Source organism: Shinella sp. HZN7, from assembly GCF_001652565.1.
GTDB classification, from domain to species: domain Bacteria; phylum Pseudomonadota; class Alphaproteobacteria; order Rhizobiales; family Rhizobiaceae; genus Shinella; species Shinella granuli.
The window spans coordinates 113,804-339,153 of sequence record NZ_CP015736.1; the positions used below are offsets into that span (position 1 = coordinate 113,804).

Consider the following 225,350-nt stretch of genomic DNA (forward strand, 5'->3'; position numbering starts at 1 on the left):
GGCGATCGTCACCATCGCCAAGCGCCAGCCGATGGCCGCGGACCTGCGCGAGATCATGGGCGCGATCCGCATCGCGGCCGAGCTGGAGCGCGTCGGCGACCTCGGCAAGAACACTGCCAAGCGCGTCATCGCCGTGCAGAGCTCGGGCATGCCCCGCAAGCTTGCCCGCGGTCTCGAACACCTCGCCGAACTCGCGCTGATGCAGCTCAAGGAAGTGCTCGACGTCTATGCCACCCGATCGGTGGACAAGGCCAAGGCGATCCGCGAACGTGACGACGAGATCGACGCGATCTACACCTCGCTGTTCCGCGAACTTCTCACCTACATGATGGAAGACCCGCGCAACATCACGCCCTGCACGCACCTCCTGTTCTGCGCCAAGAACATCGAGCGCATCGGCGACCACGCGACCAACATCGCCGAGACCATCTACTACATGGCGACCGGATCGCAGCCGGAGGGCGAACGCCCGAAGGACGACACTTCGACCTCCGTCGTCGCGGCCGGCCTCGCCGACGCGTCCGAGTAAAGAGAGCAGGTTCAACTCCATGGTGCCCAGAATTGCCGTCGTGGAAGACGAGGAGGCCCTCAGCGTCCTCCTGCGCTACAATCTGGAAGCGGAAGGTTTCGAGGTCGATACGATCCTGAACGGTGACGAGGCCGAGATGCGTTTGCAGGAGCGCATGCCTGACCTCCTCATCCTCGACTGGATGCTTCCAGGCGTTTCCGGCATCGAACTGTGCCGGCGCCTGCGCCAGCGCCCGGAAACCGAACGCCTGCCGATCATCATGCTGACGGCGCGCGGCGAGGAGAGCGAGCGCGTGCGCGGCCTTGCCACCGGCGCGGACGATTATGTCGTGAAACCCTTTTCGACGCCGGAACTCGTCGCCCGCGTGCGGGCGATGCTGCGCCGGGCCAAGCCCGAGGTCGTCTCGACGGTGCTGCGCTGCGGCGATATCGAGCTCGACCGCGAGACGCACCGCGTCCACCGCCGCACCCGCGAGGTCCGCCTCGGCCCGACGGAATTCCGCCTCCTGGAGTTCCTGATGACCTCGCCCGGCCGCGTCTTCTCGCGCTCGCAGCTTCTCGATGGCGTCTGGGGCCATGATATCTATGTCGATGAGCGGACCGTCGACGTGCATGTCGGCCGCCTGCGCAAGGCGCTCAACTTCGCCAACATGCAGGATGTCATCCGCACGGTGCGCGGCGCCGGCTATTCGCTGGAGGCCTGAGCGAACGGGTTTCCTCCCAAGGACGGAAATGGGCCCTCAGGGGCCTGTTTGCGTTTTGGGATGCGAACGCCCCTCATCCCGCTGCCGCGACCTTCTCCCCGCAAGCGGGGAGAAGGGGATGGGGCGAGGCCTCGCTCCCTCGCTTCCCAGTAAGTTTCTGGAAACCGGATCGGCATACCCCTTCGCCCCGCTTGCGGGGAGAAGGTGCCGGCAGGCGGATGAGGGGCGCTCGCCTCACAAACGAAAACGGACCCTCTCGGGCCCGCATCGCATGTCCTGCCGTGGAAAAGATTACCGCATCCGCCGCCGCTCGGCCGAGGGCTGGTAGGCGAGGCGCTGGTGGTAGGTGCAGTAGGGGGAATTGTCGGGGGATTCGTTGCCGCAGAAGTGGAAGTCGTCGTTGAGCGGATCGCCGATCGGCCATTTGCAGGTGCGCTCGGTGAGCTGGGTCAGCTCCAGCCGGCGCGACATCGGCACGACCACGCTGTTGCCGTTGGCCGGAACCGGAAGGGTCTCGGCCTGCATTTCGAAATCGACGTCGATCTCTTCCTTGGGAAGCGTGTTGTCGGCCGGCCGGGCGACGGGCCGGGCAGCGACGGGACGGGCCGCGAAATTCGACGGGCGCGGCGTCGCCGGCGCCGGACGCTTCGGGCGTGCCGCGGTCTGGGTGCCGCCGGCCTTGGCGCGGCCGGGCAGGTTCAGCCGGTGCACCTTGCCGATGACGGCGTTGCGGCTGACGCCGCCGAGCTGCGCCGCGATCTGGCTCGCGCTCAAGCCCTCGCTCCAGAGCTTCTTGAGTTTCTCGACGCGCTCGTCTGTCCAGTTCATGTTTTCGTCTCCGCTCGGCGTCCAGGATGCAGGAATCCCTCGTCGTGCTCCGGACGGGTCCGGAACCTGAACGCCCTAACTCTTTTGGTGACTAGTTCCGCCGCATGCAGTCTAGTAATTGGTCCTTAACCTAGAGACCGGTGGACTCTGTGACAAGAGTCGCCGGAATCCGGGCGAATCGATTTCGGAGTTTTCCCCAACTTGCTGGTCAGGTGTGACTCGATAGCGACACCTTCCGCGTGCGCCGTGAATCCTCACCTTGCGGGATGTTCAGCGCCATTTCGGGTGCGATTTTGTTGACATCCCAAGATGAAATGCCGATAGTGCGGCATGCCGCCGAAAGGCGGCTTTTGGTTTTTCTGAAGCCCGGAAAAGTCAAGCCGCATTCCTGTTTTTCCGCATCTCTTTTCGGAGGATCCGCGCATGGCCGATGTCGCGCCGCTCTATGAAACCTACATGCGTGCGCCGCTCAGGTTCACGCGCGGGGAGGGCGTGTGGCTGATCGCCGAAGATGGCGAGCGATATCTCGATTTTGCCGCCGGCGTCGCCGTCAATTCGCTGGGCCATGCGCATCCCCATCTCGTCGCCGCGCTGAAGGACCAGGCCGACAAGGTCTGGCACCTGTCGAACCTCTACGAGGTCCCGGGCCAGGAAAGCCTCGGCCGCCGGCTGACGGAGGCCACCTTCGCCGACAAGGTGTTCTTCACCAATTCGGGCGCCGAGGCGCTGGAATGCGCGATCAAGACGGCCCGGCGCTACCATTTCGCCAAGGGCCATCCCGGCAAGTTCCACATCATCACCTTCGAAGGCGCCTTCCACGGCCGCACGATCGCGACGATCGCCGCCGGCGGGCAGGAGAAGTATATCGAGGGCTTCGGCCCCAAGGCGCCGGGCTTCCTCAAGGTTCCCTTCGGCGATATCACGGCCGTCAAGGATGCGATCACCGAGGAAACGGCCGGCATCCTGATCGAGCCGGTGCAGGGCGAGGGCGGGCTGCGTCCGGTGTCGAAGGAGTTCATGCAGGAGCTGCGCCAGCTCTGCGACGAATACGGCCTGCTGCTCATCCTCGACGAAGTGCAGACAGGCGTCGGCCGCACGGGACGCCTCTTCGCCCATGAATGGGCCGGGGTCACGCCTGACATCATGGCGATCGCCAAGGGGATCGGCGGCGGCTTCCCGCTCGGCGCCTGCCTTGCCACGAACGAGGCGGCGGCCGGCATGGTCGCCGGCACGCACGGCTCGACCTATGGCGGCAACCCGCTCGCCATGGCCGTCGGCAATGCCGTGCTCGACGTGGTGCTGGAGGACGGCTTCCTTGAGCATGTGCGCGATGTCGCGCTCGTTTTCCGCCAGGGCCTTGCCGCGCTGAAGGATCGTTTCCCCGACATCATCGAGGATATTCGCGGCGAGGGCCTGATGCTCGGCATCAAGGCGAAGATCCCGGTCGCCGACCTCCTGAAGGGCGTGCGGGCGGAAAACCTGCTGGCCGTGCCGGCGGGCGACAACGTGCTGCGGCTGCTGCCGCCGCTGACCGTGACCGCGGAAGAGGCACGCGAGGGGCTTGCCCGCATCGAGCGCGCCGCGGAAAAACTCACGGCCGCCAAGGCCGCGTAAGCAGCGAACGGACAGACAGGACACATCATGGCCAAGCATTTTCTCGACCTTTCCGCCGTTTCGGAAAGCGATCTCCGCGTCATCATGGACGATGCGCACACGCGCAAGGCCGCCAGCAAGGCCGGCACCGAAGCCAGGCCGCTCGCCGGCAAGATGCTCGCGATGATCTTCGAGAAGCCCTCCACGCGAACCCGCGTCTCCTTCGATGTCGGCATGCGCCAGCTCGGCGGCGAGACGCTGTTCCTGTCGGGCACGGAAATGCAGCTCGGCCGCGCCGAGACGATCGGCGACACGGCCAGGGTCCTCTCGCGCTATGTCGATGCCATCATGATCCGCACGACGGACCATGCCCGCCTGCTGGAGCTTGCCGAACACGCCACCGTGCCCGTCATCAACGCGCTGACGGACCTTACCCATCCCTGCCAGATCATGGCCGACATCATGACCTTCGAGGAGCATCGCGGTTCCACGAAGGGCAAGACCTTCGCCTGGACGGGCGACGGCAACAATGTGCTGCATTCCTTCGTCGAGGGCTCCGCCCGCTTCGGCTATACGATGAAGATGGCCGTGCCGATGGGCTCGGAGCCCGACGACAAGATCCTGAACTGGGCGCGCGACAATGGCGGCAACATCCTGCTCGGCCATGATCCGGACGCCATCGTCGACGGCGTCGATCTCGTCGTCACCGATACCTGGGTCTCGATGAACCAGGAGCACCGCGCCCGCGGCCACAACATCTTCCAGCCCTACCAGGTCAACAGGCAATTGATGGCGCGCGCCGACAAGGATGCGCTCTTCATGCACTGCCTGCCCGCCCATCGCGGCGAGGAAGTGACCGACGAGGTGATCGACGGCCCGCAGTCCGTGGTCTTCGACGAGGCGGAGAACCGCCTCCATGCGCAGAAGTCGATCCTGGCCTGGTGCTTCGGCGTCGTCTGACGCCGCCTTGAAAAACGCCGTCGCCGGCACGATCTAGGGGCCATCACGGAGCGCCATACGGCGCTTTTTCTGGCGCATGCCCGCCCGGTATGGAATGATCGGGAAAGAGCGAGCGCAATATCACGGTAGAACGCCTGTCGGAAGCAGGCCGGGCCCACGGCCTCGGCGGCGCCGAAGCGTGCAAGGAGCAGAATGATGATGATGGCGGAAAATGCCCTGAAACTCGGCGAACCCGGCTTTGCCGGCGATGATCATGTCCTGCCGTTCCAGGTGGAGGGTCTCGACGTGCGCGGTCGCGCCGTGCAGCTCGGCCCGATGCTCGACGGCATTCTCGGCCGGCACGATTATCCCGCGCCCGTCGCCCGGCTGCTGGCCGAGGCGATCACGCTCACCGTGCTGCTCGGCACCTCGCTGAAATTCGAGGGCAAGCTGATCGTCCAGACCAAGGGCGACGGCCCCGTCGACCTGCTGGTGGCCGATTTCGCGGCGCCGGAGAACGTGCGCGCCTATGCCCGCTTCGACCAGGCCGCGCTCGATGCCGCGATTGCGGCCGGCGCGACGGAGCCGCACGAGCTTCTGGGCAAGGGCATTCTCGCCTTCACCATCGACCAGGGCGCGCATACCCAGCGCTACCAGGGCATCGTGCCGCTCGACGGCCATACGCTGGAGGAGATCGCCGGCGTCTATTTCCGCCAGTCGGAGCAAATCCCGACCAAGGTGCGCCTCGGCGTCGCCGAACTCTACGACCGCGATGCCGCCGGCAAGGCGCGTCATCGCTGGCGCGCGGGCGGCATGGTCGCGCAGTTCCTGCCGCAGGCGCCGGAGCGCATGCGCCAGGCCGACCTTCCGGGCGGCGACGGCGAGGAGGCCGGCCACAAGATCGCCGATGACGACAACTGGGCCGAAGCCAAGGCCATGGTCGAGACGATCGACGCGGACGAGCTGACGGATCCCAATGTCGGCACCGAACGGCTGCTGTTCCGCCTCTTCCATGAGCGGGGCGTGCGCGTCTACCAGCCGCAGCAGGTCTTCGACCGCTGCTCCTGTTCGCGCGAGAAGCTGAAGGGCGTCCTGGCCGGCCTCAGCGCGGAGGAGATCGCGCATACGGCGGATGACAAGGGCGAAATCGCGGTCACCTGCGAATTCTGCTCGACGACCTACCGCTTCGAAGCGGCGGAAGTCCTGCCGCAGTAAGGGGCCTCGCCCCTCATCCGGCTGCCGCCACCTTCTCCCCGCAAGCGGGGAGAAGGGAAGGATGCAAGGCTCCGGTCTTCATCCACGACAACGATGTCAGGAAAACGATGCGGTCTGGTCCCTTCGCCCCGCTTGCGGGGAGAAGGTGGCCGGCAGGCCGGATGAGGGATAATTCTTGCCGCCCTCAGTTGAGCGTGCGCGCCTGCCCCGGCGTATCGAGCGAGAACGCCGGTATCGCCACATCGAACGCCTCGCCGTTCTCCGCTTCCATGCGGTAGCGGCCGAACATGATGCCCGAGGGTGTTTCGAGCGGGCAGCCGGAGGAATATTCGTAGGTGTCGCCGGGGCGTAGCACCGGCTGCTCGCCGATGACGCCGGGTCCGTTCACCTCGTCGACCTGGCCGTTCTGGTCGGTAATGTGCCAGTAGCGCGTCATCAGCCGCACGGCGACATCGGAATGGTTCGCGATGACCACCCGGTATCCCCACACATAGCGGCTGTCGTCGGGATCGGACTGGTCGGCCAGATAATACGGCTCTACGGTCACTTCGATGTCGCGGGTCAGCGCACGATACATGGGCAAGCCTTGAACTGATTAGCTTCTGCTATTCTACACGAATGTGGTTTCGTCAAGGATAAGCAAAGAAAGCACCGGCCTCCCCGGCCGGTGCTTCCGCATTTGTCCATCGGTACGGCGAAGGGCTCAGGACTTGATGCTGGAGAGCGCGCGGGCAAAATCCTCGATGAGGTCCTCGCTGTCCTCGATGCCGGCCGAAAGGCGCACGGTGCCGGCCGAAATGCCGAGCTCGGCGCGTGCCTCGTCCGTCAGGTTCTTGTGCGTCGTCGTCGCCGGATGGGTGATGAGGCTCTTGGCGTCGCCGAGATTGTTGGAGATCTTCACGACCTCAAGCGCATCCTGCAGCGCGAAGGCTGCGTCCTTGCCGCCCTTCAGCTCGAAGCAGACGAGCGTCGAGCCGCCCGTCATCTGCTTGGCGATGATGTCGGCCTGCGGATGGTCCTTGCGGCCCGGATAGATCACGCGGGCGACCTCATTCCGGTCGGCGAGGAAGTCCGCGATGCGGCTGGCATTCTCCGTCTGCTGCTTGACGCGCAGCGGCAGCGTCTCGATGCCCTTCAGCAGCGTCCAGGCATTGAACGGCGACATGGCCGGGCCCGTATGGCGGAAATAGTCGTGCAGGTTCTCGTCGATCCACGCCTTGTCGGAAAGCACCACGCCGCCGAGGCAGCGGCCCTGGCCGTCGATATGCTTGGTGGCCGAGTAGACGACGACATGGGCACCGAGCTCCAGCGGCTTCTGGAAGAGCGGCGTCGCGAAGACGTTGTCGACGACGACCTTGGCGCCGATCTGGTTCGCGAGCTTGGCGACACCGGCGATGTCGATCACTTCCAGCGTCGGGTTTGTCGGGCTTTCGAGGAAGAAGACCTTGGTGTTCTTCCGGATCGCCTTTTCCCAGTTGGCAAGGTCGCGGCCGTCGATCAGCGTGCATTCGATGCCGTATTTCGGCGCGAGCGTCTCGACCACCCAGCGGCAGGAGCCGAAGAGCGCGCGGGCGGCGACGATATGGTCACCGGCCTTGAGCTGGCAGAGGATCGCGGCGGAGACGGCGGCCATGCCGGACGCGGTGGCGCGCGCATCCTCGGCGCCTTCCAGCATGCACATGCGCTTTTCGAACATGTCGTTGGTCGGGCTGCCGTAGCGGGCGTAGATGAAGCCGTCCGTCTCGCCCTTGAAGCGGGCTTCGGCCGCCGCCGAGGTGTCGTAGACGAAGCCTTGCGTCAGGAAGATGGCTTCGGCGGTTTCGCCGTGCTGGGAGCGGGTGGTTCCGCCGTGAACGAGTTGGGTGGCGGGGCGCCAGGACTTGCTCATGTGATCGTCGCCTTCAAACAAAAAAACCGGCCGCAAAAGCAGGCCGGTTTCGAACCCGGCCTTTTTAGCTACTTGTTTTACGTGGCTGCAAGCCGGCCGGCCAAATCACCACGGGATAATCTGCTAATACTGCGCCCCCGCGCTTGCGTCAATTGGCGGCATTTGGTTTTGTGCGGGCCTTCCGGGTATTGTTCCGAAATGTGGGCATCGGTTTTCGGAAGAAACGATACGAAAGCAGACGGCCGGACCATCCGGCCCCTGCTCTGACGGGACGGTATGACGATGGGTGGTTCTGCGACGCGCAGCACGGGCATTCTGGCGGACAACGCCATTCGCGGCTTGTTCGATAGCGGCAGGTTGAAGAGCGAGACGGCGCTGGACGACGACCAGATCCAGCCGGCGAGCCTCGACCTGAGGCTCGGCGCAAAAGCCTTCCGCGTGCGGGCGAGTTTCCTTCCGGGGCCGTCCCATCTCGTCGCCGACAAGCTCGACCGCCTGCAACTGCACGTCATCGACCTTACCGACGGTGCGGTGCTGGAGACGGGCTGCGTCTACATCGTGCCGCTGATGGAAAGCCTGGACCTGCCGGCGGAGCTGGCGGCGTCGGCCAACCCGAAGAGCTCCACCGGCCGCCTCGACATCTTCACCCGCGTCATCACCGATCGCGCCCAGGAATTCGACAAGATCCCCGCCGGCTATTCCGGTCCGCTCTATCTCGAAATCTCGCCGCGTACCTTCCCGATCGTCGTGCGCCGCGGCTCGCGCCTGTCGCAGATCCGTTTCCGCAAGGGCAATGCCCTGCTCGGCGAAAGCGAACTGCTTGCCCTCCACGGCACGGATACGCTCGTCGCCAGCGAGACGCCGAACGTCTCCGGCGGCGGCATCGCGCTTTCCATCGACCTCAAGGGCACCGGTCCGGACGGGCTGATCGGCTATCGCGGCAAGCACCACACCTCCGTCGTCGATGTCGACCGCAAGAACCAGCACGACATCTTCGATTTCTGGGAGCCGCTGTTCAGCCGCGGCCGCAACGAGCTGATCCTCGATCCCGACGAGTTCTATATCCTCGTCTCCCGCGAGTCCGTGCACGTCCCGCCGCTCTATGCCGCCGAGATGACGCCCTTCGACCCGCTCGTCGGCGAATTCCGCGTGCACTATGCCGGCTTCTTCGATCCCGGCTTCGGCCATGCCCCGGCCGGCGGCTCCGGCAGCCGCGCCGTGCTGGAGGTGCGCAGCCACGAGGTGCCCTTCATCCTCGAGCACGGCCAGATCGTCGGCCGCCTCGTCTACGAGCACATGCTCGACGCACCCGAAGGCCTCTACGGTTCCGGCCTCGGCTCCAACTATCAGGCACAGGGCCTGAAGCTGTCGAAACATTTCCGCGCCGGATAATACCGCTTCCGCAAGGGCTTGCGCCGGCCGCATCGCGGCCGGTCCTCTGTCGTGCCGATGAGATTCGGCAGGGCGTCCTACCCATTTCATTTTCTACTTTACAAACGAAATTAAACGTTTTTATTATGATATAAACGTTTAACAATAGCTGGGGAGCCCGGACGTTTCGCCGGCAGGGAGGACGTCGTTGGCATCGATCCGCATCGAGAATCTCCGCAAGGGTTTTGGCGCTCTGGAGGTGCTGAAGGGCATCGACCTCGGTATCGCCGATGGTGAATTCGTCTGTTTCCTCGGCCCCTCCGGCTGCGGCAAGAGCACGCTGCTGCGCTCCATCGCCGGCCTGGAGGAACTGGACGGCGGCGCCATCCGCCCCGCCTAGCCGGCGATCCGGCGCGCGTGCTGCCCGACCGGAACCTCATCCAGTTCATGCCGCTCCTTCTGGGTGACCGCCCGCCGCGCGCCATGGTGCAAAAACTTCTTGTCCGGCTCACGGACGGCGGCTTCCTCACCCAATGGGGTCCCGGCGACGGAAAGCCCGCAAAGCCCGTTCTACGAGGATGATGGCTATTGGCGCGGGCCGATCTGGGCGCCGACGACGCTGCTCCTCTGGGATGGTCTTCGCCGGCAGGGGGAAATGGAGCTTGCAAGGACGATCGCGGAAAAGTTCTGTTCTCTTGCCTCCAAAAACGGTATGGCCGAGAACTTCGATGCCCGGTCGGGGAGGGGCTTGCGGGATCGGGCTTTCGCCTGGACATCCGCCGCCTACATGCTCCTCGCCGCCTCCCTCAGTCAGGACCAGCCGTAGCGAGCCGAGACGCGATGCAGAGACCGACGATCAAGACCATCGCGCAGGAAACGGGCCTTTCGATCGCCACCGTATCGAAGGCGCTGAACGACAGCCCGCAGGTGCGCCCGGAAACCCGCGCCATCGTCGTCGCCGCCGCCGAGCGCGTCGGCTACCAGCTCAACATGCATGGCGTGCAGCTTCGCACCGGAAAGACCTACCAGGTCGCCGCCATCATGACGGCGCCCGGCCCCAAGCAGAACGAATGGGAAGGCGTCGAATACGCCCAGCTCCTCAGCGGCATCTCCTGGGCGCTGGAGGAAAGCCCCTACCGCGTCTCGCTCTATGCCGTACGCAATTTCGAGGAAAGCCTTGCCACCATCCGGCAGATCGTCTCGCTGAAGAAGGCGGACGGCATCATCGTCTCGGGGACCCGCGCCGACGATCCGCGCGTGCGCATCATGCAGGAGGCGGATTTTCCCTTCGTCACCTACGGCACGACGATCCACAACGCCCCCCATGCCTATGTCGATGCCGACAACGAGCAGATGATCCGCCTTTCGGTGGCGCGCCTTGCCGAACGCGGCCACCGCCGCATCGCGCTCATCAACCCGATGGCCGAGCTCAGCTATGCCATCACGCGCCTTGATGCCTACCGCCGCGCCCTGGAGACGGCCGGCCTTGCCTTCGATCCGGCCCTCGTCGCGCATGGCCGTCTGACCCCTGCCTTCGGCCGTGAAAACGTGCTTCTCATGTCGGACCTGCCGGATCCGCCGACCGCCTATATCTGCGCCAACGAAGCCTCGGCGCTCGGCGCCTTCTCGGGCTTCCATGCCCGCGGCCTCGTGCACGGGCGCGATGCCGTCATCAACGCGACCGACGACCTCAATGTCAGCCAGTATTTCGCCCCGCCGATCACCACCTATTTCCTGCCGATCCACGAGCCGAGCGAGCTTCTGGGCAGCTACATCCTGCGCTGCATGGAGGGCGAGGCGCCCGAAGCGCTGCAGACCCTCATCATGCCGAAACTGGTCGAGCGTTCGGACGACCGGCTGAGCAAGGGCTAGAGAAGAAAACCGCCCTTCGGACGGCGAGGATGGCATCGAACCGGATGGAGGCGTCCGCCTTTCCGTCTCCGGCCACATCGCCGAAGACAAAGGTGTCGCTGCGGCCCCTGGCGCCGCCGGCCGGAGCGACGGCAGTCCGGCATCGCCGCGCGGTATGAAATCGGCCGACCGACCGGTGCTTCTCTGCGCCCTCGCTTGACACATCCGGCGAACTGTTGAATGACTGCGCCGTCGCGCTGCCGTGCGGGTATGATGTAATGGTAGCCTGTCAGCTTCCCAAGCTGAACGCGCGGGTTCGATTCCCGCTACCCGCTCCAGCCCGGTTTTTCAGGGTGTTGCGCGACATTCATCCGGTATTTGCTTGTGGTCTTTTCAGAGTCCGTTCTGGCTTAGGCTTGTCGGGTTCTGGATGATCGATCCGGCTCGAAACCGCCACGCCGGCGGCTTTCCCGGATTGGTACGGTCCCGCCTCCGGAGCTGGTTAAGCGGAATAAAAACGTTTATATTTTATCTTGAAAACGTTTATATTCCTTGTTACCAATTTTAAGGAGCAGGGGCGAGGTTCATCTGCGGCGGGAGGTGCTGCAGAAGGGCGCATGGCCGGTTCAGGGGATTTGTCGAGCACCTTCCGCAAGGGGCGGACGCCGACGGTTGAGGAGGAAGAGATGAAAAAATTCGTTGCAACACTTGCGCTTGCCGTCTTCGCGGCGGGGGCCGCGCATGCGGCCGATCTCGGCGGCAAGCTCCTGAGGGTCGGCTCCGACACCACGTCGCCGCCGATGGAAAGCGTGGACCCGGCGAGCGGCCAGATCGTCGGCTTCGATGTCGACGTGGTCAATGCCATCTGCGCCAGGATCAACTGCCAGGCCGAATTCGTGACGACCGGCTGGGACGGCATCTTCGCCGCGCTCGACCAGGGCAGCTTCGACCTCGTGGCCTCGGGCGTCTCGATCACCGACGAGCGCAAGAAGGCGATGGATTTCTCCGATCCCTATATCGTCAACAGCCAGGCGGTGCTGACGCGCGCCGAGGACCAGGGCATCACGCTGGAGACATTCAAGGCCGAAGGCCGGAAGCTCTCCGCCCAGGCCAACACGACGGACGCGCAGGTCGCCGAAGGCGTCGTCGGCAAGGAGAACGTCATCGCCTATGACAGCTTCAGCGCCGCCATCATCGCGCTGAAGAACAAGGACGTCGACGGCGTCGTGATCAACGGCGCCAATGCCGCCGCCTATGAACGGGAATTTGCCGGCGAGCTCGTCGCCTCCATCAAGGACCTCGAATCCGATCCGCTCGGCCTCGTCTTCCGCAAGGGCGACGAGAATGTCGCGGCCTTCAACGAGGGCCTCAAGGCGATCAAGGACGACGGCACGCTCGACCAGCTCATCGCCAAATATTGGGGCCTCAAGTAAGAGGTTCTGCCGGAAGCACCGTGCGGGCGCTTCCGGCATGTCGTGATGCCGGAGGCCGAAATGTCGTTCGTCAGAAGCGTGAGGCCCAGCAATCTGGTGATCCTCGCCGCGTTGCCCTTCATCGTCTACCTTTTCGCCGCGTCGGCGGACTACCAGCGCTCGTTGCGCGCTATCCTGGGCGTGGAGCTGGGCTCGGGCGCCTTCGTGCCGGGTTTCCTGCTGCTTACGGTCGCCTTTTCCGCCGGTTTTGCGGTGCTTGTCCTGTCGCGCCGCAAGGTGGTGCGACCGCGCCTCACGATGGCGGCGGGCCTTGCGGGGCTTCTGGCGACGGCCGCCGTTCTCGCGGGGGATCTCGTCCATCCCTTCATCGCCTCGGTCGTCGCGAACGGCGTCGATCCCTTCAAGTCCGCTCTCGTCGTCAAGGGGGCGACGCCCCGCCAGTTGACGGATGCGGCCGATCTCATGGTGCGCGGCGTGGAGGCCTGGCTCTGGCCGGCCTATGCCGTGCTGCTCGTCGCGGGTCTCGGCCTCACCGTCGCCGGCAGCCGCGCGCCGGTTCCGGCGGAAAGCCGCCTGCGCCGGGCAGGCGCCTGGCTGCTCGGCCTCGTCAATGGCGCCGGCCTCGTCTTCGTCTTGCTCTTCGCCCACCTCGCCTTCGCCTCGGGCCTCGCCACGACCATCCGCGCGGCCATCGCCGCCTATATCCTCGCGGCCATGCTCGGCCTCGTCTGGGTGGGGCTCCTGAAGCTGCGCTATACGCGCCGGAGCCTCTATTTCTTCGCGGCGATGACCCTCGCCTTTGCCGCGCTCTCCGCCTGGTTCCTGATGCAGCCGCGCGACAACTACGTGCTGGCCGGCACGCTGGAGGGCAAGGTGGGCATCATCACCGGCACCCCGTCGGGCCTCATCGGCGCCGTGCGCTTCGGCCAGTACGAGGGTGGCCCGACCACCGAGACGCCGGTACGCACCTTCGTCACGCCCGAGCAGGCGATCGAGGCGATCGGCAGACAAGAGGATGTCAGCGGCGCGTTGCTGCCCGCTGCCGCCGCGCCCGCCGAATGGCCGCGCCTCTGGCAGGTCGAGGCGCTGAACGACCGCGACCGCGCCGCCGGCATCACCTTCGCCGTCATCGCCATCGTGGCGGGCCTCTTGACCTTCGGCGGCTTCCTGCATCGCCGCCATCCGCTGTCCATCGGCTCGGAATTCATCGTCGATACGATCCGCGGCATTCCGATGCTCGTCATCGTGCTCTACGTCGGCCTGCCGCTTTCCGGCGCCTTGAAGGATGCGACGGCCGGCGTCTTCGATCCGCCGAACCTGATCCGCGGCATCGTCGCCATGGCCATCGCCTATTCCGCCTATCTTGCGGAGATCTTCCGCTCGGGCATCAACGCCATCCCGGCCGGGCAGATCGAGGCGGCGGGCAGTCTCGGCCTCAACCGATGGCAGACGGCGCGGCTCGTCATCCTGCCGCAGGCCTTCCGCATCGTCATCCCGCCGCTCGGCAACGAGCTGATCGCCATCCTGAAGGACACCTCGCTGCTGTCGATCCTGTCGATCCGCGACATCACTCAGCGCATGCGGGAATTCCAGTCGGCGAGCTTCCTGCCGTTCGCGCCCTATAACTCGGCGGCGATCCTCTACATCCTGCTGACGCTGGCGGCGGCAAGCCTCATCAGCCTCATCGAGAAGAAGTATGACACCAAGCACCGCTGAGACAGGAACGGTACTGATCACCGGTGCCGGGCGGGGCCTCGGCCGGGCACTGGCCGACCTCTATGCGGCCGTCGGTTTTCGCGTCATCGCCTGCACGCGGCAGGGGGCAGGTGATGCCCCACCGCTCGATGTGGCGGACGCGGCCTCGATCGCCGCGCTCGGGGACCATCTGGCGGGCGTGCCGATCGATATCGTCATCAACAATGCCGCGATCCGCGGCGATACCGGCGGCCTCGCCTCGTTGGAAACGCATGGTTTTCTGGAGGTCGTGCGCATCAATGCGCTCGCCCCGCTGCTGGTCGCCCGGGCGCTCAGGCCCAATCTCCTCGCCGGAAGGCGCCGGGTGATCGCCAATATCGGCAGCCGCGCCGGCTCGCTTGCGGAAGGTACGATCGATGACGAGGACGGCGACTATGCCTATCGCTGCTCCAAGGCGGCGCTGAACATGGCGACGGTCAAGCTGGCACAGGATTTCCGCTCCGACGGCATCGCCGTCCTCTCGCTGCATCCCGGCTGGGTGAAGACGGATATGGGCGGCGCGGAGGCGGCGGTCGAGGTGGCGGAAAGCGCCCTCGGGTTGAAGCGGCTGATCGACGGCGCGACGATGGCCGAGACCGGCAGCTTCAGGGCCTATGACGGCCGGACGGTGCTCTGGTAGCCGCAGCCAGCAGAATTTTGAACAGTGATATAAACGTTTATATTGCAATCGTGACGAAAGCGGACCGGCCCGGCCGGCGCCGCGGAGAATGAAGGACGACACTGGTGCACAAGCCGCTCACCAAACAGAACCGCTTCGACGCTGCCCGGCCGGAGGCCGGCATGCTGGAGCTTGGCGTCTGCTACTATCCGGAGCAGTGGCCGCGGGAGAAATGGGACGAGGACGCCCGCCGCATGGTGGAACTGGGCCTTGCCTGGGTGCGCATCGGCGAGTTCTCCTGGTCGCAGATCGAGCGGCAGGCCGGCGTCTTCCATTGGGAATGGCTGGACGAGGCGATCGAGGTGCTCGGCTGCGCCGGCCTGAAGGTCATCCTCGGTACGCCGACCGCCGCCCCGCCGAAATGGCTGGTCGACCGCTACCCGGATATCTTGCCGGTCGATGCGCGCGGCGTGGTGCGCAAGTTCGGCGCGCGCCGGCACTATTGTTTCTCCAGCCGCCGCTACCGGCTGGAGGCGGCCCGCATCACCGAAGCCATGGTGCGCCGCTATGGCGAAAACCCCTTCGTGCATGCCTGGCAGACGGACAACGAATACGGCGACCACGACACGATCCACAGCTATTCCGACGAGGCGAAGCTGGCCTTCCGGCAATGGCTCGCCGCGCGCTACGGCACGGTCGAGGCGATGAACCGTGCCTGGGGCACGACCTTCTGGAGCATGCACTACAACACGTTCGACGAGGTGGACCTGCCGAACAACCTCGTGGAAGAGCCGACGCCGACCCATCTCGTCGACTATTTCCGCTTTTCCTCCGACCAGGTGAAGACCTTCAACAAGGCGCAGGTGGACCTTATCCGGCAGCATTCGCCGGGCCGTCCGGTCACGCACAATTTCATGTCGCAGAACACCGACTTCGACCACTACAAGGTCGGCGAGGATATCGATATCGCCTCCTGGGATGTCTATCCGATGGGCGGGCTGATCAACGGTCGCCTCGGCGCGGAGGAGAAGGCGCGGTATCTGCGCGTCGGCGATCCGGACCAGCCGGCGTTCAACCACGACCTCTACCGCGCCATCGGCCGCGGCCGGGTCTGGGTGATGGAACAGCAGCCGGGGCCGGTCAACTGGGCGGCGCACAACCAGTCGCCGGCAGACGGCATGGTGCGGCTGTGGACCTGGCTCGCCTATGCGCATGGCGTCGACATGGTCTCCTATTTCCGTTGGCGCCAGGCGCCCTTCGCGCAGGAACAGTTCCATGCCGGGCTGCTGCTGCCGAACAGCGAGGTGGACCAGGGCTATCTCGAAGTGGCGCAGGTTGCCGAGGAGATGATGCGGCTGCCGAAAGGCGAGGTGCGGGAAAAGGCCGCCGTCGCGATCCTGCTCGATTACGAATCGCGTTTCGCCACCAGCGCCCTGCCGCAGGGGCGCGGCTACGCCGCCTCGTCCATCGCGCTCGACTGGTATTCCGCCGTCGCGCGCCTTGGCGTGGATGTCGATTTCATCGGCCAGCATTCCGATCTCTCCGGCTACAGCCTCGTGCTGGCGCCCGACCTCGTCATCCCGGATGCCGCCTTCCTTGCCCGGCTGAAGGCGTCGAAGGCCAAGGTGCTTTTCGGCCCGCGCAGCGGCAGCAAGACGCGCGACATGCACATCCCCGCCGACCTGCCGCCCGGCCCGCTCGCCGATCTCCTCGATTTCCGCGTGACGCGCGTCGAGTCGCTGCCGGACTACCACAGCGAGCCCGTGCTCTACGGCAATGTGAGCCACCCGGTGACCGGCTGGCGGGAGCTCATCCGCACGAACGAGACGGTGCTGGCCACCTTCGAGGGCGAGCATCGTCCCGGCTCCCCGGCGGTCATCGGCAATGATCGCGCGCGCTATGTCGGCACGCTGCCGCGCGGCGAATTCCTGGCGAAGCTGATGGGCGACACGCTCGGCTGGGCCGGCGTCAGGAGCCTGCCCGATCTCGGCGATCTCAGGCTCGCCCGCCGCGGCCGGCTGCACTTCGCCTTCAACTATGGCAATACCCCCGCCGCCGTGCCGGCAGGCCCGGAGGCGACCTTCCTCGTCGGTGACCGGCAGCTTGCGCCGGTCGATGTGGCGATCTGGACGGAAGGCGGCCGCTAGAGCAATTCCGGCAGGAGTGCGAAGCGGTCTTGCGTCCGCAATTGCGCCGAAACGCTCCAGGCCGCCGAGCCGGGGCGCCCCCTCGTCCGGTCTCTCCGTCCCTCCCTGGGGAGAAGGACCGTATGAGGGGTGGCTTTGTTGCAAGTTGCTGGCGGGAGCGGAAAAATTACCCGGCTTCCGTTCCCGTCTGCGGCTGCACCGGCCGGTGGGCCGTCTTGTTCCAGAAGAAGGGGTTGTGGCGCAGCTCCCCCACGGCGCGCCAGGCGGCGACCGACAGCAGCAGCCAGTAGACCGGCGTCATCATCCAGTGCCTGCCCACGGCCACCTGTTCGCCATCCGTCATGCCGCCCCGTCCGAGCGCGATGAAGACCGCATAGCTCCCGAAGATGTTGATGATGTCGATGGTAAAGAGGGTGAATTCGAGCGGCCCGACCATGAAGGCGGACTGGAAGAACAGCGACCAGGTGATGAGGCCGAGATAGGCGACGATCAGCGGATGGGCGAGCGAGGAGAGGATGAGCCCGCCGATCAGCACCTGGAAGACGAGGCTCGGCCAGAGGCCCATCTCCGAAACGAGGCGCGAGGGATGGCGCATCAGCACCAGCCAGGTCTGCAGCCAGCCCTTGAACCAGCGCGTGCGCTGGCCGAGCCAGGCATTCCGCCCCACGGGCGCTTCCTCGTAGGTCGGCCGGGTGAGTGTGCCGCAGCGATAGCCGAGCCTGTAGAGCCGGAGCCCGAGATCGGCATCTTCCGTGACATTGTACGGATCCCACCCGCCGGCCTGCTGGAGCACGTGCGTGCGAAAATGGTTGGACGTGCCGCCGAGCGGCATGGGCAGGCGTGCGGCGGCAAGGCGCGGCAGCAGCACGCGGAAGAGCCCGGCATATTCGAGCGCGAACAGCGCGCTCAGCCAGCTTTCCCGTGCATTGGTGATGACGAGCGGCGCCTGGAGGCAGGCGATATCCGGCGGCCCGGCTTCGAAGGTCCGCCAGGCCTCCTCCAGTTGCATGGGATCGACCCGGTCCTCGGCATCGTAGATGACGAGGTATTCGCCGCGCGCCGCGCCGAGCGCATAGGTGAGCGCCTTCGGCTTGGTGCGCGGCTGGCCGGGCGGCACCTCGACGATCTCGTATTGCCGGCCGAGGCGGGTGAGGGCGAGCGCATCGAGCGTTTCCTGGTCGTCCGCCTCGCAGATCAGCTTGATGTCGAGGCGGGCGGCCGGCCATTCGATGCGGTTCAGGGTGTCGATGAGTTGCGGCACGACGGCCGCTTCCCGGTAGAGCGCGACGAAGATGGAATAGGTCGGCCGCGGTCGCGCCGGTGGCGGTGGCACCAGTGCCCGGTACTCCTGCCGCCATTTGGCGATGAGGGCGACCAGGCGGATCAGGAAGGTGCCGAGGAAGAGCAGGCTCAGCACGATATGCAATGCCAGCGTGGCCAGCATGGGGGCGAGGGCGGCCAGCACAAGAAGAAGGGTCACGGCGACGCCGGTGTAAAAACCCTGCCGCCCGCGCAGCGTGATGCGGGCGCTCGCCTCCGGCATGGTGGCGTGGAGATCGTCGACGGTGTCGCGCAGCCGCCTTTGCTGGCCGGCCTGCCAGAGCGCGGCCCGGAGGGCCGAAGGCGTGGTCGCCGCCATCATGGTGCGCAGGACGGGCGAATGCGCCAGCCGTTCGCTAAGATAGGCGAGCCGCTCGGCACTCGGCACGATCGCCGTCGTCGGCGGGCGCGAGGAATGGCGCAGCCGTACCACGGTGGGCTCGACAAGCTGGGTATCGGCGCCGGGAATATCCTCGACCTCCGCCGGATCCAGCCGGTCGAGGAAGGGGATGTTCAGGATTTCGGCCAGCGCCTCGTAGTAGATGTGCTCCGAAACCGAACCGCTCGCCAGCAGCTCCGTTTCCAGTGACGTGCCGTGCTGGTTGGCGCGCACCAGCATGGTCGAGATGAGGGGCTTGGGCAGGCCGAGGCGCCGGAAGAGCCGGGCTTCCGTCATCAGGTGCGACGGCACGGTGTCGTCGCGGGCTGGCGCCGGCGGCGCCGGCAGGATGCCGATTGCGGTAGCGAAACCGATGTCGTCGGGATATTCTGCCAGTCGCATGCAGCCCCGCAGCCGCATAGGCGGCCACGCCCCCTTTAAACCCCAGGTTGATTGTAATGCGGCATATCAAAATTGCACCCCTCAAAATTTACGGGCTGCTCGCCTTTTGCCTGTTGCTGGCGGCGGTGCGGCCGCAGGAAGCGGCAGCGCAGGAGCCTGCGTCGGTCGACCTGCCGATCCTGTTCGACACGCGCGAGCGCATCGCGCGACCGGACCTGTCCGGCATCGTGCGGCTGCGCTTCCTGACCACGGTGGATTTCCCGCCGTTCAACTTCATCGACCAGACCGGCAAGCTCGCCGGCTTCCATGTCGATCTGGTGCGGGAAATCTGCCGGGAGCTGGCGCTCACGGAAAAATGCCAGATCCAGGCCGTGACCTTCCCGGAACTGGAAAAGGCGCTGGTCGACGGCAATGGCGAGGCGGTCGCCGCGGGTGTCGCCGTCACCGCGGAGCTGCGCAAGCGCTTCCTCTTCTCGCGCCCCTTCATGCGCCTGCCGGCCCGCTTCGCCGTGGCGAAGAAGACGCCGCCCGCCGGAGAGACCGCGGCGGCGCTCGATGGCAAGCGGGTCGGCGTCGTCGCGGCGAGCGCGCATGAGGCGATGCTGAAGGCCTTCTTCCCGCGCGTGCAGGTGCAGACCTTTCCCGATCGCGCCGCCCTGCTGGCGAGCCTCAAGGACGGCAAGGTGGATGCAGCCTTCGGGGATGGCATGCAGCTCGCCTTCTGGACGAGCGGCTTGGAATCGGCCGGCTGCTGCCGCCTGTTCGACGGCCCCTATCTGTCGGAGCGGTTCCTCGGCGAAGGGCTGACCATCATGTTCCGCAAGGAGGACGCGACGATAACCGGCGCGATCGACCATGCGCTGCTGGCGCTCTCGCGCAGCGGCCGCCTGCAGGAGATCTATCTGCGCTATTTCCCGGTCAATCTCTACGGCGGCTGACGCGCCCCTACTGGCTGGCCCAGATGATGCGGGCGATCCAGTCGACGTCGTCGATGTCGAAATTGCGGTTCGGATGCTCGGGATTAAGCGAGACGAGCTCGATCGTGCGCGGCGTCTGGCGATGCAGCACCTTGGCCATGACCTCGCCCTCCCGGGTCTTGACGACCACGCGGTCGCCGCGGCGCACCTGCGCGCCCGGCTCGACGATCAGGACGTCGCCGTCGCGGTAGAGCGGCAGCATGCTGTCGCCCTGCACCTCCAGCGCATAGACGCCGGGCTTGCGATCCGGCGAGGCGGGAAACTCAACCACGTCCCAGCCCTGGCCGGCCGGAAAGCCGCCATCGTCGAAGAAGCCGCCGGCGCCCGCCTGTGCGAAGCCGAGCAGGGGAATGGTGCCGGTCTGCGGGGAAAGGCGCCCTGCGGCAGGGCGGCATCGCGCGCCGGGTCGGCCAGCGTGAAGAATTCGTCGATCGAGGCGCCGGTCGCGTCGAGCACCTTGGCGATCGATTCCGTCGAGGGCCAGCGCTGGCGGCCATCGGCGCCCTGGCGCTTCGACTTGTTGAAGGATGTCGGGTCGAGCCCGGCGCGGCGGGCAAGGCCGGACGGCGAGAGCCGGTTGCGCTCGGCAAGGGCGTCGATCGCTGCCCAGATCCGGTCGTGGGAGAACATGCTGAAAAACCCTGCCAAGGCAACGGACCGGCAAGGGCCGGTCCGAGTGATCGGAAGCATATCCAAGGATGGCGGGCGAGTAAAGGAAAAAGGATTATTTTCCTGTATTCTTTCCGGACCGGTTTTCCGCCGCCCGGCGCCGGGCGACGACGCTCTCGCGCCAGACGGTGAAGATGCCGGCGCCGACGACGATGGCCGAGCCGAGCACCATGTTGAGGTTCAGCGTTTCGCCGAAGACGCTGACGCCGATGATCGCCGCCAGCACGACCTGGAGATAGGTGAGCGGCTGCACGGCGGCGGCATCGAGCAGGTCATAGGCGCGGATCAGGAAATAGTGGCTCGACATGCCGGTGATGCAGAGCAGGCCCATCCACAGCCAGTCCCCCGCGGTGAGGTTCGTCCAGAAGAACGGGCCGACGAGGGAAATCGCCGCTGCGCCGACGACGCCGATGTAGAAGAAGCTCGTCGAGGCCGTGTCGTCCCGGCTGACGAGGCGGGTTGCGATCACATAGACCGCGAACATGAGCGCGGAAACCAGCGGCAGCAGGACGCCCATGTCGAAGCCGCCGTCGCCCGGGTTGAGGATGATCAGCACGCCGCAGAGCCCGGCGCCGATCGCCGTCCAGCGCCGCCAGCCGACCCGTTCGCCGAGCAGCGGCATCGACAGGAGCGCGACGAAGATCGGTCCCGATGCCAGGATCGCCTGCGAATGGGCAAGGCCGACCGTGGTGAAGGCGGTGATGGTGACGACGATCTGGCAGGCGAGGAGCACGCCGCGCAGGATCTGCAGCGCCGGCCGTTTCGTCGCCGCCGCCACCTTCAGGCCGCCCGGGCTGCGGGCGCCCAGCGCGATCGCGAAGGCGCCGAAGGCCCAGAAGCGCAGCATGGCGATAAAGACCGGCGGATAGAGGCTGCCGAGATGTTTCGAGATCGCGTCCTGCAGGCTGAAGATCAGGATGGCAAGCAGGGTGAAGAGATAGCCGGTGCGTTTGGAATCCATGGCTCGCGCATATACCTGTGCGGCCCCGCTTGCACGCCGAAACTTGCAGGCGAAACGGACTTTTCGCGGCAAGGTTCACGGCGGTGGGAAAAATTTCCTCCCCCCGTGATTTTCAGCCTCTTTCGCCGTATCGATCGGCGCGCTATCAAGGCGGGGCGCGGCGCTTCCGCGCCTTCGAGGCTCACTCCGTGCAAAAGACCGTCTCTTCCGGCATTCTGCTGACGTCCTTCGCCTATTTCATGTTCTCCTTGCAGGATGCGACCGTCAAATGGCTCGTCGCGGCCCTGCCGGTCTGGCAGATCCTGTTCGTGCGCAGCCTGACGATCTTTCTGCTCTGTCTGGCCTTCGGCGGGCGCCCGCTCCTGCAAAGCGCGCGCCGCTCTCCGGTGATGAAGCCGCTTTTCCTGCGCAACCTGCTGCTGCTCGCCGCCTGGCTGTCCTACTACACCGCCGCGCGCGACCTCGGCCTTGCCGAGCTGACGACGCTCTACTACGCCTCGCCGGTCGTCATGACGATCCTCTCCGTGCCGATCCTCGGCGAGAAGGTGCCGGGATACCGGTGGTTCGCGGTGGTGATCGGTTTCGTCGGCGTGGTCGTCGCCTGCGGGGTGGCGGTCAAGGGCCTGCAGCTCTCGCTGCCGGTCTGTCTCGCCCTGCAGGCCGCCATCTTCTGGGCGATCGCGACGGTGCTCCTGCGCAAGACGGCGCTGCACGAGCGCACCGAGGTGCAGGTGACCATATCGAGCGGCTTCTTCCTGCTCTTCACCGCCATCGCGCTGCCCTTCGTCTGGCAGCCGGTCGCGCTGCTCGACCTGGCGCTGATGGCGGGAACGGGGGTGATTGCCGGCATCGGGCAGTTCGCGATGTTCGAGGGCATGCGCCGGGCACCGGTCTCCGTGCTCGCCCCCTTCGAATATTCCTCGCTCGTCTGGGCTTTCGTGCTCGGTTATCTCATCTGGAGCGACGTGCCCGGCTCGAATGTCTTCGTCGGCGCCACGCTGATTTTTTCCGCCGGCATGGTCATCATCGCGAGCGAACGCTTCGCCGGGCGCTTCCGTATCAGGATCTGACCCCTTAAGTGACGAAACAACCAAAAGAATTCCGTTTTCATCACGCTGGTTGGTTGCAAGCGTTCATGACAACGATATTGTCGCCGTCCTGTGGACGGCTTGAACCGGGGGGTTAGATGCCGATTTCGAACGCCGCCTTCGTGCGCTCGACGGTTATTCTGTTGATAGCAGGCATGCTTGCGTTGCTCGGCATCGTCGGCACGTCGCTCTGGCTCGTCAGCAAGGTGCAGGGCTATTTCGCCGGCTTCATCGAGGTGCGCGAAGCGCGCAGCGCCTCTGCCGACCTCCTGTCCATCCTGAAGGACGCGGAAACGGGCCAGCGCGGCTTCATCATAACAGGGGATATCGCGTTCCGGGCCCCCTATGACAGCGCGCTGCGCGGCGTCGCCGAGCAGGAGGAGGTCTTCCTCGAGAAGACGATGCGCCTGCCCGAATATGCCGGGCGGGCCAGGCGGGTCGGCGAGCTCGTCGAGCAGAAGCTGGCGGAGCTTGCCGCAACCGTCGATCTCATGGAACAGGGCCGCCAGGCGGAGGCGATCGAGGAGATCAAGACCGATCGCGGCCGCGTCCTCATGGACCAGCTCCGCGTCGAAATCGGCTCCATCATGAACGATGCGGACCGGCGTCTGGAGGAGAGCGTCGTCGATACGCTCCGGTCCGCCGGCGCGCTGCAATGGACGACGGTGATCGGCGCCATCGCCATCATCGGCGTGCTCGGCGGCGCGGCCGTCGTCGTCATGCAGTATACCCGCGATATCCTCGCTGCCCGCCGCGAGGTCGAGATGCTGAACGCCACGCTGGAAAAGCGGGTGGACGAGCGCACGGAGGAGCTGATCCGCGCCAACCAGGAGGTGCAGCGCTTCGCTTATATCGTGACGCACGACCTGCGCGCGCCGCTCGTCAACATCATGGGCTTCACCAGCGAACTGCAGGCCTCGCTCGCCTCCATCCAGAGCTACGTGCTGGCCGACGGCAAGGCGCCGAGCGAAGGCGACATCCTCGAGGCGCGCCGCGCGGCCTCAGAGGACCTGCCCGAGGCGATCGGCTTCATCCGCTCCTCCACCAAGAAGATGGACGGCCTCATCAACGCCATCCTGAAGATTTCGCGTGACGGGCGGCGGGAGCTCAGGATCGAGCGCGTGGACATCAAGGCGCTCGTCGAGACGGGCGCGGCGGCCGTGGGTCACCAGGTCGGCGAATCCGACGGCGAGGTCACCATCGACGACAAGCTGCCGACCGTCATTTCCGACCGGCTGTCGCTGGAGCAGGTTTTCGGCAACCTCTTCGACAATGCGATCAAATACCAGGTGCCCGGCCGGCCGCTGCGCATCTCCGTCACCGCGAAGAATGGCGGCCGCGCCGGTTTCGTCATCGAGTTCACCGACAATGGCCGCGGCATCGCGCCCGAAGACCACGAGCGGGTCTTCGAGCTGTTCCGTCGCTCGGGCACCCAGGACAAGCCCGGCGAGGGCATCGGCCTTGCGCATGTGCGTTCACTGATGCGCAATCTTGGCGGTGATATCGTCGTCCGATCCGAACTCGGGCAGGGGACGACCTTCGTGCTTCGTCTTCCGCCCGACCTCAGCAAAGTTGTCAGGAGTATGCAGGCATGAACGGACTGGGTAAGGAAGTCACCATCGTCATGATCGAGGATGATGAGGGCCATGCGCGCCTCATCGAGAAGAACATCCGCCGCGCCGGCGTGCACAATGAGGTCGTGCCCTTCACCAACGGCACCGATGCGCTCGATTTCGTGCTGGGCAAGGACCGCTCCGGCCTTGCGAGCGCCGGCAAGTTCCTGCTGATCCTGCTCGACCTCAACCTGCCGGACATGTCCGGCATCGATATCCTCCAGCGGATCAAGACCAATGCCCACACCAGGCGCCTGCCGGTCGTCATCCTGACGACGACGGACGACGAGCGGGAAATCCAGCGCTGCTACGATCTCGGCGCCAATGTCTACATCACCAAGCCGGTGGAATACGAGAGCTTCGCCCATGCGATCCGCCAGCTCGGCCTGTTCTTCTCCGTGATCCAGATCCCCGAGACGCAGTAAATGAAGGAAGGCGCCGTCCGCATCCTCTATATCGACGATGATCCGATCCTCGCGCGGCTCGCCGAGCGCGCGCTCGGCCGTCTCGGTTACGAGGTGCTGCATGCCGAGGACGTGGAGCATGGCCGTGCGCTTTTCCAGGACGGTGGTTTCGATGCCGTCGTGCTCGACCACTTCCTGAAATCCGGCACCGGCCTTGCCTTCCTGAAGGAGCTCGTCGATGCGCCGGGTGCCGTGCCGGTCGTCTATGTGACGGGCTCCAACGACGCCCAGGTCGCCGTCGAGGCGCTGAAGGCGGGCGCGGCGGATTATGTCATCAAGTCGGTCGGCGACGACTTCATGCCGCTTTTGGCCAATGCGCTCGGTCAGGCGCTGGAAAATGCCGAGCTGAAGCGTGCGAAGCTCCGCGCCGAGCAGGAGATCCGCGCCGCCAAGGAGCGGGCCGAGGTGCTTCTGGCCGAGGTGAACCATCGTGTCGGCAATTCGCTGGCGCTCGCCGCCGCCCTCATCCGCCTCCAGATGTCGAGCGCGTCCGACGAGGCGGTGAAGGAGGCCTTGTCGGAGACGCAGGCCCGCATCACCGCCATCGCGGGCATCCACCGCCGGCTCTACACATCGGAAGACGTGCGCCATGTCGATATGGGCGCCTATCTCTCGACGCTGCTTTCCGAACTCGACACGTCGATGAAGGGCCAGGGCTGCAACGTGCGGCTCAACCGCATGCTGGAACCGCTGCATGTGCCGACCGACCGGGCCGTCTCGCTCGGCGTCATCGTCACGGAACTCGTCACCAATGCCTTCAAATATGCCTATGGCGAGATCGGCGGCGAGGTGCGTGTCGGCTTCACCCGCCTGGACCCGGAGACCGCGCTGCTCTTCGTCGAGGACGACGGCATCGGCTGGCGCGGCGATGGCCCGGTGCGCGGCACCGGCCTCGGCTCCAAGATCATCGGCGCCATGGCCACGAGCCTCGGTGCCAGGCTCGCCTATGCCAGCCGCACCGTCGGCACGCGCGCGGAACTGCTGGTGCGCATGGCCGATGCCGCACGGCAGGCATAGGGCGGAGTATCGCACGACAAAGGACCCGGATGCAGGGACATCCGGGCCTTCGGGGAGGTCAGCGGGAAAGGCGCTTACTTGCAGACCTTGATCTTCTTGATGATCACGTTGCCGTAGTAGTCGTAGGACTTCACCTTCTTGATGAAGCAGTGCGGCTTGTAGCCGTAGCTGTAATAGCCGGCCTGCGAGGGGGCGGCGAAGGAGATGGCGGCAACGGCGGCGATGGCGGCGGAAACGATGATCTTGCGCATGGGGTCTCTCCTGATCGGTTGAGGATGAGCCTCTCTCATCCGGTGATCAGAAGGTCTCACATCGCCGCGCCCGCCGCTGTTCCGCAGGAAACAGGAAAAATGCCGCATCGCCCGGGACGATGCTGCGCGGCTGACTTCGAACGCAATTCCAGAAAAAGGGCGACGCGGTTTTGCGTCCCGCATCGCGGCGAAGCACGCCAAAGGTCGGCGGCCGGCTCAGAGGGTTGCGGAGGCTGCGCGCTTGCGGGATTTGCGGGCCGGCTTGGGCTCTGCCTGGACGGGCTCCTGCTGCAGGCGCAGGGCGCGCAGCCGGGCGGTCTTCTTTTCCCGCTCGGTCGCTTCGGCAGCGATGATGGTGCGGGCCGTCTGGTCGGTCGCAGCCGCCTTGTCCTGCGCAGAAAGTTTGACGGGGTTGAAGAATTTTTCCTTGGTCGCGGTCATGACGTCTCCTTTCTGGAGTGAGGTCCGACAGGACGGGCCGGGCGGCGGACTGCGTCACCCGGCGCGCTGATGGATGGTCAGCGGGCGGGACGCGCCGCACGCTTGGGCGCGGGCAGCAGGCCTTCGCGCTGCAATTTCTTGCGGGCGAGCTTGCGTTGGCGGCGAACCGCTTCGGCCTTCTCGCGGACCCGTTTTTCGGACGGCTTCTCATAGGCGCTGCGCGCCTTCATTTCGCGAAAGAGGCCTTCGCGCTGCATCTTCTTCTTCAGCACACGAAGCGCCTGGTCGACATTGTTGTCTCTGACGAGAACCTGCACGATATGTCCTTTCTCTCGCGGCTTGCGCCGCATTGGGGTCGATATGCCGCCGCTCGCCTCCGGAGCGGCCGCGTCACTTTCCGATGCGAATGCTCGACGGCTTCAGCCAGGGACCGCCCTTGCCGGCGGCGGCTGTCGTCGTCTTGCGCGACGCAGGGGCGGCGGTTTCATCGGCATCGATGTCGCTATGGACGATGCGCCGCTCGAAATTCTCGTTGTCGAGCTGCACCCGATACTGGGCTTCTCCATGGTCGGCCGGCAGAACGCTGACGATCCGGCATGTCCGCTCGCCCGTCGCCGTACGGGTCAGGCCGGCCTTCAGAACGACGCGATCGCCGACGGCATGAGTTTTCCGGCTCATGACCTTCTCCTTCGGGGCTATGGAAACAAAAAGGCCGGGTGTGACCCCGACCTCTTCCCGTCACTCAAACGCTCTGCCGCCAGTACATCCGTGGTCGGCGGGCGGAATGACAATCTTAAACGGCGCGAAGGTTGTCGGCCGAGCTCTTGCCGGACTTGCGGTCGCGGACGATCTCGTAGCTGACCTTCTGGCCTTCGGCGAGCGAGCCGAGGCCCGAGCGCTCAACGGCGGAGATGTGAACGAACACATCCGTCGCGCCATCGTCAGGCTGAATGAAACCGAAACCCTTGGTGCTGTTGAACCACTTTACGGTACCTGAATTCATAACGATATCCTTTCCATCGCTAGTGTAATCGGACGATATCTTGTCCGTTTTGATCGATCTTGAAAGGAAATCTGACAGAGCTTGAAGGCTCAAAGACAAAGGTCGCAAGCAGTTTTCGACATGTTCTATATAAAGTTTATTCGCGAAAACGCAATGGTTGGCCGGAATTTTTCTGACGGCCCCCGAGGGAAAAGCCGAAAAACGCAACGATTCGCTGATTTTATGTCGAGCTGGATTTATGGATTCGACAGTTTTATTTTCGCGTCCGTGGATGAAACGCAGGCACCGGACGAAAAAAGGATGGCGCCGCGCCATCCTTTTCCTGTCGATGCGCCTGCTTCAGGCCGCCTTCTTCGCCTCCGGTGCGAAGCGGCTGTAGAACGTCTCGCCCTTGGCGGCCATGTCCTTCAGCAGCGGCGTCGGCTGGAAGTGGCTGCCGTATCGGGCGGCGAGCTTCTCGCAGAGTTCCACGAAGGTCTTCACGCCCATGCCGTCGATATAGGAGAGCGTGCCGCCGGTATAGGGCGCGAAACCGAAGCCGAGGATGGAGCCGACATCGGCCTCGCGCGGGTCGGTGACGATGCCCTCTTCCATGGTGCGGGCCGCTTCCAGCGCGATGGTGGCGAGCAGGCGCTCCTTCAGCACCTTGACGTCCACGTCTTCCGGCTTCTGCTGCGGATAGAGGTCTTTCAGCCCCGGCCACAGCTTCTTCTTCGCCGGCTTCGGCGGGTAGTCGTAAAAACCCTTGCCGGCCTTGCGGCCGAGGCGGCCTTCGCCTTCCACCAGCTTCGTCACCAGTTCCATATGGCGCGGATCGACCGATTCCGGCCCGAGATCGGCGATGGAGGCCTTGAAGATCTTGTAGGAGAGATCGACGGCCACCTCGTCATTGAGCGACAGGGGGCCTACCGGCATGCCGGCCATCTTCGCCGCATTCTCGATCATCGCCGCCGGCACGCCCTCGATCAGCATGTCATAGGCCTCCGCCATGTAGCGGAAGACGCAACGGTTGACATAGAAGCCGCGCGTGTCGTTGACGACGATCGGCGTCTTCCTGATCGCGGCGACATAATCGAGCGCCGTGGCGAGCGCCCGCTCGCCCGTCTCCTTGCCGAGGATGACCTCCACCAGCATCATCTTGTCGACAGGCGAGAAGAAGTGGATGCCGATGAATTGTCCGGGGCGCTTCGAATTCTTCGCAAGGCCTGATATCGGCAGCGTCGAGGTGTTGGAGGCGAAGATGGCATCCTCGCGCAGCACCGCCTCGATCTTCTCCGTCACCTCCTTCTTGACGTTCCGGTCCTCGAAGACCGCCTCGATGACGAGGTCGGCATCGGCGAGGCTGGCATAGTCGGGCGTCGGCGTGATGAGGGAGAGCAGCGTTTCGCCCTCTTCCTTCGTCATGCGGCCCTTGCCGATGGCGCCGGTGACGAGCCCTTGCGAGACGCCCTTGCCCTTGTCGGCGGCCTCCTGGTCGCGGTCGATCAGCACGACCGGGATGCCGGCGGCGGCCGTCACATAGGCGATGGAGGCACCCATGAAGCCGGCGCCGACGACGGCGACCTTCCTGAACTCCGCCTTCGGCTGGCCCGCCGGGCGGCGCGCGCCCTTGCCGAGTTCCTGCATGGAGACGAACAGCGACCGGATCATCGAAAAGGCTTCGGTCGTCTGGAGGATATGGGTGAAGTAGCGCTGCTCGATCTTCAGCCCCGTCTCGAACGGCACTTGCAGGCCCTCATAGACGCATTTGAGGATGGCGAGCGCGCCCGGATAATTGCCTGCCGTCTCACGGCGCAGAATGGCGGGCGCTGCCGGCCAGAGCTGCGCGGCGGCCGGCGTCCAGATGCCGCCGCCGGGGGCCTTGAAACCCTTTTCGTCCCAGGGCTGGACGGGCTTCAGGCCGTCCTTGATCATCTGCTTGGCGGCGAGAATGAGTTGGTCCGGCTCGACGACCTGATGCACGAGGTTCATCGCCTTGGCGCGCGCGGCCGTCAGCGAGGAGCCGGTCGTCATCATCTGGAGGGCGTCCTGCGCATTGGCAAGGCGCGGCACGCGCTGGGTGCCGCCGGCACCCGGGAAGAGGCCGACCTTGACTTCCGGCAGGGCGATCTTGACCGATTTGGCGTTCGAGGCGACGCGGCCGTGGCAGGCGAGCGACATTTCGAAGGCGCCGCCCATGCAGGTGCCGTTGATGGCGGCGACCCACGGCTTGCCGCAGGTTTCGAGCTTGCGGAACAGCCAGGTCATGCGGCCGGTCGCCTCGAAGAGCTTTTCGACGGCGGTGGCCGGGTCCTTCGCCTTCGCCTCCTTCAGGAGATCGAAGCTCGCCTGGATCATCGAAAGATCGGCGCCGCCGGAGAAGGCGCTTTTGCCCGAGGTGATGACGACGCCCTTGACCGCGCTATCCGCCACGACCTGGTCGACGATCTTTTCCAGCTCGTCCATCACCGCGATGGTGAAGACGTTCATCGACTTTTCCGGCATGTCCCAGGTGACGAGCGCAATGCCGTCGGCGTCGGTCTCGATGGTGAAATTCTTGTAGCTCATGATGGGATTCCTCTTCCCTGAAATCTTTTGCGGAGCGGCCGGTTGCCCCTCATCCGCCTGCCGGCACCTTCTCCCCGTGAACGGGGAGAAGGGACATGCCGCGCCGTCGCCGTTCCCCCTCGCCCTCAGACCCGTTCGACGATCGTCGCCGTGCCCATGCCGGCGCCGATGCAGAGCGTGACGAGGGCGGTGTTGAGGTCGCGGCGCTCCAGTTCGTCGAGCACGGTGCCGAGGATCATCGCGCCGGTGGCGCCGAGCGGATGGCCCATGGCGATCGCCCCGCCGTTGACGTTGATCCGGTCGTGCGGGATGTCGAAGGCCTGCATATAGCGCAGCACCACGGCGGCGAAGGCCTCGTTCAGCTCGAAGAGGTCGATGTCGGAAAGCTGCATGCCGGTGCGGGCGAGCAGCTTTTCCGTGACATCGACGGGGCCGGTCAGCATCAGCGCCGGATCGGAGCCGATATTGGCGAAGGCCTTGATGCGGCCGCGCGCCTTCTTCCCGAGGATGTTGCCGCCTTCCTTCGAGCCGAGCAGCACGGCGCTAGCGCCGTCGACGATGCCGGAGGAATTGCCGGCATGGTGCACGTAAGTGATGCCCTCGATTTCCGGATGCGCCTGGATGGCGACGGCCTCGAAACCGCCCATCTCGCCGGGCATCTGGAAGGAGGGCTGGAGCTGGGCCAGCGCCTGCATGTCCGTGCCGGGGCGCATGTGTTCGTCATGGGCGAGGATGGTGAGGCCGTTGATATCCTTCACCGGCACGACGGATTTTTCGAAATAGCCGTTCTGCCAGGCATGGGCGGCGCGCTTCTGGCTCTCGACGGCGTAGGCATCGACGTCGTCGCGCGAAAACCCGTATTTCGTGGCGATGAGATCGGCCGAGACGCCCTGCGGCATGAAATAGGCCGGGAAGTTGACCGAAGGGTCCATGAACCAGGCGCCGCCCGACATGCCAAGCCCGATGCGCGACATGCTCTCGACGCCGCCGGCGATCACGAGGTCATCGGCCCCTTGCGCGATCTTCGCCGCGCCGAAATTCACGGCGTCGAGGCCGGAGGCGCAGAAGCGCGAGATCTGCATGCCCGGCGCCCGCGTCGAATAGCCGGCCTCGAAGGCGGCGGCCTTCGGGATGACAGCGCCGGCATCCATGACGGGATCGACGCAGCCCATGACGATGTCGTCGACCTTTGCCGTATCGAGCCCGTTGCGGTCGCGCACCGCCTCCAGCACTTTCGCGGCGAGGCGCACGGACGGCACTTCATGCAGCGAACCGTCCTTCTTGCCGCGCCCGCGCGGGGTGCGCACATGATCGTAGATGAAGACGTCGGTCATTGGTCTCTTCTCCCTGGGCGGCGCAGCGGCGCCGTCAAACTCGCAATGGATCGTCTGATTCTAGAGGCTAGAACGCCTCGGCCGAAAGCGCCATCATCGTCTCGGCGCCGGCCTCGATGCGGGTCTTGCGCAGCGCCGTTTCCGGCATCAGGCGTTCCATGAAGAATTTTGCCGTGACCAGCTTGTTCTTCAAAAAGTCTTCGCGCTCGCCCGCGCCGGCCGCAATTCCGTCCTCGGCAGCCTTGGCGATCTTCGCCCACATATAGCCGATGACGACGAGGCCGAAGAGGTGCATGTAGTCGGTCGAGCCGGCGCCGGCATTGTCGGGCTTGGCCATGGCGTTCTGCATGAACCACATGGTTCCGGCCTGGAGATCGTTCAAGCCCTTCTTGAGGTGCTTGGTGAAATAGGCCAGCTTCTCGTCATTGCGATTCTCCTCGCAGAAATCGCCGATTTCCTTGAAGAGCGCCATGACGGCGCGCCCGCCGTTCATGCCGAGCTTGCGGCCGACGAGGTCGAGCGCCTGGATGCCGTTGGCGCCCTCGTAGATCATGGCGATGCGCGCGTCGCGCACATACTGGCTCATGCCGTGCTCTTCGATATAGCCATGGCCGCCGAAAACCTGCTGGGCCATGACGGCGTGATCGAAACCCTTGTCGGTGAGCACACCCTTGAGGATCGGCGTCATCAGGCCGAGCAGGTCGTCGGCGGCCTGGCGCTCCTTCTCGTCGGCGGCGCGGTGGGCGATGTCGGATTTCAGCGCGGTCCAGAGCGTGAAGGCGCGGCCGCCCTCGGTCCAGGCCTTGATGGTCATCAGCGTGCGGCGGATGTCCGGGTGGACGATCAGCGGATCGGCCTTGCCCTCGGGGTTTTTGACGCCGGAGAGCGAGCGGCCTTGCAGGCGCTCGCGGGCATAGTGGGCGGCGTTCTGGTAGGCGATCTCGGCGATCGACAGGCCCTGCAGGCCGACGCCGAGGCGGGCCTCGTTCATCATCACGAACATGGCGTTGAGGCCCTTGTTCTCCGCGCCGATGAGGAAGCCTTTTGCCTCGTCATAGTTCATGACGCAGGTGGCGTTGCCGTGGATGCCCATCTTGTGCTCGATGGCGCCGCAGGAAACCGAGTTGCGGTCGCCCGGCGTGCCGTCGTCCTTGAGCAGGAATTTCGGCACGATGAAGAGCGAGATGCCCTTGGTGCCCTCGGGCGCGCCCTCGATGCGGGCGAGGACGAGGTGCACGATGTTGTCGGACATGTCGTGCTCACCGGCGGAGATGAAGATCTTCTGGCCGGAAATTTTATAGGAACCATCCGCTTGCGGCACGGCCTTGGTGCGCAGCAGGCCGAGGTCGGTGCCGCAATGGGGCTCCGTCAGGTTCATCGTGCCGGTCCAGGTGCCCTCGACCATCTTCGGCAGGTAGGCGGCCTTCTGCTCGTCGGAGCCGTGCACGAGGATCGCGGCGATCGCGCCCTGCGTCAGGCCGGGATACATGGTGAGCGCCATGTTGGCCGAGGACATGTATTCGCCGACGGCGGTGTGCAGCACGTAGGGCAGGCCCTGGCCGCCGAATTCCTCCGGCACCGCAAGGCCGATCCAGCCGCCCTGGCGATAGAGGTCGTAAGCGGCCTTGAATCCCTTGGGGGTCGTCACCGTGGCGTCGTCGTGGCGCTTGCAACCCTCCTGGTCGCCGGAAAGGTTGACCGGGAACAGCACCTCTTCCGCCAGTTTCGCGGCCTCGCCGGCAATCGCCTCCAGCATGTCGCCCGTCGCATCGGCAAAACCGGGCAGGTTGTTGTAGCGCTCCAGCGCCAGCACGTCGTTCAGGATGAAAAGCGTGTCATTCACGGGGGCCTTGTAGATCGGCATGCTGGGGTCCTCACCTGTCCGCGGACATGGGTCCGCTCCTTGAGATCGGATACTATAAAACTTTGACGTTTGCGTAAACGTCAAAACACAGTCGCAGCGAAATTTTCGTCGAACGGGGAGGGACGGCGGGTGGGCGAGGCGGCGGCGGATGGCTCGTTCCGCGCCCATGGCTGTGCCGCTAACGGTCGCCTTTCCTCCCGAAGGCCATTCTATGAGCAAATCGTTAAAAAATTTCCGGAGCGATTAACCCCTTGTTTACCATGTTTCATGAATTGTGACGCCTGAGGGCGTGGGATCGGGAATCATTTCGGCATCCCTTTGTAACGGCCGGACGGACGGTCCGGTACAGACAGGGGCGATACTGTTTCCCATCGCGCATGCAATGTTTGACGGCGGGGATCCGCCGGCGTGGAAGAAGGGGCGCAGCCGGGCGGCAGTGCCTTCGGAAGTATCTCCCGGCAGGCCGCTCGGCCGCCAAAGCGAGGCGAAAGATGAACGGATCGCGAAACCCGCAGCGTCACGGCGAAAGATCCTCGCTCGATGCGCTCAATCGCACCATCGAGGGGCTGGAAGCCCGCATCGAGGGCCTGATGGCGGGCGGACGCGAGGCGCGCGGACGCGGCGAGGAGCGTTTCGCGCCGCGCGGCGAGCAGCCCCGTTATGAACCGGCGCGCGCGATCCCGCTGCGCGACGATCCGGTTTCCGAAATCGTGCAGCGCCAGCGTGCCATCGAAGGCGGCCGCGAACGCGTCGCCCAGCGCCTGGAGCGCCGTCCGCTGTCGGCCGACCACCATGCCGCCGCCCAGCAGGCCCACGCCGCCTATGGCGGCGCTCAGACGGGTGCCGCCCATGGCGGCCAGCAGGTTCATCCGGCCTATGGTCATCAGCAGGCTGCGCCCGCCCGCGCGGACAATTCCGTCGAGGACATCGCCAAGGCGCTCGTCTCGCTGCGCCAAGACCTGAAGAAGGACATCGCCGACGGGCTGGAGCGCGAGATGCAGTCGCTGCGCTCGGAGATCCGGGGCATCCGCCAGATGGCCGAAGGCCGCGACAACAATGACGACCTGCGCGAGGAATTGCTGCGGCTGTCCACCGGCATCAACCAGCTCGGCCGCCAGTCCGGTCAGACGGAAAGCCTGCGCGTCGAATTCGACGAATTGCGCTCCGTGCTCGACGGGCTCGCCCGCGAGGATTCCGTGCGCCGCATGGAGGACCGCTGGAACGGTGTCGAGAAGAAGCTCTCGATCTTCGACCAGACGCGCGACGACGAGCTGGTGGCGCTTGCCTACCGGCTGGACGAGCTGAAGAGCCAGATCGGCGCGGTGAGCGCCACGCCAGCCATCCATGCGCTGGAAGGCAAGATCGAGACCATCGCCCGCGCCATCGACATGCTGGCCCGTCAGGCGCAGCCGGATGACGGCCGGTTCGTTTCCGCCGTCACCTCGCAGTTCGAGGGGCTGGACACCCGCCTCGACGAGATCAGCCGGGCGATCGCCGCGGCCGGCCGCATGCAGCAGTCGTCCATGGCCGACAACGGCATGATGCAGCGCCTCGAAGGCCGCATCGCCGATCTCGCCGGCCAGCTCGATCTCATCGCCCATCGCCCGGCCCCCGCCCCGGACCAGGGCCTTTCCCTGCGCATCGAGGCGCTGGCGAGCCGCATCGAGGACCTGTCGAACGAACGCGCGGCGCTACGCCTCGAAGAACGTATCGAGCACCTCTCGCAGATGCTGGAGCAAAGCCAGCAGGCCGCCCCTGCCCAGGGTGGCGAGGAGCTTGCCTACTACCTCTCCGACATTTCCCGCAAGATCGACGCGCTCGACCAGGGCAGCGTCAACGACCAGCTCGCCGAGCGGCTGGATGCGCTTGCCCGCCGCATCGACGGCCTCGACGCGCCGACCGGCAGCCCCTTCCAGGACGACCGCTTCGCCCATATCGAGGATCGCCTTTCGGCGATCGCCGACCGGCTCGATGCGACCAGTGTCGCCCCGGCGGGCGACCATGAGGCATTGCGCGGGCTGGAGGCGCAGATCGCACATCTCTCCACGCTGATCAGCACGCCGTCCGCCGCGGTCGCGCAGATCCCCTCCGAATTCGAGGGCCGTCTTGCGACGATCGAGGACTACATGGCGACCAATGACGAATATATCGTCGAGGCCGCCCGCCAGGCGGCGGAAGCCGTGATGGAAGCCTACCGCCATGCCGGTCCGGCCACGGCCGCCGGCAGCGACATGGAAGCGATCGCCGGCCTTGCCGACGACCTGCGCGCCCTGGAGGAACTGACCCGTTCGAGCGAGGAGCGCACCGCGCGCACCTTCGATGCGCTGCACGACACGCTGGTGCAGATCGCCGGCCGCCTCGAACAACTCGACGCCCCGCACGACACCTTCGGCCGCCGCGAGGCCGCCATGCCGCGCGCCGAAATGCCGGCGATGGACGTGGAGCGCCACGCTGCCCCCGTCTCCAGCATCTACGGCAACGACTACCCTTTTGACGATGACGGCTTCGGCGCCCGCGAGACCCGCAAGGCCGAAGCCGAGGCGCCGCAGGAGGAAAGCCGCTTTGCCGAGATCGAGGTCGAGACGATCCCCGTTCCCGAGCGTCCCGCCCCGGAAGAGGCGTTTGCGGACGAGCCCGTTGCCCTTGCCGCCGACCAGCCGGCCGAGGCCCAGCCCAAGTCCGGCCTGCTCGCCGGCCTGAAGCGCCGCTTCGCTCCCGGCCGCAAGGAAGCCGCGCCGCCGGCCGAACGCCAGCAGATCGACCCGACGCCCTCGATCGACCCCACCGACGAATTGGCGCCGGAAGAAGCGAACCAGTTGCTGGAGCCGGGCTCCGGCGTGCCGGACGTGCGCCGCATCCTTGAGCGCGTGCGGGCCGGCCAGGCTTCGGGAAGCCGCGCAGCAGGCGGCAGCGAGGGCGAGAAGGCCGATTTCATCGCCGCCGCCCGCCGTGCCGCCAGGCTTGCCGCCGAGGAGACCGACACGATCTCCCGCGTCGCTCCGGCCCGGAAGACGGAAAAGCTGGCGAAGGGCGAGAAGCCCGCTTCGGCGCTGTCGCGCCACCGCCGGCCGATCCTCTTGGCTGTCGGCGCCGTGCTCTTGGCGATCATGTCCTATCCGCTGGTCAGCACGCTGGTGGCCGGCGACGAGGCACCTGTCGTCGTCGAACAGACCGCCATCACCGCGAACGAGACGGTCCCGGTCGAGACCACGACCGGCGCCGGCGAGGCCGTGACCGCCAACACCGCCGCGGCGCCTGTCGTCGGCGAGGAGGCCGTGACGGATCCGGCCCCGGTCGAGAATGGCGATGTGGAGAGCGGCGATGCGCGCGGCCTTGGCGACACGCAGACGAATGCCGGCGCCGAGCGGACGTCGACCGATATTTCGGCTACCGGCAGCGACGCGCTGACGGCCCCGGTCGAAATGACCGACGGCGCCGCGACCGCCGGTTTCGAACCGGTGACGACACCGGAAACCGCCGTCGTCGAAGAGACCCAGCCGGTCGACCAGACGCAGACCGCGGCGATCGTCGTTCCGGAAGCGATCACCCCTGCCTCGCTGTCGAAGGCGGCGACCGACGGCGATCCGCTGGCGCTGTTCGAGATCGGCGCGCGCTATACGGAAGGCCGCGGCATTGCGATGGACCTTGCGGAAGCCGCCCGCTGGTACGAACTTTCCGCCGCCCGCGGCTTTGCGCCCGCCGAATACCGCCTTGCCAATCTCTACGAGAAGGGCCAGGGCGTCGAGCGTGACCTGCCGCGTGCCCGCGAGCTCTACGAAATCGCGGCGAACAAGGGCAATGCCAGCGCCATGCACAACCTCGCCGTTCTCCTGGCGACGGGCGTCGGCACCCAGCAGCCGGATTTCGACGGCGCGGCCAAGTGGTTCCAGAAGGCCTCCGAATTCGGCGTGCGCGACAGCCAGTTCAACCTTGCCATCCTCTATGCGCGGGGCAACGGCGTGACGCAGGACCTGGAGGAATCCTACAAGTGGTTCGCCATCGCCGCCCGCGACGGCGACGGCGACGCGGCGCAGAAGCGCGACGAGGTGGCCAATGCCATGCGTCCCGAGCAGCTTTCCAGCGCCAAGGCCAAGGCGGAGCTGTGGAAGCCGCAACCGCTCGACGAGAAGGCCAATTCGGCGGACCTGCCCGATGAATGGGTCGGCAAGCCGACGAAGACCGCCAGCGTCGACATGAAGAAGGCGATCCGCAACATCCAGGCGATCCTCAACAACAACGGCTTCAACGCCGGCACGCCCGATGGCGCGATGGGCAAGAAGACGGTCGCCGCCATCAAGGCCTTCCAGAAATCCGTCGGCCAGAAGGAAACCGGCGAGATCGACGACGCGCTGGTGACGGAACTCCTGAAGCGCAACAAGCAGCCGAGCTGATCGGCGGATTGCCGGAGAGGCCCTGAAAACGGCTTCTCCGGTTGACTTGTCCCCACCCTGCGGGCATGACGCTCACCACGGCGCGGCACACCGTTCACGATGTGCTACGGACGCTGTGGCATTTTGTATTTGCCGCTTGACCTCATCCTTAAATCGGCCCCGATTTCAGGAATGATGCGGTAGAAATTTTCATGTCGCCCCAAGATGATACGCGCTCGACAAACGTTATCATCAGGGAAGGTGGCAAGCGCAGTTCCAGCAAGGCTGCAAAATGCGGTCTTGTGTCCGGAATCGCACAGAAGAACAGGGCGCACCCAGACGCTGCGCCCCGTGACCGATCCTTGCATGATGCAAGGCGCAACCGGCTGCCGGAGGGGTCCCCTCCTTCACGCGGCGGGGCGCTTGCGCATATGCGCAACCTGCCGGGGAGAGCCGCGACGGCAGGCGAAACGGCCAGCGGCCGCCGGATGTTTTGAGCCCGCGCAAGCGGAAAATTTGCCGATCGGGGTATTGTTGTGACTGTCTATCTGCCCATTGCAGAGCTCTCGGTGAACATCTTCATCATTCTGGGCATGGGCGCGGCCGTCGGCTTCCTTTCCGGCATGTTCGGGGTCGGCGGCGGCTTCCTCATCACACCGCTCCTCATCTTCTACAACATACCGCCGATCGTCGCCGTCGCGACGGGCGCCAACCAGGTCGTCGCCTCCTCGATATCGGGCGCCCTCTCGCATTTCCGGCGCGGCACGCTGGATGTGAAGCTCGGCACGGTGCTGCTCTTCGGCGGCCTCGCGGGCGCCACGGTCGGCATCTGGATCTTCTCGCTCCTGCGCAGCGTCGGCCAGCTCGATCTCGTCATCTCGTTGCTCTATGTCGTGCTGCTCGGCACCGTCGGCATCCTGATGCTGCTCGAAAGCATCCGGGCGCTGCGCCGCGCGGCGAAAAACCAGCCCGTCTCGCTGCGCCGGCCCGGCCAGCATAGCTGGGTGCACCGCCTGCCGCTGAAGATGCGCTTCAAGAAGTCGAAGATCTATCTTTCCGTCATCCCGGTCGTCGGCCTCGGCTTCGGCATCGGCATCCTCACCTCCATCATGGGTGTCGGCGGCGGCTTCATCATGGTGCCGGCCATGATCTATCTCCTGCGCATCCCGACCAATGTCGTCGTCGGCACCTCGCTGTTCCAGATCATCTTCGTCACGGCCTATACGACGATGATGCAGGCGACGACCAACTATTCGGTCGATATCGTGCTCGCCTTCATCCTGATGGTGGCGGGCGTCATCGGTGCGCAATACGGCGTGCGCGTCGGCCAGAAGCTGCGCGGCGAACAGTTGCGTGCGCTGCTGGCGCTGCTCGTCCTTGCCGTCGGTGCCCGCCTTGCCGTCGATCTCGTCGTCACGCCGGCCGATGTCTATTCGGTCGTCAGCGAGGGGGTCTATCGATGAGAGCCGTCGCTGCGCTTCTTCTCGCCCTGGGCCTTGCCCTTCCCGCTGCCGCGCAGGTGCTGGAGGACAGGCCGGTCGAGTTCCCGGAAAAGCTCGAGATCGGCATCTCCACGGACGAGATCGCGATTTCCTCGGATTTCCGCGGTGCGGACCTGACGATCTTCGGCGCCATCGAAGGCTATGATCCGTCCCTGCTCGCCCAGCGCAAATACGATATCGTCGTGGCGCTGGAGGGGCCGAAGGACAACAATACGGTGCGCGTGAAGGAGCGCGTCTTCGGCATCTGGGTCAACCGCCGCTCGATGACCTTCGAGCTCGTGCCGGAATCCTATTCGCTGTCGAGCACGCGGGACGTGGAGACGATCGCCGAGCCGCCGGTGCTCAACGGCGTCGGCGTCGGCATCCAGCACATCCGCCTTTCGCCGATCGGCTATGTCGGCGACGGCAGCACCATCACGGAGTTCCGCGAGGCCTTCCGGCGCCTCAAGGAGAGCGGCGGCTTCTACCAGCGTGATCCGGGCGGCGTGCAGTTCATCAGCGCGAGCCTGTTCAAGGCGACGGTGAAACTGCCGGCAAGCGTGCCGAACGGCACGCATGTCGTGCGCGCGCATCTCTTCCGCGATGGTGTCTTCATTGCCGAGAAGGCGCTGCCGTTGCGCGTGATGAAGACCGGCATCGAGCAGATGATCTCCAATGCCGCCTACAACAATGCGCTCGCCTACGGCGCCTTCTCGGTGCTCCTCGCCCTCCTCACCGGATGGCTGGCCAGCATCGTCTTCCGCAAGGACTGAACGTCAGGAGCGGTAGACGAGGACCGGCACCTTGGCGTGGCTGAGCACCTTCGTCGTGACGCTGCCCATCAGGAAGGCGCTGACGCCGCGCCGGCCGTGCGAGGCCATGGCGATCAGGTCGCAGCCCTTTGCCTTGGCGGTGTCGACGATCGCCTGCCAGGCATCGCCCGCCGTCACCTGCAGCGTCTCGACCGGCACGCCGGCGGTGCTCGCCTTCGCCTCGACGGCACCGAGGATGCGGATGCCATCCTCCTTCACATGCGCTTCGTAGTCCGCCCTGAGATTGACGGTCGCGCCGGGGGTCACGGGCAGGAAATGCAGCGGCTCGGCCACCGTCAGCACCGTCACCTTCGCGCCGAGCGTCCTGGCGAGCTGGAGCGTCTGGTCGATGGCAGCGGTGGACAGGTCGGAACCGTCCGTGGGAACGAGGATATGCTTGTACATGGTGCAGCCTCCTTTTTGTCCAGACTAGAGCCGGCGTCCGGTGCTGCCTTGATGGAAATCAACCTTGAGGCTTTCGTCAAGCGCCGGCTGCGGCCATGCTCCGGGCGACGGTCGCCTCATAGGCGGCCTGCAGCTCGTTGAAGACCGAGCGGGCAGGGCGCAGCGCGCCGAGATGGATCGCCCGCAGCTCCTCCATAAAGGCTTCCCACAGCGGCGCGCCGCCCTCTTCCAGCAATTCCGCACGGATCGACAGGTCCTCCGTCACCGGCAGGAAGCGCCGGCCCCAGGCGCCCATCATGGCGAAGACCGGCACCAATGCGATGCCCATTTCGGTGAGGCTGTAGAGCGCCTTCTGCTTGTGGCTCGGATCGTCCGCCTTGCTGATAAGGCCCTCGTCGACGAGGCGGCGCAGCCGGTCCGCCAGGATGTTGGAGGCGATGCCTTCTTCCGATTTCGTCAGGAGCTCGCGAAAATGGCGGCGGTTGCCGAACATCATGTCGCGCAGCACGATCAGGCTCCAGCGGTCGCCGAGGATTTCGAGCGTCAGGTTGATCGGGCAGCCGGAGCGGCGGGTATCTTTCATCAGGTTCTCCAAAAACTGCTTGCATATTACAACTGGTTTCGCTATCCATCAACCAGTTGCAAATCGCAACTGGTTTAAAAGTGGGCGGCAGACGGCCCGCAACGGAGGACAGGACGATGGCAAAGGTAATCATCTGGAACCTCGTGACGCTCGACGGCTTCTTCGAGGGCGAGAAGAAATGGGATCTCGACTTTCACAACCGGGCCTGGGGGCCAGAGCTGGAAAAGCTCAGCACGGATTTCGGCACGTCGGCGAGCCTCCTCGTCTTCGGCCGCGTGACCTATGAGGGCATGAAGGCCTACTGGACGACGACCGAGGACGAAGGGGCCGTGAAGGCCTTCATGAACGACCTGCCGAAGCTCGTCGCCTCGCGCACCATCACCGCTTCCGACTGGAACAACACCGAGGTGACCGCCGACATCGTCGCGGCGCTTTCGGCGCGCAAGGAGGTACTCGACAAGACGATCTACGTCTTCGGCAGCGCCGACCTCACGGATTCGCTGCTGAAGGCCGGGCTCGTCGACGAGGTCATGCTGGCGGTCGTCCCGGTACAGCTCGGCAACGGCACGCCCTTCTTCAAGGAGGGCACGCGGCGTGACTTCACGCTACTGGAGGCACGGCCGCTCGAAAACGGCACGGTGGTGATGCGTTATGCGCCGGAGGCCGTCAGCCGATAAGGTTGGCGAAGCGCACCGAATAGATGCGGTCGCGGCCGAGCATGTGCGCGACGAGGCTTGGCCGCTCGAAAAGGCCAGCCATCGCCTTGTGGCGCAGATCCAGGCCGCCGGTCATCAGGCCGAAGGCGGGCATCAGGAGGCGCCGCCCGTCGGTCGCAAAACACGGTCGGCGCACGGCCTTCTCCCGGCGGATGACGGTGGCGGCCGGGTGCAGGTGGCCGGCGATCTCGCCGGCAGGCGACAGCAGCGACGGCTCGTGCCGGAAGGCGAGGCCCGCATAGTGCAGCTCGTCCGCCGACTGGCCGGGCAGGTCCACCGTCCCGTCCGGATCGTGGTTGCCGTTGATCCAGATCCAGTCGCGCCCGCGCGCCAGATCCGTGATCTTCGCGCGAAAAATGTCCGGCAGGTGGGCCGAGCCGACGCGGTCGTGGAAATTGTCGCCGAGGCTGACGACGATCGCCGGATCATGCCTGAGGATGACGGCTTCGAGCACCTTGAGCGTGGCGAGCGTGTCGTAGGGCGGCAGCATCATGCCGCGCCGCGCGAAGGCCGCGCCCTTTTCCAGATGCAGGTCCGAGACGACGAGAAGGCGGGTTTCCGGCAGGTAGAGCGCGCCGAGCGGATCGCACACCGCTTCCACGCCCGCCACCACGGTGCGGGCCGAAACGGCGCCGAAATCCTCGATCTTCGCCGATGCCAGCGCGAGCCTCTGCATGCCTGTCGTTCAATCCTCTCGATGGCCCTTCAGATGGCCGCCACGCCCATCGCCTCGGCGATCAGGTCCTCCGCCGCTTCCGCCAGCAGGGAATCCTGTGCCTCGCCCGCCACCGGCTCCCTGCCGATTTCCAGCATGATCGGCACGGCGAGCGGCGATATGCGGTCGAGCCGCCGGTGGGTGATGTGGCCCTTGATTCGTGCCAGCATATCGCCCAATCGCTGAATATCCAAAAGCCCCGCCGCCGCATCGTTGCGCGTGGCCTCCAGCAGGATGTGGTCCGGCTCGTGGCTTCTCAGCACGTCGTAGATGAGGTCGGCGGAAACGGTGACCTGCCGCCCGGTCTTTTCCTTGCCCGGATGGCGCTGCTCGATAAGCCCGGCAATCACGGCGCAATTGCGGAAGGTGCGCTTCAGCATGAAACTCTCGTCGAGCCAGGCCTCCAGGTCGTCGCCCAGCATGTCCTCGTCGAAGAGGCTTGCGAGCGATGGGCGCTCCACCGCAAAGCTGTAGCCGAGATCGTCGAGCGCCCAGACGGCAAGGGAATAGTCCGTGGCGACGAAGCCGAGCGGCCGGCGGCCGGCCCGCTCCAGCCGGCGCGTCAGCAGCATGCCGAGTGTCTGGTGCGCCAGCCGCCCCTCGAACGGATAGGCGACCATGTAGTGCCGGCTGCCGCGCGGAAAGGTCTCGATGAGCAGTTCGTCGCGCTTCGGCAGGGCGGAGACGTCCCGCTGCAGGGCGAGCCAGTCGCGCACCTGCTCGGGCAGCCCGCCCCAGCGGTGGGGATCGTCGAGCATGCTGCGCACCTGGTCGGCGAGATAGGTGGAGAGCGGGAACTTGCCGCCGGCATAGGCCGGCACCTTCGGATCGAGCGAGAAGGCCTGGGAGACGAGACATTCGTTCTCGCGGATGCCTTCGAAGCGCAGCACCTTGCCGGAGAAGAGGAAGGTATCGCCGGGCGCCAGCATTTCGAGGAAATATTCCTCCACCTTGCCGAGCGAGGCGCCGCCGCGGCCGATCGCGCCCTTGGCACCGCGCTTGACCATGCGCACGTTCAGCATCGGCATTTCGACGATCGTGCCGAGGTTGAGGCGGTATTGCTGCGCGACCTGCGGATTGGAGACGCGCCAGAGCCCGTCCTGTGTCCTGCGGATGCGGGCATAGCGCTCGTAGGTCTTCAGCGCATAGCCGCCGGTCGCGACGAACGCGACGATGCGGCCGAATTTTTCCCGCGGCAGGCCGGTATAGGGCGCGGCGGCGGTGATCTCGGCAAAGAGCGCGTCCTCGTCGAAGGGCGCGGCGCAGGCCATGCCGAGGACATGCTGGGCGAGCACGTCGAGCGCGCCGTCGCCCACCGGCGGCGTGTCCTGTGCGCCGAGATAGTTGGCGTCGAGCGCCGCCTGGCACTCCATCACCTCGAAGCGGTTGGCGGGCACCAGGATCGCCCGGCTCGGCTCGTCCATGCGGTGGTTGGCGCGGCCGATGCGCTGGGCAAGCCGCGAGGCGCCCTTCGGCGCGCCGACATGGATGACGAGGTCGACGTCGCCCCAGTCGATGCCGAGGTCGAGCGTCGAGGTGGCGACGACGGCGCGCAGGCGGTTCTCCGCCATGGCGGCCTCCACCTTGCGGCGCTGGCCGACATCGAGCGAGCCGTGGTGCAGCGCGATCGGCAGCGTGTCCTCGTTGATGTTCCAGAGCTCCTGGAAGAGGATTTCCGCCTGGCTGCGCGTGTTGACGAAGAGCAGGGAGGTCTTGTGGTCGCGGATCGCCTCGTAGACCTCGGGCATGGCATATTTCGCCGAATGCCCGGACCAGGGCACGCGCTCCTTGCTCTTGAGGATGGTGATGATCGGCCGCGCCCCGCCCGGCGCCGTGACGAGGCCGGCATGCCGCGCCGCGCCCGGTCGCTGCGCGACCAGCCAGCGCCGCAGGTCCATCGGCTCGGCGACGGTGGCCGACAGGCCAATGGTGCGAAGGCCGGGCGCAAGGCGGCGCAGCCGCGCGAGCCCCAGCGACAGGAGATGGCCGCGCTTGGAGGTGACGAGCGAATGCAGCTCGTCGAAGATCACATATTTCAGGTCCTTGAAGAAGCGCGGCGCCTCGCCGTTGGCGATGAGCAGGGCGACCTGCTCGGGTGTCGTCAGCAGGATGTCGGGCGGATTGAGGCGCTGGCGCTGGCGTTTTGCCTGCGGCGTGTCGCCGGTGCGCGTCTCGACGGTGATCGGCAGGCCCATCTCCTCGACGGGCTTCATCAGGTTGCGCTCGATATCGACGGCGAGCGCCTTCAGCGGCGAGATGTAGAGCGTGTGGATGCCGGTGAAGGCGCTGCCGGGCGGGATCCTGCCGCGGCGCGTCAGGTCGGTGAGGGCCGGCAGGAAGCCGGCGAGCGTCTTGCCGGCGCCGGTCGGTGCGATGAGCAGCAGGCTTTCGCCCGCGGTCGCCCGCGCAAGGAGCTCCATCTGGTGCGCACGCGGCTGCCATCCCTTGGCCGAAAACCAGGCGGCGAAGGCGGCGGGCAGGAGGCCGGGGCCGGCGGTGGAATCGATGATGCTCACCGGCCTAAGCTAGTGACCGCCGGGCGAATGTGAAGCGGTCCCCGGAAAAATAGCCTCACATGGCGATGTAGCGGTCGGCGCGGTGGTTGACCGTCAGGAAGAGGTTGAGCACCACCGCCCCGACGACCGAGCAAAGCACGATGAAGGGCGCGGCCACCGAGAAGGCCGCGATGAGCACGACGATGTCGAAGGCGAGCTGCACGAGGCCGGCGCGGATGCCGAAGCGCTCCTGCATGTAGACCGCGAGCACGCCGATGCCGCCGAGGCTGGCGCGGTGGCGGTAGAGGCCGAGCAGGCCGAAGCCGAGCAGGATGCCGGCCAGCACCGCCGTCCACATCGGATCGACGCTCTCGATCGTCACGAAATGCGGCTGCAGCTCGGTGATCAGCGAGGTCATCGTCACGGCAAGCACGGTCTTGATCGTGAAGGCCCAGCCGAGGCGCTTCAGCGCCAGGATGTAGAAGGGGATGTTCACGACGGTGTAGTAGAGGCCGAAGCTCACGCCGGTCAGGTAGTGCAGCACGAAGGCGACGCCGGCGGTGCCGCTCGCCACCAGCCCGGCGCTGCCCATCAGAGCCAGGCCGAGCGCGGCGATCATGCTGCTGGCGAACAGGCCCTGGGCGTCTTCCAGCGGCGTATGGCGGGTGGGGGTGGGATTCCAGAAGCCGAAACGCCGCTTGTCGCCGTCCATGCCAGATCTCCGAGGGTTTCTTCTGTTGTATAGGGCGCAATGACCGGCGCAAGCGCTGCCTTCGGCTAAGCCTCGCGTCGTGCAAGGAAAAGCAGCCCGTGCACCGGCTGGCCGGCATCCCGCCGGATCACGCTTTTCTCCATGGCGAGGACGACAAGGCCGTTCTCTTCCGCCCGCCTCCGGATGAAGCGTTCCGGATGGGCATAGCGCAGCGACGGGCGCAGCAGCGGCGCATCGCCCGTCCCGCCGTCCTCGACGGAAAAGGCGAAGAGGCCGCCGGCCTTCAAAAGGCGTGTGGCACTCGGGAAGACCTCGGCGAGGTCGCCGAGATACATCAGCACGTCGGCCGCGCCGACGAGGTCGGCCCGTGCCTCCGGCGCGTCGGCGAAAAGCCCGCTCTCTGTGGCCGGCAGCGACAGGTCGGCCTGCGCGAGATGGTCGTAGACCCCTTTCTCCGCCGCCTTGGCCAGCATGCCGGCGGAAAGGTCGAAGCCTTCGAGCCGGTCGGCATTGGCGCGCAGTTCCACGCCGAAGAGCCCGGTGCCGCAGCCGATATCCGAGACGAGGCCGAAAGGCGCATCCTCGCCCGCATGCCGGCGCACCAGCCGGGCGAGCGTCTGCGGCACGGTATAGTCGAGCCGTTGCACGAGGGCGGTGTCGAAGCGGTCGGCATAGTCGTCGAAGAGCCGTTCGACATAGGCGGTGGAGGGCGCGGCGGGCGTTTCGGCAGCGCCCAGCACGGCCAGTTTCAGGCCGGCGCCGAAGATATCGGCCGGGTCGAGGGCGACGACCTTTGCAAGGGCGGCCGTCGCCGCCTCCTTCCGGCCCGATTTCTCCGCATATTCGGCGAGCCGGAACCAGCCGGCGGCCCAGGAGGGTACCTGTTCGAGCGCCTGTTCCATGAGTTCCGCAGCCTCCGCGAATTCGCCCGATTCCGCGAACATGCGGGCATAATCGGCGCGGCGGTCGGCGATGAGATCGCCGGAGGAGAAGTGCGGGCTCGTCATGGGGGCTCGAAAACGGGAAAACGGACGGCGCTACATGGCAGGGTCGCGGCAAAAGGCAAGCGAATTCTCGCGAGAGCCCCTTGCTTGCCGTGGAACCGGTGACGGCTTATCTGGAATGGACACGAGTTTTTGGAGAATCAATCGATGTCGAATGGCGTGAACGGGTTCCTCGGCGATACACCGATCCGCGTGATCATCAAGCTCTTGATCCTGTCGGTGGCCGTGGGCTTCCTGATGTCGATCTTCGGGCTCTATCCGGACGACATCCTCTTTGCTGTACGCGATTTCATCGTCGATCTCTGGAACACCGGCTTCAAGACGCTCGGCCGGCTGGGCGACTACCTCCTGCTCGGTGCCGTCATCGTCGTGCCCGTCTTCATCCTCATCCGCGTCCTGAGCTACCGTCGCTGACCATGATGTCCCGTCGCGCCTTTCTTGCCGCCTCCGCGGCGTCCGTCGCCGTGCTGGCCGCGGGCTGTTCCACCACCAGCGTGCTGACCCCGTCGGCCGGCACCGGCAGCGACCAGACGCCGTCCTCGCTCGCCTTCGTCAACAAGATCAGGGCCGAACGCGGCCTTGCGCCGCTTTCCCCTGACAAGGCGGCGCAGCGCGCGGCCATGGACCAGGCGAGCCGCATGGCGAGCGCGGGCAGGATGGAGCACAATATCGGCTTCGGCGCAAATTTCCTGAAGCGCATGAAGGGCATGGAGGTGCCGCTGCCGGCAGCGGAGAACATCGCGGCCGGGCAGGACAGCGCGGCGGAAGCCTTCGAGGCCTGGTATCGTTCGCCGAAACACCTGGAAAACATGCTCGGGACGGGTTACCGCGGACTGGGCGTCGCGGTCGTCTCCAATCCGGCCTCTGGCAACCGGCCCTATTGGGCGATGGTCCTGTCGAGCTGAGCGGCAGGCCGGGACTGAGGAAGAGGGGGGTGGACCCGTGAGCGCGACGATCGCAGGCGAGAACGACGGGGCCGGACCCTTCGAGGTGACGCACCGGCTGGTGCTGGCGATCGCCATTCCCATGACGCTCGGCTTCCTGACGACGCCGCTGATCGGGCTGACCGATACGGCGGTCGCCGGCCGGCTCGGCTCGGCGGATGCGCTGGCGGGCCTTGCCATCGGCGCCGTGCTGTTCGACCTGCTGCTCGGCAGCTTCAATTTCCTGCGCGCCTCCACCACGGGCCTCGTCGCCCAGGCCTTCGGCCGCGGCGACCCAAGGGAAGAGCAGGCGGTCTATTGGCGCTCGCTTGCCATCGCGCTCTGTTGCGGCCTCGCCATCGCGCTGCTGTCGCCGCTCCTCTTGTCGGCCGGCCTCTTCCTCATGGCGCCGTCGCCCGGCGTCGCGGCGGTGACCTCGACCTATTTCATGATCCGCGTGCTGGCCGCCCCCATGGCGCTTGCCAACTATGCCCTGCTCGGCTTCGTGCTCGGCCGCGGGCAGGGCCTGATGGGGCTGATGCTGCAAGCCATCATCAACGGCACCAACATCGTGCTGTCGATCATGCTCGGCCTCTGGTACGGCTGGGGCATTGCCGGCATCGCCTGGGGCACCTTCGCCGGCGAGGCGATCGGCATGCTTGCCGGCTTCCTCATCATCGTCTCCCGCTTCAACCGGGCGCACCGGCCCTCACGCGCCGAAATCCTTGCCCGGGACAGGCTGCAGGCCCTGTTCTCGCTCAACCGCGACATCATGATCCGCACCTTCGTGCTGATCGGCGCCTTCGCCATCATGACGCGCATCGGCTCCTCGCTCGGCCCGCTGGCGCTGGCGGCCAATGCGGTGCTGATGAACATCTTCCTCGTCGCCGGCTATTATCTCGACGGCCTTGCCAATGCAGCCGAACAGCTCGTCGGCCGGGCCTTCGGCGCGAATTTCCGCCCCGCCTTCGACCGGGCGGTGAAGCTCACCATGCTCTGGTCCTTCGGTCTCGGCCTCGTCACCACGCTGCTCTTCCTCGCCTTCGGCACGGATGTGATCGGCCTTCTGACGACGACCGAAAGCGTCAGGGCGGAAGCGGCGAAATACCTGCCCTGGGCCGCCCTGACGGCGATCACCGGCGCACTCGCCTTCCAGATGGACGGGGTCTATATCGGCGCGACCTGGTCGACGGCCATGCGCAACATGATGCTGCTGGCCTTTGCCGGCTATCTTTCGGCGCTCGCCCTCTTCGTGCCGCTCCTCGGCAATCACGGGCTCTGGCTGTCGCTCAACCTGTTCCTCGCCTTTCGCGGCGTCTTCCTGGCGCTGCGCCTGCCGGGACTGGTCGGCCGGCAGTTTTCCGGACCCGGCCGGGGGTAATCCCCGACCCGAACGCTCGATTCTCAGAAAGGCCGGTCGAGCTGGGTGTCGAGGTCGCGCGCGTCAAGCGGTTTTGCGGGCCGCGCCGGTTTCAGGCGGGCGATGCGGTCGGGATTTTCCGCCGTCGGATTCTCTGGCACGGTGCCGGGCGGAAGCGCATTGCGCGCGATATCGGCCTTGCTGGCCCGTTCCATCTTCTCGCCCGGCTGCATGTCCGGGCGCAGGATGAGCCCGCTCCTTGCGAGGAAGGACACCTCGCCGTCCTCCTCGTGCACATCCGCCCTGGCGCGCAGCCAATGCGAATATTCGCGGCCTTCCGGGCGGCCTTCTTCTTCCCAGATTTCGTGGGCCCTTTGCCGGATACGTTCGTTGTGATCGTCCATGGTATTGTCCCTTCCTGGCCTTTTCGGCCGTTATGGACGGGATCGGTGCAGGCTACCGTCGATGCGAATCAGCTTTTGCCGAACACTCCACCCGCAGAAGCGAAACCCTCGACGACGAGTATGGTTCCCGTGTGGCGCTCAGAGGGCGCGGTCGGCCCAATGAGCGGTGCGGGTGCCGCGAAGCACGGAAATCGAGGCGATCTGCTCGCGATCACAAATGCGCGAGAGGCCGCTCACGATCTCGCCCGGCAGGGTCGGGCCGGCATAGACCATGCAGGAATAGAGCTGCACGAGATGCGCGCCGGCACGGATCTTCTCCGCCGCCGTCTCGGCGGAGGAGACGCCGCCGACGCCGATGATCGGCAGGTTTTCGCCGACGCGCCGGCGCATCTTGGCGAGCACCACGGTCGATTTCTCGAAGAGCGGCTTGCCGGAAAGCCCGCCGGCCTCGCCGGCCTGGCGCGTGTCACTGAGGCCGTCGCGCGACAGCGTCGTGTTGGAGACGATGAGGCCGTCGAGCGGATGGGCGAGCGCCACTTCGGCGATGTCGTCGAGGCCTTCCTCGGTGAGATCGGGCGCGATCTTCAGGAAGACGGGCACCTGGCGGCCGCTTTTCTCCGCCTCCTCGGCGCGTGCGGCGAGCACGGCGGACAGCAGGGCATGCAGGCTTTCCTTGGCCTGCAGGTCGCGCAGGCCCGGCGTGTTGGGCGAGGAGATGTTGGCGGTGAAATAGCGCGCCACGTCGTAGAAGGTGCGGATGCCCGCGACATAGTCCGCGATGCGGTCTGCGCTGTCCTTGTTGGCGCCGATATTGACGCCGATCAGCGCATCGCGCCGGCAGGCCTTCAGGCGGTCGAGCGCAGCCGCATGGCCGGCATTGTTGAAGCCGAGGCGGTTGATGACGGCATCGTCCTGCACAAGGCGGAAGATGCGCGGCTTCGGATTGCCCTCCTGCGGGCGCGGGGTGACGGTGCCGATCTCGGTGAAGCCGAAGCCGAGGCGCAGGAGGGCTTCCGGCACTTCGGCATTCTTGTCATAGCCCGCGGCCATGCCGAGCGGGTTGGGGAAGGCAAGGCCGGCGACGGTCTGCGCAAGGCGCGGATCGGCCTTGGCCGGGCAGGCGGGCACGACCCCGGCCTTCAGCGCGGCGATCGACAGGCCGTGTGCGGTTTCGGGATCGAAGAGGAACAGGCCCTTGCGGCCGAGGGTGGACAGGAACGACATCAGAGCGGCATCTCCGGAAACTGGTGGGCGCCGTCCGGACCGAGCGGCAGGGGTTTTTCCCACAGCACGGCGGACAGCGGAAGGGTGGCATAGAGATGGGGGAAGAGATCGCCGCCGCGCGACGGCTCGTAGACGAGTGTGTCGCCGAGCGCATCGCCATCGACGGCGACGAGGAGGAGATCGGCCTGTCCGGCGAAATGGCGGGCGGCCGTCTCCTTCGCCTGCGCGGCGGTGGAGAAATGGATGAAGCCGTCCGAAAGGTCGATGGCGGCGCCCTCGAAAATCCCCGCCGCCTTTGCCTTCTGCCACAGACTTGCCGGAACGATCTTGTAGATTGTTTTGGCCATCTCGTCCGTTCCTCCACTGGCTGCCGTTTTTCAACGGTAGCGCTTGCCGCAAAGAACGGCGAATGTCCACCGGCGACAGGCCCGCAAAAGGGCTCTTGGAGGATTTTGCATGCGAATTCACGCTCTGCCTTTCATCTTCGTCGCCGCCCTCGTGGCGGGTTCGGCCCAGGCCGAGGGCGAGGGACGCTACCGCATGGAGAAGACGGAGGGCGGTTTCGTCCGCCTCGACACCGCGACGGGCGAGGTTTCGCTGTGCCGCGAGCAGGAGGGCCAGATCGTCTGCCGCATGGCGGCGGACGAGCGCGCGGCCTTCGAAAAGGAGCTCGACGTTCTCACAAAGCGCGTCGAAGCGCTGGAAAAAGGCGGCGTGACGGGCGAGACGGCCGCAAAACCGTCGCTACCCACGGATGAAGAGATTGACCGGACCATGACCATCATGGAAAAGATGATGCAAAGGTTCATGGGTATCGTGAAAAACCTGGAGGAGGGTGAGGAGGAAACCACCCCCGGGAAGGACGCGATCCCGCAGAAGACCTGACGGGCACCTTTTGCCGGCCGAGGCCGTGCTGCGCCCGTCGCAGGGTCCATCTACTCTTGGGAGGGAGCGCATGGCATCGGCACTCACGATCATCATCGCGGACGACCATCCGCTGTTCCGCGGCGCGCTGAAACAGGCGCTGACCGGAATGGCGGGCAATCCTGACATCGTCGAAGCCGGCGATTTCGAGGCGGCGCGCAAGGCGGCCGCCGGCCATCCGAACGCCGACCTCATGCTGCTCGACCTCGCCATGCCCGGCGTCAGCGGCCTTTCCGGCCTGATCTCGCTGAGGGCCGAGTTCCAGAGCCTTCCTGTTGTCATCGTCTCGGCGAGCGACGATCCGGCCACCATCCGCCGGGCGCTCGACCTCGGCGCCTCGGGCTTCATCTCCAAATCCGCCTCCATCGAGGACATCCGCGAGGGGATAGGCTCGGTGCTGGAGGGCAATATCTATACGCCCGGCGGCTATGTGCGCGGGCCCGAGCAGGACAGCGAGGTGGCGGACCTCATCGCGCGGCTGCGCACGCTGACGCCCCAGCAGTCGCGCGTGCTCGCCATGCTCGCCGAAGGCCTGCTCAACAAGCAGATTGCCTATGAGCTCGGCGTCTCCGAGGCGACCATCAAGGCGCATGTCTCGGCCATCCTTCTGAAGCTCAATGTCGACAGCCGCACCCAGGCGGTCATCCAGCTCGGCAAGATCGGCAGCGCCCAGGCCGCCGCCTGACACCTATTCCGCCGCTTCCCGCTGCGTCGTCGAAAGCTGCGTCAGCCAGGCCCGCATGGAGGCGGGGCGGACGGGCTTGTTCTGCACGAGGATATTGTCGCGCTCGGCCTCGGCGCGCACGTCCGGCGTGCGATCGGCGGTGACGAGCAGAGCCGGGACTTGCCGGCCGAGCGCCGCCCGGAGCTTTCCGATCGCGGCGATGCCGGTGCCGTCGTCGAGATGATAGTCGGCGATGACCGCATCGAAGGTGGGGGTGCCGGCCGCGGCCAGCGCCTCGACCGCGGCCACCGATTCGGCGAGCGTCACCGTGCAGCCCCAGCCGGAGAGAAGCAGCCGCATGCCGTCGAGGATCTTCGGCTCGTTGTCGACGCAGAGGACACGCAGGCCCTTGAGCGGCTCCTCGCTTGCCGGCACCGCGGCCGGCTTGTCGGCGACGTGGCGGCTCGCGGCGGCATCGATGGGCACGCGCACCTTGAAGCTGGTGCCGCGCCCCGGCGTCGATTGCAGCTCGACCGGATGGGAGAGCACGCGCGAGATGCGGTCGACGATGGAAAGGCCGAGCCCGAGGCCCGGCGCCGTGCGCGCGCCCTCGTCGAGGCGAGCGAATTCCTTGAACACCGTGCGGAATTTCGAGGCGGGAATGCCGATGCCGGAATCCAGCACCTGTATATAAGCGTGCCCGCCCTTGCGCCGGACGCCGACGAGGACCTTTCCCGAATTGGTGTATTTGATGGCGTTCGAGACGAGGTTCTGCACGACGCGGCGCAGGAGGTTCGGGTCGGTGCGGATGGCGAGCGAGGAGGGGAGCACGGTGAACTTCAGGTTCTTCGCCCGCGCCATGGGCGCAAAATCGGTCTCGATGCGTTTCAGGAGGTCCTTCAGCGGCACCGTCTGCACGCGCGGCTTCATCGCGCCGGTGTCGAGGCGGGAAATGTCGAGCACGGCGCCGAGAATGGCCTCCACCGATTCCAGCGAGGAATCGATGTTGTGGATCATCTGGCGGTTCTCCGTCTCGCCGAGCCGTTCGACGAGGGAGGAGGAATAGAGGCGGGCGGCGTTCAGCGGCTGGAGGATGTCGTGGCCGGCGGCCGCGAAGAAGCGCGTCTTGCTGATATTCGCCTCCTCGGCGGCCGCGCGCGCTTCGGCCAGCTCCGTGTTGACGCGGGTGAGCTCGGCGGTGCGCTGGGCGACGCGCTGTTCCAGCGTCTCGTTGACCTGTTTCAGCGCCCGGTCGGCCGCCACGCGGTCGGTGATGTCGGTATAGGTGGAGACGAAGCCCTTTTCCGGCATGGCGTTGGTGCGCACCTCGATGATGCGCTCGCCGCCGGAAAGCACCAGCGCGAAGGGCTCGTCGTAGGTCATGGTGCGCGTCACCGCGGCCTCGCGGTCTTCTTCCGCGATGTCGCCGCGCTCGATGAGGATTTCCACGATGTCGGCAAGCGGGAAGCCGACCTGGCCGACATATTCCGGCAGGTCGAGCAACTGGCGGAAGCGGCGGTTCCAGACGGTGAGGTTGCCGGCGCTGTCGAAGACGGCGATGCCCTGGTCCATCTGGCCGAGCGCGGTCTGCAGCATGTCCTGGTTGTATTGCAGGGCCTCGCTGGCCTGGTCGAGCAGCCAGTCCGTATCCGTCGGCGTGTCGTCGATGCGCTGGAGCACGAGCGACAGGACGAGGCGGGCCGAGGAGGAGCCGATGGCGCTGCCGAGCAGCTGTTCGGAAAAGTGCACGATGGCGGCATCGGCCGGCGAATTGTCCTCCAGCCAGCGGCCGACCTGCCGCTCATAGGTATGGAAGGAGCGCTGCATGCGCTCTTCGCCGAGATATTTGGCGATGGTGGTCTTCAGATCCTTGACCGTCACCTTGGTGCGTCGGCCGCGGAAGGCTCGTTCGAGACGCGGCTTGGAGCGGATGAAGGTGCCGGCCTGGAGCCGTTCCAGCGAGGTCGGGTTGCGGGTGAGCGAGCCGATGACATAGGCGCCGATATTCACCATCATGGCGAGCAGCGTGGCGTTGACCAGTGGGTCAGCGTTCTCGCCGGTGAAGATGGTCGCGCCGGGAAACAGGAAGCCGAGCACCGTTTCGGCGATATAGGCATTGTCGGCGACGCCGATACTCGGCAGGAAGAGCAGGTAGGCCCACACGACGAGGCCGGAGATCATGCCGGCCATGGCGCCGCGGGCATTGGCATTGCGCCAGAAGAGGCCGCCGAGCAGCGTCGGAGCGACCTGCGCCGCCGCGGCGAAGGCGAGCAGGCCCATCGAGGCGAGGCCGGCATTGGCGGTCGCGGCGCGATAATAGGCATAGCCCAGCAGCAGTACGAAGAAGATCGCGAGCCGCCGGATGCGCAGCAGCATGCGCGACAGGTCGTCCTGCTGCTCGACGCCGCCGATGAGGTTGCGCCGCAGCACGACCGGGATGACGATGTCGTTCGACACCATGATGGAGAGCGCCACCGAGGCGACGATGACCATGGCGGTGGCGGCGGAGAACCCGCCGATGAAGGCGATGAGCGTCAGGACGGGCTGGTCGAGCGCGAAGGGCAGCGTCAGCACGTAGAGATCGGCATCGCCCTGGCCGTTGAAGGTGAGCACGCCGCCGATGGCGACGGGCAGCACGAAGAGGTTGATGGCGACGAGGTAGAGCGGGAAGAGGACGCCCGCCATGCGCAGCTCGCCCGCCGTGCGGTTCTCCACCACCGTGACGTGGAACTGGCGCGGCAGCATGACGATGGCGAAGGCGGACAGCACGATGAGCAGGATCCAGCGCGCGACCGGCGTTTCATAGGTCAGCGCCTGCATGACGCGCTCGTTCTCCGCCGCGCGCTGCCAGAGGTCGCCGAGCCCGTCGAACATGAAGAAGATGACGTAGATGCCGACGGAGGCGATGGCGACGAGCTTGACCAGCGATTCCATCGAGATGGCGAGGATGAGGCCGTCCTGGTGCTCGGTGGCGTCCGTGTGGCGCGTGCCGAAGACGATGGCAAAGCAGGCGAGGAACAGCGTGACGACCAGCGGCAGGTCGATGAGGCCGCCGGACGCGGCGATGCCGAAGCCGGTCGTATCGACCATGGCCGAGACGGAGCTCGAGACGGCCTTAAGCTGCAGCGCGATATAGGGAATGTAGCCGATGAGCGAGATGAGGGCGACGACGGCGGCAACGCCGGGATTCTTGCCGTAGCGCGCGGCGACGAAGTCGGCGATCGAGGTGAGGCGCTCGGATTTGGCCAGCGTCACGATGCGGCGCAGGAGCGGCATGCCGAGCGTGAACATCAGGATCGGGCCGATATAGATGCCGGCAAATTCGAGGCCATTGGTCGTGGCGAGGCCCACGCCGCCGAAATAGGTCCAGGAGGTGCAGTAGATCGCAAGGCTCAGCGCATAGACCAGCGGCCGGCCCTTCGATGTGCGGCCGGTGCGTTTTGCCTTCCGGTCGCCGTAACTTGCAACCGCGAAGAGCAGGAGCAGATAGGCGAGCGCCAAGGCGAATATCAGCGAGCCCGGCATGCTTCCTCCCGCAGTCCTTCGGCCTTTCGGTCGAGAATAGGCCAAAGCGGACGGGAAGGAAATTGCGTCGAAGGTCGAGGATGAAAAGGACCGGTGCGTAAACTCCCGGATATTGACGGACCGCAGTTCCATCCTGGGAAAAACTACACTAGGTTGCTCAGGCTTTGCAGCAACAGGAGACCCTCATGCTCAATGAGTTCAAGGCGTTTATCGCCCGCGGCAATGTCATGGACCTCGCCGTGGGTGTCATCATCGGTGCAGCCTTCAACAAGATCGTCGAATCCGTCGTCAATGACCTCGTCATGCCGATCGTCGGTGCCTTGACCGGGGGCGGTTTCGACTTTTCCAACTACTTCCTGCCACTGTCGAGCAACGTGACGGCCTCGTCGCTTGCCGCCGCCCGCGAGCAGGGCGCCGTGTTCGCCTATGGCAGCTTCATCACCGTGTTCATCAATTTCCTCATCCTCGCCTGGATCATCTTCCTGATGATCAAGGGCGTGAACCGCATGCGCGCGTCGCTGGAGAAGGAAAAGGCCGCCGGTGCCGCCGAGCCCGCACCGCCGCCGGAAGACGTGCTGCTGCTCACCGAGATCCGCGACCTCCTGAAGAGCCGCCCGGTCGCCTGAAGCATCCGGAGCTGATTTTATACGAAAGGCCCGGTTCGCCGGGCCTTTTAGGGTGCGGGCCAGCCCGTCGTGCGGGCCTCTTCGAGCGTGGCGAGAAGGGCAGCGGCCGGCGAAAGCCCGAGCCGTTCGGCCTGGCGCGAAAGCCAGCCGGCGTGCACCAGGCGGATTTCGACGGGAATGCGCTCGATGCCGAGCGCGACGGCTGCCGCCGTGCGGTGCTTGCCGTTGGTGTGGCGGACGAGACGGCCCTCGGCGTCGATCGCCACGCCGATATCGCGCTCGGCAAGATCCTGCCAGAGCGTGCGCGTCCAGCGGTGGCGCCGGCCGGTCTGGCCGCGCAGGCCGAGATCGGAATGCGGCACGATGCCGTTCTTCTCGATATCGGCGATCAGCGCCAGGTAATATTCGAAGAAATTGTCGAGCTTTTCGATGGTGTCGATGGCGATGCGGTTGCGCTTGACCGTCGCGCCGTCCTTGATGCGCCTGGCATAGGCCTGGTAGCGCGAGCCTGCGCGAAAATCCTGCCGCGTCTCGATGAGTTCGACGATCTCCGTATGGGAGGAGGACTTTTCGAGCGGCTCGACGATACGGCTCCAGTCGCTGCCGTCGAGGAAATGCGTGCCGATCCAGCGAAGCTGCCCGCGATCGGAAATATTGTCGCGCAGCCGCGTGGTCAGGTGCCCGGTCGCGATGGGGATGACCAGTTGTTCGCCGAAATGGAAATGGGCCTGGGCGGCGAGGATGGCCGGGCCGCCCTCGCGATCGAGCCGACGGACCGCGCGGTTGAATCGCCCGGTGAAACCGATATGCGCCGCCGCGAAGTCGCGCATCGGCACCAGGTCGAGCGCCCTCTGGAGGAGCGAGGGTGCAGGCGGCCGCGCGCGGGGCGGGCTCCGTTCATAGACCGGTCGTGGAAATGTCTGCTGGTCCGCCAACCTGAACTCGAGTCCGTTCCCGATAGCCGTCGGCGCAAGAGGTGGCCGGCGGCGGCGTCATCCATGGCAAATAAACGAGGGTTTGCAAAGTCGCGAGGATCGGGGGCGCCGTCGCCGGCGGGAAAACCCGGATATTTCCGAGTTTTCGCGCTGTCGAGCCGCCGAGGGCGGCGCGCGGCGACGGCACCGATCCCATGCCGGCCGCGAATCAGGCCGTCGCGCCGGCCGTCTTCGTCTGGTGGATCTCGATGAGGCTCGGGCCTTTGCGGTCACCTGCCTTCTCCAGCGCGGCCGGCAGGTCGCGCACGTCGGCGAGGCGTTCGGAGGGCACGCCATAGGCGGTGCCGATGGCGATGAAGTCGGGCGCGGAAGGTTTGACGCCTTCCGGCGTGATGCCGGCCTCGACCATGTAGTTCTCGATCTCCTGGTAGCCGTCATTGTTCCAGACGAGGAAGACGACGCGGGCGCCGGCATCCGCCGCCGAGCCGATCTCCGACAGCGAGAACTGCAGGCCGCCGTCGCCGACGAGGCAGACGATCGGCGCATCGGGCTCGGCAAGGGCCGCACCGACGGCGGCGGGCGGGGCGAAGCCGAGCGCGCCGTAGCCGGTGGCGGCATTGAACCAGCTACGCGGGCGCGGCGCGTCGCAATAGTAGTTGCCGGCATAGACGGCCTGGGTGGAATCCCCGACGATGATCGCCTTCGGCAGCGTGCGCCAGATGGCATCGATGACACCGATTTCCGCCTGCATCTTCGCCGTCAGCTCGTTCCAGGCGCCCTTGCGGGCCGTTTCGGCGCGCGCCGCCCCGTTGCTTGTCGCCTTGTGGCCTTCGAGGAAGCCGAGCATGCCGGCCGCCGCCGTCTTGGCGCTGGAGAAGATCGAAAGGCCCGATTGCGGCGTGCGGGCGAGCTGGGCGGCGTCGATATCGATGCGGATCAGCGATTTCAGCCGCGGGAAGCCGTTGTCGACATTGATGTCGTAGTCCGTCGGGCCGAATTCCGTGCCGAAGGCGACGACGAGGTCGGCATCGGCAAGCAGCCGGCGCACCGCCTTGAGGCTGGGGCTGGCCGGCACGCGCAGCGGATGGCCGGCGAGCATGCCGCGGGCGTTGACCGTGGTGACGACCGGTGCGCCGATCCACTCGGCAAGCGCGCGGATCTCGTCTTCCGCCGTCACCGCGCCGCCGCCGGCGAGGATGACGGGGCGCGAGGCATTGGTGCACAGGATGGCGGCGTGCTGCAGGGTTTCCGCATCGGCGCGCGGGCGCGTGGCGACCGCGGCGGGGAAGTTTCCGGTTTCGATGGGCTTCGCCATCACGTCGGTCGGGATTTCGATATGCACCGGACCCGGGCGGCCGGAAAGCAGCACGGCGAAGGCGCGTTCCACGACGAGCGGCAGGTCGGCGGGATTGAGCAGCGTGTGCGAGTAGAGGGCAAGCGTCTTCATCATGCCCTGCTGGTCGGGCAGCTCGTGCAGCAGGCCACGGCCGTGGCCGAGCGAATCGCGCCGGTTGACGCCGGATATGACCAGCATGGGCACGGAATCCTGCCGCGCCTGCGCCATCGCCGTGATGGTGTTCGTAAGGCCCGGGCCGGTGATGACCAGCGCGACGCCCGGCTTGCCGGAAACGCGTGCATACCCGTCCGCCATGAAGCCGGCGCCCTGTTCGTGGCGCGGCGTGATATGGCGGATCTTCGAGGCGGCAAGGCCCCGATAGAGCTCGACCGTGTGCACGCCCGGAATGCCGAACACCACCTCGACGCCGTTCGCCTCCAGGAGGTCGACCAGGACTTCCCCGACGGTTTTCGTACTCATGCGCGGCGCTCCTTCGGCATGGTGGAACGGGTGGCGAGCGCGATGATGCGCCGGCAGGCCTCGTCGATATGGGCATCGGGCACGGTGAGGCTGAGGCGGATGAAGCCTTCCGCCTCCTCGCCGAAGGAGGAACCCGGCATGACCGCGACACGTTCCTCGCGCAGGAGCGCCCAGGCGAAATCCTCGCCGCTCATGCCCGTTTCGGAAACGTCGACGACGATGAACATGCCGGCCTCCGGCGGCAGCGGCACGAGGCCGGGCGCCCGCGACAGGGCGTCGGCGAAGCGGGCGGCGCGCGCCTTGTAGCTCTGGCGCATCGTCGCGGCGGTCGAGATCGGGTTGTCGAGCGCATAGGCCGTCATGTCGGCGATGAAGGGCTGGCCGCCGAACAGCATCGTCTCGGAAACCGAGAGCAGCCGCGTGCAGAATTCCGCCGGGCCGATCGCCCAGCCGCTGCGGAAACCCGGCGCGGCATGCGATTTCGAGATGGAGGAGACGACGATGGTGCGCTCGGCAAGGTCGGGATTGTCGAAGGGCGAGGCGAAGGTCGCGCCGAAGACGAGCTCTTCATAGACCTCGTCGCAGACGATCCACAGGTCGTGCCTGCGGCAGACGGCGCCGATCTCGGCAACCTCCGCGGCGCTCAGCACCGCGCCGGTCGGGTTGTGCGGCGTGTTGAGCAACAGCACCCGGCAGGCCGGCGTGATGGCGGCTTCGAGGTCGGCCGCCTTCATGTGGAAGCCGTTTTCCGGGCGCAGCGGCACGGCGATGCGCTCGGCGCCGGTCGCGCGGATGACGCCCTCGTAGGTCGCATAGAGCGGGTCGCCGACGAGCACCGCATCGCCCGCCTCCACGAGGCCGAGCATGACGGCGAAGAGGGCGGTCTGGGTGCCGGGGAAACAGAGCACGTTGGCGACGGTGACGTCGCTGCGGCGCTTCCGGTACTTGCGCACCAGCGCGTCGACCACGGAAGGTTCGCCGCGGCCGTTGGAATAGCGGTAGCGGCCGGCATGCATGCTGCGCACGGCCTCCGCCAGCAGCGCCGGGTCCGGCGGCACGTCCGGCTCGCCGATGGTCAGCTCGATGACGTCCTCGCCTTCGGCCTTCATGCGCCGCGCTTCGGCATGGATGGCCCATTTTTCAGAGCCGAGATTGGCAAGCCGATCTGTGATGGATGCATAGCGCATGGCCGTCCTCCGCATTATAGGATGTCGTTTAGTGATCAGCGCCCGTGGCGTCGACTGGTCTCAGGCGCAGCCCGAGCAGGGTTTCGATCGAGGTCAGCGCGATCTCGACGAGCTCGCTTTCCCCGAAAAGCTCGCCGGCCAGGCAGCCTTCCAGCCAGAGGCCGTCGAGCAGGCCGTTGATCGCGATGGCGAGCCTGCGGCAGCGTTCCGGCGAGGCATCCTCGCCGCGCGCGGCAAGGAAGTCGCCGAGCAGGCCCTCCAGCGCGTTGCGGAAGCTCAGATAGCCCTCGCGGTGGATGGCGGCGAGTTCCGGATCGACGCTGACGCGGCTGATGAAGGAGGCCCAGAGCGAGAGGCTGCGGCTGTTGGCGACGGGTTCCGTCAGGTTGATGACGATGAAGTCGCGCAGCCGCGTTTCCGGATCGCCCGTCACCCGCTCGGCCTTTTCGGTGAGCCGGACGATGACGATCCGGTAGGCCTCCTGCAGGATGTGCTCCTTGGACTGGAAGTAATGCCGGATGAGGCCGGCCGTCACGCCCGCCTTGATGGCGATCTGCCGGACCGTCGCGCCCTGCAGGCCGTATTCCGCGATGCAGTCGAGCGTCGCCTCGATCAGGTCGTGGCGGCGTTCGGCCTCGGGAGCGCGATGGAAGGTTCGGCGGGCCATGGTTCCCTCGTTATGCGGCGCGGCGCAGCACCGGCCGCGTCAGGCAGGTCGGCCCGCCCTCGCAGGCGATGCACAGCGCGTCGGCCTCGAAGGTCTCCACCGTGCAGCCGGCCGCTTCCATCGCCGCCCTGGTGGCCGGGAAGCCTTCGACCATGATGACCTCGTAGGGCCGGGTCGGCAGCACGTTGAGCGAAAGGCCGTTGCTGGCATGGAATTCGTCGGCCGGCGCCTCGATCAGGCGGATGCCTCGCTTCTTGAGCAACTGGTAGAAGGCGGCCGGCAGCAGGGGGGCGAAGACGAGGGCGAGGTCGTCCGCCAGCGGGCTCATCACGCTCATCAGGTGGAGGCAGGCTTCCTCGCCCTGCCAGAGCGGCAGGTCATAGGCGAGAACCGTGGCGCCGTAGGGGGAAAGGATCTTCGTGATCTGGTCGATGCCGTCCTGGTTGGTGCGCACGCCCCGGCCGATGACGAGCGTCTTCGCATCGAGCCAGATGCAGTCGCCGCCCTCCACGGTGCCCTCGCCCTCGATGCGGCCGAGGATCGGGATCTGGCGCTCGGCATAGGCCTTTTCGTGCAGCGCGGTTTCGGCAACGCGCAGCGGCTTGCCCATGCGCAGGAGGATCGCGCCGTGATCGGACATCAGCGAGGGATCGTGGGTGAACATGGCGTCGGCAAGCCCGTCGCCCTCGTCCTCCAGCCAGATGATCTCGGTGCCGGATTTTTCCACGAGTTCGGCGAAGGCCTTGTACTGGTGGACCGCGCGGGCGCCGTCGAAGGTCGGGCCATAGTGCCACTTGGCGGCATCGGCGTCCTTCAGGCTGGCGCCGGGGCGGCGCATCAGAACACGCATCAGGGGGGCCGACATTTCCTGCGAACCGTAGGCGGACATTCAATACTCCCGGGAAAAATCATCTTGGACGGGCGCTGCCAGAAAAGTCAGCGATGAGCCTATTATACGCTTGAATAATTTCTTAACAAGTGCCACGATGCTTTTCACAAGACGGAACGACGGGCCGAAGATGCCCGCGGGAACGCTGAAAAACAGGGGAATTTGGCATGGGTCATGCATCGATTTTCCGTGCGCCGGAGACTGCTCCGCGATGACGGAACGCGCCGAGGCAATCGCGGTCAGGGACCTGCACAAGCGCTTCGGGCCGCTTGACGTTCTCAAGGGTGTTTCACTGACCGCGCATGAGGGCGACGTCATCGCCATCATCGGCGGCTCGGGATCGGGCAAGTCCACCTTCCTGCGCTGCATCAACATGCTGGAATTGCCGACCGCCGGTTCGGTGACCATCCACGGCGAGACGATCGCCATGAAGAAGGACGGCCATGGCGGCATGATGCCGGCCGATCGCAGGCAGGTGCAGCGCCTGCGCTCGCGCCTCGGCATGGTGTTCCAGAGCTTCAATCTCTGGCAGCACATGACCATCCTGGAAAACGTCATCGAGGCGCCCGTCCATGTGCTCGGTGTCAAGAAGGACGAGGCGATCGACCGCGCCGAGACGCTGCTGCGCCGCGTCGGGCTCTACGAGAAGCGCGACGCCTATCCCGCCTTCCTCTCCGGCGGCCAGCAGCAGCGCGCGGCCATCGCCCGCGCGCTCGCCATCCAGCCCCATGTCATGCTCTTCGACGAGCCCACCTCCGCGCTCGATCCGGAACTGGTCGGCGAGGTGCTGTCCGTCATCGGCGATCTCGCCAAGGAAAAGCGCACGATGATCCTCGTCACGCACGAGATGAAGTTCGCGCGCAATGTCGCAAGCCACGTCGTCTTCCTGGCGAACGGGCTCATCGAGGAACAGGGCCCGCCGGACGAACTGTTCGGATCGCCGAAATCGGAGCGGCTGAAGAAATTCATCAGCTCCATCCACTGAGAAGCAAAAAACCAACAGAGGGAAGATCATGAAGAGTGCCGTAAAGACAATCGCCCTTGCCGCCGCGATCGGCCTTGCCGCCATCTCGGGCGCCGCGGCCCAGCAGGTCCGTGTCGGTTTTGCCGCCGAGCCCTATCCGCCCTTCACCTCGCCGGATGCCTCGGGCAACTGGGAAGGCTGGGAAGTGGAGTTCATGAAGGCGATCTGCGCCGAGGCCAAGCTTGACTGCGTCGTCACGCCGGTCGCCTGGGACGGCATCATCCCGGCGCTGACCTCCAACAAGATCGACATGATCATCGGCTCCATGTCGATCACCGCGGAGCGCCAGCAGACGATCGACTTCTCCGACAAGTACTACAACTCGCTTCCGGGCGTGATCGGTCCGAAGGACGTCACCTTCGACCCGACGCCGGAAGGGCTGGCCGGCAAGACGCTCGGCGTGCAGGTGGCCACCATCCACCAGGTCTACGCCAACAAGTATTTCGCGCCTGCCGGCACGACGGTGAAGGAGTATCAGACGCAGGACGAGGCCAACAACGACCTCGCCGCCGGCCGCATCGATGCGGTGCAGGCCGACTCCGTCGCAATGCTGGAATTCCTCAAGTCCGAGCAGGGCGCTGCCTGCTGCGACATGAAGGGCATGGTGAAGGATGATCCCGAGGTCCTCGGCCTCGGCGTCGGCGTCGGGCTGCGCAAGGGCGAGACGGAGCTGAAGGACAAGATCAACGCGGCCATCAAGGCGATCCGCGAGAACGGCACCTACGAGACCTTCTCGAAGCAGTATTTCGATTTCGACATCTACGGCGGTTGAGTCTCCTACCGTGCCCCTCCTCACGAAGGGGAAGGGCGTAACGCGCTGCACCCTCGGCCGGAAAGGCCGGGGGAGGAGCAGGCAACCGGCTTTCTCCCCTTGTGGGGAGGGACCGGCAGGCAGAAGGGGTTTTCATCTGCGATTGCCCCGAAGGACTGAAGGAACCCCATGGCCGACGCCGGATCGCTGATCAACTGGAGCCTGCTTGCCCTCGAACCGCCCGGCTGGGGCGGGGTGATGCTGGCGGGGCTCTGGCAATCCCTGCAGATTGCCGTCGGCGGCTACGGGCTCGGCCTCATCCTCGGCACCGGCGGCGCCATGGGCAAGCTCTATGGCGGCCCGGTCGCAAAGGACCTGCTCGAGGTCTATACGACGCTCGTGCGTGCCGTGCCGGAACTCGTTCTGATCCTCATCCTCTATTATGCCGGCACGGACGTTTTGAACCAGCTTTCGGCGCTGGTCGGCTTCGGCCCGGTCGATATCAGCGGCCTTGCGGCCGGCATTTTCGTCATCGGCGTGGTGCAGGGCGCCTATTCCACCGAGGTGTTGCGCGGTGCCATCAAGGCGGTGCCGGCGGGGCAGATCGAGGCGGCGCGGGCCTACGGCATGTCGCCGGTGCAGATCATGCGGCGCATCACGCTGCCGGCCATGCTGCCGCACGCCATTCCCGGTCTTTCCAATCTCTGGCTGATCGCCACCAAGGACACCGCGCTGCTCGCCGTCGTCGGCTTCAGCGAGCTGACGCTGGTGACGCGCCAGGCGGCGGGCAGCACCAAGGCCTATCTCTTGTTCTTCTGCGCGGCCGGCGTGCTCTACCTCATGATCACGCTGGTCTCGAACGTGCTGATCGGCTTCATCGAGCGCCACTATCGGCGCGGCATGGTGGAGCCGGTGCGATGAGCGATGAGACCGTCGCCGCCATGGCGCTCACCGAACTGCCGACGAGAAAGAGCTTCTTCAAGCCGCACCGCATCGTGCTGATGGCCATCGCCGCCATCCTGGTCTTCTGCATCATCTGGTTCATGCGCTGGGATTGGGTACCGAAATATTCCGGCCGCCTTGCCTATGGCGTCGGCGTCACGCTGCTCATGCTGTTCGTCACCTCGGTCCTCGGCTTCCTGCTGGCCGTCCCGATCGGCCTCGTGCAGGTGACCGGGCCGTGGCCGCTGAAACTCCTGGCGCGCAGCTTCTGCACCGTCATCCGCGGCACGCCGCTGCTGCTCCAGTTGTGGCTGCTCTATTACGGGCTGGGCTCGCTCTTCCCGCAGTTCCCGGAAATCCGCAATTCCTTCCTCTGGCCCTATCTGCGCGAGGCCTGGCCTTATGGGGTGGCGGCGCTGACCCTATCCTTTGCGGCCTATGAGGGCGAGGTGATGCGCGGCGCCTTTGCCGGCGTGCCGGCGGGGGAACTGGAAGCGGCGCGCGCCTATGGCATGAGCCATTTCACGGCGTTCCGCCGCATCTGGCTGCCGCGCGCCGTGCACCGGGCGCTGCCGACGCTGAATGGCGAGACCGTGCTGCAACTGAAGGCGACGCCGCTCGTCGCCACGATCACCGTGATCGACGTCTATGCGGTCATCTCCAAGGTGCGGCAGGAAACCTACATCACCTATGAGCCGCTGCTGCTGCTCGCCCTCATCTATCTCTGCCTGACCGCCATCCTGGTGGTCGCGTTCCGCTATTTCGAACGCAGGATCCCGACGCGTGGTGCCTGAAAAGGACGATGACATGACGATCCATACGACCCTCCAGAATTCCATGCCGGAAATGGTGGCGATCCGCCGCGACCTGCACGAGCATCCGGAACTGGGCCTCGAAGAGGTGCGCACATCCGATGTCATCGCGCGCCATCTCGAAAACTACGGCTACAAGGTCACGCGCGGCCTTGCGAAAACCGGCCTCGTCGCGACGCTCGTGAACGGCACCGGCCGCAAGTCGATCGGCATCCGTGCCGATATCGATGCACTGCCGATCCACGAGGAGACCGGCCTTGCCTATGCCAGCAAGACGCCCGGCAAGATGCATGCCTGCGGCCATGACGGGCACACGGCCATGCTGCTCGGCGCGGCGAAGGCGATTGCCGAGCGGCGCAATTTCGACGGCACCGTGCACCTGATCTTCCAGCCGGCAGAGGAGAATTTCGGCGGTGCGAAGATCATGGTGGAGGAGGGGTTGTTCGACAAGTTCCCCTGCGATGCCGTCTTTGCCCTGCACAACGAGCCGGGCCTGCCCTTCGGCCAGTTCGCGTTGCGCGACGGCCCGATCATGGCCGCGGTCGACGAGGCGCGCATCACGGTGAACGGCGTCGGCGGCCATGGCGCGGAGCCGCAGGAGACGCTGGACCCGATCGTCTGCGGCGCCTCGATCGTCATGGCGCTGCAGACCATCGTCTCGCGCAACATCCACCCGCTCGATCCGACGGTGGTGACGGTCGGCTCGTTCCATGCGGGTTCGGCAAGCAACATCATCCCGAGCCGGGCGGAGATCGTCGTCGGCATCCGCTCCTTCGATCCCGCCGTGCGTGACGAGCTGGAGCGCCGCATCCGTCTCATCGCCGAGCGCCAGGCCGAAAGCTACGGCATGAACGCCACGGTGGATTACCAGCGCTTCTACGATGCGACGGTCAACCATAAGGCCGAGACAGACCTCGTGCGGGACCTCGCCATCCGCTTCGCCGGCGCCGACAAGGTGGTCGATCTTGCCAGGCCCTTCATGGGCAGCGAGGACTTCGCCTATATGCTGAAGGCGCGGCCGGGCACCTATTTCTTCCTCGGCGGCAAGGGCGGCGAAAACGACAAGTCGCTCCACCATCCCGGCTACAATTTCAACGACGACCTCCTGCCTGTCGGCGCCGCCTTCTGGACGGAGCTGGTCGAACACTACCTGCGCGCCGGCTAGGGCGGAGCGACGGCCTTCGACGCAATCCGGACACAATTCAAGCCGCGCCGAAAGCGATTTCGGCGCGTTTTTTTGCTCCTCACACATTCGTGAAACTCTTGAAATCGGCGGCGCGGCTTTCCACGCCACAATTGTGAATGCCGCCGGCTCGCACTGCATCCTTCGCGTGCGCCTTCAGCCTTCCGCGGCGGGAGGGACAATTATTGCCAATATGAATCAGTTGGTTGGCCCGTAGAGCTTTTTCTGAGAAAAACCGTCCAGATGGATGGTTTTGTCGATTTTTGCCTGTCCGGTTGTGTATCGAAAGAGCCGTTTTCATCGTTCAAAAAACGTTGACGGTTGTTTCCAATTCGAGACCCTTCCATCCCGCAAATTGAGGGACCATCTTTGTTTCAGGGAAGCGGCGAACCCGCTCCCGGAAGACGGAAGGGAATGACGATGCCGGACCATGTTGAAGGAAAGAGACCTGCGGGCGCCGCCCTGTGGCGCCTCCCGGCAAGCCGCCGGATCGTCCCCGTCGCCACCGATGGCAGGGGATGCCCGCAGCCACGGTGAACCCGATCCGCCAGTTTCACGATGCATATATGGAAAGGAACAAGACGATGACCAAGACCTTGAGCACGACCTTTGTGACCGCCCTCCTCGCCGCCTCCGTTTACGGCAGCACCGCGGCCCTTGCCGGTGGTGATGGCGACTACTATCGCGGCATTGACCGCGATCAGGCCCAGAGCGAGACCGTCGATCGCATCACCACGCAGAGCATCGGCAGCGACGATAAAGCGTCCACCTCGGTCGTGGTGGCCGTCGGCCCTGCCAGGGGCGACTACTACAGCGGCCTCGACAGGGACAACCGCTGACTGCCAGCGGCAACAAGACCGACTCCCAAGACTGACCACAGGAACGAAACGATGAGCAAGTCTCTCAACACGACCTTCACCGCCACATTGCTCGTGGCCTCGCTGTTCGGCGCTTCGGCCGCCCTTGCCGCCGGCAGCTACTATGAAGGCACCTGGCCCAGCGCGAAGCAGGACCGGATGATCGAAAGCAAGCGCCAGGCGCGCATTGCAAACGGCTACGTCCATCCCCGGACGGAAACCACGACCCGCCGGGTCGGTCCGGCCAATGGCGACTACTATCCGGGTCTCGATCGCTCGGCGATCGCCGACTGACGGGTAGGCCATCTCTATTCCGCCGTCAAAGCTCCCGGTTTTCCGCCGGGAGCTTTATGCGTCCAGGAGAGCGGCGGCCGAAATGCCGCACGCGGGCGATTGTCGCGGTGCGGCAACGTGGGCGGGCCGGCAGAATTGACCTTTGCCTGTTCCGGACCACATTCTTTCGTGCGACCGCGGCCTGCTGAGGCCCGCGCCAGCCTTACGAAAGGACGTGGCCAATGTTCGAATCGTTGGACGCAACGCTGCTCGCCCGATTCCAGTTCGCCTTCACGGTCTCGTTCCACATCGTCTTCCCCGCCTTCTCGATCGGCCTTGCGAGCTATCTCGCCGTGCTGGAAGGGCTGTGGCTCTGGACGAAGGACGAGGTCTATTTTTCGCTGTTCAACTTCTGGAAGACGATCTTCGCGCTCGCCTTCGGCATGGGCGTCGTCTCCGGCATCGTCATGTCCTACCAGTTCGGCACGAACTGGAGCGTCTTCTCCGACAAGGCGGGGCCGGTCATCGGCCCGCTGATGGGCTACGAGGTGCTGACGGCCTTCTTCCTGGAGGCCGGCTTCCTCGGCGTCATGCTGTTCGGCCTCAACCGTGTCGGCCCGAAACTGCATTTCTTCGCCACGCTCATGGTCGCCGTCGGCACGCTGATCTCGGCCACCTGGATCCTTGCCGCCAATTCCTGGATGCAGACGCCGGCCGGCTTTACCGTCAACGATGTCGGCCAGTTCGTGCCGGTCGACTGGTGGGCGGTGATCTTCAACCCGTCCTTCCCCTACCGCCTCGTGCACATGGTGCTGGCCGCCTACCTGACGACCGCCTTCGTCGTCGGCGCCGTCGGCGCCTATCATCTCCTGCGCGGCGATGCGCCCAAGCGCGCGAAGACGATGTTCTCCATGGCCATGTGGATGGCGGCCGTCGTCGCGCCGATCCAGATTCTTGCCGGCGACATGCACGGCCTCAACACGCTGGAGCACCAGCCGGCCAAGGTCATGGCGATGGAGGGGCACTACCAGAGCCATCCCGACGGCGCGCCGCTCATCCTCTTCGGCATTCCGAATTCGTCCGAACAGCGCGTCGACTACGCCATCGAGATCCCGAAACTGTCGAGCCTCATCCTCAAGCATGACCTCGATGCCCCGCTCGCCGGGCTCGATACGGTGCCGAAGGAACTGCATCCGCCGGTCGGCATCGTCTTCTGGTCCTTCCGCATCATGGTCGCCATCGGCTTTGCCATGCTGGGCATCGGGCTCTGGTCGCTGTGGTGTCGGTGGCGCGGGACGCTCGGCGAGAACCGCTGGCTGCACCGTGCCGCCGTGCTGATGGGGCCTGCCGGCTTCCTCGCCGTTCTGGCCGGCTGGGTGACGACGGAGGTCGGCCGCCAGCCCTATACGGTCTACGGCCATCTGCTCACCGCCAATTCCGTGGCGCCCATCGATGCGCCCGCCGTCGCCACCTCGCTGATCGCCTTCATCGTGGTCTATTTCCTCGTCTTCGGCGCCGGCACCTTCTACATCCTGCGCCTGATGGGCCGCCTGCCGCGCGATCCCATGCCGGATCTGGCGGAAGGTCCCCTCCGTTCGGCCGGCATCACGCCTGCCGCCGCCATCGCCACCACGCCCGGGAGCCACCACCATGGCCATTGATCTTCCCTTCATCTGGGCAGCCATCATCGCCTTCGCGGTGCTTGCCTATGTCATCCTCGACGGCTTCGACCTCGGCGTCGGCATCCTCTTCCCCTTCTTCAAGGAGAAACACGATCGCGACGTGATGATGAATTCCGTCGCGCCCGTCTGGGACGGCAACGAGACCTGGCTGGTGCTGGGCGGCGGCGGGCTGATGGCCGTCTTCCCGCTCGCCTATGCCACCATCCTGCCGGCACTCTACATGCCACTGCTCCTCATGGTGCTCGGCCTCATCTTCCGCGGCGTCGCCTTCGAATATCGCTGGCGCACCCGGCGCGGCGAGTTCCTCTGGGACATCGCCTTTTCCGGCGGCTCCATGGTCGCGGCCTTCACGCAAGGGGTGGCGCTCGGTGCCCTGGTGCAGGGCATTCCGGTGGAAGAGCGCGCCTATGCCGGCGGCTGGTGGGACTGGCTGACGCCCTTCTCCATTGCCACGGGGTTTGCGCTCCTCATCGGCTATGCCCTGCTCGGGGCCACCTGGCTGGTGATGAAGACGAGCGGCGATCTTGCCGAACGCGCCCGCGGCCATGCACTGAAGGCCGGCATCGGCACGCTGGTCGCCATGGGCGTCTTCAGCCTGTGGACGCCCTTCCTGGAGCCGCTCTATTTCGACCGCTGGTTCGGCTGGCCGACGCTGCTCTTCAGCCTGCTCGTGCCGCTGCTGGTGCTCGGCTGCTTCTCGCTGCTGGTCCAGGGCCTGCGCACCCGGCATGATTCGCGGCCCTTCATCGCCGCGCTCGGCCTCTTCGTGCTCGGCTTCGCCGGCATCGGCATCAGCTTCTACCCCTATATCGTGCCGGCCTCGCTGACGATCTGGCAGGCGGCCGCGCCGGAGGAGAGCCTTGCTTTCCTGCTGGTCGGCGCGCTGGTGCTCATTCCCATGATCCTCGGCTACACGGCCTATGCCTATTGGGTCTTCCGCGGCAAGGTCGATCCGCAGGAGGGCTATCACTGATGACGGAGGGTTCGACCGGCCGCAGGCTGCTCTGGTTCGTCGGTCTCTGGGCGGGCGGCGTGCTGGCGGTGACGATCGTCGGCTTCGCCATCAAGCTCGCCATCGGCACCTAGAGCAATTCCGGCAAAAGTGCGAAGCGGTTTTGCGTCCGGAATAGCGTTAAAACAAAAAGCTGGAGCACTTTCGCGATTCGAAGAAAAGCAAAACTGCTCCAGCCGGATGCCGGAAACAAGGGGCTCACGTAACGTAAAAGCATCCAGCCTCGCGCCAGCTTGCTTGCCTAGGTTCCGCCTCGGCCAGCATGCAGGCCCGCAAGCAGAAGACAGGACCGCACCCTCCTTCCGCTTAACCCCCGGGCCTGCATGTGGCCTTGCGTCTCAGGAGACGTTCGCGGCTTTCCCCCAAAACATTCCTCTGCTATCGGGGTCCCGACAAGGGAGACCGCAATGGCGAAGACGGCCGCAGACTGCACGACGATGGCGGAAATCCGGGAAAACATCGACCGGGTCGACCGGGCGCTGATGGCGCTCTTCGCCGAGCGCTGGAGCTTCATCGGCCGGGCGGCCGAGATCAAGGCGGGCCTCGGCATTCCCGCCGACGTGCCGGAGCGCGTCCGGGAAGTGCGAGACAATGCGCATCGCAACGCCGAGGCCCTCGGCCTCGACGGCGCCTTCTACGAAGAGATCTGGGCGCAGCTCATCAACCGCGCCATCGCCCATGAAAAGGCGCTGCTCGGCGAGGAATAGGCGTCAGATCTGATTGCGCTTTCCGAGGTGCTCTTCCCAGTCGAGCGCCGTGCGCACGATGAAGCCGAGGTCGTCATGCTGCGGCGTCCAGTCGAGTTCCCGCATCGCGACGGAGGGGTTGGCGACGATCAGCACCGCATCGCCCGGCCGGCGCCCGGCAAAGCGCACGGGGAAGTCCTTGCCGGACACGGCCTTCACCTGCTCCAGCACCTCCAGCACGGAGAAGCCGCGGCCATAGCCGCAATTGGCGACGATCGAGCCGCCGCCCGCCCGCATGCGCTGCAGCGCCTTCAGATGCGCATTGGCAAGGTCGGTGACGTGGATATAGTCGCGCACGCAGGTGCCGTCCGGCGTCGGATAGTCGGTGCCGAAGACATCCATGCCGGCGCGCTTGCCGAGCGCCGCCTCGCTCGCCACCTTGATGAGATGCGTGGCGCCCGCCGTCGACTGGCCGGTGCGCCCGCGCGGATCCGCGCCGGCGACATTGAAGTAGCGCAGCGCCGTATAGGTGAAATCGTGCGCCGCGGCGGTGTCGCGCAGCATGATCTCGGTCATCAGCTTGGAGGAACCGTAGGGCGATTCCGGCCGCAGTGCCGCGCTTTCCAGCACCGGTTCCGTGCCGTCGGGCGTGCCGTAGACGGCGGCGGTGGAGGAGAAGACGAAATGCGGGATCTTCGCCGCGACGGCCGCGGCGATCAGCGCCCGTGACTTGACCGTGTTGTTGTCGTAATAGGAGAGGGGATCGGCGACCGATTCCGGCACGATGATCGACCCGGCGAAATGGATGATCGCGTCGATGCTGTTTTCGGCGAAGACCTGCGCCAGCAGCGCCGCATCGGCAAGGTCGCCCTCGTAGAAGCGCGCCTCGGGCGCCACCGCCCAGCGGAAGCCGGTCGAGAGCCGGTCGAGCACCACGACCTCCTCGCCCGCATCGATGAGCGCCCAGACCATGTGGCTGCCGATGTAACCTGCGCCGCCCGTAACCAGAACCGCCATGTCATTCCCCGAATCGACTGAATTGCCGGCATATCACCCTGCCGGCCGGCAACACGCAACCGCAATTGCGGCGCATTTGCGGGCCTCTCCCGCCGAACAGAAGGAAGACCATCATGTCCGACCGTTTCATCGTGCTTTCCGGCTGCTCCGGCGGCGGAAAATCCACCCTCCTGGAAGAGCTCCGCCGGCGCGGCCACGCCGTTGTCGAGGAGCCCGGCCGGCGTATCGTGCAGGCGGAGTTGGCGAGCGGTGGCACCGCCTTGCCCTGGCTGGACCTTGCCGCCTTCGCCCGGCGCGCCATCGCGCTGGCGCTCGCCGACCGGGCGGCGATGCAGCGGCATCCCGGCCTCGTCTTCTTCGATCGCGGCCTGATCGACGCGGCCGCCGCCCTCGATGCAGAAGGCGGGGAGCCGGTCCTGCCGGCGCTGGCCGCGGCGCATCGCTACAACAGGCAGGTCTTCCTCACACCGCCCTGGCCGGAGATCTATGCCGCCGATCCGGAACGCCGGCACGATCTTGCGGCCGCGCTCGCCGAATATGAGCGGCTGGAAAGGGTCTATCCCATGCTCGGTTACGAGGTGGTCATTGTGCCGAAGATGCCGGTAGCGGCGCGCGCCGATTTCGTGCTCGGCCGCCTTTGATCGCCGTCAGCGCGCCGCGATGTAGCGGGCGAGGCGCTCCGCCGCCTCCTCGACCTGCCGGGGATCGCGCAGGAAACAGGCGCGCATGAAGAGCTCGCCGCCCGGCCCGAAGGCCGTGCCCGGCGCAAGGCCGACATTGGTGCGGTCGACGATGTCGAGCGCGGCGAGGCGCGAATCCGTCACGCCGTCGATCTTCAGGAAGGCGTAGAGCGCCCCGTCCGGCTTCAGCGTCTCGACGCGGTTGGTGGCGATCAGCGCGTCGCAGAAGACGTCGCGGTTCGTCGTGGCCTTTTCGATATTCGCCCGCACGAAGGCATCGCCCTCGTCGAGCGCCACGATGGCGCCCTGCTGCAGGAACTGCGGCACGCCCGAGGTGGAATACTGGATCAGGTTCTCCAGCACCTGGCCGATTTCCGGCGGCGCGACGATCCAGCCGACGCGCCAGCCGGTCATCGACCAGTTCTTCGAGAAGGAATTGACGAAGACGACCTTGTCGCCCTCTTCCATCACGTCGAGGAACGAGGGCGCCCGCCCGCCCGCATAATGATAGAGCGCATAGATCTCGTCGGCCATGATCCAGAGGCCATGGCGCCGCGCGATCGCGAGCAGGCTGGCAAGGTCTTCGCGCGTCGCCGTCCAGCCGGTCGGGTTGGAGGGCGTGTTGACGAAGAGCACGCGGGTCTTCGGTGTGATCGCCGCTTCCACCCGCTCAAGGTCGACCTGCCAGCGTCCGCCGGCAAAGGCGAGCGGCACGGCGATGGGGTTGGCGCCCGAAAGCTCCGCTGCCGCCGCGAAGTTCGGCCAGGCCGGCGTCAGATAGACCATGTCGTCGCCTGGCGAGACGAGCGCCTCGATCGCCAGCTTGATCGCCTGCATGCCGGAGCCGACGACATAGAAATGTTCGTCGGGAAGCGCCGCGCCGAAACGGCGGGCATAGTAGCGCGAAAGGGCGGCGCGCAGCTCGGGAATGCCGCGCTGCCAGGTGTAGAAGGTCTCACCGCGCAGCAGCGCCTCGGCCGCGGGCCGGGCAATGAAATCCGGCGTCGGCAGGTCTCCCTCGCCGACCCAGAGCGGGATCAGCCCTTCGCGCCCGCGCGCATAGTTGACCACTTCGACGATCCCGCTTTCCGGGGCGCGGAGCGAGCGCGGGCTGAGGCTTTCGATGAAGGACATGGAACATCACTCCGGCAGGATTGGACCCAAGCATCGACGATGACGCGGCCCAAGACCTAACCGGTTTCGTCCCATCATTCACGCCAGTTTCGCTGACAGATCCATCGAAATCGGTGATGGAAGCGCGACGTTATCCTTGCCGCTGACGTTCAGGCTCCTGTCAGGCGCACGCCCGATCCTGCCGCCACGATCGGCAGGGAAGGCAGGCATGAAGCGGTTCTTGAAATGGGGTGCGCTCACCTGTGGCGCATTGGGCGTGGCGCTCGGCATCTATCTGGTGGCGATCCAGTTGACCGGCAATTTCGCCACCGTGGTGCCCGGGGAGGTCTATCGCTCGAACCAGCCCACGCCGGGCGAGATCGCAGCCTATGCCGCGCGCTACCGGATCCGCACCATCGTCAACCTGAGGGGACGGAACGAGCGGGCGGCCTGGTACAGGAACGAGGTCGCGGCGGCGAGACGCCTCGGCCTCACTCTCATCGATTTCCCCATGCAGGCCGATCAGCGCCTCGACCCCAAGGCGGCGGACGAACTCGCCACCCTCCTCAGGGACGCGCCGCGCCCGATCCTCATCCATTGTCGCTCGGGCGCCGACCGGACAGGCCTCGCCTCCGTCATCTACCTCGCCCGCATCGCCCGTGTCGACGAGGAAACCGCCGAACGCCAGCTCTCCATCCGCTACGGCCATATCGGCATCCCCTTCCTCTCGCCGACCTACGCCATGGATGAAAGCTGGGAGGCCCTGGAGGCGGCGGCGCGCTCAGCCGGTTAGAAGCGGCATCCGGACGCGGGAAGGCGGCGTGCATGAAGGCGGGCCAGCCCGTGCCGTCGCTATTGCCGGGACCTGCGCCGAAACCGATCGATGGAATTGAGAAAGCCGCAATATTCAAGCGCCTTTTCAAGCGGCAGGTCCACAAGCGGCCAGCTTGAGGGCTTGGCGGTCGCTCCGGTGAAAACATCATAGATCGCCCATTCGAGATTGGGCTGCATACGAATGGCATAACGCTTGGTTTCCATCGACCGTTTCTGCCGCGCGCCTTTGGCCACACATGCCTCCGATCGCTATTTTCGCTTCAGCTTCGGCAGGGGCGCGGGATTGGCCGCCTCTTTCGCCAGTCGCAGCATGCGCAGCTTCGCGGTCTTCTTTTCACGCGCTGCCGCCTCCTGGTCGATGATCCGCCTTGCCATGGAGTTCGTCTCCGCCGCCTTTTTCTCCGCGCTCGCCTTCGTCGGCTTTCTGGTTGCCGTCATCCATCAACTCCTCTGTCCCGCAGCGGCTGCTCGTCCGCCCAGACAGCGCTTCCCTGTCACGGCTGCGATGCGACCACGAAGTCGATGGCGTCCTGAACCGTCAGGAATTCCTCGGCCGGCGCATCGGGAATGGTAATGCCAAACTCGTCCTCGATGAGCATCACGATCTGGACCACCTCCAGGGAATCGGCACCCAGGTCGTCGACGATCGAGGCATCGTCGACGACCTTCGATTTCTCGACGACCAACTGCCCGACGATAATATTCTTCACACGTTCAGCTATCTCGGTTCTTACGTCTTCCATGTGTGATCTGCCTTGATGAAGGATCGTTACTGCGACGATGCCGGCTGACGCGATTGAGAGGGATGAAGACGATCATAGCGGCTTTGATCCGGGCGGTAGGCCCAAACAAAAACGGCGGCCAAAGCCACGACGACAAACAGTGCTGTCAGACGATTGGACATCGTGGCCACGCGGCGGTGGAACCGCCCTCGTTTTCCCAGACCTCGACGCTGAGGCGCTGCTCCTGCGCGCGCGCCTTGCGGGAGAGAGGATAGGTTCCAGCATCGATCGTCGCCGACTTGATCAAGCGGATCAGATTTGCCGCATCTTCGCTACCGGTCTCCTGTCCCGGCGTAAGGCTGCGGGTCTCATAGCCGGCGTTTTTGAGAATCTGCCGGAGGACGGTTCGGCGTTGCGTTCCAGGAACATCGGGGCCTTTGAAGATGAGGATCACCACAGCCGCCCCCCGACGATAACAACGAGGATCGTCACCAGGCTGGCTGCAAGAAACAGATAGCCGCTCGCGGCGGGCCATACGTATCGTTGCTGCCTGTGGAGAAAAGCGGAAGACATCGAGTCCTCCTTCATTTTCAGGGCCAGGGTAACCAACCCTCAAACAGCAGCGCCCTTGTCAATGGCTGCTGGAATATGAACCTTGCGCTTGATGTTCCGCATTGGCAAGTCCTCAATTGCGGTCGTTTCGTGCCGGCAGGGCATGGCCCGCATCAGGCGCGCGGAAACGGCTCGACCTGTCGCGCTTTCCCGGACAATGCACGCAGATCAAAGTGCCGTTGATCAAAGAAGGAACGTTGCGTGGTTCCAGGGGTTTGTGACCATTGACAGGAGAACCTCGTGCGCACAGTTCTGGTAGTGGAAGACGAAGTGCTGATCCGTTTGACATTGGTTGACGCGCTGCAGGAGGCGGGTTTCGATGTCGTTGACACCGGCTCGGCCGACGACGCTGTCGAGATCATGAACGAGCAGACGATCCATCTGCTTTTCACGGATATCCAGCTGCCGGGCAAGCTGACGGGCATTGATCTGGCCCAAAGAGTTGCCGAACGTTTTCCCGATGTCGGAATCATCGTGGCGTCCGGCCGGATACAGCCAACGGGCACGGACTTGCCTCCCGGGACAAAGTTCTTTTCGAAACCATTCCGCTTCGATCAAATCACCGCGTGCTTTAAAGCAATGAATAGCCGCTAGATTTCGGCCGCACTCCGCATGCACATATATGACGGCGTAAGCGCTATGATCCGTGGCCTGACATGCAGGGCCGAATTCGAGAGACCTTCATGAAGATAGCAGGCAATGCCGAAACGATTTCATCACGAGAGCGCTTCCTTGAAGCGATCGTGCAGAGCGCGATCGACTACGCCATCATATCCATGGACCTCGATGGTCTCGTGACGAGCTGGAATGAAGGCGCCGTCAACATACTGGGCTGGACAGCCGAGGACATGATCGGAAAGCCGGCCACGGTTTTCTTCACGCAGGAAGACAGGGAAAAGGGCATTCCGCAGAAGGAGATGACGGCAGCCCTCAACCGCGGCCGCGGCAGTGACGAGCGATGGCATCTGCGTGCAGACGGCACGATGTTCTGGGCCTCGGGCGAGATGATGGCTTTGCGCGCGCCCGACGACAAGACCATCGGCTTCATCAAAATCCTCCGTGACAGAACCGGGGAACGCGAACGGGCGGAGCGTGAGCGTCTCCTCATGCACGAGCTCGCCCACCGCATGAAGAACACGCTGTCTGTCGTCCAGGCGATCGTGACACAGTCCTTGCGCAATGCGGTTTCGCTGGACGATGCGACCGACAAGCTCCAGTTGCGCATTGCAGCCTATGCCAAGGCCCATGAAATCCTGCTGCAGAAGGATTGGGTAAGTGCGACGCTCGCGGACGTCGTGGCGGCCGCCGGAATGAATATCGGGCTGGACGGGAGCTCTCGTATCAGGGCAGGTGGGCCTGACGTTCGTCTCGGGCCCCAGGCGGCGCTGTCGTTTGCAATGGTTTTTCACGAACTGCTCACGAACGCTTCGAAATATGGCGCCTTGTCAAACGAAGAAGGGCATGTCGAAATCACGTGGGACATCGAGCGCCGCGATGGAATAGAGACGCTCATCGCATGCTGGCGGGAAATCGATGGTCCGCGCATTGAAAGTTCCGAACCGCACCGCAAGGGTTTTGGCTCGCGCCTCATCGTTTCCAGCCTGCAAGCCTTCGGCGAGGCGTCTGTCTCCTATCGGCAGGAGGGGTTCGTCCTCCTTGCCGAGTTGCCGCTTGCGAAAATTCAGCTCCAAAGCGACTTGTCCGCGATTGAACAACTGACGCGCTGACGACCGGCCTTGTTGAGCCCCGTCCGATTACCGTCCCTGCAGGGGCAGCCAACAAAAAAGGCCGGGGCGAAACCGCACCGACCTTCCTCATAATCGCTTGTCTACCAGTGCCAGTACATCCGTGGTCAAAAGCATGAAGCGATTGTGGCGATTGCGAGCGGCAGAAATCTTCCAGCGCTCATCAGCAATGCCGATTGACAGGATATAGGCAGCCACTGTGTCGAAAACAAGGGCATGCCGCATGTTCAATTGCAAGCGACGGCCGATCTTCGAGGCGTGCCTCTGAACCACCGAAACGATTTGTTGCCAAAGGAGGGAAATGGGTTCACTGTATTCATTCCAGCAGCCATCTTACGGGCGCTGCTGTTTGAGGGTTGATTACCCTGGCCCCAAGCGAGGAGGACGCCATGTCTTCCCTATTCCACCAGCCCAGAAAACACGATGTCGCGACCCTGGCCGGTTACGTCTTGTCCGCAGCGAGCCTTGCGATGATCGTCTACATCCTGATCGAGGGATGGTTGTGATGATCCTCAACGGCAAAGACGGTGGTAAGGCGGTGTTCAAATGATCGAAAGAACCACTGAGACCGAAATCACGTTCACCAATCCGTTTCGTCTGGAAACCCTTTCGGAACCCCTGGAGGCGGGCACCTATCGCCTGGTCGTTGACGAGGAGTTGATAGAGGGGCTGAGCTTCACGGCGTATCGGAGGGTGGCAACCCACCTTGAGATTCCTGCGCTCTCGGTCGCGATGGCCAGGCGCCAGTTCCTTCAGGTGTCGCCGGCAGAGATTGACGAGGCATTGGCGCGGGATGGAACTGTCGTGGCAGTTGGCCCGGGCAACATCTCCTGATCACAGATTGATCGCGTATCCTGGAGAAAGGGAGTGCCGCCCTCCTTTCGCATTGGGTGCTTTGCGTGCCTTGGCGCTGTCCGATCAGTGCACGGACCTATGGTACGGAGCACCGCCTTCATTTTCCCATTCCTGCAGATCGCTCTCACCGGACCTCAGGGGCCTGCTGATCGGGCGAAATGCCGTCCTGCGAACGAGCGGCAGCCCCTGGATGGCGTATCGGGGCAGAAGGGGGGCAAAGAGTATCTTGTACTTTACCGGACGACCAAAGGACCGTTCCAGTTGCTCCGCCAGCGCATGCGGTGAGGCTTCGCCGGAGAGGACCAACTGCATCAGCAGCCGGGTGGCCGTGTTGAATTTTTGCCCATCATCAACAAGGACATCCGAACTGTAACCTGCCGTGTGCAGCACGGACCGGATCATTTCCATTTCGCGTGATGAAACTTCAGCGTCGGAAGACATGTCGTCCTCCTTTGATTGGGGCCAGGGTAACCAACCCTCAAACAGCAGTGCCCGTGACATGGCTGCTGAAGAAACCAGTGTGAGCCTCCTGCGCGCCGTTAGCAAGGATTCAATTAAGGTCAATTCGCGCTTCCGCCAGCACGTGGCCCATACTTGGCGGGTGGGCGTGCAGGATGCAATGCCAATGCAACCCTTTGACGAGATGCAATACTGGAAAAACTAATGGTTGACGCAACGCTATAAACGCGGTACAACACCTCATCGAATTTGCTTGCTGAGCTTTGCTTGTCACGTGGCTGACACCGCGTTCTGAACGAACCTTTCCTTTCAAAATCGCTATCATCATCCGCAGCGCTCTGGCGTGGCGGTTTCTCAATATTGCTATGAAAGGGTTCGTCATGACCACTGGCACAGTTAAATGGTTCAATTCCACCAAGGGCTTCGGCTTCATCCAGCCTGACAATGGCGGCGCCGACGCGTTCGTCCACATCTCCGCCGTCGAGCGGGCAGGCATGCGTGACCTCGTCGAAGGCCAGAAGATCGGCTTCGATCTGGAGCGCGACAACAAGTCGGGCAAGATGTCGGCCTGCAATCTCCAGGCCGCCTGATCGGGTCTCGTGCTTTCCTTTGACCACGGATGTACTGGCACTGCCGGAAGCACGCCCACCCCACGCAAGGCCAGGCATATCGCCTGGCCTTTTGTTTTCCGCTCGCTTGCCGGGCCTCACCACCGGAATTCCCATGACAGAAAAATACAGCCTCTCGCGCCAGAAGGCGGAGATTGCGTTCAGCGCCATCCAGGCGCCGTTCTTTTCAAAGGACGAGGCGGTGCAGGAGCTTGCATCCATCACCCAGTCCCGCGAGGCCAAGACCTTGCGGCTTCGGGAAGCACGCCTTGCCAAGGAACTGGAGGACCGTGCGTCCGCCACGTCCGCTCTCCTCGCCAAGCGCGCCGGCGCACGATGATCACCTCCACACCAGAATAGACAGGACGACGACTTGAAGAACACGAGAGACAACCAGCTTTCCGACCGCCGCGCGGCATCAGCCGATGCGAAGTCGGCGCTGCTGAAAGCTTACCATGCGGCCCAGGTTACCGCGGCCCCCGCCAGAGCGGCGCGCCAGGCGGAGCGGACCCTCATCGCTGCGGCACGGGAGGAGCGGCGCCTCGAGCGCGAGCGGGTAAGGTTGGAAGAGCGGCTGCGGTTCGAAGCCGAGGCAGCCGAACAGCAGGCGGCCGCACAAGCGGCTGCGCTTGCCGAAACGCTAGCCCGCGAGAGCGCCGAAAAGGCGCGTGTCGCACGCGTGATCGAGGACGAAGCGGCACGAAAGGCCGCCCGCGATCTGCGCTACGCCAACCGAAAGGCCAGGCAAGCATAGACTTGCCCAAGGCGACATACCCCGGCGGGAACGTCTCGCGCGCGAAAGCGTTGCGGCCTGACAACGGCTCTTCCAGGGTATGGCACCATGAAAATACGCGCCGGGTTTGATATCGGTTACGAATGCGAGAACGAGACGGCGATGCTGCTTGTTCTCAGCATCCACCCCAGCCGGCGCGCGGATCTGCTCACCGAACAGGCCCTGACCTTCGACCGGCCGATCGAGGCCTGGGAATATCTGGACGTCTTCGGCGACGCCTGCAGCCGGATTGTGGCGCCGGCTGTCCTGAAGCGGTTCGAGGTCGTGACGGAAGAGCTGGCGTGATAGCGGCGGCTCCCGCAGGACGGTTTCGCATTGGCCATGATGGCATGACGCAGCTATTGTCCACGTGAGAAATCCTGCACTGGTCTTGCAGGAAGGGAAAGACCGGCCCCAGCCGACAAGGCAGACATGTCTATTCAGCGTACGAGCTTCTATGTCCTTCTGGCGCTTGTGACGATCGCCTTCATCTGGCTTCTCCTGCCCTATTACACCGCCGTCTTCTGGGCCGTCATCCTTGCGATCATCTTCTTTCCGGTCCACAGCCGGCTGGAACGCATGCTGCGCGGCCGCAGCGGCATCGCCGCCCTGCTGACGGTCCTGTTGTGCATCTGCCTCGTCATCCTGCCGGCGATGCTCATCCTCGGGTCCCTCATCCAGGAAGGAACCAGCCTCTACCAGCGGATCAGCAGCAACGAGATCGACCTCAACGCATACTTCACCCGTATCCAGGATGCGCTGCCGGCATTTGTCGACAACTGGCTGAATTCGCTGCGGCTCGGCGGCTTCGCCGAACTGCGCGAGAGAATATCCTCGGGCTTCATGGAGGCGGGCCAGTCGATTGCGGGCAGCGTGCTGAGTTTCGGTCAGAACACGCTGCAATTCTTCATCAGCTTCGGCATCATGCTCTATCTCCTCTTCTTCCTGTTCAGGGACGGCGCCGCCCTCGGCCGGACGATCCGCCACGCGATACCGCTGAGCGACGACTATACGCGGCAGTTCATCGACAAGTTCGCCGCCGTCGTGCGCGCCACCGTCAAGGGCAATATCATCATCGCGATGATCCAGGGCACGATCGGCGGCATCGCCTTCTGGGCCCTGGGAATAGAAGCCGCCTTGTTGTGGGGCGTCGTGATGACCTTCCTGTCGATGCTGCCGGCAATCGGCGCCGCGCTCGTCTGGGTTCCGGCCGCGATCTGGCTGTTCCTCATGGGCGCCTGGCTGAAGGGCGTGATCCTGGTCCTCATCGGCGTGCTGGTCATCGGACTGATCGACAACCTGCTGCGTCCGCCGCTGGTCGGCAAAGGCACGCGGCTGCCGGACTATGTGGTGCTGATCTCCACGGTCGGCGGCATCTCGCTGTTCGGCATCAACGGCTTCGTGATCGGCCCCCTGATCGCCGCCCTCTTCATCGCCGCATGGTCGCTCTTTGCCCAGCAACAGAACGCGGAGAAATCAGAGCCGACGGACACGAAAGGCATGTAAAATTTCGTCAAGCTACGGAGAAGTTTGAGGTTTCTAATGAATATTTTCAGAAAACCCTGACGAGATTGAGCGTCCTTTTGATCGATTACACAGCGCAGCCGGAATATTTCTATTTCGTTTGGAATAATTCACGCAGATTTTCCAAGAAAATGCAGGAATTTCATTTGCTTTCTACGACTTGAGGCGTAGACTGAAATAGTCCGGATTGCCATTGGCTCCAGGTCCGAGCGCGGGCCGTATCGATCCCGATAATCATCGATTAGAGGGAATAAAGTCATGTCATTCAGTCAAACCTTCGAAAAAGCAAAACCCTATATGGTGGGTTTCGTTCTTGGCCTCGTGGCTGCGCCGATCATCGCCTTCAACGCGGGATGGGTTTCCACCACCAGTGCACGGGCCGAAGCCGTGAAGACCGCGCGCGTAGAGACGCTTGCGGGCATATGCTCCGCCAATGCGGGGCGGATAGCCACTGCGAGCAGCACCGACCTTGCGACAATCAAGGGATATGAAAACCGTGCCAAGCGGGACGAACTCGTCGCCGCTGCCATGGTCGATATCGAGGTGCCGGCGGATCTTCTGAGCAAGGTCACCTTCGATTGCGGACGCACATTGTCCTGATGTTGCGACACTGCGCAACATGAAAACCGTTCAGATTGAATACGGCTTCGCGGCAATCATTGATTTCTTTGAAGAAATTAATGGTGCCCGGAGGCGGATTTGAACCACCGACACGCGGATTTTCAACATTACCGAGAGGTGCGTCAGACGGTCTCATTTCATCTCAACTGGAACGGTCAAGATGTTGATGACATTAATACCAGGATTTCCAATCCATTCAACATGCTTTCGGACAGCCACAAATAAGTTCAACGAATTTGGCTCCCATAAGATACCCAGGCCGGGACAATCAAACCATCAGCCGTTGCGGATAAGGCGTTCAGTCAGCACCAAGTCCGGAATGACCGCAAGGGGGCTGTGGACGGACTTGCGGCTTCTGGGAGCGAGGTTAGGAAAGCAGACATGCGTTTGCGTTCTAAACAGACAGTTCGAATCTCGTCTGGCGCACCGTTCAGGGTAAAACCTGGCATTGCTATGTTATTGTCGGTGCTTGATGATTTTGACGGAGACTATCGCCAACGCTGCCGCGGCGGGCCGAAAGTGGTTCGTGTGCTTGCTCAGAACGCAGGGCGAGGATTGTACGGGTTTGCGTTCGTGCATAGCTCGCTCTGATAGGGTAATCTGTTGGTTTCCACGCAGAACTGAGCCGGTTTTTCCACCGAGAAGTGAGCCACCTCTGAGTATGGTTTTCTGATCAGGGTTTGGTCAAGGGATTGGCCTTTTCTCCTCTCTTCTGTGCTGCTGCGGCCGAGCTGGCCTTGAAGCGGAAGCTGTCGTTACCGGTTTCCAGGATGTGGCAACGGTGGGTCAGGCGATCGAGCAAAGCTGTCGTCATCTTGGCGTCGCCGAAGACGGTTGCCCATTCGCTGAAGCTGAGGTTGGTGGTGATGACGACGCTGGTGCGCTCATAGAGCTTGCTCAACAGGTGGAAGAGCAGCGCTCCGCCGGAAGCACTGAACGGAAGGTATCCTAGTTCATCGAGGATCAGCAGATCGAGACGGACCAGCGTCTCGGCGATCTGACCTGCCTTGCCCTTTGCCTTCTCCTGCTCGAGCGCATTGACCAATTCGATGGTCGAGAAGAAGCGGACCTTCCGGCGGTGATGCTCGATCGCCTGGACCCCAAGGGCAGTCGCGACATGTGTTTTTCCTGTGCCCGGCCCACCGACGAGCACGATATTCTGCGCCCCGTCCATGAACTCGCATCGGTGCAGTTGGCGCACCGTCGCTTCGTTGATTTCGCTGGCGGCGAAGTCGAACCCGGAGATGTCCTTATAGGCTGGGAAGCGAGCAGCCTTCATGTGATAGGCAATCGAGCGAACCTCACGTTCGGCCATCTCGGCTTTCAGCAACTGGGACAGGATCGGCACGGCCGCATCAAAAGCTGGAGCCCCTTGCTCAATCAGGTCTGTGACGGCTTGGGCCATGCCATACATCTTCAGGCTCCGCAGCATGATGACGACGGCGGCACTTGCGGGATCATGACGCATGGCGACCTCCCACGATCCGGACACGCAAGCCATCGTAGCGTTCGACGTTGGCCTTGGGTTCACGCAACAAGGTCAGCGCCTGTGGCGTGTCGATGTCGGGGCCGTCAGTCGTCTTCCCATCGATCAGACGATGCAGCAGGTTCAGCACATGCGTCTTGGTCGCGACGCCTTGATCCAGAGCCAGCTCCACAGCCCTGACGACGACCTGTTCGTCGTGATGAAGCACCAGAGCAAGGATATCGGCCATCTCACGATCGCCGCCCAGGCGACGCAGCATCTGGTCCTGCAACTGTCGAAAGGCCAGCGGCAATTCCAGGAAAGGCGCACCATTGCGCAAGGCACCGGGCTTGCGCTGAATGACGGCAAGGTAGTGTCGCCAGTCGTAAATCGTCCGCGGCGGTTTGTCGTGGCTGCGCTCAATCACCCTCGGATGTTCGCATAGGACATTACCCTCGGCCGCAACGACCAGTCGCTCGGGATAGATTCGCAAGCTGACAGGCCGGTTCGCAAACGATGCAGGCACGCTATAGCGGTTCCGCTCGAAGGTGATCAGGCAGATAGCGTCCGTCAAGATGGTGTAATTTCGGGTGTGGCCCCGGGCTGTCATGATCAGGCGGCTCTGGGTGTAATCTGAAGTGTGGTTTCCTCCTCGATTGTTGGTGGATTTATCTCGGCCATCGCCTCGACCTGCATGTATCGGCTGAGGAGTTGCCATTCGTCGTTGGCTTCGAGCAGGACCGCGCCGATGAGGCGGACGATGCTGTCCTCGTTGGGGAAGATGCCGACGACATCGGCGCGACGCTTCACTTCCTTGTTCAGCCGCTCCAGCGGGTTGGTGGAATGCAATTTGGTACGGTGCTGCGCCGGGAAGGCCATGTAGGCCAACACATCGGCCTCGGCATTGTCCATGAAGGTGCCGAGCTTGGGCCATCTGGCGCGGAGTTGGTCGGCGACATGCCGCCATGTCTGCACGGCGCTGTCGTGGTCGGGCTGGATGAAAGCCTGCCGGATCGCGGCGGCGACCATGGTGTGCTGGCCCTTGGGAACGTAGGCAAGCGCGTTGCGCATCGCATGAACGCGGCACCTCTGCCATGTCGCGCTGAGGATGCGGGTGATGGCGGCCTTCAGCCCCTCATGAGCGTCGGAGATGACCAGCTTGACGCCGGTGAGACCCCGGCGCACCAGATCGCGCAGGAAGCTCGTCCAGAACGGCTCGGCTTCGGAAGGGCCGATGTGCAGGCCGACGATCTCCCTCTTTCCGTCCGTATTGACGGCCACCGCGATTATCGCCGCCACCGAGACGATGCGCCCGCCCTCGCGCACCTTCAGATAGGTCGCGTCGAGCCAGAGATAAGGCCAGTCGCCCGAAAGCGGGCGCTTGAGGAAGGCGTTCACCCGCTCATCGATGTCCTTGCAGAGCTTGGAAACGGAGGATTTGGAAATCCCCGTCATGCCCATCGCCTGCACCAGCTCATCGACCTTGCGCGTCGAAACGCCGTTGATCCATGCCTCCTGGATCACGGCCACCAGTGCCTTCTCCACCATCTTCCTCGGCTCCAGAAAGCCGGGGAAATAGGCCCCTTGCCGCATCTTCGGTATCTTCAGGTTCAGCGTGCCGAGCCGGGTGTCGAGCGAGCGGTCGCGGTAGCCGTTGCGCCAGGTCTGGCGGCCATCGCCCCGCTCATAGCGGCCAGCGCCGATCAGGCCGTCCACGTCGGCCTCCATGATCAGTTGCAGCACGCTTTCGGCAATGGCCCGCAGAAAATCGCTGTCGCCACTCTTCGCGGCAAGCTCGGCAAGGGGTAATCTATCGTCGGTCATCGGAGTTCCTTTCGGCAGGTTGAAGTCGAACAACTCCACCTTATCCGACAGGCCCGGTGACCACCCGGCGCTCGGCAAAAGCGGCAGCGCATTCTCCACCGCAATTTCCACTCAATGCGCCCCCGAAATTACACCACGAACGTGGACGCTACCGATCAGGCATGTCGGAGAGACACGTTTGCCCTGCTCGACGAAGCCGTCAAACGCAGCGGGGAGCGCCATCAATGCTGGCTGTTCCGCGGACCAGACGTCCGCGATCGTGCCGGGCAAGGTGCCGTGTGCTGTGTCGCGCCACAGGTCCTGGCAATGCTGTTCCAGCCAGGCATTCAATGCCGCCAGATCAGGAAAGTCCGGCATCTGTTGCCACAGTCGCGGCCGGGCATCCTGGACATTCTTCTCGACCTGGCCCTTCTCCCAGCCCGCGGCAGGATTGCAAAACTCAGGCGCAAAGACGTAGTGGTTCGTCATCGCGAGGAAACGGATATTGACCTGTCGCTCCTTGCCACGACCGACGCGATCGACCGCGGTTTTCATGTTATCGTAAATGCCGCGAGCAGGGACGCCGCCGAACACACGGAAGCCGTGCCAATGGGCGTCAAACAGCATCTCGTGCGTCTGCAGCAGATACGCCCTGACCAAAAACGCGCGACTGTGCGATAGCTTGATATGCGCGACCTGCAGCTTTGTGCGCTCGCCGCCAATGACGGCATAGTCCTCACTCCAATCGAATTGGAATGCTTCGCCTGGGCGGAAAGACAGCGGAACAAATATGCCGCGGCCCGTCGTCTGCTGCTCACGTTGTCGTTCCGCTCGCCAATCACGGGCGAAGGCGGCAACCCGACCATAGGAGCCGGTAAAGCCGAGAGCCACCAGGTCGGCATGAACCTGCTTCAGTGTTCGTCGCTGTTTGCGCGACTTCCCGGCCTCGGTCTTCAGCCAGGCCGCCAGCTTGTCGGCAAACGGATCAAGCTTGCTCGGTCGTTCCGGTACGGTGAATGTTGGTTCGATTGTACCAGCGTTCAGATACTTCGCGATCGTGTTCCGCGACAGCCCTGTTCGCCGGCTGATCTCGCGGATCGACTGCTTCTCACGCAGCGCCATCCGACGAATGATATTTAAAAGTCCCATGTGGATCACTCCGTTGCCCCGTCGCTCTCCGCGTTGGGGGAAGGTTCACATGGCTCAATTCTCAATGGAAATTATGCGCCTAACCGGCTCAGTTCTGCGTGGAAACCAACATGTTTGGACTGCTTCGCGCGCTGCAACATGACACTCTCCAAGTGGTTACGCTACTAGCACGCCTGCGCTAAAACTGTGCTAACGCGTGACCGTGGCAGGCACGGCAAGCCTTGAAGAAAAAGAGCAATTTTGCGGGGTGTGCTAGACGTGTGCTAGCGTATTTCCAGCGCATGCGGGCTCAAAGAGTTTTTCAAAAAATCAATGATTTTAAGGGCTTAATGGTGCCCGGAGGCGGATTTGAACCACCGACACGCGGATTTTCAATCCGCTGCTCTACCAACTGAGCTATCCGGGCATCCGGTTGGATTTCGGGTTTGAAATCCGTGGGGCGCTTGGTTTCGCCCCGGAAGCGAGCGGGGTTATAGCATCTTGCGAAAATGTGTCCAGCCCTCCCGGGCGTTTTTTGCGGGAAAAATGGCTGGCTTTGCAAGTGGCGGAAAAGATTGTGTTTTCGACGTGTGACGGGGACGTCACATATCGTCCTCGTCGGCCTTCGTCTCGTCGTCGGCGACGGGGATGGCGTAGGAGCCGGAGAGCCAGCGGTTGAGGTCGACGTCGCGGCAGCGGTTCGAGCAGAAGGGATAGTGCTCGCGCGCCGAGGGGCGCTTGCAGATCGGGCAGGGCACGGCCTTGCGCAGCGGGGCGACGATAGCCGCCGGTTTTTCGCTTTCGTTCGTCATGTCAGGCGTCCGTCCAGCCGGCATGCACGTCGAAGCCTTCGCCGGAGAGCAGGGCGAGGGTTTCGTAGAGCGGCAGGCCGACCACATTGGTGTAGGAGCCGACCAGCTTGACGACGAAGCTGCCGGCAATGCCCTGGATGGCATAGCCGCCCGCCTTGCCACGCCATTGGCCGGAGGAAAGATAGGCCTCGATGTCGGTGGTCGAGAGGCGCTTGAAGCGCACCTTCGTGTCGATGACCTTCTGGCGCACCGTGCGGTCCGGCGTGATGAGGCAGACGCCGGTGAAGACGCGATGGCTGCGGCCGGAGAGCAGGTGCAGGGCGCTGGAGGCCTCGTCGATCATCTCCGTCTTGGGCAGGATGCGCCGGCCGACCGAGACGACCGTGTCGGCGGCCAGGATATAGCTGCCGGCAAAGGCGGGGTCCCCCTTGATGGCGGCGAGCGCCGCCTGTGCCTTGCCCGTGGAGAGCCGGCGTGCCAGCGAGCGGGGATGCTCGGAACGCTTCGGCGTCTCGTCGATATCCATGGGCATCAGGCGCGCGGGCTCAATGCCCGCCTGCGCGAGCAGTTCGACGCGGCGCGGCGAGCCGGATGCCAGGATGAGCGTGTCGGTCTGCGCCATGGGGTCTCCGGGGTGCGCCGGTTTCAGCTCTCGGGCCGCGGGCCGGGCAGGGGCGCGGCCGCAGGTCCCGCTGGGAGGAGCTTACTTGAAACGGTAGGTGATGCGACCCTTGGTGAGGTCGTAGGGCGTCATCTCGACCAGCACCTTGTCGCCGGCGAGAACGCGGATGCGGTTCTTGCGCATGCGGCCTGCGGTGTGCGCGATGATCTCGTGCTCGTTTTCGAGCTTGACGCGGAAGGTGGCGTTCGGGAGCAGTTCCGTCACGACGCCGGGAAATTCGAGGACTTCTTCTTTTGCCATCTTTGAGCGATATTCCTGTAGGGTGGATTCGGGGAGGCCGGATGCCCGCCTCGAAAAAGTTGCCGGAAACTACACAATCCCCAGTGCTTTGTGAACACCGAAGCGCCGGCTTTCTGCATTTGCCGGAAACAGGGCTGTCCTGCGCCTAGCCGGGGGCCTTCAAACGCTTCTCTATCAGCATTTTCAGGAATTCGCGAACCTCGCGGTAGGCGCTGAGAATCTGCTCGCGCGTGCCGGTCGCCACCGTCGGGTCGGGCGTCGGCCAGTACATGACGTCGACGGCCATGGACCGGGTGAGCTCGAGCGCGGCATGGTGCGCTTCCGGGGCGAGCGTCACGATGAGGTCGAAATAATCGTCCTCCAGCTCGTCGAGCGAATGGGGCGCATGGCGGCCGAGCGAGAGGCCCACCTCGCCGAGCACGGCATCGACGAAGGGGTCGCGCTCGCCGGGGCGCACGCCGGCGGAGGCGACATAGGTGCCGGGCAGAACGCTGCGGGCGATCGTCTCGGCCATCGGCGAGCGCACCGCATTCATGCGGCACATGAAGAGAATCGAACGGGGCGTTCGCGACCGGGCTTCCTGTGGTGCCGGGAAGACGCCCTCCATCCACTCACCCGCGCCAGTAGAGAACGCAGACGAGCGTGAAAAGCCGGCGGGCCGTGTCGAAATCGAAGCGGATCTTCCCCGAGAGCCGGTCCATCAGCGTCTGCGAGCCCTCGTTGTGGATGCCGCGCCGGCCCATGTCGATCGCCTCGATCTGGCTGGGCGTCGCCGAGCGGATCGCCTGGTAATAGCTCTCGCAGATCATGAAATAGTCCTTCACGATGCGCCGGAAGGGCGTCAGCGAGAGGATATGGGTGGCCACGTCCTCGCCCGCCTCGGTGCGGATGGCGAAGACGAGCTTGGAATCGAGCAGCGAGAGGTTGAGGCGGTAGGGGCCGCCGGCATGGCCGATCGGCTCGAACGAGTTCTCCTCGATGAGGTCGAAGATGGCAACGGCACGCTCGTGCTCCACATCCGGCGTGGCGCGGCCGATCGTGTCGTCCAGCACCACGTCGCAGAGGCGGAAGCTGCCCTTCTTGCCCATGCCCTATGTCTCCAGGTTGAGCCGGATGGCGACGGAGCGGGCATGCGCGCCGAGCCCCTCGGCCTCGGCAAGCGTGATGGCGGCAGGGCCGAGGGCGCGGAGCTGGTCGGCGCCGAGCCGGAGGATCGAGGTGCGCTTCATGTAGTCGAGCACCGAAAGGCCCGAGGAGAAGCGGGCGGATCGTGCGGTCGGCAGCACATGGTTGGAGCCGCCGACATAGTCGCCGATGACCTCGGGCGTGTGGCGGCCGACGAAGATGGCGCCGGCATTGCGGATCTTCGGCATCAGCGCGTCGGGGTCGGCGGTGGCGATCTCCAGATGCTCGGCGGCGATGCGGTTGGCAAGCGGCACGGCCTTGGCAAGGTCGGGCACGAGGATGATGGCGCCGAAATCGCGCCAGCTGGCGGCGGCGGTCTCGGCGCGCTCCAGCGTCTTCAGCTGCCGCTCGACGGCGGCCTCGACGGCATCGGCGAGCACTTGGCTGTCGGTGACGAGGATCGACTGGGCGCCGACATCGTGCTCGGCCTGGGCGAGAAGGTCCGCGGCGAGCCAGTCCGGGTCGTTGTCGGCGTCGGCGATGACGAGCACTTCGGAGGGACCGGCGATCATGTCGATGCCGACGGTGCCGAAGACCTGGCGCTTGGCGGCGGCGACGAAGGCATTGCCGGGGCCGGTGATCTTGGCCACGGGCGCGATCGTCTGCGTGCCGTAGGCAAGCGCCGCGACGGCCTGCGCGCCGCCGATGCGATAGATCTCGTCGACGCCGGCGATGCGTGCGGCGGCAAGCACCGCCGGATTGATCTCGCCGTCCTTTGCCGGCACGACCATGACGAGGCGCGGCACGCCGGCGACCTTGGCCGGCACGGCGTTCATCAGCACGGAGCTTGGATAGCTCGCGGTGCCGCCCGGCACGTAGAGGCCGACGGCGTCGATCGCCGTCCAGCGCGAGCCGAGGCCGACGCCGATGTCGTCCTCGTAGATGTCGTCCTTCGGCCGCTGGCGGGCATGGTGCTTTTCGATGCGCTGGGCGGCCAGTTCGAGCGCGGCGATGATCTTCGGATCGACCGCGTCATAGGCCGTCTCGATCTCCTCCAGCGAGACACGCATGGAGGTGACGGCAAAGTCGAGGCCGTCGAACTTCTTCGAATAGTCGGCCAGCGCCGCGTCGCCACGGGCGCGCACATCGTCGATGATCGCACGCACGACGGCATTGACGTCTTCGGAGACCTCGCGCTTGGTGGTCAGGAAGGCAGCGAACCGGCTTTCGAAATCACTGCTCTGGTAGTCAAGTCTGATCGCCAAGTCGTCCGTCCTGTCGTCTTCCGGCCAAAGTGCCGGCAAAATCCTTCAAACCGCCGGATGGCGGGGCTTCAAGCTGGTTTCCCATGCCCCGCCGGTATCTGCAAGCTGAACTTCGACGCATTCCACATCGAGCGCGATGGAGGCGCTGCCGGAGAGCACGAGTTCCAGCGTGCCGTCCGGGCCGTCTCCCTTCCGGGTGAAATTCACGGCGAGCAGGGAGAAGACGGCGTCCTCGTCCTTGCGGTCGATGCCGAGCGAGCGCACGGCGTTGACGCGCTTGAAGGCAACGACGGCGCGGCGGCGCTCGAAGGCCTTGCCGCGGCCGACCGCCTTTTCCCAGACGAAGCGGTTGACGACGACGGAAAAGACACCGTGGCGGGCGTCATAGGAAAGGCCGTCGGTCTTAAAGACCGCGTCCTGCAGGTGGGCGGAAACGACGGAGAGGTCTTCCGTATCGAGGGCGAGCAGTTTCAGGCTGTCCATGGTGCGTCCTTCGGGGGCAAGCTGGCAAGGGAGCGGAAGGCGCCTTCGCAAGCGGCATTGCGGAAAAATGCTTGGGGACGCCGCGGTTTGCGGCATCCCGGTCTTTTCCACGAGATAGGACGGCGCGCGGCAGACTGCAACGCCCGCCGCGCAAGGAAGATCAGTCGCTGACGCGTTCGACGACGGCGCCGCAGCGGGTGAGCTTCTCCTCGAGCCGCTCGAAGCCGCGGTCGAGATGGTAGACGCGCGAGACCATGGTCTCGCCTTCGGCAGCAAGGCCGGCGATGACGAGCGAGACCGAGGCGCGCAGGTCCGTCGCCATGACCGGGGCGCCGCGCAGCCGCTCGACGCCCTCGATCTTGGCCGTCTGGCCGGAGAGCGAGATCTTCGCGCCGAGGCGGGCCAGCTCCTGCACATGCATGAAGCGGTTCTCGAAGATCGTCTCGGTGATGTGCGAAATGCCGCTCGACTTGGTCATGAGGCCCATGAACTGCGCCTGCAGGTCGGTCGGGAACCCGGGGAAGGGGTCTGTGACGATGTCGACCGGCTTGATGCCGCCGCCATTGCGCACGATGCGGATGCCGCTTTCCGTCGAGGTGATTTCGGCGCCGGACCGGCGGATCGCTTCGAGCGCGGTTTCGAGCAATGCGGCATCGGTGCCTTCGAGCGTCACGTCGCCGCCCGTCATGGCGACGGCCATGGCATAGGTGCCGGTCTCGATGCGGTCGGGCAGCACGCGGTGGCGCGCGCCGGAAAGCTGGGTGACGCCCTCGACGGTGATCGTCGCGGTGCCGGCGCCCGATATCTTGGCACCCATGGCGTTGAGGCACTTGGCGAGGTCCTGCACCTCCGGCTCGCGGGCGGCATTGCCGATGACCGTCGTGCCCCTGGCGAGCGTCGCCGCCATCATCAGGACATGCGTCGCGCCGACGGAGACCTTCGGGAAGGTATAGCGCGCACCGATGAGGCCGCCTTCGGGCGCCGTCGCCTCGATATAGCCGCCGTCGATCTCGATCTTCGCGCCGAGCGCGGCGAGCGACTCGATGAAGAGGTCCACCGGGCGCGTGCCGATGGCGCAGCCGCCCGGCAGCGAGACACGGGCCTTGCCTTCGCGGGCGAGCAACGGGCCGATAACCCAGAAGGAGGCGCGCATCTTCGAGACGAGCTCGTAGGGCGCCGTCGTGTCGACGATGTTGCGCGAGGTGAAATGAATCGTGCGGGAATAACCCTCGCCCTGGCGCTCGCGGCGGCCGTTGACGGAAATGTCGGCGCCGTGGTTGCCGAGGATGCGGATGAGCTGCTCGACGTCGGCAAGATGCGGCACGTTTTCCAGCGTCAGCGTGTCGTCCGTGAGGAGCGAGGCAATCATCAGGGGCAGCGCGGCATTCTTGGCGCCGGAAATCGGGATGGTGCCCGTCAATTCGTTGCCGCCTACAATTCGGATGCGATCCATGTGCGATTACGGGCCGGGCCCGCCTTTCCTAGAATGTCGGCTTTCGGAGATGGCGGCCTCTTTAGAGCATCGCGATCGAAAAATGAAGACCATGCCGGCCGGCCGCCCTTTGCGCGCGCCCGGTCGGAAAATCACCCCCGTCGCCTTCGTGCTGAAGACATGCCGGTCTAATCGCCCGATTCGTCTTTTTTTGCGGCAGGAAGCCCGCCGGGAAGCCCCGACGTTTCGTCTGCCGCACCGGCCCGCCGGGCGCGCGCCTGCTGCTTCCGGCGCTGGAGATTGTCGCGCAGCGTCTTGGCCAGCCGCTCCGCGCGAATCTCCGCCTCGGTCCTGATCTTTCCGCTTTTCATCTCGTCCTTGCCGCTCATGCCCGTTCTTTTAGCGAAATCCATTCCGGCAAAAAAGCGCCGTCATCACCAGATTTGTTGCAACAATCGTAAAATCGCCGCTTGCACTGCCGGGTGACCTATGGCAATAGGCCCTCGCTCACGCGGAACACACCTTCGTTTCGCCGGACGCTGCTATAGCTCAGGGGTAGAGCACTCCCTTGGTAAGGGAGAGGCCGAGAGTTCAAATCTCTCTAGCAGCACCATCATTTCCCCGGAAAGCACTTACTTTTTTGAGCTTTATGTCAGCTGTCGAGCGCATTGGCGATTTGCTCCTGCGCGAAACCGGACGCCACCTGCGTAGGCCCGGCAAGGTGGAGATCGATCGGATTGTCTGGCGATACTGCCCATGGTGATCCGATCGGCAAGGGCGGCCCGCTTGCAGCGTTGGTGTGCGGTTTCCCTCGCGTCGGCCATTGTGATCTCGTAGAATATCCGTGGCCCTGATCCAGGGCCGCTTCTCAAGAAACATGCAAGCCCTGTTCCGTCCCTGCATTGGCAGGGGCCTGTTGCTCTGACGGCGACCGTATTTCCACCCCCTCCTCCACTGAGCGCTCTCCCATTTTGCTGAAAGCTTGATACTATTCTTCGAACTGACGGGAGGGGGCTCGATGGGTATCATAACATCCAACTACAGCGGAGAACTCGATGGCAAGACTTCTGTTGTTGTCGGAGAGGACACGTATCGATGGGGCGCGGATCGGCTATTGTATGACATGGTCGACTTCAACGTCCCGACCGAGGGTCCCAGTTTTACCGTCAATTTGAAGTTGAGCGGCTCGTCATGGGCCGTGAGTGTTATTCGCGCGAACATCAATGCGAACTTCAACATCACTGACGCGACGACCGGTACCAGCGATGCAGGTCGTGCCTACATTAACGTCCTGCTCGCCGGCGGTACCGGAACAAGTACCATTACCTTGAAGAATGCCCAGGTGGAGTCTCTCCTAGCCGGCAATGGCGTCCAGAAGGTAACCGTTGGGTACTGGGTCAATCACATGGACCTCGGTGGTGGAAACGATCATGTCGTCATGACCGGCGGAGGCGAAGCGGAGAATGTCATTCTGGGGACAGGGAATGACACGCTCACGACTGATACGGGGCTCATGGGAACCATCAACGGAGGCGGGGGAGCCGATGTCGTCAACCTCGGCAAGGGCGGCGCTGAATATGTCAACCTCGGCCGTGATGCCGATGAAATCATCCTCAGCGCACTGGCGGACAAGGAGCTTGTGGTGTCGCTGAATGGTGGCGAGAGAGTTCTGGGATCTGGAAAAGATTCTGACACCGTCAACTTCACTGCGTTTTCAGCCAGGCTGACCATCGACCTCAACGGCGCATCGAGCGTGAAAACCGGAAGCGGCGAATTCCACATTCGGAACTTCGAGAACGCGATTGGCGGTCGCGGTAAAGATACGCTGGTCTCGAATGGCGAGGCCAATATCCTCAAGGGCAACGGAGGTGCCGATCTCTTCGTCTTCAAGACGGTGAAGGCCGCGACCGGCGACACGATCCTCGATTTTTCCCAGTCGCAGAAGGACAAGATCGACCTCGGCGGCATCGACGCCAGCACGAAGAGCGGCGGCAACCAGGATTTCAAGTTCATCGGCACCGCCGGCTTCCACAACAAGGCGGGTGAACTGCGCTACGACAAGAAGGGCGGCGACACATTCATCCACGGTGATGTGAACGGAGACGGCAAAGCGGATTTTTCTATCGCCATCGACGCCAACATCAATCTCAAGGCGAGCGATTTCATTCTTTGACGGTCGTTAAGGCCGGAAGGCGCGTCGAAGCGGTGGCCTATCCAGTCTTAAGACGCCGCCCGGCCCATCATATCCATGCGGGTACATCCGCGGTCACAATGCGCCCGGCGAGGATTTACCCATGGTCGACGAAGTGGGTGGGCTTCCGCTCGTCTTCGCGCCCGAAGGGGGGTAGCAAAGCATTTCGGTTGCTCACCACGCACCTTGACGCTCAGGTGCCGGATGGTGTCGCCGCCTTCCTGCGTGTCTGGCCGGGCGGTTCACCGACGACGCGTTTGAAGGCGCGGGCGAAGGCGGCCTGGGAACCGAAGCCGAGGCGGCGGGCGGCGGTGTCGATCGAGAGCTTGTCGCGACGGAACCATTGTTCGGCAAGGCGCATGCGCAGGGCAAGCACGTAGCGCTGCGGCGTCACGCCCGTCACCTCGACGAAGCGTTTTGCGAAGACCGATCGGGAGCTGCCCATTTCCTCTGCCATGTCGGCGAGCGTCCAGTTGCGGCCGGGCTCGCGGTGGAGGGCGGCGATGACGCGGCCGAGGCGCGGGTCGCGCAGCGCCTCGATCCAGCCCGTTGCATCGCCGCAGCCGCATTCCACCCAGCCGCGCACGATGGAGGCGGCGACCACGTCCGCAAGGCGCGCCAGGATGCCGGCCGAGCCGACGCGCTCCTCCCCCATCTCCCGCTCCATCGCGTCGAGCAGCGGCATCAGCTCCGGCTGGCGGCCGATCAGCGCGCCGACCGACATGATCTGCGGCATGAGGCCGACCAGCGGATGCAGCGTGTCGAGCTCGAATTCCATGCGCCCGGTGAAGATCAGCGTGTCGTTTTCCCGGTCGGCGGTCTTGATGCAGGCTTCCACCGCCGCCACATCGGCGCAGAGCGGCTTTCGCGTATAGCTGTCGTAGTCGCGGATCTGGACATGCGGCCCGGTGACGATCTCGTGCATCTCGCCGCGCGGCAGAAGCACGGCATCGCCGCAGGCAAGTTCGCGCCCGGCCTCGCCCTGTGCGCGCAGCAGCACCTTGCCGCGGGAGACGAAATGAAAGCGGGCTTCCGGTCCCGCCGGGAAGCGGATGCCGAAGGGTGGGCTGAGCTGGAGCCGGCCGTAGCTCGCGCCGCGAAGGCGCATGCCCATCAGGAGCTCGCTGACGGGATCATGCAGGTTTTTTACAGGGTCGGACGATTGATCAAACATTGCGGATAAAATGACATTGTGCGTCTTGCATTTCAACCCACCTCTTGGAGCACGCACTGCAACAGGAAAGGGATGGCAGATGACGGATGCAATAATCGCGGCGCCGCAGAGCGAAGCGGATGCGCGGCCGGCCTGGGGAGCCGTGATATCGATGACGTTCGGCGTGTTCGGGCTGGTGGGCGCGGAATTCCTCCCCGCAAGCCTGCTGACGCCGATGGCGGCGGACCTTCGGATCTCCGAGGGCATGGCCGGCCAGGCGGTGACGGCGACGGCGGCGGTCGCGCTGGCGACGAGCCTGCTGGTCACGGTGGTGACGCGCAGGATCGACCGGCGGCTCGTGCTGCTCGGCCTTTCGGTCCTCCTGATCTTCTCGAACCTCCTGGTGGCGATGGCGTCGAACCTTGCCATGCTTCTGGCCGGGCGCGTGCTGCTCGGCATGGCGCTCGGCGGCTTCTGGACGCTTTCGGCGGCGACCATGATGCGGCTGGTGCCGGAGGCCTATGTGCCGAAGGCCTTGTCGGTCATGTTCCTCGGCGTATCGGCGGCCACGGTCTTCGCCGCGCCCGTCGGCAGCTATGTCGGCGATATCGTCGGCTGGCGGAACGTCTTTCTAGGCGCCGCCGTGCTCGGCGCGCTGGCGCTCGTCGTGCAGTTTGCGACGCTGCCCTCGCTTCCGCCGCGCGGCCATTCGCGCTTCGGCACGCTCTTCGAGGTGCTGATGCGGCCCGGCGTCGGTTTCGCGATGTTCGCGATCCTGCTCGTTTTCACCGGCCATTTCGCCTTCTTCACCTATATACGGCCGTTCCTCGAAACGGTGACGGGTCTCGGCGTCGAGGGCTTCTCGGCCGTCTTGCTCGGCTTCGGCATCGCCACCTTCTTCGGCAACTATCTTGGCGCCGTGCTGCTGGAACGCTCCATGCGCTTCACGCTGACGATCATGCCGGTGGTGATGGGCGCGCTTGCCTTCTCGCTCTCCGTCTTCGGCGGCAGCCTTGCCGGCGATGCGGCCATGGTCGCGCTCTGGGGCCTCGCCTTCGGCGCGGTGCCGGTCGCCTGGTCGACCTGGATCACCCGCGCCGTGCCGGACGAGGCCGAAAGCGCCGGCGGCCTCTTCGTCGCCGCCATCAATTTCGCCATCGCGACCGGTGCCGCCGCAGGCGGGGCCCTGTTCGATACAACCGGCGTGACGAGCGTCTTCGTCGCCAGCGGCGCCGTGCTGCTGCTGGCCGCACTCACCATCGTCTCGGCGGTGCGCACCCGGCCGGCCTGATCGCACGGGATGGCGGCGCTCCCGTCCGCCATCCCCCTATTTTCGTTTGCGTGCGCCTGTCTTCTCCCTGTTCCCCGTCATGCTTTTCGGTCTAGAACTCCAGTCGAGGATTCTTGGAGGAGCGGCGTGTGACGATGACGGCAGGCGATTTTTCGCGGGGAACTTTTGTCGGGCGCGTCTGGCGGCCGGATGTGCAGGGGCCGGCAGTGGTGGTGCTGCGCGACGGCAAGCTGTGTGACATCACGTCCAAGGCCATCCCGACGATGCGGGACCTTCTGGAAACGGACGATCCGGCGGCTGTCGCGCGTGCGGCGCCCTGCGATCCGTTCGGCACGCTCGATGCCGTGCTGGAGGCATCCGTCGAGGGCGCCGGCAATTTTTCCCGGCTGCACCTGCTCGCGCCCTGCGATCTCCAGGCCGTCAAGGCCTGCGGCGTCACCTTCGCCCGCTCGATGATCGAGCGCGTGATCGAGGAGAAGGCGGCGGGCAATCCGGCGTTGGCGGAGAAGGTGCGCGGCCGCGTCACCGCCATCATCGGCGACAGCCTGCGCGACCTGAAGGCAGGCTCGGACGCGGCGGCCAAGGTCAAGGCGGCGCTGATCGAAGAAGGCGTCTGGTCGCAATATCTGGAAGTCGGCATCGGGCCGGATGCCGAGGTCTTTACCAAGGCGCCGGTGCTGGCCGCCGTCGGCTGGGGCGCCTCGGTGGGGCTGCACCCGATCTCCAGGTGGAACAATCCGGAGCCGGAAATCGTGCTGGCGGTCGACAGCCAGGGCCGCGTCAAGGGCGCGACGCTCGGCAACGACGTGAACCTGCGCGATGTCGAGGGCCGCTCGGCGCTGCTGCTCGGCAAGGCCAAGGACAACAATGCCTCGGCCGCGATCGGCCCGTTCATCCGCCTCTTCGACGAGACCTATGCGATCGGCGACGTGCGCAAGGCCGATCTCGATCTCCTGATCGAGGGCGAGGACGGTTTCGTCCTGAAGGGGCGCAGCACGATGCGCGAGATCAGCCGCGATCCGCTCGACCTCGTCGCCCAGACGATCGGCAAGCACCACCAATATCCTGACGGCTTCCTGCTGTTCATGGGCACGCTCTTCGCGCCCGTCGAGGATCGCGATACCCCCGGCCAGGGCTTTACCCACAAGACCGGCGACCGGGTGACGATCTCCAATGCCGAGCTGGGTGCCCTCACCAACACCGTGCGCCTTTCCACCGAATGCCCACCCTGGACCTTCGGCATCGCCGCGCTGATGCGCAACCTCTCCTCCCGCGGGCTCCTCTAGATGGGCGAAAGCGGCATGGACGAGACGAGCCGCAAGATCCTGCGGCTGCTGCAGAGCGAACCGGAGCTGACGGTCGCCGAGATCGGCGAGCGCGTCGGGCTCAGCCACACGCCCTGCTGGCGGCGCATCAAGGAGATGGAGCGGCAGGGCATCATCCGCGGCCGCATCGTCGCCGTCGATCCGAAGCGCGTCGGCTTCGAGGTGTCGGTCTTCTGCTTCGTGCGGCTGAAGCAGCACGACGAGGCGACGCTGCTGGAATTCGAGAAGGCGGTGCGGCACATGCCGGAGGTCGTGCAGTGCTATTCCATGACCGGCGACCATGACTATGTGCTGCGGGTGCTGACGAGCAGCGTGCGCCAGTACGAGGAGATCCTGAAGAAGGCGCTGCTGCGCCTGCCGGGCGTCGGCTTCGTCAATTCCAGCTTCGCGCTCGACGAGCTGAAGAACACGCACCGCGTTCCGATCTGACGGGAAATGAGGATGGCTTTGCGCCCAGCGGCCGCTTTTGCGGATGCCATCCCGAAACTGTGATGCTCCGCCGCGAAAATAGGGACCCGCTCCTCCCATTCCATGGGTAAGCTCCTACATATGGAGGATGGCTTTCACGGAGGAGGGCCATCGAGGAGGAAGTCATGCTCAAGCAGAGCTTTTCTCTCGAGGACAAGTATATGGCGGAGGAGGGGAGGATCTTCCTTTCCGGCACCCAGGCACTCGTGCGCCTGCCCATCGTCCAGATGCGGCGCGACCGGGCCGCGGGGCTGAACACCGCCGCATTCATCTCGGGTTATCGCGGATCGCCGCTCGGCGGCTACGACCAGCAGCTTGCAAAGGCGAAGAAGCATCTGGCGGCGCACGACATCGTGTTCCGGCCGGGCGTCAACGAGGACCTGGCGGCCACCGCCGTCTGGGGCACGCAGCAGCTCCACCTCTCGCCGGGCGCGCGCTATGACGGCGTTGCCGGCTACTGGTACGGCAAGGGGCCGGGCGTCGACCGCTGCGGCGACGTGCTGAAGCACGCCAATGCCGCCGGCACCGCGAAACATGGTGGCGTGCTCTGTTTCGCCGGCGACGACCATTCGGCAAAGTCGTCCTCCATTCCGCACCAGTCCGACCATGCCTTCATGTCGGCGCTGATCCCGGTGCTCTATCCCTCCTCGATCCACGAATTCGTCGAATACGGCCTGCTCGGCACCGCCATGTCGCGCTATTCCGGCTGCTGGGTCGGCATGAAGTTCATCGCCGACACGGTGGAAACGACCGCTTCCGTCGATCTCGCGGGCGAACGCCGGCAGTTCGTCATCCCGCAGGATTTCGAGCTGCCCCGGGATGGCCTCGGCCTGCGCTGGCCCGACCCGCCGCTGCCGCAGGACGAACGCCTCCAGACCTACAAGGGCTACGCCGCCATCGCCTTTGCCCGTGCCAACCGGGTGGACGAGGTGACGCACGACGTGCCGCGCGCCCGGTTCGGCATCATCGCCTCGGGCAAGGCCTATGAGGATGTGCTGCAGGCGCTGAAGGAGCTTTCCCTCGGCCCGGCCGAGATGGCCGAGATCGGCATACGCATCTACAAGGTCCGCATGCCCTGGCCGCTGGAGCCGGAAGGGGTTCGCGACTTCTCGCAGGGGCTGGAGGAGGTGCTGGTCGTCGAGGAGCGCCGCGAGATCATCGAGAACCAGATCAAGCAGCAGCTCTTCAACTGGCATCACGGCGAGCGGCCGCGCATCGTCGGCAAGTTCGACCATCAGGACAAGCCGTTCCTGCCGCTGTCGGAGGCGCTGTCCGTCGGCATGGTGGCAAGGGCGATCGCCGCCCGTCTCTTGCAGTTCGATTTCGACGCCGGCCTGAAGACGGTCATTTCCGACGAGCTCGCCTATCTCCTGGAACGCGAGAAAATCCGCAAGGCGCACACGGCGCCGGTCGAGCGCGTGCCCTATTTCTGCTCCGGCTGCCCGCACAACACCTCCACGAAGGTGCCGGAGGGAAGCCGTGCGACCGCCGGCATCGGCTGCCACTACATGGTGCAGTGGATGGACCGTGACACCACGACCTTCACCCATATGGGTGCCGAAGGCGTGCCGTGGTCGGGCATCGCACCCTTCAGCGACGAGAAGCACATCTTCGTCAATCTCGGCGACGGCACCTATTATCATTCCGGCATCCTGGCGATCCGCCAGTCCGTTGCCGCCGGCGTCAACATCACCTACAAGCTGCTCTACAACGACGCGGTCGCCATGACCGGCGGCCAGCCTGTCGATGGTCCGCTCAGCCCCGAGGTGATGACGCGGCAGCTGCATGACGAGGGCGTGGCGCCGATCTACCTCGTCTCCGACCACCTGGACGCCTATTCGCCCGCGGTGCTCGCGCCCGGCGTCATCGTGCGCCACCGCGACGAGATGGACCGGGTGATGCGCGATATCCGCGAGGCGCCCGGCTGTTCGGCCATCGTCTATGTGCAGACCTGCGCGGCGGAAAAGCGTCGCCGCCGCTCGCGCGGCCTGCTGGAGGACCCGCCGGTCCGCCTGATGATCAACCCCGCCGTCTGCGAAGGCTGCGGCGACTGTTCCACCCAGTCGAACTGCGTCTCCGTCGAACCGCTCGACACGGAATTCGGCCGCAAGCGCAAGATCAACCAGTCGACCTGCAACAAGGACTATTCCTGCCTCAAGGGCTTCTGCCCGTCCTTCGTGACGGTCGAGGGTGGCCGGCTGCGCAAGGCCGCGCGCTCCAACCCGGACATATCAGGCATTGCCGAGCCCGACATCGTTGATATCGGCGAGCGCGCCTACAACATCGCCATTGCCGGCATCGGCGGCACCGGCATCCTGACGATCAGCGCCATCCTCGGCATGGCCGCCCATCTCGACGGCAAGGCGCCGATGATCCTCGACATGGCGGGTCTTGCCCAGAAGGGCGGCGCCGTCATGAGCCACCTGCGCATCGGCCTTTGCGATGAGGATGTCTCCTCGCCGCGCATCGTCACGGGCGGTGCGGATCTCCTCCTGGCCGCCGACGACGTGGTGGCTGCCTCGAAGGATGCCGTCACGCTCTGCGACCACCACCGCACGACGGGCGTCGTCAACACGAAGCTGACGCCGGTCGCCGATTTCGTGCGCAAGCGCGACTTCGATTTCCGCCGCCGCGATGTCGAGGGCACGGTGCGCGCGGCGCTGCGCGACCCCTCCCATCTTCTCGATTTCACGACGATCGCCGAGAAGGTGGCCGGCAATGCCATGGCGACGAACATCCTGATGACGGGTTTTGCCTGGCAGAAGGGCTTGATCCCGCTGACGCGTCAGTCGATCGAACAGGCGATCGTGCTGAACGGCGTTGCCGTCGACGCCACGCTCTCCGCCTTCGGCTGGGGCCGCCTGATCGCCGCCGACCCGGCCCGCGCCGAACGCCTGCTCACCCCCGGCAAGCCGGTCCCGACGCTGGAGACCATGGCGCCGGATGCGCTGGTCGCCCATCGCATGAAACACCTGACGGCTTACCAGAACGCCGCCCTGGCCGAACGCTACAAGGCACTGGTCGAGCGCGTGCGCCAGGCGGAACGGGCGCTTGGGCCGGACGACCGGCTGATCCGCGCCGTCGCGCATGTCTACGCCCAGCTCCTCGCCTACAAGGACGAATACGAGGTGGCGCGGCTCTTCACCGATCCGGCCTTCAAGCAGGGGCTGGCCGAGCAGTTCGAGGGCAAGTACAGCATTGCCTTCAACCTCGCGCCGCCCTTCCTCAAGGGCGAGGATGCGAACGGCCGCCCACGGAAACGCCGCTTCGGCCGCTGGATGCTGCCGGCCTTCGGCCTGCTCGCCGGCCTGAAGGGCCTGCGCGGCACCGCCTTCGACCCGTTCGGCCGCACGGCGGAGCGCCGCATGGAGCGCCAGCTCATCGCCGACTACGTGGCGCTGGTCGAGCATGTGCTTGAAAGCCTCTGTCGCGAGAACCTCGACGCCGCCGTTGCGCTGCTGTCGCTTTACGGCGAAATTCGTGGCTACGGCCCGGTGAAGGAGGCGGCGGTGAAGCGGGTGCGGGCGCGCGAGGCGGAAATGCGCCTGGCCTTCGACACGGCAGGACAACACAGGGCGGCCGCTTGAGGCCGCGGTGGAGCCGGGTCTTCCGGCTCCGGAATTGAAGAAGCAGGCGGATGCCGGGGCATCCGACCGGGGAGGACGGACATGTACGATGCTGCGATGAGCTTCGGGCTTGGTGAGGAAATCGACGCGCTCAGGGAGAGCGTCCGGCGTTTTGCGAGCGATCGCGTCGCCCCGCAGGCGGCGGAGATCGACCGGAGCAACACCTTTCCCATGCCGCTCTGGCGCGAGCTGGGCGATCTCGGCCTGCTCGGCATCACCGCGCCGGAAGATCTCGGCGGGTCCGGCATGGGCTATCTCGCCCATTGCGTGGCGATGGAGGAGATCAGCCGCGCCTCCGCCTCGGTGGGCCTCAGCTATGGCGCCCACTCCAACCTCTGCGTCAACCAGATCGTGCGCAATGCCAGCGCCGCGCAGCGGGAAAAGTACCTGCCGAAGCTGATCTCCGGCGAACATGTCGGCGCGCTCGCCATGTCGGAGCCGGGCGCGGGCTCCGATGTCGTCTCGATGAAGCTGCGCGCCGAAAAGCGCGGCGACCGCTATGTGCTGAACGGCAACAAGATGTGGATCACCAACGGGCCGGATGCGGATGTGCTTGTCGTCTATGCCAAGACGGATCCGGAAGCCGGCCCGCGCGGCATCACCGCCTTCCTCATCGAAAAGGGATTCAAGGGGTTCTCGACGGCGCAGAAGCTGGACAAGCTCGGCATGCGCGGCTCCAATACCTGCGAACTCGTCTTCGCCGATTGCGAGGTGCCGGAGGAGAACGTGATGGGCACCGTCGGGCGCGGCGTCAACGTTCTGATGTCCGGCCTCGATTATGAGCGCGTCGTGCTCTCGGGCGGCCCGCTCGGCATCATGGCCGCCTGCCTCGACGTGGTCATCCCCTATCTGCACGAGCGCAAGCAGTTCGACCGGCCGATCGGCGAGTTCCAGCTGATGCAGGGCAAGGTGGCCGACATGTATGTCGCCTTCAACGCCGCGCGCGCCTATGTCTATGCCGTGGCCGCCGCCTGCGACAGGGGCGAGACCACGCGCAAGGACGCCGCCGGCTGCATCCTGCTCTCCGCCGAAAGCGCAACGAAGCTCGCCCTCGAAGCCATCCAGGCCCTCGGCGGCAACGGATATATCAACGACTATCCGACGGGCCGCCTGCTGCGCGATGCGAAACTCTACGAGATTGGCGCCGGCACCTCGGAGATCCGCCGCATGCTCATCGGCCGCGAAATCTTCCAGGAGACGCTGTGATGCCGGTCCTCTCCTCGACCGTGAACACCCGCAGCGAGACCTTTGCGGCAAACCGCAAGGCCATGCTGGAGGCACTCGCCCTGGTGGAGGCGGCGGCCGGCCTTGCCATGGAGGGCGGCGGGGCGAAGGCGCGCGAGCGCCACGTTTCCCGGGGCAAGCTCCTGCCGCGCGACCGCGTCGCGCAATTGCTCGATCCCGGCTCTGCCTTCCTCGAAATCGGCCTCACCGCCGGCCACGGCCTCTATGACGGCGCTTCGCCATCCGGCGGTATGATATCCGGCATTGGCCGCGTCTCCGGCCGCGAATGCATGATCGTCTGCAACGATGCGACGGTGAAGGGCGGCACCTACTATCCCATCACCGTGAAGAAGCATCTTCGCGCGCAGGAGATCGCCGCGGAGAACCGGCTGCCCTGCATCTATCTCGTCGATTCCGGGGGCGCCAACCTGCCGAACCAGGACGAGGTCTTCCCCGACCGCGATCATTTCGGCCGCATCTTCTACAACCAGGCGCAGATGTCCGCCGCCGGCATTCCGCAGGTCGCCGTCGTCATGGGCAGTTGCACGGCCGGCGGTGCCTATGTGCCGGCCATGAGCGACGAGACCGTCATCGTCGAGAACCAGGGCACGATCTTCCTTGCCGGTCCTCCGCTGGTGAAGGCGGCGACGGGCGAGGTGGTGACGGCCGAGGATCTCGGCGGCGGCGACGTACATACCCGTCTTTCCGGCGTCGCGGACCATCTCGCGCGCGACGACCGCCATGCGCTCGTGATTGCCCGCCAGATCGCCGCCAATCTCAATACGCGTAAGCCGGAGTTTACCAAGGCCGGGGAAGGCGATGCGCCGCTCTACGACCCGGAAGAGCTGCTCGGCATCGTGCCGGCCGATACCCGCACGCCCTACGACGTGCGCGAGGTGATCGCCCGCGTGGTGGACGGCTCGCGCTTCGACGAGTTCAAGGCGCGCTTCGGCACCACGCTCGTCTGCGGCTTTGCCGCGCTGCATGGCCTTCCGGTCGGCATCATCGCCAACAATGGCGTGCTCTTCTCCGAGGCCGCCCTCAAGGGCGCGCATTTCATCGAGCTCTGCGCCCAGCGCGGCATCCCGCTCCTCTTCCTGCAGAACATCACCGGTTTCATGGTCGGCCGCAAATACGAGGCCGAGGGCATCGCCAAACATGGCGCGAAGCTCGTCACCGCCGTCGCGACGGCGAAGGTGCCGAAGATCACCGTCCTGATCGGCGGCTCCTACGGCGCCGGCAATTACGGCATGTGCGGCCGGGCCTATTCGCCGCGTTTCCTGTGGACCTGGCCGAACAGCCGCATCGCCGTCATGGGCGGCGAGCAGGCGGCGGGGGTGCTCGCGACCGTCAGGCGCGAGGGCATCGAGCGCGCCGGCGGTAGCTGGAGCGCCGAGGAGGAGGCTGCCTTCAAGCAGCCGACCATCGACATGTTCGCCCGGCAGAGCCACCCGCTCTATGCCTCGGCACGGCTCTGGGACGACGGCATCGTCGATCCGCGCAAGACGCGCGACGTGCTGGCGCTTTCGCTCTCGGCAGCGCTCAATGCGCCGGTCGAGTCCACCCGTTTCGGCGTCTTCAGGATGTAGAGGAGGGAATGCCATGAACCGCGAAACCATCAATGCCAAGAACGCCCCCACCCCGCGCGGCGGTTATTCGCAGGCCGTCAAGATCGAGGATTTCAAGAAGCTGCTGTTCATCAGCGGCCAGATTCCCGTGTCGGACGACGACAAGGTGCCGGAAACGTTCGAGGAACAGGCGCGGCTCGTCTGGCGCAACATCGATGCGCAGCTTAAGGCGGCGGGCATGTCCAAGGCCGACCTCGTCAAGGTGACGACGTTTCTCTCCGACCGGCACCACGCGACCGCCAACCGCGAGATCCGCAGCGAATATCTCGGCGCCATCGCCCCGGCGATGAGCGTCGTCATCTGCGCGATCTTCGATGAGAAATGGCTGCTCGAAGTCGAGGCCATCGCGGCACAATAACGCGCGGGACCCAGGTCCCGCGTCTCCCTATCCATTTTGCCGGAGGCAGGATGCTCAGAAAGATCCTCATCGCCAACCGCGGCGAAATCGCCTGCCGCGTCATCCGCACCGCCCGCCGCATGGGCGTTGCGACGGTCGCCGTCTATTCCGACGCCGACCGGCAGGCCCTGCATGTCGCGATGGCCGACGAGGCGGTCCGCATCGGCCCGGCGGAAGCGGCGAAAAGCTACCTGGACATCCCCGCCATCATCGCGGCTGCCAAGGCGAGCGGCGCCGAGGCGGTGCATCCCGGCTACGGCTTCCTCTCGGAGAACCCCGATTTCGTCGAGGCGGTGGAGGCGGCCGGCCTCGTCTTCATCGGCCCCTCGGCAAACGCCATCCGCGCCATGGGGCTGAAGGACGCCGCCAAGGCGCTGATGGAAAAGGCCGGCGTGCCGGTCGTGCCGGGCTATCACGGCGAACGGCAGGAGGCTGACTTCCTCGCCGGCGAGGCGGAGGCGATCGGCTATCCGGTGCTGATCAAGGCCCGCGCCGGCGGCGGCGGCAAGGGCATGCGGCGGGTGGAGCGGCCCGCCGATTTTACCGCCGCGCTCGAAAGCGCCCGGCGCGAGGCGGAAAGCGCCTTCGGCGACGGCCGCGTGCTGGTCGAGAAATACATGGCAAAACCCCGCCATATCGAGGTCCAGGTGTTCGGCGACGGGCACGGCAATGTCGTGCATCTCTTCGAACGTGACTGCTCGCTCCAGCGCCGGCACCAGAAGGTCATCGAGGAAGCGCCGGCGCCCGGCATGACGGCGGAGATGCGCGCCGTGATGGGTGGGGCCGCGGTGCGCGCGGCGGCGGCCATCGGCTACAGCGGCGCCGGCACCGTCGAATTCATCGCCGACGTCTCCGAAGGGCTGCGGCAGGACCGCTTCTACTTCATGGAGATGAACACGCGCCTGCAGGTCGAGCATCCGGTGACGGAGGCCATCACCGGCCTCGACCTCGTGGAATGGCAACTGCGCGTCGCCGCCGGCGAACCCCTGCCGAAGCGGCAGGAGGACCTTGTCATCGACGGCTGGGCCTTCGAGGCCCGGCTCTATGCGGAAAATCCGGCCCGCGACTTCCTGCCGGCGACCGGCCGCCTCACCGTCTTCGACCTGCCGGGCGAAGCCCGCATCGATTCGGGTGTGCGCGCGGGCGACATCATCACCCCCTATTACGACCCGATGATCGCCAAGGTGATCACCCATGGCCGCGACCGCAAGGAGGCGCTGGCGCGGCTCGAAGCGGCGCTCGCCGCCTGCCGCGTCGGCGGACTGACGACCAATGCCGGTTTTCTCGCCCGCCTCTGCCGCCTGCCGGCCTTCGCCGCGGGCGATGTCGATACGGGCCTCATCGGCCGGGCCGGGGAGAGGCTGCTGGCCGATCCCGATGCCTCCGAGGAGGTCTTTGCGCTCGCCGCCCTCTCGGCGCTCGGCTTTCTCGACGCGCCGGCCGATCCGGACCCATGGGGTCATGTCCGTGGTTTCCGCCTGTGGGGGAATGCGGCCCAGACCGTCTTTCTCGATCATGGCGGCGTGGAACATGCCTTGCGTGTCACCGCGCTTGGCAAGGATCGCTTCCGCATCGACCATGACGGCATGGCAACGGATATCCGCGTGCAATCGGCGGATGGCCGTGCCGTCCAGGCGGATTTCGACGGACATCTCCTGCCCGCGACGATCCACCGGGAAGGCGCCGATATCGCCGTCTTCTTCGCCGGCCACGGCCATGCCTTCGCGATCACACAGCAGGCCGGTCATCAGGGCGAGGCGGCGGCGGGTGGCGATCGGCTCTCGGCCCCCATGCCGGGGCTCGTGCGCATCGTCTCTGTCGCGCCGGGCGCGCGCGTCGCGCGCGGCGATGCGCTGGTGACCATGGAAGCGATGAAGATGGAGCTGGTGCTGGCTGCCCCGCGCGATGGCGTGGTGGCCGCGGTGCCCGTCGCCGCGGGCGACCAGGTGGCGGAAGGCGCCCTGCTTTTGGCGCTGGAGCCGGAGGAGGCCGTATGAGCCGGCGCGTCGAAATCGTCGAGATGGCCGCCCGCGACGGCCTGCAGAACGAGAAGGCGATCATCCCCGCCGCCGACAAGATCGCGCTGATCGATCGCCTGTCGGACTGCGGCTTCCGGCGCATCGAGGCGACGAGCTTCGTCAGCCCGAAATGGGTGCCGCAGCTTGCCGACGGGGCCGAGGTGATGGCCGGCATCGCGCGTCGGCCCGGTGTTTCCTATGCGGCGCTGGTGCCCAACATGAAGGGTTACGAAGCGGCGAAGGCCGCCGGTGTCGATGAGGTCGCCGTCTTCCTCTCCGCTTCCGAAGGCTTTTCGCGGGCCAATCTCAACTGCTCGATCGCCGAGAGCATCGAGCGTGCCCGGCCGGTCGCGGAAGCGGCGAAGGCGGACGGCATTCCGCTGCGCGGCTATGTGAGCTGCGTCGTGCAGTGCCCCTATAACGGGCCGGTGGAGCCCTCCGCCGTGGCGCGGGTGACCCGGCAATTGCTGGACCTCGGCTGCCACGAGGTGAGCCTCGGCGACACGATCGGCCGCGCCCGCCCGGAAGAGGTGGCGGCCATGCTGGCCGTCGTAACTGCCGTCGCCGCGCCGCGGAGGCTCGCCGGCCATTTCCACGATACGGGCGGGATGGCGCTCGACAATATCCGCGTCGCGCTCGATCATGGGCTCGCCGTCTTCGATGCCTCGGTCGGCGGGCTCGGCGGCTGCCCCTATGCGCCGGGCGCGCGCGGCAATGTGGATACGCTTGCGGTCGCCGACATGCTGGCGGCGGAGGGTTTTAAGACGGGGCTCGACCGGGAGAAGCTGGCGTCAGCCGCCGCTTTCGCGCGTCGGATCACCGGCAAGATCGCCTGACATTTTGCGCTCTCAAGGAGCGAGGAGGTGAAGCCATGAATTTCGAGACGATTTCCGTATCCGTCGACCGGCGCGGCGTGGCCGCGCTGACGCTGCGCCGCCATGCGCAGCACAATGCGCTGTCCGGCCTGATGATCCGCGAGCTGACGGCCGTCGCGGGACTTCTCAGCGAGGATCGTGCGGTGCGCCTCGTCGTGCTGACGGGAGAGGGCGAAAGCTTCTGCGCCGGCGGCGATCTCAACTGGATGAAGGAGCAGATCGCCGCCACGCGCGAAGAGCGGATCGTCGAGGCGCGCCGGCTTGCCCTGATGCTGAAGGCGCTGCGCGACCTGCCGAAGCCGCTCGTCGCCCGGGTCAACGGCCAGGCCTATGGCGGCGGCGTCGGCCTCGTCAGCGTCTGCGATGCGGCGATCGCCGCGGAGGGCGCGCGCTTCGGCCTGACGGAAACCCGCCTCGGCCTCATCCCGGCGACGATCAGCCCCTATGTCGCCGCCCGTATCGGCCCTGCCGCCTTCCTTCGCCTTGCGACGTCCGCCCGCCTGTTCGACGCGGCGACGGCGCGGGGCATCGGGCTCTTGAGCCGCGTCGTGGCGCCCGACTCGCTGGACGAGGCGGTCGAGGCGGAGATCGCCCCCTATTTCGTGACGTCTCCCGAGGCGGTTGCCGCGACGAAGGCCCTTGCGCATGCGCTCGCTTCGCCGATCGACGAGAAGGTCATCGAGATGACGCTGACGCGGCTGGCCGATACCTGGGAAACGCCGGAAGCGGCGGAGGGCATCGCCGCCTTCCTGGAGAAGCGCAAGGCGGGGTGGGTGCCGGGCGATACGGCGAGGTAGTGTTCCGGTGACGTCGCGGCTCTGGCTTTGCCCCTCACCCTAACCCTCTCCCCGCGTGCGGGGAGAGGGGACGTGCCCCACGAACGGCTGTTGTTTGAGGAAAACGGCGCGGCATATCCCCTTCGCCCCGCTTGCGGGGAGAAGGTGCCGGCAGGCGGATGAGGGGCAATCGCCCCCGCTACTCGATGAACACCCTGACACTCGCCGCCCGCCCGGCAGCGTCGATCACCGTCAATGTCGAGAAACCCACGCCCTCCGGCATCCACTGCGTCGTGCGCCGGCGCGAGGCATCGGGCAGGACCTTGCCGTTGGCGAGCCAGCGGAAGGGCGCGCGGCCGCCCTGGAGCTTGAGCACGAGCGGCGAGATGGCCGCGCCCGTCGTCGCGCCGAGTTCCACATGGGCGCCTTCCGGCGGATAGACGATCTCCGGCGCCGGCTCGCGCGCCGTCGTGGCGACGAGGCCGCTTGCGGTGGTCGAGAAACGGCGGAGGCTCGCCGGAAGCTCGGATTGTGCGATGCGCACCGCGCCGGCCGGTGCCCGCGGCAGCGCGGTGATGGCGAGGCCGGACCGGGCGAAGGCTTCGAACAGGATAGGTGCGGCGGCACCGTAGCCGGTGAGGCCCGGAACGGCGCCGTTGTCGGCCCGGCCGACCCAGACGCCCAGCACATGGCGGCCGTCATAGCCGACGGACCAGGCATCGCGGTAGCCGTAGCTCGTGCCGGTCTTGTAGGCGATGCCGAGGCGGCGGCTGCCGGTCGGCGGCGTGACGCCGGAGAGCGCATCCGAGACATGCCAGACCGCGACGGGATCGAGCAGCGGATCGCCCGTCATCACCGCCGCATCGCGCACGATGCCGTCGCCGAGACGCACCGGCATGCCGCGATTGGCAAGCGCCGCATAGAGCTGGGTGAGATCGCGCAGCGTGATGCCGACGCCGCCAAGGCCGATGGCAAGGCCGGGCGTTTCGCCCGGCGGCAGTTCGGGATGCACCTCGGCGCGGCGGAAGCGCACCATCAGCCGCGTCGGGCCGACCGCCTCCAGGAGGCGCACGGCAGGCACGTTCAGCGACAGTTGCAGCGCCTTGCGCACGCTGACGTCCCCCTGGTAGGTCATGTCGAAATTGCGCGGCCGGTAGCCGGAAAAATCGGCGGGCCGGTCCTCGACGATGGTTTCCTGCGCGACGAGGCCTTCCTCGAAGGCGAGGCCGTAGATGAAGGGTTTCAGCGCCGAGCCGGGCGAGCGGCGGATGCGCGTCATGTCGATCCAGCCGGCGCGGCTGCCGTCGAAATAGTCCGCCGAGCCGACCTCGCCGAGGATTTCGCCGGTGCGGGTATCGGCCATCACCATGGCGATCGAGACCTTCGGGCCGAGCCGCTCGGCCGCCTCGCGCGCCACCGTCTCCAGCCCGGCCTGCACGGTGCGGTCGAGCGTCGTCCTGTGTTCGGTTGCCCTGGCGTCCTTGCGCAGCGCAAGCTCCGAAAGGTGGGCGGCATGGGCGGGAAGCTGGCGGCGGCGGCCGGGCACCGCTTCCGCGCTGGCGCGCTCCGCCTCGCCTTCGCCGATGACCTCGGAAACGGCCAGGCGGGTAAGCACGCGCTCGCGCGCCTTTTCCGCGGCGGCGCGGTGGCGGTCCGGCCGGCGCTTCTCGGGTAGCTGCGGCAGGGCGACGAGAAGGGCGGCCTCGGCGACGGAAAGACGCTTCGGCTCCTTGCCGAACCAGGCGAGGCTCGCCGCACGCACGCCCTCCAGGTTGCCGCCATAGGGCGCGAGCGTCAGGTAGAGATCGAGGATCTCGGCCTTGGAGAGGCGCCGTTCGAGCTGGACGGCGCGGGCCATCTGGCGCAGCTTGGCCAGCATCGAGCGGTTCTCGCGCGGCTCGATCAGCCGGGCGACCTGCATGGAGAGCGTGGAGGCGCCGGAGACGATGCGGCCATTCGTGACGAACTGCCCGGCGGCGCGCAGCAGCGCCAGCGGGTCGATGCCCGCATGCTCGTGGAAACGTCGGTCCTCATAGGCGACCAGCATGCGCAGGAACTGCGGATCGACATCGGCGGCCGTGGTCTTCAGCCGCCAGAGCCCGTCCGGCGTCGCGAAGGCGCGCAGCAGGCGGCCGTCCCGGTCGAGCACTTCCTTCGAAACGGTGTCCGCCACCGAGATCGGCGGCGGATAGGCGCGATCGGCATGGTCGAGCCCGGCGGCGAGGGCGGCGATGAACGCCGCCCCGCCGAGGGAGCCGATCAGGAGCTTGCGCCAGAGCGCCATCGGCCGGGCTCCCTACTCAGCCTTGACGACCTGCATGCGGCTGGTCGCCGTGCGGGCGGAATATTGCGGACGGTACATGTCCTCCACCTGCGCGGCCGGGTGGTCGTAGGTGCCCGGGGTCACGGCGCGCACGACATAGGCGAGCGTCACCTCGCGGTTGTCACCCGCGCTGCGGTTGAAGGCCGCGACGAAGCGATCGTAGCGGAACTCCGTATGGGCCGGCTCGATCTCGCCGATCCAGTCGAAATTCGCCAGCTTCGCGCTGTCGACGAGGCTCGGATTGTCGATCTCGAAACCGGCGGGCAGGAGATCGGTGATGATGATGCGCGACGGCCAGTCATTGTGCTCCGTCACCTTCAGCACCACGACGTAGCGCTCGTTCTGCGTCGCCTCGGAGACGTTCGCCTCCTCGCCGTCGAGCGTGTAGTAGCTGCGCTCGATGGCAAAGCCGTCGCCGCCGGCCGGCAGCGGATCGGCCGGGGCCGCGACCGTCGTCAGCATGGCCGAGACCTGCTCGCCGGAGCGGTTGGCAACCGTCAGAGGGTTGTCCATCAGCGCCTTGCCCGTCATCTGCGCGGCATAGCCGCCCGAATGCGCGGTGCCGTTGATCTCGAGCGCCAGGCCCTTGTCGGCATCCTTCACGGAACGGGCGGCGAGCAGCATCCAGGTCTGTTCCTGCGTGCTGGTCCAGCGCTTGTCCTCCCACTGCCTGGCGACCAGCTTCGTCAGGTCCGGGATGATGGTCGGAACCGGACGGGCCTCGGCGGCCAGCGCCAGGATCGCGGCGCCATCGCGCAGCGACGAACCGTAGTCGGTGCGCGAGAGGCTGGCGTTCATCACGCTGTCGCGCGACAGGCCGAGCGCATTGGAGAAGATCGTCATCGAGCGCTGGGCATCGCCGTAGAGCCCGAGCGCGGCGGCAAGATGCGCGCGGGAGAGCGGCGAGGAGAACTCCGAGAGCTTCGTGTCGGCATAGTAGCGCAGGTCGCTGATCGCGGCCTTGCGGTTGCGGGCGAGCACGTAGAGCGCATAGGCGATCTCGTAGCCCTGGCTGGTGACGTTGACGTCGTAGGAGAGCGCGTTCTGCAGGTTGGAAAGCGCCTGCAGCATGGCCTGTTCCGGCACGTCGAACGTCTGCTCGCGGGCCCGTGTCAGGAAGTCCGTGACGAAGGCATCGAGCCACAGGTCGCCGTAGCCCGGCCCCCAGAGGCCGAAGCTGCCGGAGGAGGACTGGTTGGCCAGCACCCGGTAGATCGCATCCTGCACGCGCTTTTGCGTTTCCGTGTCCTCGGCAAGGCCGGACTGCCTGGAAAGCTCGCTGAGATAGAGCAGCGGCAGCGCGCGGCTGGTCGTCTGCTCCGTGCAGCCGTAGGGATAGCGGTCGAGCGCCATCAGGAGCGCCGGGATGTCGAAGGCCGCGGCGCGAGAAACGTTGAGGCTGACGGAGGCGCCGGCAAGCTGGCTGTCGGCCAGAAGCTGGTCGTCGATCGTCAGGCTGCCATTGGCGGCGATCTCGATCGGCCGGCGCGTGGTGATCGGCATGGAGGCCGGGCGCACCGGCACGTTGAGCGCCTGTTCCAGCGACAGGCCGGCGTCGTTCGAGAGCCTGACCGTCACGACGCCGTCGCCGGCCTCGCCGCCGATCAGCGGCAGGGTGAGCGCCGTCTTGCCGCCGGGCTCGAGCCGCAGCGTCCGGCCGGCGCCGGTCTGCTCGACCATCACGGAGTCATTGTGGGTGACCTCGACCGTGTAGTCGCCGGCCGGGGCATCGGTATTGGCGATATCGAGCCTCAGGTCGGCGCGGTCCCCGGGAGCGAGGAATTTCGGCAGGCTCGCGGTCACGACGACCGGGTCGCGGATGACGACGTCCTTCGACGCGCTGCCGACGCCGGTCTTCGTCCAGGCGACAGCCATGATGCGGGCCGTGCCGTTGAACTGCGGGATGTCGAAGCTGACCCTGGCCTTGCCTTCGGCATCCAGCTTCACGGGACCGGCGAAGAAGGCGACGAGCTTTTCTGTCGGCGGGTTGCCCGACAGCGCCCCTTCGCCGCCGTCGCCGCCGGTGCGCAGCCGCCCCGTGGCGCCGAGCGAACCGTCGATCAGCCGGCCGTAGAGATCGCGGATCTCCATGCCGAGCCGGCGCTGGCCGAAGTACCAGCCGGCCGGATCGGGCGCTTCGTAGCGGGTGAGGTTGAGGATGCCGACATCGACGGCGGCGACCGTGACATAGGCCTCCTCGTTCGCGCCCGCGCCGTTGATCGCAAGCGAGATATCGAGCGGCTGGCGCGGCAGCGTCTTTTCCGGCACGTCGAGCGCGACATTCAGCTTGCGGTCGGCGGGATAGACCTTCAGCCAGGTGATCCCGATGGCGCGCATCGGCATGCGGCTTTCCTGGTCCGTGCCGGGGCGGAAGAGCGTGGCGGTGACGTAGGAGCCGGGGCCCCATTCCCTGGTGATCGGGATTTCCACCTCGCCGCCCTCGGCGCCGATGGCGGCGGTCTTCGTGGCGATCAGGCTTTCCGCGCCGACGGTGATCAGCACCTGGCCGGCATGGCGCGGCGAGATCTTCAGCCTGGCCGTGTCGCCGACCGCATAGTTTTCCTTGTCGAGCGAGATTTCCAGTGCGTCCGGCGTTTCCGTCGAGGTTGCGGCGACGTACCAGCCGGCGTCGAATTCGATGCTGGTCGCCGGGCCGTCCGGTTCGGCGCTTTCCACTTCGAGGCGGTAGCGGCCCCAGGTGACGGGCACCGAGATGCGCCCGCCATCCGCGCCGGCATCGACCGTGCCGTTGGCGATCTGCCTGGTCGAGAGCACCGGCTCGTAGCGCCACGAGCTGCCGTCACGATACCATTGGTAGTTCCGCTCGACGGCGAGCAGCTTCCAGGGCATGTCCTGCATCGCCTGCCTGGAGCCATCCGGCGCCACGGCGACGACATGGAAGTTGGCGACGCTGTTTTCCGAAAGCTCGCCCGAAAATTCCGGCTTCACGCCGATCATCGCGCCGGCCGCCCTGACCGGCAGGGTGAGGTTGCGTTCGACGGCGCGGCCGCCTTCCTCCATCATGCGCAGCGTGACCAGTGCTTCGAGGCGCTGGGTGGTCGAGGGCAGGTCGGCGACGTTCACCTCGAAGGTCGCCTTGCCGTCGTCGTCGAGCACGTCGAGGTCTTCGAGCGAGGTGGTGCTCTCTTCGAGCGCCTCCTCGTCGGCAAGGCCGAAGACGTAGCCGGGGAAGGCGGCGTCCTGGCGCGTCGGCTTCAGCGCGACGTCACCCTCGATTTCAAGGCCGGCGCCCGGTGCGCCGTAGAGATAGCGACCCTCGACCGACACTTCGGCGGGAACGCCGGCCTCGATGGCCTTCGCCTCGCTCGTCATGTCGAATTCGATGCGGTCGGGCACGAAATCATCGACGAGGAACTGCTTTTCGCCGATCGCCGTGCCCTTGGGATCGGTGAATATCTGCATGGTCCAGGTGCCGCGCATGCTGTTTTCCTGCAGCGGCAGGTCGACAGCATGGCCGCCGAGCGCGGCGCCGTCGCTGACAATGCGGCGGTCTTCCACGCCGTCCGGGCGGTTGAAGACGAAGGTGAGCGGCAGTTTTTCCACGGCATTGGCTTCGATGTCGCGGGCGAGCGCCGTCGCGTGCACCGTCTCGCCGGCGCGGTAGATGCCGCGCTCGGTCCAGGCGAGCACGTCGATGGCGCCCGGCGCCGGGCGGCCGGTGACGCCGCGGTCGGAAAGGTCGAAGCCGGCGCGCGTCATGTCGAGGAAGACGAAGTCCGACGTGCCCTTCTTCGCGAGGATCACGGCGGGCGTGTTGGCGGCTGTGCCGCGCATCAGGCCGGCGGTGAAGGTCGCGCGGCCGTCCGCATCGGTCGTCGCGGTGCCGAGCACCTCGTTGTTCTTGGCGATCAACTGGAGCTCGACGCCGTCGAGCGGGCCGGCGCTGTCGAGCGAACGGGCGAAGACGTTGAGCCCGTCCGTGCCGGCATAGGTGGTGAGGCCGACATCCGAGACGACGAACCATTGCGTCGCCTTGGCATCCCATTCGTTCGAGCGGCCGTTCGAGGCGGCGGCGGTCAGGACGTAGACGCCGGGCTTGCGCTCCGGCAGCGCCTCGTCGACCGGGAAGCTGGTGACGACGTCCTTGTTGAGGTCGCGGGCGATCTCGATCTGACCCTGCCAGACCAGTTCACCATTGTCGTTTTCGATGCGGCTGGCGGAATAGCCGTCGAGCTGGGTGAGGAATCGGCTTTCGGACAGCAGTCCGGCAATGGCGCGGTCGCCGACGCGGTAGAGCTTCAGGTCGGCGCTGTCGGTGTTGACGGAGACGATCGGGATGCCGCGGCGCACGCTTCCCGGCAGCACGAATCCGTCGCCCGTGAAGCGCACCATGGCGGCGCGGTCCTGCACGTAGATGTCGAGGTCGACGGCCGATTCCAGCGGCTCGTCGACCGCCGACGGCAGGCCGGGGCGGAAGGCGATCTTGTAGCGCTGGCCGTGGGTGAGGCCCTCGACGCAGATCTGCCGGTCCTTGGCTTCCACGGCCTTCGGCGCCGCACCGTCGAGTGTGACGAAGGAGGCATAGTCGGCGCCGGACTTGACGAGCGGTTCGGAGAACTCGACGCAGGCGCGTGGGCTCGCGCTGTCGGAATCGATCGTGTGGTTGACGACGCGGAAGCCCTGGCGGGCACGAAGGCCGAGATAGGCCGAGCGTACCGCGACGTCCTCCTTCAGCGCGAGGCTCGCCTTGTAGGCATTGATGCCGGCGCGGTAATTGCTCGACTTGTCGAGCGTCTCGGCGAGAACGGCGAGCGCCCGGGCGCGGGTCTCCGTCGTGCGCGAGAGCTGGTAGGCGTTGATCGCCGCAAGCGCGCCCTGGCCGGCGAGATAGCTGTTGTTGACGGCGCGCGTCATGGATTCGGCGGTCTCGATCCAGAGGTAGTAGTCGTCGGGCGCAAGCGAAAGCGCGCCCTTGAAGGCGATCAGCGCCTGGTCGAAGCGGCTGGAGGCCGTCTCGATGCGGCCGAGCGAGGCGAGGCTTTCGGTGCCCTGGCCGGTGTGCTCGCTGGCAAGCGACAGGTTGTCGCGGAAGGAGCGGGCATCGCTCATCATGTAGTCGCGGATGAAGGCCATGGCCGGCGGCGCGCCGATATCGACGGCGCTGTCGGCGCGCACGATCTTGCCGGCGACGGCGCCCTGGAAATGGTTGAGCTGGTTGAAGTCGCTCTTCAGGAAGCACCATTTCACCTTGGGATTATAGGTGAAGGCACGGCAGGACAGGTCGTCGATGCAGTCGGTCTTGCACTGGTCGAGCGTCACGTCCTGCACGGTGCGCAGGTCGAAGCCGAAATAATCGCTGTTTTCAGAGGTGACCACGGTGCGCGTTTCTTGTGCGCCTGCGGGGAGGGGAGGGGAGGCGACGGCAGCCAGAAGAAGTGCCGAGAAACCGAAGAATGCGCGCATAGACATGAAGTCCTCCTAACGCTGCCCGTCTCGTTGCCGCCGCCACTGTCCAGACCCGGATGCGGCTTGTCAATCGAAAGACGGAGCGCGTCGGGAGGGGCGAAAAGGGGGCGGCGCATGGAACCAGGGGGAAGACGTTTCAGGTTCGCCGTTCAATCGCCGGGAATGCGAAAATTTTTGCCGCGGCGTGGCGTTAACCTTTTGTTAACCATATCGGCGCAGACTTCAAATCACGGGCGAACGGTCTCTGTCATATCGCTGTTACAGCGGGCCGGTAGAACCCTCGTCAGACACGAAAGTCGTGTTTCGCAAGCGCGGTGACCACGGATGTACTGGCACCCGCGCGAAGCACTTCCCCGGCCAGGCCGGGATGAGGAAGCGGGGGATAACCCTCGCTTTTTTTCATTTGTGCGCCGCCCTTTGGCGCTGGACCCTCCTTTTGCTTTGCCCTACCCATGGTGCCCGCAGGGCGGCCGTCCTGTTGCCTTTTCTTCCGCTTTCCGGACGGTTGCATGTCTGACGTCGCCCTCAATGTCCTGCCCATCTTCGCGCTGATCTTCATCGGCTGGTTGCTCGTGCGCACCGGTTACCTGCGCGAGGCGCTGGGCGAGGGACTGGGGGAGTTCGTCTTCCGGGTGGCCGTTCCCGTCCTGCTCTTCCGCACCATCGCGGAGGCCGATTTCGCCGGGGAATCGCCGCTGCGCATCTGGATCGGCTACTTCGCCGGGGTCGCCTTCACCTGGACGGTGGCACACCTTGTCGCCACGCTCGGCTTCAGGCGCGACCGGCGGATCGGCGTGCTCGCCGGCGTCTCCTCCGCCTTCGCCAACACCGTCTTCATCGGCCTGCCGCTGGTCTCGCGCATCGTCGGCGAAGAGGGGTTGGTGGCGATCTCCGTGCTGCTCTCCGTGCACCTGCCGGTCATGATGATCGCCGGCACGATCCTGATGGAGCGGGCGGAGCGCAAGGACGGCACGCGCGAGCCGCAGCGCATCGGCACCCTTCTCCTCGGCATCGGCAGGAGCCTGGTGCGCAATCCGCTGGTGATCGGCCTTGTCGCCGGGGCGCTGTTCCACACGGGCGGCGTGCCGCTCGCCGGGCCCGTGAAGGTTGTGGTCGACCAGCTTGCGGGGGCGGCAGCGCCGGCGGCGCTCATCTCGATCGGCATGGCGCTCAATAAGTACAAGGTCGGCGGCAATGCCGGCATCGCGCTTGCGATGACCAGCCTCAAGCTCGTGCTGCTGCCGGGCTCCGTCTATGTCGCCTGCCGGCTGCTCGGCCTCAGCCCGGAATGGACGGCCGCCATGGTACTGTGCTCCTCCGTGCCGACGGGCATCAATGCCTGGCTGCTCGCCAACCATTTCGGCGTCGGCCATGCGCTCGCCTCCTCGACGATCACCATGACGACGGCGCTCGGCGTCTTCACCGTCTCCTTCTGGGCCTGGCTGCTGGGGTGAAGCTGTTTCTTCGCGGCGGCAATAAAAAAACCCGGCGCGATGGCCGGGTTTTTCGTCTCCATGCGCCGGCGTCTTACTGAGCCGGCTGTTCCGTCGTGGTGCCCTCGGTGGCGGCGCCGCCATCGGCCGGGGCCGCGTCCTCGGTCGTCGTCGCGCCGCCTTCTGCGGGTGCAGCGCCTTCCGTCGTGGTGGCTGCGCCGTCAGCGGGAGCCGCGCCCTCGGTGCTGGTCGCGCCGTCGGCCGGTGCGGCTGCGCCTGCATCCGCGCCTTCGCTGGAGGCGGTCGGCAGCGGTGCCGGGTTGTCGGAAAGCGTGCGCAGATAGGCGATCAGGTTGGCGCGCTCGTCGTTCTTCTTCAGGCCGGCAAAGCCCATGGCGGTACCGGGAACATGCTTCTTCGGCGCTTCCAGGAAGTAGCTGAGGTGATCGTAGTCCCACACGACCTTCTGGCCCTCGGAGAAGGTGGTCATGCCGGCGGAATAGCTGAAGCCCTCATGCGAGGCGACCGGGCGGTTCACGATGTCCCAGAGACCGGGTCCGACCTTGTTCGGTCCGCCCTTCTCCGAGGTGTGACAGCTCGCACATTTCTTGAAGGCCGTTTCGCCGGCGGTCGCATCGGCGGTGGCCAGCAGCGTGGCGATCGGAACGGTTGCTACGGCTTCGCCGCCGGCTGCCTCGCCACCGGTTTCCTCGGCCACGATCGCGAAGCCTTCCTTCTCGGGAGCGCCCGAATGGAAAATGCCTTCAGAAGCGATCGACACGGACATCAGTACGAAAACGGTGCCGAGCAGGGCACCTACGCCCATGTTCACATAAGAGTTCATCCAAACGCTCCCCTAGGAACCGGCGGACATGCGCCGGCCAGTCTTGAAATCGCGCGGAACCTATGTCTTTTGCTGCTTCGTTGCAACAGTGATTGTAGCCCCCGCACTGAGACTTTTTGACACTTTTCCCGGGGGTTTTGAAGGGCTGCAGATGAATTCCGCCAATTTTGACAAGACCCTCGTCCTCATTCCCGCGCGCATGGCCTCGACCCGGCTTCCGGGCAAGCCGCTCGCCGACATTGCGGGCCTGCCGATGATCGTGCAGGTTGCGCGTCGCGCGGCCGAGGCCGATGTCGGGCGGATCGTCGTCGCCGTCGATCACCAGGATATCTTCGACGCGGTGGTGGCCGCCGGCTTCGAGGCGGTGATGACCCGCGTCGACCACCAGTCCGGTTCCGACCGCATCCACGAGGCGCTGACCAAAAGCGATCCCGAGGGCCGGGCCGAGATCATCATCAACGTGCAGGGCGACCTGCCGACGATAGACCCGGAAACGATCCGTGCCGCCCTTCGCCCGCTGGAGAACGCCGCGACCGACATCGCCACGCTGACCACCGAGATCCGCGACGAGGAGGAGAAGACCAATCCGAATGTCGTGAAGGTCGTCGGCTCGCCGCTCAGCGAGAGCCGCCTGCGCGCCCTTTATTTCACGCGCGCGACGGCGCCGTACGGCAAGGGGCCGCTCTATCACCATATCGGCCTCTACGCCTACCGCCGCAAGGCGCTGGAAGCCTTCGTCGCGCTGAAGCCCTCGAGGCTCGAAAGGCGGGAATCGCTGGAGCAGTTGCGCGCGCTGGAGGCGGGAATGCGCATCGATGCGGAGATCGTTGACACCGTTCCGCTGGGTGTCGATACTCCGGCCGACCTCGAAAAGGCCCGCGCAATGCTCGCGGCCAACCCCATCTGATTTCCACCTCGCCGCCCTCGGCGCCGATGGCGGCGGTCTTCGTGGCGATCAGGCTTCCGCGCCGACGGTGATCAGCACCTGGCCGGCATGGCGCGGCGAGATCTTCAGCCTGGCCGTGTCGCCGACCGCATAGTTTTCCTTGTCGAGCGAGATTTCCAGTGCGTCCGGCGTTTCCGTCGAGGTTGCGGCGACGTACCAGCCGGCGTCGAATTCGATGCTGGTCGCCGGGCCGTCCGGTTCGGCGCTTTCCACTTCGAGGCGGTAGCGGCCCCAGGTGACGGGCACCGAGATGCGCCGCCATCCGCGCCGGCATCGACCGTGCCGTTGGCGATCTGCCTGGTCGAGAGCACCGGCTCGTAGCGCCACGAGCTGCCGTCACGATACCATTGGTAGTTCCGCTCGACGGCGAGCAGCTTCCAGGGCATGTCCTGCATCGCCTGCCTGGAGCCATCCGGCGCCACGGCGACGACATGGAAGTTGGCGACGCTGTTTTCCGAAAGCTCGCCCGAAAATTCCGGCTTCACGCCGATCATCGCGCCGGCCGCCCTGACCGCAGGGTGAGGTTGCGTTCGACGGCGCGGCCGCCTTCCTCCATCATGCGCAGCGTGACCAGTGCTTCGAGGCGCTGGGTGGTCGAGGGCAGGTCGGCGACGTTCACCTCGAAGGTCGCCTTGCCGTCGTCGTCGAGCACGTCGAGGTCTTCGAGCGAGGTGGTGCTCTCTTCGAGCGCCTCCTCGTCGGCAAGGCCGAAGACGTAGCCGGGGAAGGCGGCGTCCTGGCGCGTCGGCTTCAGCGCGACGTCACCCTCGATTTCAAGGCCGGCGCCCGGTGCGCCGTAGAGATAGCGACCCTCGACCGACACTTCGGCGGGAACGCCGGCCTCGATGGCCTTCGCCTCGCTCGTCATGTCGAATTCGATGCGGTCGGGCACGAAATCATCGACGAGGAACTGCTTTTCGCCGATCGCCGTGCCCTTGGGATCGGTGAATATCTGCATGGTCCAGGTGCGCGCATGCTGTTTTCCTGCAGCGGCAGGTCGACAGCATGGCCGCCGAGCGCGGCGCCGTCGCTGACAATGCGGCGGTCTTCCACGCCGTCCGGGCGGTTGAAGACGAAGGTGAGCGCAGTTTTTCCACGGCATTGGCTTCGATGTCGCGGGCGAGCGCCGTCGCGTGCACCGTCTCGCCGGCGCGGTAGATGCCGCGCTCGGTCCAGGCGAGCACGTCGATGGGCGCCCGGCGCCGGGCGGCCGGTGACGCCGCGGTCGGAAAGGTCGAAGCCGGCGCGCGTCATGTCGAGGAAGACGAAGTCCGACGTGCCCTTCTTCGCGAGGATCACGGCGGGCGTGTTGGCGGCTGTGCCGCGCATCAGGCCGGCGGTGAAGGTCGCGCGCCGGCCGCGCGCGGTCGTCGCGGTGCGAGCACTCGTTGTTCTTGGCGATCAACTGGAGCTCGACGCCGTCGAGCGGGCCGGCGCTGTCGAGCGAACGGGCGAAGACGTTGAGCCCGTCCGTGCCGGCATAGGTGGTGAGGCCGACATCCGAGACGACGAACCATTGCGTCGCCTTGGCATCCCATTCGTTCGAGCGGCCGTTCGAGGCGGCGGCGGTCAGGACGTAGACGCCGGCTTGCGCTCCGGCAGCGCCTCGTCGACCGGGAAGCTGGTGACGACGTCCTTGTTGAGGTCGCGGGCGATCTCGATCTGACCCTGCCAGACCAGTTCACCATTGTCGTTTTCGATGCGGCTGGCGGAATAGCCGTCGAGCTGGGTGAGGAATCGGCTTTCGGACAGCAGTCCGGCAATGGCGCGGTCGCCGACGCGGTAGAGCTTCAGGTCGGCGCTGTCGGGTTGACGGAGACGATCGGGATGCCGCGGCGCACGCTTCCCGGCAGCACGAATCCGTCGCCCGTGAAGCGCACCATGGCGGCGCGGTCCTGCACGTAGATGTCGAGGTCGACGGCCGATTCCAGCGGCTCGTCGACCGCCGACGGCAGGCCGGGGCGGAAGGCGATCTTGTAGCGCTGGCCGTGGGTGAGGCCCTCGACGCAGATCTGCCGGTCCTTGGCTTCCACGGCCTTCGGCGCCGCACCGTCGAGTGTGACGAAGGAGGCATAGTCGGCGCCGGACTTGACGAGCGGTTCGGAGAACTCGACGCAGGCGCGTGGGCTCGCGCTGTCGGAATCGATCGTGTGGTTGACGACGCGGAAGCCCTGGCGGGCACGAAGGCCGAGATAGGCCGAGCGTACCGCGACGTCCTCCTTCAGCGCGAGGCTCGCCTTGTAGGCATTGATGCCGGCGCGGTAATTGCTCGACTTGTCGAGCGTCTCGGCGAGAACGGCGAGCGCCCGGGCGCGGGTCTCCGTCGTGCGCGAGAGCTGGTAGGCGTTGATCGCCGCAAGCGCGCCCTGGCCGGCGAGATAGCTGTTGTTGACGGCGCGCGTCATGGATTCGGCGGTCTCGATCCAGAGGTAGTAGTCGTCGGGCGCAAGCGAAAGCGCGCCCTTGAAGGCGATCAGCGCCTGGTCGAAGCGGCTGGAGGCCGTCTCGATGCGGCCGAGCGAGGCGAGGCTTTCGGTGCCCTGGCCGTGTGTGCTCGCTGGCAAGCGACAGGTTGTCGCGGAAGGAGCGGGCATCGCTCATCATGTAGTCGCGGATGAAGGCCATGGCCGGCGGCGCGCCGATATCGACGGCGCTGTCGGCGCGCACGATCTTGCCGGCGACGGCGCCCTGGAAATGGTTGAGCTGGTTGAAGTCGCTCTTCAGGAAGCACCATTTCACCTTGGGATTATAGGTGAAGGCACGGCAGGACAGGTCGTCGATGCAGTCGGTCTTGCACTGGTCGAGCGTCACGTCCTGCACGGTGCGCAGGTCGAAGCCGAAATAATCGCTGTTTTCAGAGGTGACCACGGTGCGCGTTTCTTGTGCGCCTGCGGGGAGGGGAGGGGAGGCGACGGCAGCCAGAAGAAGTGCCGAGAAACCGAAGAATGCGCGCATAGACATGAAGTCCTCCTAACGCTGCCCGTCTCGTTGCCGCCGCCACTGTCCAGACCCGGATGCGGCTTGTCAATCGAAAGACGGAGCGCGTCGGGAGGGGCGAAAAGGGGGCGGCGCATGGAACCAGGGGGAAGACGTTTCAGGTTCGCCGTTCAATCGCCGGGAATGCGAAAAATTTTTGCCGCGGCGTGGCGTTAACCTTTTGTTAACCATATCGGCGCAGACTTCAAATCACGGCGAACGGTCTCTGTCATATCGCTGTTACAGCGGGCCGGTAGAACCCTCGTCAGACACGAAAGTCGTGTTTCGCAAGCGCGGTGACCACGGATGTACTGGCACCCGCGCGAAGCACTTCCCCGGCCAGGCCGGGATGAGGAAGGGGGATAACCCTCGCTTTTTTTCATTTGTGCGCCGCCCTTTGGCGCTGGACCCTCCTTTTGCTTTGCCCTACCCATGGTGCCCGCAGGGCGGCCGTCCTGTTGCCTTTTCTTCCGCTTTCCGGACGGTTGCATGTCTGACGTCGCCCTCAATGTCCTGCCCATCTTCGCGCTGATCTTCATCGGCTGGTTGCTCGTGCGCACCGGTTACCTGCGCGAGGCGCTGGGCGAGGGACTGGGGGAGTTCGTCTTCCGGGTGGCCGTTCCCGTCCTGCTCTTCCGCACCATCGCGGAGGCCGATTTCGCCGGGGAATCGCCGCTGCGCATCTGGATCGGCTACTTCGCCGGGGTCGCCTTCACCTGGACGGTGGCACACCTTGTCGCCACGCTCGGCTTCAGGCGCGACCGGCGGATCGGCGTGCTCGCCGGCGTCTCCTCCGCCTTCGCCAACACCGTCTTCATCGGCCTGCCGCTGGTCTCGCGCATCGTCGGCGAAGAGGGGTTGGTGGCGATCTCCGTGCTGCTCTCCGTGCACCTGCCGGTCATGATGATCGCCGGCACGATCCTGATGGAGCGGGCGGAGCGCAAGGACGGCACGCGCGAGCCGCAGCGCATCGGCACCCTTCTCCTCGGCATCGGCAGGAGCCTGGTGCGCAATCCGCTGGTGATCGGCCTTGTCGCCGGGGCGCTGTTCCACACGGGCGGCGTGCCGCTCGCCGGGCCCGTGAAGGTTGTGGTCGACCAGCTTGCGGGGGCGGCAGCGCCGGCGGCGCTCATCTCGATCGGCATGGCGCTCAATAAGTACAAGGTCGGCGGCAATGCCGGCATCGCGCTTGCGATGACCAGCCTCAAGCTCGTGCTGCTGCCGGGCTCCGTCTATGTCGCCTGCCGGCTGCTCGGCCTCAGCCCGGAATGGACGGCCGCCATGGTACTGTGCTCCTCCGTGCCGACGGGCATCAATGCCTGGCTGCTCGCCAACCATTTCGGCGTCGGCCATGCGCTCGCCTCCTCGACGATCACCATGACGACGGCGCTCGGCGTCTTCACCGTCTCCTTCTGGGCCTGGCTGCTGGGGTGAAGCTGTTTCTTCGCGGCGGCAAAAAAAACCCGGCGCGATGGCCGGTTTTTTCGTCTCCATGCGCCGGCGTCTTACTGAGCCGGCTGTTCCGTCGTGGTGCCCTCGGGCGGCGCCGCCATCGGCCGGGGCCGCGTCCTCGGTCGTCGTCGCCGCCTTCTGCGGGTGCAGCGCCTTCCGTCGTGGTGGCTGCGCCGTCAGCGGGAGCCGCGCCCTCGGTGCTGGTCGCGCCGTCGGCCGGTGCGGCTGCGCCTGCATCCGCGCCTTCGCTGGAGGCGGTCGGCAGCGGTGCCGGGTTGTCGGAAAGCGTGCGCAGATAGGCGATCAGGTTGGCGCGCTCGTCGTTCTTCTTCAGGCCGGCAAAGCCCATGGCGGTACCGGGAACATGCTTCTTCGGCGCTTCCAGGAAGTAGCTGAGGTGATCGTAGTCCCACACGACCTTCTGGCCCTCGGAGAAGGTGGTCATGCCGGCGGAATAGCTGAAGCCCTCATGCGAGGCGACCGGGCGGTTCACGATGTCCCAGAGACCGGGTCCGACCTTGTTCGGTCCGCCCTTCTCCGAGGTGTGACAGCTCGCACATTTCTTGAAGGCCGTTTCGCCGGCGGTCGCATCGGCGGTGGCCAGCAGCGTGGCGATCGGAACGGTTGCTACGGCTTCGCCGCCGCTGCCTCGCCACCGGTTTCCTCGGCCACGATCGCGAAGCCTTCCTTCTCGGGAGCGCCCGAATGGAAAATGCCTTCAGAAGCGATCGACACGGACATCAGTACGAAAACGGTGCCGAGCAGGGCACCTACGCCCATGTTCACATAAGAGTTCATCCAAACGCTCCCCTAGGAACCGGCGGACATGCGCCGGCCAGTCTTGAAATCGCGCGGAACCTATGTCTTTTGCTGCTTCGTTGCAACAGTGATTGTAGCCCCCGCACTGAGACTTTTTGACACTTTTCCCGGGGGTTTTGAAGGGCTGCAGATGAATTCCGCCAATTTTGACAAGACCCTCGTCCTCATTCCCGCGCGCATGGCCTCGACCCGGCTTCCGGGCAAGCCGCTCGCCGACATTGCGGGCCTGCCGATGATCGTGCAGGTTGCGCGTCGCGCGGCCGAGGCCGATGTCGGGCGGATCGTCGTCGCCGTCGATCACCAGGATATCTTCGACGCGGTGGTGGCCGCCGGCTTCGAGGCGGTGATGACCCGCGTCGACCACCAGTCCGGTTCCGACCGCATCCACGAGGCGCTGACCAAAAGCGATCCCGAGGGCCGGGCCGAGATCATCATCAACGTGCAGGGCGACCTGCCGACGATAGACCCGGAAACGATCCGTGCCGCCCTTCGCCCGCTGGAGAACGCCGCGACCGACATCGCCACGCTGACCACCGAGATCCGCGACGAGGAGGAGAAGACCAATCCGAATGTCGTGAAGGTCGTCGGCTCGCCGCTCAGCGAGAGCCGCCTGCGCGCCCTTTATTTCACGCGCGCGACGGCGCCGTACGGCAAGGGGCCGCTCTATCACCATATCGGCCTCTACGCCTACCGCCGCAAGGCGCTGGAAGCGCTTCTCGCTGCGCGCGCGCGCGCGCTCGCGCTCGCGGCTCACTGAACGCATTCCGATTGTGGCGATAAAAACCACCCATCGGATCCCGCCATGATCATCCAACAGGATCGCCTTCCAGGGCGAGTTTTCCGACATGGCCAGCCGCGACATGTTCCCGAACATGGAGCCGCTGCCCTGACCTTGATGCCTTTGGCCGTCGAGAACGGTGATGCGACCTCGCATGATCCGATCGCCGGCCGCGTCGCCGACATCCATCATCTGCTGCCGGAATCGCGGCTGCATATCGTCGGCGAATATTTCATGCCGATCCGCTTCCAGCTCATGGTGCTGCCGGGCGTGGCGAAGGACGAGATCCGCACCGTGCACAGCCATATCCACGCGCTCGGCCAGTGCCGCAAGATCGTCCGTCTCAACGGCTGGAAGCCGGTGATCGCCGGCGATACGGCAGGGGCGGCCAAGCTGGTCGCGGAAACCGGCGACCGCAGCATGGCCGCGCTCGCCCCGCGCCTTGCGGCCGATCTCTACCGCCTCTCCATCGTCGCGGAGAATGTCGAGGACACGGAAAAGCAACGTCACCCGCTTCGTCGTGCTGTCGCGCGATGCGGCGCCGGTGGAGCGCGACGGGACGAGATCATCGTCACACCTTCGTCTTCAACGTGCGCAAATTCCGGCTGCGCTCTACAAGGCGCTCGGCGGCTTTGCGACGAACGGCATCAACATGACGAAGCTGGAAAGCTACCAGATCGGCGGCAAGTTCTACGCCACGCAGGTTCTATGCCGATATCGAGGGCCATCCGGACGACCTGCCGGTGCGCCGCGCGCTGGAGGAGCTTCGCTTCTTCTCCGAAAAGGTCCGCATCCTCGGCACCTATCGCGCCCATCCGAATGCGCAGCGCTTCTGAAATTTGACGATCGTCAGGCGGGCCGGAACCGGCCCGCTGCATGGGCATTCCCAAGGGAGCGGGTCGCAGGCGGCGGCCCTTCCGGATGAAGGAGATACCCATGCGCACGATCACCCACATAACGATCCTCGTCTCGATGATGGTGAACGCCGTCGTCTTCGGCGTCGGCAACATCGCCATCCTCACGGTGCCGGCGTTCAACGCGCAGGCCAAATACCTGCTGCCGGCCTGGATCGTCGTCACTTCCTCATAAGCCCCGTCATCGCCCGGGCTTCTGGCGCCCCGTCTCCGGCTGCGCGAGCATCCCGGCGACCGGCCGCATTTGGGCTGGCGCTGAGCGGCTCAGACCTGCCAGTCCAGCCAGTCGCGCATCAGGCGGTGCGCGATGGCGCCCTTCGGCGGCGGGTCGTGGCGCCGGGCGCGAACGCCGGACATGGCGCTGCGCGCGATCATCGCCGCGGTCTCCTCGCGGGTGAACCAGCGGCAATCCCTCCAGCTCCTGCTCGTCGCGGCGGATGTCGAAGGAGATCGCCTCCCCGTAGCAGCCGATCATCAGCGAATGCGGCAGCGGCCAGGGTTGCGAGGCATGGTAGCGCACGGCGCCGACCTTGATGCCGGATTCCTCCAGCGTCTCGCGGCGCACCGTATGCTCGATCGTCTCGCCCGGCTCCAGGAAGCCGGCGAGGCAGGAATACATGCCCTCGGGAAATGCGGCGAGCGGCCGAGCAGGCAGAGGTCCCGCTCGATATCGATGATCAGCATGATGGCGACCGGATCGGTGCGCGGGAAGATCGTGTGGCTGCACGCCTCGCAGACGCGGCGGTAGCCGCCGATCTCCGAGCGGGTCGGTGCGCCGCACTTGCCGCAGAAGCGGTTGTTGCCGTTCCAGGTCATCAGGCTGGAGGCCTGGCGAACTGGCCGAGCAGGTCGTCGTCGAGCATCTGCTGGCGGTAGAGCGTGCGCCCGTCCGCCGCCTTCAGCGGCTCCTGCAGCGTCTCGGGATCGGCCCTGACGGGGATCGCCAGCCGCGGCTCGCCGTTCTTCAGGTAGCCGAGCAGGATGGCCTCCTCCGGCACCGGATCGAGTTCGGCCAGCTCATAGGGCGCAAACAGCGGGTCGATGATCTTCTCGTCATGCTTCACGACGAGCTTTCCCCGGCGATCGCGAAGGCATGCACGGTCTCGGCCTTGAAGGCCTGTTCCAGGCAGTCCGGCGCGCGGTGCTCCGACTGGCGGTCGAGGCTGTTCTCCGCGAAGGCCACCATGGTGCTGGGCTCGGGATGCGGGCGATAAAGATCGAACAGCGATGGCTTCATGGCGTGAGCGCGTCCAGGATCTTGGCCGCGAAGGCCTTGGTTTCGTCGGCCGAGCGCGGCTCGGCGGTGCCGAAACCCCAGACGGGGCCGGGCCAGTTCGGGTCGCCCTCGCTGCGCGCGATGACATGGACGTGCAACTGGCGGACGATGTTGCCGATCGCGGCGACGTTGATCTTCTCCGCCCCGGTCACCTTCTTCAGCGTTTCGGCGACAAGCGTCGTCTCGAAGGTCAGCATGGTCTGGTCCAGCGGCGTGAGGTCGAAGATCTCGCTGACATCCGGCCGCTGCGGCACCAGCATCAGCCAGGGCCAGCGGCCGTCCTTCATCAGGCGCAGCTCGCAAAGGCCGATCTTCGTCAGAAGGTCGCTGTCGCGCACGATCCGTTCGTCAAGGTGAAAGTCGCTCAAGGGATTCTCCCGCATGCCTGTTTTCTAGAGTCATGCCACGGCATCCAAATTCGCTCCAACAGTTTTTTATCGGCCGCGCTTGCATTCGGATGGAATATTGCCGATATGGGGGACGGGAGGTTGGTGGTGGACGAGCCACTCGCCAACCGGGTCAGGTCCGGAAGGAAGCAGCCCTAACGAGCCCCGGCACGGGTCATCGTGCCAGCCTCCCACCTTACCGTCCTGATCCTGGCCGTCCTGTCGGGACTGAAAGTTCGATTAGCGGCAGGGTCTATGAGCGACGTAACCCCCAATCCGTCCAGCGAAAAACCCGCCGCCTACCGGGTTCTCGCGCGAAAATACCGCCCCAAGGATTTCTCCGACCTGATGGTCGGCCAGGAGCCGATGGTCCGCACGCTGACCAATGCGTTCGAGACCGGGCGCATCGCGCAGGCCTACATGCTGACCGGCGTTCGCGGCGTCGGCAAGACGACGACCGCCCGCATCCTCGCCCGCGCGCTCAATTACAAGACATCCGAGATCGACCGCCCGACGATCGACCTTCGCGTGCCCGGCGAGCATTGCCAGGCCATCATGGAGGGCCGGCATGTCGATGTCATCGAGATGGACGCCGCCTCCCATACCGGCATCGACGACATCCGCGAGATCATCGAGCAGGTGCGCTATCGTCCGGTCTCGGCGCGCTACAAGGTCTATATCATCGATGAAGTGCACATGCTCTCGACGCAGGCCTTCAACGGCCTCCTGAAGACGCTCGAGGAGCCGCCGGAACACGTCAAGTTCATCTTCGCGACGACCGAGATCCGCAAGGTCCCGATCACCGTCCTGTCGCGCTGCCAGCGCTTCGACCTGCGCCGCATCGGCGCCTCGGACCTCGTCGGCCTCTTCACCACCATCCTGGGCAAGGAGGGCGTGGCGTTTGAGGCGGATGCGCTCGCCATGATCGCCCGCGCCGCCGAGGGCTCGGCCCGCGACGGCCTGTCGCTGCTCGACCAGGCGATCGCCCATGGCGGCGGCCGCGTCGAGGTGAACGCCGTGCGCGGCATGCTCGGCCTTGCCGACCGCGCGCGCATCGTCGATCTCTTCGAACATGTCGTGAAGGGCGATGCCGCCGCCGCGCTCGCCGAATTTTCCGCGCAATACGAGGCCGGCGCCAGCCCGCCCGTCGTGCTGACGGACCTTGCCGACTTCACCCATCTCGTCACCCGCATGAAATATGTGCCCGATGCTGCCGGCGACCAGTCGCTGAGCGAGATCGAGCGCGTGCGCGGCGTCGAGTTCGCCAATTCCATCGCCGTCACCGCGCTGTCGCGCATGTGGCAGATGCTGCTGAAGGGCATTCCGGAGACGGAAGCCTCCAGCCGCCCGGCGGGCGCCGCCGAGATGGTCATCATCCGCCTCGCGCACGCCGCCAACCTGCCGTCGCCCGAAGAGGCGGCCCGTCGCCTCGCCGAGCTCGCGGGCGGCCAGGGCGGCGGCAATGGCGCGCGCACCCCGCAATCCGGCGGCTATGGCGGCAATGGCGACCAGCCGACGGCACAGGCCGCGGTCGCCGCCGTTTCCCGTTCGCCGGAGGCACCGGCCCAGCGCGCCCAGTCGGGCGGCGCGGCGGTGACCATGCTGCGCCCCGTGCCGCAGGCCGAGCCCGCATCCCAGCCGGTCGGCCGCATCGAGACCGCACCGGCCGAGCAGCCGGCCGCCGAGCCGAAGGTGCCGGTGAAGTCGGTTGCCGACATTGCCGACCTCTGCACCAAGAACCGCGACATCCGCCTGCGCGCCCTCGTGCGCGCCTTCGTGCGGCCGGTCAGCGTGGAGGCCGGGCGCCTCGAGATCAGCCTTGCCAACGATGCGCCGAAGTCGCTCGTCAACGACCTGTCGAACCGGCTGCAGGAATGGACCGGCATACGCTGGATGGTGATCCTGTCGCGCGAACCGGGCGGGCCGACGCTGGCCGAGGCCGAGACGATGGCGCAGGAAGCGCGCGTTGCCGATGCGCGCCAGGATCCCGACGTGGCCGCCATCCTGCAGCGCTTCCCGGGCGCCAAGATCATGGACGTGCGCATCAAGGTGCAGGAAACGGAAGACGAGCCCGAGACCGTCGAGGTCGCGGCCGTCGCGGAATCCGCAGAGGGCGACATCCTGCCCGGCGACGATATCGAACACTAGCAATTCCAGCCGAGATGCGGAACGGAATTGCGCGAAAACAAATGCTCTAACATCCAGTCAGAAAGAGGAGAGGCCGATGCGCGACATCATGGGCATGATGGGCAAGGTCAAGGAAATGCAGGCCAAGATGGAGAAGATGCAGGAGGAGATCGCCGCCCTTCAGGTGAACGGCACCTCCGGCGGCGGCCTCGTCTCGGTCACGCTCGACGGCAAGGGCAATCTCAAGGGCCTGAAGATCGACCCCTCGCTCTTCAAGGAAGACGACGTGGAAATCCTCGAGGACCTGATCGTCGCGGCCCACAAGGACGCCAAGGACAAGGCCGAGGCCGAGGCTGCCGAAAAGACCAAGGCGCTGACCGCCGGCTTGCCGATCCCGCCCGGCTTCAAACTGCCGTTCTGATCCTGTAGGGTCTGGCTTTCCGAGGAGGATTTTCGATGAGCCTGATGACCCTTATTGTCTTTGCCGGCGCGTTGATGATGGCGGCCGGCTCGCCCGGCCCGAGCATCGCGGCGCTCGTCGCCCGCGTGCTGTCGCGCGGGGCAAAAGACGTGCTGCCCTTCCTCGCCGCCATGTGGATCGGCGAGGGCATCTGGCTTACCTGCGCCGTGCTCGGCCTTGCCGCCATCGCCGAGACCTTCCATGCCGCCTTCGTTGCCATCAAGTGGCTGGGCGTCGCCTACCTTCTCTATCTCGCCTGGAAGATGTGGTTCGCGCCGGTGGAGACCGGCGACAGCGCCCTGCCGGAGGCGCGCTCGGGCGCAAAGCTGTTCTTCGCCGGCCTGACGGTGACGCTCGGCAATCCGAAGATCATGATGTTCTATGTCGCGCTCCTGCCGGCGATCATCGATCTCGGCGCCGTCACCCTCGTCGGCTGGGCCGAACTGGTCGTGACCATGTTCGTCGTGCTGGTCGCGATCGACCTCGCCTGGGTCTTCCTCGCCGCGCGCGCCCGGCTGTTCCTGAAGAGCCCGCGCGCCGTGCGCATCGCCAACCGCGTCAGCGCCGGCACCATGGCCGGTGCCGCGGCGGCCATCGCCACCCGCTGATCAGCCGGTGAGGGCCGCGCGCAGCTTGTCGTTGATGGGGGCGGCGAGATAGCGCAGCCGGTCTTCCTCCGAAACGTTCCTGCCATAGGTGCGCAGCAGCTCCGGCATGGTCACCGGCGCGCCGTCGAAGGGCGTATAGGTCGCGGCATCGCCGGCCTGGATCACCCCGTCCCGCAGCACGCGGCAATAAAAACCCGGCCGGCCCGCCTGCATGAAGCGTTTCGCAAAGGCCGGGTCGCCCATGCGGGCGGTCAGCGTGTTGCAGGGAATGCGCGTCGAGGTCACTTCGAGCAGCACGCTCTCCGTCTCGATCCGGTCGCCGACCGAGACGCTGCGGCTGTCGAGGCCCTCGATGACGAGGTTCTCGCCGAAGGTTCCCGGCTCCAGCGTGCGGCCGAGTTCCTTCGACCACCAGGCAAGGTCGATCGCGCCGAGGCCGTAGACCGCCTGTTCCGGCCCGCCATGGTGTTTCCGGTTGCAGATCGCATCGCCCAGCAGGCCCTCACGGTCGACGACCACGGCCGCATCGGTCGGCGTCTTGAAAATGCCAGTCTTGTAGCTTTTGCCGGGAAGCGGACGGGCAAGGCCCGTGCATACGGCGAGAATTCTGATCAAGCGCTGCCTCCAGCAAGATGGATTCCGTTTCCCCTGGATATGGGCTAGATACCGGCAATGGCAAAACGAGTCACCGGCCCCGAAATCGAAAAACTCATCCAGCTCCTGGCGAAGGTGCCGGGCCTCGGCCCGCGTTCGGCGCGCCGCGCCGCGCTGCATCTCGTCAAGAAGAAGGACCAGCTGCTCGGCCCGCTCGCCGATGCGATGGGCGAGGCGCATCGCAAGGTGCGCATCTGCTCGTGCTGCGGCAATGTCGATACGAGCGATCCCTGTACCGTCTGCACGGACGTGCGGCGCGACCATGCGGTCATCATCGTCGTCGAGGACGTGTCCGACCTCTGGGCACTGGAGCGCGCCGGCGCGATGAACGCGGCCTATCATGTGCTCGGCGGCACGCTCTCGCCGCTCGACGGCGTGGGGCCTGACGATCTCAACATCCGCGGCCTCGTCGACCGCGTCGCGAAGGGCGGCGTGCGCGAACTGATCATCGCCGTCAACGCCACCGTCGAGGGGCAGACGACGGCACATTATATCACCGACCAGCTCTCCGGCCTTGAAGTGAAGATCACCCGGCTCGCCCATGGCGTTCCGGTCGGCGGGGAGCTGGATTATCTCGACGAAGGAACCTTGACGGCCGCCTTGCGCGCCCGCACGGCGATTTGAGGGAGATCTGTTCATGCTAGGCTGGCTTTTACGGCTCACCCCCCTCTGCCCTGCCGGGCATCTCCCCCTCAAGGGGGGAGATCGGCAAGGAGTTCGCCCTTTCAGCAATCTGAAGCGTCAACGATTGGCGAGCGGTTGCCGCGGGTCGATCTCCCCCCTTGAGGGGGAGATGCCCGGCAGGGCAGAGGGGGGTATCGCCACCCGCCTCGCATCGCTCCTCGCGCTTGCTGTCATAGCGATGGCCCTTCCCGCCCAGGCCGCCTCCAAGGCCGAGGTGGAAAAAATGTTCCGTGCCTGGATCGACAACGACCTCTGGCCGGCCGCGCAGAAGACCGGCGTCAGCGAAAAGACGTTTCGCGCGGCGATGCAGGGCGTGACGCTCAACTGGGACCTGCCCGACCTCGTGCCGCCCGGCTCAAGGCCGAAGAAGGAAGAGGCGCAGAGCCAGGCGGAGTTCTCCTCGCCGGGCGCCTATTTCTCCGAAAAGCGCCTGCAGGGACTGGCGGGAACGGGAAGCCGGCTCGCCAAGACCCACGCCGCGACCCTGCGCAGGATCGAGCAGCGCTTCGGTGTGCCCGGCGAGATCATCGTCGCCGTCTGGGGCCGGGAATCCGGCTTCGGCAGCGCGAAGATCCCCTATTCGGCGGTGGAGGTGCTCGCCACCAAGGCCTTCATGTCGACGCGCAAGGACATGTTCCGCAAGGAGCTGATCGCCGCGCTGCATATCGTCGATGGCGGCGACCGGACGGTGGCGCAATTGAAGGGGTCGTGGGCCGGCGCGCTCGGCCAGCCGCAGTTCATGCCGACCAGTTTCCTGCAATATGCCGTGGATTTCGACGGTGACGGCGTGCGCGACATCTGGGGTTCGGTGCCGGACAGCCTCGCCTCGATCGCCAATTACCTCGCAAAGAAGGGCTGGCAGGCGGGCCGCGGCTGGGGCTACGAGGTGTCGATCCCGGCGGGGGTCTCCTGCGCGCAGGAAGGGCCGGATCTGGCAAAGCCCATCTCCGCCTGGGCGTCGAGCGGCATCACCCGCATTTCCGGCAAGGGTTTTCCCTCCGGCGAGGCGAAGGCGTCCGGCATGATGCTGGTCCCCGCCGGCACGCACGGCCCGGAATTCATCGTCACGCCGAATTTCTACGTGCTCAAGGAATACAACAATTCCGACCTCTATGCCCTCTTCATCGGCAATCTTGCCGATCGCATCGCCTATGGCAGCGGCCCGTTCCGCGGCGCATGGGGCGATGTCGGCAAGATGCTGCGCTCTGATGTGCTCGCCATGCAGAAGGCGCTCGTCGCCAAGGGCTACGATGTCGGCAAGGTCGACGGCCTGCCGGGCTACAAGACCCGCCGCTCGCTCGGCGACTGGCAGGCCAAGGGCGGCCTGACGCCGACCTGCTATCCGGATGCCTCGCTCAAGGCGAAGCTGCGGTAGGGCTTTTCGCCGTCAGTGGATATCCACCTGCCGCTTGAAGCGCTCGTATTCGTGCGGCACGATCGTCTGCCGCTCGATCATGCGGTGGACCCGCGGCGGCTCGGCGCCGCTGTGCAGCAGGCGCAGCTTCTCGCCGTTGGCGGCATCGGCATGGGTGCGGCGCTGGTTGTGGCGCACATATTCCACCCAGGTCGGCACATGGTAGGTCTCGGTCCAGACCGTCGGGTTCTCCAGGTCGCGCATCAGCGCCCACTGGCCGGCGCCGTCGCGGATGCGGATGCGCCGCCGCTCGGTCATCGCCTCCAGGAAGTCCGGTATGTCGCCTTCGGCGATCTCGTAGTCGATCAGAACGACGATCGGGCCGCTGCGCGGCTTCAGGTCGAGCGGCAGGTCCGGCTCGCTGAAGCGGTTGAGCGGATCGACATTAAGGCTCTGCAGTTCGGGAAGCTTGAAGCGAAGGCCGAGCGCCGCGCCGGCGATCATCACCACCGCCGAGGCGAGGAGCGCGGCTTCGGCGCCGTGCGTGTCGGCCGTTGAGCCCCAGATCCAGCTACCCGCGGCAATGCCGCCGAAGGTGGTCGTCTGGTAGAGCGAGAGCGCGCGGGCGACGACCCAGCGCGGCGTCGAAAGCTGCACCGTCGTGTTGAACAGCGAGAGCGCCATGACCCAGGAGGCGCCGGCGATCGAAAGCACGGCCCCGGTCAGCAGCGCCGAGGCGCTGACCGCCGAAACGCCGGCGCTGACGGCAAAGCCGGTGAAGGCGAGGCGGGCGATGGTCTCCGTCGTGAGGCGCTCGCGCACCCGCGCATTCATCAGCGCGCCGCCGATCGCCCCGAGCCCGAAACAGCCGAGCAGGATGCCGTAGGTCAGCGGCCCGCCCGAAACGAGGTCGCGGGCGATCAGCGGCAGCAGCGAGAGGATGGAGCTCGTCGCAAGGCCGAAGGCGAAACCGCGCAGGAGCACCTTGCCGAGGTTCGGCGACATGGAGACGTAGCGCAGGCCCGCCGAGATGGCGCGGACGAAATCCTCGCGCGGCAGGCCGCTCGGCGAGACGTTCGGCTTCCAGCGGAAGAGCGCATAGAGGAGGGCGAAATAGCTGAGCGCATTGGCGGCGAAGGCCGCCGCCGCCCCCGCCGCCGCGACGATCGCGCCGCCGATGGCCGGGCCGACACTGCGGGTGAGGTTGAAGCCCATGCTGTTGAGCGAGACGGCGGCGGGAAGGTCCTCGCGCGGCACCATGTCGCCGACGGAGGCCTGCCAGGCCGGGTTGTTGAGCGCCGTGCCGCAGCCGAGCAGGAAGGTGAAGGTCAAAAGCAGCCAGGGCGTGATGACGCCGTACCACGTACAGAGCGTCAGGCCGATCGCGACGGTCAGCATGAAACACTGCGCCGTCAGCATCAGCTTGCGCCGGTCGAAGTTGTCGGCGAGCGCGCCCGCGGCGACGGAGAACAGCATGATCGGCAGCGAGGTGGAGGCCTGCACCAGCGCCACCATGTTGGCCGAGGAGGTGATCGAGGCCATCATCCAGGCCGCGCCGACGGACTGGATGAGCCCGCCGAAATTGGAGATCAGGCTCGCCGCCCAGATCAGCCGAAAGGTTTCGTTCCTGAAGGGGGCGAGGGGGGATGTCCGGTCTGGCACGGGGAGGGCACTCATTCTCGACGCAGCGTTGTGGACAATCTAGTTCATGGGACGAAAGGGGCAAGCCGGTGGCGGCAAAAGGTGGGGGATCAGGTCGCCCACAGGCGGCCGGAAGAGCCGAACTTGCAATTGTGACAGACACGGTCTATATCAGCTGCAAATTCTTGATCGCCAGATGAAGAGTGGGCCCGCGAGGACCCGCTCTTTTTTATTGGCCCGATCGAGTGCATGATAACGACTATCCCGGGAGGGCATGTCATGTCCGACACGAGTGAAACAGGAAATGCGGCCATCGAGCCGCGGCTGATCGTCGAGACCGGTCTCGACCGGCGCGTCGCCGACATCATCGAACCGACCATCGAGCAGATCGGTTACCAGCTGGTGCGCGTGCGCCTCTCGGCGCAGAACGGCGCGACGCTGCAGATCATGTGCGAGCGGCCCGACGGCACGATGACGGTCGAGGACTGCGAGAAGGTCTCGATGGCCGTCTCGCCGGTGCTCGACGTTGAGGATCCGATCGACAAGGCGTATCATCTCGAAGTCTCGTCGCCCGGCATCGACCGGCCGATGGTCCGCAAGTCGGACTTTTCGCGCTGGCTCGGCCACCTGCTGAAATGCGAGACGTCGATCCTCGTCGACAGCCGCAAGCGCTTCCGCGGCAAGATCGTGGCGGCCGACGAGAACGGCTTCACCCTGGAGCGGGACCAGCCCGCCGCCGGCGACGAGCCGACGGTCGTCATCCCCTTCGCGGCGCTCGCCGAGGGCCGGCTGATCCTGACCGACGACCTGATCCGCGATGCGCTGGCCGCCGACAAGAAGGCCAAGGCCGCGCAGGCCGCGAACCAGAACGACGAAGACGACGACGAATAAGTTTGTGCGTGCGTTCCTCCCGGGGGCCTTTGCCCCCTTTGCGGGCGGGGCGGAGAGGACGGAACCGGAGCGGTGCGCTGCTCCCCGATGCCGGAGGCCAAGGCCCCGGCCTGACCATGGAGACCTGAGACAATGGCAGTCAGTGCGAACCGGCTTGAGCTTCTGCAGATCGCGGATGCCGTGGCCCGTGAAAAGGTCATCGACCGCGAGATCGTGCTTGCCGCGATGGCCGACGCCATCCAGAAGGCGGCCCGCTCGCGTTACGGCACGGAATCCAACATCCGCGCCGACATCAACTCCAAGACCGGCGAAATCCGCCTCCAGCGCCTGCTGGAAGTCGTCGAGCACGCCGAGGACTATTCCACCCAGATCCCGCTGGAACTGGCGCGCGACCGCAACCCGGACGCCAAGCTCGGCGATTTCATCGCCGATCCGCTGCCGCCGATGGATTTCGGCCGCATCGCCGCCCAGTCGGCCAAGCAGGTCATCGTGCAGAAGGTGCGCGAGGCCGAGCGTGACCGCCAGTATGACGAATACAAGGACCGCATCGGGGAAATCGTCAACGGCACGGTCAAGCGCGTCGAATACGGCAACGTCATCGTCGACCTCGGCCGCGGCGAAGGCATCATCCGTCGCGACGAGATGATCCCGCGCGAGAACATGCGCTACGGCGATCGCGTCCGCGCCTTCGTCTACGACGTGCGCCGCGAGCAGCGCGGACCCCAGATCTTCCTGTCGCGCACCCATCCGCAGTTCATGGTGAAGCTGTTCACCATGGAAGTGCCGGAAATCTACGACGGCGTCATCCAGATCAAGTCGGTCGCCCGCGATCCCGGCTCGCGCGCCAAGATCGCCGTCATCTCGAACGATTCGTCGATCGATCCGGTCGGCGCCTGCGTCGGTATGCGCGGCTCGCGCGTCCAGGCCGTCGTCGGCGAACTGCAGGGCGAGAAGATCGACATCATTCCGTGGTCGCAGGATCCGGCCTCCTTCATCGTCAATGCCCTGCAGCCGGCGGAAGTCGCCAAGGTGGTTCTCGATGAGGATGCCGAGCGCATCGAAGTGGTCGTTCCGGACGAGCAGCTCTCGCTCGCCATCGGCCGCCGCGGCCAGAACGTGCGCCTCGCCTCGCAACTGACCGGCTGGGATATCGACATCCTGACGGAAGCCGAGGAATCCGAGCGCCGCCAGAAGGAATTCAACGAGCGCACCAACCTGTTCATGGATTCGCTCGACGTCGACGAGATGGTCGGCCAGGTGCTTGCCTCCGAAGGCTTCGCCGCCGTCGAGGAACTGGCCTATGTCGATCTCGACGAAATCGCCTCGATCGACGGCTTCGACGAGGACACGGCCCAGGAAATCCAGACCCGCGCCCGCGAATATCTCGACCGCATCGAGGCCGAGATGGATGCCAAGCGCAAGGAGCTCGGTGTTTCCGACGACCTGCGCCAGATCGACGGCATGACGGGCCAGATGCTCGTCGCGCTCGGCGAGGACGGCATCAAGACGATGGAAGACTTCGCCGGCTGCGCCGCCGACGACCTCGTCGGCTGGTCGGAGCGCAAGGACGGCGAGACGAAGAAGTTCGAGGGCCTGTTCTCGAAGTTCGAGGTCTCGCGCGCCGAAGCCGAAGCCATGATCGTCCAGGCGCGCCTTGCGGCCGGCTGGATCACGGAAGAGGACATCGCGGCTGAAGAGCCGGCTGTCGACGGGGCCGAGCAGGACGCCTGACGGCGTCCGGCGGCTGGAGACGCCGTGGTATGGGTAAGAAGGACGACGGCGTGAACGACCGCATGTGCATCGTGACGCGCGAAAGGGGCGAGGCGGACGATCTGATCCGCTTCGTCGCCGGTCCGGACGGCAGCGTCGTGCCGGACCTGAAGCGTCAGCTTCCCGGACGTGGATGCTGGGTGAAGGCCGAACGGGCGATCGTCGACAAGGCGATCGCCAGGAAGCTCTTCCCGCGGGCGCTGAAGGCGAAGGCGAAGGCCGGCCCGGAGCTCGGGGCCGAGGTGGACCGGCTTCTGGCGGCCCAGCTCGGCGGCATGATGAACATGGCGCGCAAGGCCGGCCAGTTCATCACCGGCTCCACCAAGGTGGACCAGGCGGTGCGGTCTTTGGCCGCTCTTGCCGTGTTCCACGCGACGGACGCGGCCGAGGATGGCGTGAGAAAGATCGACCAGGCGAGGAAGGCGGCAAGCTTCCTTACCGAAGACGAAACGGAAATACCCTCCTTCAGGCTCTTTTCGGAGGGCGAATTGGAGGGCCTTTTGGGCCAGAATGCTTTTATCCATGCCGCGGCGCTTGCAGGGCAGGCGGGTGAGGGTGTAGTGAAGCGCGCAATCATGCTCGAAAAATACCGGGGCGGCGACCGGGCGAGGGCAAATGGCGGCGCTGGCCAGCCAAACCAATGACGCGGTCACCGGCATTCGGCCGGCCGAAATCGCATTGGATGAACACAATTGAACGACGGGGTCTGGTGATACGCATCCGGCCCTGATCTTAGGAACGGAACGGAATGACCGACAACAAAGACGACAAGACGATCAGCGTGGCTGGCAAGAAGACCCTGAGCCTGAAGCCCTCGGGGGTTCAGCAGGGAACCGTTCGCCAGGACATGGGTCGTGGCCGGACGAAGGCCGTCGTGGTCGAGACCCGCAAGCGCCGCATCAACCGCCCGGAAGACGAGCGGCCGGTGACGCCCGTCACGCCCGTGCAGCATCGCCAGCCCGAACCGCAGCAGACGCGCCCCGTGCAGCAGCATTCGCGCCCGGCGCCGCAGCAGCATGTCGAGCAGAGCCGCCCGCGTGTCGGCGTGGTGCTGAACCAGCTTTCCCCCGATGAGGTCGAGGCCCGTCGCCGCGCGCTAGCCGAAGCGCAGATCCGCGACGCCGCCGAAGCGCGCCAGCGTGCCGAGGACGAAGCCCGCCGCAAGGTAGAAGAGGAAGCCCGCCGCAAGGCCGAGGAAGAGGCACGTCTCATCCGTGAGAAGGAAGAGGCCGAGCGCCGCGCCGCCGAGGCCGCTGCTCCCGCTCCCGTCGTGGAAGAGGCCGCCGTCGTGCAGCCGGTGGCAAAGCCGGCCGTTGCAGCCCCCGCCGCCGAAACCCGTCCGCAGCCCGGCCGCACGCCGGCAGCAGCGCCGGTCGCCGGCCGTGGTCGTCACGAGACCGATGATGACAGCGACAAGCGCCCGCGCGGCGGTGCGCCCGTCAACCGCGGCAAGGTCGTGCGTCCGGAGCCCGCCAAGGTTCCGGCCCGTCCGAAGGCCGACGACGGCCGCCGCCAGGGCAAGCTGACGCTGACGACCGCCGCGACCGACGAGGACGGCTCGCAGCGCGGCCGTTCGCTGTCGGCCATGCGTCGCCGCCAGGAGAAGTTCAAGCGCTCCATGATGCAGGAAACGCGCGAGAAGATTTCGCGCGAAGTCGTGCTGCCGGAGACCATCACCATTCAGGAACTGTCGCAGCGCATGTCCGAACGCGCCGTCGACGTCATCAAGTACCTGATGAAGGAAGGCCAGATGATGAAGCCCGGCGATCTGATCGACGCCGACCTGGCTGAACTCATCGCCGGCGAATTCGGCCATACCGTCAAGCGCGTCTCCGAATCCGACGTCGAGGAAGGCATCTTCAACGTCGCCGACGACGAGGGTGATCTGGAATCGCGTCCGCCGATCGTGACCATCATGGGCCACGTCGACCACGGCAAGACCTCGCTGCTCGACGCTATCCGGCATGCCAACGTGGTCGCTGGCGAAGCCGGCGGCATCACGCAGCATATCGGCGCCTACCAGGTCGAGCAGAACGGCCACAAGATCACCTTCATCGACACCCCCGGCCACGCCGCGTTCACCGCCATGCGTGCCCGCGGCGCGCAGGCGACCGACATCGCGATCCTCGTGGTGGCGGCCGACGACAGCGTGATGCCGCAGACGATCGAGTCCATCAACCACGCCAAGGCGGCGGGTGTTCCGATCATCGTGGCGATCAACAAGATCGACAAGCCGACGGCCGACGCCCAGCGCGTTCGCACGCAGCTTCTCCAGCACGAGGTCTTCGTCGAATCCATGGGCGGTGAAACGCTCGACGTGGAAGTCTCGGCCAAGAACGGCACGAACCTCGACAAGCTCCTGGAAGCGATCCTGCTGCAGGCCGAAATCCTCGACCTCAAGGCGAACCCGAACCGTACGGCAGAGGGCGTCGTCGTCGAAGCCCAGCTCGACCGCGGCCGCGGCGCCGTCGCCACCGTTCTCGTGCAGACGGGCACGCTGCGCCCCGGCCAGATCGTCGTTGCCGGCGACCAGTGGGGCCGCGTGCGTGCCCTCGTCAACGACAAGGGCGAACACGTCAAGGAAGCCGGCCCTGCCATGCCGGTCGAGGTGCTCGGTCTGTCCGGCACGCCGGCCGCCGGCGACAAGTTCGCCGTGGTCGAGAACGAAAGCCGCGCCCGCGAGATCTCCGAATACCGCCAGCGCCTCGCCCGCGAAAAGCAGGTGGCCCGCCAGTCGGGTTCGCGCGGCTCGCTGGAACAGATGATGAGCCAGCTGCAAAGCTCCGGCCTGAAGGAATTCCCGCTGCTCATCAAGGGCGACGTGCAGGGCTCGATCGAAGCCATTGCCGGCGCGCTGGAAAAGCTCGGGACGGACGAAGTGCGGGTGCGCATCGTGCATTCCGGCGCCGGCGCCATCACGGAATCGGACATTTCGCTCGCCGAAGCGTCCAACGCCGCGATCATCGGCTTCAACGTCCGTGCCAACGCACAGGCCCGCTCGCTCGCCGAGCGCCAGGGCATCGAGATCCGCTACTATAACATCATCTACGACCTGGTGGATGACGTGAAGGCGGCGATGTCCGGCCTGCTCTCGCCCGAGCGTCGCGAAACCTTCCTCGGCTACGCCGAGATCCTGGAGGTGTTCAACATCACCAAGGTCGGCAAGGTCGCGGGTTGCCGCGTCACCGAAGGCAAGGTCGAGCGTGGCGTGGGCGTCCGTCTGGTTCGTGACAACGTCGTCATCCACGAAGGCAAGCTCAAGACGCTCAAGCGCTTCAAGGACGAGGTCTCGGAAGTCAATGTCGGTCAGGAATGCGGCATGGCCTTCGAGAACTACGAAGACATCCGCGCCGGCGACCAGATCGAGTGCTTCCGCGTGGAGCATGTCACGCGCACGCTGTAAGCGTTTCGCCAATAGAGTATCGTGCGAGCGCCGGACCTTTTCGGCGCTCGCATTTTTTTGAAGGTGACGACCATGACCAGAGCAACATCCTCGGCGCCGTCGCAACGCATGCTGCGCGTGGGCGAGCAGGTGCGCGCGGCGATCACCCAGGTCCTCCAGCGCGGCGAGGTGCGCGACCCGCTTCTCGAAAAGACCGTGATTTCCATCTCCGAAGTGCGCATGTCGCCCGACCTCAAGCACGCCACGGCCTATGTCACGCCGCTCGGCGTGAAGGATCATGAGGCGGTGATCGACGCGCTCAACCGCAATTCGAAGTTCATCCGCGGCCGCCTCGGCCCGCAGCTTCGCCAGATGAAGTACATGCCCGACGTTCGCTTCCGCGACGATACGAGCTTCGACAATTACAAGAAGATCGACGATCTCCTGCGTTCGCCGGAAGTCGCCCGCGATCTCTCGGCCGAAGACGGCGACGAGCAATAATCCAGGTAGAATATGTCCAGACCCCGCAAACCCAAGGGCCGGCCGGTTTCCGGTTGGCTGATCCTCGACAAGCCGTTCGATTTCGGCTCCACCGAAGCCGTCGCCAAGATCAAGTGGCTGTTCAAGGCGCAGAAGGCCGGCCATGCCGGCACGCTCGATCCGCTCGCCTCCGGCATGCTGCCGATCGCGCTCGGCGATGCGACCAAGACCGTTCCCTATGTGATGGATGGCCGCAAGATCTACGAATTCACCGTGACCTGGGGCGAGGAGCGTACGACGGACGACCTCGAAGGCGAGGTGACGCAGAGTTCCGAAAAGCGGCCGGCCGCCGATGCGATCCAGGCGATCCTCGGCGATTATACCGGCGTCATCCAGCAGATCCCGCCGCAGTTCTCCGCCATCAAGATCGCCGGCGAACGCGCCTATGACCTTGCCCGCGAAGGCGAAACCGTCGAGATTCCCTCGCGCGAGGTGGAAATCCACCGCCTGACGCTGATCGGCTGTCCGGACGAGAACACGGCGCAATTCGAGGTCGAATGCGGCAAGGGCACCTATGTGCGCGCGCTCGCCCGCGATTTCGGCCGCCAGCTCGGCTGCTTCGGCCACATCTCGGGGCTGCGCCGCACCTTCGTCGCGCCCTTCGGCGAGGACGACATGGTGCCGCTCGCCGACCTGACGGCGCTGGAGGAGATCGAGGACGATGCCGAGCGGCTGGCAGCGCTCGACGCGTTCCTGATCGATACCGGCGAGGCGCTCTCCAGCCTGCCGCAGATCGTCATCAACGACGACCAGGCGCACCGCCTGCGCATGGGCAATCCGATCATCCTGCGCGGCCGCGATGCCCCGGTTTCAGCCGACGAGGCCTATGCCACGGCCCGCGGCAAGCTTGTCGCGATCGGCGAGATCGGCGGCGGCGAGTTCCGGCCGAAACGCGTCTTCGGCGGCTGAACAAGGGCGGCGGAACCAATCGCCGCCGACTTGATTTCACCACAAGCTATGGGCTTTATGGGCCGGCGAGGTTCGTTCGAGGACGGGCCGGGCGGTGCTTTGCCGTCACGGCCGTCTGTGGGCGAAGGGTGAAAGGGCTGGCCGTTGACGATTGCGCCGATTGACCGAACGGTATCCGCCGAGGACGCGGCGGTGGGCGCAGGCCCTGTGGAAAGCCGCCGGCGCATGCATCATCCCGTCGTGTTCTACCTCGTCTGCCTCATCCTCGTCGTCGTCATTCCCGCCTTCCTGTTTTCCATCGTCGTGATGAAGCGCACCACCGAGGCGCAGGAGCGCATCTTCGAATCGCTGCTGCGCACCTCGACGAGCGCCGTGAACCGCGCCGTCGAGCGTGAAATCACGAGCATGTTCTCGACGCTCAATTTCCTCTCCACGTCGGAAAGCCTGCCGAAGGGCGACTATGCGACCCTGCATGCCCAGGCGACCAAGACGCTCGAGGGTACGGACATCTATTTCCTCGTCATCGATCAGGCGATGCGGCAGCGCCTCAACACGCGCGTTCCCTTCGGCACGCCGTTGAACGTCGCGTCCGAGCCTGTTTCGGCACGCCTGGCCCTGTCGCGCGACGAACGCATGGTTTCCGATCTTTTCTTCGGCCGCACGGCGCAGCAATGGGTGTTCAACGTCTACATGCCGGTGCGGCTTGCCAATGGCGAGCCTGTTCTCCTGACGCTGACGAAGAATGCCGAGGCGCTGCGCCGCGCGGTCAATCCGGATGTCCTCTCGCCCGGCTGGAACGCGGCGGTGCTCGATTCCAGCGGCACGGTCATCGCGTCCACCGACGAGAAGCAGAAAACCGGCCAGCCGTTCTTCCTGCGCGTCGTGCCGTCGCTGCGCCTCGGCGTCAGCGCCATGAAGCGGGACGGCGTCGACTACCAGGTCGTCACGGAATTCTCCTCGCTCGCCGGCTGGCGCATGATCGCCTGGGCGAAATCGTCGGATGTGCAGGCGCCGGCCGTCTCCTCCTTCCTCTGGCTGACGATCGGCGGTGCCGTCTTCGCAGCCCTTGCCGCCATCAGCGCCGTCGGCATTGCCCGCGTGCTTTCGCGCGACGTCCGGCTGCTGGCGCATGATGCGCGCCGGCTCGGCCAGGGTGAGCGGGTGGCCCCGCGCCCCTATGCCATTTCCGAGCTGGAGACGGTCTCCCGCGCGCTTGCGGAGGCGGCGGATGCGCGGGTGAAATCGGAAAACGAGGTGCGCTTCCTGATGCGCGAGGTGGCGCACCGCTCCAAGAACCAGCTCACTGTCATCCAGGCCATGCTCAACCAGTCGGCGGCGAGCGCGGAAAATGCCAGCGATTTCGCCGAGACCTTCCGCAAGCGCGTGGCCGGCCTCGCCCGCTCGACGGACCTGATGATCGCCAATGCCACGCAGGGCGTGAACCTGATGGAACTGGCGAAGAACCAGTTGAAGCCCTTCACGCCCGCCGACGCGGAGCGCGTGCGCATCGCCGGGCCTGCCGTGCTCCTCGATCCGCAGGCCTCGCAGACGCTCGGCATGGCGCTGCACGAATTGTCGACCAACGCCACGAAATACGGCGCGCTCGCCAACGAGACGGGGATCGTGTCGCTGAGCTGGACGGCCACGGGCGAGGACCTGAACCTCGTCTGGCGCGAGAACCGGGCGACGATCGACAAGGAGGCCATCGCCGCAAGCCGCAAGGGTTTCGGCAGCGTCGTGCTGGAGCGCATGCTCGGCATGGCGCTCGATGCGAAACTCGATTTCGTCGTGCATGACGACGGCATCGAATGGCGCGTGACGATCCCGCTCGCACGGCTGCGCGACGAGGACGTCCACCAGCAGGGCGCAGCGCAATGAGCAAACCGGTCCGTTCCCGCTGCATCGACGGCAGGTGTGTTTCATGACGTCATTGCTGCATGGGGCCGCCGTCTCGGCGTGCCTTGCCCTTTCGGCTTCCACCGCCTTTGCCGCCTACGGCCAGTGCACGGTCGACGACCCGACCGGCACGCCGCTCAACGTGCGTTCGGCCCCGAACGGCACGATCCTGACGACGCTTGTGAATGGGACACAGGTCGAGATCGTCGACGAGATGAAGATCGGCGCGAAACATTGGCTTTTCGTCGCGCGGCAGGGCGAGCGGCTCGGCTGGGTGTTCGGCGCCTATATCGTCTGCAAGCGGCCGGGCGATGCGCGCGAGGCCGCGCCCAGTCAGCCGGCCGAGCGGCGCTGACAGGCATTGACGACGGCTCTTTCCTTTCACGAGGGAATGGTTTATAGGCACCGCCAGCAATGCGGGGCTTTCCCCGCTTGCCTTCACGGCCATCGCTGGACGACATCCCGGCTTTTGGCGACCTTTGTTCCCATTCATGAAAGGACATACGATGTCGATCACTGCTGAGCGCAAGGCTGCGCTGATCAAGGAATACGCCACCAAGGAAGGCGATACCGGTTCTCCGGAAGTTCAGGTCGCGATCCTGACCGAGCGTATCAACAACCTGACCGGCCATTTCAAGGACCACAAGAAGGACAACCACTCCCGTCGTGGCCTTCTGACGCTGGTTTCCAGCCGCCGCTCGCTTCTTGACTACCTCAAGAAGAAGGACGAATCCCGTTACAGCAAGCTGATTGCTGCCCTCGGTATTCGCCGCTAAGCAATTTCGGCGGGCGTTCCTTGCGAGCGCCCGCCGCTTTCTTTTGCGGAAGTTGCTTCCGCCGTACCGTTCCGCCTGTGCCGGTTGCGACCGCCTCGCGAAACGGGATTCTCCAGCAGGCCGGATGGGCCGGTCCTGCGGAACCAACCGATGACCTGTCATGGGGCAGGATTGCAGGATGCTTCAGGCGCGCGCCTGTCGTCGGCGGGCTGAAAGGCCTCAAGGCCGCAAAGGTCACGAGCCGCACCCGGAAGCCTCCCGTTGTCTTGCCCATGATGCGTCATAACGCGGATAGACCACCTGCGCCTTTCGGGCGGCGGTGCGCGTATCTGCAAAGAAGGACAAGACATGTTCGATACCCATACGGTTGAAATCGAATGGGCGGGCCGCCCGCTCAAGCTGGAAACCGGCAAGATCGCCCGCCAGGCTGACGGCGCCGTTCTCGCGACCTACGGCGAAACCGTCGTTCTCGCCACCGTCGTTTCCGCCAAGGCGCCCAAGCCCGGCCAGGATTTCTTCCCGCTCACCGTCAACTATCAGGAAAAGACCTACGCCGCCGGCAAGATCCCGGGCGGCTACTTCAAGCGTGAAGGCCGTCCGAGCGAAAACGAAACCCTCGTTTCCCGCCTGATCGATCGCCCGATCCGCCCGCTCTTCCCGGAAGGCTACAAGAACGACACGCAGGTGGTCGTCACCGTCGTTCAGCATGACCTCGAGAACAATCCCGACGTTCTCTCGATGGTCGCCGCGTCCGCAGCGCTCACCATTTCCGGCGTTCCCTTCATGGGTCCGGTCGGCGGCGCCCGCGTCGGCTACATCAATGGCGAATACGTCCTGAACCCGCATCTCGACGAGATGGACGAGTCCGTTCTCGACCTCGTCGTCGCCGGCACGCAGGACGCCGTGCTGATGGTCGAGTCCGAAGCCAAGGAGCTCAACGAAGAGGTCATGCTCGGCGCCGTCATGTTCGGCCACAAGGGCTTCCAGCCGGTCATCGACGCGATCATCAAGCTCGCTGAAGTCGCCGCCAAGGAACCGCGCGACTTCACCCCGGAAGACCATTCCGAACTCGAAGCCGAAATGCTCGGCCTTGCCGAAGCCGAGCTTCGCGCCGCCTACAAGATCACCCAGAAGGCCGACCGTTACGCCGCCGTCGACGCCGTCAAGGCCAAGGTGAAGGCGCACTTCCTGCCGGAAGGCGTCGAGCCGAAGTACAACGCAGAAGTCATCGGTGCCATCTTCAAGCACCTGCAGGCCAAGATCGTCCGCTGGAACATCCTCGACACCAAGAGCCGCATCGACGGCCGCGATCTCGAAACCGTTCGCCCGATCGTCTCGGAAGTCGGTATCCTGCCGCGCACGCACGGCTCGGCCCTCTTCACGCGCGGCGAAACCCAGGCGGTCGTCGTCGCGACCCTCGGCACGGGCGAAGACGAGCAGTATGTCGACAGCCTGACCGGCATGTACAAGGAACGCTTCCTGCTGCACTACAACTTCCCGCCCTACTCGGTCGGTGAAACGGGCCGCATGGGCTCCCCGGGCCGCCGCGAAATCGGCCATGGCAAGCTCGCCTGGCGCGCCATCCGCCCGATGCTGCCGACGGCCGAGCAGTTCCCCTACACGCTGCGCGTCGTCTCCGAGATCACCGAATCGAACGGCTCGTCCTCGATGGCAACGGTCTGCGGCACCTCGCTCGCTCTCATGGACGCCGGCGTTCCGCTGGCAAAGCCGGTTGCCGGTATCGCCATGGGCCTGATCCTCGAAGGCGACCGTTTCGCCGTTCTCTCCGACATCCTCGGTGACGAAGACCACCTCGGCGACATGGACTTCAAAGTCGCCGGCACGGCCGAAGGCATCACCTCGCTGCAGATGGACATCAAGATCGCCGGTATCACCGAGGAGATCATGAAGGTCGCTCTCGGCCAGGCACAGGGCGGCCGCAAGCACATCCTCGGCGAAATGGCCAAGGCCATCTCCGAAGGCCGCAGCCAGCTCGGCGAATTCGCTCCGCGCATCGAAGTCATGACCATCCCGGTCGACAAGATCCGTGAAGTCATCGGCACGGGCGGCAAGGTCATCCGCGAGATCGTCGAAAAGACCGGCGCCAAGATCAACATCGAAGACGACGGCACGATCAAGATCGCATCGTCCTCCGGCAAGGAGATCGAAGCGGCCCGCAAGTGGATCCACTCGATCGTCGCCGAGCCGGAAGTCGGCCAGATCTACGAAGGCACGGTCGTCAAGACCGCCGATTTCGGCGCCTTCGTCAACTTCTTCGGTCCGCGCGACGGCCTCGTGCACATCTCGCAGCTCGCCCAGGAGCGGGTCGCCAAGACCTCCGACGTCGTCAAGGAAGGCGACAAGGTCTGGGTCAAGCTGATGGGCTTCGACGAGCGCGGCAAGGTGCGCCTCTCCATGAAGGTCGTCGACCAGGCGACCGGCAAGGAAGTCGCCGCCGAGAAGAAGGGCGACGGCGAAGCCGCCGAGTAATCGGACCTTCTATGTTCAGAGGGGGCGCGGGGCGGCACGTTCCGCGCCCCTTTCCTTTGATTGTCACTCTCGTTCCATGTCGTTCCACGCCAAGCGGCGTCACGCCCTCCTGGAACTGCCCTGCCGCCGGAAACCCGCCCATGACCCGCGATGCCCTGAAAACGCTGTTCCACCCCTTCGCCTCCGGCACGCTCGGCCTGCCGGAAGAAGGCGAACGCTATCTCTTCCTCGGCGCGGAAGCCGGTCAGCGCCCGCCGGAAGGTTTTGGCGCCGCGCTCGAGGCGGTGCAGCCGCTGCGCTCGCTCCATCGCGGCCTGGAGGCGCTGCGCGTGCCCGTCAAGCCGCTGATCGAGGGCGAGGATTATGATGGCGCGCTGGTGCTGATGAACAAGCACAAGGGCGAGAACGAGAACCGCATCGCCGAGGCGCTGTGCCGGGTGCGCACGGGCGGCCTCATCGTCGTTGCCGGCAGCAAGGAAGATGGCGTGCAGTCCATGCGCAAGCGCCTCGACCAGCTCGGTCTGACCGGTGACTACATGCCGAAGTACCACGGTCTCGCCATCTGGTTCGCCCGCCCGGAGGACCCGGCCGACGCGATCGCCAAGCTGGCGGCAAAGCCGGTGCGCATCGTCGGCCGCTTCACGGCGGCGCCGGGCATGTTCTCGCACGACCGGATCGACGAAGGCTCCGAATTGCTGGCCACCCGCATCCCGGAGGATTTCCAAGGTCACGCTGCCGATTTCGGCTCGGGCTGGGGCTACCTTTCCGTCATGCTCGGCGGCCGCGCGCCGCAGGTGAAGGGCATCGACCTCTTCGAGGCGCATTACGAGGCGCTCGAAGCTGCCAAGGAGAACATGGCGGAGAACTGCCCGAACATCCCGGCCCGCTACTACTGGTTCGACCTGACGGCCGAGACGCCGCGCGACCATTACGACCTCATCGTCATGAATCCGCCCTTCCACGAAGGCCATGCCGCCGACCATTCGCTTGGTGCCGGCATGATCCGCATGGCGGCGAAGTCGTTGAAGGCCGGCGGGCGCCTGTTGATGGTCGCCAATCGCGGACTGCCCTACGAGCCGGTGCTGAAGGAAGTCTTCAAGGAGAGCGGCGAAGTCTGCCGCAACGCCCGCTTCAAGGTTCTCTGGGGCCGGCGCTGACGCTGGTGCCGGGCGGCCGCAGGGGGCTGCAAAGCCTTACAGCGGCAGCGCGAAGGTCTGCTTGATCGTCTCGCTCGGCACGTCCGTCTTGACGGACTGGATCCCGTTCCTGCGCGTGAGGTTCGCCGCCTGGAAGCGGCGGTAGTCTTCGAGATCCGAAACGACGACGCGCAGCAGCGCGTCGCTCTCGCCCAGCATGATGTAGCACTCCACCACCTCGGGCAGCCGCTTCATCGCCGCGATGAAATGATCGATCGTCTCGGCATCCTGCGCCGTCAGCGAGATGCGGGCGAACATGGAAAGCCGCAAGCCAACCTTGGCCTGGTCGACGACGGCCACGTAGCGGCTGATGATGCCTGCTTCCTCCAGCAGCTTGACCCGGCGCAGGCAGGGCGAGGGTGACAGCCCGACCCGCTTGGCAAGTTCGATATTCTGCAGCCGGCCGTTCTTCTGAAGCTCTCGAAGGATGCGGCGGTCTATGTCGTCGAGCGGCATTGGAATCCTCACAAACGTTCAAGCCATCTGGCGGCAGGAAATGCCAAATTCTTCTCCAGACCTGGCATCTTGGCAACCCCGTTGCGCGCCGGGCCGGCTAGGCTGCCGCCGTTTCGATGAGGAGAGCAACATGGATTGGACCTGGCTTCTGGCCGCTTCGGGCTTCGCATTCGCCATGGCGGGCACGCCGGGACCGAACAACACGATGGTGACCGCGTCGGGTGCGAATTACGGCTTTTACCGCACCCTGCCGGTGGCGATCGGCATGGGGGCCGGCGTCGCCGTCATCATCTTCATCGTCGCGGCCCTCGGCAGCTCGATCATCGCCGCACCGCGCTTGCAAATGGTGCTGAAGTGGCTGGGCATCGCCTACCTGCTCTGGCTCGCCTGGCGCATCGCCAATGCCGCGCCCGCCGCATCGGCGGCGGAAGGCGGCAGGCAGCGCCCGTTCGGCTTCTTCGAGGGCGCCCTGCTGCAGCTCGTCAATCCGAAGCTCTGGGTCATGGTCGCAGGCGCGGTCGTCACCTATGGCAAGGACGCGGCGGGAGACCTCGCCGTGCCCACGGCCTTCGCCGTCATCTTCGGCGGTGCGACGCTGGCCAGCACGCTGGCATGGACGGGGATCGGCGTCGGCGCGGCACGCTTCCTCACGCGCGAACGCAGCCTCAGGATGTTCAACCGGGCGATGGCGTTGCTGCTGGTGCTGTCGCTCGTGCCGGCCGTGCTCGATTAGGGCCGATTGCCATTTTGCCGAAAGAGGTCCACCATTCCCGGATCGCTCTCGTTCAGGAGACCCGCAATGGCTTTTGGACCTGCAAGACCGCCCATGATGGAAGATGTGGCGGAAGTCATCGCCAAGGATGTGAAGGAAGCGGAGGGGCATACGCCGACCTCCGAAGTGCCGCTCGCCTTTCTGCGGCGCGGCGCGGATGGCAAGCCGCTGGAGATGAACAGCCGCGTGCGCATGCTGTTCCTTGGCATCCTGGCGGCCGTGATCCTGCTCGTCGCCGTGCTGATGGCGCTTTGACCGGCCGAAGGAAACGGCGCGAAGTTCGAAACTTCGCGCCGCGCTTTCCTGTTTATTCGCTGTCGGCCTTCGCCAGACGCTCCAGCGTCGGCATGGAAGTGATGTTGTAGCCGGAATCCACATAGTGGATTTCGCCGGTGACGCCGCTCGACAGGTCCGAGAGCAGGTACAGCGCCGAATTGCCGACATCCTCGATGGTGACGGTGCGGCGGAGCGGTGCGTTCTTCTGCTGCCAGGACAGCATGGCGCGCGCATCCGAAATGCCGGCGCCGGCGAGCGTGCGGATCGGGCCGGCCGAGATCGCGTTGACGCGGATGCCGCGCGGACCGTAGTCGCCGGCAAGGTAGCGCACGGACGCTTCCAGCGCCGCCTTGGCAACGCCCATGACATTGTAGTTCGGCATGATGCGCGTGGAGCCGCCATAGGTCAGCGTCAGCATCGCGCCGCCGTCGGTCATGAGATCGGCCGCGCGCTTGGCGATCTCCGTGAAGGAGAAGCAGGAGATCACCATGGTGCGCGAGAAATTGTCGCGCGAGGTGTCCGCGTAGAGGCCCTTCAGCTCGTTCTTGTCGGAAAAACCGATGGCGTGCACGACGAAATCGAGCTTGCCCCACTTCTCCTTGATCGCGTCGATCGTCGCATCGACCGAGGTGATGTCCTCGACGTCGCAGGGAATGACGAAATCCGAGCCGAGCTCGGCGGCGAGCGGCTTGACGCGCTTGCCGAGCGCCTCGCCCTGGTAGGTGAAGGCGAGCTCCGCGCCCGCACCGGCCAGTTTCTGCGCGATCCCCCACGCGATGGAATGGTTGTTCGCGACCCCCATGATGAGGCCGCGCTTGCCGTTCATGATCCCCGTCATTGACGTCATCCGTTGTGGCGCTGGAAGACCAGCGTGGCGTTCGTGCCGCCGAAGCCGAAGGAGTTGGAGAGAACCGTGTCGATCTTGGCATTGTCGATGCGCTTGCGCACGATCGGCACGCCGTCGAATTCCGGGTCGAGCTCGGTGATGTGCGCGCTTTCGCCGATGAAGCCGGCCTGCATCATCAGGAGGCCGTAGATCGATTCCTGCACGCCGGCCGCGCCCAGCGAGTGGCCGGTCAGCGACTTGGTCGACTGGATGTGCGGGATCTTGTCGCCGAAGACTTCGCGGATCGCGCCGATCTCCTTGCTGTCGCCGACGGGCGTCGAGGTGCCGTGCGTGTTGATGTAGTCGACGTCGCCCTTCACGGTGGAGAGCGCCTGGCGCATGCAGCGCACCGCGCCTTCGCCCGACGGGGCCACCATGTCGTAGCCGTCCGAGGTCGCGCCGTAGCCGACGATTTCGGCGTAAATCTTCGCACCGCGTGCCTTGGCGTGCTCCAGCTCCTCGAGAACCAGAACGCCGGCGCCGCCGGCGATGACGAAGCCGTCGCGGCTGACGTCATAGGCGCGCGAGGCCGTCGCGGGCGTGTCGTTGTACTTTGAGGACATGGCGCCCATGGCGTCGAAGAGGTTCGACATGGTCCAGTCGAGGTCCTCGTGCCCGCCGGCGAACATGATGTCCTGCTTGCCCCACTGGATCATCTCGGCGGCATTGCCGATGCAGTGCGCCGAGGTCGAGCAGGCCGACGAGATCGAATAGTTGACGCCGTGGATCTTGAACCAGGTGGCAAGCGTTGCCGACGCCGTCGAGGACATGGCCTTCGGCACCGCGAAGGGGCCGATGCGCTTCGGCGAATTGTTCTTGAGCGTGATCTCGGCCGCTTCGATCAGCGTGCGGGTGGAAGGACCGCCCGAACCCATGATGATGCCGGTGCGCTCGTTGGCGGCGTAGTCTGCCTCCTCCAGGCCGGAATCGGCGATCGCCTGTTTCATGGCGACGTGGTTCCAGGAGCCGCCCTGCGAAAGGAAGCGGGCGGCGCGGCGATCGACGAGCTCGCTCGTGTCGATGCTCGGCGCGCCCCAGACCTGGCACTTGAAGCCGTGGTCGGCGAAATCCTGCGAGAAGCTGATGCCCGAGCGCGCGTCGCGCAGCGACGCCGTCACCTCGTCCGCATTGTTCCCGATGGAGGATACGATCCCCAGACCCGTGACAACTACCCGTCTCATGTTTCTGACCTTTTCTAGAACGTCTCGTTGTGAAGGCGGCTGACCGCCGCCCTCTGGCTTCCGGTGGCTCGCGCCGCCTTAAGCTTCCTTGTCCTTCGACAGGCCGACGCGCAGGTCGGTCGCCTGGTAGATGGTCTCGCCATCGGCCTTCAGCCAGCCGTCCGCCGTGCCGAGCACGAGACGGCCGCGCATGACGCGCTTGAAGTCGATGCCGTATTCGAGGAGCTTCGTGTGCGGGCGGACCATGCCCTTGAACTTCACTTCACCGGTCGAAAGTGCCATGCCGCGGCCGGGTTCGCCCAGCCAGCCGAGGAAGAAGCCGGTGAGCTGCCACATGCCGTCGAGGCCGAGGCAGCCCGGCATGATCGGGTTGCCCTGGAAGTGGCAGGGGAAATACCAGTCGTCGGGCTTCACGTCGTATTCGGCGCGGATATAGCCCTTGTCGAAGGCGCCGCCGGTCTCGGAGATGTCGGTGATGCGGTGGACCATCAGCATGGGCGGCAGAGGAAGCTGGGCATTGCCGGGGCCGAACAGCTCGCCGCGGCCGCAGCGCAGGATTTCCTCGTAGTTGTAGCTGGATTGCCTGGTCGTCATCGAATGTCTCATCCCCGGTCTGAACAACGCTTGGTCTGCGTTAGATTTAGAGAAGGTGTGGTGCGAATTGAAGCACCCGGGTCTTCTCCTTTTTGTCGCCCCGCCTTCTTCGAGCGGGACGTTCATTCAGCAGTCCGCATACATGATGCCAGCGGTGACAGCCAGTGCAAATTGCCGTGACAGGAGCAAAGGCCCCGGTTTTTCCGCATGTTGGGCGCCTTCAGGCCGCCGCAATCCTATTGAATCCCGACGCTCGTAAAGTTATATCGAAAGTTCAAGATTGTTGTTCAAGGCCAGACAAGCGGATCCGTCGCCCATGACGCATGCACACGAGATGCCCATTGAAGAGCGCCTGCGCCATTGCGGCCTGCGCCCGACGCGCCAGCGCGTGGCACTCGGCGACCTGCTCTTCGCTAAGGGCGATCGCCACCTGACGGTGGAGGAGCTGCACGAGGAAGCCGTCACCGCCGGCGTCCCGGTCTCGCTGGCGACCGTCTACAACACGCTGCACCAGTTCACCGAAGCCGGCCTCATCCGCGTCTTGGCGGTCGAAAGCTCGAAGACCTATTTCGACACCAACGTATCGGACCACCACCACTTCTTCATCGAGGGCGAGAACCACATTCTCGACATTCCCGTCAGCAACATCGCCATCGGCAACCTGCCGGAGCCGCCCGAGGGCATGGAGATCGCACACGTCGACGTGATCATCCGCCTGCGCCCGAAGAAGGGCTAGGACCAGCCACCCTTCGGCTCATGCCGGCCTGAACTGAAGGACGGTTGCTCCTCGGCTTCACATCACGTCGTCGGGATGCCGCCCCGGCCGCGGCTTGTAGACGGGAAAGCACCAGCCGAATCGCAACGCCCCGCCGCGCACGATGAAGGCTGCGCCGATGCCGATGGCCGAGGCGGCCCAGAGCGGCGCGCCCACCACGCTCGCCGCCGTGAAACCGGCCGCGCCGATGAGCGCCGCGGTGATATAGACTTCCGGCCGCAGCAGCACGGAGGGCTCGCCCGCCAGGAGATCGCGCAGGATGCCGCCGAAGCTCGCGGTGAGAACGCCGGTCGTGATCGCCACCGTCGGCGAGCCGGTGGCGGCTAGTCCTTTGGCCGCGCCCATCACGCAATAGGCCGAGACGCCCATCGCATCGAGCCAGAGCAGCAGGCGGTAGCGCGACTCGATCCGGTGCGCCAGCACGAAGACGACGAGCGCCACCGCCACGCAGACGATGAGATAGGTCGGATTGACCACCCAGAAGACCGGCGTCGCGCCGAGGATGACATCGCGGAACGTGCCGCCGCCGATGCCGGTCGCGGCGGCGAGGAAGAGAAAGCCGATGATGTCGAGCTGCTTGCGCGAGGCCGAGAGTGCACCGGTGGCGGCAAAGACGGCGACGCCCGTGTAATCGAGCAGTTCCAGGATCGACACGCATTCCTCCTTCGCCGCCCAAGCCTCGCGACAGCTTTCCCGCGCTAGAGTGCGCGCCCGTACGCCCGGGCAGAATCAGGCGCAGCGCCGGCCCGTCTGCATATTGACCGAATCGCCCGCCATGGAAAGGTTTGACAGATGGCCATCCGCATCAGAACGCTCGCCCTTCTTGCCGCCGTGCTCGTTTCGACCGCCCTGCCGGTCCGCGCGGCGGAGATCGTGCCGGATGCCAGGGCGGCCGTCGAGGCGACCGTCGCCAAGCGCTGCAAGACGCCGGTCTATGGCGAGGATTTTGCAGACAATGTCGATTTCAACAATGACGGCATCGTCGATGCGATCTTCAATCTCGGCGCGGTCAACTGCGATGGCGTTCCGGGCGGCCTGTGCGGCAATGTCGGCTGCCCCCACGAATTCTACATCCAGGTCGCGGAAGGCGGCTATTTCCTCGCCGCCAATGCCGATCTCTACGGCTACGAGATGAAGAAGCGCTACGGCAACATGGTGCTGGAGCTGAAGGCCAATGCCGTAAGCTGCGGGCGGGACGATCCCGAATATTGCATCATGACCATTCGCGTGCGCGGTGCGCAGTTCGACACGATCTCGAAGAAGTAGGCCTATTGCGGGAAGAGCGCGTGGGTGCGGCCCGCGACGTAGTAGAGCAGCAGCCCTGTCCATTCCCTGAGCGCCGTCGTCGTTAGCTGGCTGTTGGTCGAGGGCTGGGTGAAGTCGAGCGCGAGGCCGGTGCGGCCCGTCGTGCGGAAATCCGTCGGCCAGGGCAGGACGTCGAGGCCAAGTTTGCTGAAGAGGCCGACCGAGCGCGGCATGTGGAAGGCCGAGGTCACCAGCAGGCAGCGGTCCAGCCCGTTCGCGGCGAGCAGGTCCTTCGTGTTCGCGACGTTCTCGAAGGTCGTGCGGGATTCCGTCTCGCGGATCAGCCGGTCGACCGGCACGCCGAAGGCTTCGAAGAAGCGTGTCGCAACCGCCGCATCGCCCTCATAGTTGCCGCTCAGCGAGCCGTCGCCACCGGAAATGAGGATGCGCGCCGCCGGAAAGTCCCGCGCCAGCCGCAGCGTCTCGATGAAGCGGTCGCCCGCCTGGTTCATTTCGAAGCCACCGCGTGCCGCGATCACCTCCGCCTCCACGCCGCCCCCGAGCATGATGATGCAGCCCGGCCCGCCGGCGGGCAGCTCCGCCCGCGGGATGCGATCCTCCAGCACCTGCAGGAGGACGGGGCCTGTCGTGGTGAACAGCGTCACGAAGAGCACGAGAGCCGCAAGCCCGCTCGCCGCGGAGCGAAGGCGGTGCCATTTGAAGAGGCCGGCCAGGAGGCCGAGCAGCAGCAGCAGAAGGGCGAGCGAGAGCGGTTGCGCCGCCAGCCAGAAAATTTTCGAGGCGTAATAGGTCAAACTTTATCCGCTCATCCGGTTGTCGTCGGCTTCAGGCGCGCCCGAGGGCCGGCGTTGTCGCCGCCTTGCCCCGCCGCAGATAGAGGATGCCCGCCGCCAGAGCAACACCGACCGCGAGAACCGCGATGGCGACCAGCGGGCGATAGGCGATCCACGCGATGGCGATGACCGCGGGTCCGATCAGCAGGGTGAGGATGAGTGCGACCGCCGTCGTGCCGAAGCGCACGATGGAGCCGACGAAGGGCACGACATCGGCGATGACGCCGAGGATCGACAGGATGAAGGCGAAGCCGACGAAGATGCCGACGAGCCCGCCGACCCGCACCAGCCAGGTGATGATCGTGTTCTCGCTCTGCGCCGCATCGAACATGGCGGCCGCATCGACGAGGCCGGCCTGGCTGAGGAAGAGATCGCGCCCGTTCGTCGTCCTGTAGGGCGTCAAGCCGCTGCCGCGCTGGGCACCGACGAAACTCGCCTCGGCAATGTCGGAGCGTTCGAAGCGGATGCGGATGTCGCCGACCTGCGGATCTTCGGGATTGAACGAGAAGACGGCCTGGCCGGCGATCGTCGAGACGGGCTTGCCGAGCGTCACGGCCTCGCCGATCCGGTTGGCGTCGAGCGCGGTAAGCGGCACGGGCCGTTCGTCGCCGAGGCGCGCGACGGCGCGGCCATCCACGCTGAACGCGCCGATCGTCGCGGACTTGACCGGGAAACTCGCATCGTCGATCGGCTTTTGCGGATTGTCATGGCCCGCCTGCCGGAAACCGCTGGAGCTGACCGCGTTGCGCTTCCATTCCTTGTGATAGGAATAGGTGGTGACCGTCTCCTCGCTGCCGCCGAGCTGCTTGCGCGTCTCCGACTTCGATGTCTCCACCCACTGGTACATTTCCACGATGCGCTCGAGCCCCGCCGCGCCTTCGGCCGAAACGCCGAGCACGTCGTCCTCCGGCACGCCGACCGGCTTCACCGGCCCGGAAATGTGCACCAGCTTGCCCTCGTTTACCGGATCCACGCTGCCGTTGTCGACGGAGACGACGAGGCCCGCGCCCTCGACGAGCGCCCGGTAGGTCTTCACCGATCGGCCTTCGTTCCAGAAGAGAAGCCAGATGCAGGCGATGAGCAGGATGAAGCCGACCACGATCTTGATCAGCGCCCCCTTCAGCCTGGAGAACCAGGACGTGGTCGTCGTTTCCGTGAAGCTCATGATTGTCCCCCGACAAGGCGTGCGTCATGCCAGAGACGCGCGACAGGACATGCTTATTCGCGCTTCCTGAACGGCGCAAGCGGGGACATAATGGCGCCAGGGCGAGGGCAGGGTGCCGGAACATCTCCTCCCCTCTGCCGTTATCGCAGAAACGGAAGGGAGCCTGTCCATGACCGACGATCGCGAAGAGAAGATCCGCAAGCGCGCCCACGAACTCTGGCTGCAGGAAGGCCAGCCCGACGGCAAGCCGGATGACCACTGGTATCAGGCCGAACGAGAGATCGACCAGGGCGACGGCGAGATCGAGGGCGACGACGTCCCGAACCTCGCCGCCATGCGCGAAGCCGCCCGCCAGCACACCGACGCCTTCATCGTGAAGACCGACCTGGAGGACGCCGACCAGCGCGAAGCAACGCCGGGCATGCGCGAGCAGCCGTAGAGCGGCGGATTATGGATGCGGCCGCTCCCGCTCAGGGCGTCACCAGATTGATTTCGAGCCTGGCTCCAGTGGCCTCGGCATATCGGCGCAGGGTAGAGAGGGAAGGGGAAACGCCGCCCCCTTCCAATCGAGCGATGGCCGATTGCGTCGTGCCGATGCGCTTTGCGAGTTCGGCCTGGGAAAGCTTGGCCTTCGTCCTGGCATGGACGAGGGTTTCGATAAGCCGGAATTCCGCGTCGGCCTTCTCGTATTCCTGCCGGAATTCCGGGTTGTCCATCAGCTTCTTCTTGAGGTCTGCAATCTTCGTCATGGCTTCACCTCTTTCATTCGCGCTCTCGCAATCTCAAGGGCGGCTTTCGGGGTCTTCTGCGACTTCTTCACGAAGACATGCAGGATGACCACGCGCCGTCCGGTGACGGTCACGTAAATGCCGCGTGCGATACCTTCGAAAGCCTTGGCGCGCAGTTCCCAAAGCTTGCCTTCTAGGTGCTTGACGTGCGGTCCCCGCAACTGCTCAAGCCCAACGTTCTCGACCGCTTCCCATGAGGCGGATACTGAAGTCCGGGTGGCAACGCCTCGATTTCTGAATCGACAATGTCGAGGGTTTCAACCGTCCATCGCATGAAGGCTATATAGCAAATATGCGATAATCACGCAATGGGCGCAACATTATGAAAAGGCAAGTCGATTTCCGTCCTCGGGATGCCCCGAAGTCTTAAAGGGGAATCAACGAAAGACGCTGATTGGTAAACTGCTGTATTATCGGGAGAAGTTTGGTGGAGCTAAGCGGGATCGAACCGCTGACCTCTTGCATGCCATGCAAGCGCTCTCCCAGCTGAGCTATAGCCCCATAAGGGTCCGGCAGAGCCGGTTTCCGGGAACCGAAGCGGTGTTGCCGTTCGGTGTGGCGGCTTATTACTTCCGGGTTTCGGAGATGGCAAGCCGAAAAATGAAATCCGGCCGATTTTTTTGAAACCGGCCGGAAAATCAATCTCTTATGCTTCGTCTTCGTCGCCGGTCACGCCGATGAGGTCGCTCATGTCGTCATCGTCGTCGTCTTCGTCCTGTTCCAGGAACGTGTCGTCCTCGTCGCCGTCGATCTCCACGTCGTCGTCGCCGAGGTCCGGCAGGTCGTCGCCGCCCGCTGCATCCTCGTCGGCATCCTCGAGCGAAACGAGTTCGACTTCCGTGTTCTCGGTATCGACTTCGTTGACGTCCTCGTCCTCATCCTTTTCGAGGATCGCAGCCGCCGACGTTTCCTCGAAGAAGGAGAGCGGATAGGACTTGCCCGTGTAGGGGGAAACGATGGGGTCGCGGTTCAGGTCGTAGAATTTCCTGCCGGTTTCCGGATCGATGCGTTTGGTTCCGAGTTCCGCTTTTGCCACAGTCAAAGCCTTCTCTGTGCCGTATGTTTCCGGCGGGGCCGGGGTTTCCGGCGCGTTGAACGGTAAAATGATTAGCCGGTCCCCTTAATCGTCTTGGACAATCCTGTCAAAGCCTAACTTCGGGCCGGTTCGGTTGAGGCATCGTGACGAATGTTTTTCGACGGGATGATGACGCTTTAAATCGTTTGTGATAGCAAGCCCGCGTTCTCCCCGGGCGATCCTCTCCGGGGAGCCGTGGATGTATATGTGGATGTATATAAGGAAGACGACCATGTCGCATGGCGCCAGTGCACGGCCCGCAACCGCCCGCAAATCCTCCGGCCTGTCCGGGACCGTCCGCATCCCCGGCGACAAGTCGATTTCCCACCGCTCCTTCATGTTCGGCGGCCTTGCCAGCGGCGAGACGCGCATCACGGGCCTCCTCGAGGGCGAGGACGTGATCAATACGGGCAAGGCCATGCAGGCCATGGGCGCGAAGATCCGCAAGGACGGCGACACCTGGATCATCAACGGCCTCGGCAATGGCGCGCTGCTCGCGCCGGAAGCCCCGCTCGATTTCGGCAATGCCGGCACCGGCTGCCGCCTCACCATGGGCCTCGTTGGCGTCTATGATTTCGATTCGACATTCGTCGGCGACGCCTCGCTCACCAAGCGCCCGATGGGCCGCGTTCTCAACCCCTTGCGCGAAATGGGCGTGCAGGTGACGTCCGCCGATGGCGACCGCCTGCCGGTCACGCTGCGTGGGCCGAAGACGCCGACGCCGATCACCTACCGCGTGCCGATGGCCTCCGCGCAGGTGAAGTCCGCCGTGCTGCTCGCCGGCCTCAACACGCCCGGCATCACCACCGTCATCGAGCCGGTCATGACACGTGACCATACCGAAAAGATGCTGCAGGGTTTCGGCGCCAACCTCTCCGTCGAGACGGATACGGACGGCGTGCGCACGATCCGCCTGGAAGGCCAGGGAAAACTCACAGGCCAGGTCATCGACGTGCCGGGCGATCCGTCCTCGACGGCCTTCCCGCTGGTCGCGGCACTGCTCGTGCCGGATTCGGATGTCACCATCCTCAACGTGCTGATGAACCCCACCCGCACTGGCCTCATCCTGACGCTGCAGGAAATGGGAGCCAATATCGAAGTGCTGAACCCGCGCCTTGCCGGCGGCGAGGACGTGGCGGATCTTCGCGTGCGCTCCTCGGCACTGAAGGGCGTAACGGTGCCGGAAGACCGCGCGCCGTCGATGATCGACGAATATCCGGTTCTCGCCGTCGCGGCGGCCTTCGCGGAAGGCACGACCGTCATGAACGGCCTCGAAGAACTGCGCGTCAAGGAAAGCGACCGCCTCTCGGCCGTCGCGGTCGGCTTGAAGCTCAATGGCGTCGATTGCGACGAAGGCGAAGCCTCGCTCGTCGTGCGCGGCCGCCCGGACGGCAAGGGCCTCGGCAATGCTTCTGGCGCCGCCGTCGCCACCCATCTCGACCACCGCATCGCCATGAGCTTCCTCGTCATGGGCCTCGTCTCGGAAAACCCGGTCACCGTGGACGACGCAACGATGATCGCCACGAGCTTTCCGGAGTTCATGGATTTGATGGCGGGCCTTGGCGCGAAGATCGAGCTCAACGATTGACGTTTGACCGGGCTTTCCGAGGAAAGCGATGCATCGAAGGGTGATTGCGCGCTGCCTGCGCGCATCGCTGATGGCGGCGATGAACGCGACCTGCCTCTTGGCATCGTTGCGCATCTTCCGCTAACACCTTTCGTGAAAAGTTTGTGACGCACGGGTGCGCAATGAAGACGATCGCCATCGATGGTCCCGCGGCTGCGGGCAAGGGAACGCTGTCGCGCCGCATTGCGGAGGATTATGGCTTTCATCATCTCGATACGGGCCTGACCTACCGGGCGACGGCGAAGGCGCTCATCGACCGTGGCCTGCCGCTCGATGACGAGGCCGTCGCGGCCGAGGTGGCGCGCACGCTCGATCTGGGCGGGCTCGACCGCGCGGTGCTGTCCGCCCATGACATCGGCGAGGCGGCCTCGAAGATCGCCGTCATGCCGGCCGTCCGGCGCGCGCTGGTCGAGGCGCAGCGCGGCTTTGCGGCGCGCGAGCCGGGCACGGTGCTCGACGGGCGCGATATCGGCACGGTCGTCTGCCCGGATGCGGCGGTAAAGCTCTATGTGACGGCCTCGCCGGAGGTGCGCGCCAGGCGGCGTTACGACGAAATCGTCGGCAATGGCGGGGTGGCCGATTTCGAGACGATCCTCGACGACATCCGCCGGCGCGACGAGCGCGACATGGGCCGGGCGGACAGCCCGCTGAAACCGGCCGACGATGCGCACTTGCTTGATACCTCGGAAATGGGTATAGAGGCGGCGTTTTCGGCGGCCAAGTCGATCATCGACGCCGCATTGAAGCACTAGCTTTTCCTTCCGGAATTGCGCCAGCATAGAACAAGGCCTGTCCCCGCGCCGGATTTGCTGCCCTGGAGGGTAGCGGACACAGCCTCGTTCCTCACCAACGCTAACCCCCGGCGCCCGTGCCCATAGGCACACCAGGAGTTTCAATGTCTCAAGCAAACCCCACGCGCGAAGATTTCGCAGCCCTTCTGCAGGAATCCTTCGCCGCTAACGATCTCGCCGAAGGCTATGTCGCCAAGGGCATCGTTACCGCGATCGAAAAGGACGTCGCCATCGTCGACGTCGGCCTCAAGGTCGAAGGCCGCGTCCCGCTGAAGGAGTTCGGCGCGAAGTCGAAGGACGGCACGCTGAAGGTCGGCGACGAAGTCGAAGTTTACGTCGAGCGCATCGAAAACGCGCTTGGCGAAGCTGTCCTTTCGCGCGAAAAGGCTCGCCGCGAAGAGAGCTGGGCCAAGCTCGAAGTCAAGTTCGAAGCCGGCGAGCGCGTCGAAGGCGTCATCTTCAACCAGGTCAAGGGTGGCTTCACCGTCGATCTCGACGGCGCCGTCGCCTTCCTGCCGCGTTCGCAGGTCGACATCCGTCCGATCCGCGACGTCACCCCGCTCATGCACAACCCGCAGCCCTTCGAAATCCTCAAGATGGACAAGCGCCGCGGCAACATCGTCGTTTCGCGCCGTACGGTTCTCGAAGAGTCGCGCGCCGAGCAGCGGTCTGAAATCGTCCAGAACCTCGAAGAAGGCCAGGTTGTCGACGGCGTCGTCAAGAACATCACCGATTACGGTGCGTTCGTCGACCTCGGCGGCATCGACGGACTGCTGCACGTCACCGACATGGCCTGGCGCCGCGTCAACCATCCGTCGGAGATCCTGTCCATCGGCCAGCAGGTCAAGGTCCAGATCATCCGCATCAACCAGGAAACCCACCGCATCTCGCTCGGCATGAAGCAGCTCGAGTCCGATCCGTGGGATGGCATCGGCACCAAGTACCCGACCGGCAAGAAGATTTCCGGTACGGTCACGAACATCACCGACTACGGTGCGTTCGTCGAGCTGGAGCCGGGCATCGAAGGCCTGATCCACATCTCCGAAATGTCCTGGACGAAGAAGAACGTTCACCCCGGCAAGATCCTGTCCACCAGCCAGGAAGTCGACGTGGTCGTTCTCGAAGTCGACCCGACGAAGCGCCGCATCTCGCTCGGCCTCAAGCAGACGCTTGAAAACCCGTGGCAGGCTTTTGCCCACAGCCACCCGGCTGGCACGGAAGTCGAAGGCGAAGTCAAGAACAAGACCGAATTCGGCCTGTTCATCGGCCTCGACGGCGACGTGGACGGCATGGTGCACCTGTCCGACCTCGACTGGAACCGTCCGGGCGAGCAGGTCATCGAGGAGTTCAACAAGGGCGACGTCGTCAAGGCTGTCGTTCTGGATGTGGACGTCGACAAGGAGCGCATCTCGCTCGGCATCAAGCAGCTCGGCCGTGATTCGGTCGGCGAAGCTGCCGCCTCGGGTGACCTGCGCAAGAACGCCGTCGTTTCGGCCGAAGTCATCGCGATCAACGATGGCGGCATCGAAGTGCGTCTCGTCAACCACGAGGACATCACGTCGTTCATCCGCCGTGGCGATCTCTCGCGTGACCGTGACGAACAGCGTCCGGAGCGTTTCTCGGTCGGCCAGACCGTCGACGCCCGCGTCCTGAACTTCTCCAAGAAGGATCGCAAGATCCAGCTTTCGATCAAGGCGCTCGAAATCGCCGAAGAGAAGGAAGCCGTCGCACAGTTCGGTTCGTCGGACTCCGGCGCATCGCTCGGCGACATCCTCGGCGCGGCTCTGAAGAACCGCAACAACGCCGAATAAGCGTTCGCTTATTTCGAAATGGAAACCCGCGGAGAGCGATCTCCGCGGGTTTTTCTTTGGGCCTGGTCAGGTCCAGTAGTCGCCGAGCTTCTGGTAGAAGACGAGGCCCGGTTCGATGACGCCGACCATCTCGGCTGTCTTCTCGCGACGTTTCGCCATGTCGTCCGCCTCGGGCTCCTCGCCGGTGGCTTCGAAGGCGGTGTCCTCGCCCGCTTCTCCGCCGGCTTCCCCATCGTCGCCGCCGCCCTCGTTGGCGGCCTCGTCCTCCTCACCCCTCTCGCGGCCCTCGGACCAGTCGAGGTCTTCCTCGGCCGGCAGGTAGGGCACGAAGGCGAGCGGAACGCCCTCGCGCAGGAGGGTCGCCGAAAGCAGCCTTTCCGGTGTCACATCGGCCAGTGCCGCCTGAAGGGCCTGCAATGCCTCGCGGGCCTGCGGCATCGGAAGGGGTTCGTCCGGCGCCGCGGCCTGCTCCGGCTGGGTGGATGCTGCCTGTGCCGGCGTGGCGCGGGCCTTGCCGGTCTCCGGCGCCATCTCGGCCTGTTCGCCGCCATCGGTCATGAGCAGGGCTGGGTCTGCCTCGCCCGTGGGGTCGAGCGGGCGCTCCAGAAGGAAGCGGATGAAGTTCGCCTCTTCCGGCGTCAGATTTTCCAGCAACTGCGCAACGGCCGGCATCAGCATGGCCGGGGCCATGTCGCGGGTGACGGCCTGCAGCACGCTGCGGGCAAGGGCCTGTCCAACCGCGCTGGAGACCTGCGCCCTGGCCGGCATGTCCTCCCGCTTCACGGCCGGCGTTGCGCTCTCGCTCTCCTCGGCGCCGCCATTGTGGCGGACCGACGGTTCCGTGGCCTCGACCGGCAGCGGATTGCCGGCCTTGGCCGTGGGCGTCGATATCGGCTGATCGCTCTGCGCGGTGGTGTTTTCGCCGGCCGGCAGCCGGGTTGGTACGGCAAGAGCCAACCGGCCGGCGGCCGTTTCAAGCGCCCGGGCGGTTGCCGGGCGCGGCTTGCTGCCGTCGAAATCGAAAATGCGCTTCAGCATCGTCTGCAGGGCGCGGGCATCGCCCAGAAGCTGGGCCGGCTGGCCGGCCTGCTGCAGGCTGTGGCGGCCGACGGCGGCAAGCTGCTGGGCATTCAGCCGGAGCGGCTTGGGCTGGCTCTCCGTCTGCAGGGCGGCCGGCATATCGGCCTTGAGGCTTGTCGAAAGAAGGGCGGCGAGTTTCTGCGCCTCCGGGCCGCTCGGATTGCGCAGCACCTCCACGAGGCTGCGCGTCGGCATGGAGGAAAGCACCGTGCCGATCAGCTTCTCGACGCTCGGGCGCAGCTCCGGCGGCAGCTTGGCGAGAATATCGGCGAGCTTGCGGCCACCCTCGCCCTCAAGGCCGGGCAGGGCCTTCAGCACGGCAAGCAGGGTTTCCAGGAGGTCGCGGCCCGGGCTCGCTTCCCCGTGCGCGGCATGTGCTTGAGCATGATCTCGATGAGGCGCAGCAGCACCTCGGCCCTGAGATTGGCAAGGGCGGCTGCGGAAGGCTGCGGCCTGGCTGCGGCCTCGACCGATGCGCTCGCCGGAGCGGCGAGGGAGGGCTGCACGGTATCGCTCGTCATTGCCAAACGCGGCAGCATGCCTGCCTCCTGTTCTCCCTGCCGATGTCATCCGCATCCAGGGCCTGCCAATGGTCCATCTTTCTTCGGATGGCGCATCATGCGCGACGCTGCGAGCTGGTGAGCTTTCGGCCCGGGCGAACCGGGCAGGTACAACGGAGGCGGGGCGCAACCCGGCAGGCGCGGAACCACGCGACTGTGCCGGACGGGCGAACCCGGAACTCCGAACAACGATCCATAGATTACAATTGGCATTTTATGGTTAATGAATTGCTAATGCGCGAGATCGCGCTTCGCACATGCAGCATTGCCCGCCTCGAATTGTCCCGCGCAGCGGCTCTTGCCCCTTATGCTCGGCTCGCGTAAATCTTCGCGGCACTGTTGCGCCGCCGCTTGTTCGCCGGCCGCGGATGCGGCGGAGACCCTCGATGAACCTCACCAACCTCATCCTCAACACCGACAGCTACAAGTTCAGCCACTACCTGCAATATCCGCCGGAAACCCGCGCCATCTCCTCCTATGTCGAGGCGCGCGGTCACTCGGAGCAGGCGGAAGTGCTGTTCTTCGGCCTCCAGATGTTCCTCAAGGAATATCTGTCGAAACCGGTGACGATGGCGGACGTGGACGAGGCCGAGGGGATCGTCACGGCCCATGGCCTGCCGTTCAACCGCGCGGGCTGGACGCATATCGTCGCGAAACACGGCGGTTTCCTGCCGCTGCTCATCGAGGCGCTGCCGGAGGGCACGCTGGTGCGCCGCGGCGTGCCGGTCGCGCAGGTGGTGAACACCGATCCCGAATGCTACTGGCTGACCTCCTATATCGAGACGGCGCTGCTGCGCGCCATCTGGTATCCGAGCACGGTCGCCTCCAATTCGCGCAAGGTGAAGCAGATCATCCAGCCGATCCTGGAAAAGACCTGCGAGGACCCGGCCGCCGTGCTCCCCTTCCGCCTGCACGATTTTGGCGCGCGCGGCACGACGAGTTTCGAGCAGGCGGGCATCGGCGGGGCGGCGCACCTCGTCAATTTCATGGGTACCGATACGGTGAGCGCCGTGCTGTTCGCGCGCCGATATTACGGTGCCGACATGGCCGGCTTCTCCATTCCCGCCTCCGAGCACTCGACCATGACGTCCTGGGGCCAGGAACGCGAGGCCGAGGCCTATGGCAACATGATCGACCGGTTCGGGAGCAAGGGCCTCTATGCGGTCGTCTCCGACAGCTACGACATCAACAATGCCGTCACGGAAATCTGGGGCAAGCAGTTGAAGGATCGGGTGCAGGCCGCCGGCGGCACGCTCGTCGTGCGGCCGGACAGCGGCGATCCGGTGGAAACGCCGGTGCAGGTGGTGCGCCAACTCGCCTATGCCTTCGGCACGCATCTCAACGCCAAGGGCTACAAGGTGCTGGACAACAGCGTGCGCGTCATCCAGGGCGACGGCATCTCGCCCGCCGATATCGGCCTCATCCTCGGCCGGCTGGAAGCCTTCGGCTTCTCTGCGGAGAACATCGCCTTCGGTATGGGAGCAGGGCTCCTGCAGAAGGTCAACCGCGACACCTATTCCTTCGCCATGAAAGCCAATGCAAGACAGGACACCGGCGGCGCCTGGCATGACGTCTACAAGCGCCCGGCGACGATGAACCTCAAGGCCTCCAAGGCTGGACGCCAGGCCGTGGTGGCGGGCGTCGGCGGGTTCGAGGCCGCGCGCATCGACCAACTCGCCGGCCGCGAGAACCTTCTGCAGCCCGTCTGGCGTGACGGCAGGCTCCTCGTCGACTGGACCTTCGACGCCGTGCGCGCCCGCGCCGCCTGAGGCCTTGCGGCAGGGCTCCCGGCGCGCCATCTTGAGTCCGATGACTGGAGATGAAAGATGACGGTTCGCCCGCCGCAGGCGCTTGCCCCTTCCTTCAGCAAGGACACCGGGCTCAACATCCTCGAATACGAACTGATGTCGGAGCGGGCGGACGCGCTCGGCCGGCACGGGCTGAAGGTGGAAAAGGCGCTGGAACTGCTGGCCGGGCGCCTTGCCGCGGGCTGCGGCGAAGAGGAGCGGGAAGACCTCCTCAACGACGCTGCCGACAAGGTCTGGGCCTTCTTCATCCAGCGGGAAATATGCGGCCTGCGCAGCCAGAAGGACGCGATCCGCCGCTACGCCATTCCGCCGGAGGTCATCGCCCGGCTCGGCATCGTGCGGCGCAAGGCCTGAACTACAGGGCGACGATCTGGCGCGTGATGAGATCGTAGATACCGTTGTCGTCGACGCGCAGCGCGAAGATTTCCCTGCGCGCCGCTTCGCGCTCTTCCTGTTCCCGCACGCCGGCTGCGTCGAGCTTGCGAACGGCCTCGCCCGTCGTTTCCGCCGGGATGTCCTCGCCGTCGCCGGCTTTCTCCGTCTTGGCGGGGACCTTGTCGGCAAGCTGGGTCGTCTCGGCACCGGCGGCGAGGAGCTGGATCGTGTCGAGCGCGGCGGCGGCCGGATCGTCCCGCCGCTTGTCCTCCCGCACGCCCTTGGCTGCATCGGCATGGGCGCGGCCGACCGCGTCCTGGAGATCCTGCACGTCCTCCAGCTTCTCGCCGGCTTCCAGCGAGCGGATCGTCTCCTCGCGTTCCTTGCGCGTTTCCGCGTCCTCGATGCGGGTCGGGTCGCGCCGGGTCCGGTCGAGCTTCAGCTCCTCGATGGTCTTCGGGTTCGCCGCGTCCTCCAGACGGGCGAGCACCTTGCGCATTTCGGGCGTCAGCGCCTTCTCGTCCTCGGCCTTCTCGGCAAGCGCATCCTTCACCCGCCCGGCTTCCGTGCCATAGGGGTTGCGGATTGCCGCGATGAGATCGGTCGCCTTGAGGCCGAGATCGGCAAGGCCGGATTTCTTCTCGAGCGTCGCCACGTCTTCCGGCAGTTCGCCGCGAAGGCGCGTCAGCATGCCGGAAAGGCGCTGCTCGAAATCGGCATCCACTTCGCCCTCGCCCTGCGTCACGCCGGCGGTCAGCGCAAGGCGGGCGACGAGGTTGGCCGCCGCATCGTCCGACGGACCGGCCATGGCCTGCCTGACGGCGGTGAGCGTGGTGCCAAGCCCGCGAAGGGTGACATTGAGCGTGCTGCCCTTGGCGGGAAGCGAGACCTGGTCGACGAGCGCCAGCCGGTCGGCAAGGCGCTGCGCAAAGGCACGGGCGCCCTCGCCCTCCTGCTGGGTGATGCCGAGCGTGTCGCTGAAGCGGGAAATCAGCTTGGCGAGCGTTTCCCCGCCGCGGGCATTGCTGCCGAAGAAATGTTCGTTGATGCGGGCATTGGCCTGCCGCGCCGTGTCGTCGGAGCGCAGCGGCGCCTGTTTCTGCGCGTCGTCCTTCGGCCGCCCGCTGGCCTTCTCGGCCTCCTCGCGGCGGCGCTCCTCGAGCGTTTCGACGATCGACTGCATCGCCGAGACGGCGGCGGTGGACTGCGCGCTCTGCAGGGGTGTCAACATGGCAACCTCCGGTCTCGCCGGAAGAATAGGCGGGAGGGGATTAACCGCGCGTTAAGCCTGCGCCCGCTGGTTTTCAGGGGGATCGGGCGGCTGCGGCCGGCAGACGATCGTCACGAGCACGAAGCTGACATAGAGCAGGAGATACCACGAGCCGAGCTTGGTGAAGGGCACCATGTGCCAGGTCGTCTGCCCCGGATAGAGCCACACGCCCGTCGCCGTGCCGATGTTCTCGGCGATCCAGAGGAAGATGGAGGTGAGGAAGGCGGCAACGACGAGCGGCATCCAGCGCGGCTTCTCCTCCACCGTGTAATAGATGCGCACGCGCCAGAAGAGGAGCACCGTCGCGGCGAAGAGCGCCAGGCGGATATCGACGAGAAAGTGGTGCAGGTAGAAGTTGGCGTAGATGGCGATTGCCAGCAGCGCCGTCGTCCAGAAGGGCGGATAATGGGTGAAGCGCATGTCGAAGATGCGCATGGCGCGCGCCATGTAGCTACCGACCGAGGCATACATGAAGCCGGAAAACAGCGGCACGCCGCCGATGCGGATCACGGCCTCCTCCGGATAGACCCAGGAGCCCATGTGGACCTTGAAGATCTCCATGGCCGTGCCGACGAGGTGATAGATCAGGATGACTTTCGCTTCCTCGAAGGTCTCCATCTTCAGCTTGAGGAACGTCACCTGGATGGCGAGCGCCATCAGGAACAGCGCGTCATAGCGATGGATCGGCCAGTCCGGCTGCCAGACGAGCTTCGTGGCGATGATCAGGCCCAGCATGAGCCCGCCGAAGAGGCAGGCCCAGGCCTGTTTCAGCCCGAACAGGATGAATTCCGCAAGGCCGGGCGGCAGCGTTTCGAGCCGGCCGCGAATCAGCCGGCGCAGCGGCTCCAGCGTCGGCCCGGTCTGGTGCTGCCATCCGTTCTGCACGGGCGGCTCAGCTATGGGCGAAGATGTCGGTCTCTTCCCAGCCGAGGAGGTCGAGCTTGGCGCGGGTCGGCAGGAAGGCGAAGCAGGCTTCCGCATGCGCCAGCCGGCCGTCGCGCACGAGGCGTGCCATCAGCTTGTCGCGAAGGGCATGGAGATGCAGCACGTCGGAGGCGGCATATTCGAGCTGCGCGGGCGACAGCGTCTCGGCCGCCCAGTCGGAGGACTGCTGCTGCTTGGAAATGTCGACTTCGAGCATTTCCTTCAGATTGTCCTTCAGGCCGTGCCTGTCCGTATAGGTGCGCGTCAGGCGCGAGGCGATCTTGGTGCAGAAGACCGGCGTGGTGGTGACGCCGAAGGTGTGGAACAGGACGGCGATGTCGAAGCGGCCGTAGTGAAAGATCTTCTGGCGGGCCGGGTCTTCCAGCATGGCGGTGAGATTCGGTGCGTCCTTCTGGCCGGCGGCGATGCGGATGACGTCCGCGGTGCCGTCGCCCGGCGAAAGCTGCACGACGCACAGCCGGTCGCGGCGCGGGATGAGGCCCAGCGTTTCGGTGTCGATGGCGATCGCGCCGGTATAGCGGGCGGCATCCGCCGCCGAGATGTCACCTTCGTGATACCGGATTGCACTTGCCATGAAAAACCCCATCTAAGCTGTCTCTGTGTCCGCTGGCCTATAGCGCATGTTTCCGGCCTGCGGTACTTCTTTATGGATTGCGAAGGACCGGCCCGCGGCCGAAAGATGATATGACGAAACGATTGATCCTTGCCGCCCTCACCGCATTGCTTTTCGCCCCCGTCGCCGGCGCGCAGGTGTTTCATGATCTGCCCGGCGTCGTGACGACCGAGGAGCACGAAGCCGAAGACCAGGTCTTCTGCGCGCCGCATTACATTCCCGCGCCGGAAAACAGCACGAAGCGCCACTGGGGCCGCACCGTCTACAATTGTACGCGCGGCGGGGTGACATCGAGCGGCAGCAACCTGCCGCTGTCGCGCGAGCGGAGCCTGCGCGGCTACGACTGGTAGCACGCCCGTTCATTCCCGGCCGGTCCGGCCGGCGCCATTCATCCGGAGGAGCCATGACCGACGAAAGCCTGCCGCTGGTGATCAGCGCGCCCGAACCGCGCACGCTGGACCTGATCTTCACCCCGGCCGCGCAGGCCGAACTGCGTCGGACCTATCGCCTCGTCGAGGCCGATCCGGAAGACATTGCCGGGCTCGGCGACGCGGTGCTCGGCGAGGCACGCTACATCATCGGCCAGCCGCCGCTCTCCGCCGAAACGCTGGCGCGCATGCCGAACCTGCGCGCGATCCTCAATGTCGAGAGCAACCTCCTCAACAACATGCCCTATGAGGTCCTGTTCGAACGCGGCATCCATGTCGTGACGACCGGCCAGGTCTTTGCCGAGCCGGTGGCCGAACTCGGCCTTGCCATGGCGCTGAACCTTGCCCGCGGCGTCATCGATGCCGATGTCGCCTTCCGCGACGGCACGGAACTGTGGGGCGGGGAGGGCAACCGGTCCGCGCGCCTCCTCTCCGGTTCCGAGGTCGGCATCGTCGGCTTCGGCGATCTCGGCCGGGCGCTCAACCGCGTTCTCTCGGGCTTCCGCGCGAAAATCCGCGTCTTCGACCCTTGGCTGCCGCCGTCGATGCTGCGTGAAGCCGGTGTCGAGCCGGCCTCGCTCTCCGAGGTGCTGGCCATGAGCGACTTCGTCTTCGTCGTCGCCTCGGTGACGAGCGAGAACAGGGGCTTCCTCGGGGCCGAGGCCTTCGCCTCCATGCGCAAGGGGGCGGCCTTCATCCTGCTCAGCCGGGCGGACGTCGTCGATTTCCCGGCGCTGATGGCGGCGGTCGCTTCCGGCCATATCGTCGCGGCGAGCGATGTCTATCCGGAGGAGCCGCTGCCGGCGGACCATCCGGTGCGCGGGCTGAAGGGCTTCATCCGCTCGGCCCACCGCGCCGGCGCGCTGGACAGCGCCTTCAAGAAGATGGGCGACATGGTGCTGGAGGACATGGCGCTGATGGACCGCGGCCTGCCGCCGATGCGCTGCAAGCGGGCCGAGCGCGAGACGGTCTCGCGCATGCGCTCGAAACCGGTGAGCGTCAACTGAAAAGGCCGTGGCGGAAACCGCCACGGCCTTTTCGTTTCATGGCGTGCGATCAGGCGCGCTTGATGACCTTGATGAGCACGAGCAGGATCACCGCGCCGATCGTGGAATGGATGATCGCGGCGATGATGCCGCTGCCGAGGCTGATGCCGATGGCCGGAAAGAGGAAACCGGCGATGAAGGCGCCGACGATGCCGACAACGATATTGCCGATCAGGCCGAAGCCGAAGCCCGAAACGATCAGGCCGGCCAGCCAGCCCGCAATGGCGCCGACGATGAGGAAAACGAGAATGCTTTCAATGCCCATACGATGCTCCCTTAGACAGTCTCATTCTGTCCCCGTCCAATCTGGCAGCGGTTTTCCGGAAAGCAAGGGGGTCTGAGAACTTCTCTTCGGCGGTATCAGACGATGCCGCCGCCGCCGCTCGCCACGGCCGGCCGTTCCCCCGCCACCTTCGCCCGGTAGCCCGCCGCGCGGTATGTCGCGACTGGCTCGATCGCCCCGCCCGTCTCCAGCCGCGCCATGGCGAGGATCGGCTCGACATCGGTGCGGAAACCGGCCTTCAGCGTTTCCGAGGCCATCAGCGCGTCGTTCGCATCCTGGTAGCCGGTGAGCGCCGCGCGATCGACGATCAGCCCCTGCGCATAGGCCCGGCAGACCTCCATGGCGCTGCGCATCAGGCTTTCGATCGGATCGGTGACATTGTGGCTCTGGTCGAGCATGTGCGCGGGTGCAAAACCTTCGGCCTGGCGCACTTCCGCATCCACCAGCTCGTTGAAGACGAGAAAGAGGCGATAGGGATCGATCGAACCGGTATCGAGGTCGTCGTCGCCATATTTCGAATCGTTGAAATGGAAGCCGCCGAGCTTCCTGAACTGGATGAGGCGGGCGACGATCATCTCGATATTGACGTTCGGCGCATGGTGGCCGAGGTCGACAAGGCAATAGGCCTTCGGACCGAGTTCCTGCGCGATCAGGTAGTTGGTGCCCCAGTCCTGCACCACCGTTGAATAGAAGGCCGGCTCGTACATCTTGTGCTCGGTGAAGAGCCGCCAGTCCTCCGGCAGCGCCTTATAGATCGCCTTCATCGCGTCGAGATAGCGCTCGAAACTCTTGGTGAAATTCGCCTGCCCCGGAAAATTCGTGCCGTCGCCGATCCAGACCGTCAGCGCCTTCGAGCCGAGGGCCTTGCCGATGGCGATGCATTCCAGATTGTGCTCGACGGCCTGCCGGCGCGTCGCGGCATTGGCGTGCGACAGCGAGCCATATTTGTAGGAATGTTCCTGCTGCGGCGCGTCGGAAAAGGTGTTGGAGTTCATCGCGTCGAAGCCGAGGCCGAGCGCCTTGCCCTTCTCCTTCAATTCCGCGAGGTCCGCCACCTTGTCCCACGGAATATGCAGCGAGACGGTCGGCGTGGCGCGGGTCAGTTCCTGGATGACGGCGCAATCCTCCAGCTTGTCGAAGATGTTGCGCGGCTCGCCCTCGCCGGGAAAGCGCGCAAACCGCGTGCCGCCCGTGCCGACGCCCCAGGAGGGCACCGCCACCGCATAGGCCGCGACCTTCCGCTTCACCGCATCGATATCGACGCCGCGGCGGGCAAGCTGCGCGCCTAGATGATCATAATCCTGCCGGAGATCGGCGCGGCGCCTGTCGTTCTCGCGTGCGATCACGTCTTCGGAAATCATCGTCATCGGTCGATCTCCTCAGCGCGTGAAGGACTGGGCATTGCCCGCGTCGACATTGATGATGTTGCCGGTCGATTTCGCCGACATATCGGAGGCGAGGAAGTAGATGGCCTCCGCGATATCCTCCGGGAAGACCGAGAGCTTCAGCATGGAGCGCTCGCGATAATGCGCTTCGAGGTCATCCGTCTTGTAGGTCGCGGCGCGCTGTTCCTTCCATTCGCCGGTCCAGATTTTCGAGCCGCGCAGCACGGCGTCCGGGTTCACCACGTTGACGCGGATCTGCTCCGAGGCACCCTCCAGCGCCAGGCACCGGGCAAGGTGGATTTCGGCCGCCTTCGCCGTGCAATAGGCCGCGGCGCCGGGGGAGGCGGCAAGGCCGTTCTTGGAGGCCACGAAGACGACGTTGCCGCCCGCCTTCTGCCGGCGGAAGATGCGGAAGGCCTCGCGCGCGACGAGGAAATAACCCGTCGCGAGAATGCCGATATTCCTGTCCCAAAGCTCCAGCGTCGTCTCCTCGATCGGCGCCGAGGAGGCAAGGCCGGCATTGGAGACGAGGATATCGAGGCCGCCAAATTCCACCAGCGTATCGGCAAAACTTTTTGCGACGAGCGCTTCGTCGGTGACGTTCATGGCAACCGAGCGCACGACATCCCTGCCGTAGCGGCCGGCAAGCTCGTTCTCGGCCGCGGCGAGCGCCGTCTCGTCGATATCGGCGAGCACGACGCAGGCGCCCTCGGCCATCAGCCGGTCCGCCGTCGCCTTGCCGATGCCGCCGGCCCCGCCCGTGACGAGCGCGATGCGGCCGGCCAGGCTTTTCGGTTTCGGCATGCGCTGGAGTTTTGCCTCCTCCAGCAGCCAGTATTCGATATCGAAGGCCTCCTGCTCCGGCAGGCCGACATAGTCGGAAACGCCGGAGGCGCCGCGCATCACGTTGATGGCGTTAACATAGAATTCCGCGGAAATGCGCGCCGTCGCCTTGTCCTTGGCAAAGGTGATCATGCCGACGCCGGGCACGAGGTAGACGACCGCATTCGGATCGCGCATGGCCGGGCTGTTGTCCCGCTTGCAGCGCTCGTAATAGGCCGCGTAGTCGGCACGGTAGGCGGCGATTGCATCGGCGAGGCCGGCAAGCGTCCTGTCGATATCCGGATCGGCCGGATCGAAATCGACGACCAGCGGGCGGATTTTCGTGCGCAGAAAATGGTCCGGGCAACTCGTGCCGAGCGCCGCCAGCGGTGCAAGGTTCTTCGACGTCACGAAATCGAGCACGGCCTCGCCATCGTCGAAATGACCGACCTTCTTCTCGTCCCGGCTGATCATGCCGCGGATGACCGGCATCAGCTTTTCCGCGATCGCCCGGCGTTCGGCCGGGGGAGCACCGGCTTCACCGCGCCGCCGAAAGCGGGGCCTGCATTGTTGTCCTCGAACCAGCCGATCGCCTTGTTGATGATCTCGATCGTCGTCTCGTAGCATTCCTTCGCCGTATCGCCCCAGGTGAAGAGACCATGGCTTTCCAGCACCACACCACGCGCGCGCGGATTTTCCAGGCAGAATTTTTCGAGCCACAGGCCAAGCTCGTAGCCCGGCCGCTTCCAGGGCAGCCAGCCGATGTCATCGCCGAAAATTTTTTGGGTCAATTCCCGGGAATTCTTCGCGGCGGCGATGGCGATGATCGCATCGGGGTGCATGTGGTCGACATGCTTCTTCGGCACATAGGCATGCAGCGGCGTATCGATGGAGGCGGCGCGTGGGTTGAGGTTGAAGGTGCAATGGGGCAGGTACGCCACCATCTCGTCCTCCTGCTCGACGCCGCGATAAAGGCCCTTCAGCGCGTCGAGCTTGTCCATGTAGAGCGTGGCGAAGCCGTCCATCCGGATGGTGCCGACATCGCCGCCCGACCCTTTCACCCAGAGCACCTCGACCTCGCCGGCACCGAGCGGATCCGTCTCCATCACCTTCGCAGACGTGTTGCCGCCGCCGTAATTGGTGATGCGCTTGTCGGAACCGAGCAGGTTGGAGCGATAGAGCAGCCGCTCGGCTTCGGTCATCGTCGACGCCCTGGCGTCGTCCCACAGGTTGGCAAGGCGTGCGCCCTGGTTCTTCTCCAGCATCGGCATTTCCTCCCGGTATTTCCCATGCGCAAGGCTTCCGCCGCGCCTGAAGGCATGCTTTCAGATCACATGAGAGCACCGCCGATGTCAATCATAAACGATCAAAAACAATCATACTGCGCTGCACAATGAAAAAATATGATTGATCGTGATTGACATTGCGCGGTCCTGATGGAAGCATTGCCAGCATTGGAGGAGCCATGCACGAGAAGGAAAGACACCGGATCATTCTGTCCGCCGTCCAGGAAAAGCCGGTCGTCACCGTGCCCGAACTGGTGGACCTGACCGACAGTTCCGAGGCGACGATCCGGCGCGACATCGCGGCGCTGCATGTACAGAAGAAGCTGCGCCGGGTGCGCGGCGGGGCGGAGGCGTTGCATCCGCCGCAATTCGTCGGCCTCGCCGGCCGGCCCTTCACGGTCAACGAGACGCTCAACACCCGCCAGAAGCAGGCGATCGCCAAGGAGGCCGTGGCGCTCTGCGAGGATGGCGACCCGATCATCATCAACGGCGGCACCACCACGTTCCAGATGGTGCATTTCCTGACCAACCGCCGCATGCAGGTTTTCACCAATTCTTTCAACATCGCCGAGCACCTGCTGAAGCATTCGAAGAACACGATCATGCTCTCCGGCGGCACGATCTACCGCGAGCAGAACATCGTGCTCAGCCCCTTCGACAATGACGTGACGCGCAATTTCTATGCGCGCCGCATGTTCATGGGTGCGCAGGGCATCGGCCCGCTCGGGCTGATGGAGGCCGACCCGCTGCTGATTCAGGCCGAGCAGAAGCTGATCGACCAGGCGGACGAGTTGGTCGTGCTGGTCGATTCCACCAAATTCAAAAAACGCTCCAGCCTCATCCTGTGCGGGTTGAAGCGCATCGCAACCATCATCACGGATTCGGGCATCGAGGACAGGGATGCCGCGATGCTGGAGGAGGCCGGCGTCAACCTGATCGTCGCGAACGTTCAGGCCGACGCCAAGACTGGGAATGCACCCTCATCGGCGTGAGGCCGATGGATTTCACTGGGAGGAGACGTCGTGAAAATTCTGAAGACACTGCTCGTGACGGCGGCCGTTTCGGTCGCGCTGATCGCCAACACCGCGCAGGCGGAAACCAAGAAGATCGCCCTCGTCGTCAAGGCGCTCGGCATCGGCTTCTTCGAGGCCGCCAACAAGGGCGCGCAGGAAGCCGCCAAGGAACTCGGCGACGTCGAGGTCATCTATACCGGCCCGACGACGACCACCGCGGAAGGCCAGATCGAGGTGATCAACTCGCTGATCGCCCAGAAGGTCGACGCCATCGCCGTTTCGGCGAACGACACGAATGCCCTGGTGCCCGCCCTCAAGAAGGCGATGGACCGCGGCATCAAGGTCATCTCCTGGGATTCGGGCGTGGCGCCGGAGGGCCGCTCGATGCACCTCAATCCGTCGTCGAACCCGCTGATCGGCAACATGATCATCAAGCTTGCCGCCGATAATCTTCCCGACGGCGGCGACGTCGCCGTGCTCTCGGCCACGGCCACCTCGACGAACCAGAACGTCTGGATCGCGGAGATGAACAAGGTGCTCGGCAACTACAAGGGCATCAACGTCGTCGCTACCGTCTATGGCGACGACCTTGCCGACAAGTCCTATCGCGAGACGCAGGGGCTTATCCAGTCGCATCCGGACCTCAAGGCGATCATCGCGCCGACCTCCGTCGGCATCGTCGCCGCCGCGCAGGCCGTCACCGATGCCGGCAAGATCGGCCAGATCAACGTCACCGGCCTCGGCCTTCCCTCGGAAATGGCCGGCCATGTGAAGTCGGGCGCCTCGAAATCCTTCGCGATCTGGAACCCGATCGACCTCGGCTATTCGGCGACGATGATCGCCTATGACCTGATCGGCGGCGCGGAAGCCAAGCCCGGCGCGGAACTGAAGATCGGCCGCATGGGCACCGTCAAGCTCGACGACAACAACGAAGGCGCCATGGCCGACCCGTTCGTCTATGATGCCTCGAATGTCGAGGAATTCGCCAAGATCTTCTGATCCGGCGTTTGAACGGAATGTGCCCCTCATCCGGCCTGCCGGCCACCTTCTCCCCGTGAACGGGGAGAAGGAACTTGCCGCAGCGCCTCTGTTCCCTCTCCCCGCTTGCGGGGAGAGGGCCAGGGTGAGGGGCAGCCCCACCCGCATCGCTCACCATCGAGCACGCCAAACCCAACCGGTGGACCGAGACTTGCTGCAAGACACGATCACATCGCGGATGAAGCCCGCCATCGCGCTCGAAGGGATATCCAAATCCTTCCCCGGCGTGCGCGCGCTCGCCGAGGTTTCGCTCTCGCTCTACCCGGGCTCGGTGACCGCGCTCGTCGGCGAGAACGGTGCCGGCAAGTCGACGCTGGTCAAGATCCTCACCGGCATCTACCAGCCCGACGAGGGCACCATCCGCGTCGACGGCGTGGAAACCCATTTCCCGACCGCCAATTCCGCCGCCAAAGCCGGCGTCACCGCCATCCACCAGGAAACCGTGCTGTTCGACGAACTCTCGGTCGCCGAAAACATCTTTTTGGGCCACGCCCCGCGCACCCGCCTTGGTCTCATCGACTGGAAGAGGATGAACGCCAATGCCCGCGCGCTGCTCGCCCGCGTCGGGGCCGATCTCGACCCGGCGATCCGCCTGCGCGATCTCGGCATCGCCAACAAGCACCTCGTCGCCATCGCCCGCGCGCTCTCCATCGACGCCCGCGTCGTCATCATGGACGAGCCGACGGCGGCCCTGTCGCACAAGGAAATCCACGAACTCTACGAACTGGTCGACCGGCTGAAGGCGGACGGCAAGGCGATCCTCTTCATCTCGCACAAGTTCGACGAGATTTTGCGTATCGCCGACCGCTACACCGTCTTTCGCGATGGCCGGATGGTGGGCGAGGGGCTGATATCGGAGACCACGCAGGACGACCTCGTGCGCCTGATGGTCGGCCGCGATGTCGGCCAGGTCTTTCCCAAGCAGGACGTCGCGATCGGCGAGCCGGTGCTGACAGTCTCCGGCTATCGCCACCCGACCGAATTCGAGGACATCCATTTCGAGCTGCGCCGCGGCGAGATCCTGGGTTTCTACGGCCTCGTCGGCGCCGGTCGCTCGGAATTCATGCAGTCGTTGATCGGCATCACGAAACCCTCGGCCGGCGCGATCCGGCTGGACGGCGAGATCAAGGTCATCCGCTCGCCGGCGGAGGCCATCGAGGCCGGCATCGTCTATGTGCCGGAGGAGCGCGGCCGGCAGGGCGCGATCATCGGCCTGCCGATCTTCCAGAATGTCACGCTGCCCTCGCTCTCGCGCACCTCGCGTTCCGGTTTTTTGCGCATGGCGGAGGAATTCGCCCTGGCGCGGGAATATACCGCGCGCCTTGATCTCCGCGCCGCCTCGCTCGACCAGGATGTCGGCACGCTCTCCGGCGGCAACCAGCAGAAGGTGGTGATCGCCAAATGGCTGGCGACGCGGCCGAAGGTGATCATCCTCGACGAGCCGACCAAGGGCATCGACATCGGCTCGAAGGCCGCCGTGCACGCCTTCATGAGCGAACTTGCCGCCTCGGGCCTCAGCGTCATCATGGTCTCCTCGGAAATCCCGGAGATCATGGGCATGGCCGACCGGGTCATCGTCATGCGCGAGGGCCGCATCGCCGGCCGCTTCGAGCGCGCCGACCTCACCGCCGAAAAACTCGTGCGCGCCGCCGCCGGCATCGAGGAGGCCGCATGAAACGCCTGCTCAAGAACCGCGAAATGTTGCTGGTCGTGGCTGTTGTCGCGCTGGTTACGCTGATCGCGCTGCGCTTCCCGCCCTTCGTGACGCCGGGCAATCTCGCCAATGTCTATAATGACACGTCGATCCTGATCATCCTGGCGCTCGGCCAGATGGCCGTCATCCTGACGCGCTGCATCGATCTCTCCATGGCGGCCAACCTCGCGCTGTCAGGCATGGTCGCGGCGATGATCAACGCGGCGATGCCCGGCCTGCCGATCCCGCTGATCATCCTCGTCGCCATGGCGCTCGGTGCGGTTCTGGGCTCGATCAACGGCCTGCTCGTCTGGAAGCTCGATATCCCGCCGATCGTCGTGACGCTCGGCACGCTCACCATCTATCGCGGCCTGATCTTCCTTCTCTCCGGCGGCGCCTGGATCAATGCGCACCAGATGAGCAATGCCTTCAAGGCGCTGCCGCGCACCACGCTCCTCGGCTTCCCGCTGCTCTCCTGGCTGTCGCTGGTCATCATCGCGCTGATGCTGGTGGTGATGCGGCGCACGCCGCTCGGCCGCGCCTTCTTCGCCGTCGGCGGCAATCCGCATGCGGCGGTCTATACCGGCATCGATGTCGGCCGCACGCGCTTCTTCGCCTATTGCCTGTCCGGCATGCTGGCCGGGCTTTCCGGCTATCTCTGGGTCTCGCGCTATGCGGTCGCCTATGTCGACATCGCGGCCGGCTTCGAACTCGATATCATCGCGGCCTGCGTCATCGGCGGCGTATCGATCGCCGGCGGCATCGGCTCGGTCGGCGGCGCGGTGCTCGGCGCGCTCTTCCTCGGCGTCATCAAGAATGCGCTGCCGGTCGTCAACATCTCGCCCTTCGCCCAGATGGCGATATCCGGCATGGTCATCATCATCGCCGTCGCCGTGAACGCCCGCGCCGAAAAGCGCAAGGGCCGGGTGATCCTCAGGAAAGCGGAGGCGGCCCATGGCTGAGAGCCCGATGGTGGCGCGCCACATCCCCGACCGGCTGGAAGGCCGCGGCGCCCGCCTCGTCAAGAGCTGGGAAACGCTGCTGATCGCCGTGGCGCTGGCGATCTTCCTCGTCAATTCCTTCGCCTCGCCCTATTTCCTCGATCCGTGGAACCTGTCCGACGCCACCTTCAACTTCACCGAAAAGGCGATGATCGCCTTCGCCATGGCGCTGGTCATCATATCAGGCGAGATCGACCTCTCCGTCGCCTCGATCATCGCGCTCACCTCCACCGTCATGGGCTATGCGGTGCAGCTCGGCTTCGATACGCCCGCGCTGGTTCTGGTCGGCCTTGCCACCGGCCTCCTCTGCGGCGCGTTCAACGGCCTGCTCGTCACCGGCCTCGGCCTTCCATCCATCGTGGTGACCATCGGCACGATGAGCCTTTTTCGTGGCCTCTCCTTCGTCATCCTCGGCGACAAGGCCTTTACCGGTTATCCGGCAAGTTTTTCGTGGTTCGGCCAGGGCTATGTCTGGTGGGTCTTCTCCTTCGAATTCTGTCTCTTCCTTTTGCTTGCAGTCGTCTACGGCGTGGTGCTGCACAAGACGAATTTCGGCCGCGCCGTCTATGCCATCGGCAACAACCAGACGGCCGCGCTGTTCTCCGGCGTCCGCGTCGGCCGGGTGAAATTCGTGCTTTTCCTTTTGACCGGCCTGATGGCGGCGATCGCCTCGATCTGCCTCACCGCCCGCCTCGGCTCGACGCGCCCCTCCATCGCGCTCGGCTGGGAACTGGAGGTGGTGACGATGGTCGTGCTCGGCGGCGTCAGCATCCTCGGCGGCTCGGGCACCATTCCGGGCGTGGTGCTGGCGGCGCTGATCATGGGCATGGTGACCTTCGGCTTCGGCCTCCTCAACGTGCCGGGCATCGTCATGTCGATCTTCATCGGCCTGCTGCTGATCTCCGTCATCGCGCTGCCGATCCTCTATCGACGCTTGCGCGGGAGCCATTGAGCCATGGAAAAATACGCCTTTCGCATGCGCCTCAACCCCGGCATGGCCGCCGAATACAAGGCGCGGCACGATGCGATCTGGCCGGAACTCTCCGCCCTGCTGAAGGAGGCCGGCGTCTCCGACTATTCCATCCATCTCGATGAGGAGACGAACCTGCTCTTCGGCGTGCTCCGGCGGCGCGACGACCACACGATGGCGGACCTGCCGAACCATCCGGTGATGCAGCGCTGGTGGGCTTACATGGCCGATATCATGGAGACGAAGCCGGACAACGAGCCCGTCGCCGTGCCGCTCGTCACCGTCTTCCACATGGAATGAGCCGATGAAAACCATCGCCGTCATCGATATCGGCAAGACGAACGCCAAGGTCGTGCTCGTCGATGGCGAAGACTTCCGGGAAGTCGCCGCCCGCACCATGCCGAATGGCGTGGTGAACGCTGCGCCCTATCCGCATTTCGATACGGAAAAGCTCTGGGCCTTCATCCTCGAAAGCCTCGCCGTGCTCAACAGCGAGCGCCCCATCGATGCGATTTCGATCACCACGCATGGCGCAACCGCCGCGCTGGTCGGCGAAGACGGCGACCTCGTGCTGCCGGTGCTGGACTACGAGCATGACGGCCCGCAGGCGCTTGCGGAAGACTACCGCGCCATCCGCCCGCGCTTCGAAGACAGCGGCACGCCCGTGCTGCCCGTCGGCCTCAATGCAGGCCTGCAGGTCTATTGGCAGTCGAAGGCGTTTCCGGACGCTTTTGCCAGAACGCGCTGGCTGCTGATGTATGCGCAATACTGGTCCTTCCGCCTCACCGGCATCGCCGCCAGCGAGGTGACGTCGCTCGGCTGCCACGCCGATCTGTGGGAGCCGCGGCGCGGCCGCTTTTCCAGCCTCGTCGAAAGCGAGGGGTGGACGCGCCTGATGCCGCCGGTGCGCAAGGCCGGCGACGTGCTCGGCCCGATCCATCGGGAGATCGCGGCGGCGACGGGCCTCGGGCCGGATGTGCCTGTTCATTGCGGCATCCACGATTCCAATGCCTCGCTGCTGCCCTATGTGCTGACGCGTCCCGCGCCCTATGCCGTCGTTTCCACCGGCACCTGGGTCGTGGTGATGGCGATGGGCGCTCGGCCGGTCGTGCTGGACGAGGCGCGGGATACGCTCATCAACGTCAATGCGCTTGGCGAACCGGTGCCGTCTGCGCGCTTCATGGGCGGGCGGGCCTTTTCCCTGCTCGGCGGCAAGTCCGGCGACCTGCCGGCCTCCGCCATCGCCGAGGTTTTTGAGCGCGGTGCCATGCTGCTGCCGTCGCTGCCGGAGGAATCCGGGCCGTTCCCCGGCCGCAAGGCGACCTGGACTATTGCGCGCGAGGATCTGGACGAGGATGCGGCGCAGGCGGTCATCGGCTTCCACCTTGCCCTGATGACGGCGACCTGCCTCGACCTAATCGGCGCGGCCGGGCCGGTGATCGTCGAAGGCCCCTTTGCGGCCAATCGCGCTTTTCTAGCGATGTTGAAGGTGGCGACGGGGCGGCCGGTGCTCGCCGGCGGCGGCGCGACCGGCACGAGCGTCGGTGCGGCGTGCCTTGCCGCGGGGGGCGCGCCGGAGCCCGCACTGGTCTTGGTGGAGGATGGGTTGCCGCAGGGCGCGGCGGACTACGCCGCGATGTGGCGCAGGCTTGCCGCCGAGAACTGAAGGCCGCTCAGAAAACCCGACCCTTGGCCGGGATGCGGCCTGCATCGATATCGAGAAGAAGATAGATGGCGGCCAGCGTCGCTGCTGCAATCACCGTGGCGCCCAGTCCCAGAACAATCATTGCCCGTTCCTCCTGACATCATTGTCAGTTCAGGCTTCGACCCTACGCGCGCGAGCTTGCGCGTGGCTGACGTTGGGTCGGATGAGTTTAATTTTAGCAATGCGATAAGCAAGCCATGAAGCATTAACCTTCAGGCAAGGAATTAACCATAAACATTGGACTACACGTCGGAATGGGAAATTCGCCGTTTCTCACCCAGGCATGATGCCGAACCGCCGTACCGGATTTAGCCGGTATTCGAGTTTCACCGAATTTGATCATGGATCGTCGGCTGCCAAGGCTTGGCCCCCGCTCCTCCATGCGAAAATTCAGCGGCTGTCCCAAGGGCGGCCGGGCATCACGGGTTTGGGAGCATACGGGTGCAGGAAATGCCGGCAGAACAGGCTCGAACGGGACAGGCGGCCAGCCTGCGCGACCGTTTGCGCTTTGCCGGTGTGGAAGGCGCCCAGGGCGATACGCTCCGCCGCCATCGCCAGACGCTCGAACGGCATGTCGAAACGGCGCTTCGCGACCTCTTCCAGCGTTTCCAGACCTTTCCCGATGCCGCCCGCCACTTTCAGAGCGAGCGTCAGATCGACCGGCTGCACGACCTCCAGAGCTCCCACTGGAGCGTCCTGACCGACGCGCGGTTCGATGGCCTCTATGCGGAGCGCGTCAAGGTCCTCGCCGACAGCGAAAGCCAGATGGGCCTCGATCCGCGCTGGCGCATCGCCGGCCATTCGATCGTCGTCGAGACGGTCGTGAATGGTTTGATCGAGGAATACTGGCCGAAATCCATCCTGCCCGGAGCCGGAAAAGCCCGCCGGCAGGAGCTGACGGATCTCATCTCCGCCTTCCTGCGCACCGCCATGGTCGATGCGGAGATCGGCGTCTCGCTGCGCTTCAACGAACTGCGCCATGCCCACCACCGGGCGCTCGGCGAGCAGCGGCGCGAGGACCGCGCCGAACTCGACCGCGTCTTCGGCGAGACGATCCGCAGCCTCTCCCAGCTCGATTTCTCCGCCCGGGTTTCCGGCGAGATGCCGGATGCCTGGCGCGACATGGCCGAGACGCTGAACGGCGCGCTCGACGAGATCCAGTCCCGCCTCACCTCCGCCGCTGACCGCGCCAGCGAAAGCGACCGTCTCGTCGGCACGCTCGCCTCCGGCGCCGGCGCCCTTTCGGCCCGGTCGGCCGAGCAGTCCGCGAACCTGATCGAGACGGCCAATGCCCTGGGCTCCATCGTCGAGCGCGTGCGCCAGACGCTCGGCGAGACGCGCAAGGCGCAATCGGCTGCCGCCTCCACGCAGGCCTCGGTCGCGCTCTCGGGCAACATCGTCGGCGAAGCGATGTCGGCCATGGCGGATATCGAGGCTTCGGCGGAAAAGATCGGCCAGATCATCGGCGTGATCGACGAGATCGCCTTCCAGACCAATCTGCTGGCGCTCAATGCCGGCATCGAGGCGGCTCGCGCCGGCGACAGCGGCCGCGGCTTTGCGGTCGTCGCGCAGGAAGTGCGCGCGCTCGCCCAGCGTTCGGCGGATGCGGCGCGCGAGATCAAGCAGCTGGTGACGGGCACCAAGGCGCAGGTCGAGGCCGGTGTCGAGCATGTGCATCGCACCCAGGACGCGATCGGCAGCATCGTGCGCCAGGTCGAGGGCATCAACGAGGCCATCACCGGCATCGTGCGCGAAAGCGCCGTCGATGCCGAAGGTCTTGACGGCGTGACGGCGGATATCGGCCGTGCCGGCCGCGCACTGGAGGCGGATGCGTCCGATGCCGGCCGCCTCGGCGGCGCCGGCGCGGATTTGCACACCGTCATCCTCGAACTCGGCCGGACGATCCGCGAATTCCACGTTTCCGCGCAGCGCGATCCGCGCCGTCCGGTGCGGCCTGCCGAGGTGCGCGCGGCGCCGGAGCGCGACGAGCCGCAGGCTTCTTCCCTCGATTTCCTGGCGGCCCGCGCCGTCGGTTTCGGAGGCTGAGATGATTTTGGTGAGACACTGTTTCAGACAAGGAACACGGTAATGGCGAGCAGGAAAGCCGCTCAGAAAAGTTTAAGCCTTGCCCCCGTTCTCGACCTCAACGAGGCGACGGCGCTGCACCAGCAGCTCATGAAGCTCAAGGGCAATCCGCTGGTCATAGACGCCTCGGCGGTCGAGCGGGTCGGTGCGCTTTGCGCCCAGGTCCTGATGGCCGGGGCGAAGAGCTGGGAAGAGGACAGGCAGCCCTTCACCTTCGGCAAGGTGTCCGATCCATTCATGAAAACGATGCAGCTTATCGGCGTAAATATCGATCACTTGCTGGCACAGGAGGCTAGGCAATGAAGAAAAAAGTCCTGACCGTGGATGATTCCCGGACAATCCGGAACATGCTTCTGGTGACGCTCAACAATGCGGGCTTCGAGACCATCCAGGCCGAAGACGGCGTCGAGGGTCTGGAGGTTCTGGAGAACGCCAACCCGGACGTCATCGTCACCGACATCAACATGCCGCGCCTCGACGGCTTCGGCTTCATCGAAGGCGTGCGCCGCAACGAGAAATACCGGGCGATCCCGATCCTCGTGCTGACCACCGAAAGCGATGCGGAAAAGAAGAACCGCGCCCGCCAGGCCGGCGCGACGGGCTGGATCGTCAAGCCCTTCGATCCGACCAAGCTGATCGACGCAATCGAGCGCGTAACCGCCTAAAATCACTAGTCCAGGATTACTCCCGATGGATATGAACGAAATCAAAGAGATCTTCTTCCAGGAGTGCGAGGAGCAGCTCGCGGAACTGGAATCCGGTCTCTTGAAGCTGAATGACGGTGATCGCGACCCCGAAACGGTCAATGCCGTGTTCCGCGCCGTGCACTCGATCAAGGGCGGTGCCGGTGCCTTCGGCCTCGACGATCTCGTCTCCTTCGCCCATGTGTTCGAGACGACACTGGATTGCGTTCGATCCAACAAGCTGGAGCCCACCCAGGACGTCCTGAAGGTCATGCTGAAATCCGCCGACGTGCTGGCGGACCTGACCAATGCGGCGCGTGACGGCGGCAGCGTCGACGAGGCCCGCAGCCGCACCCTCATCCGTGAGCTGGAAGCGCTCGCCCATGGCGAGGCGCCGGCCGCTGCCGAAGCGCCTGCGCCGAAACCCGCAGCCGCTGCCCCCAAGGCAGCAGCACCGGCGCCGGTCGTCGAAAAGCCGCCGGTCAACGACGAAGGCTTCCAGCCGATCCCCTTCTCCTTCGGCGATTTCGACGAGGAGCCGGCCGATCGCTACGTGCCCACCTGCCAGGTCGTCTTCAAGCCGAAGAAGGATCTCTATGCCAAGGGTAACGAGGCTGTGCTTCTCTTGCGCGATGTCTCCCGCCTCGGCGAGATGAGCGTCTACTGCGACATGGACAGCCTGCCGCCGCTCGACAAGATGAACCCGGAGGAGGCCTATTTCTCCTGGAAGATCTCTGTCACGACCGACAAGGGCGAGGACGGCGTGCGCTCCGTCTTCGAATTCGCCGAGTGGGACTGCGATCTCGACATCCACACCATCGAGGAAGATGTGGTCGGCGAGGCATCGGACGACGAAGAGCTGCCGATGCAGCCGGTACCGTTCGACCTGTCGATGCTCGACGAAGGCGGCCCGTCCGCCGGCGGGGAAGAAGAGTCGACCGCGGTTGAAGGCGATGCCGCCGCTGCCGTCGCCGCTGCCGAAACCGCCACCAAGGTTTCCCAGGCCGCCAGCCGCGCCGCCGAGAACGCCAAGGCGGCCGCCTCGGCTGCCGGCGCTGCGCAGGCGAACCAGGCCGCTGCCGCCGGCCAGACGATCCGTGTCGATCTCGACCGCGTCGACCGCCTGATCAACCTCGTCGGGGAGCTCGTCATCAACCAGGCGATGCTCTCGCAGAGCGTCGTGGAGAACGACAACAACGGTGCCTCCTCCATCAATATGGGCCTTGAGGAGCTGCAGCAGCTCACCCGCGAGATCCAGGATTCGGTGATGGCCATCCGCGCGCAGCCGGTGAAGCCGGTCTTCCAGCGCATGGCCCGTACCGTTCGTGAAATCGCCGACATCACCGGCAAGTCGGTCCGCCTCATCACCGAAGGCGAGAACACCGAAGTCGACAAGACCGTCATCGACAAGCTCGCCGAGCCGCTGACGCACATGATCCGCAACGCGGTCGACCACGGCCTCGAAATGCCGGAGAAGCGCGAAGCCCTCGGCAAGAACCCGGAAGGCACGGTCCGCCTCACGGCAAAGCACCGCTCGGGCCGCATCGTCATCGAGCTGGCCGATGACGGCGCCGGCATCAACCGCGAGAAGGTGCGCCAGAAGGCCATCGACAACGACCTGATCGCGGCGGATGCCAACCTGTCGGACGAGGAAATCGACAACCTGATCTTCCATGCCGGCTTCTCCACCGCCGACAAGGTGTCGGACCTGTCCGGCCGCGGTGTCGGCATGGACGTCGTCAAGCGTTCGATCCAGGCGCTCGGCGGCCGCATCTCGATCTCTTCGAAGCCGGGCCAGGGCTCCGTCTTCACCATGAGCCTGCCGCTGACGCTTGCCGTGCTCGACGGCATGGTGGTCACGGTCGCCGGCCAGACGCTCGTCGTGCCGCTGACGGCCATCGTCGAGACGCTGCAGCCGGAGGCCTCCGCCATCCACTCCTTCGGTGCCTCGCAGCGCCTCATCTCGATCCGCAATTCCTTCTGCCCGCTGGTGGATGTCGGCCGGATCCTCAACTTCCGCACCATCCAGGCCAACCCGATCGAAGGCGTCGCGCTGCTCGTCGAATCGGAAGGCGGCGGCCAGCGCGCCCTGATGGTCGATGCCATCCAGGGCCAGCGCCAGGTGGTCATCAAGAGCCTGGAGGCCAACTACACCCACGTGCCCGGCATCGCCGCCGCGACCATCCTCGGCGACGGCCGCGTCGCCCTCATCCTGGACGTCGATGCGGTGGTCGCCGCCTCGCGCGGCCAGTCCCTGAAACAAGACATCTCGCTTGCTGCCACCGGTTAAGAAGCCATGACGACGTATGCGGTAAAGAATCTCACGCACGGACGCGAACTGATCGCCTTCAGGATCGGCGAGCAGGAGTTCTGTGTGAACATCATGTCGGTCCGGGAGATCCGTGGATGGACCCCGGCGACGTCGATGCCGCACGCGCCGCCCTATGTGCTTGGCGTCATCAACCTGCGCGGCGCCGTGCTGCCGATCGTCGACCTGTCGCTGCGCCTCGGCATGAAACCGGCCGAGCCGACCGTGCGCCATGTCATCATCGTCGCCCAGGTCGGGCCGAAGGTGGTCGGCCTGCTGGTGGATGCGGTCTCCGACATCCTGACCGTGACGAATGAGAACATCCAGCCGACGCCGGACATCGCCAACGAGGCGGAGAAGGCCTATGCCCGCGGCATCCTCGCCATCGAGGGCCGCATGATCTGCCTCATCGAACTCGATTCCCTGTTCCCGCATACCGAAAGCGAAGCCGCATGACCTATTCCTCGGCCATCGACACGCGGCAGCCGCCGGATGAGTGCCTGGCAAGCGGCGAATATCCGCTGACGCGCAAGGACCTCTCCGAGATTGCGGCGATGATCTATGCGGATGCCGGCATCTATCTCAACGAGACCAAGGCCTCGCTCGTCTATTCGCGCCTGTCGAAGCATATTCGCCAGCTCGGCCTGAAGGGTTTTCGCGAATATTGCGCGCTCGTGTCCTCGCCGGCCGGCGCGTCGGCGCGCAAGGAAATGCTGTCGCACCTGACAACGAACTTCACGCGCTTCTTTCGCGAGAACCACCATTTCGAGCATCTGAAGAGCGAGGTCCTGCCGGAGCTTCTGGCCCGTGCCCGCAATGGCGGCCGCGTGCGCATCTGGTCGGCCGCCTGCTCGGACGGGCAGGAACCCTATTCGATCGCGCTCACCGTGCTCTCGCTGATGCCGAACGTCGCCGACTACGATTTCCGGATTCTCGCGACCGACATCGACCCGAAGATCCTCGCCGTCGCCCGGGCCGGCGCCTACGACGCCAATGCGCTCGAAACGGTCAACCCCGCCATGCGCAAGCAGTTCTTCCGCGAGACGGATACGGGCGGCCGGCAGAAGTGGCAGATCGACGACCGGGTCAAGCGGCTCATCACCTTCAACGAACTGAACCTGATGGCGCAATGGCCGTTCAAGGGGCCGTTCGACGTCATCTTCTGCCGCAACGTCGTCATCTATTTCGACGAGCCGACGCAGATGAAGATCTGGTCGCGCTTCGCCGGCATGCTGGGCGACAACGGCCACCTCTATATCGGCCACTCCGAGCGCGTCTCGGGCGAGGCGAAGAACCAGTTCGACAATATCGGCATCACAACCTACCGCTACACCGGCAAGCACAGGAGGAGCGCATGATGGCACCCGCGCGCGTACTCGTCGTCGACGATTCGCCGACCATGCGCGGCCTGATCACGGCCGTGCTCAATGCCGACCCCGAGGTTAACGTCATCGGGCAGGCCGGCGACGCCATGGAAGCCCGCAACGCGATCAAGCAGCTCAATCCGGACGTCGTGACGCTGGATATCGAGATGCCGAACATGAACGGGCTCGAATTCCTCGACAAGATCATGAAGCTCAGGCCCATGCCGGTCATCATGGTCTCGACGCTCACCCATCGCGGCGCCGAGGCATCGCTGATGGCGCTGGAGATCGGTGCCTTCGATTGCGTCGGCAAGCCGCAGCCGGGCGATGCCCGCCCCTTCGGCGACCTTGCCGAAAAGGTGAAGGCCGCCGCCCGCTCGCAGCGCCGCCAGCTCCGCACGGACGTGCCGCCGCTCGCGCCGACCGCCGCCAACGTCAACCCGGCCGCCGCCTACAAGCCCGGCCGCCGGGTGATCGCCATCGGCGCCTCGACGGGCGGCGTGGAGGCGCTGATCGCGGTCCTGCAGAAATTCCCGGTCAATTGCCCGCCGACGGTCATCACCCAGCATATGCCGCCGACCTTCACCAAGAGTTTTGCCGACCGCCTGAACCGGCTCTGCGCTCCCGTGGTGCAGGAGGCGACGGACGGCGCGCGGCTGGAGATCGGCAAGATCTATCTGGCGCCCGGTGGCGAACGCCACCTCCAGATCGCCAACCCGCATGCGCCCTGCTGCCGGCTGGTGGAACGGGATCCGGTCAACGGCCATCGCCCGTCGGTGGATGTGCTGTTCGATTCGGTGGCCGAGCTTGCCGGCCGGAACGCCGTCGGCGTCATCCTCACCGGCATGGGCCGGGACGGGGCAAGCGGTCTGTTGAAAATGCGCCATGCAGGGGCGCGGACCATCGGCCAGAACGAAAAAACCTGCGTCGTATATGGAATGCCGCGAGTGGCTTTCGAGCTTGGCGCCGTAGAACACCAGTTTCCGCTCTCCTCCATCGGGGAGGAAATCTTGAAAATCACTGCGGCCCGTAGAGAAGGGAGCGAATAATGTCTATCGCTGAAAAAATCAAAGTCCTTATCGTTGACGATCAGGTGACCAGCCGCCTGCTGCTGGGCGATGCCCTGCAGCAGCTTGGCTTCAAGCAGATCACGGCGGCCGGCGACGGCGCGCAGGGCATGGCCATCATGTCCCAGCAGCCGCACCATCTCGTCATCTCCGACTTCAACATGCCGAAGATGGACGGCATCGAGTTCCTCCAGGCGGTGCGGTCCAACCCCACCACCAAGAAGGCGGCGTTCATCATCCTGACCGCGCAGGGCGACCGCGCCCTGGTGCAGAAGGCGGCGGCGCTCGGCGCGAACAACGTTCTGGCCAAGCCGTTCACCATCGAAAAGATGAAGGCGGCCATCGAAGCCGTGTTCGGGGCATTGAAATGATATCAGACGCCGGGACGCGCCGCGTCCATGTCATTCAGGGCGAATACAAGGTCCTCAACGACCCGAATGTGGTGCTCACCACCATTCTCGGGTCCTGCGTGGCCGCCTGCATGCGCGACCCGGTGATTGGCGTCGGCGGCATGAACCACTTCCTGCTGCCGGGCTCGGCCGAGGCCATGGCCTCGGGGGGCGATGCGACGCGCTACGGCGTGCATCTGATGGAACTTCTGATCAACGGCCTCCTGAAGCAGGGCGCGCGGCGCGACCGGCTGGAAGCGAAGATCTTCGGGGGAGCGAGGACGATCGCGCGCTTCTCCAATGTCGGCGAGCAGAATGCGCGCTTCGCGCGGCAGTTCCTGATGGACGAAGGCATCAAGGTCGTCGGGGAGAGCACCGGCGGCGAACATGGCCGCAAGCTGGAATACTGGCCATCGAGCGGCCGGGCCCGGCAATATGCCCTGACGGGCGTCGAGACGCAGAAGACGGTGGCGCTGGAACAACGGCCCGTACCCGCCGCCAAGCCTGTCGAAAGCTCGATCGAATTCTTCTGAGCGGCGGTTTCGCCGCAAGGACGCGAAAGTACGAACAGTATTGCGTAGTCGGCCGTCCCAGAAGGAGACGGCCTCGTACGGGAAAAGGGTAACCCATGCAAGCCGAGTATCTGAGTGCAGCCACTGCCATGGAGGAAGCCCTTCCGGATGTCCTGATGCGGATCGTGTCCGAACTGCACGATGTCGCCTATCTGATCGAGCGCATAGAGCCGCAGCTTGCCGGCGTCCACGGCGATGCCGTGCTGGATGCCGCCGAACGCATGATGGTGCTCCAGGGCATCGACCTCGCCGTCCAGAAGACGCGGGGTCTCGCCGAGTTCATCGACACGATCACCGCAAGCATTCCCGATAGCTGGATCGTCGATGTCACGACGGCGCTCAATCTGGTGAAACTTGCGGACATGCAGAAGGCGCTGAGCAACGGAATGCGCCACGGCCACTCCCAGCCGCTCGGCAAGGCCGCCGGCGATTTCGAAGCCTTCTAGCCAGTTCCTCAATATAATCAGGATGTTCGGCGGCGCCTTCGGGGCGCCGTCTTTCGTTTTGCCGCTTTCGTTCCGCGCGCGGCAACGAAATGCTCGCGCAAGTTTCACGGTCTAGTCTCCAGCCCGGATCGGTTAGATCCGCGTATTCCATGGGGCAGGTCGGTGCGTGCGGAAATGTACCGGCTCCGTCCCACGAGATTGAAAATGCGTCTGATCGCGCCGGCATGTCGGCCGGGGTCCAGGCGACTAGTCCGTGCGGGAACAGAATGAATCTGTTGGAACAGTTGACGAAAGTCTACAAGAACCTGGCTTCGCTGGGGCAGGCGAAACTCGCGATGCTGGCGGGAGCCGCCGTCGTTTCGATCGGTCTCGTGCTTGCCGCGGGGATCATGGTCAACAAGCCCGCCTATGAGACGCTCTATGTCGGCCTGGAAAAGACCGACGTGAACCAGATCAGCCTGGCGCTCGCCGAAGCCAGTATCGATTTCAACACCGGCACGGACGGATCGAGCATCGATGTGCCGGTCGGCCAGACGGGCAAGGCGCGGCTTTACCTGGCCGAGCGCGGCCTGCCGAGCAGCGCCAATTCCGGCTACGAACTTTTCGACAAGGTCGGCTCCCTCGGCCTCACCTCCTTCATGCAGGAGGTGACGCGCGTTCGCGCGCTCGAAGGCGAGATCGCCCGCACCATCCAGCAGATCAGCGGCATCGCCGCCGCCCGCGTGCACATCGTCATGCCGGAGCGCGGCAATTTCCGCAAAGCCGAACAGGTGCCGACCGCTTCCGTCATGATCCGCGCGAGCGCGCAGGCGGGCCGCGAATCGGCCGCCGCGATCCGCCATCTCGTCGCCGCCTCGGTGCCGGGTCTGGAAGTTGACGGTGTGACGATCCTCGATTCGGCCGGCCAGCTGCTCGCCTCCGGCGACGATGCGGAGAACGGTGCGATCAACCGTTCGCTGACCGCCGTTCAGACCGTGCAGAGCGAAGTCGAGCGCAACATCGAAAAGGCGCTCGCGCCCTTCCTCGGCATGGAGAATTTCCGCGCCAGCGTCACCGCCGCGCTCAACATGGATACCCAGCAGATCCAGGAGACGGTCTACGATCCGGAATCGCGGGTCGAGCGCTCCGTTCGCGTGACGCGCGAAAGCCAGAAGTCGCAGCAGCAGGCCGACAACAAGGCCGCCACCGTCGAGCAGAACATTCCGCAGGGTGGCCCCGAAGGCCAGGCCAACGGCCCGCAGTCGAGCGACGAGGCCGATAAGAAGGAAGAGCAGACCAACTACGAGATCAACAGCAAGACCGTTGCCACCATGCGCAACAGCTACACGGTCGAGAAGCTGTCGGTCGCCGTCGTGGTCAACCGCGCCCGCCTTGCGGCCATGGTCGGCGAGCCGGCCGACCAGGCGAAGGTCGATGCCTATGTCGCGGAGATGCAGAAGATCGTCTCGTCCGCTGCGGGCCTCAATGTTGAGCGCGGCGACGTCATCACCATCACCGCCATGGAATTCCTCGATCACCAGCTTCTCGACGAAGCCGTGGCAGGGCCGGGCGTCATGGAAGTGCTGACGCGCAATCTCGGCGGCATCATCAATGCGCTCGCCTTCCTCGGTGTCGCCTTCGTGGTGGTCTGGTTCGGGCTTCGTCCGGCGGTTCGCTCGGTCACGGGCGGCGGTGCCTCCGCCAATGCGCTGGACAGCGACATGGGCGGCCTCGAACTGCCCGACTTCTCGCCCGCCGCCGGCGTCGGCGGCCCCGGTGCCACCCTCATGGACGGCTTCGGCGCGGACTTCGGCTTCGACAGCACGGACGACCTGCTCAATGCCGGCGACGATGGCGACGGCGCCTTCAACCGCCGCGTCAAGGAAGGCCCGGAGCGTCGCCTCAGCCGCATGGTCGAGATCAGCGAGGAACGCGCTGCGAAGATCCTGCGCAAGTGGTCGGCCGAAAAGGAAGCCGCCTGATCAAGGCACCCGAAGAGGAACAGCGACGCGGCCGGAAACGGCCGCGTTTTCGTTTGCGCAGAAAAAAAGCGATGTCCGTTTTTGACGTCTGCCTGTCGCTTTTCGGCAACGCTCATTCAGCCCCCTTGCAGCAATTTTGTCTTACTGGCGTCCCCACCATCGGAGCGTGCGTTCACGGGGCCGTGATCGGTGAAAAAATTCTATCGCCGCTGCGGTTGAGTGAGGCTCCCGCAGGTTGCAATTTTTCCACGAATTAGCAGTGCCTTTTGCGGTTTCGTCGACCATGCTGTGCCAATAATTCATGGTTAACAATGGGTTAACTTATCGTTTCCCATCGATGGCCAGCAAGCAAATCACCTTGCACGTGTCGACTCACAGAAGCCGGCAAAAGTAAATCCCGAGAAGATGGCGGTGGTTTTTAGCGATGGCCGATGTACACTTTAGCTACTGATTCGCTTGGTGATTCTTGCCGATGCGGCCTGACCGGGAAGGGTTCGGACGGTTCCGAACGTTTGGCGGGAAGGAGGCATGGATCTCCGTTCGGAATCGGAACAGGGGGCTATCATGGAAACGATCCGGTCGGATGTCGCGGCCTGGGAATCCTATGGATTCTCTGCCGAGACGGGTGAGCGTAAGAGTGCGCGTGAACTTTTGGTTCAACACCTGGGACGCTGTGCGGATCGCGCCGGCCTGTCCTGCGGCCTGAGGGCACTGACCGATTATGGCAGCGCCTCCCACTACCTTCTCGTCCGGCACGACATCTCGCCCGAAGCGGGCATGGAGACGGTCGTCGCCTCGGACTGGCCTTTCGACATGGTGCGCAGCATTGCCGGTGCCGTCGTCGCCAGCCAGTCCCGCATGAGCGAACTCGACAAGTGCCTCGGCCTGCTGAAGCCCTGCTTCCATCACATGGCCGACGACATTGCCATGCCGAAGGGCGTCAGCCGTGAATATTGCATCATCGCCTTCCAGGTCGGCCGGGTGCGCATGTCGCTGCTGCTGCTCTTCCCGGAGCATTTCATCCTCTCCCAGAGCAAGCTGCGCGATGTCGGCGTGATGACCGGCTATTTCGCCAGCGTCTGCTGCCAGGGCGTGATCGCCCGGCAGGACCGCGAGATGGACCTCACCGAACGCGAGATCGAGTGCCTCTACTGGATCGCCGAGGGCAAGACGAGCGACGAGATCGCAGTCATCCTCGGGATCTCGCGCAATACGATCAACAACTACATCACCAGCGTGATGCGCAAGACCGCGACCAAGACGCGGTCGGAGGCGATCGCCTGGGCCGTTCGCAACAGCCTCGTCTAGGGCATGTCCAGCCGGAGCGGCATCGCTTCGGCACCGGACAATGCGGCAAAACATATGCCGGAGCGATTGCGGCAAGGTGCTTGAGTGGTTCTGCGTCCGGAACGGCGCAGGATAAACAGACAGGAGAACTGCCATGGACATCCAGCTTTCCTCCCCCGCTGTCCTGGAGACGGAAATCCGCCTCGCGCGGCCGCCGAAGGCGGCGCGGGCGTCCGATTTCGTCTCCCGCCTGCAGTTGATGCAGGCGGTCATCGGCGCCGAGCATTTCGCGGTGCTCCGCCTCAGCGGCCATGGCCTGCCGGCGGCGCGCAAGCTGACCCTGTCGCTGCACAACTGGGCGCAGGATGTCGATGGCAACGCCCGCGCGCTTCTGGAGGCCCATGGCGCTGCCATGCTGGCCCATCTGGAGGCCTCCATGCTGCCGCTGCTCTGGGAAGGAGCGGGGGACAACCAGTTCGCCGAATCGGGCGCCGAACCCTTCACGGCGCGTCTTCCCGCGCGGCTGCTGCCCTGGTCGGGCATCGCCTTTCCCGTTCGCCTCGGCGCGCATGGCAACGGCTATGTCGTCTTCACCGGTACCTTCATCGCCCCGTCCAGCGACCTCATCGTCGACATGCACATGAAGAGCTGCCAGGTGCTCATCGACATGCTGGCCGGCGAGGAGCGCAAGCTCGCGCCGTCCGAAGCGCTTAGCGAACGCGAGATCGCCTGCCTGCAGATGGCGGGCGACGGGTGCATCTCCGAGGCGATCGCCGAGAAGATGGGCCTTTCCGTGCACACGGTGAACGCCTATCTCGGCACGGCCACCACCAAGCTCGACGCGGTCAACCGCATCCAGGCGATCGCCAAGGCCATCAGGCTTGGATATATTACCTGACGCGATCGCCTGCGAACAGAAACGTTTAGGCACTGCAGCACCCGCTCTGGCCGGCAGGCCAAAGGGGGAATAGGCGATCCGTCTACGAAATCGAAAATTGCTTCAGTGGGCGTGCTGCGACCCCGAATCGGACTTCACATATTTCGCCTCCGCAAGGCTTTTCCGCAGGAAGTCCGTGTTGTCGTCGGGATCGGCGGACGGATTGTTGAAGGCCACGTGGGTGACCTCCACGCCGGCCTTGTCCTTCTGCAGCAGGAGCTTGGCATAGACCGTCACGCCCTGCGGGCGCAGTTCCATGTCCAGCGTCACTTCCGGTTCGGTGTCCCAGTCGAGACGGTAGTCGCCGCCGGCGCCGAAATTGACCGTGCCGGGCAGGAAATAGAGTTCGGCCGCCGAAGAGACCAGGTCGGCGAGGTTCCCGTAGCACTCGAAACGCAACAACGAGACGAGATCGGCGGCATCGAGCAGGCGAAGCTCAGTGGCGACCGGGCAGATTGCTTCTGCAACAATCTTCTCGCGCTCGGCGGAATAGGTGCATTTTCTCATCGGATCTAGTTTACCCGTCTGGTCTGGGGCGAGGCTGCGTAAACCCGGTGAATCAGCTCCGCCACGGCTTTGTAGAACACCGGCGGAATGACACTATCCACCGAGACTTGCGCAAACATTGAGCGGGCGAGCGGCGGGTCTTCGAAAACGGGTATTCCGTTCTCCTCGGCGATCTCGCGAATCTTCAGCGCGACGAGGTCCTGGCCCTTGGCGACGACGACCGGCGCATCGCCCTCTTCGCGCACATAGCGCAGCGCGACGGCGAAGTGGGTCGGGTTGGCGATGACGAGCGTGGCGCGCGGCACGGCGGTGATCATGCGGCGGCGGGCGCGGTCGCGCTGGATCGAGCGCATGCGGGCCTTCACGATCGGGTCGCCCTGCGACTGCTTCATTTCCTCCTTCACCTCCTGCTTCGTCATCATCAGCTGGGTAAACCAGTGATGGCGCGTCCAGGCAAAATCGATGCCGGCGATCAGGGCGGTGGCGAAGAGGATGATCAGCAGAACCTTGTTGATGTCCGACGTCATCATGTAGACGAGCGCCGCCGGCTCGGAGAACATCGTGTCGAGCGAGGCGAAATAGTCGCCGCGCATGGCAAGCGCCACGACCAGCGAGACGATGAGGATCTTGATCAGCGACTTGCCGAACTCGACGAGGCCCTGCTTGCCGAACAGGCGCCCGAGGCCCTTCATCGGGCTGAGGCGGGAGATCTGCGGACGCACCCGTTCCAGCACCGGGCTCGGCAGGTTCTGCAGCACCGAGGAGGCGATGCCGAACAGCATCATCATCGCGAGGATGGGCAAGAGAAGTGCGCCGGCCTCCCAGCCGAGATGGCGGAAGATGGCGATGACGTCGGTGCCGGTCTTGAGGTTCCAGGCCTCCGGCTGCTCGAAGAAGTCGCGCAGCGTCTCGTTCATGCGGGAAACGCCTCCCGGCATGAAGAAGACGAGGAAGAGATAGATCGCGAGCGTCGAGGCGAAGATGGTGATTTCGCGCGAGAAGGGGGTGTTGCCCTTCTCCATGGCGTCGCGAATCTTCTTCTCGGTCGGCAGTTCTGTTTTGCTGTCCTTGTCTTCGTCCGACACGTCGCGCTCCCGGGCCGTCGTGGACGGCCAAAAACAAACGGCCCGAACTCCCATTCCGGAGATTCGGGCCGCAGATACGCTCCGCCTGTGGCGTTACCGTGTCAAGGAGGATCAGGCCGCCTGGCGCTCCTCTTCCTTTTCCTTCAACTGGATTTGTCCGGCAGCGGCGAGGCGGATGGCTTCCTGCGTGATCGAGCGGCGGGCGATCGCCACTTCGCGCGGGTTGACGCCCTGGTCGCCGGCCGCAAGGTCGGATTCGATCATGCGGCGCTGGCGTGCGCCGATCGAGGAGAGGACCGATTCGCGCAGTTCCATCGAGGCGCCGCGCAGCGCCGCCGTGATGATGTCGCCGGAAACGTCGTTGAACAGCGACACGCGGCTTCTCTGCGGCATGTAGAGCACGTCCTCGAAGAGGAAGATCTTCGGACGGACCTTCTTGACCGATTCGGTCGAGACCGTTTCGAGCGAGGCGAGCATCTCGTCGACCTGCGACTTCTCCAGTTCGTTCATGAGGTCGGCGACCTTGTTCGAACCGATCGAGTTGCGCTCGGCGTCCAGCGCGTTGATCATCTCGATGACGCGTGCCTCGACGATCACGGTGGCCTTCGGGCTCGCATCCTTCAGGTTGACGGTGCGGTTGATGATGTCGGCGCGATGATCGTCCGGGATTTCCAGCAGTACCTTGGCGCCGAAGGCCGAAGGCATCATGGAGAGGATATAGGCGATGGTCTGCGGGTGCTCGTTGAGCAGGAACTTTGCGACGAAGACCGGATCGGCATCCTGCAGGCGGTCCCAGATGGTCGTCTCGTAGGCCTGGAAGGCGGCGCGGCGGCCAAGCAGGCCGTCCACCTCGTCCGGCGTCAGGCCCTCTTCGAGAATGCCTTCCATCATCTTGGCATTGTCCATCAGGCCCGCGCCCTCGGTGAAGAGGTCCTCGAACTCGTTGACGAGATCGATCAGTTCATGCGGCGGGATGGCGCGCAGGTTCTGCGCGGCGGCGATGATCGCCTGGAGCTCGCTCTGGGTGAAATATTTGAGCAGCTTGCCGGCAACACCCTTGCCCATGGCGAGAAGCACGGCTGCCGCCTTCTCGACCTGCGTCAGCGGTGCGCCGACCGCCGTGGAGGTGCCGAAATTTTCGAAATCCATCATGGATCCATCCCCCTGAGACCTCAACCGGTATCAGATCTTGCGTGTACTCTTCACTTCGATGAGCTTGACCCCGAAGCGGGTGTCGTCGTTTTCAAGAACGGTGATTTCGCCGCGGCCGATGACGCGGCCATTGACCATGACCTCGACGGGTTCGCCGATGCGGCGGTCGAGCGCGATCGTGGCGCCCTCGGAAAGGTTCATGAGGCTGGAGACCTGCATCTGCGAGGAACCCAGCACGATCTGCAGATCGATCGGGATGTCCATGATGAGGTCGAGGTTGGACTGCAGCGCGCTGCCCGGCCGTGCCGGCTCGCTCGGCTCGGCGCTAAAATCGCTGCCGCCGAAATCGCTGCCGCCGCTGAAATCCGAACCGCCGAAGCTGGCGCCGGCGTCGAAATCCGGAGTGGTCGCGCCGCCGGCGAAGTCGGAAGAGCCGAAATCGCCACCAAAGGCGGCCAGCGGGTCGTTGTCGACGGTCGCCGGCAGGTCGGCGGAAAAACCGCCGGAGGAATCTTTTTGAAGAACGCCGCGCAGGTCGTCGATCGCCTGCTCCAGTTCCTGGTCGCCCGCATTGAGGGAAGACGTCATGTCGTCAGCGATGGGTGTTTTCTTCGGTGCCATAAGACCACTATTCCATTCGAAACTTGCCCGAGGCGTGCCGCCGGGCAGGCATCATGCCCAAACTATCCGATGAGATGCTGGAGGATGTCTTCCTCCGAGCCGTATGTATCCTTGACGCGAACCGTGTAGCGGGCGCCGGAGCGACCGAATTCGCAGACATAGAGGTTTCGGCCGTTCGCGTTGACCTCCACGCGCACGTCGCCGGCCTCGTTGAACGGGATGATGTCGCCGGCCTGCAGGCGGCTGATCGTGTCGAGCGTCTGCGCTTCCAGGCGGATGCGCGCCTCCAGCGACACCTTGGAGCGGCGGACCTGCTCACCGAGCTGCTCGCTCCACTCGACGCGGGTCTTCGGCGCATTGGCGGGCTTGGGCGCGGCGATGGTCGACTTCAGGAGAACGGCCTGGGGCACGATGACGTGGAAGGTCGAAAGCACCGGGCCGATGCCGACGGCCATGTTGACCATGGCGACGAAGGCCTCGTCCGTGCCGTCGTCGGAGGCCTTGCGGGTCTCCACATTGTGCGCCGGGCCGAGTATCGGCTCGAAGCCGTTCGCGCCCATGACGGCAGTCTTCAGTACGCCGGAAATCCGGTCGAACATCATGGCGGCAAGGTCGAGCTCGATCTTGGAGAGCGGGCGCGGCTCCGGATCGTCGATCGCGTCGCTGACGGCGCCGAGCATGTTCTCGACCAGCGTGATGATCATCGGGCTGTCGCAGATCAGCGTGAAACGATCGCACCAGTCACGCAGCGACGCATCGCAGCAGGCCATGGCGCCGCCGAGGCCTTCGACCAGCGGGCCGTACTTGCCCGTCGCAAAACCTGCATAGGAGACCGCGACCTCGAAGCCGAGTTCGCTTTCCAGCATGTCCGGCAGGAACTCGGCGAAGACGTCGCCGAGGCTGGCGCAGAGCTTGGAGATCGTCGCCTGGTCGCCGAGCCGGCCGGTCAGGCGCGCCAGCACGATCGGGTCCATGGCGGAAGGGGCTTCGGTCACACGTGCTTCCTTCATCTCTTAGGCCGCCTTCGAACCGCCGCCGGGATTCATCATTTCCTGCTCCACCGCGTCGATGGAGGGGCGCTCGTAGGAGGAGATGGTCTTGCGGCCGTATTCCAGCGCGACCTGCGGCACGGAGCCGTTCATGTAGGCGAGCAGCGTCTGCTTGACGATGATGTAGAGGCGGTTCTGCTTCTCGCGCACGACCTTGATGTTGGTGGTGACGGGCGTGACGATCGAATAGGACAGGAACACGCCGAGCAGCGTGCCGACGAGGGCGGCGGCGATCTTGCCGCCGAGGATTTCCGGGCTTTCGTTGATGGCGCCCATGGCCTTGATGACCCCGAGAACGGCCGCGACGATGCCGATGGCCGGGAAGGCGTCGCCCATCGTGTTGAGTGCGTTGTAGGGCTTCATCTTGTCACGCGTGATCGTCTGGATCTCCTCGTCCATCAGCGCCTCGATCTCGTGGCTGCGGGCATTGCCGATGATGATGAGGCGGACGTAGTCGCAGATGAAGGCGGTCAGTTCCTTGTTGGCGAGCACTGTCGGGGCGGACTGGAAGATCGGCGATTCGGCCGGGTTGTCGATATGCGCCTCGATCTCGTTGCGCGACTTGGTGCGCAGGTCCCGCATCAGGCTGTAGAGCACGCCGAGCGTATCGAGGTAGTGGCGTTCCTTCGGAACCTTGTGCTTGAAGGCCTCGCCCAGAGCCTTTCCGGTCTCCTTGATCACCTTCATCGTGTTGGCCACGATGAAGCCGCCGATCCCGGCGCCGCCGATGATCAGGAGTTCGAAGGGCTGGTTCAGCACTTCCAGATGACCACCCATGGCCATATAGCCGCCAAGGACGCAGCCGAAGGTAACGATTAGACCGATAACGATGTTCATGAGCGCAGGTGTCCCGACACAATTCTGACCGTTCCGGAAATACGGTTCCAGCCTTGCGTGAAGCTGTACCTAACGGCAGGTTTACCGATCAGGTTCGCGCAAGCAAAAGCCGCGAGGATTATGGTTCAAAACGGGCATTCATGCCCTCCCGAACCCTGATCGGCGGCCCATCGTGACGACCACCTATACGAGCTACAAGCTGATTACCGCGGACCTCCAGACGTCGCTGAAGCGCGTTTCGGAGCAGCCGGATGTCAAGCGCGAGACGGAATACTATCTCGCCAGGATCGGCAGCGTGAAATCGATCGACGATTTCTTCGCCGATGCCAGGCTCTACAATTACGCGATGAAGGCGCACGGGCTGGAGGACATGGCCTATGCCAAGGCCTTCATGCGCAAGGTGCTGACGGAAGGCGTGGATGACAAGGCGGCCTTCGCCAACCGGCTCTCCGACACGCGCTACAAGGAACTGGCGGAGTCGCTGAACTTCGCAAGGCACGGCGAGCTTGCCACCACCTTCGAGCGCGCCCAGAAGGGCGTCGTCGAAAAATACACCCGCCAGACGCTGGAAATCAGCGCCGGCGAGGACAATACCGGCGTGCGGCTCGCGCTCTATTTCGAGCGCATGGCATCCTCCATCACGTCGGGCTATTCGATCATCGCCGACGACGCGCTGGCGCAGGTCGTGCGCACCGCGCTGCAGCTTCCCGCGGAATTCGCCGCCACCGATATCGACCGGCAGGCGGAATTCTACGAGGACGTGCTCAACCTCGAGGACTTCAAGGACACCTCGAAGATCGGCAAGTTCCTCGAGCGCTTCACTTCGATGTGGGAGCTGGAGAACCCTTCCGGCAGCTACGACCCGATGACCGCCTTCCAGCCGTCGAGCCTCACCGGCATTTCGACGGACCTGCTCATTTCCATCAACAATCTGAAACTCGGAGGTCGCTGACGTGCAGACCGGACTCTATGTATCGCTTTCGTCCCAGCTCGCGCTCGACCGACGCCTGACGACGCTGGCCGACAACGTCGCGAATTCCACGACGGTCGGCTTCCGCGCCACGGAAGTGAAGTTCAATCAGGTCGTCAGCGACCAGAAGGTCGCCGATGTCGCCTTCGTGTCGCAGGGCAACGAGTTTCTCTCCACGCGCAGCGGCGGCATGACCGAGACCGGCGGCACGCTCGACTTCGCCATCAAGGGCGACGCCTGGTTCCAGGTGCAGACGCCCTCCGGCCCGACGCTGACGCGCGACGGCCGCTTCACGGTGACCGATGCCGGCGAGCTCGTCACCCTCAACGGCTATGCGGTGCTCGATGCCGGCGGCGGGCCGATCCAGCTCGATCTCGCCAACGGGCCGATCCTGCTCAGCGCCGACGGCCAGCTCAACCAGAACGGCCAGCCCATCGCCGCGCTCGGCCTGTTCCAGGCGGACCTTTCCGGCGGCTTCGTGCGCGCCGGCAACAGCGGCATCATCACCAGTATCCCGCCGGAACCGGTCGTCGATCGCATCGATGCCGGCGTGGTGCAGGGCTATATCGAGGAATCCAACGTCAACGCCATCGGCGAGATGACGCAGTTGATCCAGGTCACGCGCGCCTTCGAGAGCATCGCCTCGCTGATGCGCGACTCTGAGGAATCGCTGAAGGAAGCCATCCGCACCTTCGGCGGAAACCGGTAAGCGCCCATGAGTTCGGCACAGGGCGGCACGAGCAGCGAAACGGGCAGGGCAGGCGGCAAGCTGAATGCGCTGGCTGGTCTCGTCAAACGGTACTCCTCCCCGGAATTCTCCGTGGCGCATGGCGGTCATGTTCAGACCATCGCGGCCGGGAACTATACGGTCAGCGGCTTGTCGCGCCATGTGCGGCTCGGCGAGTTCGTCGCCCATCGCAGCCCGACCGGCATCCATCTCGGCGAGGTCGTCCGCGTCGAGCCGGATACGGTCGTCGTCTGCCCGATCGAGCCGGGCGAGCCGATCGGTATCCACGACGTGGTGATCCGCAAGGGCGCCTTCCGCGTCGCGCCGACATCGGCCTGGTGCGGCCGCACGATCAACGCGCTGGGCGAGCCGATCGACGGGCTCGGCCCGCTCGTGCAGGGCGGCGTGCGCCGCTCGATCTCCAATTCCGCCCCGCCCTCGATGACGCGCAAGCGCGTCGAGACCGGCTTCGGCACTGGCGTGCGGGCGATCGACATCTTCGCCCCGCTCTGCCTCGGCCAGCGCCTCGGCATCTTCGCCGGTTCCGGTGTCGGCAAGTCCACGCTGCTCTCGATGCTGGCGCGGGCCGATGCCTTCGACAAGGTGGTCATCGCGCTGGTCGGCGAACGCGGCCGTGAAGTGCGCGAATTCATCGAGGACACGCTCGGCGACAACCTCGCCAAGTCGGTCGCCGTCGTCGCCACCAGCGACGAAAGCCCGATGCTGCGCAAGATGGCGCCGCTGACCGCCGTGACGATCGCCGAGCACTATCGCGACCAGGGCGACAACGTGCTCCTGATCATCGACAGCGTGACGCGCTTCGCCCATGCCATCCGCGAGGTAGCGACCGCCTCCGGCGAGCCGCCGATCGCCCGCGGCTACCCGGCATCCGTCTTCACGGAGCTGCCGCGCCTCCTGGAGCGCGCCGGGCCGGGTGCGGAAGGCGCGGGCACGATCACGGCGATCATCTCGATCCTCGTCGACGGCGACAACCACAACGATCCGATCGCCGACTCGACGCGCGGTATCCTCGACGGCCACATCGTGCTGGAACGCAGCCTTGCCGAAGAGGGGCGCTATCCGCCGATCAACCCGCTCGCCTCGATCTCGCGTCTTGCCCGCAAGGCCTGGACGCCGGACCAGGAACGGCTGGTGGCGCGGCTGAAGGCGCTGATCCATCGCTTCGAGGAAACGCGGGACCTGCGCCTCATCGGCGGCTATCGCCCCGGCGCCGATCCCGACCTCGACATGGCGATCAAGCAGGTGCCGATCATCTATGAGGTTCTGAAACAGACGCCGGGCGAACCGCCCGCGGGCGATGCATTCTCCGATCTTGCCATGGCGCTGAAGAATGCGGCCGGGCAGGGCGGTGCGCCGGCAACGAGAAGGGGATGACAGTGACGGATTTCGACGCGGACCAGGTCATTCAGCCGATGAAGCGCGCGGAAAAGGGGCGTTATTCGACGGGTGACAAGCTTCTGGTGGGCACGGGCGTGCTGCTCGCCGCCATGGCGGCCTTCTTCCCCTGGTATGTCTTCCTGAACCCGGAAAAATTCTCCGTGCCGGCCCTCTGGGAGGGCACGACCCGCGATCTGCCGGAGACGGCGGCGAAGGAGGTGATGAGCGTCTCGCCCGCCGCCATGGTGGACAATGACAACGATCCGGGGCTGGAAAGCCTCGACCCCGTTTCGACCGCCACAGCGCCCAGCGTCGGTGAGAAGGACAAGACGCTCGGCACGCCGGTCGAAACCGGTCTCGACCAGCCGCTGCCGGCCTCGTCCGGCTTCCGGCTGATGCATGTGGCCAACGGCCGGGCGCTGATCGAGGATGCCAGCGGCATGTATATCGTGCGCGTCGGCTCGATCCTGCCCGACAACAGCCGCCTTGCGACCCTCGAACAGCGCGACGGCGCCTGGGTCATCGTCACGTCGAACGGCGACATTATCAAGCGCAACTGACGAAGATCCCGAAGGCAAGGCAATCGCCTATGGCCTTGCCCCTTACCCTAGCCCGCAAAACAGTCATTGGTTGGGGAAACCGGCGCGGCCTATCCCCTTCTCCCCGCTTGCGGGGAGAAGGTGGCCGGCAGGCCGGATGAGGGGCACGTCGTGCGGCAGGCGGAGAATGCTTCCGCTTCCCACACTTATTCCCCCGCAATTTCAGCCGGTTGCAAACAAACCGCCGCGCAGCAAGTCTGACGCAAGATTGGCTCCGTAGGTTCGCCGTGAACAAGGATGGAGCTTGTCATGCAACCGATACAACTGTTTGAACTGGCCTCGAAACAAGCCGAATGGCTATCCGTCCGCCAGAGTGTGGTTGCAGGCAATATCGCCAACGCCAACACCCCCGGGTTCAAGGCGAAGGACGTCACCCCCTTTCAGGCGGTGCTCGAAACGACGGGCATCCGTATGGCGGCGACGCAGCCCGGCCATTTCACCGACGCAAGCGAAATGGCCAGCCGCGTCGTCGAGACCAAGCCCTCCGACGAGATCGGCGTGCAGGAGTCCGGCAACACCGTCGGCCTTGCCGAGGAACTCATGAAGCAGGGCCAGGTCAAGCGTGAGTTCGATATGAATGCCGGCCTCGTCAAGGCCTTTCATCGCATGATGCTGATGACAGTCAGAAGGTAAAAAATGGATCCGCTCGTAGCTTCAATGAAAGTCGCGGCCTCGGGACTTGAGGCGCAATCCACCCGTATCCGCATCGTCTCGGAAAACCTGGCGAACGCCCGTTCGACCGGCGACGTCCCCGGTGCCGATCCCTTCCGCCGCAAGACGGTGACCTTCGCGGCCGAGCTGGACCGGGCGTCCGGCGCCTCGCTCGTCGAGGTCCAGCGCCTCGGCTTCGACGAGGGCGCGTTCTCGACGGAATACGACCCCGGCAACCCGGCGGCCAACGCCGAGGGCATCGTCAAGATGCCGAACGTCAACATGCTGGTGGAAATGGCCGACATGCGGGAAGCCAACCGCTCCTATGAAGCCAACCTGCAGAGCATCAAGCAGTCGCGCGACCTGATCAGCGCGACCATCGACCTCCTGAGGGCCTCGCAATGATCGAAAGCGTAAAGGGCGTCAATTCGCTCTTCTCCACCAACGCCCTCTCGGGCGTCACCAGCGAGACCTCCGGCTCCGTTTCCGCCGCCGCGGCGCAGGGAACGGGAACCCAGATGAGTTTCGCCCAGGTGATGGGCGACATGGCGACGGACATGGTGGACCGGCTGAAGCTCAGCGAGACCAAGTCCTTCGAAGCCATCCAGGGCAAGGCCTCGACTCGCGAAGTGGTCGACGCCGTCATGAATGCCGAGCAGACGCTGCAGACCGCCATCGCCATCCGCGACAAGGTCGTCACCGCCTATCTCGAAGTCGCAAGAATGCAGATCTGAGGACCGGACATGAAAGCCCTAGCCATCGCCGCCACCGGCATGAACGCGCAGCAGACCAACCTTGAAGTCATCGCGAACAACATCGCGAACATCAACACCACCGGCTTCAAGCGCGCCCGCGCCGAATTCTCCGACCTCCTCTACCAGACCGAGCGCGCTGCCGGCGTGCCGAACCGCGCCAACCAGGCGGTCGTGCCGGAAGGCGCGATCATCGGCCTCGGCGTGAAGACGGCCGCCATCCGCAACCTGCATCTCCAGGGCGGCCTGACGAGCACCGGCAATTCCTTCGACCTCGCGCTGATCGGCCGCGGCTGGTTCCAGATCGAGGCGGCGGACGGCTCCACGCTCTACACCCGCGCCGGCGCCTTCAACACGAACGCCGAAGGCCAGCTCGTGACCCTCGACGGCTACACCGTCGTGCCCGGCATCAACGTGCCGCAGGATGCGACGGAGATCACGGTCAGCAAGTCCGGCCAGGTCTATGCCACCGTCGCCGGTGAGCAGCAGGAACTCGGCCAGATCACGCTGGCGAACTTCGTCAACGAGGCGGGCCTGGAACCGCTCGGCGAGAACCTCTTCCGCGAAACCGCAGCCTCCGGGCCGGCCAATGTCGGTGCACCGGACGAGGCGGGCTTCGCCTATATCCAGCAGAACTACCTCGAAGCCTCCAACGTCGATCCGGTCAAGGAAATCACCGACCTGATCTCGGCCCAGCGCGCTTATGAGATGAATTCCAAGATCATCCAGGCCGCGGACGAGATGGCGGCCGTGGTCAGCAAGAACCTGAGATAGCAACCAACACGCGGGGAACATGATGTTTCGCCTGAAAGCAGCTCTTCGGAGTGGAAAGACCCTGCCAGCCCGGTGGCGCGCGATCCTTCTCGCGCCTGCCGCGCTCGTCGGTCTTCTCGTGGCCGACGCGGCTCTGGCCAATGGGCGCACCGCCGTCGTGCCCAAGCGCATCATCTATCCCGGCGAGGAGATCCAGGCGGGCCAGCTCGAAGTGGTCGAGGTGACCAACCCGAACATCGTCAAGGGATTTGCCGAAAGCATTTCCGATGTCAGCGGGCTCATTACCAAGCGCACATTGCTGCCCGGCCGCGTCATCCTCGTCTCGGCCCTGCGCGAGCCCTTCGTCGTGAACCGCGGCTCGACCGTGCAGATGGTCTTCGACAACGGTTCGCTCGTCATCCGCGCCAACGGCACGCCCCTGCAGGACGCTGCCGTCGGCGAACTCATCCGGATCCGCAACAAGGATTCGGGCGTGATCGTCTCCGGCACGGTCATGGCCGACGGAACCGTGCATGTGGTGGCGAAATGATGCGTGATCTCTTCTCCCGCGCCCTTGCCGTTCTCGCCTGCCTCATGCTGGCGGCCGGACCGGCGCTGCCGGCGGCCCGCATCAAGGATGTCGCCTCGTTGCAGGCCGGCCGCGACAACCAGTTGATCGGCTACGGCCTCGTCGTCGGCCTCCAGGGCACGGGGGACAGCATGCGTTCCTCGCCTTTCACCGAACAGTCCATGCGGGCGATGCTGCAGAACCTCGGCATCTCCATGGTGGGCACCCAGACGCGCGCCAAGAACATCGCGGCCGTGCTCGTCACCGCCAACCTGCCACCCTTCGCAAGCCCCGGCAGCCGCATCGACGTGACCGTCGGTTCGCTCGGCGATGCCTCGTCGCTGCGCGGCGGCACGCTCGTCATGACCTCGCTTTCGGGCGCCGATGGCCAGATCTATGCGGTTGCGCAGGGCTCGATCGTCGTCACCGGCATCAGCGCCAGCGGCGAGGCCGCCACGGTGCAGCAGGGCGTCACCACGGCCGGCCGGGTGCCGAACGGCGCGATCATCGAGCGCGAACTGCCCTCGCGCTTCAAGGACAGTTCCGATCTCGTGCTGCAGCTGCGCAATCCCGATTTCTCCACCTCCGTCGGCATGGCGGATGCGATCAACCGCTATGCGGCCGCGCAGTACGGATCGCCGATCGCCGAATCGCGCGATTCGCAGTCGGTCTACGTTTCCAAGCCGAAGATGGCGGATCTTTCCCGCCTGATGGCCGATATAGAGAACCTCGTCATCGAGACCGATGCGCCTGCGCGCGTCGTCGTCAACGAGCGCACGGGAACGATCGTCATCGGCCAGGACGTGCGCATCTCGCCCGTCGCCGTGAGTTACGGCACGCTCACCGTGCAGATCAACGAAATGCCGAAGGTCGTGCAGCCCGAGCCCTTTTCCAGGGGCGAGACGGCGGTGGAGCCGAACACGGACATCCTCGTCCAGCAGGATGGTGGCACGGTCGCCCTGCTCGACGGCTCGAGCCTGCGCTCGCTGGTCACCGGTCTCAACAGCATCGGCGTCAAGCCGGATGGCATCATCTCCATCCTGCAGAGCATCAAGACCGCAGGCGCCCTCCAGGCAGAACTGGTGCTGCAATGACCGATGTCACGACCCTTACCGCCTTGAAGACGCTGGCGCGCAAGCTCGCGCTGCCGATGGCCGGCTTCGTGCTCATGGCCATTCCCGGCGCCTTCGCCGAGGAACGCCCCGTCATCATGACGACCAAGGCGACCGCTGACGAGATCCGCGAATTCTGCACCAACATCGCGGACGCGGCGCGCGACCAGCGCTACCTGCTCCAGAAGCAGGAACTGGAAAACCTCCAGAAGGACATCGACGCGCGCATCAAAACGCTGGAAACCCGCCGCGCCGAATATGAGGACTGGCTCAACCGTCGCAACAACTTCCTCAAGACGGCCGAGGCCGGGCTCGTCGAGATCTATCGCAAGATGAAGCCCGATGCGGCTGCCGCCCAGCTTGCCGAGATCAATCCGGAGATCGCCTCGGCGATCGTCATGAAGCTGCCGCCGCGCCAGTCGAGCACCATCCTGGCCGAAATGCCGGCCGACAAGGCCGCGTTGCTCACCCGTCTCATCGCCATTGCAGGCGATCCGAATACGTCAAAGGCAAAGGACCCGTCATGATGAAGAAGATCGCCTCCGCACTCGCCGTGGCGCTCACGCTTTCGAGTTGCACGAGCCAGGCCCTCGACGAAATCGGCCGCGCGCCCTCGATGAGCCCGATCGGCAGCGGCCTCAACTATGCCGAAACGCCGCAGATGGCCATGTACCCCAAGCAGCCGCGCACGGCGGTTGCCGGCTATTCGATCTGGAGCGACCAGCAGTCGGCGCTCTTCAAGGATTCGCGCGCCTTCAAGGTGGGCGACATCCTCACCGTCAAGATCCGCGTCAACGACCGGGCAAGCTTCGACAACAAGACCGATCGCTCGCGCACCAACAAGAGCGGCATGAATTTCGGCTTCGGCGGCTCGGGCAACAATTTCAAGGTCGATACGGAAGCCGACCTCAACTACGGCTCCTCGACCAGCACCAAGGGCGACGGCTCGACGGAGCGCTCGGAAAAGCTGAACCTGCTCGTCGCCGCCGTGGTGACGGGCGTCATCGAGAACGGCAATCTCCTGATCAGCGGCTCGCAGGAAGTGCGCGTCAACCACGAGCTTCGCATCCTCAACGTCGCCGGCATCGTGCGCCCGCAGGATGTCGACGCCGACAACCAGATCGCCTATGAGCGCATCGCGGAAGCCCGCATCTCCTATGGCGGCCGCGGCCGCCTGACCGAGGTGCAGCAGCCGCCATGGGGCCAGCAGGCCGTCGACCTGCTCTCGCCGATCTGAAGGGAAGCACCACCATGGCGGACGAAGAACCGGTCGTCGAGAAGAAGAAGCCGACGCTGATCCTCACCATCGCGGCCATCGCCGTGCTGACGCTGCTGGCGGGCGGCGGCGGCTGGCTGGTGGGCAACATGCTCGCCCCCCCGCCGGCGGAAGAGGCGAAGGCGGGGGCCGAGGGTGGCCATGGCGGCGCGGAAGGCGAGGCGGCCGAGGTCGTGCCGCATATCTCCACCGAGGCGAACGGCGTCGTCCTGCTCGATCCGATCACCAGCAACCTTGCCTATCCCTCGGACAACCGCATCCGCCTCGAAGTCGCGCTGATGTTCAAGGGCGTGCCCGACGTCACGCTCGCCGAGGAGATCCACCAGGACATCCTCGCCTATATGCGCACCGTCTCCCTGCAGCAGGTGCAGGGACCGCGCGGGTTCCAATATCTCCGGGAAGACCTGCAGGAGCGGGTTGACCTCAGGTCCGAAGGGCGCGTAACCAACGTCATGTTCCGGACCTTTGTGATCGAATGATTCGAGCCCTTCTGACCTTCGTCGCCATGATGGCGATGACCGGTATGGCCTACGCCCAGCAGCAGTTGCAGCTGCCGGGCGATTTGCTGAATGCGCAGGTCGACGGGTCGGTCGCCTCCTGGATCATCCGCACCTTCGGGCTGCTCACCGTGCTGTCGGTGGCCCCCGGCATCCTCATCATGGTGACGAGCTTTCCGCGCTTCGTCATCGCCTTCTCGATCCTTCGTTCCGGCATGGGCCTCGCCACGACGCCCTCGAACATGATCCTCGTCTCGCTCGCGCTGTTCATGACCTTCTACGTCATGGCGCCGACCTTCGACCGGGCCTGGCAGAACGGCGTCGAGCCGCTGATCGCCAACCAGATCGACGAGACGGAAGCGGCCAGGCGCATCGCCGAACCCTTCCGCGAGTTCATGGTCGCCAATACCCGCGACAAGGATCTCGAACTCTTCATCTCGCTGGCGGAAGAACGCGGCCAGACGGTGGTGGAGAACAATGTCGCGGACCTGCGCGTCGTCATCCCGGCCTTCATGATCTCGGAAATCCGCCGCGGCTTCGAGATCGGCTTCCTCGTCGTCCTGCCCTTCCTCGTCATCGACATGATCGTCGCCACCATCACCATGGCCATGGGCATGATGATGCTGCCGCCGACCTCGATCTCGCTGCCCTTCAAGATCCTGTTCTTCGTGCTCATCGACGGCTGGAACCTGCTCGTCGGCAGCCTTGTCCGCTCCTTCAGCTAGCGTATTCCGCCAGTAAAGCGACGCAGCTCCTCCGGTATTGCGCAGACGCTCCGGACTTTCTTAACCATAAAATTTTACCAGCGGTTAACCATACTTGGCGACCGCTCGAAAGCCCCTTGTCGATTTAAGGAGTTGGCAAGGATTGGCTGCGAGTTTTGCTTGGACACGACGGGTTTGGTATCCCTTCAGATCCCTGGAGAAACCGAGTTGGCATGATGCCGAACCGCCGTAACCGGTAAAGTTTTCAGTCCGGTATGTCCCCCACCAGTATTACGTTCAAAGGGACAACGATAATGACGAGCATTCTCACCAACGCAGCAGCCATGTCTGCCCTCCAGACGCTGCGCTCCATCAACAACGGCATGGAAGACACGCAGGCGCGCGTTTCCTCGGGCCTGCGCGTCGGCAACGCCTCCGACAACGCCGCGTATTGGTCGATCGCGACCACGATGCGCTCCGATAACATGGCGCTCTCCGCCGTTCAGGACGCCCTCGGCCTCGGCGCCGCCAAGGTTGATACCGCCTATGCCGGTATGGAATCCGTAATTGAGGTCGTAAAGGAAATTAAGAACAAGCTTGTCGCAGCAACGGAAGACGGCATTGACAAGGCAAAAGTTCAAGGTGAAATCACCCAGCTCACCGATCAGCTCAAGGGTATCGTCGAGTCGGCTTCTTTCTCCGGTGAAAACTGGCTGAAGGGTGTGGATGGTGAGAATAAGACGGTCGTTGGTTCCTTCGTGCGCGAAGGTGGCAGTGTGTCGGTCAAGACCATGACCTATGCGATGAAGGCACTCGTCAGTGATGATGGGACCAGCGGTATCCTCGATAGGGAGTACACCGGCCTTGCTGCCGACACCGTTACTCTGACCATCAATGACGGTGGCGTTTCGAGTCAGAAGACGGTTCAGTCGTACACGACTGACTTCCTGATCAAGGAAGGTGCGAAGTTCGATGAAAACATCGCCATCACCAACGGTCAGGCTTATGTAAAGGTCGAGGGTGCTTGGGTAAAGGGCACCATTGTTGCGAATGCTGACCTGATCACCAATACGCAGGAACTGGCTGGCGTCTTCACGAAGGACTTCACTGCAGCAGACGATGGCATGGATGCTGCTATCGATGACGCCATCATCGTTGACACCGATCCGGCGCTTGATTCGGTAGACGCAGGCACGTCCATTCTCGGCATCGATATCACCGCGGGCGGCGTGGACCTTGATGCCCTGCTCAAGGGGGTCGATGCAGCCTTGACCGATCTGACCAGTTCTGCTGCCGAGCTGGGGTCGATCTCCATGCGTATCGGCTTGCAGGAAGAGTTTGCCTCAAAGCTCTCCGAGTCGATCGATAAGGGCGTCGGCCGTCTGGTCGATGCGGACATGAACGAAGAGTCAACCCGCCTGAAGGCGCTGCAGACGCAGCAGCAGCTCGCCATCCAGTCGCTGTCGATCGCCAACAGCGCGTCGCAGAACATCCTGTCGCTGTTCCGTTAATCGGCAAGCATATAGGGAATGACGAACGGGGGCTGACCGTTTGATCCCACTCCCCGATAAGGCCGCTCCCAAAGGGGGGCGGCCTTATCGCTTTTTTAACTCTTTTCTGGCACGCGCGTGCGCGCGAGGATTGTAAAAAAATACCGATGCTCCCGATTTTCCGTGATGCTTAGGAAAGCTTTAACCATGTTGGCATTAGCTATGGCTATCGAAGTGGCAAGCTGATCCTTGAAAAATCAAGGATTTAGTGGGCATGATGCTGACTGCCTCTCCCGGTGAAATCCGGAATGTCCCTTATCGTTCAGCCAATCAGGGGCAAGTACTCTTATGACGAGCATTCTCACCAACGTTGCGGCCATGTCCGCGCTCCAGACCTTGCGCTCCATCAGCAGCAGCATGGAAGACACGCAGTCGCGCGTCTCTTCGGGCCTGCGCGTCGGCAACGCGTCCGACAACGCCGCCTACTGGTCGATCGCGACCACGATGCGCTCCGACAACATGGCACTTTCCGCCGTTCAGGACGCCCTCGGCCTCGGCGCCGCCAAGGTTGATACCGCCTATGCCGGTATGGAATCCGTAATTGAGGTCGTAAAGGAAATCAAAGCTAAGATCGTTGCCGCCACGGAAGATGGTGTCGATAAGGCAAAAATCCAGGGTGAAATCACCCAGCTTACCGATCAGCTCAAGGGTATCGTGGAGTCGGCTTCCTTCTCCGGCGAAAACTGGCTGAAGGGCGAGGATGGTGACATTAAGACGGTTGTGGGGTCCTTCGTGCGCGAAGGTGGCAGCGTGTCGGTCAAGACCATTAACTACACGATGAAGGCGCTTATCACCACCGACGACACTGGCATCCTCGATAAGGAATACACTGGTCTTGCAGCCGATACTGTTACTCTGACCATCAATGACGGTGGCGTTTCGAGTCAGAAGACGGTTCAGTCGTATACGACTGACTTCCTGATCAAGGCGGGTGCAAAGTTCGACGACAACATCGCCATCACCAACGGTCAGGCTTATGTAAAGGTCGAGGGTGCTTGGGTAAAGGGCACCATTGTTGCGAATGCTGACCTGATCACCAATACGCAGGAACTGGCTGGCGTCTTCACGAAGGACTTCACTGTAGCAGACGATGGCATGGATGCTGTGATCGGTGATGCCATCATCGTTGACACCGATCCGGCGCTTGATTCGGTAGACGCAGGCACGTCCCTTATTGGTATCGACATCACTGCGGCTGGTGTAGATCTCGATGCCTTGCTTAGGGGCGTGGACGCCGCCTTGACCGATCTGACCAGTTCCGCTGCCGAACTGGGTTCAATTTCCATGCGTATCGGCCTGCAGGAAGAGTTTGCTACTAAACTCTCCGACTCGATCGACAAGGGCGTCGGTCGCCTGGTCGATGCGGACATGAACGAAGAGTCGACTCGCCTGAAGGCGCTGCAGACGCAGCAGCAGCTCGCCATCCAGTCGCTGTCGATCGCCAACTCGGCTTCGGAAAGCATCCTCACGCTCTTCCGTTAATCGCAAGGCGACCGATCACTCCAAGGTCTCAGAAGGCCCCGGTTCATCCGGGGCCTTCTTCCGTTTTGGCCTCAGAGCGGCGCGTGCAGGAAGGTGGGCATCGCGGCGTTCTCCGCATGACGGGCGAGGTAGAGCCGCGCGGTGTCGAGCGCCTCGCGGATCGTCACGTCCATGTCGAGATAGCGGTAGGTGCCGAGGCGGCCGACGAAGGTGACGCTCTGCTCCTGTTCGGCGCGCGCGACATAGTCGGCGAGCTGTGCCTTCTCCTCGACGAGGCGGATCGGGTAGTAGGGGATGTCGTCCGGCTCGCAGGCACGCGAGAATTCGCGGTAGCAGACCGAGCCCGCGGGCGTCTCCCAGGGCGAAAAATGCTTGTGCTCGGTGATGCGGGTATAGGGGACGGTAACGTCGCCGTAGTTCATCACCGCGCAGCCCTGGTAGTCGCCCTCATAGGTGAAACGCTCGAAATCGAGCGTGCGGTAGCCGAGCCGGCCGAGCTCGTAATCGAAATAGCCGTCGAGCGGGCCGGAATAGAAGAGATGGCCGTAGCCGGCCTTCTCGCCGCGGCGGAAGCCGGTTTCGAGCGCCACCGTGATGTTCGGATGATCGAGGATGCGCGCGATCATCTCGGTATAGCCGGTCTCCGGCATGCCCTGGTATTTGTGGAAGAAATAGTTGTCCTCGTAGTTGAAGCGCACCGGCAGGCGCTTCAGGATCGAGGCCGGCAGCTCGGTCGGCGCGCAGCCCCACTGCTTCTGCGTGTAGCCCTTGAAGAAGGCCTCGTAGAGGTCGCGCCCGACGAAGCGCAGCGCCTGTTCCTCGAAGGTCTGCGGATCGGTGATCGTCTTGTCCGCCTGTTCCTCCAGAAAGGCGCGGGCCTCGTCCGGGCGAAAGCTCTTGCCGAAGAACTGGTTGATCGTGTGCAGGTTGATCGGCAGCGAATAGACCTGCCCGCCGCTCGTCGCCTTCACGCGGTTCTTGTAGGGCATGAAGGTCATGAAGCCGTTCACATAGTCCCACACTTCCCTGTCGTCGGTGTGGAAGATATGCGGCCCGTAGACATGCACCATCACGCCGGTCGCCTCGTCCCGCTCCGTGTGGCAGTTGCCGCCGATATGGTCCCGCTTGTCGACGATCTCGACCGCATGGCCCGCCTCGGCAAGCGTGCGGCCGATGACCGCGCCGGAAAGCCCGGCGCCGACGACGAGGATTTTTTCCTTTACACCCATGGAGACCGGTCCTCAGCCCGCCATCCGCAGGGCGAACTGGGGCTTTTCCACTGCCGGGAAGAGGCGCTCGCGCATGAGTGCCTCATAGGCCTCGATGAGCGGGCTCGGGTCCCAGCCGCGCTCCTGCGGGCCGAAACTCAGGTGGCTGACGGTGAAATCCGAGTAAATCGCCGTCGGCCGCTGCAGGAGCTTCGGAACGCCGATGGTGAGCGCGTGTTCGTCGTCGCCCCGCGGCAGGGCCATGTGCGCGAGATCGCGGCCGAGCCAGGCGATGAAGTTGATCGACTGCCGCTCCGTCCAGTCGACGACCCTGGTCGGAAGGGCAAGCGTCCTGCCGCCCTGGTCGAGGAAGAAGTCGTGAAGCTTCACGGCCCGCTCGGCGCTCTCCCAGAGGCTGCCGCCGAAGCCGCCCGGCGGCAGCTCGAAATGGCCGACGCCCGGCGGAATGGAACCGGCCGCCTGCTGGAAATAGGCGCAGACGCCGTTGTTCACCACATTGGCCGAGACGACGAAGTAATGCGGATTGTTCCGGCGGAACTGGATGAAGCCGTCCAGTTCGTCGATGTCGAGATAGACGATGTCGTCGTCGCATTTCAGGAACACCGCGTCGGAGAAGGCCTCCAGCCGCGTGGCGTAATAATCGTAGGCCTGCCAGTAGGGCATCTGATCGCCCGGATTGCCGATATAGCGCCGCGTGGCCGCGCCGGCATCGCAAAGCTCGAGGTCCGCACCCCAGCCGCCGCGCATGCGCACGCTCGCGCCGGCGGAAATGTCGAGCTCCGGCCAGCTGCCGATGGTCACGCCGTTGACGCGCAGCGTCGGCACGCCGGCCGCGTCGAGCGACAGCACGACATCGTTCGGCCGGCCGGGGGAGAGCACGCCGGGCGTCGGCGCGCTCCACAGGTTGGTGTCGTCGCCGCGCTCTGGGTTCTCCAGCTTTTCGCGCGGGATCTTGCGCAGCGCCGAATGGGTGTTCTTCCAGCCGCCGACCACGAATTCATAATGGTCGTTCGGGCGGTCGTGCGGGGTGAGGGTGATGTGCAGGTCGTGCCGGATGCGGGCGCTGGTGCGGAACGCGGCCTGGCGCGAGACGCTGCCGACCGGCTGGTAGGGCACTTTCGCGCCCATGTAACGCACCGGGCCGAATTCCCGGCTCACCCAGGCATGATCCTTTGCCGAGCGGGTGAAGTCCCAGATGTGCCACTCGTCGATGATCCCGAGGTCCATCGCCCGGCGGACATACTGGGTGAGGATCTCCATCCGCTTCTGCCGTCCGGCAAAGGTCACCAGGATTACGGGGGTCATGTTGTCCTCGTCATTCAGAACTTCGGGTTGCGGGCGGGCTGGAGCGGTCAGGCGGCCGGCGCCGGCCAGAGGCGGGCGTCGGGCCAGAGCGGGGCGTGTTCATCGAGGCTGGCAAGCGCCGCGCGATAGCGCTGCCGGTAGGTCTCATCGTCTTCGAATTCGATGCCGGCGGCGGCAAGCTCGGCGCCGACCTCGTAGTAGACGTCGAGATTGCGCAGGTCGGGCACGGGCGTTTCCCCCCGCTCGGCATCGCCCTGCATCTGCCAGAACAGCTCTTCAAGGCGGCGGGCAAGGCCAGGCATGTCGCGCAACGCGCAGGTTTCACGCTGGCGCTGCAGCGAATCCTTCGCCGCCGCAAGGCTCGCCGGGTTCCGGGCGAAGGCGACGGCCTTGTGCACGTAGTCGTCCGGGCCGGCGCAGACCATCTCGGGAATGCCGGCGGCCGAAACGATGCTGGCGCAGAAGCGCGAGGCGAAGCTCTTGCCCGCGATGGTCAACACCGGCAGGCCCTGGGTGATGGCGTCGGCCGCGGTGGAGTGGGCGCCGTAGGGGAAGGTGTCGAGGAAGAGATCGGCAAGGCCGATGCGGGCAAGATGGTCGGGATTCTGCGCCTTGCCGGCGAAGATGATGCGCTCCGGCGCGACCCCGTTCTGTGCCGCGATCTGCTTCAGGCGCTCGTTGACGCTGTCGTCGCCGGCGAGCAGCCACAGCACGCTGCCGGGCGTTGCCAGCAGGATCGCCATCCAGCGGCCGAAGCAGGCGGCGGTGATCTTCTGCATGCCGTTGAAGCTTGCGAAGACGAAGGCGTTTTCCGGCAGGCCGACGCTGGCGCGTGTCGGGCGCGGCGAGACCGCGCGCTTGCGGTCCACCGGCTGGTTGCAGGCGATGCGCAGGACCTTCTCGGTGTAGTAGATCTCGTTTTCCGGCGGCACGATGCGTTCGTCGGCGATCATGTACTGGTGGTAGGGGCTCGCCATGGTGCCGGGATAGCCGCAGAAGTTCACGATGACGGGTGCCGGACGGTAGGCGAAGATCTTGGTGCGGGCATTGCGGGTATAGCCGTTGACGTCGACGAGCACGTCGATCTCGTCGGCGGCGATCTGGCGGGCGGCGTCGATGTCGCTGAGCGTGTCGATGTCGCGCCAGTGGTCGACCGCCAGCTTGATGCGGGCCTGGGTCTGGTCGAGGGGCGCCGGGTCGCCGCAATAATAGGCGAAGACCTCGACACTCGCCTTGTCATGCAATTCGAGCACTTCGCTGAGCGCGAAACCGACCGCGTGCTGGCGCAGGTCCGAGGAGAGGTAGCCGATGCGCAGCCGCTGCCCGGTTCCCGACCTCTGCCGCACCGGATTGCGTGTGAAGGCCGCAAGATCGGCGGGACGGCCGACATTCGTGCGGCAGTAGCGATGAGCCTTTGCCATGTGGAAAATGGGATCGTCCGTATAGCAGGCGATCGTCATGGACGAGGTCGCATCCATGAAATGGCGCGGCGTGACATGGAGGGAAGGGGTGAAGACCGGCCACTTGCACTGGCGCATGCGCAGCGAGATCCAGTGCTGCGCGGCCTCCGGGCGCGAGGGCTGCAGTTCCATGGCCTGCCAGAGGGCGGCCTCGGCTTCCTCCAGATGCCCGGTGCCTTCCAGAACGCGGCCGATATGCTGGAGGCTGAGCAGGCGGTTGTTGATCCTGTCCGGCGTGACGTCGGCGGTCGCATCGGCATAGACGCGCCATTGCTGGACGGCCTGGCCGGTCAGCCCGCAGTCCTCCAGCGTCCTGCCGAGATTGATATGGGCCTGACCGAACTGCGGATTGATGCGCACGGCGGCGCGCAGGGCGTGCAGCGCGCCGGCGGCATCGCCGGCCTTCGAGAGCGAGACCGCATAGTTGAAATAGGCAAGATGCAGCAGCGGGTTGCTGTCGTTGAAGGCGATCCAGAGCTTGTAGAGTTCGCCCGCCTGTGCCGTCGCCCCGGCCGCCGTCAGGCTTTCCGTCATCTGGAACAGCTCGGTCAGCGAGAGCTGCTGGTTGCGGGCCCGCCCGAGGATGTTGAGGAACGAAGCGGCGGGATCGGCGAGAATGGGAGTGCTGACGGTCATGACATCCTGCGGCAAGGGGGCCTGCTGGCCGGGCTGTTGAACGGCTCGAAGGGAGCTCGTCTGCCTTGCTATCGGAGTTGACTTGCGTCGGGCTGATCGTTTTGCGCGAAGGAAGGGTCGCCGTCGGGGGCGGAAGAAGGAACGGCGGCGCGATATGGACCGCGCCGCCGCATGTCGGGGTTAGATCGAGGCGTAGGCCTGGATGACGGCTTCGACCTGTGCCGTGTTCATGGCCGCGATCTGTTCGGCCTTGAGGGCCATGATCTGGGCGGAGCCGAGGGCTGCGATGTCCTCGGTGGCCAGACCCTGCAGGGCCTTCAGGCTGATTGCAGCGATTTCGTCGGTCGTGAAGGTCTTGATGCCGTCCGAGCTCATCGCCTGGATGGCGGCTGCGCTGAGGCCTGCGATCTGCGAGCTGGTCAGGGCGGCGACCTGGGTCGTCGACAGAGCCCCGATCTGGCCGCCGGTCAGACCCGCAATCTGCTTGGCATCGAGAGCGGCGATCTGGCCGGTGCCGAGGGCCGCGATCTGCGCGCTGTTGACCGTAGCGATCTGCTTGGCGCTGAGGCCGGCGAGCTGGCCGGTCGAGAGCGCTGCGAGCTGGCCGGTGGACAGGGCGTTCAGCTGGGTGCTGGTGAGGGCAGCGATCTGCTTGCTGTCGAGGGCTGCGATGGCCGCGGTTGTGATGCCGGCAAGCGCCGAGGTTTCGAGACCGGCGAGAGCCTTGACGTTGATGGCAGCCAGCTCATCCGTGCTGAACAGGGCCAGCTCGGCCGAGTCGATGGTCTTCAGGGCAGCGGCGCTGAGCGCGGCGACCTGCGAGGTCGTCAGGGCGGCGATCTGGTCCGTCGACAGGGCTGCTGCCTGGACGCTGGTCAGGGCGCCGATCTGGGCGCTCGACAGGCCGGCGATCTGGCCGGTGCCGAGGGCTGCGATCTGTGCCGAACCGATCGTGGCGACCTGCTTGACGCTCAGGCCGGCAAGCTGACCGGAGCCGAGGGCTGCGACCTGACCGCTGGAGAGTGCATTGAGCTGGGTGCTGGAGAGGGCGGCGATCTGCTTGCTGTCGAGGGCGGCGATGGCGGCGGTGGTGATGCCGGCAAGCGACGCGGTTTCGAGGCCGGCGAGAGCCTTGACGCTGATGGCGGCCAGTTCATCTGTGCTGAACAGGGCGAGTTCCGCCGAGTCGATGGTCTTCAGGGCGGCGGCGCTGAGCGCTGCGACCTGTGCGCTGGTGAGGGCAGCGATCTGGCCCGTCGACAGGGCTGCTGCCTGGTTGCTGGTCAGGGCGCCGATCTGGGCGCTGCCCAGCGAAGCGACCTGGCCGGTGCTGAGGGCAGCGATCTGCGCGCTGTTGACCGTAGCGACCTGCTTGGCGCTCAGGCCGGCGAGCTGGCCGGTCGAGAGCGCTGCGAGCTGGCCGGTGGACAGCGCATTGAGCTGGGTGCTGGTGAGGGCAGCGATCTGCTTGCTGTCGAGGGCGGCGATGGCGGCGGTGGTGATGCCGGCAAGCGCTGCGGTTTCGAGGCCGGCGAGGGCCTTGGCGCTGATGGCTGCCAGCTCATCGGTGCTGAACAGCGCCAGTTCCGCCGCGTCGATGGTCTTCAGGGCAGCGGCGCTGAGCGCGGCGACCTGCGAGGTCGTCAGGGCGGCGATCTGGTCCGTCGACAGGGCTGCTGCCTGGACGCTGGTCAGGGCGCCGATCTGGGCGCTCGACAGGCCGGCGATCTGGCCGGTGCCGAGGGCTGCGATCTGTGCCGAACCGATCGTGGCGACCTGCTTGACGCTCAGGCCGGCAAGCTGACCGGAGCCGAGGGCTGCGACCTGACCGCTGGAGAGTGCATTGAGCTGGGTGCTGGAGAGGGCGGCGATCTGCTTGCTGTCGAGGGCGGCGATGGCGGCGGTGGTGATGCCGGCAAGCGCCGCGGTTTCGAGGCCGGCGAGAGCCTTGACGCTGATGGCGGCCAGTTCATCTGTGCTGAACAGGGCGAGTTCCGCCGAATCGACCGTCTTGAGGGCTGCGGCGCTGAGCGCTGCAATCTGCGAGCTGGTGAGCGCTGCGATCTGGCCGGTCGACAGGGCTGCTGCCTGGCTGCTGGTCAGGGCGCCGATCTGGGCACTGCCCAGCGAAGCGATCTGGCCGGTGCTGAGGGCAGCGATCTGAGCCGAGCTGATCGTGCCAACCTGCTTGGCACTGAGGCCGGCGAGCTGGCCGGTCGTCAGGGCTGCGAGCTGGCCGCTGGACAGGGCATTGAACTGGGTGCTGGTGAGGGCACCGATCTGCTTGCTGTCGAGGGCGGTGATGGCAGCGGTGGTGATGCCGGCGAGAGCTGCGGTTTCGAGGCCGGCAAGGGCCTTGACGTTGATGGCTGCCAGCTCATCGGTGCTGAAGAGGGCGATTTCCGCCGAGTCGATGGTCTTGAGGGCAGCGGCGCTGAGCGCTGCGGCCTGCGAGCTGGTGAGCGCTGCGATCTGGTCCGTCGACAGGGCTGCTGCCTGGGCGCTGGTCAGGGCGCCGATCTGGGCGCTCGACAGGGCGGCGACCTGGCCTGTGCCGAGGGCTGCGATCTGTGCCGAGCCGATCGTGGCAACCTGCTTGGCGCTCAGGCCGGCGAGCTGGCCGGTCGAGAGAGCCGCAACCTGACCGGTGGACAGGGCATTGAGCTGGGTGCTGGAGAGGGCGGCGATCTGCTTGCTGTCGAGGGCGGCGATGGCGGCCGTCGTGATGCCGGCGAGCGCCGCGGTTTCGAGGCCGGCAAGGGCCTTGACGTTGATGGCGGCCAGTTCATCGGTGCTGAACAGTGCCAGTTCGGCCGAGTCGATGGTCTTCAGGGCAGCGGCGCTGAGTGCTCCGACCTGCGCGCTGTTGAACGCAGCGATCTGGCCCGTCGACAGGGCTGCTGCCTGGCTGCTGGTCAGGGCGCCGATCTGGGCGCTGCTCAGCGAGGCGATCTGACCGGTGCCGAGGGCGCCGACCTGTGCACTGTTGAGGGTCGCGAACTGCTTGGCGCTCAGGCCGGCAAGCTGGCTGGTGCCGAGGGCAGCAACCTGGCCGGTGGACATGGCGTTGAGCTGGGTGCTGGAGAGGGCGGCGATCTGCTTGCTGTCGAGGGCTGCGATGGCGGCGGTGGTGATGCCGGCAAGCGCCGCGGTTTCGAGGCCGGCGATGGCCTTGGCGCTGATGGCGGCCAGCTCATCGGTGCTGAACAGCGCCAGTTCCGCCGAATCGATCGTCTTCAGGGCGGCGGCGCTGAGCGCGGCCACCTGCGAGCTGGTCAGGGCTGCGATCTGGTCCGTCGACAGGGCCGCTGCCTGGCTGCTGCTCAGAGCTGCGATCTGGGCGCTGTTCAGGCTCGCGATGCTGGCCGATGCGATGCCGGCAAGGGCGGAGGCATCGAGACTGGAGAAGGCCTTGGCGTTGATGGCGGCCAGTTCATCCGTGGTGAAGAGGGCGATTTCCGCCGAATCGAGGGTCTTGAGAGCGGCAGCGCTGAGGCCGGCGACCTGCGTTGCGGAGAGGGCCGCGATCTGGCCCGTCGAGAGCGCCGCAGCCTGGCCGCTGGTGAGAGCGCCGATCTGCGCGCTGGACAGCGATGCGATCTGCGTGGTGCTGAGGGTTGCGATCTGCGTCGTGGAGAGCGTGCCAACCTGCTTTGCCGTCAGGCCGGCGATCTGGCCGGTGCTGAGGGCGCCGAGCTGGCCGCTGGAGAGCGCGTTGAGCTGGGCGCTGGAGAGGACGGCGATCTGGCCGGTGCCGAGGGCGGCGATGCTGGACGATGCGATGCCCGCGAGCGCCGCCGTGCTGATGCCGGCGATCGCCTTGGCATTGATGGCGCCGAGCTCATCGGTGGTGAACAGCGCCAGTTCGGCGGAATCGATGGTGGTGAAGACCTGGTAGCCGAGGGCCGCGATCTGCGCGGAGTTCAGCACGGCGATTTCATCCGTGGTGAAGGTCGCGACCTGGGCGCTGGTGAGAGCCGCTGCCTGCGTGGCCTTGAGGCCTGCAATGTGGCCGGAGGTCAGGGACGAGATCTGGGCGGCGCTGAGGCCGGCGATGGACTTGACGGCGATCGAGCCGATCTGCTCCGAAGTGAAGGAGAGGAGGCTGCTCGACTGGAAGGCGTTGAGCTGGGCAGCGCTGAGCGCTGCGACCTTTTCCGAGGTCAGCGCCGCGACATCCTCGGTGTTGAGAAGCTGGATCGCACTCGTGGAAAGGTTCCGGATCTGGCTCGGAGTCAGATTGGTAATGATTGAAGTCATGGACGCGCGCCCTTGTGTTAGCGGATGACAAACGTCGTTTTCGTTCCACCGACCGTGCGGGAAGAGGTTCGATCTTCTCCTCGGGTCCCCAGGCGCGCAAAGCACCCGCCGTGTACCGCTCGGTCGAGCGCCATCGACGGCGCCAACGGTCCGGACGTCCGGTTGGACGAAAACAATGTCACATGAAACATGGCTCGAACGAGCCAGCGCATTGGAAGGGCATCATGCGCGGAGCTGAACCAGCCCCGATCCCTACGCCATCGGTCGCAAATGCCATGCATTGGCTATGCTTTTTCAGGGCAGGCAGCGCCGGGCAGAAAAATTGCCCCAGCCAGCCCTTTTCGACCACGTAAAGTTCTAATCGGCAGCGTTTAATTTTGGGTTAACAGGCGCGCAGCTCAGGTTGTATCCCATCCCGGCCGATGCTCCGACAGGCACTGTTCCGGCGGCAAAGCGCGGCGGTTGTGACGCAGCTTGCCCGAAAGGGGGCGGGGTGAGCCCCCACGTTGGATCTTCCGGCCGACTGCGAAAACTGGCTTTGGAAAATAAACGTTATCTTCACTTTTCTTCCGATGCGCCAAGTCTGTTAACCATTTGTTAACCATTCGCCATTAACCCTTTGTTAAGAACGATGGACTGGCGCCCAGGGCAAACGAGCGGCGCCGGATGCATGAAGCCGCTTCGTCGTTACCGG

210 protein-coding genes, 4 tRNA genes, 1 other RNA gene, 11 pseudogenes and 1 riboswitch (1 of these 227 cut by a window edge) are annotated in these 225,350 nt (G+C 65.2%); of the genes and pseudogenes, 135 read left to right on the forward strand and 91 right to left on the reverse strand.

All coding sequences use genetic code 11. The features are described 5' to 3' along the window. Both phoU and phoB read left to right on the forward strand, forming a co-directional pair. Positions 1 to 529: the 3' portion of a phosphate signaling complex protein PhoU gene (gene phoU, locus shn_RS00545; RefSeq protein ID WP_064328701.1), read on the forward strand. Its footprint begins 200 nt before the window's first position; only the last 529 of its 729 coding nucleotides appear in the window; its start codon lies beyond the left edge, outside the window; its stop codon occupies positions 527 to 529. A 19-nt stretch (positions 530 to 548) separates the two neighbouring features. Beyond that, positions 549 to 1,232 (forward strand): phosphate regulon transcriptional regulator PhoB, encoded by a 684-nt coding sequence (phoB, locus tag shn_RS00550; protein ID WP_064328702.1) that lies wholly within the window; start codon positions 549 to 551, stop codon positions 1,230 to 1,232. A gap of 291 nt (positions 1,233 to 1,523) precedes the next feature. Here the strand turns inward: phoB and shn_RS00555 are convergent, their stop codons facing one another. Continuing rightward, entirely contained in the window at positions 1,524 to 2,060 is a 537-nt protein-coding gene (locus shn_RS00555; protein WP_064328703.1) for a GcrA family cell cycle regulator, read from the reverse strand. Between the two features lie 423 nt (positions 2,061 to 2,483). Here shn_RS00555 and shn_RS00560 point away from each other — a divergent pair, with 423 nt between their 5' ends. From shn_RS00560 to shn_RS00570, 3 genes are all read left to right on the forward strand, one after another. Continuing rightward, positions 2,484 to 3,674 (forward strand): aspartate aminotransferase family protein, encoded by a 1,191-nt coding sequence (locus tag shn_RS00560; protein WP_064328704.1) that lies wholly within the window; start codon positions 2,484 to 2,486, stop codon positions 3,672 to 3,674. Between the two features lie 27 nt (positions 3,675 to 3,701). Continuing rightward, positions 3,702 to 4,613, forward strand: a complete 912-nt coding sequence (argF, locus tag shn_RS00565; RefSeq protein ID WP_064328705.1) for an ornithine carbamoyltransferase — start codon at positions 3,702 to 3,704, stop codon at positions 4,611 to 4,613. Positions 4,614 to 4,814: 201 nt separating this feature from the next. After that, positions 4,815 to 5,807: an Hsp33 family molecular chaperone gene (locus tag shn_RS00570; protein WP_064332375.1), complete on the forward strand. Its 993-nt coding sequence runs from the start codon at positions 4,815 to 4,817 to the stop codon at positions 5,805 to 5,807. A gap of 184 nt (positions 5,808 to 5,991) precedes the next feature. On the opposite strand, the gene apaG is transcribed toward shn_RS00570, so the two are convergent. Both apaG and shn_RS00580 read right to left on the reverse strand, forming a co-directional pair. Continuing rightward, entirely contained in the window at positions 5,992 to 6,384 is a 393-nt protein-coding gene (apaG, locus tag shn_RS00575) for a Co2+/Mg2+ efflux protein ApaG (protein ID WP_023516605.1), read from the reverse strand. A 126-nt stretch (positions 6,385 to 6,510) separates the two neighbouring features. Then, on the reverse strand, positions 6,511 to 7,695 hold the full coding sequence (locus shn_RS00580) for an O-succinylhomoserine sulfhydrylase (protein WP_064328706.1): 1,185 nt from the start codon (positions 7,693 to 7,695) through the stop codon (positions 6,511 to 6,513). Positions 7,696 to 7,738: 43 nt separating this feature from the next. After that, a riboswitch (SAM riboswitch) is annotated at positions 7,739 to 7,817 on the reverse strand. A 160-nt stretch (positions 7,818 to 7,977) separates the two neighbouring features. Between shn_RS00580 and shn_RS00585 the strand changes: the two genes are divergently transcribed. Together shn_RS00585 and shn_RS00590 are read left to right on the forward strand one after the other, a co-directional pair. Beyond that, entirely contained in the window at positions 7,978 to 9,087 is a 1,110-nt protein-coding gene (locus shn_RS00585; RefSeq protein WP_145925839.1) for a 2'-deoxycytidine 5'-triphosphate deaminase, read from the forward strand. A gap of 187 nt (positions 9,088 to 9,274) precedes the next feature. Continuing rightward, positions 9,275 to 9,457, forward strand: a pseudogene (locus shn_RS00590) (ATP-binding cassette domain-containing protein); the annotation flags it as partial. 5 nt (positions 9,458 to 9,462) lie between these two features. On the opposite strand, the gene shn_RS36240 reads toward shn_RS00590, so the two are convergent. Next, on the reverse strand, positions 9,463 to 9,600 hold the full coding sequence (locus tag shn_RS36240) for a hypothetical protein (protein WP_168168883.1): 138 nt from the start codon (positions 9,598 to 9,600) through the stop codon (positions 9,463 to 9,465). On the opposite strand from shn_RS36240, the gene shn_RS37565 reads away from it, so the two are divergent. The 7 genes from shn_RS37565 to shn_RS00625 all read left to right on the forward strand — a co-directional run bounded on the left by shn_RS37565 (position 9,566) and on the right by shn_RS00625 (position 16,850). Beyond that, positions 9,566 to 9,892: a trehalase family glycosidase gene (locus shn_RS37565; protein ID WP_064328709.1), complete on the forward strand. Its 327-nt coding sequence runs from the start codon at positions 9,566 to 9,568 to the stop codon at positions 9,890 to 9,892. The genes shn_RS36240 and shn_RS37565 overlap by 35 nt on opposite strands. A gap of 14 nt (positions 9,893 to 9,906) precedes the next feature. Continuing rightward, positions 9,907 to 10,938: a LacI family DNA-binding transcriptional regulator gene (locus tag shn_RS00600; RefSeq protein WP_064328710.1), complete on the forward strand. Its 1,032-nt coding sequence runs from the start codon at positions 9,907 to 9,909 to the stop codon at positions 10,936 to 10,938. Between the two features lie 243 nt (positions 10,939 to 11,181). Beyond that, a tRNA-Gly gene (locus shn_RS00605) sits at positions 11,182 to 11,255 on the forward strand. 348 nt (positions 11,256 to 11,603) lie between these two features. Next, complete coding sequence (locus tag shn_RS00610; RefSeq protein WP_064332376.1) at positions 11,604 to 12,350, forward strand: transporter substrate-binding domain-containing protein; 747 nt, start codon at positions 11,604 to 11,606, stop codon at positions 12,348 to 12,350. Between the two features lie 60 nt (positions 12,351 to 12,410). Then, entirely contained in the window at positions 12,411 to 14,066 is a 1,656-nt protein-coding gene (locus shn_RS00615) for an amino acid ABC transporter permease (RefSeq protein ID WP_064332377.1), read from the forward strand. Continuing rightward, complete coding sequence (locus tag shn_RS00620; RefSeq protein ID WP_064328711.1) at positions 14,047 to 14,724, forward strand: SDR family oxidoreductase; 678 nt, start codon at positions 14,047 to 14,049, stop codon at positions 14,722 to 14,724. The genes shn_RS00615 and shn_RS00620 overlap by 20 nt, the downstream gene beginning before the upstream one ends. 104 nt (positions 14,725 to 14,828) lie before the next feature. Continuing rightward, a complete protein-coding gene (locus shn_RS00625; protein ID WP_064328712.1) occupies positions 14,829 to 16,850 on the forward strand; it encodes a beta-galactosidase in 2,022 nt (673 codons plus the stop codon). Positions 16,851 to 17,016: 166 nt separating this feature from the next. Here the strand turns inward: shn_RS00625 and shn_RS00630 are convergent, their stop codons facing one another. Continuing rightward, positions 17,017 to 18,951 carry a glycosyltransferase family 2 protein gene (locus tag shn_RS00630; RefSeq protein ID WP_064332378.1) on the reverse strand — a complete coding sequence of 645 codons (1,935 nt, stop codon included), beginning with the start codon at positions 18,949 to 18,951 and terminating at the stop codon, positions 17,017 to 17,019. Between the two features lie 56 nt (positions 18,952 to 19,007). On the opposite strand from shn_RS00630, the gene shn_RS00635 reads away from it, so the two are divergent. Then, positions 19,008 to 19,889 (forward strand): transporter substrate-binding domain-containing protein, encoded by an 882-nt coding sequence (locus tag shn_RS00635; protein WP_064328713.1) that lies wholly within the window; start codon positions 19,008 to 19,010, stop codon positions 19,887 to 19,889. 7 nt (positions 19,890 to 19,896) lie between these two features. Here shn_RS00635 and shn_RS00640 read toward each other — a convergent pair. Both shn_RS00640 and shn_RS00645 read right to left on the reverse strand, forming a co-directional pair. After that, a pseudogene (locus tag shn_RS00640) lies at positions 19,897 to 20,558 on the reverse strand (helix-turn-helix transcriptional regulator). Between the two features lie 94 nt (positions 20,559 to 20,652). Next, complete coding sequence (locus shn_RS00645; protein ID WP_064328714.1) at positions 20,653 to 21,558, reverse strand: DMT family transporter; 906 nt, start codon at positions 21,556 to 21,558, stop codon at positions 20,653 to 20,655. Between the two features lie 188 nt (positions 21,559 to 21,746). On the opposite strand from shn_RS00645, the gene shn_RS00650 reads away from it, so the two are divergent. The 4 genes from shn_RS00650 (at position 21,747) to shn_RS00665 (ending at position 25,740) form a co-directional block, all read left to right on the forward strand. Next, complete coding sequence (locus shn_RS00650) at positions 21,747 to 22,628, forward strand: DMT family transporter (RefSeq protein ID WP_064328715.1); 882 nt, start codon at positions 21,747 to 21,749, stop codon at positions 22,626 to 22,628. A gap of 116 nt (positions 22,629 to 22,744) precedes the next feature. Then, the gene (locus tag shn_RS00655) at positions 22,745 to 24,241 is read left to right on the forward strand and encodes an ATP-binding protein (RefSeq protein WP_064328716.1); all 1,497 of its coding nucleotides are present in this window, start codon (positions 22,745 to 22,747) and stop codon (positions 24,239 to 24,241) included. Then, positions 24,238 to 24,684 (forward strand): response regulator, encoded by a 447-nt coding sequence (locus shn_RS00660; protein WP_064328717.1) that lies wholly within the window; start codon positions 24,238 to 24,240, stop codon positions 24,682 to 24,684. The genes shn_RS00655 and shn_RS00660 overlap by 4 nt, the downstream gene beginning before the upstream one ends. Further along, positions 24,685 to 25,740: a sensor histidine kinase gene (locus tag shn_RS00665; protein WP_064328718.1), complete on the forward strand. Its 1,056-nt coding sequence runs from the start codon at positions 24,685 to 24,687 to the stop codon at positions 25,738 to 25,740. 74 nt (positions 25,741 to 25,814) lie between these two features. Here shn_RS00665 and shn_RS36245 read toward each other — a convergent pair whose 3' ends face one another. The 8 genes from shn_RS36245 to shn_RS00700 all read right to left on the reverse strand — a co-directional run bounded on the left by shn_RS36245 (position 25,815) and on the right by shn_RS00700 (position 33,180). Next, positions 25,815 to 25,991 carry a hypothetical protein gene (locus tag shn_RS36245; RefSeq protein ID WP_162853019.1) on the reverse strand — a complete coding sequence of 59 codons (177 nt, stop codon included), beginning with the start codon at positions 25,989 to 25,991 and terminating at the stop codon, positions 25,815 to 25,817. A 216-nt stretch (positions 25,992 to 26,207) separates the two neighbouring features. Further along, complete coding sequence (locus tag shn_RS00670; RefSeq protein WP_064328719.1) at positions 26,208 to 26,432, reverse strand: hypothetical protein; 225 nt, start codon at positions 26,430 to 26,432, stop codon at positions 26,208 to 26,210. Between the two features lie 77 nt (positions 26,433 to 26,509). Continuing rightward, on the reverse strand, positions 26,510 to 26,749 hold the full coding sequence (gene rpsU / locus shn_RS00675) for a 30S ribosomal protein S21 (RefSeq protein WP_064332379.1): 240 nt from the start codon (positions 26,747 to 26,749) through the stop codon (positions 26,510 to 26,512). A gap of 73 nt (positions 26,750 to 26,822) precedes the next feature. Then, a complete protein-coding gene (locus shn_RS00680) occupies positions 26,823 to 27,110 on the reverse strand; it encodes a hypothetical protein (RefSeq protein ID WP_064328720.1) in 288 nt (95 codons plus the stop codon). Between the two features lie 115 nt (positions 27,111 to 27,225). Next, the gene (locus shn_RS00685; protein ID WP_064328721.1) at positions 27,226 to 27,435 is read right to left on the reverse strand and encodes a cold-shock protein; all 210 of its coding nucleotides are present in this window, start codon (positions 27,433 to 27,435) and stop codon (positions 27,226 to 27,228) included. A 339-nt stretch (positions 27,436 to 27,774) separates the two neighbouring features. Continuing rightward, a complete protein-coding gene (locus shn_RS00690; protein ID WP_145925840.1) occupies positions 27,775 to 29,985 on the reverse strand; it encodes an FAD-dependent oxidoreductase in 2,211 nt (736 codons plus the stop codon). Between the two features lie 122 nt (positions 29,986 to 30,107). Next, entirely contained in the window at positions 30,108 to 31,316 is a 1,209-nt protein-coding gene (locus shn_RS00695; RefSeq protein WP_064328723.1) for an acetyl-CoA C-acetyltransferase, read from the reverse strand. Positions 31,317 to 31,383: 67 nt separating this feature from the next. Beyond that, positions 31,384 to 33,180, reverse strand: coding sequence for an acyl-CoA dehydrogenase C-terminal domain-containing protein (locus tag shn_RS00700; RefSeq protein ID WP_064328724.1), 1,797 nt, complete (start codon positions 33,178 to 33,180; stop codon positions 31,384 to 31,386). Between the two features lie 491 nt (positions 33,181 to 33,671). Between shn_RS00700 and shn_RS00705 the strand changes: the two genes are divergently transcribed. The 3 genes from shn_RS00705 to shn_RS00715 all read left to right on the forward strand — a co-directional run bounded on the left by shn_RS00705 (position 33,672) and on the right by shn_RS00715 (position 39,804). Further along, positions 33,672 to 37,571, forward strand: a complete 3,900-nt coding sequence (locus shn_RS00705; protein WP_064328725.1) for a peptidoglycan-binding protein — start codon at positions 33,672 to 33,674, stop codon at positions 37,569 to 37,571. A gap of 515 nt (positions 37,572 to 38,086) precedes the next feature. Then, on the forward strand, positions 38,087 to 39,013 hold the full coding sequence (locus tag shn_RS00710; RefSeq protein WP_064328726.1) for a sulfite exporter TauE/SafE family protein: 927 nt from the start codon (positions 38,087 to 38,089) through the stop codon (positions 39,011 to 39,013). Next, complete coding sequence (locus shn_RS00715; protein WP_064328727.1) at positions 39,010 to 39,804, forward strand: TIGR02186 family protein; 795 nt, start codon at positions 39,010 to 39,012, stop codon at positions 39,802 to 39,804. The genes shn_RS00710 and shn_RS00715 overlap by 4 nt, the downstream gene beginning before the upstream one ends. 3 nt (positions 39,805 to 39,807) lie before the next feature. Here the strand turns inward: shn_RS00715 and shn_RS00720 are convergent, their stop codons facing one another. Continuing rightward, positions 39,808 to 40,248 carry a universal stress protein gene (locus shn_RS00720; protein WP_064328728.1) on the reverse strand — a complete coding sequence of 147 codons (441 nt, stop codon included), beginning with the start codon at positions 40,246 to 40,248 and terminating at the stop codon, positions 39,808 to 39,810. 76 nt (positions 40,249 to 40,324) lie between these two features. Then, positions 40,325 to 40,831 carry a helix-turn-helix domain-containing protein gene (locus tag shn_RS00725; protein WP_064328729.1) on the reverse strand — a complete coding sequence of 169 codons (507 nt, stop codon included), beginning with the start codon at positions 40,829 to 40,831 and terminating at the stop codon, positions 40,325 to 40,327. A 116-nt stretch (positions 40,832 to 40,947) separates the two neighbouring features. Between shn_RS00725 and shn_RS00730 the strand changes: the two genes are divergently transcribed. Next, positions 40,948 to 41,508, forward strand: coding sequence for a dihydrofolate reductase family protein (locus tag shn_RS00730; RefSeq protein ID WP_064328730.1), 561 nt, complete (start codon positions 40,948 to 40,950; stop codon positions 41,506 to 41,508). On the opposite strand, the gene pdeM is transcribed toward shn_RS00730, so the two are convergent. The 4 genes from pdeM to shn_RS00750 form a co-directional block, all read right to left on the reverse strand. Beyond that, positions 41,498 to 42,223 (reverse strand): ligase-associated DNA damage response endonuclease PdeM, encoded by a 726-nt coding sequence (pdeM, locus tag shn_RS00735; RefSeq protein ID WP_064328731.1) that lies wholly within the window; start codon positions 42,221 to 42,223, stop codon positions 41,498 to 41,500. The genes shn_RS00730 and pdeM overlap by 11 nt on opposite strands. Before the next feature lie 29 nt (positions 42,224 to 42,252). Then, positions 42,253 to 44,778: a ligase-associated DNA damage response DEXH box helicase gene (locus shn_RS00740; RefSeq protein ID WP_064328732.1), complete on the reverse strand. Its 2,526-nt coding sequence runs from the start codon at positions 44,776 to 44,778 to the stop codon at positions 42,253 to 42,255. A 55-nt stretch (positions 44,779 to 44,833) separates the two neighbouring features. Next, positions 44,834 to 45,469 carry a YitT family protein gene (locus shn_RS00745; protein ID WP_064328733.1) on the reverse strand — a complete coding sequence of 212 codons (636 nt, stop codon included), beginning with the start codon at positions 45,467 to 45,469 and terminating at the stop codon, positions 44,834 to 44,836. 65 nt (positions 45,470 to 45,534) lie between these two features. Beyond that, positions 45,535 to 46,476: a methyltransferase domain-containing protein gene (locus shn_RS00750; protein WP_064328734.1), complete on the reverse strand. Its 942-nt coding sequence runs from the start codon at positions 46,474 to 46,476 to the stop codon at positions 45,535 to 45,537. 144 nt (positions 46,477 to 46,620) lie between these two features. On the opposite strand from shn_RS00750, the gene shn_RS00755 reads away from it, so the two are divergent. From shn_RS00755 to shn_RS00765, 3 genes are read left to right on the forward strand one after another with little or no spacing between them, the layout of a single operon-like run. Further along, on the forward strand, positions 46,621 to 46,887 hold the full coding sequence (locus tag shn_RS00755; RefSeq protein ID WP_023512405.1) for a DUF6460 domain-containing protein: 267 nt from the start codon (positions 46,621 to 46,623) through the stop codon (positions 46,885 to 46,887). A gap of 2 nt (positions 46,888 to 46,889) precedes the next feature. Next, the gene (locus shn_RS00760) at positions 46,890 to 47,378 is read left to right on the forward strand and encodes a CAP domain-containing protein (protein WP_064328735.1); all 489 of its coding nucleotides are present in this window, start codon (positions 46,890 to 46,892) and stop codon (positions 47,376 to 47,378) included. 37 nt (positions 47,379 to 47,415) lie between these two features. Beyond that, positions 47,416 to 48,777: an MATE family efflux transporter gene (locus shn_RS00765; protein ID WP_064328736.1), complete on the forward strand. Its 1,362-nt coding sequence runs from the start codon at positions 47,416 to 47,418 to the stop codon at positions 48,775 to 48,777. A gap of 23 nt (positions 48,778 to 48,800) precedes the next feature. On the opposite strand, the gene shn_RS00770 is transcribed toward shn_RS00765, so the two are convergent. From shn_RS00770 to shn_RS00780, 3 genes are all read right to left on the reverse strand, one after another. Further along, positions 48,801 to 49,160: a DUF2934 domain-containing protein gene (locus tag shn_RS00770; RefSeq protein ID WP_064328737.1), complete on the reverse strand. Its 360-nt coding sequence runs from the start codon at positions 49,158 to 49,160 to the stop codon at positions 48,801 to 48,803. 138 nt (positions 49,161 to 49,298) lie between these two features. Continuing rightward, positions 49,299 to 50,384: a quinone-dependent dihydroorotate dehydrogenase gene (locus shn_RS00775; RefSeq protein WP_064328738.1), complete on the reverse strand. Its 1,086-nt coding sequence runs from the start codon at positions 50,382 to 50,384 to the stop codon at positions 49,299 to 49,301. Continuing rightward, positions 50,384 to 50,731 carry a DUF952 domain-containing protein gene (locus shn_RS00780; protein WP_064328739.1) on the reverse strand — a complete coding sequence of 116 codons (348 nt, stop codon included), beginning with the start codon at positions 50,729 to 50,731 and terminating at the stop codon, positions 50,384 to 50,386. The genes shn_RS00775 and shn_RS00780 overlap by 1 nt, the downstream gene beginning before the upstream one ends. A gap of 109 nt (positions 50,732 to 50,840) precedes the next feature. On the opposite strand from shn_RS00780, the gene shn_RS00785 reads away from it, so the two are divergent. Together shn_RS00785 and shn_RS00790 are read left to right on the forward strand one after the other, a co-directional pair. Then, positions 50,841 to 51,269, forward strand: a complete 429-nt coding sequence (locus tag shn_RS00785; protein ID WP_064328740.1) for a hypothetical protein — start codon at positions 50,841 to 50,843, stop codon at positions 51,267 to 51,269. A 70-nt stretch (positions 51,270 to 51,339) separates the two neighbouring features. Continuing rightward, complete coding sequence (locus shn_RS00790; protein ID WP_064328741.1) at positions 51,340 to 51,993, forward strand: response regulator transcription factor; 654 nt, start codon at positions 51,340 to 51,342, stop codon at positions 51,991 to 51,993. 3 nt (positions 51,994 to 51,996) lie between these two features. Here shn_RS00790 and shn_RS00795 read toward each other — a convergent pair whose 3' ends face one another. Then, the gene (locus shn_RS00795; RefSeq protein WP_064328742.1) at positions 51,997 to 55,497 is read right to left on the reverse strand and encodes a hybrid sensor histidine kinase/response regulator; all 3,501 of its coding nucleotides are present in this window, start codon (positions 55,495 to 55,497) and stop codon (positions 51,997 to 51,999) included. Positions 55,498 to 55,682: 185 nt separating this feature from the next. On the opposite strand from shn_RS00795, the gene mscL reads away from it, so the two are divergent. Beyond that, entirely contained in the window at positions 55,683 to 56,123 is a 441-nt protein-coding gene (gene mscL / locus shn_RS00800) for a large conductance mechanosensitive channel protein MscL (protein ID WP_064332380.1), read from the forward strand. Positions 56,124 to 56,170: 47 nt separating this feature from the next. On the opposite strand, the gene shn_RS00805 is transcribed toward mscL, so the two are convergent. From shn_RS00805 to shn_RS00825, 5 genes are all read right to left on the reverse strand, one after another. Beyond that, positions 56,171 to 57,058: a hypothetical protein gene (locus tag shn_RS00805; RefSeq protein WP_145925841.1), complete on the reverse strand. Its 888-nt coding sequence runs from the start codon at positions 57,056 to 57,058 to the stop codon at positions 56,171 to 56,173. Positions 57,059 to 57,266: 208 nt separating this feature from the next. After that, positions 57,267 to 58,874, reverse strand: coding sequence for a 5-guanidino-2-oxopentanoate decarboxylase (locus shn_RS00810; protein ID WP_064328744.1), 1,608 nt, complete (start codon positions 58,872 to 58,874; stop codon positions 57,267 to 57,269). Beyond that, complete coding sequence (locus tag shn_RS00815; protein ID WP_064328745.1) at positions 58,871 to 60,061, reverse strand: pyridoxal phosphate-dependent aminotransferase; 1,191 nt, start codon at positions 60,059 to 60,061, stop codon at positions 58,871 to 58,873. Before shn_RS00815 ends, shn_RS00810 begins: the two co-directional genes overlap by 4 nt. Positions 60,062 to 60,089: 28 nt before the next feature. Further along, complete coding sequence (locus shn_RS00820) at positions 60,090 to 60,728, reverse strand: TetR family transcriptional regulator C-terminal domain-containing protein (RefSeq protein ID WP_064328746.1); 639 nt, start codon at positions 60,726 to 60,728, stop codon at positions 60,090 to 60,092. Between the two features lie 10 nt (positions 60,729 to 60,738). Then, the gene (locus tag shn_RS00825) at positions 60,739 to 61,617 is read right to left on the reverse strand and encodes a dimethylarginine dimethylaminohydrolase family protein (RefSeq protein ID WP_064328747.1); all 879 of its coding nucleotides are present in this window, start codon (positions 61,615 to 61,617) and stop codon (positions 60,739 to 60,741) included. 211 nt (positions 61,618 to 61,828) lie between these two features. On the opposite strand from shn_RS00825, the gene shn_RS00835 reads away from it, so the two are divergent. The 10 genes from shn_RS00835 to shn_RS00880 all read left to right on the forward strand — a co-directional run bounded on the left by shn_RS00835 (position 61,829) and on the right by shn_RS00880 (position 70,860). Continuing rightward, positions 61,829 to 62,602 (forward strand): ABC transporter ATP-binding protein, encoded by a 774-nt coding sequence (locus tag shn_RS00835; protein ID WP_064328749.1) that lies wholly within the window; start codon positions 61,829 to 61,831, stop codon positions 62,600 to 62,602. A 28-nt stretch (positions 62,603 to 62,630) separates the two neighbouring features. Continuing rightward, entirely contained in the window at positions 62,631 to 63,413 is a 783-nt protein-coding gene (locus tag shn_RS00840) for a transporter substrate-binding domain-containing protein (RefSeq protein ID WP_064328750.1), read from the forward strand. Positions 63,414 to 63,581: 168 nt separating this feature from the next. Next, complete coding sequence (locus shn_RS00845) at positions 63,582 to 64,313, forward strand: ABC transporter permease (protein WP_064328751.1); 732 nt, start codon at positions 63,582 to 63,584, stop codon at positions 64,311 to 64,313. Next, the gene (locus tag shn_RS00850; RefSeq protein ID WP_064328752.1) at positions 64,310 to 65,128 is read left to right on the forward strand and encodes an ABC transporter permease; all 819 of its coding nucleotides are present in this window, start codon (positions 64,310 to 64,312) and stop codon (positions 65,126 to 65,128) included. The genes shn_RS00845 and shn_RS00850 overlap by 4 nt, the downstream gene beginning before the upstream one ends. Positions 65,129 to 65,141: 13 nt before the next feature. Then, on the forward strand, positions 65,142 to 66,311 hold the full coding sequence (locus shn_RS00855) for a M20 aminoacylase family protein (protein ID WP_064328753.1): 1,170 nt from the start codon (positions 65,142 to 65,144) through the stop codon (positions 66,309 to 66,311). Positions 66,312 to 66,895: 584 nt separating this feature from the next. Beyond that, complete coding sequence (locus tag shn_RS00860) at positions 66,896 to 67,168, forward strand: hypothetical protein (RefSeq protein WP_145925842.1); 273 nt, start codon at positions 66,896 to 66,898, stop codon at positions 67,166 to 67,168. A 51-nt stretch (positions 67,169 to 67,219) separates the two neighbouring features. Then, positions 67,220 to 67,480 (forward strand): hypothetical protein, encoded by a 261-nt coding sequence (locus shn_RS00865; RefSeq protein WP_064328755.1) that lies wholly within the window; start codon positions 67,220 to 67,222, stop codon positions 67,478 to 67,480. Positions 67,481 to 67,701: 221 nt separating this feature from the next. Beyond that, a complete protein-coding gene (locus tag shn_RS00870; RefSeq protein WP_064328756.1) occupies positions 67,702 to 69,120 on the forward strand; it encodes a cytochrome ubiquinol oxidase subunit I in 1,419 nt (472 codons plus the stop codon). Continuing rightward, complete coding sequence (cydB, locus tag shn_RS00875) at positions 69,110 to 70,114, forward strand: cytochrome d ubiquinol oxidase subunit II (RefSeq protein WP_064328757.1); 1,005 nt, start codon at positions 69,110 to 69,112, stop codon at positions 70,112 to 70,114. Before shn_RS00870 ends, cydB begins: the two co-directional genes overlap by 11 nt. A gap of 446 nt (positions 70,115 to 70,560) precedes the next feature. After that, a complete protein-coding gene (locus shn_RS00880) occupies positions 70,561 to 70,860 on the forward strand; it encodes a chorismate mutase family protein (protein ID WP_064328758.1) in 300 nt (99 codons plus the stop codon). Between the two features lie 3 nt (positions 70,861 to 70,863). Here the strand turns inward: shn_RS00880 and galE are convergent, their stop codons facing one another. Then, positions 70,864 to 71,856 carry a UDP-glucose 4-epimerase GalE gene (galE, locus tag shn_RS00885; RefSeq protein WP_064328759.1) on the reverse strand — a complete coding sequence of 331 codons (993 nt, stop codon included), beginning with the start codon at positions 71,854 to 71,856 and terminating at the stop codon, positions 70,864 to 70,866. A gap of 113 nt (positions 71,857 to 71,969) precedes the next feature. On the opposite strand from galE, the gene shn_RS00890 reads away from it, so the two are divergent. Further along, a complete protein-coding gene (locus tag shn_RS00890) occupies positions 71,970 to 72,497 on the forward strand; it encodes an AAA family ATPase (protein ID WP_064328760.1) in 528 nt (175 codons plus the stop codon). 6 nt (positions 72,498 to 72,503) lie between these two features. Here the strand turns inward: shn_RS00890 and shn_RS00895 are convergent, their stop codons facing one another. Beyond that, positions 72,504 to 73,670, reverse strand: a complete 1,167-nt coding sequence (locus tag shn_RS00895; RefSeq protein ID WP_064328761.1) for a pyridoxal phosphate-dependent aminotransferase — start codon at positions 73,668 to 73,670, stop codon at positions 72,504 to 72,506. 208 nt (positions 73,671 to 73,878) lie between these two features. Here shn_RS00895 and shn_RS00900 point away from each other — a divergent pair, with 208 nt between their 5' ends. Next, a complete protein-coding gene (locus tag shn_RS00900; RefSeq protein ID WP_064328762.1) occupies positions 73,879 to 74,442 on the forward strand; it encodes a dual specificity protein phosphatase family protein in 564 nt (187 codons plus the stop codon). A 59-nt stretch (positions 74,443 to 74,501) separates the two neighbouring features. Here shn_RS00900 and shn_RS00905 read toward each other — a convergent pair whose 3' ends face one another. From shn_RS00905 to shn_RS00920, 4 genes are all read right to left on the reverse strand, one after another. Further along, entirely contained in the window at positions 74,502 to 74,687 is a 186-nt protein-coding gene (locus shn_RS00905; protein ID WP_064328763.1) for a hypothetical protein, read from the reverse strand. A gap of 45 nt (positions 74,688 to 74,732) precedes the next feature. After that, positions 74,733 to 74,921, reverse strand: coding sequence for a hypothetical protein (locus shn_RS00910; protein ID WP_064328764.1), 189 nt, complete (start codon positions 74,919 to 74,921; stop codon positions 74,733 to 74,735). 56 nt (positions 74,922 to 74,977) lie between these two features. Continuing rightward, positions 74,978 to 75,226, reverse strand: a complete 249-nt coding sequence (locus shn_RS00915) for an acyl carrier protein (protein ID WP_064328765.1) — start codon at positions 75,224 to 75,226, stop codon at positions 74,978 to 74,980. Between the two features lie 145 nt (positions 75,227 to 75,371). Next, positions 75,372 to 75,662 (reverse strand): hypothetical protein, encoded by a 291-nt coding sequence (locus tag shn_RS00920; RefSeq protein ID WP_064328766.1) that lies wholly within the window; start codon positions 75,660 to 75,662, stop codon positions 75,372 to 75,374. Between the two features lie 395 nt (positions 75,663 to 76,057). On the opposite strand from shn_RS00920, the gene shn_RS00925 reads away from it, so the two are divergent. Together shn_RS00925 and shn_RS00930 are read left to right on the forward strand one after the other, a co-directional pair. Further along, positions 76,058 to 76,411, forward strand: a complete 354-nt coding sequence (locus tag shn_RS00925) for a response regulator (RefSeq protein ID WP_064328767.1) — start codon at positions 76,058 to 76,060, stop codon at positions 76,409 to 76,411. Positions 76,412 to 76,500: 89 nt separating this feature from the next. Next, positions 76,501 to 77,544: a sensor histidine kinase gene (locus shn_RS00930; protein WP_064328768.1), complete on the forward strand. Its 1,044-nt coding sequence runs from the start codon at positions 76,501 to 76,503 to the stop codon at positions 77,542 to 77,544. Positions 77,545 to 77,631: 87 nt separating this feature from the next. On the opposite strand, the gene shn_RS36250 is transcribed toward shn_RS00930, so the two are convergent. After that, the gene (locus shn_RS36250; protein ID WP_162853021.1) at positions 77,632 to 77,787 is read right to left on the reverse strand and encodes a hypothetical protein; all 156 of its coding nucleotides are present in this window, start codon (positions 77,785 to 77,787) and stop codon (positions 77,632 to 77,634) included. Between the two features lie 321 nt (positions 77,788 to 78,108). On the opposite strand from shn_RS36250, the gene shn_RS00935 reads away from it, so the two are divergent. Beyond that, complete coding sequence (locus tag shn_RS00935) at positions 78,109 to 78,396, forward strand: hypothetical protein (protein WP_064328769.1); 288 nt, start codon at positions 78,109 to 78,111, stop codon at positions 78,394 to 78,396. A gap of 84 nt (positions 78,397 to 78,480) precedes the next feature. On the opposite strand, the gene shn_RS00940 is transcribed toward shn_RS00935, so the two are convergent. Then, a complete protein-coding gene (locus tag shn_RS00940) occupies positions 78,481 to 78,858 on the reverse strand; it encodes a hypothetical protein (protein WP_064328770.1) in 378 nt (125 codons plus the stop codon). Positions 78,859 to 78,916: 58 nt separating this feature from the next. Here shn_RS00940 and shn_RS36255 point away from each other — a divergent pair, with 58 nt between their 5' ends. From shn_RS36255 to shn_RS00975, 7 genes and pseudogenes are all read left to right on the forward strand, one after another. Then, entirely contained in the window at positions 78,917 to 79,081 is a 165-nt protein-coding gene (locus shn_RS36255; protein ID WP_168168884.1) for a hypothetical protein, read from the forward strand. A gap of 175 nt (positions 79,082 to 79,256) precedes the next feature. After that, on the forward strand, positions 79,257 to 79,466 hold the full coding sequence (locus tag shn_RS00950; RefSeq protein ID WP_064328772.1) for a cold-shock protein: 210 nt from the start codon (positions 79,257 to 79,259) through the stop codon (positions 79,464 to 79,466). Positions 79,467 to 79,599: 133 nt separating this feature from the next. After that, complete coding sequence (locus shn_RS00955; protein ID WP_064328773.1) at positions 79,600 to 79,824, forward strand: hypothetical protein; 225 nt, start codon at positions 79,600 to 79,602, stop codon at positions 79,822 to 79,824. 33 nt (positions 79,825 to 79,857) lie between these two features. Next, positions 79,858 to 80,238 (forward strand): DUF6481 family protein, encoded by a 381-nt coding sequence (locus shn_RS00960; RefSeq protein ID WP_064328774.1) that lies wholly within the window; start codon positions 79,858 to 79,860, stop codon positions 80,236 to 80,238. A gap of 87 nt (positions 80,239 to 80,325) precedes the next feature. Then, positions 80,326 to 80,517: pseudogene (locus shn_RS00965) on the forward strand (transglutaminase family protein); the annotation flags it as partial. 171 nt (positions 80,518 to 80,688) lie between these two features. Continuing rightward, entirely contained in the window at positions 80,689 to 81,762 is a 1,074-nt protein-coding gene (locus tag shn_RS00970) for an AI-2E family transporter (RefSeq protein ID WP_064328776.1), read from the forward strand. Between the two features lie 276 nt (positions 81,763 to 82,038). Continuing rightward, positions 82,039 to 82,380, forward strand: coding sequence for a hypothetical protein (locus shn_RS00975; RefSeq protein WP_064328777.1), 342 nt, complete (start codon positions 82,039 to 82,041; stop codon positions 82,378 to 82,380). A gap of 694 nt (positions 82,381 to 83,074) precedes the next feature. Here the strand turns inward: shn_RS00975 and istB are convergent. The 14 genes and pseudogenes from istB to shn_RS01045 all read right to left on the reverse strand — a co-directional run bounded on the left by istB (position 83,075) and on the right by shn_RS01045 (position 93,225). After that, positions 83,075 to 83,869 carry an IS21-like element helper ATPase IstB gene (gene istB, locus shn_RS00980; RefSeq protein ID WP_064328778.1) on the reverse strand — a complete coding sequence of 265 codons (795 nt, stop codon included), beginning with the start codon at positions 83,867 to 83,869 and terminating at the stop codon, positions 83,075 to 83,077. Then, positions 83,859 to 84,425, reverse strand: a pseudogene (locus shn_RS00985) (IS21 family transposase); the annotation flags it as partial. The pseudogene shn_RS00985 and the gene istB, both read right to left, overlap by 11 nt. Before the next feature lie 53 nt (positions 84,426 to 84,478). Further along, a complete protein-coding gene (locus shn_RS00990; RefSeq protein WP_064332381.1) occupies positions 84,479 to 85,690 on the reverse strand; it encodes an IS256 family transposase in 1,212 nt (403 codons plus the stop codon). Between the two features lie 153 nt (positions 85,691 to 85,843). Beyond that, positions 85,844 to 86,818: pseudogene (istA, locus tag shn_RS00995) on the reverse strand (IS21 family transposase); the annotation flags it as partial. A 330-nt stretch (positions 86,819 to 87,148) separates the two neighbouring features. Continuing rightward, positions 87,149 to 87,224, reverse strand: a tRNA-Phe gene (locus shn_RS01000). A 175-nt stretch (positions 87,225 to 87,399) separates the two neighbouring features. Beyond that, a complete protein-coding gene (gene yacG / locus shn_RS01005) occupies positions 87,400 to 87,609 on the reverse strand; it encodes a DNA gyrase inhibitor YacG (RefSeq protein WP_064328779.1) in 210 nt (69 codons plus the stop codon). Between the two features lies 1 nt (position 87,610). Further along, positions 87,611 to 88,231, reverse strand: coding sequence for a Maf-like protein (locus shn_RS01010; RefSeq protein ID WP_064328780.1), 621 nt, complete (start codon positions 88,229 to 88,231; stop codon positions 87,611 to 87,613). Positions 88,232 to 88,312: 81 nt separating this feature from the next. After that, positions 88,313 to 88,531 carry a translation initiation factor IF-1 gene (gene infA, locus shn_RS01015; protein WP_004435948.1) on the reverse strand — a complete coding sequence of 73 codons (219 nt, stop codon included), beginning with the start codon at positions 88,529 to 88,531 and terminating at the stop codon, positions 88,313 to 88,315. Positions 88,532 to 88,676: 145 nt separating this feature from the next. Then, positions 88,677 to 89,138, reverse strand: coding sequence for a low molecular weight phosphatase family protein (locus shn_RS01020; protein ID WP_064328781.1), 462 nt, complete (start codon positions 89,136 to 89,138; stop codon positions 88,677 to 88,679). 4 nt (positions 89,139 to 89,142) lie between these two features. Next, complete coding sequence (locus tag shn_RS01025; RefSeq protein WP_064328782.1) at positions 89,143 to 89,619, reverse strand: UPF0262 family protein; 477 nt, start codon at positions 89,617 to 89,619, stop codon at positions 89,143 to 89,145. A 3-nt stretch (positions 89,620 to 89,622) separates the two neighbouring features. Continuing rightward, a complete protein-coding gene (gene hisD / locus shn_RS01030) occupies positions 89,623 to 90,921 on the reverse strand; it encodes a histidinol dehydrogenase (RefSeq protein WP_064328783.1) in 1,299 nt (432 codons plus the stop codon). A 45-nt stretch (positions 90,922 to 90,966) separates the two neighbouring features. Further along, complete coding sequence (locus shn_RS01035; RefSeq protein WP_064328784.1) at positions 90,967 to 91,404, reverse strand: DUF2948 family protein; 438 nt, start codon at positions 91,402 to 91,404, stop codon at positions 90,967 to 90,969. A gap of 160 nt (positions 91,405 to 91,564) precedes the next feature. Then, on the reverse strand, positions 91,565 to 92,857 hold the full coding sequence (murA, locus tag shn_RS01040; RefSeq protein ID WP_064328785.1) for a UDP-N-acetylglucosamine 1-carboxyvinyltransferase: 1,293 nt from the start codon (positions 92,855 to 92,857) through the stop codon (positions 91,565 to 91,567). Between the two features lie 167 nt (positions 92,858 to 93,024). Beyond that, entirely contained in the window at positions 93,025 to 93,225 is a 201-nt protein-coding gene (locus shn_RS01045; protein WP_064328786.1) for a hypothetical protein, read from the reverse strand. Positions 93,226 to 93,374: 149 nt separating this feature from the next. Between shn_RS01045 and shn_RS01050 the strand changes: the two genes are divergently transcribed. Together shn_RS01050 and shn_RS01055 are read left to right on the forward strand one after the other, a co-directional pair. Further along, a tRNA-Thr gene (locus tag shn_RS01050) sits at positions 93,375 to 93,449 on the forward strand. 405 nt (positions 93,450 to 93,854) lie between these two features. Beyond that, on the forward strand, positions 93,855 to 95,009 hold the full coding sequence (locus shn_RS01055) for a M10 family metallopeptidase C-terminal domain-containing protein (RefSeq protein ID WP_084437683.1): 1,155 nt from the start codon (positions 93,855 to 93,857) through the stop codon (positions 95,007 to 95,009). Positions 95,010 to 95,220: 211 nt separating this feature from the next. Here the strand turns inward: shn_RS01055 and shn_RS01060 are convergent, their stop codons facing one another. Further along, on the reverse strand, positions 95,221 to 96,141 hold the full coding sequence (locus shn_RS01060) for an AraC family transcriptional regulator (protein WP_245337346.1): 921 nt from the start codon (positions 96,139 to 96,141) through the stop codon (positions 95,221 to 95,223). A 139-nt stretch (positions 96,142 to 96,280) separates the two neighbouring features. On the opposite strand from shn_RS01060, the gene shn_RS01065 reads away from it, so the two are divergent. From shn_RS01065 to shn_RS01110, 10 genes are all read left to right on the forward strand, one after another. After that, a complete protein-coding gene (locus shn_RS01065) occupies positions 96,281 to 97,471 on the forward strand; it encodes an MFS transporter (RefSeq protein WP_064328789.1) in 1,191 nt (396 codons plus the stop codon). Between the two features lie 134 nt (positions 97,472 to 97,605). Next, positions 97,606 to 98,757 carry a fumarylacetoacetate hydrolase family protein gene (locus tag shn_RS01070; protein WP_064332382.1) on the forward strand — a complete coding sequence of 384 codons (1,152 nt, stop codon included), beginning with the start codon at positions 97,606 to 97,608 and terminating at the stop codon, positions 98,755 to 98,757. Between the two features lie 15 nt (positions 98,758 to 98,772). Beyond that, entirely contained in the window at positions 98,773 to 99,225 is a 453-nt protein-coding gene (locus shn_RS01075) for an Lrp/AsnC family transcriptional regulator (protein ID WP_133035919.1), read from the forward strand. Between the two features lie 164 nt (positions 99,226 to 99,389). After that, positions 99,390 to 102,851: an indolepyruvate ferredoxin oxidoreductase family protein gene (locus tag shn_RS01080; protein WP_064328791.1), complete on the forward strand. Its 3,462-nt coding sequence runs from the start codon at positions 99,390 to 99,392 to the stop codon at positions 102,849 to 102,851. 96 nt (positions 102,852 to 102,947) lie between these two features. Next, positions 102,948 to 104,096 (forward strand): isovaleryl-CoA dehydrogenase, encoded by a 1,149-nt coding sequence (locus shn_RS01085; protein WP_305848997.1) that lies wholly within the window; start codon positions 102,948 to 102,950, stop codon positions 104,094 to 104,096. After that, positions 104,096 to 105,703: a carboxyl transferase domain-containing protein gene (locus shn_RS01090; RefSeq protein ID WP_064328793.1), complete on the forward strand. Its 1,608-nt coding sequence runs from the start codon at positions 104,096 to 104,098 to the stop codon at positions 105,701 to 105,703. Before shn_RS01085 ends, shn_RS01090 begins: the two co-directional genes overlap by 1 nt. 13 nt (positions 105,704 to 105,716) lie before the next feature. Beyond that, entirely contained in the window at positions 105,717 to 106,100 is a 384-nt protein-coding gene (locus shn_RS01095; protein ID WP_064328794.1) for a RidA family protein, read from the forward strand. 50 nt (positions 106,101 to 106,150) lie between these two features. Beyond that, positions 106,151 to 108,136, forward strand: a complete 1,986-nt coding sequence (locus shn_RS01100) for an acetyl/propionyl/methylcrotonyl-CoA carboxylase subunit alpha (protein WP_064328795.1) — start codon at positions 106,151 to 106,153, stop codon at positions 108,134 to 108,136. Beyond that, positions 108,133 to 108,993 carry a hydroxymethylglutaryl-CoA lyase gene (locus shn_RS01105; RefSeq protein WP_064328796.1) on the forward strand — a complete coding sequence of 287 codons (861 nt, stop codon included), beginning with the start codon at positions 108,133 to 108,135 and terminating at the stop codon, positions 108,991 to 108,993. Before shn_RS01100 ends, shn_RS01105 begins: the two co-directional genes overlap by 4 nt. Before the next feature lie 35 nt (positions 108,994 to 109,028). After that, entirely contained in the window at positions 109,029 to 109,829 is an 801-nt protein-coding gene (locus shn_RS01110) for a crotonase/enoyl-CoA hydratase family protein (protein ID WP_064328797.1), read from the forward strand. A gap of 178 nt (positions 109,830 to 110,007) precedes the next feature. On the opposite strand, the gene pbpC is transcribed toward shn_RS01110, so the two are convergent. Together pbpC and shn_RS01120 are read right to left on the reverse strand one after the other, a co-directional pair. Next, positions 110,008 to 112,092 (reverse strand): penicillin-binding protein 1C, encoded by a 2,085-nt coding sequence (pbpC, locus tag shn_RS01115; protein ID WP_064328798.1) that lies wholly within the window; start codon positions 112,090 to 112,092, stop codon positions 110,008 to 110,010. A 12-nt stretch (positions 112,093 to 112,104) separates the two neighbouring features. Continuing rightward, positions 112,105 to 117,555, reverse strand: coding sequence for an alpha-2-macroglobulin family protein (locus shn_RS01120; protein ID WP_064328799.1), 5,451 nt, complete (start codon positions 117,553 to 117,555; stop codon positions 112,105 to 112,107). 512 nt (positions 117,556 to 118,067) lie between these two features. Here shn_RS01120 and shn_RS01125 point away from each other — a divergent pair. Then, positions 118,068 to 119,012, forward strand: a complete 945-nt coding sequence (locus shn_RS01125; RefSeq protein ID WP_064328800.1) for an AEC family transporter — start codon at positions 118,068 to 118,070, stop codon at positions 119,010 to 119,012. 73 nt (positions 119,013 to 119,085) lie between these two features. Here the strand turns inward: shn_RS01125 and shn_RS01130 are convergent, their stop codons facing one another. Further along, complete coding sequence (locus shn_RS01130; protein ID WP_064328801.1) at positions 119,086 to 119,835, reverse strand: cytochrome c family protein; 750 nt, start codon at positions 119,833 to 119,835, stop codon at positions 119,086 to 119,088. A gap of 151 nt (positions 119,836 to 119,986) precedes the next feature. Between shn_RS01130 and shn_RS01135 the strand changes: the two genes are divergently transcribed. Then, a complete protein-coding gene (locus shn_RS01135) occupies positions 119,987 to 120,742 on the forward strand; it encodes a 3-deoxy-manno-octulosonate cytidylyltransferase (RefSeq protein ID WP_064328802.1) in 756 nt (251 codons plus the stop codon). On the opposite strand, the pseudogene shn_RS34825 reads toward shn_RS01135, so the two are convergent. Continuing rightward, positions 120,741 to 123,742 (reverse strand): annotated as a pseudogene (locus shn_RS34825) (MG2 domain-containing protein); the annotation flags it as partial. The gene shn_RS01135 and the pseudogene shn_RS34825 overlap by 2 nt on opposite strands. A gap of 504 nt (positions 123,743 to 124,246) precedes the next feature. On the opposite strand from shn_RS34825, the gene shn_RS01160 reads away from it, so the two are divergent. Beyond that, positions 124,247 to 125,191 (forward strand): AEC family transporter, encoded by a 945-nt coding sequence (locus tag shn_RS01160; protein WP_064328800.1) that lies wholly within the window; start codon positions 124,247 to 124,249, stop codon positions 125,189 to 125,191. A 71-nt stretch (positions 125,192 to 125,262) separates the two neighbouring features. Here shn_RS01160 and shn_RS34830 read toward each other — a convergent pair. Then, a pseudogene (locus tag shn_RS34830) lies at positions 125,263 to 126,007 on the reverse strand (cytochrome c family protein). Between the two features lie 151 nt (positions 126,008 to 126,158). Between shn_RS34830 and shn_RS01170 the strand changes: the two are divergent. The 3 genes and pseudogenes from shn_RS01170 to shn_RS36260 form a co-directional block, all read left to right on the forward strand. Further along, positions 126,159 to 126,767 (forward strand): annotated as a pseudogene (locus shn_RS01170) (3-deoxy-manno-octulosonate cytidylyltransferase); the annotation flags it as partial. A 106-nt stretch (positions 126,768 to 126,873) separates the two neighbouring features. Then, positions 126,874 to 127,642: pseudogene (locus shn_RS01175) on the forward strand (prephenate dehydratase). Between the two features lie 100 nt (positions 127,643 to 127,742). Continuing rightward, on the forward strand, positions 127,743 to 127,895 hold the full coding sequence (locus shn_RS36260) for a hypothetical protein (RefSeq protein ID WP_168168885.1): 153 nt from the start codon (positions 127,743 to 127,745) through the stop codon (positions 127,893 to 127,895). A gap of 89 nt (positions 127,896 to 127,984) precedes the next feature. On the opposite strand, the pseudogene nudC reads toward shn_RS36260, so the two are convergent. Both nudC and shn_RS01185 read right to left on the reverse strand, forming a co-directional pair. After that, positions 127,985 to 128,957, reverse strand: a pseudogene (gene nudC, locus shn_RS01180) (NAD(+) diphosphatase). Beyond that, positions 128,954 to 129,379, reverse strand: coding sequence for an HIT domain-containing protein (locus tag shn_RS01185; RefSeq protein WP_064328807.1), 426 nt, complete (start codon positions 129,377 to 129,379; stop codon positions 128,954 to 128,956). Before shn_RS01185 ends, nudC begins: the two are co-directional and overlap by 4 nt. Before the next feature lie 100 nt (positions 129,380 to 129,479). Between shn_RS01185 and ffs the strand changes: the two genes are divergently transcribed. The 4 genes from ffs to shn_RS01205 all read left to right on the forward strand — a co-directional run bounded on the left by ffs (position 129,480) and on the right by shn_RS01205 (position 132,577). Further along, positions 129,480 to 129,577: signal recognition particle sRNA small type (ffs, locus tag shn_RS01190), an RNA gene on the forward strand. Positions 129,578 to 129,637: 60 nt separating this feature from the next. Further along, positions 129,638 to 131,530: a DNA polymerase III subunit gamma/tau gene (locus tag shn_RS01195; protein WP_064328808.1), complete on the forward strand. Its 1,893-nt coding sequence runs from the start codon at positions 129,638 to 129,640 to the stop codon at positions 131,528 to 131,530. A 76-nt stretch (positions 131,531 to 131,606) separates the two neighbouring features. Next, positions 131,607 to 131,930 carry a YbaB/EbfC family nucleoid-associated protein gene (locus shn_RS01200; RefSeq protein WP_064328809.1) on the forward strand — a complete coding sequence of 108 codons (324 nt, stop codon included), beginning with the start codon at positions 131,607 to 131,609 and terminating at the stop codon, positions 131,928 to 131,930. A gap of 35 nt (positions 131,931 to 131,965) precedes the next feature. Next, complete coding sequence (locus shn_RS01205; protein ID WP_064328810.1) at positions 131,966 to 132,577, forward strand: LysE family translocator; 612 nt, start codon at positions 131,966 to 131,968, stop codon at positions 132,575 to 132,577. On the opposite strand, the gene shn_RS01210 is transcribed toward shn_RS01205, so the two are convergent. After that, a complete protein-coding gene (locus shn_RS01210; RefSeq protein WP_064332383.1) occupies positions 132,578 to 133,189 on the reverse strand; it encodes an MOSC domain-containing protein in 612 nt (203 codons plus the stop codon). A 60-nt stretch (positions 133,190 to 133,249) separates the two neighbouring features. Between shn_RS01210 and recR the strand changes: the two genes are divergently transcribed. Together recR and shn_RS01220 are read left to right on the forward strand one after the other, a co-directional pair. Beyond that, positions 133,250 to 133,855, forward strand: a complete 606-nt coding sequence (gene recR / locus shn_RS01215; RefSeq protein ID WP_023512375.1) for a recombination mediator RecR — start codon at positions 133,250 to 133,252, stop codon at positions 133,853 to 133,855. Positions 133,856 to 134,024: 169 nt separating this feature from the next. Next, a complete protein-coding gene (locus shn_RS01220; protein ID WP_064328811.1) occupies positions 134,025 to 135,290 on the forward strand; it encodes a lytic murein transglycosylase in 1,266 nt (421 codons plus the stop codon). Between the two features lie 12 nt (positions 135,291 to 135,302). Here the strand turns inward: shn_RS01220 and shn_RS01225 are convergent, their stop codons facing one another. Beyond that, positions 135,303 to 136,931: an MFS transporter gene (locus shn_RS01225; protein ID WP_162853143.1), complete on the reverse strand. Its 1,629-nt coding sequence runs from the start codon at positions 136,929 to 136,931 to the stop codon at positions 135,303 to 135,305. Positions 136,932 to 137,189: 258 nt separating this feature from the next. On the opposite strand from shn_RS01225, the gene rimP reads away from it, so the two are divergent. The 11 genes from rimP (at position 137,190) to shn_RS01280 (ending at position 150,721) form a co-directional block, all read left to right on the forward strand. Next, entirely contained in the window at positions 137,190 to 137,801 is a 612-nt protein-coding gene (gene rimP, locus shn_RS01230; protein ID WP_064328813.1) for a ribosome maturation factor RimP, read from the forward strand. A 132-nt stretch (positions 137,802 to 137,933) separates the two neighbouring features. Beyond that, positions 137,934 to 139,532 carry a transcription termination factor NusA gene (gene nusA, locus shn_RS01235; protein ID WP_064328814.1) on the forward strand — a complete coding sequence of 533 codons (1,599 nt, stop codon included), beginning with the start codon at positions 137,934 to 137,936 and terminating at the stop codon, positions 139,530 to 139,532. 29 nt (positions 139,533 to 139,561) lie between these two features. Then, complete coding sequence (locus shn_RS01240) at positions 139,562 to 140,215, forward strand: RNA-binding protein (protein ID WP_064328815.1); 654 nt, start codon at positions 139,562 to 139,564, stop codon at positions 140,213 to 140,215. A gap of 104 nt (positions 140,216 to 140,319) precedes the next feature. Beyond that, complete coding sequence (infB, locus tag shn_RS01245) at positions 140,320 to 142,974, forward strand: translation initiation factor IF-2 (protein ID WP_064328816.1); 2,655 nt, start codon at positions 140,320 to 140,322, stop codon at positions 142,972 to 142,974. Positions 142,975 to 143,046: 72 nt separating this feature from the next. Next, a complete protein-coding gene (gene rbfA, locus shn_RS01250; RefSeq protein ID WP_064328817.1) occupies positions 143,047 to 143,454 on the forward strand; it encodes a 30S ribosome-binding factor RbfA in 408 nt (135 codons plus the stop codon). Positions 143,455 to 143,466: 12 nt separating this feature from the next. Further along, positions 143,467 to 144,402, forward strand: a complete 936-nt coding sequence (gene truB / locus shn_RS01255; RefSeq protein WP_064328818.1) for a tRNA pseudouridine(55) synthase TruB — start codon at positions 143,467 to 143,469, stop codon at positions 144,400 to 144,402. A 225-nt stretch (positions 144,403 to 144,627) separates the two neighbouring features. Further along, positions 144,628 to 146,280: a sensor histidine kinase gene (locus shn_RS01260; RefSeq protein WP_084437689.1), complete on the forward strand. Its 1,653-nt coding sequence runs from the start codon at positions 144,628 to 144,630 to the stop codon at positions 146,278 to 146,280. 43 nt (positions 146,281 to 146,323) lie between these two features. Continuing rightward, positions 146,324 to 146,653, forward strand: coding sequence for an SH3 domain-containing protein (locus shn_RS01265; protein ID WP_064328819.1), 330 nt, complete (start codon positions 146,324 to 146,326; stop codon positions 146,651 to 146,653). A gap of 151 nt (positions 146,654 to 146,804) precedes the next feature. Beyond that, positions 146,805 to 147,074, forward strand: coding sequence for a 30S ribosomal protein S15 (gene rpsO, locus shn_RS01270; protein ID WP_064328820.1), 270 nt, complete (start codon positions 146,805 to 146,807; stop codon positions 147,072 to 147,074). Between the two features lie 348 nt (positions 147,075 to 147,422). Then, the gene (gene pnp, locus shn_RS01275) at positions 147,423 to 149,564 is read left to right on the forward strand and encodes a polyribonucleotide nucleotidyltransferase (protein WP_064328821.1); all 2,142 of its coding nucleotides are present in this window, start codon (positions 147,423 to 147,425) and stop codon (positions 149,562 to 149,564) included. Positions 149,565 to 149,704: 140 nt separating this feature from the next. Continuing rightward, complete coding sequence (locus shn_RS01280) at positions 149,705 to 150,721, forward strand: class I SAM-dependent methyltransferase (RefSeq protein WP_064328822.1); 1,017 nt, start codon at positions 149,705 to 149,707, stop codon at positions 150,719 to 150,721. A gap of 36 nt (positions 150,722 to 150,757) precedes the next feature. Here the strand turns inward: shn_RS01280 and shn_RS01285 are convergent, their stop codons facing one another. Next, positions 150,758 to 151,216, reverse strand: coding sequence for an Lrp/AsnC family transcriptional regulator (locus tag shn_RS01285; protein WP_064328823.1), 459 nt, complete (start codon positions 151,214 to 151,216; stop codon positions 150,758 to 150,760). A 130-nt stretch (positions 151,217 to 151,346) separates the two neighbouring features. Here shn_RS01285 and shn_RS01290 point away from each other — a divergent pair, with 130 nt between their 5' ends. Together shn_RS01290 and shn_RS01295 are read left to right on the forward strand one after the other, a co-directional pair. Then, positions 151,347 to 151,949 carry a LysE family translocator gene (locus shn_RS01290; RefSeq protein ID WP_064328824.1) on the forward strand — a complete coding sequence of 201 codons (603 nt, stop codon included), beginning with the start codon at positions 151,347 to 151,349 and terminating at the stop codon, positions 151,947 to 151,949. A gap of 66 nt (positions 151,950 to 152,015) precedes the next feature. Further along, positions 152,016 to 152,243, forward strand: coding sequence for a hypothetical protein (locus shn_RS01295; RefSeq protein ID WP_133035946.1), 228 nt, complete (start codon positions 152,016 to 152,018; stop codon positions 152,241 to 152,243). A 52-nt stretch (positions 152,244 to 152,295) separates the two neighbouring features. Here the strand turns inward: shn_RS01295 and fabI are convergent, their stop codons facing one another. From fabI to fabA, 3 genes are all read right to left on the reverse strand, one after another. Continuing rightward, entirely contained in the window at positions 152,296 to 153,102 is an 807-nt protein-coding gene (gene fabI / locus shn_RS01300) for an enoyl-ACP reductase FabI (RefSeq protein WP_064328825.1), read from the reverse strand. 5 nt (positions 153,103 to 153,107) lie between these two features. Next, positions 153,108 to 154,331, reverse strand: coding sequence for a beta-ketoacyl-ACP synthase I (fabB, locus tag shn_RS01305; protein WP_064328826.1), 1,224 nt, complete (start codon positions 154,329 to 154,331; stop codon positions 153,108 to 153,110). 78 nt (positions 154,332 to 154,409) lie between these two features. After that, a complete protein-coding gene (gene fabA / locus shn_RS01310) occupies positions 154,410 to 154,925 on the reverse strand; it encodes a 3-hydroxyacyl-[acyl-carrier-protein] dehydratase FabA (RefSeq protein ID WP_064328827.1) in 516 nt (171 codons plus the stop codon). Between the two features lie 316 nt (positions 154,926 to 155,241). Between fabA and irrA the strand changes: the two genes are divergently transcribed. Further along, positions 155,242 to 155,661 carry an iron response transcriptional regulator IrrA gene (gene irrA, locus shn_RS01315; protein WP_064328828.1) on the forward strand — a complete coding sequence of 140 codons (420 nt, stop codon included), beginning with the start codon at positions 155,242 to 155,244 and terminating at the stop codon, positions 155,659 to 155,661. A gap of 57 nt (positions 155,662 to 155,718) precedes the next feature. Here the strand turns inward: irrA and shn_RS01320 are convergent, their stop codons facing one another. Continuing rightward, complete coding sequence (locus shn_RS01320; protein WP_064328829.1) at positions 155,719 to 156,354, reverse strand: trimeric intracellular cation channel family protein; 636 nt, start codon at positions 156,352 to 156,354, stop codon at positions 155,719 to 155,721. A gap of 138 nt (positions 156,355 to 156,492) precedes the next feature. On the opposite strand from shn_RS01320, the gene shn_RS01325 reads away from it, so the two are divergent. Continuing rightward, on the forward strand, positions 156,493 to 156,966 hold the full coding sequence (locus shn_RS01325) for a hypothetical protein (RefSeq protein ID WP_084437695.1): 474 nt from the start codon (positions 156,493 to 156,495) through the stop codon (positions 156,964 to 156,966). A 2-nt stretch (positions 156,967 to 156,968) separates the two neighbouring features. On the opposite strand, the gene shn_RS01330 is transcribed toward shn_RS01325, so the two are convergent. Both shn_RS01330 and shn_RS01335 read right to left on the reverse strand, forming a co-directional pair. Further along, positions 156,969 to 157,760, reverse strand: coding sequence for a YdcF family protein (locus shn_RS01330; protein ID WP_064328830.1), 792 nt, complete (start codon positions 157,758 to 157,760; stop codon positions 156,969 to 156,971). 31 nt (positions 157,761 to 157,791) lie between these two features. Next, positions 157,792 to 158,964: a TMEM43 family protein gene (locus tag shn_RS01335; protein ID WP_064328831.1), complete on the reverse strand. Its 1,173-nt coding sequence runs from the start codon at positions 158,962 to 158,964 to the stop codon at positions 157,792 to 157,794. A gap of 169 nt (positions 158,965 to 159,133) precedes the next feature. Here shn_RS01335 and shn_RS01340 point away from each other — a divergent pair, with 169 nt between their 5' ends. After that, entirely contained in the window at positions 159,134 to 159,403 is a 270-nt protein-coding gene (locus tag shn_RS01340; protein WP_064328832.1) for a DUF2934 domain-containing protein, read from the forward strand. A 31-nt stretch (positions 159,404 to 159,434) separates the two neighbouring features. On the opposite strand, the gene shn_RS01345 is transcribed toward shn_RS01340, so the two are convergent. From shn_RS01345 to shn_RS01360, 4 genes are all read right to left on the reverse strand, one after another. Continuing rightward, entirely contained in the window at positions 159,435 to 159,713 is a 279-nt protein-coding gene (locus shn_RS01345; protein WP_064328833.1) for a helix-turn-helix domain-containing protein, read from the reverse strand. Next, positions 159,710 to 159,913, reverse strand: coding sequence for a type II toxin-antitoxin system RelE/ParE family toxin (locus shn_RS37570; RefSeq protein WP_206362195.1), 204 nt, complete (start codon positions 159,911 to 159,913; stop codon positions 159,710 to 159,712). The genes shn_RS01345 and shn_RS37570 overlap by 4 nt, the downstream gene beginning before the upstream one ends. A 264-nt stretch (positions 159,914 to 160,177) precedes the next feature. Continuing rightward, positions 160,178 to 160,253 (reverse strand) — tRNA-Ala (locus tag shn_RS01355). 145 nt (positions 160,254 to 160,398) lie between these two features. Next, complete coding sequence (locus tag shn_RS01360; RefSeq protein ID WP_064328834.1) at positions 160,399 to 160,788, reverse strand: TIGR02300 family protein; 390 nt, start codon at positions 160,786 to 160,788, stop codon at positions 160,399 to 160,401. 271 nt (positions 160,789 to 161,059) lie between these two features. Between shn_RS01360 and aroA the strand changes: the two genes are divergently transcribed. From aroA to rpsA, 4 genes are all read left to right on the forward strand, one after another. Further along, the gene (aroA, locus tag shn_RS01365; protein ID WP_064328835.1) at positions 161,060 to 162,415 is read left to right on the forward strand and encodes a 3-phosphoshikimate 1-carboxyvinyltransferase; all 1,356 of its coding nucleotides are present in this window, start codon (positions 161,060 to 161,062) and stop codon (positions 162,413 to 162,415) included. A 3-nt stretch (positions 162,416 to 162,418) separates the two neighbouring features. Beyond that, positions 162,419 to 162,562, forward strand: a complete 144-nt coding sequence (locus tag shn_RS36265; protein WP_162853145.1) for a hypothetical protein — start codon at positions 162,419 to 162,421, stop codon at positions 162,560 to 162,562. A 14-nt stretch (positions 162,563 to 162,576) separates the two neighbouring features. Next, entirely contained in the window at positions 162,577 to 163,206 is a 630-nt protein-coding gene (gene cmk / locus shn_RS01370; RefSeq protein WP_064328836.1) for a (d)CMP kinase, read from the forward strand. 143 nt (positions 163,207 to 163,349) lie between these two features. Further along, a complete protein-coding gene (rpsA, locus tag shn_RS01375; protein ID WP_064328837.1) occupies positions 163,350 to 165,056 on the forward strand; it encodes a 30S ribosomal protein S1 in 1,707 nt (568 codons plus the stop codon). A 66-nt stretch (positions 165,057 to 165,122) separates the two neighbouring features. Here rpsA and shn_RS01380 read toward each other — a convergent pair whose 3' ends face one another. Beyond that, positions 165,123 to 166,454, reverse strand: a complete 1,332-nt coding sequence (locus shn_RS01380) for a hypothetical protein (protein ID WP_064328838.1) — start codon at positions 166,452 to 166,454, stop codon at positions 165,123 to 165,125. Further along, positions 166,448 to 166,675, reverse strand: coding sequence for a hypothetical protein (locus shn_RS01385; RefSeq protein ID WP_064328839.1), 228 nt, complete (start codon positions 166,673 to 166,675; stop codon positions 166,448 to 166,450). Before shn_RS01385 ends, shn_RS01380 begins: the two co-directional genes overlap by 7 nt. Positions 166,676 to 167,082: 407 nt before the next feature. On the opposite strand from shn_RS01385, the gene shn_RS01390 reads away from it, so the two are divergent. Beyond that, positions 167,083 to 168,465, forward strand: coding sequence for a nicotinate phosphoribosyltransferase (locus tag shn_RS01390; protein WP_064328840.1), 1,383 nt, complete (start codon positions 167,083 to 167,085; stop codon positions 168,463 to 168,465). Between the two features lie 57 nt (positions 168,466 to 168,522). Further along, complete coding sequence (locus shn_RS01395; RefSeq protein ID WP_064328841.1) at positions 168,523 to 168,858, forward strand: DUF6665 family protein; 336 nt, start codon at positions 168,523 to 168,525, stop codon at positions 168,856 to 168,858. 1 nt (position 168,859) lies between these two features. On the opposite strand, the gene shn_RS01400 is transcribed toward shn_RS01395, so the two are convergent. From shn_RS01400 to shn_RS01410, 3 genes are read right to left on the reverse strand one after another with little or no spacing between them, the layout of a single operon-like run. Further along, complete coding sequence (locus shn_RS01400) at positions 168,860 to 170,110, reverse strand: hypothetical protein (RefSeq protein ID WP_064328842.1); 1,251 nt, start codon at positions 170,108 to 170,110, stop codon at positions 168,860 to 168,862. Between the two features lie 51 nt (positions 170,111 to 170,161). Then, positions 170,162 to 171,034: a DUF817 domain-containing protein gene (locus tag shn_RS01405; RefSeq protein WP_371328584.1), complete on the reverse strand. Its 873-nt coding sequence runs from the start codon at positions 171,032 to 171,034 to the stop codon at positions 170,162 to 170,164. Between the two features lie 7 nt (positions 171,035 to 171,041). Further along, on the reverse strand, positions 171,042 to 171,668 hold the full coding sequence (locus shn_RS01410; RefSeq protein WP_064332388.1) for a ribonuclease D: 627 nt from the start codon (positions 171,666 to 171,668) through the stop codon (positions 171,042 to 171,044). A 110-nt stretch (positions 171,669 to 171,778) separates the two neighbouring features. Here shn_RS01410 and shn_RS01415 point away from each other — a divergent pair, with 110 nt between their 5' ends. After that, positions 171,779 to 172,057, forward strand: coding sequence for a hypothetical protein (locus shn_RS01415; protein WP_064328843.1), 279 nt, complete (start codon positions 171,779 to 171,781; stop codon positions 172,055 to 172,057). Positions 172,058 to 172,110: 53 nt separating this feature from the next. Then, complete coding sequence (locus shn_RS01420; protein ID WP_064328844.1) at positions 172,111 to 173,142, forward strand: hydroxyacid dehydrogenase; 1,032 nt, start codon at positions 172,111 to 172,113, stop codon at positions 173,140 to 173,142. 49 nt (positions 173,143 to 173,191) lie between these two features. Here the strand turns inward: shn_RS01420 and shn_RS01425 are convergent, their stop codons facing one another. From shn_RS01425 to shn_RS01435, 3 genes and pseudogenes are all read right to left on the reverse strand, one after another. Further along, positions 173,192 to 173,446: a GlsB/YeaQ/YmgE family stress response membrane protein gene (locus tag shn_RS01425; protein WP_064328845.1), complete on the reverse strand. Its 255-nt coding sequence runs from the start codon at positions 173,444 to 173,446 to the stop codon at positions 173,192 to 173,194. A 95-nt stretch (positions 173,447 to 173,541) separates the two neighbouring features. Continuing rightward, complete coding sequence (gene rhaI, locus shn_RS01430; protein ID WP_064328846.1) at positions 173,542 to 174,831, reverse strand: L-rhamnose catabolism isomerase; 1,290 nt, start codon at positions 174,829 to 174,831, stop codon at positions 173,542 to 173,544. A 12-nt stretch (positions 174,832 to 174,843) separates the two neighbouring features. After that, a pseudogene (locus shn_RS01435) lies at positions 174,844 to 176,936 on the reverse strand (bifunctional rhamnulose-1-phosphate aldolase/short-chain dehydrogenase). 200 nt (positions 176,937 to 177,136) lie between these two features. On the opposite strand from shn_RS01435, the gene shn_RS01440 reads away from it, so the two are divergent. From shn_RS01440 to visR, 20 genes are all read left to right on the forward strand, one after another. After that, positions 177,137 to 177,949, forward strand: coding sequence for a DeoR/GlpR family DNA-binding transcription regulator (locus shn_RS01440; protein ID WP_064328847.1), 813 nt, complete (start codon positions 177,137 to 177,139; stop codon positions 177,947 to 177,949). A gap of 30 nt (positions 177,950 to 177,979) precedes the next feature. Then, positions 177,980 to 178,969, forward strand: a complete 990-nt coding sequence (gene rhaS / locus shn_RS01445) for a rhamnose ABC transporter substrate-binding protein (RefSeq protein WP_064328848.1) — start codon at positions 177,980 to 177,982, stop codon at positions 178,967 to 178,969. A 217-nt stretch (positions 178,970 to 179,186) separates the two neighbouring features. Beyond that, the gene (locus shn_RS01450) at positions 179,187 to 180,683 is read left to right on the forward strand and encodes a sugar ABC transporter ATP-binding protein (protein ID WP_064328849.1); all 1,497 of its coding nucleotides are present in this window, start codon (positions 179,187 to 179,189) and stop codon (positions 180,681 to 180,683) included. After that, complete coding sequence (locus shn_RS01455) at positions 180,680 to 181,663, forward strand: ABC transporter permease (RefSeq protein WP_064328850.1); 984 nt, start codon at positions 180,680 to 180,682, stop codon at positions 181,661 to 181,663. Before shn_RS01450 ends, shn_RS01455 begins: the two co-directional genes overlap by 4 nt. Next, on the forward strand, positions 181,656 to 182,654 hold the full coding sequence (locus shn_RS01460; RefSeq protein WP_064328851.1) for an ABC transporter permease: 999 nt from the start codon (positions 181,656 to 181,658) through the stop codon (positions 182,652 to 182,654). Before shn_RS01455 ends, shn_RS01460 begins: the two co-directional genes overlap by 8 nt. A 3-nt stretch (positions 182,655 to 182,657) precedes the next feature. Beyond that, on the forward strand, positions 182,658 to 182,972 hold the full coding sequence (gene rhaM, locus shn_RS01465) for an L-rhamnose mutarotase (RefSeq protein ID WP_064328852.1): 315 nt from the start codon (positions 182,658 to 182,660) through the stop codon (positions 182,970 to 182,972). Between the two features lie 4 nt (positions 182,973 to 182,976). Beyond that, positions 182,977 to 184,338: an FGGY-family carbohydrate kinase gene (locus shn_RS01470; RefSeq protein ID WP_064328853.1), complete on the forward strand. Its 1,362-nt coding sequence runs from the start codon at positions 182,977 to 182,979 to the stop codon at positions 184,336 to 184,338. A gap of 489 nt (positions 184,339 to 184,827) precedes the next feature. Beyond that, a complete protein-coding gene (locus tag shn_RS01475) occupies positions 184,828 to 186,423 on the forward strand; it encodes a globin-coupled sensor protein (protein WP_245337348.1) in 1,596 nt (531 codons plus the stop codon). 42 nt (positions 186,424 to 186,465) lie between these two features. Beyond that, on the forward strand, positions 186,466 to 186,765 hold the full coding sequence (locus tag shn_RS01480; protein ID WP_064328855.1) for an STAS domain-containing protein: 300 nt from the start codon (positions 186,466 to 186,468) through the stop codon (positions 186,763 to 186,765). Beyond that, on the forward strand, positions 186,762 to 187,127 hold the full coding sequence (gene cheY1 / locus shn_RS01485) for a chemotaxis response regulator CheY1 (protein WP_024270516.1): 366 nt from the start codon (positions 186,762 to 186,764) through the stop codon (positions 187,125 to 187,127). The genes shn_RS01480 and cheY1 overlap by 4 nt, the downstream gene beginning before the upstream one ends. 25 nt (positions 187,128 to 187,152) lie before the next feature. Continuing rightward, complete coding sequence (locus shn_RS01490) at positions 187,153 to 189,435, forward strand: chemotaxis protein CheA (protein ID WP_064328856.1); 2,283 nt, start codon at positions 187,153 to 187,155, stop codon at positions 189,433 to 189,435. A gap of 6 nt (positions 189,436 to 189,441) precedes the next feature. Next, entirely contained in the window at positions 189,442 to 189,909 is a 468-nt protein-coding gene (locus shn_RS01495; RefSeq protein WP_064328857.1) for a chemotaxis protein CheW, read from the forward strand. Further along, positions 189,906 to 190,811 (forward strand): protein-glutamate O-methyltransferase CheR, encoded by a 906-nt coding sequence (gene cheR, locus shn_RS01500; protein WP_064328858.1) that lies wholly within the window; start codon positions 189,906 to 189,908, stop codon positions 190,809 to 190,811. Before shn_RS01495 ends, cheR begins: the two co-directional genes overlap by 4 nt. Continuing rightward, on the forward strand, positions 190,808 to 191,866 hold the full coding sequence (cheB, locus tag shn_RS01505) for a protein-glutamate O-methylesterase CheB (RefSeq protein ID WP_064328859.1): 1,059 nt from the start codon (positions 190,808 to 190,810) through the stop codon (positions 191,864 to 191,866). Before cheR ends, cheB begins: the two co-directional genes overlap by 4 nt. Then, on the forward strand, positions 191,866 to 192,255 hold the full coding sequence (locus shn_RS01510) for a response regulator (protein ID WP_023514236.1): 390 nt from the start codon (positions 191,866 to 191,868) through the stop codon (positions 192,253 to 192,255). The genes cheB and shn_RS01510 overlap by 1 nt, the downstream gene beginning before the upstream one ends. Continuing rightward, positions 192,252 to 192,806 (forward strand): chemoreceptor glutamine deamidase CheD, encoded by a 555-nt coding sequence (cheD, locus tag shn_RS01515; protein ID WP_064328860.1) that lies wholly within the window; start codon positions 192,252 to 192,254, stop codon positions 192,804 to 192,806. The genes shn_RS01510 and cheD overlap by 4 nt, the downstream gene beginning before the upstream one ends. A gap of 95 nt (positions 192,807 to 192,901) precedes the next feature. Then, entirely contained in the window at positions 192,902 to 193,291 is a 390-nt protein-coding gene (locus tag shn_RS01520; protein ID WP_064328861.1) for a hypothetical protein, read from the forward strand. 266 nt (positions 193,292 to 193,557) lie between these two features. Next, the gene (fliF, locus tag shn_RS01525; protein WP_064328862.1) at positions 193,558 to 195,252 is read left to right on the forward strand and encodes a flagellar basal-body MS-ring/collar protein FliF; all 1,695 of its coding nucleotides are present in this window, start codon (positions 193,558 to 193,560) and stop codon (positions 195,250 to 195,252) included. A 564-nt stretch (positions 195,253 to 195,816) separates the two neighbouring features. Next, positions 195,817 to 196,560 carry a transcriptional regulator VisN gene (gene visN / locus shn_RS01530; protein WP_145925845.1) on the forward strand — a complete coding sequence of 248 codons (744 nt, stop codon included), beginning with the start codon at positions 195,817 to 195,819 and terminating at the stop codon, positions 196,558 to 196,560. A 133-nt stretch (positions 196,561 to 196,693) separates the two neighbouring features. Next, entirely contained in the window at positions 196,694 to 197,437 is a 744-nt protein-coding gene (gene visR / locus shn_RS01535; protein ID WP_064328864.1) for a transcriptional regulator VisR, read from the forward strand. Between the two features lie 102 nt (positions 197,438 to 197,539). Here visR and shn_RS01540 read toward each other — a convergent pair whose 3' ends face one another. The 6 genes from shn_RS01540 to motA all read right to left on the reverse strand — a co-directional run bounded on the left by shn_RS01540 (position 197,540) and on the right by motA (position 202,727). Further along, on the reverse strand, positions 197,540 to 197,983 hold the full coding sequence (locus tag shn_RS01540) for a hypothetical protein (RefSeq protein ID WP_064328865.1): 444 nt from the start codon (positions 197,981 to 197,983) through the stop codon (positions 197,540 to 197,542). A 5-nt stretch (positions 197,984 to 197,988) separates the two neighbouring features. Then, positions 197,989 to 199,122 carry a flagellar biosynthesis protein FlhB gene (flhB, locus tag shn_RS01545; protein WP_064328866.1) on the reverse strand — a complete coding sequence of 378 codons (1,134 nt, stop codon included), beginning with the start codon at positions 199,120 to 199,122 and terminating at the stop codon, positions 197,989 to 197,991. A 57-nt stretch (positions 199,123 to 199,179) separates the two neighbouring features. Further along, the gene (fliG, locus tag shn_RS01550; RefSeq protein ID WP_064328867.1) at positions 199,180 to 200,220 is read right to left on the reverse strand and encodes a flagellar motor switch protein FliG; all 1,041 of its coding nucleotides are present in this window, start codon (positions 200,218 to 200,220) and stop codon (positions 199,180 to 199,182) included. A gap of 30 nt (positions 200,221 to 200,250) precedes the next feature. Then, positions 200,251 to 200,841 carry a flagellar motor switch protein FliN gene (gene fliN / locus shn_RS01555; protein ID WP_064328868.1) on the reverse strand — a complete coding sequence of 197 codons (591 nt, stop codon included), beginning with the start codon at positions 200,839 to 200,841 and terminating at the stop codon, positions 200,251 to 200,253. A 62-nt stretch (positions 200,842 to 200,903) separates the two neighbouring features. Further along, positions 200,904 to 201,815 carry a FliM/FliN family flagellar motor switch protein gene (locus shn_RS01560; protein ID WP_084438245.1) on the reverse strand — a complete coding sequence of 304 codons (912 nt, stop codon included), beginning with the start codon at positions 201,813 to 201,815 and terminating at the stop codon, positions 200,904 to 200,906. A 39-nt stretch (positions 201,816 to 201,854) separates the two neighbouring features. After that, a complete protein-coding gene (gene motA, locus shn_RS01565) occupies positions 201,855 to 202,727 on the reverse strand; it encodes a flagellar motor stator protein MotA (protein ID WP_064328870.1) in 873 nt (290 codons plus the stop codon). A 172-nt stretch (positions 202,728 to 202,899) separates the two neighbouring features. Between motA and shn_RS01570 the strand changes: the two genes are divergently transcribed. From shn_RS01570 to shn_RS01645, 16 genes are all read left to right on the forward strand, one after another. Next, positions 202,900 to 203,679: a DUF1217 domain-containing protein gene (locus shn_RS01570; protein ID WP_064328871.1), complete on the forward strand. Its 780-nt coding sequence runs from the start codon at positions 202,900 to 202,902 to the stop codon at positions 203,677 to 203,679. Between the two features lies 1 nt (position 203,680). Then, a complete protein-coding gene (flgF, locus tag shn_RS01575; protein WP_064328872.1) occupies positions 203,681 to 204,406 on the forward strand; it encodes a flagellar basal-body rod protein FlgF in 726 nt (241 codons plus the stop codon). 6 nt (positions 204,407 to 204,412) lie between these two features. Then, on the forward strand, positions 204,413 to 205,819 hold the full coding sequence (gene fliI / locus shn_RS01580; RefSeq protein ID WP_064328873.1) for a flagellar protein export ATPase FliI: 1,407 nt from the start codon (positions 204,413 to 204,415) through the stop codon (positions 205,817 to 205,819). After that, positions 205,816 to 206,382, forward strand: coding sequence for a hypothetical protein (locus shn_RS01585; RefSeq protein WP_064328874.1), 567 nt, complete (start codon positions 205,816 to 205,818; stop codon positions 206,380 to 206,382). Before fliI ends, shn_RS01585 begins: the two co-directional genes overlap by 4 nt. Before the next feature lie 288 nt (positions 206,383 to 206,670). Further along, positions 206,671 to 207,054, forward strand: coding sequence for a flagellar basal body rod protein FlgB (gene flgB, locus shn_RS01590; protein WP_064332389.1), 384 nt, complete (start codon positions 206,671 to 206,673; stop codon positions 207,052 to 207,054). A 3-nt stretch (positions 207,055 to 207,057) separates the two neighbouring features. After that, positions 207,058 to 207,477 (forward strand): flagellar basal body rod protein FlgC, encoded by a 420-nt coding sequence (gene flgC / locus shn_RS01595; protein WP_064328875.1) that lies wholly within the window; start codon positions 207,058 to 207,060, stop codon positions 207,475 to 207,477. Further along, positions 207,474 to 207,806 carry a flagellar hook-basal body complex protein FliE gene (locus shn_RS01600; RefSeq protein ID WP_064328876.1) on the forward strand — a complete coding sequence of 111 codons (333 nt, stop codon included), beginning with the start codon at positions 207,474 to 207,476 and terminating at the stop codon, positions 207,804 to 207,806. The genes flgC and shn_RS01600 overlap by 4 nt, the downstream gene beginning before the upstream one ends. A gap of 9 nt (positions 207,807 to 207,815) precedes the next feature. Further along, positions 207,816 to 208,598 (forward strand): flagellar basal-body rod protein FlgG, encoded by a 783-nt coding sequence (gene flgG / locus shn_RS01605; protein ID WP_064328877.1) that lies wholly within the window; start codon positions 207,816 to 207,818, stop codon positions 208,596 to 208,598. A 19-nt stretch (positions 208,599 to 208,617) separates the two neighbouring features. Then, complete coding sequence (gene flgA / locus shn_RS01610; RefSeq protein ID WP_064328878.1) at positions 208,618 to 209,127, forward strand: flagellar basal body P-ring formation chaperone FlgA; 510 nt, start codon at positions 208,618 to 208,620, stop codon at positions 209,125 to 209,127. Continuing rightward, a complete protein-coding gene (locus shn_RS01615) occupies positions 209,127 to 210,239 on the forward strand; it encodes a flagellar basal body P-ring protein FlgI (RefSeq protein ID WP_084437699.1) in 1,113 nt (370 codons plus the stop codon). The genes flgA and shn_RS01615 overlap by 1 nt, the downstream gene beginning before the upstream one ends. Continuing rightward, a complete protein-coding gene (locus shn_RS01620) occupies positions 210,236 to 210,784 on the forward strand; it encodes a MotE family protein (protein ID WP_064328879.1) in 549 nt (182 codons plus the stop codon). The genes shn_RS01615 and shn_RS01620 overlap by 4 nt, the downstream gene beginning before the upstream one ends. Then, a complete protein-coding gene (gene flgH, locus shn_RS01625; protein WP_064328880.1) occupies positions 210,781 to 211,494 on the forward strand; it encodes a flagellar basal body L-ring protein FlgH in 714 nt (237 codons plus the stop codon). Before shn_RS01620 ends, flgH begins: the two co-directional genes overlap by 4 nt. A 14-nt stretch (positions 211,495 to 211,508) precedes the next feature. Continuing rightward, positions 211,509 to 212,012: a flagellar basal body-associated protein FliL gene (gene fliL, locus shn_RS01630; RefSeq protein WP_064328881.1), complete on the forward strand. Its 504-nt coding sequence runs from the start codon at positions 211,509 to 211,511 to the stop codon at positions 212,010 to 212,012. Beyond that, positions 212,009 to 212,755, forward strand: coding sequence for a flagellar type III secretion system pore protein FliP (gene fliP / locus shn_RS01635; protein WP_064328882.1), 747 nt, complete (start codon positions 212,009 to 212,011; stop codon positions 212,753 to 212,755). Before fliL ends, fliP begins: the two co-directional genes overlap by 4 nt. Positions 212,756 to 213,048: 293 nt before the next feature. Beyond that, positions 213,049 to 214,245: a flagellin gene (locus tag shn_RS01640; RefSeq protein WP_064328883.1), complete on the forward strand. Its 1,197-nt coding sequence runs from the start codon at positions 213,049 to 213,051 to the stop codon at positions 214,243 to 214,245. A gap of 327 nt (positions 214,246 to 214,572) precedes the next feature. Further along, on the forward strand, positions 214,573 to 215,766 hold the full coding sequence (locus tag shn_RS01645; protein ID WP_064328884.1) for a flagellin: 1,194 nt from the start codon (positions 214,573 to 214,575) through the stop codon (positions 215,764 to 215,766). Positions 215,767 to 215,837: 71 nt separating this feature from the next. Here the strand turns inward: shn_RS01645 and glf are convergent, their stop codons facing one another. The 4 genes from glf to shn_RS37505 all read right to left on the reverse strand — a co-directional run bounded on the left by glf (position 215,838) and on the right by shn_RS37505 (position 224,656). Next, positions 215,838 to 216,995 carry a UDP-galactopyranose mutase gene (glf, locus tag shn_RS01650; protein WP_064328885.1) on the reverse strand — a complete coding sequence of 386 codons (1,158 nt, stop codon included), beginning with the start codon at positions 216,993 to 216,995 and terminating at the stop codon, positions 215,838 to 215,840. A gap of 12 nt (positions 216,996 to 217,007) precedes the next feature. Then, positions 217,008 to 218,300 (reverse strand): hypothetical protein, encoded by a 1,293-nt coding sequence (locus shn_RS01655; protein WP_064328886.1) that lies wholly within the window; start codon positions 218,298 to 218,300, stop codon positions 217,008 to 217,010. A 47-nt stretch (positions 218,301 to 218,347) separates the two neighbouring features. Further along, complete coding sequence (locus shn_RS01660) at positions 218,348 to 220,396, reverse strand: glycosyl transferase (RefSeq protein ID WP_064328887.1); 2,049 nt, start codon at positions 220,394 to 220,396, stop codon at positions 218,348 to 218,350. 180 nt (positions 220,397 to 220,576) lie between these two features. Next, complete coding sequence (locus shn_RS37505) at positions 220,577 to 224,656, reverse strand: S-layer family protein (protein WP_064328888.1); 4,080 nt, start codon at positions 224,654 to 224,656, stop codon at positions 220,577 to 220,579. Positions 224,657 to 225,350 lie beyond the last annotated feature (694 nt).

Excerpts from the sequence above, each read along its gene's own strand:
- visN (WP_145925845.1), top strand. The coding sequence starts at position 195,817 with ATGGAAACGATCCGGTCGGATGTCGCGGCCTGGGAATCCTATGGATTC.
- shn_RS00665 (WP_064328718.1), top strand. The coding sequence starts at position 24,685 with ATGAAGGAAGGCGCCGTCCGCATCCTCTATATCGACGATGATCCGATC.
- shn_RS00755 (WP_023512405.1), top strand. The coding sequence starts at position 46,621 with ATGTCGAATGGCGTGAACGGGTTCCTCGGCGATACACCGATCCGCGTG.
- shn_RS36255 (WP_168168884.1), top strand. The coding sequence starts at position 78,917 with ATGGCTGCTGAAGAAACCAGTGTGAGCCTCCTGCGCGCCGTTAGCAAG.
- shn_RS01440 (WP_064328847.1), top strand. The coding sequence starts at position 177,137 with ATGCACGAGAAGGAAAGACACCGGATCATTCTGTCCGCCGTCCAGGAA.
- shn_RS37505 (WP_064328888.1), bottom strand. The coding sequence starts at position 224,656 with ATGACTTCAATCATTACCAATCTGACTCCGAGCCAGATCCGGAACCTT.
- shn_RS00695 (WP_064328723.1), bottom strand. The coding sequence starts at position 31,316 with ATGACCGACGTCTTCATCTACGATCATGTGCGCACCCCGCGCGGGCGC.
- shn_RS01095 (WP_064328794.1), top strand. The coding sequence starts at position 105,717 with ATGAACCGCGAAACCATCAATGCCAAGAACGCCCCCACCCCGCGCGGC.
- shn_RS01640 (WP_064328883.1), top strand. The coding sequence starts at position 213,049 with ATGACGAGCATTCTCACCAACGCAGCAGCCATGTCTGCCCTCCAGACG.
- shn_RS01420 (WP_064328844.1), top strand. The coding sequence starts at position 172,111 with ATGACCGACGAAAGCCTGCCGCTGGTGATCAGCGCGCCCGAACCGCGC.
- shn_RS00570 (WP_064332375.1), top strand. The coding sequence starts at position 4,815 with ATGGCGGAAAATGCCCTGAAACTCGGCGAACCCGGCTTTGCCGGCGAT.
- motA (WP_064328870.1), bottom strand. The coding sequence starts at position 202,727 with ATGAACATCGTTATCGGTCTAATCGTTACCTTCGGCTGCGTCCTTGGC.
- shn_RS00845 (WP_064328751.1), top strand. The coding sequence starts at position 63,582 with ATGGCCGACGCCGGATCGCTGATCAACTGGAGCCTGCTTGCCCTCGAA.
- shn_RS01410 (WP_064332388.1), bottom strand. The coding sequence starts at position 171,668 with ATGGCAAGTGCAATCCGGTATCACGAAGGTGACATCTCGGCGGCGGAT.
- shn_RS01120 (WP_064328799.1), bottom strand. The coding sequence starts at position 117,555 with ATGCGCGCATTCTTCGGTTTCTCGGCACTTCTTCTGGCTGCCGTCGCC.
- flgB (WP_064332389.1), top strand. The coding sequence starts at position 206,671 with ATGCAACCGATACAACTGTTTGAACTGGCCTCGAAACAAGCCGAATGG.
- shn_RS00725 (WP_064328729.1), bottom strand. The coding sequence starts at position 40,831 with ATGAAAGATACCCGCCGCTCCGGCTGCCCGATCAACCTGACGCTCGAA.
- shn_RS01560 (WP_084438245.1), bottom strand. The coding sequence starts at position 201,815 with ATGGACCCGATCGTGCTGGCGCGCCTGACCGGCCGGCTCGGCGACCAG.
- shn_RS01520 (WP_064328861.1), top strand. The coding sequence starts at position 192,902 with ATGCAAGCCGAGTATCTGAGTGCAGCCACTGCCATGGAGGAAGCCCTT.
- shn_RS01065 (WP_064328789.1), top strand. The coding sequence starts at position 96,281 with ATGACGGATGCAATAATCGCGGCGCCGCAGAGCGAAGCGGATGCGCGG.
- shn_RS01655 (WP_064328886.1), bottom strand. The coding sequence starts at position 218,300 with ATGACCCCCGTAATCCTGGTGACCTTTGCCGGACGGCAGAAGCGGATG.
- pdeM (WP_064328731.1), bottom strand. The coding sequence starts at position 42,223 with ATGCAGAGGCTCGCGCTGGCATCGGCGAAGATCGAGGATTTCGGCGCC.
- shn_RS00880 (WP_064328758.1), top strand. The coding sequence starts at position 70,561 with ATGGCGAAGACGGCCGCAGACTGCACGACGATGGCGGAAATCCGGGAA.
- shn_RS00900 (WP_064328762.1), top strand. The coding sequence starts at position 73,879 with ATGAAGCGGTTCTTGAAATGGGGTGCGCTCACCTGTGGCGCATTGGGC.
- shn_RS00630 (WP_064332378.1), bottom strand. The coding sequence starts at position 18,951 with ATGCGACTGGCAGAATATCCCGACGACATCGGTTTCGCTACCGCAATC.
- shn_RS00745 (WP_064328733.1), bottom strand. The coding sequence starts at position 45,469 with ATGGACGGCGACAAGCGGCGTTTCGGCTTCTGGAATCCCACCCCCACC.
- shn_RS00890 (WP_064328760.1), top strand. The coding sequence starts at position 71,970 with ATGTCCGACCGTTTCATCGTGCTTTCCGGCTGCTCCGGCGGCGGAAAA.
- shn_RS00615 (WP_064332377.1), top strand. The coding sequence starts at position 12,411 with ATGTCGTTCGTCAGAAGCGTGAGGCCCAGCAATCTGGTGATCCTCGCC.
- shn_RS01090 (WP_064328793.1), top strand. The coding sequence starts at position 104,096 with ATGCCGGTCCTCTCCTCGACCGTGAACACCCGCAGCGAGACCTTTGCG.
- flhB (WP_064328866.1), bottom strand. The coding sequence starts at position 199,122 with ATGGGAGTTCGGGCCGTTTGTTTTTGGCCGTCCACGACGGCCCGGGAG.
- shn_RS00905 (WP_064328763.1), bottom strand. The coding sequence starts at position 74,687 with ATGGAAACCAAGCGTTATGCCATTCGTATGCAGCCCAATCTCGAATGG.
- shn_RS01345 (WP_064328833.1), bottom strand. The coding sequence starts at position 159,713 with ATGACGAAGATTGCAGACCTCAAGAAGAAGCTGATGGACAACCCGGAA.
- shn_RS01055 (WP_084437683.1), top strand. The coding sequence starts at position 93,855 with ATGGGTATCATAACATCCAACTACAGCGGAGAACTCGATGGCAAGACT.
- rhaM (WP_064328852.1), top strand. The coding sequence starts at position 182,658 with ATGGAAAAATACGCCTTTCGCATGCGCCTCAACCCCGGCATGGCCGCC.
- flgA (WP_064328878.1), top strand. The coding sequence starts at position 208,618 with ATGATGTTTCGCCTGAAAGCAGCTCTTCGGAGTGGAAAGACCCTGCCA.
- shn_RS00950 (WP_064328772.1), top strand. The coding sequence starts at position 79,257 with ATGACCACTGGCACAGTTAAATGGTTCAATTCCACCAAGGGCTTCGGC.
- shn_RS00865 (WP_064328755.1), top strand. The coding sequence starts at position 67,220 with ATGAGCAAGTCTCTCAACACGACCTTCACCGCCACATTGCTCGTGGCC.
- shn_RS00870 (WP_064328756.1), top strand. The coding sequence starts at position 67,702 with ATGTTCGAATCGTTGGACGCAACGCTGCTCGCCCGATTCCAGTTCGCC.
- rpsO (WP_064328820.1), top strand. The coding sequence starts at position 146,805 with ATGTCGATCACTGCTGAGCGCAAGGCTGCGCTGATCAAGGAATACGCC.
- shn_RS01045 (WP_064328786.1), bottom strand. The coding sequence starts at position 93,225 with ATGAGCGGCAAGGACGAGATGAAAAGCGGAAAGATCAGGACCGAGGCG.
- phoB (WP_064328702.1), top strand. The coding sequence starts at position 549 with ATGGTGCCCAGAATTGCCGTCGTGGAAGACGAGGAGGCCCTCAGCGTC.
- cheR (WP_064328858.1), top strand. The coding sequence starts at position 189,906 with ATGACCTATTCCTCGGCCATCGACACGCGGCAGCCGCCGGATGAGTGC.
- shn_RS01035 (WP_064328784.1), bottom strand. The coding sequence starts at position 91,404 with ATGGACAGCCTGAAACTGCTCGCCCTCGATACGGAAGACCTCTCCGTC.
- aroA (WP_064328835.1), top strand. The coding sequence starts at position 161,060 with ATGTCGCATGGCGCCAGTGCACGGCCCGCAACCGCCCGCAAATCCTCC.
- shn_RS01415 (WP_064328843.1), top strand. The coding sequence starts at position 171,779 with ATGACGAAACGATTGATCCTTGCCGCCCTCACCGCATTGCTTTTCGCC.
- shn_RS00935 (WP_064328769.1), top strand. The coding sequence starts at position 78,109 with ATGATCGAAAGAACCACTGAGACCGAAATCACGTTCACCAATCCGTTT.
- shn_RS01390 (WP_064328840.1), top strand. The coding sequence starts at position 167,083 with ATGAACCTCACCAACCTCATCCTCAACACCGACAGCTACAAGTTCAGC.
- infB (WP_064328816.1), top strand. The coding sequence starts at position 140,320 with ATGACCGACAACAAAGACGACAAGACGATCAGCGTGGCTGGCAAGAAG.
- fliN (WP_064328868.1), bottom strand. The coding sequence starts at position 200,841 with ATGGCACCGAAGAAAACACCCATCGCTGACGACATGACGTCTTCCCTC.
- shn_RS00585 (WP_145925839.1), top strand. The coding sequence starts at position 7,978 with ATGGGTGGTTCTGCGACGCGCAGCACGGGCATTCTGGCGGACAACGCC.
- fliL (WP_064328881.1), top strand. The coding sequence starts at position 211,509 with ATGGCGGACGAAGAACCGGTCGTCGAGAAGAAGAAGCCGACGCTGATC.
- yacG (WP_064328779.1), bottom strand. The coding sequence starts at position 87,609 with ATGACGAACGAAAGCGAAAAACCGGCGGCTATCGTCGCCCCGCTGCGC.
- shn_RS00795 (WP_064328742.1), bottom strand. The coding sequence starts at position 55,497 with ATGCCGGGCTCGCTGATATTCGCCTTGGCGCTCGCCTATCTGCTCCTG.
- fabA (WP_064328827.1), bottom strand. The coding sequence starts at position 154,925 with ATGACGACCAGGCAATCCAGCTACAACTACGAGGAAATCCTGCGCTGC.
- shn_RS00790 (WP_064328741.1), top strand. The coding sequence starts at position 51,340 with ATGGCATCGGCACTCACGATCATCATCGCGGACGACCATCCGCTGTTC.
- rhaI (WP_064328846.1), bottom strand. The coding sequence starts at position 174,831 with ATGACGATGATTTCCGAAGACGTGATCGCACGCGAGAACGACAGGCGC.
- shn_RS00810 (WP_064328744.1), bottom strand. The coding sequence starts at position 58,874 with ATGAGTACGAAAACCGTCGGGGAAGTCCTGGTCGACCTCCTGGAGGCG.
- shn_RS00760 (WP_064328735.1), top strand. The coding sequence starts at position 46,890 with ATGATGTCCCGTCGCGCCTTTCTTGCCGCCTCCGCGGCGTCCGTCGCC.
- shn_RS00780 (WP_064328739.1), bottom strand. The coding sequence starts at position 50,731 with ATGGCCAAAACAATCTACAAGATCGTTCCGGCAAGTCTGTGGCAGAAG.
- shn_RS00895 (WP_064328761.1), bottom strand. The coding sequence starts at position 73,670 with ATGTCCTTCATCGAAAGCCTCAGCCCGCGCTCGCTCCGCGCCCCGGAA.
- shn_RS00835 (WP_064328749.1), top strand. The coding sequence starts at position 61,829 with ATGACGGAACGCGCCGAGGCAATCGCGGTCAGGGACCTGCACAAGCGC.
- shn_RS01075 (WP_133035919.1), top strand. The coding sequence starts at position 98,773 with ATGGACGAGACGAGCCGCAAGATCCTGCGGCTGCTGCAGAGCGAACCG.
- fliG (WP_064328867.1), bottom strand. The coding sequence starts at position 200,220 with ATGATGGATTTCGAAAATTTCGGCACCTCCACGGCGGTCGGCGCACCG.
- shn_RS01460 (WP_064328851.1), top strand. The coding sequence starts at position 181,656 with ATGGCTGAGAGCCCGATGGTGGCGCGCCACATCCCCGACCGGCTGGAA.
- shn_RS01070 (WP_064332382.1), top strand. The coding sequence starts at position 97,606 with ATGACGGCAGGCGATTTTTCGCGGGGAACTTTTGTCGGGCGCGTCTGG.
- shn_RS01185 (WP_064328807.1), bottom strand. The coding sequence starts at position 129,379 with ATGCGGGAGAATCCCTTGAGCGACTTTCACCTTGACGAACGGATCGTG.
- shn_RS01205 (WP_064328810.1), top strand. The coding sequence starts at position 131,966 with ATGAGCCTGATGACCCTTATTGTCTTTGCCGGCGCGTTGATGATGGCG.
- shn_RS01085 (WP_305848997.1), top strand. The coding sequence starts at position 102,948 with ATGAGCTTCGGGCTTGGTGAGGAAATCGACGCGCTCAGGGAGAGCGTC.
- argF (WP_064328705.1), top strand. The coding sequence starts at position 3,702 with ATGGCCAAGCATTTTCTCGACCTTTCCGCCGTTTCGGAAAGCGATCTC.
- shn_RS01195 (WP_064328808.1), top strand. The coding sequence starts at position 129,638 with ATGAGCGACGTAACCCCCAATCCGTCCAGCGAAAAACCCGCCGCCTAC.
- shn_RS01020 (WP_064328781.1), bottom strand. The coding sequence starts at position 89,138 with ATGGAGGGCGTCTTCCCGGCACCACAGGAAGCCCGGTCGCGAACGCCC.
- shn_RS01220 (WP_064328811.1), top strand. The coding sequence starts at position 134,025 with ATGCCCGGCAGGGCAGAGGGGGGTATCGCCACCCGCCTCGCATCGCTC.
- shn_RS00655 (WP_064328716.1), top strand. The coding sequence starts at position 22,745 with ATGCCGATTTCGAACGCCGCCTTCGTGCGCTCGACGGTTATTCTGTTG.
- shn_RS01600 (WP_064328876.1), top strand. The coding sequence starts at position 207,474 with ATGATCGAAAGCGTAAAGGGCGTCAATTCGCTCTTCTCCACCAACGCC.
- visR (WP_064328864.1), top strand. The coding sequence starts at position 196,694 with ATGGACATCCAGCTTTCCTCCCCCGCTGTCCTGGAGACGGAAATCCGC.
- shn_RS01295 (WP_133035946.1), top strand. The coding sequence starts at position 152,016 with ATGGCTTTTGGACCTGCAAGACCGCCCATGATGGAAGATGTGGCGGAA.
- shn_RS00915 (WP_064328765.1), bottom strand. The coding sequence starts at position 75,226 with ATGGAAGACGTAAGAACCGAGATAGCTGAACGTGTGAAGAATATTATC.
- rbfA (WP_064328817.1), top strand. The coding sequence starts at position 143,047 with ATGACCAGAGCAACATCCTCGGCGCCGTCGCAACGCATGCTGCGCGTG.
- shn_RS00720 (WP_064328728.1), bottom strand. The coding sequence starts at position 40,248 with ATGTACAAGCATATCCTCGTTCCCACGGACGGTTCCGACCTGTCCACC.
- shn_RS01480 (WP_064328855.1), top strand. The coding sequence starts at position 186,466 with ATGGCGAGCAGGAAAGCCGCTCAGAAAAGTTTAAGCCTTGCCCCCGTT.
- shn_RS01585 (WP_064328874.1), top strand. The coding sequence starts at position 205,816 with ATGACAGTGACGGATTTCGACGCGGACCAGGTCATTCAGCCGATGAAG.
- shn_RS00840 (WP_064328750.1), top strand. The coding sequence starts at position 62,631 with ATGAAGAGTGCCGTAAAGACAATCGCCCTTGCCGCCGCGATCGGCCTT.
- galE (WP_064328759.1), bottom strand. The coding sequence starts at position 71,856 with ATGGCGGTTCTGGTTACGGGCGGCGCAGGTTACATCGGCAGCCACATG.
- shn_RS01540 (WP_064328865.1), bottom strand. The coding sequence starts at position 197,983 with ATGAGAAAATGCACCTATTCCGCCGAGCGCGAGAAGATTGTTGCAGAA.
- shn_RS00930 (WP_064328768.1), top strand. The coding sequence starts at position 76,501 with ATGAAGATAGCAGGCAATGCCGAAACGATTTCATCACGAGAGCGCTTC.
- shn_RS00785 (WP_064328740.1), top strand. The coding sequence starts at position 50,841 with ATGCGAATTCACGCTCTGCCTTTCATCTTCGTCGCCGCCCTCGTGGCG.
- fabB (WP_064328826.1), bottom strand. The coding sequence starts at position 154,331 with ATGAGACGGGTAGTTGTCACGGGTCTGGGGATCGTATCCTCCATCGGG.
- flgH (WP_064328880.1), top strand. The coding sequence starts at position 210,781 with ATGATGAAGAAGATCGCCTCCGCACTCGCCGTGGCGCTCACGCTTTCG.
- shn_RS01160 (WP_064328800.1), top strand. The coding sequence starts at position 124,247 with ATGTCTGACGTCGCCCTCAATGTCCTGCCCATCTTCGCGCTGATCTTC.
- shn_RS01130 (WP_064328801.1), bottom strand. The coding sequence starts at position 119,835 with ATGAACTCTTATGTGAACATGGGCGTAGGTGCCCTGCTCGGCACCGTT.
- shn_RS01025 (WP_064328782.1), bottom strand. The coding sequence starts at position 89,619 with ATGGGCAAGAAGGGCAGCTTCCGCCTCTGCGACGTGGTGCTGGACGAC.
- shn_RS00635 (WP_064328713.1), top strand. The coding sequence starts at position 19,008 with ATGCGGCATATCAAAATTGCACCCCTCAAAATTTACGGGCTGCTCGCC.
- shn_RS01425 (WP_064328845.1), bottom strand. The coding sequence starts at position 173,446 with ATGGGCATTGAAAGCATTCTCGTTTTCCTCATCGTCGGCGCCATTGCG.
- shn_RS00600 (WP_064328710.1), top strand. The coding sequence starts at position 9,907 with ATGCAGAGACCGACGATCAAGACCATCGCGCAGGAAACGGGCCTTTCG.
- shn_RS01490 (WP_064328856.1), top strand. The coding sequence starts at position 187,153 with ATGGATATGAACGAAATCAAAGAGATCTTCTTCCAGGAGTGCGAGGAG.
- shn_RS00555 (WP_064328703.1), bottom strand. The coding sequence starts at position 2,060 with ATGAACTGGACAGACGAGCGCGTCGAGAAACTCAAGAAGCTCTGGAGC.
- shn_RS00610 (WP_064332376.1), top strand. The coding sequence starts at position 11,604 with ATGAAAAAATTCGTTGCAACACTTGCGCTTGCCGTCTTCGCGGCGGGG.
- shn_RS01495 (WP_064328857.1), top strand. The coding sequence starts at position 189,442 with ATGACGACGTATGCGGTAAAGAATCTCACGCACGGACGCGAACTGATC.
- shn_RS00660 (WP_064328717.1), top strand. The coding sequence starts at position 24,238 with ATGAACGGACTGGGTAAGGAAGTCACCATCGTCATGATCGAGGATGAT.
- shn_RS01645 (WP_064328884.1), top strand. The coding sequence starts at position 214,573 with ATGACGAGCATTCTCACCAACGTTGCGGCCATGTCCGCGCTCCAGACC.
- shn_RS00860 (WP_145925842.1), top strand. The coding sequence starts at position 66,896 with ATGGAAAGGAACAAGACGATGACCAAGACCTTGAGCACGACCTTTGTG.
- mscL (WP_064332380.1), top strand. The coding sequence starts at position 55,683 with ATGCTCAATGAGTTCAAGGCGTTTATCGCCCGCGGCAATGTCATGGAC.
- flgC (WP_064328875.1), top strand. The coding sequence starts at position 207,058 with ATGGATCCGCTCGTAGCTTCAATGAAAGTCGCGGCCTCGGGACTTGAG.
- shn_RS00560 (WP_064328704.1), top strand. The coding sequence starts at position 2,484 with ATGGCCGATGTCGCGCCGCTCTATGAAACCTACATGCGTGCGCCGCTC.
- shn_RS00680 (WP_064328720.1), bottom strand. The coding sequence starts at position 27,110 with ATGAGCCGGAAAACTCATGCCGTCGGCGATCGCGTCGTTCTGAAGGCC.
- istB (WP_064328778.1), bottom strand. The coding sequence starts at position 83,869 with ATGCGTCATGATCCCGCAAGTGCCGCCGTCGTCATCATGCTGCGGAGC.
- infA (WP_004435948.1), bottom strand. The coding sequence starts at position 88,531 with ATGGCAAAAGAAGAAGTCCTCGAATTTCCCGGCGTCGTGACGGAACTG.
- shn_RS01385 (WP_064328839.1), bottom strand. The coding sequence starts at position 166,675 with ATGCTGCCGCGTTTGGCAATGACGAGCGATACCGTGCAGCCCTCCCTC.
- shn_RS01395 (WP_064328841.1), top strand. The coding sequence starts at position 168,523 with ATGACGGTTCGCCCGCCGCAGGCGCTTGCCCCTTCCTTCAGCAAGGAC.
- shn_RS00770 (WP_064328737.1), bottom strand. The coding sequence starts at position 49,160 with ATGGACGATCACAACGAACGTATCCGGCAAAGGGCCCACGAAATCTGG.
- shn_RS01325 (WP_084437695.1), top strand. The coding sequence starts at position 156,493 with ATGGCCATCCGCATCAGAACGCTCGCCCTTCTTGCCGCCGTGCTCGTT.
- shn_RS01660 (WP_064328887.1), bottom strand. The coding sequence starts at position 220,396 with ATGACCGTCAGCACTCCCATTCTCGCCGATCCCGCCGCTTCGTTCCTC.
- shn_RS00700 (WP_064328724.1), bottom strand. The coding sequence starts at position 33,180 with ATGCCGATCTACAAGGCCCCCGTGAATGACACGCTTTTCATCCTGAAC.
- shn_RS01200 (WP_064328809.1), top strand. The coding sequence starts at position 131,607 with ATGCGCGACATCATGGGCATGATGGGCAAGGTCAAGGAAATGCAGGCC.
- shn_RS00910 (WP_064328764.1), bottom strand. The coding sequence starts at position 74,921 with ATGACGGCAACCAGAAAGCCGACGAAGGCGAGCGCGGAGAAAAAGGCG.
- shn_RS00815 (WP_064328745.1), bottom strand. The coding sequence starts at position 60,061 with ATGCGCTATGCATCCATCACAGATCGGCTTGCCAATCTCGGCTCTGAA.
- cheB (WP_064328859.1), top strand. The coding sequence starts at position 190,808 with ATGATGGCACCCGCGCGCGTACTCGTCGTCGACGATTCGCCGACCATG.
- shn_RS00975 (WP_064328777.1), top strand. The coding sequence starts at position 82,039 with ATGTCATTCAGTCAAACCTTCGAAAAAGCAAAACCCTATATGGTGGGT.
- fliP (WP_064328882.1), top strand. The coding sequence starts at position 212,009 with ATGATTCGAGCCCTTCTGACCTTCGTCGCCATGATGGCGATGACCGGT.
- shn_RS01510 (WP_023514236.1), top strand. The coding sequence starts at position 191,866 with ATGTCTATCGCTGAAAAAATCAAAGTCCTTATCGTTGACGATCAGGTG.
- pbpC (WP_064328798.1), bottom strand. The coding sequence starts at position 112,092 with ATGGCGCTCTGGCGCAAGCTCCTGATCGGCTCCCTCGGCGGGGCGGCG.
- shn_RS00750 (WP_064328734.1), bottom strand. The coding sequence starts at position 46,476 with ATGACGAGCCCGCACTTCTCCTCCGGCGATCTCATCGCCGACCGCCGC.
- shn_RS01455 (WP_064328850.1), top strand. The coding sequence starts at position 180,680 with ATGAAACGCCTGCTCAAGAACCGCGAAATGTTGCTGGTCGTGGCTGTT.
- rimP (WP_064328813.1), top strand. The coding sequence starts at position 137,190 with ATGTCCGACACGAGTGAAACAGGAAATGCGGCCATCGAGCCGCGGCTG.
- shn_RS00685 (WP_064328721.1), bottom strand. The coding sequence starts at position 27,435 with ATGAATTCAGGTACCGTAAAGTGGTTCAACAGCACCAAGGGTTTCGGT.
- shn_RS01125 (WP_064328800.1), top strand. The coding sequence starts at position 118,068 with ATGTCTGACGTCGCCCTCAATGTCCTGCCCATCTTCGCGCTGATCTTC.
- shn_RS36260 (WP_168168885.1), top strand. The coding sequence starts at position 127,743 with ATGCGCACGATCACCCACATAACGATCCTCGTCTCGATGATGGTGAAC.
- shn_RS00825 (WP_064328747.1), bottom strand. The coding sequence starts at position 61,617 with ATGTCCGCCTACGGTTCGCAGGAAATGTCGGCCCCCCTGATGCGTGTT.
- shn_RS01470 (WP_064328853.1), top strand. The coding sequence starts at position 182,977 with ATGAAAACCATCGCCGTCATCGATATCGGCAAGACGAACGCCAAGGTC.
- shn_RS00990 (WP_064332381.1), bottom strand. The coding sequence starts at position 85,690 with ATGACCGACGATAGATTACCCCTTGCCGAGCTTGCCGCGAAGAGTGGC.
- shn_RS01105 (WP_064328796.1), top strand. The coding sequence starts at position 108,133 with ATGAGCCGGCGCGTCGAAATCGTCGAGATGGCCGCCCGCGACGGCCTG.
- cheY1 (WP_024270516.1), top strand. The coding sequence starts at position 186,762 with ATGAAGAAAAAAGTCCTGACCGTGGATGATTCCCGGACAATCCGGAAC.
- pnp (WP_064328821.1), top strand. The coding sequence starts at position 147,423 with ATGTTCGATACCCATACGGTTGAAATCGAATGGGCGGGCCGCCCGCTC.
- shn_RS36250 (WP_162853021.1), bottom strand. The coding sequence starts at position 77,787 with ATGCGGCATGCCCTTGTTTTCGACACAGTGGCTGCCTATATCCTGTCA.
- truB (WP_064328818.1), top strand. The coding sequence starts at position 143,467 with ATGTCCAGACCCCGCAAACCCAAGGGCCGGCCGGTTTCCGGTTGGCTG.
- shn_RS01400 (WP_064328842.1), bottom strand. The coding sequence starts at position 170,110 with ATGTTGACACCCCTGCAGAGCGCGCAGTCCACCGCCGCCGTCTCGGCG.
- shn_RS01010 (WP_064328780.1), bottom strand. The coding sequence starts at position 88,231 with ATGGCGCAGACCGACACGCTCATCCTGGCATCCGGCTCGCCGCGCCGC.
- shn_RS00730 (WP_064328730.1), top strand. The coding sequence starts at position 40,948 with ATGGCAAAGGTAATCATCTGGAACCTCGTGACGCTCGACGGCTTCTTC.
- shn_RS01135 (WP_064328802.1), top strand. The coding sequence starts at position 119,987 with ATGAATTCCGCCAATTTTGACAAGACCCTCGTCCTCATTCCCGCGCGC.
- shn_RS01620 (WP_064328879.1), top strand. The coding sequence starts at position 210,236 with ATGACCGATGTCACGACCCTTACCGCCTTGAAGACGCTGGCGCGCAAG.
- shn_RS00620 (WP_064328711.1), top strand. The coding sequence starts at position 14,047 with ATGACACCAAGCACCGCTGAGACAGGAACGGTACTGATCACCGGTGCC.
- nusA (WP_064328814.1), top strand. The coding sequence starts at position 137,934 with ATGGCAGTCAGTGCGAACCGGCTTGAGCTTCTGCAGATCGCGGATGCC.
- shn_RS00855 (WP_064328753.1), top strand. The coding sequence starts at position 65,142 with ATGACGATCCATACGACCCTCCAGAATTCCATGCCGGAAATGGTGGCG.
- shn_RS00705 (WP_064328725.1), top strand. The coding sequence starts at position 33,672 with ATGAACGGATCGCGAAACCCGCAGCGTCACGGCGAAAGATCCTCGCTC.
- shn_RS01060 (WP_245337346.1), bottom strand. The coding sequence starts at position 96,141 with ATGGGCATGCGCCTTCGCGGCGCGAGCTACGGCCGGCTCCAGCTCAGC.
- shn_RS01110 (WP_064328797.1), top strand. The coding sequence starts at position 109,029 with ATGAATTTCGAGACGATTTCCGTATCCGTCGACCGGCGCGGCGTGGCC.
- shn_RS00940 (WP_064328770.1), bottom strand. The coding sequence starts at position 78,858 with ATGTCTTCCGACGCTGAAGTTTCATCACGCGAAATGGAAATGATCCGG.
- shn_RS01450 (WP_064328849.1), top strand. The coding sequence starts at position 179,187 with ATGAAGCCCGCCATCGCGCTCGAAGGGATATCCAAATCCTTCCCCGGC.
- shn_RS00850 (WP_064328752.1), top strand. The coding sequence starts at position 64,310 with ATGAGCGATGAGACCGTCGCCGCCATGGCGCTCACCGAACTGCCGACG.
- flgG (WP_064328877.1), top strand. The coding sequence starts at position 207,816 with ATGAAAGCCCTAGCCATCGCCGCCACCGGCATGAACGCGCAGCAGACC.
- cydB (WP_064328757.1), top strand. The coding sequence starts at position 69,110 with ATGGCCATTGATCTTCCCTTCATCTGGGCAGCCATCATCGCCTTCGCG.
- recR (WP_023512375.1), top strand. The coding sequence starts at position 133,250 with ATGGCAAAACGAGTCACCGGCCCCGAAATCGAAAAACTCATCCAGCTC.
- shn_RS01240 (WP_064328815.1), top strand. The coding sequence starts at position 139,562 with ATGGGTAAGAAGGACGACGGCGTGAACGACCGCATGTGCATCGTGACG.
- shn_RS00580 (WP_064328706.1), bottom strand. The coding sequence starts at position 7,695 with ATGAGCAAGTCCTGGCGCCCCGCCACCCAACTCGTTCACGGCGGAACC.
- glf (WP_064328885.1), bottom strand. The coding sequence starts at position 216,995 with ATGGGTGTAAAGGAAAAAATCCTCGTCGTCGGCGCCGGGCTTTCCGGC.
- shn_RS01615 (WP_084437699.1), top strand. The coding sequence starts at position 209,127 with ATGCGTGATCTCTTCTCCCGCGCCCTTGCCGTTCTCGCCTGCCTCATG.
- cheD (WP_064328860.1), top strand. The coding sequence starts at position 192,252 with ATGATATCAGACGCCGGGACGCGCCGCGTCCATGTCATTCAGGGCGAA.
- shn_RS36245 (WP_162853019.1), bottom strand. The coding sequence starts at position 25,991 with ATGCGCAAGATCATCGTTTCCGCCGCCATCGCCGCCGTTGCCGCCATC.
- shn_RS01080 (WP_064328791.1), top strand. The coding sequence starts at position 99,390 with ATGCTCAAGCAGAGCTTTTCTCTCGAGGACAAGTATATGGCGGAGGAG.
- fabI (WP_064328825.1), bottom strand. The coding sequence starts at position 153,102 with ATGACGGGGATCATGAACGGCAAGCGCGGCCTCATCATGGGGGTCGCG.
- murA (WP_064328785.1), bottom strand. The coding sequence starts at position 92,857 with ATGGATCGCATCCGAATTGTAGGCGGCAACGAATTGACGGGCACCATC.
- irrA (WP_064328828.1), top strand. The coding sequence starts at position 155,242 with ATGACGCATGCACACGAGATGCCCATTGAAGAGCGCCTGCGCCATTGC.
- shn_RS00715 (WP_064328727.1), top strand. The coding sequence starts at position 39,010 with ATGAGAGCCGTCGCTGCGCTTCTTCTCGCCCTGGGCCTTGCCCTTCCC.
- shn_RS00820 (WP_064328746.1), bottom strand. The coding sequence starts at position 60,728 with ATGGCCCGCCGAACCTTCCATCGCGCTCCCGAGGCCGAACGCCGCCAC.
- shn_RS01475 (WP_245337348.1), top strand. The coding sequence starts at position 184,828 with ATGCCGGCAGAACAGGCTCGAACGGGACAGGCGGCCAGCCTGCGCGAC.
- cmk (WP_064328836.1), top strand. The coding sequence starts at position 162,577 with ATGAAGACGATCGCCATCGATGGTCCCGCGGCTGCGGGCAAGGGAACG.
- shn_RS01285 (WP_064328823.1), bottom strand. The coding sequence starts at position 151,216 with ATGCCGCTCGACGACATAGACCGCCGCATCCTTCGAGAGCTTCAGAAG.
- shn_RS00775 (WP_064328738.1), bottom strand. The coding sequence starts at position 50,384 with ATGTCGTTCCTGTCCACCCTCGGCCGCAAGGGCCTGTTCCTCTTCGAT.
- shn_RS00645 (WP_064328714.1), bottom strand. The coding sequence starts at position 21,558 with ATGGATTCCAAACGCACCGGCTATCTCTTCACCCTGCTTGCCATCCTG.
- fliF (WP_064328862.1), top strand. The coding sequence starts at position 193,558 with ATGAATCTGTTGGAACAGTTGACGAAAGTCTACAAGAACCTGGCTTCG.
- shn_RS01340 (WP_064328832.1), top strand. The coding sequence starts at position 159,134 with ATGACCGACGATCGCGAAGAGAAGATCCGCAAGCGCGCCCACGAACTC.
- fliI (WP_064328873.1), top strand. The coding sequence starts at position 204,413 with ATGAGTTCGGCACAGGGCGGCACGAGCAGCGAAACGGGCAGGGCAGGC.
- shn_RS01280 (WP_064328822.1), top strand. The coding sequence starts at position 149,705 with ATGACCCGCGATGCCCTGAAAACGCTGTTCCACCCCTTCGCCTCCGGC.
- shn_RS01100 (WP_064328795.1), top strand. The coding sequence starts at position 106,151 with ATGCTCAGAAAGATCCTCATCGCCAACCGCGGCGAAATCGCCTGCCGC.
- shn_RS01335 (WP_064328831.1), bottom strand. The coding sequence starts at position 158,964 with ATGAGCTTCACGGAAACGACGACCACGTCCTGGTTCTCCAGGCTGAAG.
- shn_RS01265 (WP_064328819.1), top strand. The coding sequence starts at position 146,324 with ATGACGTCATTGCTGCATGGGGCCGCCGTCTCGGCGTGCCTTGCCCTT.
- rpsA (WP_064328837.1), top strand. The coding sequence starts at position 163,350 with ATGTCTCAAGCAAACCCCACGCGCGAAGATTTCGCAGCCCTTCTGCAG.
- shn_RS00670 (WP_064328719.1), bottom strand. The coding sequence starts at position 26,432 with ATGACCGCGACCAAGGAAAAATTCTTCAACCCCGTCAAACTTTCTGCG.
- shn_RS00955 (WP_064328773.1), top strand. The coding sequence starts at position 79,600 with ATGACAGAAAAATACAGCCTCTCGCGCCAGAAGGCGGAGATTGCGTTC.
- apaG (WP_023516605.1), bottom strand. The coding sequence starts at position 6,384 with ATGTATCGTGCGCTGACCCGCGACATCGAAGTGACCGTAGAGCCGTAT.
- shn_RS00970 (WP_064328776.1), top strand. The coding sequence starts at position 80,689 with ATGTCTATTCAGCGTACGAGCTTCTATGTCCTTCTGGCGCTTGTGACG.
- shn_RS01290 (WP_064328824.1), top strand. The coding sequence starts at position 151,347 with ATGGATTGGACCTGGCTTCTGGCCGCTTCGGGCTTCGCATTCGCCATG.
- shn_RS01260 (WP_084437689.1), top strand. The coding sequence starts at position 144,628 with ATGCATCATCCCGTCGTGTTCTACCTCGTCTGCCTCATCCTCGTCGTC.